Source organism: Alteriqipengyuania lutimaris (genome assembly GCF_003363135.1).
Classification (GTDB): domain Bacteria; phylum Pseudomonadota; class Alphaproteobacteria; order Sphingomonadales; family Sphingomonadaceae; genus Alteriqipengyuania; species Alteriqipengyuania lutimaris.
Window position 1 is genome coordinate 2,250,218 of the sequence record NZ_QRBB01000001.1, and the last position, 226,376, is coordinate 2,476,593.

The window sequence follows — 226,376 nt, forward strand, 5'->3', positions numbered from 1 at the left end:
TCCGACACCAAATCCGCCGTGCCCGAAGGCGGCAAGGCGGGCCCCGCGCCGACCGATGAAAGCGGAGAGCGCATCTTCGCCTCCCCGCTTGCGCGCCGGATCGCGGACCAGAAGGGTCTCGACCTCGCCGGCGTGAAGGGCAGCGGCCCGCGCGGCCGGATCGTCAAGGCCGATGTCGAGAATGCCGAAGCCGGCCGGCCTGCGAGCGAGGCGAAGCCCGGCGCCGTGGCCGGTCCGGTCGATGCCGGGCTGGATGGCGATGCGCCCTTCGCCGAGGAAAAGCTCTCCAACGTGCGCAAGGTCGTCGCCAAGCGGCTGACCGAGGCCAAGCAGGAGGTGCCGCACTACTACCTCAGCGTCGACATCCGCCTCGACGCGCTGCTCGCCGCGCGCGCGGACCTCAACAAGATGCTGGAAGCGGACGGCGTGAAGCTGAGCGTCAACGACATCCTGATCAAGGCGCTGGCCAAGGCGCTGATGCGCACCCCGCAGGCGCATGTCAGCTTCCAGGGCGACGTCCTGCACCGCTACAACCGGGCGGATATTTCCGTCGCGGTGGCCTCGCCCAAGGGGCTCATCACGCCGATCATCCGCGGCGCGGACCGCAAGAGCCTGCCCGAGATCGCGACCGAGATGAAGGAGCTCGCGGGCAAGGCGCGCGAGGGCAAACTGCAGCCGCACGAATACCAGGGCGGTACCGCCAGCATTTCCAACCTCGGCATGTTCGGGATCAAGCAGTTCGACGCGGTCATCAACCCGCCGCAGGGCATGATCATGGCGGTCGGCGCGGGCGAGCAGCGGCCTTACGTGGTCGATGGCGAGATCAAGCCCGCCACCGTGATGACCGCCAGCGGCTCCTTCGACCACCGCGCGATCGACGGTGCGGAAGGCGCGCAGCTGATGGAAGCCTTCAAGAAGATGTGCGAGCAGCCGATGGGAATGATGCTGTGAGAACCGCATTCGCTATCGTGGCCACGCTCGGCCTCGCGCTCGCCGCGTGCGAACGCGCGCCCGTCGATGGTACGGAAGAAGAACCCGCGCCTGACGCCCGGACCGCCGGAGCCGCCGCCACGCCCTACGACGGCCCGATCCCGATGCCGATCCGGATTGGCACGGACGGCCCCGATGCCGATTCGTGTGCCAGCTACGGCGAAGTGACTGGCCTCGACGCGGCGGGCGAAACCTATCTCTCGGTCCGCGATGCGCCGAGCCTCGATGTGAAGGAACGCGACCGGCTCGACCCGGGGCAGGGCGTCCATATCTGCGGGGAGAGCAACGGCTGGTACGGCGTCGTCTACGACAATTCGGACGAGGCGCAGGAATGCGGCATCGCAGAGCCGGTGTCGGAGCCGACCAACTATACCGGCCCGTGCGCGCAGGGCTGGGTCCAGTCGGATTTCGTCACCATCGTGGCCGGATGATGACCGACCGCCAGCCCCAGATCCGCGTCACCGCGATGCCGACCGACATGAATCCCTACGGGGGCGTCTTCGGCGGGTGGCTGATGAGCCAGATGGCGCTCGGCGCCGGCTCGCTCGCGAGCCGCGAGGGGCAGGGCCGCGCGAACGTGGTCGCGGCGAGCGATTTCGGCTTCCCCGCCGCGATGGCGCTGGGCGACGAGCTGAATGTCTATTGCGAGATCGTGAAGGAGGGGAACACCTCGATCACCATCGCCGCCGAAGGCATCGCCCGCGCGCGCCACGGGGAGGAGACCAAGCTGGTGTGCAAGGGCACCTTCGTGTTCGTGCTTGCCGACGACGACGGCAATCCGCGGCCCGTGCGCATGCAGGCGGCAGCGGCGCAGCCCGTCCCCACCCATATGTCGGACAATGATGGCTGAAGCGCTGTCCTACATCGTGAAAAAAGCGCAACGTGATGCGATGCATATTGCTCGCCCAATCCCGCGCTGGACGCCATTTTTCGCCGCCCATGGGGTGGCCCGTTTTTAACCCCTGGACACTGTGTCAGGTGTGTCAGAAAACCAACAAGAGGCTTCGATGGCTGAGAAATACGACCTTATCGTTCTGGGTTCCGGTCCGGGTGGCTACGTCGCCGCGATTCGCGGAGCGCAGCTGGGGCTGAAGGTCGCCATCGTGGAGCGCGAGCTGCTCGGCGGGATCTGCCTCAACTGGGGCTGCATCCCGACCAAGGCGCTGCTGCGCTCCGCGGAAATCCTGCATTACGCCCAGCACGCCAAGGACTATGGCCTGAAGATCGCGGGCGAGATCGAGGCCGATCTGGACGCCGTGGTGAAGCGGTCGCGCGGCGTTGCCAAGCAGCTCAACCAGGGCGTCACGCACCTGATGAAGAAGAACAAGATCGCGGTGCATATGGGCGAGGGCAAGCTGACCGGCCCGACCTCGCTGACCGTGAAGGGCGAAAAGGGCGAGGAGAAGCTGGAGGCGAAGCACATCATCGTCGCCACCGGCGCGCGCGCGCGCGACCTGCCTTTCGCCAAGGCCGACGGCGAGCGCATCTGGACCTATCGTCACGCCATGACACCGAGCGAGATGCCCAAGAAGCTGCTGGTGATCGGATCGGGTGCCATCGGAATCGAATTCGCCAGCTTCTACAACGACATGGGCTGCGAAGTTACGGTCGTCGAAATGCTCGACAGGATCGTGCCGGTCGAGGACAAGGACGTTTCCGCCTTCCTGCACAAGTCGCTGACCAAGCAGGGCATCTCGATCATGACCGGCGCGGGGGTCGAGGATATCAAGACCGACGCCAAGGGCGTGAAGGCCAAGATCAAGGATGCCAAGGGCCAGGTGAGCGAGAGCGAATTCTCGCACTGCATCGTGGCCATCGGGATCGTGCCCAATACCGAGGATATCGGGCTCGAAAAGCTGACCGAGATGGAGAAGGGCTTCATCCAGATCGACCCCTACGGCCGCACCAAATCGAAGGGCCTGTGGGCCATCGGCGACTGCACGCCGGGACCGTGGCTGGCGCACAAGGCGAGCCACGAGGGCGTCACCGCCGCCGAAGCCATCGCCAAGGAACTGGGCAACAAGGATGTCCACCCGCACCCGCTCGACCGCAACAACATCCCGGGTTGCACCTATTGCCACCCGCAGGTCGCGTCGGTCGGCATGACCGAAGCCAAGGCGAAGGAAGCGGGCCGCGAGGTCAAGGCGGGCACCTTCCCCTTCATCGGCAACGGCAAGGCCATCGCGCTGGGCGAGGCCGAGGGCATGTGCAAGACCGTGTTCGATGCCAAGACCGGCGAACTGCTCGGCGCGCACATGGTCGGGGCTGAAGTGACCGAGATGATCCAGGGCTTCGTGATCGGCAAGACGCTCGAGACGACGGAGGTCGAGCTGATGCAGACCGTGTTCCCGCACCCGACGATTTCGGAGTCGATGCACGAGAGCGTTCTCGCCAGTTACGGCCGCGTGATCCACGTCTGAGACAAGCGCCTGAAACTAGCGGGGCGCCCGGACGTTACCGGTACATGAGCAACGACAAGAAAACGCCGCCCCGCGGCGACAAGCCCGACGACAAGAACGACAGCGAAGTGACGCACGAGCATCGCGCGCTGATGAACCAGGGCTCGACCAAGCCCGAGGATTATCCGGAGGAGGAGCGCGAGGCGCAGTCGCTGGTGAACAAAGACAAACGGCGCGACCAGCCAGACTGATCGCGCCGTTCGTTCGCCAGAGAGTGCGGTCAGACGTTCCGGCGAAGGAACGCGATGATCGCCAGGATGATGAAGACGACGAAGAGGATATAGGCGATGTTCGTCGCCCCGCCGGCAATGCCGCCGAAGCCGAGGACGGCGGCGACCAGCGCGATGATCAGGAAAATGACGGCCCACTTAAGCATTTAGGTTCTCCCCTTGGATAACCACGTAGCTATCCCCGGCAGCCGAAAGGGGTGCGCATCTTATCAAATATCAAGTCGGTGGCGAACAGGGTGGGATGGACCTCCGCTTCGCTCCGGTCCTCTCCGCCGCTGCGCGGCTCCGAGTCCGAACAATGGCTTCGTCCACCTCACCGCACTCCGCCAACCGCATCCGCCTGCGACGGGCACGATTGGCGGACAGGGTGGGATTCGAACCCACGGTGAGCGTGAACCCACGGCGGTTTTCAAGACCGCTGCCTTAAACCACTCGGCCACCTGTCCTACTCGGGAGAAGCGCGCTAACGCTTCGGCCCGCATTTGTCACGCCAGGGCAGACAATCGATCGCGGGACCCTCTGGGTCATTGGCGAGTAACCTTTGGTATGACAGAAAAATGCGCATGAAATTTCCCCGCTTGATCCCCCGCTCGATCCTCGCCCTGGCAGCCGCGTTTTCCGCGCTGTCCGCAGTTCCCGCCTCCGCGCAGGACATGCCGTTCGACGCCTATATGCAGCTCGTCATCGCCAAGGCCCGCGCCGAGGGGGTGAGCGAGTCGACGATCCAGCGCATGACGTCGAACCTGACCCCGAACATGCGCGTGATCGAGCTGGACCAGGCACAGCCCGGCTCCTCCTCATCGCCCGGTTATCCGGCACTTCAGCCCTATATCGACCGCCATGTGGACGCGGCGCGGATCAATGGCGGACGCGCGGTCTACAACGAGACCACGCGGCTGCACGGCCCGATCCGCCAGCAATATGGCGTCCCCGCAGAGATCATTGTCGCCATCTGGGGGCACGAGACCAATTACGGCGGCTATCGCGGCAATTTTGACCTCGCCCGCTCGCTCGCCACGCTGGCGTGGGAAGGGCGCCGCCGCGCGCTGTTCGAAAGCGAATTCATCGCGCTGATGAAAGTGGCGGACAAGGGCTATTCGCGCGATCAACTGGTCGGCAGCTGGGCCGGGGCCTTCGGCAACCCGCAGTTCCTTCCGAGCGTCTATCTGCGCCTCGCCACTGATGGCGATGGTGACGGGATGGCCAACATCTTCACCAACCAGGCCGACACGATGGCGTCGATCGCGCGCTATTTCCAGGATGCGGGCTGGCGTCCGGGCATTCCCTGGGGGGTGCGCGCCAGTGTGCCGAGCGGCTTCAACGTCGATGCCTACCGCAGCGAGCTCGTCGCTCCGGTCTGCCCGCGCGTCCACGAACGCCACAGCCAGTGGAAGACCGTGGCCGAATGGCGCGCGCTGGGCGTGACGCCCTACAACAGCCTGCCGCCCGATACGCTGGTCAGCCTGTTCCAGCCCGATGGGCCCGGATCTCCTGCCTGGTTGTTAACCTCAAATTATCGCGTCATCCTCGAATATAACTGCTCCAACTACTACGCGATGAGTGTGGGGCTGCTAGCCGATGAGATTGCCCGGTAATGTCCGGAAATTGGGAATTGCGATCGGATTGATCGCGGGACTTTCCGCCTGTGCGGGCAGGAGCGGGGGAGACGCGCTCGCGCCCGGCGCAGACTACTACGCCGTCGATTCCGCCATGCCGACGCAAAATGCGACGCAGGGACCGATGGCGGATTATCCGCAGGTTCTGGGCGAACCATACGTGGTCGACGGGCAAACCTTCACCCCGGCCGACGTGCTCAGCTACGACGCGGTCGGCTACGCCACGCTCGACATGATCGACGAGCGCGGGGTTACCGCCTCGCATAAGACACTGCCCCTGCCGAGCTATGTCGAGCTGACCTCGCTCGACACAGGCAAGACGATTCTCGCGCGGGTCGAACGGCGCGGCCCGATGACTTCGAGCCGGATCGTGGGCCTGTCGCAAGGTGCCGCGCGCGAGCTTGACGCGGGGGAGGGCACCCCGATCCGCATCCGCCGCGTGAATGCTCCCGAATTCGAGCGTGCCAGGCTGCGTGCGGGCGAACCTGCGGGCAACCGGCTCGATACGCCCGACACGCTTCTGGCCGTGCTGCGCAAGCAGCTTCCGGAGACCGGCGCGGCAAGTCTTGCGCGCACCGGCCCGCGCACCTCCGCAGCTTTGCCGGAGGACGGATCGGGCGAATTCGACGACGCCTTTGCACAGATCGAGCCGGGACCCTCATCGGTTGCCGACAGCTTCGACGATTATTCTGCATCCTCGCCGCCGCAGACCGCGCCTTCCTATGCCCTCCCCCCGATCGGCGAGCTGCCGACCGGTGCGGCTGCGCGTCCGGGCCCAGTCGAAGTGGCCTGCTTGCCGCAAACGCGCGCGCCGCAAGCGCCTCTTCCCGAGCCGCAACGAACTGCGCCGGTCTCTCGTCCCGCGCCGCCTGCGCCGGTACGGACCGTCCGGCCCGCGCCCCGGAACGGACGCTACCTCATCCAGGTCGCGTCTTTCTCCAGCAAAGACAACGCGATCGACGCGGCCGACAATCTCGCGGGTTTCGTCGTGCGTTCGGGCGCGTATTTCCGCGTCCGGATGGGCCCCTATGCCACCCGTGGAGAAGCCGATGGCGCTCTCGCCAAGGCTCGCCGCGCCGGTTATAGGGACGCCTTCATAGATACGAGCGACTAGCGCCTGCCATACCCCCGCCGGCGCCATGACGCCCGAGCGGGAGCAACCGGGTTGGCCGGACACCTGACGACCAGATACCTGGCGACATTCGCCTTTGCCGCGGCAGCACTCGCGCTGCCGGCCACGCTCAATGCGCAAGCCGCGCCGCCGACGCCGGAAGAAGCGCCGATCGCCTACATGCTCGACCTGTCGAGTGGGCAGACCCTATATGCGCGCGATATCGACCGGCGCTTCGTCCCGGCCTCGATCACCAAGGTCATGACCACGCTGGTCGCGTTCGACATGCTGGAGGGCGGAAAACTGCGTGCCGACCAGCGCGTGCCCTATCGCGACGAGACCTTCGAGGAATGGCACCAGAAGGGTTCGACCCTGTTCCTGCCGGCAGGAGCACGCCCGACGGTGCAGGAATTGCTGATCGGCATCACCACGGTCTCCGCCAACGACGCTTCGGTCGTGCTCGCCGAAGGTGCGGCGGGGAGCGTAGACCAGTGGCTGGCGCGCATGAATGCCACGGCGCACCGGATCGGGATGCACGACAGCTATTTCTCCACCCCCAATGGATGGCCCGACGAAGGCGGAACCTTCACCACGGCGCGCGATCTGGCGACGCTGGCCAAGCGGATCGTTCGGCATCACCCCGAGAAATTCGATTTCTACTACGGGCGCAGCGGCCTCAGGGCCTATGGCATCGCGCAGGACAACCACGATCCGATCACTGGCCGCGTCGATGGCGCCGACGGAATGAAAACCGGCTACACCGACCAGGCGGGCTACGGCTTTCTCGGCACGGCGGAGCGCGACGGCAGGCGGCTGGTGATGGTGGTGGCAGGGGCGGACCGCGCGGGCGAGCGCAATCGCGCCGCGCGCGCCTTCATCGAATGGGGTTTCGAAGCGTTCGACAGCCGCTTGCTCGCGGCAAAGGGCGACGCCTTCGTCAGGGCCGAGGTCCAGAACGGCGCCGATGACGAGGTGGCATTGATCGCGGCGCAGGATGTGCGCGTCGTCTTGCCCCGCGGCGATAATGCGAGGCCCGAACTGACCGTGCGCTACGACGGCCCGCTGCGCGCCCCGATCGCGCGTGGGGAGCAGGTGGCGACGCTCGAGATCGCGGTCCCGGGAATGGAGCCGTCGACCGTGCCGCTCTATGCCGCGAAGGATGTCGCCAAGGCAGGCATCTTCGGTCGGATCGCCAATGGATTCGCGGGGCTTTTCGGTTGAGCATGGCGGAGTCCAAAAGGCCGATGAAGGCACGCTTCATCGCATTCGAGGGCGGGGAAGGGGTCGGCAAATCGACCCAGGCCAAGAAGCTGGCGGCTGCCCTGGCGGAGCGCGGTGTCGAGACCATGCTCACGCGCGAGCCGGGCGGCACGACCGGGGCCGAGATGATCCGCAACCTGCTGCTCGAACCGCCGGGAACCGGCTGGCGCGTCCAGGCCGAAGCCCTGCTGTTCGCCGCCGCGCGGTCCGATCATGTTGCCAAGGCGATCAAGCCTGCGCTGCTCGCGGGCAAGTGGGTGATCTGCGACCGCTTCGTGCTGTCGAGCCGCGCCTATCAGGGGCTTGCGGGTGGGCTCGGCGACGATGAGGTTCGCGTGCTCCACCAGATCGGCAGCGACGGGCTGCTCCCCTGCCGCACCTTCCTGCTCGAAGCTCCGTGCGAAGACGTGGCCGAACGCCTCAGGAGACGCGACGGCGACGAGGTCGACGCGATCGGCGGACGCGATGCCCGCTACCATGCCGACGTGGCGCGCGGGTTTGCCGGGCTTGCCCAGGGCGACGACACGATTGTGCAGATCGACGCCTCGGGCAGCGCGGAAGACGTGCATGCCCAGGTGATGCGCGAGCTTGCGCCGCTGCTCGGCGAAGAATCGTGATTCCGCCCGAAGCGGCACATCATGCGCGCCAGTGGCGCGAATGGCGCACGGCCCTGGCGAGCCCACGGATGCATCACGCCTGGATCCTTGCCGGGAGGCGCGGGCTGGGGAAACACGACTTCGCGATTGCCGCCGCCCGCGAGGTAGTCGCGACCGGTCGCGATGCCCCGGTGGGAGAGAGCGACCCCGACATCCACGTACTCACCCACCTGCCCAAGGACGAGAAGGAAGCCAAGAAGGCCGAAAAGGGCGAGGCTTTCGAGACCAAGCGCAATATTGCGATCGATCAGGTCCGCGCGATGCAGGCACGGCTGACGACGCGCCCGACGCTTGGCTCGCGCCGCGCGATCATCATCGATCCGGCGGACGATCTGGAGCGTAACGCGGCCAATGCGCTGCTCAAGAGCCTCGAGGAACCGCCGGAGGGCACGTTCTTCCTGCTGGTGACGCATCGCCCAGGTTCGCTGCTGCCGACGATCCGTTCGCGCGCGCGCATTCTGCGGTTCAATCCTCTTCCGGCGTCGCAGGTGGAGGAGGTCCTGCGTGCCGCAGATGCTGCTGCCGACCCGGCCGATCTTGCGCTTGCCGCGCGCGCCAGTGGCGGCGCGCCGGGCGCCGCAGTCGCCTTTCTGGCGCAGGAACTGGCGCCTGCCGAAGCGCTGATGCGGCGCCTGGTGGCCGAAGGTGATCCCGACTTCACGCTTCGCGGCAAGCTGGGCGAGGAAATCGGCGCGCGTCCCGACCGCAGGCGACTTGCGACGACTCTGGACCTCGCGCGCACCGTGCTCGCTCAGCGGCTCGAACAGCCCGAACGCAACGCCATTCCGGCGCTGGTGGAAGCGCATTCGCGGCTCGTCACGCTCTCAGGCCAGGCGCGCAGCTACAATTTCGACCCCGGCTTCCTCGCAATGGAAATCGGCACCTTGCTCGCATCGGCTGCGCCGAATAGAGCCACGGGCAATGGCTGACCCTTTCTATATCACGACCGCGATCCACTATCCCAACGGCAAGCCGCATATCGGCCATGCCTACGAGACGGTGGCGGCCGACGTCATTGCTCGCTTCCAGCGCCTGAAAGGCCGCGACGTGCGGTTCCAGACGGGGACTGACGAGCACGGGCTGAAGATGGCGCGCAAGGCGGAAGAGCAGGGCAAGAGCCCGCGCGAGCTCGCCGACGAGATGAGCGGGCATTTCCAGCGCCTGTTCGACCATCTGAACATTTCCTACGATCGCTTCATCCGCACGACCGAGCCCGACCACCACACCGCCAGCCAGGCGCTGTGGCGCAAGATGGAAGAACGCGGCGATCTCTATCTCGATCGCTACGAGGGCTGGTATTCGGTCCGCGACGAAGCCTTCTACGACGAGAAGGAGCTTGTCGAAGGGGAGGGGGGCGAGAAGCTCTCCCCGCAAGGTACCCCGGTTGAATGGACGGTTGAGGAAAGCTGGTTCTTCCGCCTCTCCGCCTATCAGGACAAGCTGCTCGACCTGTATAATTCGCAGCCCGGGTTCATCCAGCCCGACAGTCGCCGGAACGAAGTGATGCGCTTCGTCGAAGGCGGACTGCGCGATCTTTCGGTCAGCCGCACCAGCTTCGACTGGGGCGTCCAGGTGCCGGGCGCGGAAGACCACGTGATGTACGTGTGGGTCGACGCGCTCACCAACTACATCAGCGGCCTCGGCTATCCGGAAGAGGGCGCGGACTGGAAATACTGGCCGGCCGACCTGCACCTGATCGGCAAGGACATCGTGCGCTTCCACACGGTCTACTGGCCCGCCTTCCTGATGAGCGCGGGGGTGGAGCTGCCCAAGCAGGTGTTCGGCCACGGCTTCCTGCTCAATCGCGGACAGAAGGAAAGCAAGTCGCTCGGCAACGTGACCGATCCGACCGTGCTGGCCGAGCAATTCGGAGTCGATGCCCTGCGCTATTTCCTGATGCGCGAGATCGCTTTCGGGCAGGATGGCAGCTATTCGCCCGAAGCGATCGTGACGCGCGCGAATGCGGAGCTGGCCAACAGCTTCGGCAACCTGGCGCAGCGTACGCTGTCTATGATCGCAAAGAACCTCGACGGCGATCTGGGGGCGTACGAGCCTAATGGCGACGACAAGGCTCTGCTGAGCACGGTGCAAACATCGGTTCGCGAGTCCTTGCCGCAAGAATTTGAAAAGCTGGCATTTTCCGTCGGTATCGACGCTTGGATGAAGGCGGTTTACGCCTGCAACCAGTATGTCGACGAGCAGGCGCCCTGGGCGCTCAAGAAGACCGATCCCGATCGCATGCGGACCGTGCTGCAAACGCTGTTCATCGCGCTGCGCGACCTGGCCATCGCGATCCAGCCTGTCATCCCTGAAAAAGCGGGCCATCTGCTCGACATGTTGGGAATTGCCCAAGACGCACGCAGCTTCGAGGATTTGGCAGACGAAGGCTGGTATGGCGCGCTGATCCGCACCGGGTACCGCGTCGCCGCGCCCAAGCCGCTGTTCCCCCGGCTCGAACTGCCCGAGGCCGATAGCGCGGAGGCCGGATAATGCTGATCGATAGCCACTGCCATCTCGAATACGAAGGCCTGGTGGAGGATCAGGGGAGCGTTCTCACACGCGCACGCGACGCCGGCGTTCAGGGCTTCCTCAACATCTCGACCAAGCAGAGCGAATGGGACCAGGTCGTCGCAACCGCCGCGCGCGAGGAAGATGTCTGGGCGAGCGTCGGCATTCATCCGCACAATGCAGATGCGCATGCCGATCTGGCGCGCGAAACGCTGCTGGAAGCGACGAAGCACCCGAAGGTGGTCGGGATCGGCGAGACAGGGCTCGACTACTATTACGACAAGTCGGACCGCCGCGTGCAGCAAGATCTGTTCCGTATGCATATCGATGTGGCGCGCGAAACCGGACTCCCGCTGATCATCCATACCCGCGACGCAGAGGAAGATACCGCCGCGATCCTCGAGGACGAGATGGGGAAGGGGGCCTACCCCGCGCTGATCCATTGCTTCACCGCGTCGGCCGAATTCGGCGAGCGCGTGCTCGCTCTCGGCCTTTCGATATCGCTGTCGGGGATCGTCACTTTCAAGAACGCGAAGGACCTGCAGGAGGTCGCGAAGGTTATTCCGGCGGACCGCATGCTGGTCGAAACCGACAGCCCGTTTCTCGCTCCCGTCCCCCATCGCGGCAAGACCTGCGAACCGGCCTACGTCGCCAACACCGCGCAGTTCGTGGCGGATTTGCGGGACACGAGCATGGAAGCGCTGGCCGAGCAGACCACGCGCAACTTTCACGCTTTGTTCGCGAAGACGAAAGCGCCCGCGTGAAGGTCACACTGCTCGGCTCGGGCACATCGACCGGCGTTCCGCGCATCAATGGCGACTGGGGCGCCTGCGACCCGGCCGAACCGCGCAATCGTCGCACGCGCGTGGCCGTCATGATCGAGAACGATGACGGGTCGCGCGTGCTCGTCGACACGCCGCCGGACCTGCGCGAGCAATTCCTGCGCACCGGAATCGACAGCATCGACGGCGTTTTCTGGACGCACGACCATGCCGATCATTGCCACGGCATCGACGACCTGCGGGCGCTGCGATACGGGCGGAGCGGCCCGCTGCCCGGATATGGCGTCGACGAAACGGTCCGCCGGCTGAAATCTCGCTTCAGCTACGTTTTCGCAGGAGAGCACGGCTATCCTACGATCGTGAAGCTCGACACGCTCGATCGCCTGCGCCTGTTCGCGGGCTTTACCGTCGACTGGTGCATCATGCCGCACGGACCCGCCCGAAGCACCGCATTCCGCTTTGGAAGCAATGACAAGTCCATCGCCTATGCCACTGATTTCAGTGAGATTACCGATGAGATGGTGACGTTGCTCCGCGGCACCGACGTGCTGGTCTGCGATTGCCTTCGCCGCGAGGAACACCCGACCCATGCGCATCTCGCCATGGCGCTCGACCTCGGCAAGCGCTGCCGTGTGGGCAAGCTGGTGCTGACACACCTTGACAAAAGCATGGATTACAAGACGTTGTCGGCAGAAGTTCCGAAAGGCGTCATCGTCGGATACGACGGGCTCGAGGTGACGGCATGAACGAGTTCGAGGTCGTGCAGATCGTCGCGCTGGTCGGCTGGCTGGTTCTCGCAGTAAGCGCGTTCGCCGCACACGGTCTCAGCTGGAAGACTTCGCTGCGTCATGCACTGATCTGGGCGGTCGTTATCACGGGGCTGATGCTTCTGGTGACGCTGGTGCGGTAGGGGCGCTCAACCCCACCTGCCGGTTCATATTTTACATAATATATATTATCCAACTTATCTCCGTGCTGACGCGCGCGGCTGTGCGGCCTATGCCCTCTCGCATGGATGACGCCAGAAACACGCAGATCGACCGACTTCTTTCCATCATGGCGCGCCTGCGCGATCCGGAACGCGGCTGCGAGTGGGATCTCGCGCAGGATTTCGCCTCGATCGCACCTTATACGATCGAGGAAGCCTACGAGGTGGCCGACGCCATCGAGCGCGACGCGATGGAAGAACTGCGTGAGGAACTCGGCGATCTGCTGCTGCAAGTCGTGTTCCATGCGCAAATGGCCGAGGAACGCGGGCTATTCGCCTTCGCGGACGTCGCACGGAGCATTTCGGACAAGATGGAAGCGCGCCATCCGCACATCTTCGCCGGCTCTGACGGCACGATGGACGAGACGCGGTGGGAAGCGCTCAAGGCGAGCGAGCGTGAGGCGAAGGGCCAGCAAAGTGCGATGGATGGCGTCGCTCGCGCCCTGCCCGCCCTCCTCCGTGCCGAGAAACTGCAAAAGCGCGCGGCTCGTGATGGCTTCGACTGGCCCGATCCCTCGGGCGCAGCCGATAAACTCGCCGAAGAAGCGCGCGAGCTCGCCGAGGCGGACGATGCGACGCGTGAGGAGGAAGCCGGCGACTTGCTGTTCGCCGCCGTCAACCTCGTACGCGCGCATGGCATTCAGCCCGAGGCCGCACTGCGCGCGGCGAACGACAAGTTCGAACGGCGCTATCGCGGCATGGAAGGATTGGCCGAAGGACGCTTCGCCACGCTGGACCTCGATGCTCAGGAAGCACTGTGGCAGGCGGTAAAGCGAGCCGAACGAAACGGTTCAACCGGCTAGGTCGAAACTTTCGAACTGGCCGAGTTCCTTGGGGCCAAGCCGTACGACGAGGCGGTGCTGCGGCGCTCCGTCCTCGCTCTCCAGTTCTTCCTCTTCGAGAACGTCGCCGTGGGCATGGAGCCACGCGATCTCGCGCCCGGCGCTCGTCGGCAGCACGAATTCGCGCGTCGTCGCAGAGCGCGTCAGGACCTGGCCGATCCGCTCTTCGAGCGCATCGATGTTGAAGCCCGTCTCGGCCGAAAGCGGCACGACTTCCACATCGTCCGCCGCGCGTACCTGCAGATCCTCGCGCGTATCGTCGGTCAGCAGGTCCCACTTGTTCCAGACTTCGAGGATGGGGATGGCGCTGACGGGCTCCTCCCCCTCCTCTCCCCCGGATATGACGTCGAGCCCTCGCAGCACCTCAAGCACCTGCGTCTTTTGCGCTGCGCTCGCCGGATTGGCGATGTCGCGCACGTGCAGGATCAGGTCCGCATTGGTGACCTCTTCGAGCGTGGCACGGAATGCCGCCACCAGCTGCGTCGGCAGATCGGAGATGAAGCCCACCGTGTCCGACAGAATCGCCTTTTCGACCCCGGGCAGCCCGATCGCGCGCATCGTGGGGTCGAGCGTGGCGAAGAGCAGGTCTTCCGCCATCACGTCCGAACCCGTCAGGCGGTTGAAAAGGGTCGACTTGCCCGCGTTGGTATAGCCGACCAGCGCGATCACCGGCCACGGGGCGCGGGTGCGCCGTTCGCGGTGCAATGCGCGTGTCTTGCGGACCTGCTCGAGCTCCTTTCGCAGCCGGCTCATCCGCGTGCGGATCATGCGCCGGTCCGCCTCGATCTGGGTCTCGCCGGGCCCGCCGAGAAAGCCGTAGCCGCCACGCTGCCGCTCGAGGTGGGTCCAGCTGCGCACGAGACGGCTGGCCTGGTAATCGAGATGGGCAAGCTCGACCTGCAGGCGCCCTTCGGCCGTGGCCGCGCGCTCGCCGAAAATTTCAAGGATCAACCCGGTGCGGTCGATCACCTTGCGCTTGAGGTTTTCCTCCAGCGTACGCTGCTGGATCGCGGAGAGAGCCCCGTCGACGATGATCAGTTCGGCTTCGGCCAGTTCGGCCTGCGTGCCGATCTGCTCGACCTGACCGGCACCGAAAAGCGTAGCCGGACGCACATCGCGCACCGGCTGGATGTAGCTTTCGGCTACAACGATGCCGATCGCGTTGGCGAGGCCGATGGCTTCGGCAAGGCGCTCCTCGGCCGGCAGGTCGTGGTTTACCCCGCGAATGTCCGGGCATATGACGAGTGCTCGCGCACCGCGCGTCACCTCACCTTCAAGGTCATCTTCGAAAATCTTGGGTGTCCTCGCTGGCTCGCGGCCGGACTAGTCGTCCGCTTCGTCGTCGTCCCAATCGCTCAGGTCGACATTTTCCGCAGGCTGGATGGTCGATACGGCGTGCTTGTAGGCCAGCTGCACGAACCCGTCACGTTCCAGCAGCGTGCAGAACAGATCATACGCGGCGATCCGCCCCTGCAGCATGACGCCATTGACGAGGAACATGGTCACCTGGACCTCCGCCTCGCTCACGCGGCCGAGAAACACGTCCTGCAACTGGCGCTGCTTCTTGCCGCCATCGCGGCTCGCAAACTGCTCCGCATCCATCGGCTGCGCGGGCATGATGGTGCTGATCGCGTGCTTGTAGACCAGCTGCGACTGGCCATCGCGCCGCAGGAGGAGCGAGAAATTGTCGAACCAGGTGATGATGCCCTGGAGCTTCACCCCTTTGACGAGAAACACCGTTACCGGGGCCTTTTCGCGGCGCAGGATGTTCAGGAAGGCGTCCTGAAGCGTGGTCTGCTTCCCTTGGGCCGACCTGTCCTCGGCCTTGCGGGCAGTCGGAGCCTTCTTCTCTTTGCGCTCGGTAGGAGCCGCGTCCGCCTCTTCTGGCTGGATATCCTCGTCCACGGGCGCCTTTTTCGCTCGGATCGAGAGCGTCTTTCCTTCGGCCATGAGCCTTTTCCTGTTCTTGGCAGCAGGTGCACCGCACCGACCGCATGCATTCGGCAAGAGGCTTTTCGCACCCACTTGGCGCACCCCCTTGCCACTTAAATCAAAAATGCTTGCCCGGGCCGAGCGTTCCGCACGCCAAGTACAAGGCGCTACAACCCATCACTTACCATCGACTTACGTTTCTTCCTTGCGCTCCGTCATACCGAGAATTTTGAGCTTTCGGTGCAGTGCCGAACGCTCCATCCCGATGAAACTCGCGGTTTTCGAGATATTCCCGGAAAACCGGCGGATTTGAATGGCGAGATATTCACGCTCGAATTCCTCGCGGGCCTCACGCAAAGGTACGCCCATCAGGCTCGCCATGCCGATCCCGCCCTTGACCCCGCCCTCGGTAATCTCGGCGGGCAGCATGTCGTTCTCGATCACGTGCATCTTGTCGCGCGGGCTCAGAATGACCGTACGCTCCACCACATTGCGCAGTTCGCGCACGTTGCCGGGCCAGTCGTAGGCCTGCAAGGTCGCGAGAGCCTCTTCGCTGACCGTCGGCGCCGGCAAGCCCTGTTCGGAGGCGTAACGCGCGAAGAAGTGGGTCGCAAGCGCGGGGATGTCGTCGCGGCGCTCGGCCAGCGAGGGGATCGATACCGGCACCACGTTGAGGCGGTAGAACAGGTCTTCGCGGAAACGCTTTTCCTCGATTTCCTTCTGCAGGTCGCGCGAGGTGGAGCTGACCACCCGCATATCGACCCCGATCTGGCGGTTGCCGCCGACCCGCACGAAGCTCTGCTCGGTCAGAACGCGCAGGATGCGGGCCTGTGTCGACAATGGCATGTCCGCGACCTCGTCGAGATAGAGCGTTCCACCATCGGCCGTTTCGAGCAGGCCCGGCCGGATGAGCTTGCCTTCGGACTCTTCGCCGAACAGCTCCTGCTCGAACCGTTCGGCGGTGATCCTTGCCGAGTTGACGATGACGAAGGCACCGGTCGAGCGCGGGCTCCAGCTATGGAGCAGACGCGCCGCAACCTCCTTGCCACTGCCCGCCGGACCGCTGATCAGCACCCGGCTGCCGGTACTCGCCACGCGCTTCAGCGTCGCGCGCACCTGGTTTACGGCGGCCGAATTGCCGTTGAATTCTTCGCCCGCGCCGCCGCTATCCTGCTTCAGCCGGGTATTTTCGCGCCGCAGCCGCTCGGTCTCGGTCGCACGTTCGACCAGCAGCAGCAGCCGCTCCGTCTCGAAGGGCTTCTCGATGAAATCCATTGCCCCGCGGCTGACGGCGGATACGGCGGTGTCGATGTTGCCGTGGCCGGAAAAGATGATCACCGGCAGCTCGGGCTCGCGTGCCTTGATCGCATCGAGCACTTCCAGCCCGTCCATCGGGCTGCCGTGAAGCCACACGTCGAGCAGAACGAGGCTTGGCCGCCGCTCATCGACGAGGCGCAGCGCGGTGCCGCTGTCGCCCGCCACGCGGCATTCGTAGCCTTCGTCGCTCAGCACGCCGGAGACCAGATCGCGAATGTCGCGTTCGTCGTCGACGACCAGGATATCGAGCGCCATCAGCGTCTCCTTTCAGGGGAATTGGCGATCATGCGGGCACGTCCGTGGCCGCAGGCTCGGGTGTCCGTGCGAACCGCAGGATGACTTGCGTGCCACCCTCGGCCACCGGCGCAAAACTCATATCGCCGCCGTGTTCCTCGACGATCTTGCTGACGATCGCGAGGCCGAGCCCCGTGCCCTTCTCGCGCGTCGTCACATAGGGTTCGGCCAGGCGATCGCGGTCGGCCGGCAGCCCCACGCCATTATCGGAAACGAGGATGTCGACCGCGTCATCACGCGGCTCGATCGACACCGCAATCCTGCCGGAATAGCCCTCCGCCCCATTCGAGTCGGCGTCGGCCGCGCGGGCTTGCACCGCCTCGACCGCATTCTTTAGCACGTTGGTCATCGCCTGTCCGAACTGGTGGCGATCGCAGGTGAGCGGGACGCTACCCTCGGGGGTCTGTAGCGCGAAAGAAATGTCTTGGTGCGCGACTTCCTGCAGGAAGACCGCGTGCCGCACGAGATCGACCGCATCCTCGTCCCGGAACACGGGCTTGGGCAGGCGCGCGAAGGACGAAAACTCGTCGACCATCGTACGGAGCGCGCCGACCTGGCGGACGATGGTGCTGGTCAGTTCGCCGAACAGCGTGTCGTCGTCGCCCACCTGTTTTCCGTAGCGGCGCTTCAGGCGCTCGGTCGCGAGCTGGATCGGGGTCAGCGGATTCTTGATCTCGTGCGCAATGCGGCGCGCGACGTCGGACCAGGCGGCGCGTCGCTGGTCGAGCAGCTGGCGGGTAATGTCCTCGAAAGTGATGACGTGACCACCCGTCGCTGGCGCGATCCGGACCGCGAGCGTCAGCAGATCCGGTCCGCGATTGAAGCTGACGATCCCGCTCTCCGCATCCTGATCGAGCAGGGCGGCAATCTGGGGGGAGACCTGGGTCAATGCCTTCCCCTGCCCGTCTTCCTGCGCATCGTCGAACAGGAGCAGCCGGGCCGAGGTGTTCATCAGCTGGATCGTGCCCGTTTCGTCCAGCGACACGATCCCCGCGCTGGTCGATTCGAGCACGGCCTCGATGAAGGCGCGCCGCTCGTCCAGCTCGTGATTGGCGCGGACCAGATCGTCGGTCTGCATCTCGAGCTGCGCGGTCATCCGGTTGAAGGCGCGGTTGAGGAGACCGATCTCGTCGGCGCCGGTACGTCCTTCGATCCGCAGCGCGAAGTTGCCCGCCCCCACCTTGCGCGCCGCCGCGACCAGATCGGTCAGCGGTTCGACCTGCCGGTCTGCAAAGCGCAGCGCGAACCACACCGCAAAACCGACGAGCGCGAGCGAGACGAAGAACAGCGCGAGGTTGAAACGGAGCTGCAGGGCGCGGGCGCGCTCGGTCAGGTCCTTATACTGGCTCACGACGTCCCCCGCCCGCCCCCACTGGCTGAAGGACAGTGCCTCGGTATTGCGCGCATTGTAGAGGTAGATGCCCGCCTGCGGATCAATGGCGGTAACGGCCTCGATCCGGTCGGGATTGGCGTAGACCACGTCGATCTCTCCGGCGTTAAGCTCCGGGAGGGCCCGCTCGACCGTCCTCGCAGGCTCGTTCCCTTCGACGATGCCGATCGCCACTGCGGTGGTGACCCTGCCGTCGGGAAAGGCCTGAAGGATCGCGCTTTCGTTCAGGTCGCGCCCCTGGATCTGGTAGGCATAGATATCCGCGAACTCGCGCGTCGCGAGGTCGGTGAGCTCGCGGCCGCGCAGGATCGACAGCATGTCGCCCGCCATCGCCCGCGTATGGTTGGCCACGTCGACCTGATTCTGCTCGTAATAGCCTTCGGCCAGCTGATTGGCGCTTTCCATCAAGCCGCGCGAGGAACTGGAAAACCAGAAATCGACGCCCGACTGGAACAGGACCGCGGCAAACACCGCGACGAGCAGTGTCGGCACGGCCGCGATAAGCGAGAAGACGAACACGAGGCGCACGTGGAGCCGCGCCGTACTGCCAGCGGCACGCCGGAGCGCCAGCCTGCGCCCCATCAGGACTAGAAGCGCCATCGCCGGCACCAGCGTACCGACTAGCAGGATCGATATCTGCCGCGTCGGCAGCAGCTCGGTCTCCACGCCGGAGCCCGAAAACGCCGTCCATGTCGCAACGATCATGATCGCGAGCGCAACCGCAGCGCTCAGTTCCAGCCAGCGAAACAGATTGGCGCGCCGCGAAGCCACGACGACCCGCCGAGCAAGCCGTGAGCCACGTCTGGTTGAGCCGGAAATCGTCGCCATCGTTGCCGAGTTACAACATTGCTGTTGCTTGGATACAAGCCGGAAAGCGTGGCTTGTCCCACCTCGCGTCGCATTTCGGCAACGCTCCACGGAATTTTCGCTGATTGGCGAAGGCGAAGCTCAGGCCGCGTTGCGGACCAGGAAGGGCTCGTAGAATCGCTCGAGTTCGCCCAGCACCTGCGCAGGATCGTCGATGAAATTGACCGCCTTGCGGAACTCCGCCGAGCCATAAAGCCCCTTGGTGTACCAGCCCATATGCTTGCGCGCGATCTTCACCCCGACCTCGGGCGTGTAGTGGTCGAGCATCCGGCGGAAATGTTCCACCACCACCGCGTACTGCTCGTTCAGCGGCGGATCGGCGCGTTTCTCGCCCATCTGCCACCAGTGCATCACCTGGCCGAGCAACCATGGGCGGCCATAGGCGCCGCGCCCGATCATCAGCCCGTCGGCGCCCGACTGCTCGAGCGCCTTGGCGGCATCGTCGATCGAGCAGATGTCGCCATTGACGATCACGGGAATATTCACCGCTTCCTTGACCTTGGCGATGAAGGACCAGTCGGCGCTGCCCTTGTACATCTGGTTGCGGGTACGCCCGTGGACGGTGATCATCTTCACGCCCAGATCCTCGGCAATCCGCGCAAGTTCGGGCGCATTAAGGCTCGCGTGATCCCAGCCCATGCGCATCTTGACCGTCACCGGCACATCGACGGCCTTGACCGTCGCTTCCATCAGCTTGGTCGCGAGCGGCACTTCGCGCATCAGCGCGCTGCCGGCCAGCTGGCCGACGACCTTGCGAACCGGGCAGCCGAAATTGATGTCGATGATCGCCGCGCCATTGCCTTCCTGCAATTTCGCGGCCTCGGCCATGCTTGCCGGGTCGCACCCGACCAGCTGCATGCTGACCGGTTCCTCGATCCGGTCCCACGCGGCCTTCTGGACGCTCTGGCGGGTTTCACGGATCGCCGCCTCGCTCGCGATCATCTCGGTCACGTTGAGGCCCGAGCCATAGCGGCGCACCAGCGTGCGGAACGGCATGTCGGTCACGCCCGTCATCGGCGCGAGGATCACCGGCGTTTCGACACGCACGTTGCCGATGGCGATCGGCTTCGGAGCCGAGGGAGGGGTTGGCACGTCAAGCATGGGGAAGCGTCGTAAATAGTGGATTGCCGCCGCTCTCGCAAGCGCGTAGCCCCGCCGCGATGCCACAGTCCGCAGACATGCCCCGTTTTGCCGCGATCATCGTTGCGGCAGGCTCGGGTACGCGAGCGAGGCAGGCGGTTCCCAAGCAATATGTGCGCTGGCGCGGCAAGCCGGTGCTGCGCCATTCGGCCGAGGCACTTCTTGCAGCCGGAGCGGAGCCGCTTGTCATCGCCATCGCGCCCAATGCCGCAGACATGGCGCGCGAGGCGCTGGCAGGTCTCGACTCGATCATCCTTGTGGACGGCGGCGCGACCCGCCGCGCTTCGGTATCCGCCGGACTGGAGGCGCTGGCGGGCGAAGCGCCGGAGCACGTGCTGATCCACGACGCGGCGCGCCCCACCCTACCACAACCGGTGATCGACCGGGTACTCGCCGCGCTCGCCGGGCATCCCGGCTCCATTCCGACGGTGCCGGTGGTCGACACCATCGCCCGCATGCAGGACGGCGTGATGACGGGGCAGGAAGACCGAACCGCCCTCGCCCGCGTGCAGACGCCGCAGGGCTTTCGCTTCGCCGATATTCTTTCCGCCCACCGCGCTTGGGATACCGCACATGAACCCACCGACGATGCGCAGGTGCTCCGTGCATACGGAGGCGAGGTCGCGGTCGTGGCGGGCGACGAGCGGCTGGCCAAGCTGACCTTTGCAGAGGATTTCGCAATGCAATCACCGCCTGTGCGCATGGGCACCGGGTTCGACGTGCACCAGCTTGCCGAGGGCGAGGAATTGTGGCTCGGCGGGATCCGGATCGAGCATGACAAGGGGCTCGCGGGCCACAGCGATGCGGATGTCGCGCTGCACGCGCTCGTCGATGCCATCCTCGGTGCCATGGGCCACGGCGATATCGGCACCCATTTCCCGCCAAGCGACGAGCAATGGCGGGGTGCGGCGTCGGGCCGGTTCCTCGAACACGTAGTTTCGTTGGCCGCCGAAGCCGGGTATGCGATCGGCAATCTCGACCTCACGATCATTTGCGAGGCGCCCAAGATCGGCCCGCACAAGGATGCGATGCGCGAAAAGATCGCGCAGTTCGCCGGTGTTCAGGTCGATGCGGTAAGCGTAAAAGCCACCACGACGGAGCGGCTCGGTTTTACCGGGCGCGGCGAAGGGATTGCCGCACAAGCCGCCGCGACCCTCATCAGGGAGGACTTCGAATGAAACTTTATCTTCGCCTGGTTGCCGGCACTGCCGCGATCCTTGCGCTCGCGCAGCCCTCGCTCGCGCAAGGGACGGCTTGCGTCGAGCCTGCCGATCTAGGCGATGCGGTGACCTATACGATGCCCTTGGCGATGGATGCGGTGCAGGCCAGCTGCGCCGATGCCCTGCCCGGCAACAGTTTCGTCCTGAGCCAGGGTGACGCCTTCGCCGAAAACTTCGCCCTGCTTCGCGGCGAGGCGTGGCCCGGTGCTCGGCGCTTCCTGATGGCCTTCATGGAAAACGAGACCGGGGGCGCGGGTGAGGCTGCTGGTGGGAACTCGGCCAGCGCTATCGGCCAAATGATCGCGGGTCTCGATGGCGACGAATTGCGCCCGTTCGTCGACGGGATCGTGCGCGAAATGATCGTTCAGGAGATCAAGCCTTCGACCTGCGGCGATATCGAAAAGGTGCTGCCGCTGATCGCACCGTTGCCGGCCGAAAATTTCGGCACCTTGCTCGCTACGATGATCGGGGTCGTTGGCGAGAACGAAAATCTGAACCTGTGCCCGGCAGGCAAGTGATGTCCGACGCGCTGCTGCCATCCGATATTCACGAGCTTGCCGCGAAGGTCGTCGAGGAGAACCGCGCAGCGGGACGCACCATCGCGCTTGCGGAAAGCTGCACCGGGGGGCTGGTCTGCGCCGCGCTCACCGAGATACCGGGATCGTCCTCGGTGCTCGATCGCGGCTTCATCACCTATTCGAACGAAGCGAAGATGGAGCAGTTGGACGTCTCCCAGGATATCATCGAGACGTTCGGCGCCGTTTCGATCGCGTGTGTCTGGGCCATGGCCCAGGGCGCGCTTGCCAACAGCCAAGCGGATGTCGCGGTTTCGATCAGCGGCGTGGCGGGTCCCGGCGGGGGAACCCCGAACAAGCCGGTCGGCACGGTCGTTTTCGCGCGCGCCTTGCGCGGTGCCGAGGGAGAGCCCGAGGGCGAGCTCAAATCTTTCGGCGATCTCGGCCGGGCGGGTATCCGCCGTCAGGCGACGCTTTGCGCGCTGGAGCTGCTGTTGCCGTAGAGTTCGTGCGCGCGTTCTTCGAAAGCCGTCATCATCTTGCGGAAGGCGCGATCGAAATAGGCACCGGCGAGGCTCTCGAAAATCCTGCTCTTGAATGTGAAATCGACGCAGAACTCGATCTCGCACCCGTCTTCGACGTCGACGAAGGTCCAGTCATTGTCGAGGTCGCTCAGCGGGCCGTCGACGTAATGCACATTGATGCTCTTCGGACGCGTCTTCTCGACCCGCGAGGTGAACTTTTCCCGGATCGCCTTGAAGCCGACCACCATGTCCGCGACCATTTCGGTCTCGCTGTCGGACTTGATCCGCGTCGCGACCACCCATGGCAGGAACTCGGGGTAGCGCTTAACGTCGGCGACCAGATCGAACATCTGCTCCGCCGTGTAAGGCAGCTTACGCGTCTGGTGAATGCCCGGCATCAGCGGGACTTGCTCCGCGCCGCCTCTTTGGCAAGCCGCTCTTCCCGGGCAGCCTTCATCTGCGCGAAATCGTCGCCCGCGTGATAGCTCGACCGGGTCAGCGGGCTTGATGCAACTTGCAGGAAACCCTTCGCGCGCGCGATAGAGCCGAAGGCATCGAAGGCCTTCGGAGTCACGAAGTCCTCGACCTTGGCGTGCTTGGGCGTCGGCTGGAGATACTGGCCGAGCGTGATGAAATCGACATCCGCACTGCGCATGTCGTCCATCACCTGATGCACTTCGAGCCGCTGCTCGCCCAGCCCCAGCATCATGCCGGACTTGGTGAAGATCGTCGGGTCGTGGCTCTTCACTTCCTCCAGCAGGCGCAGCGATGCGTAATAGCGCGCGCCGGGCCGGATCGTCGGGTAGAGCCGCGGAACGGTTTCGAGGTTGTGGTTGTAGACATCGGGCCGCGCGGCGCAGATCGCTTCCACGGCAGCACGCATCTTGCCCCGGAAATCGGGCGTGAGGATTTCGATCGTGGTGTTGGGCGTCTCGCGCCGCAGAGCCTCGATCACCTTGACGAATTGCGAAGCACCGCCATCGGGCAGATCGTCGCGGTCGACGCTGGTGATGACGATGTGCTCGAGCCCCATCTTGCCCGCCGCAACAGCCACGTTCTCCGGCTCCATCGGATCGACCAGCCGCGGCATTCCCGTCTTCACGTTGCAGAACGCGCAGGCGCGGGTGCACACATCACCGAGGATCATCACCGTCGCGTGCTTTTTCTCCCAGCACTCGCCGATATTGGGGCACGCCGCCTCTTCGCACACGGTGTTGAGGCCGAGATCGCGCATCAATCGGCGCGTTTCGTTATAGCCTTTGCTGACCGGCGCCTTCACCCGGATCCAGTCCGGCTTGCGCTGGCGTGGCTGACGGTCTTCATCGGGGCGAGGTGCGGTAGCGAGATCGTTCATATCACCGCCCATCTAGGACCGTCACGGCCCGCTCGCAACCGCGCTCATTGCCCGCAAAACTGTTGATGAGCGGTATCGTGCAACCATTCTTGCTTGAGGCGCAACCAGCGCAGCACTAACGACGCCTTCCATGGAACCGGGCGGTGTCCAATATCCTTGCGAAATCGGCTGAGGAGGATTCTACCACTCGTGCTGGCCGGACTGCCAGGAGCCACGCAGTTATCCGAAGGGAGCGCTATGAATGCCTGAATTCGAAGGACTTTTGGAAGGGTATCGTCGCTTTCGCGAAAGCGGTTATCCGATCCAGCGTGCACGCTACGACAAGCTCGTCTCCGAGGGCCAGCACCCCAAGACCCTGATAATCAGCTGCTCCGACAGCCGCGTCGACCCTTCACAGATATTCGACGTGGACCCGGGAGAAATCTTCGTCGTGCGCAATGTTGCTGCACTGGTCCCCCCGTTCGAGACGACACCGGGCCAGCATGGCGTTTCGGCGGCCGTCGAATTCGCCGTGCAGTTCCTGAAGGTGCGGCAGATTCTGGTGATGGGCCACGGCATGTGCGGTGGGTGCGAGGCCGCGCTCTCGCAAGACTTCCACGGCAATGAGCCCGGGGCTGGCGGTTTCGTGGCCAATTGGGTGCGCCTTCTCGACAATGCCCGCGCCAAAGTGGTGGCGGAGCATGGTACCGAGGGGCCGGAGGCCAAGCGCGAGATGGAATTCGCCGCCGTACGCCAGAGCCTTGCCAACCTGCGCACGTTCCCCTGGATCCGCAGCAAGGAAGAGAGCGGAGAGTTGAACCTGCGCGGCACTTTCTTCGCGATATCCGAAGGTGTGCTCTACCACCTCGACAAGGGCAGCGACGAATTCGGACCGATCGAATAACTCCTTGCCGCGGCCTGATGCACAGGCCATCTGGCGCGCATGTCAGAATTCGAAGCCAGCAACATCGCGCTCCTGATAGACGCGGACAATGTCGACCCCAGCGGTATCGACGCGGTTCTCACCGTCCTCGCCGAACTCGGTCAGGTGAATATCCGCCGTGCCTATGGGAACTGGGCGAAGGACGCCCTCAAGCGATGGGGCGACATCACCAATCGCTACGGCATCAGGCCGCATCAGCAATTCGACCTGACGCGCGGCAAGAATGCGACCGATATGGCGATGACGATCGATGCGGTCGACCTGCTGTACCAGGGCAAGGTCGACGGCTTCGGCATTATGAGCTCGGACAGCGATTTCACTCCGCTCGTCACCCGGCTGCGGCAGGACGGGCTGCCGGTCTATTGCTTCGGCGACGCAAAGACGCCGCAGGCCCTGCAACGCGCCTGTACCCGCTTCATCGACACCGCGAAGTTGGTGCGCGGGCAATCGCGCGATTCGGGGAGCGACAGCAAGTCTGACAAGGTCGATGTAGACGAGGAGCTCATCCAACTGCTTGGCGATGCATGGAAGGCATCGAGCCGCGACGATGCCGGCTTTGCACGGCTTCACGAGGTCGGTCAGATCGCCGGCAATCGTTCCAGCTTCGATGTGCGCAACTACGGTTTCAAGCGGCTGTCCGAACTCGTCGGTTCGCTGGACCGGTTCGAGATGAAGCGTGGCCAGGACGAACAGCTCTACGTCCGCCGGCTTCGTTAGGCATGACGCTTCACCCATGGAAAAACGGCGCGGAAGGATTGCTCCTCCCGCGCCGCAATCATTAGCCAGGCCTGGATGGATCAGCCCGCGGCACCCATCGTGCCCGCCCCTCCCGAAGCCTGGTTCTCGGCGTAGGCCGCCCAGAGCTTCGCGATCGGAGCCCGATTGCCGTCGACCTTGGCGAAGGTATCCTGGGCCGCAGCATAATTGCCTGCCTTCACCTGCGCTATGCCGAGACGGGTCAGCGCGGTGTTGCGGTCAACATCGGGGCGGGTCAGCGCAAGCTCATAAAGCTCGGCGGCCTTCGCACCATTGTCGAAGTTCAGATAGGCATCGCCTGCGGCCACCGCGAGCGATGCGCCCGCGCCCGAAGCCATTGCGTCGCTTTCCAGATCACCGAGGTCCGAGCGAAGCCCATCGACGAGCGATTCGGACTCGTTCACCGCTTCGGTAACGAACGCATCGTTCCCCTGAAGCATGCCGGCCGAGATACCATCTTGCGCGACTGCCGCGACTTCGGCGGGAAGGCGGCGGAAATTGGCGTAGTTGATGTAGTCGACATAGTCGCGCTCGTTGCGCATCGCATCGGCGGCGCGCAGCAGACGCAGAAGGTCGAGCAGTTCCTCGTCCGAATAGTCGCCATAGTTACGCTGGATGGCGACCGCATCGCCCCATGCATCCGTGCTCGGATAATAGCGCGCGAGCAGCATGCTGAAATTCGTCGCATCTTCGTACAGATCGTCGTTGTAGGCGATCGTCAGGCCGCGCTTCAGCAAGGCTTCGTCCGGCACTTGCCCGGCGCTGACCGCAGTGTTCACCTGCTCGGCCACTGCGCCGAGCGCCCCAGCCGTATTGCCTTCCAGCGAGTAGGTACGGGTGATGATATTCTGCGCGTCGGGAGCGTCGTATCCCAGCGCCAAGGCCTCTTGGATACGTTGGCGCGCTGCTGCGTAATCCTCAAGATTGTAGGCGAGTTGACCCGCGATGTAGGTATATTGCGGCAGAGCATCCTCGGGAATCTTGCCGCTTTCGAGCATGGTTTCCATGCCGTCGCGCTGGAGCGCACGATCGCTCAGTTCCTGGCCGAGCGAATACAGCGTGCTGCCGTAGGCGAAACGGTCATCGTCGTTTTCGATCGATCCGCGCGCTGCGAGCGCCTGATCGCGCAGCGATTCGTAATCCGGCGCGTCTTCGTTCATCGCTTCGTTGATCGGGGCAAAGACTTCGATGAAGCCTTCGGAATATTTCGGGCTCTTCTGCGCATAGGCCGGCGCGTCGATTGCCGTGACGCCCAATGCGCCGACACCCATCAGAGCCGCCGCGATCGCGAAACGCGACGCCCTGCGCGTGCGGGGTTTGACGAAAGCCATGGTTCTCTCCTTTTCTGGCCGAGCGGTACGCACGGGCCTGGTTGTTCATGTGTTCTGGATTTTAACGCGCTGCCTATGCGTTAGTGCCACGCGGACGTCCAGACAGTGGGGCGAACCGGTTGAACCGTGCTTGAATGGCTGCGATGCCCGGATAATGGGCCGCAGATCCCCGGAAATGTGGAAAAATCGCGTCGCAAGCCCTATGTTCGCCTGCACTCGCTGGCCCCTGCCGGTGCTTTCCCCTAGCCTCCCCCCATCCCGCCCCTGTGCGGTCGAAAAATCATAACCGAGCGGATTTTCCTTGAGCGACGAGACCGACACCCTGAACCCGCCCAGCCCCATGGGCGAGTACGACCGCATCGACATCGTCGATGAGATGAAGACGAGCTATCTCGATTACGCGATGAGCGTGATCGTGAGCCGCGCGCTGCCCGACGTGCGCGACGGGCTGAAGCCGGTCCATCGCCGCATCCTCTTCGCCAGCCAGGAAGGCGGCTTCGTCGCCGGGCGGCCCTATCGCAAGAGCGCCAAGATCGTCGGCGACGTGATGGGTAACTATCACCCGCACGGCGACAGCGCGATCTACGATGCCCTGGCGCGCATGACGCAGAGCTGGTCGATGCGCGTCCCGCTGATCGACGGCCAGGGCAACTTCGGTAGCATGGACCCCGATCCGCCCGCCTCGATGCGTTATACCGAGGCGCGGCTCGAGAAGGTCGCCAACGCGCTGCTCGACGATCTCGACAAGGACACCGTCGATTTCGCGGAGAACTACGACGGTTCGCGCGAGGAACCGACCGTGCTTCCGGCAGGCTTCCCCAACCTGCTGGTCAACGGCGCGGGCGGCATCGCGGTCGGCATGGCGACCAACATCCCGCCGCATAACCTGGGCGAAGTGATCGACGGCTGCCTTGCCTACATGGCGAACCCGGGGATTACCTCCGAAGAGCTGATCGAATATATCCCGGGGCCCGATTTCCCCACCGCCCCGCTGATCCTCGGCCAGTCGGGCGCACGCTCGGCTTACCTTACCGGGCGCGGTTCAATCATGATGCGCGCGCGGCACGAGATCGAAACCGGGCGCAACGACCGGCAGAGCATCGTGCTCACCTCGATTCCCTTCCAGGTCGGCAAGAACATGCTCGTCGAGCGGATCGCCGATGCCGCGAAGGAAAAGCGGATCGAAGGCATTTCGGACATCCGCGACGAATCGAGCCGCGAGGGCGTGCGCGTGGTCGTCGACCTCAAGCGCGATGCCTCGCCCGAAGTCGTGCTCAACCAGCTGTGGCGCTACAGCCCTGCGCAGGCGAGCTTCCCCGCCAACATGCTCGCGATCCGCGGCGGGCGGCCCGAAGTCCTGTCCTTGCGCGACATCATCCAGGCCTTCATCCAGTTCCGCGAACAGGTCATCACGCGGCGCACCAAGTACGAATTGAACAAGGCGCGCGACCGGGCGCATATCTTGCTGGGCCTGGTGGTCGCGGTCTCGAACCTCGACGAGGTCGTGGCGATCATTCGCGGCTCTCCGAACCCGGCCGAGGCGCGCGCCAAGCTGCTCGCCAAGGAATGGCCGATTGGCGACATCGCGCAGTATATTGCGCTGGTCGAGGCGATCGAGCCCAGCTCGGACGAGCATGGCGGAACCTATCGCCTGTCCGAACGGCAGGTGAAGGCCATCCTCGACCTGCGCCTGCACCGCCTGACCGCGCTCGGCCGCGACGAGATCGGCGACGAGTTGAAGGAACTGGCGACCCAGATCGAATATTACCTCTCAATCCTCGCCGACCGACGCAAGCTGTACCAGGTCATGCGCGAGGAACTGCAGGCGATCCGCGACCAGTACGCCACGCCGCGCGTGTCCGAAATCGCACCCGCTTGGGACGGCGTCGATGACGAAGACCTGATCGAACAGGAAGACATGGTCGTCACCGTCACCCATGGCGGTTATATCAAGCGTACCCCACTGCACGCCTTCCGCGCACAGGCGCGCGGCGGCAAGGGCCGCAGCTCGATGGCGACGAAGGACGAGGATGCGGTGGTCGAGATGTTCGTCACCAGCACCCACAATCCGGTGCTGTTCTTCACCAGCGAGGGCCGCGTATATCGCCTCAAGGTCTGGAAGCTGCCCGAGGGCAGCCCGACCACCAAAGGCCGCCCGATGGTCAACCTGTTGCCGCTGGGCGAGGACGAGCGTGTCACCAACGTGCTGCCCCTGCCGCAGGACGAGGCCGAGTGGAGCAAGCTCAACATCGTCTTCGCGACCGAGCAGGGCATGGTCCGCCGCAACTCGATGGATGCCTTCACCAATGTCCCCTCGAACGGCAAGTACGCGATGGGCTTCGTCGAAGGCAGCGGCGACCGCCTGATCGGGGTGCGCCTGCTGAACGAGGAGCAGGAGATCTTCCTCGCCTCCGACGCAGGCAAGGCGATCCGGTTCGCCGCCACCGACGCGCGCGAGACCAAGAGCCGCACCGGTATCGGCGTGCGCGGCATGAAGCTGAAGGAAGGCGACAAGGTCGTCAGCCTCGCCGTGCTCCATCGGCTCAGCCACGACATGGAAACGCGCGAGGCCTATCTGCGCGGTGCGGTGTGGAAGAACAACGACACCGCCCACACGCTCGACCCGGATATCGCTGCAGCGATGGAGGAGAACGAAGAGTTCATCCTCACGCTGACCGCAAACGGATACGGCAAGATTTCCTCGGCCTACGAATACCGCACCATCGGGCGCGGCGGCCAGGGCATCACCAATATCGGCGAGCCGAGCAACGCGGGCCGGAACGGGCCAGTGGTGGCCAGCTTCCCGGTGCGCCACGGGATGCAGCTGATGCTGGTGACCGACCAGGCCAAGCTGATCCGCCTGCCCATTGATTTCAGGCATCTCATTCCCGACGGGTTCGAAAACCACAAGGGCTGGTCGGTCTACGGTCGCGGCTCTTCGGGCGTGAAGGTGTTCGATGTCGCCAAGGGAGAGCATATCGTCGGCGCCGCACGGATCGACGAGGACGCCGATCCCGAGAACGACGCCGAAGCGGCGATCATGGACGAACGCATGGCGCGCGAGGACCAGACCACCAGCCCGCACACGACGCTCGACCGCGACGATCCGACACCGACGGACGTGTAGGTATCAGCGCCGGAACCGGCGCAGCGCCTGCACGACCCCGGTCGCAATCAGAAGCTGGGCGATGTAATAGGTCGGCCAGACGAGGAGGTCGGGCAGCGGGGCCAGGTCCACCGGCCCCATGCGGCTGAAGATGAGCCAGTCGGAGATCACGAACAGCAGCGCCCCCAGGCCCACACGCCATTGCGGAAACAGGCTGAGCCATGCCGCCATCGCCATCGCGCCGAGGCCGAGCGCGTATAGGCCAATGGTCCATTCTCCGGACAACAGCCACGAGACCACAGGGACGGTCACTAGCAGGATGACCACGCCCCATGTCCGCGCCACGCTCGGTTCGGGCCTCGAATACCTTCGGTAGAACAAGACCGCGACGATATGGCTCGCCAGGAAGGCGGCCCCGCCTGCCGCCAGCGAGACCTCGATGATCGCATCGCCCAGCGCCGCCAGCGCGAGCGCCAGCACGAACAGCCCCGCCCTCAGTCCCCGGGTTCGCTGAGCGGCATACACCGCGAGGAAGCCGACCGCAGAGGCCTTGATGAGGATCAGCCACAGGCCGCCGACCGCGGTCTGATCGAGAAACGGCGTGGCAATACCCGCCAGCAAACTCAGCGCGAGCCATGGGCGATGCTGGACGAGAGCGCGGCGTGACATGGACGCGGCGTCTAACGCGCCGATGATCCACTCGCTAGCTTGCTTTGAATTTTGTGCGCGAGCGCTTAGGTGCGCTGGCAATGGCACATGACGTACACATCATCGGCGGCGGCCTCGCAGGGAGCGAGGCGGCATGGCAACTTGCGCAGGCGGGGCTGAAGGTGCGCCTGTCCGAAATGCGGGGCAGCGGCGAGATGACGCCCGCGCACCAGACCGACGGGCTGGCCGAGCTGGTCTGCTCCAACTCCTTCCGCTCCGACGACAGCGACAAGAACGCGGTCGGCCTGCTGCACGACGAGATGCGCAGGCTCGATTCGATCGTCATGACGGCGGGCGAGAAGGCCCGCGTTCCCGCCGGATCGGCAATGGCGGTCGACCGCGATGTGTTCTCCGAAGAGGTCGAGCGCAGGCTCGCCAACCACCCCAATGTCGAGGTCGTGCGGGAGCGGGTCGACACCTTGCCCGACGCAGGCCTCACCATCGTCGCGACCGGCCCGCTCACCGCGAAGACGCTGGCAGGCAGCATCGTCGAGGCGACCGGCGAAGACCGGCTCGCCTTCTTCGATGCCATCGCGCCGATCGTGCACCGCGACTCGATCGACATGAGCAAGTGCTGGATCCAGAGCCGCTGGAACAAGCGGACCGAGGCCAGCAACGAGGATGGCGACTACATCAATTGCCCCATGACGAAGGAGCAGTACGAGATTTTCGTGCAGGCGCTGGTCGACGGCGAGAAGACCGAGTTCAAGGAATGGGAGGCGGACACCCCCTATTTCGACGGCTGCATGCCGATCGAGGTGATGGCGGAACGCGGGATCGAGACGCTGCGCTACGGCCCGATGAAGGGGGTCGGGCTCGACAACCCCTACGACACCACCGAAGAACACCCTCAGGGCCGCTGGCCCTATGCGGTCGTCCAGCTGCGGCAGGACAACAAGCTGGGAACGCTGTGGAACATGGTCGGCTTCCAGACCAAGCTCAAATACGGCGCGCAGGTGGAGCTTTTCCGCACAATCCCGGGGCTCGAGAATGCCGAATTCGCGCGGCTCGGCGGGCTGCACCGCAACACCTTCATCAACTCGCCGCTGGTGCTCGACCGGCAACTGCGGCTCAAGAATGCAGGCCATATCCGTTTCGCCGGTCAGATCACGGGGTGCGAAGGCTATGTCGAAAGCTCGGCCGTGGGACTTATGGCCGGGCTGATGGCCGCCGCCGAATTTCGCGGCGAGGACTGGACCCCGCCCCCGCGCACCACCGCTTTGGGCGCGCTGCTCAGCCACGTGACCGGCGATGCCGAGGCCGCGACCTTCCAGCCCATGAACGTCAATTTCGGGCTTTTCCCCCCGCTCCACGAGGTGAAGAAGAAGCAGCGCAAGGAAGCCTATACCAGCCGCGCCAAGGCGGACCTGGGCGAGTGGCTAACGGCGCGCGAGCGTGTGCCCGCCTAGCAGTTGCAACGCGGCCTGGCCGCACGCCTGGGCGCGGTGGTCGCGAATTCGGCCTGGTCGAGCGTTCGGTCGCCATCGGCATCGGCGCCGTCGAACTTGTCTGCGGTGGTCACCGCCCATTCCTCGAAAGTCAGCAGATTGTTGCCGTCCTTGTCGAGCTTGCGGAACGCATTGGTACGGGTCGAGAGCATCTCGTTGCGCGTGATCTTGAGATCGCGATTGCGATCGTAGCGGAAGAAGCGCCGCTGCTCGCGGGTCAGCTCGGTTGCCTGCGGTGGCGCCGGCCCAGTCAGGTCGTCGGCGTCTGCTTGCGGCAGGTCGGCTTCGCCAGAGGTCTCGACCGGCTCGGGCAAAGGAGGCGGCGCGGCCTGTTCCACCTGCGCCCTTCCCTGCCACCAGAAGATTCCAACGCCGGCGAGCGCAAGGCCGAGCACCGCACCCAGCACCAAACGATCCAGCCCCTGCCCCTTCACACGCGCCTCCCTGCGGCCCCACTAGCGCCCTAGCATACCCGCGCGCACCGCGGCGAGAAAGTCGCCGCCGCTCCCAAGGATCGGGCGAGCGTGTGCAAGACTGCGCCGACCGAGTACACCGAGCACCACAAAAGGCCGCAAGACGCGGGGAAGAGGCGGTTGGCCCTGGGCGAGCAGGCTCTGGCTATGCGCCAGCGCGCGGACGCGTTCGGCATCCTCGGCCGAGGAGCAATTCTGCGCCAGATCGGCATAGGACCAGAGCAACCCGGCATGGTCGGGAACCGGCGGCTCCGGTTCGCCCAGAGACTCGGCGGCGACGGCCCACGCATCTGCACGTCCTTCGGCAAACGCCCTGATCGCATCGTCGGTCAAGCGCCCTTCCGCCAGCAGTGCCTCCCACCCGTCGACCATCGTACCGAGCTGGGAAACATCGCCGTTCCATGCCGCCAGCCGCGCCAGCAGCGGCTCGCCCTTTGGCCAGTGCGCCGGATATTGCGCGAACCGGTCGCGCCACCACGCCAGCTTCATCTGCGCGATGATCGGCTCGCTCGCTTGCCGGGTCGCATCGGCGAGACGGCGGTCGAGCGTGAACAGGTCCTCGAAGATGGGCCGGTCCTTCGCCCGCGCGTAGGCCAGCGCCAGCGTGATTGCGGGATCGTGCGTTAAACCTGCGCTCGGGAGAATTTCGTCGCTTGCCACCTGCCGCACATGCGCAGGTCTTAACCTCGCTTCAACCCTGATCCGTCAAATGGGCCTAACCGTTCCTGCTGTATGGTGCGGAAGGAAGTGGGTTGCGCGCGATGCGGCACCCGGGCGTAACGATGACGGGAACAAGGGCAGGCATGAACTTTCTGACGCGTCTGCGCCGCGACACGAGGGGCAACACGCTCGCGATCGCCGCGGCCGCGATGGTCCCGCTCATCGGGATCGTCGGCGGCGCAGTCGACATGAGCCGCATCTACATCGTCAAGACTAGGCTTCAGCACGCCTGCGACGCGGGCGCTCTGGCGGGCCGCAAGGCGATGGGCAGCGGACAGTGGAGCCAGGCGAACTTTGCTGCGCGAGATGCGGCGGAGAAGTTCTTCGACGCCAACATCGCGCAAGACGCCTACGGCGCGGAAGACATCACGCGCACCTTCACGGAAAGCGCGGGCAGGGTCACGGGCACGGCCACGGCAGATCTTCCGATGAGCCTGATGCGCATCTTCGGCATCGGAGAGAGCACGCCGTCGGTCACGTGCGATGCGGAAATGCGCCTGCCCAACACGGACATCATGTTCGTGCTCGATGTGACCGGGTCGATGAACGATCCGATCCCCGGGGAGAGCACGAGGAAGATCGATGCACTGAAGACCTCGGTCAAATGCTTTTATGAGATCGTGGCTCGGCGCGACACCACCGCGAACTGCGCCACTGGTACGCCCACCGGCGGAACGAGCAGCGACGTGCAGATCCGCTTCGGCTTCGTGCCCTACAACACCAACGTGAACGTCGGCCGCCTGCTGCCGGCTTCCTACTTCAAGAATAGCCACAACTATCAGACGCGCATCACGACGAAAGAATACGGACCCTGGGGTGCGTGGTCCGATACCGGATTTATTTCCTGCGGGCAGCGGAATACGTGGACGGAAGAATACGACTATGTCGGGTATGCTTGGTGGAACGGTAAATGCCAGTACAACAAGCGCGAACGGACCGCCGCAAAGTACACATACGATCAGTTCACCGTCGATGTGAGCGGCTTCAAGACCGGCGAGAGAGACAGCGCGACGGTGAAGATCGGCAATAGCTTCACGCGTACGGTCGACTGGCCGGGCTGTATCGAGGAGCGGCAGACCGTTCGCTCGGGAAATTACTGGCCGATCCCCGCAGGAGCGTATGATCTCCAGATCGACGAACTGCCGACGGACGATGCGAGGCGCTGGGCCCCCGCCCTGCCCGATTTGATCTATACCCGTGGTTCGACCAGCGCCACGCGGTCGCAGGATTTCGACAGGAAACAGATCAAAAACACGACGGCCGAGTATGCACAGCCTTCCGATAACTGTCCAACGGAAGCGGTAAAGCTTCAGGAGTGGGATGCGGCGAGCGGCTTTGAGTCCTATGTCGACGGCCTCTCGACCAGAGGGAACACCTATCACGATATCGGCTTGCTATGGGGCGCACGCCTCCTGTCGGCCAACGGCATTTTCAAGTCGGAGAACGAACTGACCCCCAAGGGTGGCGAAATCGACCGGCACCTGATCTTCATGACCGACGGTGATACGGTCGCGAACAACTACGACTACACCGCCTACGGGGTCGGCTGGTACGATCAGCGCACGACCACCGGAAACGACTACAATCACCAGGTGAATGCCCGTTTCGATGCGTTGTGCGACGAAATCAAGAACCTGACGCCGCGCGGCATCACCTTGTGGGTCGTGTCCTTCGGCGACGGCACGAACGGGGTGACCAAGAATCGTCTCGAAGGCTGTGCGACGGGCGATACCTATTATTTCCACGCGGCCGATTCGGCGCAGTTGCAGCAGACCTTCAAGCGCATCGCCGACGACATCTCGCAGCTGAGGCTGACCCGTTGACGCTGTCGATGATCCTTGCCCGCCTTCGCGACGACCGCAACGGCGCGACGCTGATCGAATTCGCGATCGTCGCGCCGGTGCTATGTCTGATGGTCATGGGGGCATTCGATGTGGCGCATTCGCTGTACCTGCGCACCGTGACCGAAGGGATCATGCAGAAGGCAGGCCGCGACTCCTCGCTCGAAACGAGCTCGGCCGCCAGCGCCCAGAATGCGCTGGACAAGAAGGTGAAGGACCAGGTTCGCATTCTGGTCAAGGATGCCGAGATCGAAACGGTCCGCCGGTACTACCGCAGCTTTGCCGAGGCCAAGGAGGCCAAGCCCGAAGAGTTCAACGACAGCGACAGCAACGGTCGTTGCAATGACGGCGAAGCCTACGAGGACGCCAATGGCAACAACATGTGGGACGCTGACGGCGGCAATCAGGGACAGGGCGGCGCGAAAGATGCGGTCTACTACACCGTGATCGTCAAGTACGATGCACTCTTCCCGTTATGGTCGATGATCGGCCGGAGCCAGCAAAGAACGGTGACCGCATCCACGATCCTGCGCAACCAGCCCTATAACGACCAGGGCACCTACGCAGCGCCGGTCTGGAAAAACTGCACATGATAGTATCGATCGCCCGCACTCTGCGCACGATGCGAGAGATCGCGCACGACCGCACGGGTCTCGCGCTGGTCGAATTCGCCCTCGCGCTGCCCCTGCTCCTCACACTCTCGCTAACCGGAGCGGAATTGGCGAACTACATCACCACGCGGATGCGACTGAGCCAGCTGGCGCTGCACCTGGCGGACAATGCCGCGCGCGTCGGCGTCGGCGGCGCGCGCGAGGCGAAGAAGGTCTACGAATCCGATATCCACGATTTGATGGACGGGGCGGAACTGCAGGCAGGCAGCCTCGACCTGTACGAGCAGGGCCGGATCGTCATCACCAGTCTGGAGCCCATGACCGGAGCCAATCCGCAGAACAAGGCGCGTATCCGCTGGCAGCGATGCAAAGGCGAAAAGAGCTACGATTCGCCCTACGACGACAAGACCACCAACCTCGACGGAATAGGCCCCAGCGACCGGCAGGCCATGGTGCAGCCCGATGGCGTGACCATGTTCGTGGAAGTCTACTACGAGTATCGCCCGCTGGTATCGAGCGAGCTGGTGCCCGCGATCGAGATCAGCGAAATCGCATCGATGATGGTGCGCGAACGGCGCGATACCGGAGGCGCAAACGACGGGCTCTATCCCGTCAATGGCGTCGCACCGGCGACGTGCGCAGCGCCGTCGCCGGGTCCCTCACCCACGCCGACTCCGACGCCCACCGATCCTTACAATGACAATGCCGCGTCCGGCGTGTGCCACACGACGAAGAAAGACGGCTATCACTGTCACTGACGCGTCGATGGCGGGGATCGGCACCCGAGCCGATCCGCCACCTTATTCCTCGACGTAGCAGACCTTCTTGACCGCCTTCACGATGGCGTCGGTGTCGATCAGCGCTATTGCTTCCAGGTTCGCCGCATAGGGCAGCGGGACGTCGGCATTGGTCACGCGGGTCACCGGCGCATCGAGGTGGTCGAAGCCCTCCTCCATGCAGATCGCCACGATCTCGCTGGCGATCGAGCAGGTCGCCCAGCCTTCTTCCGCCACGACCATGCGGTTGGTCTTCTTCAGGCTTTCGAGCACTGTTTCACGGTCGAGCGGGCGTAGCGTGCGCAGGTCGATGACCTCCGCCTCGATCCCCTGCCCGGCCAGCTCTTCGGCGGCTTCCAGCGCCAGACCCACCGCGATCGAATAGGACACGATGGTCACATCGATGCCTTCGCGCATGATCCGCGCCTTGCCGATGGGCAGAACGTAGTCGTCCATGTCGGGCACGTCGAAACTGCGCCCGTAGACGAGCTCGTTCTCGAGGAAAACGACCGGATCCTCGCTGCGGATCGCTGCCTTGAGCAGCCCCTTCGCATCGGCCGCGTCATAGGGCGCGATCACGACGAGGCCCGGCACGCTCGCATACCAGGGGCCGTAGTTCTGGCTGTGCTGCGCCGCCACGCGCGCCGCCGCTCCATTGGGGCCGCGGAACACGATCGGGCAGCGCATCTGGCCACCGCTCATGTAGTTGGTCTTGGCCGCCGAGTTCACGATGTGGTCGATCGCCTGCATCGCGAAGTTGAAGGTCATGAACTCGACGATGGGTCTGAGGCCCCCCATCGCGGCCCCCGTGCCAAGCCCGGCAAAGCCGTATTCGGTAATCGGCGTATCGACCACGCGCTTGGCGCCGAACTCGTCCAGCAGGCCCTGCGTCACCTTGTAGGCGCCCTGGTACTCGGCGACTTCCTCGCCCATCACGAAGACGCGTTCGTCACGGCGCATTTCCTCGGCCATCGCATCGCGAAGCGCCTCGCGCACGCTGGTCGAGACCATTTCGGTGCCTTCGGGGATCGCGGGATCGCTGGCGGGAGAGCGGGTCGGCTTGGCCGGCGCATCGCTGGTCGCTTCGGCTTCGGACGGCTCGCGGCCGACATCCTTGCCCTCGCCCGGCACATCGTCGACCTCTTCGGACGCCTCTTCCGACTTTGCGGCGGGCGCTTCGACATCGCCGACGTTCTCGCCCTCTTCCGCCATCATCGCGATGACGGTGCCAACGGCGACGCCTTCGGTGCCCTCATCGACGAGGATCTTCGCCAGCGTACCTTCGTCGACCGCTTCGAATTCCATGGTCGCCTTGTCGGTTTCGATCTCGGCGATGATGTCGCCGATCTCGACCTTGTCGCCTTCGGACTTGAGCCACTTGGCAAGAGTGCCTTCCTCCATCGTGGGAGAAAGCGCGGGCATCTTCAGTTCGGTCGCCATTGCTCAGTACTCCTCCACCAGAACATCGGTGTAGAGTTCGCTGACTTCGGGCTCGGGCGAATTTTCGGCAAAGTCTGCGGCGTCGGAGACCTGCGCCCGAATGCCCTTGTCGATTTCCTTCAACTCGTCCTCGCTCTTGCCCTTCTCGATCAGCGCCTTCTTGATCCGCTCGATCGGGTCGTGGTGATCCTTCTGGTCCTGCACTTCCTCGCGGCTGCGATACTTCGCCGGGTCGGACATCGAATGCCCGCGATAGCGGTAGGTATTGCACTCCATCAGGACCGGGCCATTGCCCTCGCGCACGTGCTTGAACGCCACTTCGGCGGCCTGGCGCACTTCGAGGACGTCCATCCCGTTCACTTCCATGCCGGGAATGCGGAACGACGTACCGCGGCGGTAGAACCGGGTCTCCGCGCTCGATCGCTTGGTTGCCGTACCCATTGCGTACTGGTTGTCCTCGACCACGAAGCAGATCGGCAGGTTCCACAATGCGGCCATGTTGAACGCTTCGTAGACCTGGCCCTGGTTCGCGGCGCCATCACCGAAATAGGCGAGCGTCATGCCGCCGTCTTCGTTGTACTTGTGTGCAAAGGCGAGGCCCGCACCCAGCGGCACCTGCGCGCCGACGATGCCGTGACCGCCGTAGAACTTATGCTCGGTACTGAACATGTGCATCGAGCCGCCCTTGCCCTTGGAAATGCCGGCCTGACGCCCGGTCAGCTCCGCCATGATGACCTTGGGGTCGAGCCCGTAGGCGAGCATATGGCCATGATCGCGGTAACCCGTGATCACGCTGTCCCTGTCGTTGTCGAGCGCCGACTGGAGCCCGATCGCGACGGCTTCCTGCCCGATATAGAGGTGGCAGAAGCCGCCGATCAGGCCGAGGCCATAGAGCTGGCCCGCGCGTTCCTCGAACCGGCGGATCAGCAGCATCTGCTCGTAGAACTTGAGCATCTGCTCGTCGTTCGCATCGAAGGTCTTGTTCTTCTCGAACGCCTCCTGCAGCGAATTGAGCACGAAATCGGGATCGTCCTGCGCGATCATGCTCTCGGCCTGCGAGGCCTTCTTGTTCGTGGCTGGTTTTTTCGCGCCGGGTTTCTGGGCCAAGTGATACTCCTTCGCAGGCTGACGACCGTTTGCGCCAACGCCCATGACGTAACGTCCGCGCGCATGCAATGGTTGCTAAGGGCGGTGGTGAGCTTCTTGCCGGGATAGGCAAGCCGATCAGGTCAGTCGACCGGATCCGTTTCGGGCTTGGGCAGGATAACCTCGTCGGGATGCACCACGTTGAGGTTTCGGCGCATCATCTCGACGACCATGTCCGGATCGGCATTGTCCGGATCGAGCGCATCGACCCGCTGGCGCAGGCCTTCGCGCTGTTCTTGCAAGGCTGCGATGCGCGCCTCGCGCTGGGCCAGCGCCTGCGAGGCGTCGCTCCACGCGAAGATGCCGCTCGGCCCTGCGACCGCCATGCCCCCCATCAGGAGCAGCGCGGCGAGCGCGAGCCCCTGCGTCAGGCGTTCGCGGCGCGCTGCGCGACCCTGTTTGGAAAGTGCATTCTTGGAGATGTTCATGCAGTCCCTTGAATCACAAGCAACTCTTCGAAACAAGCCCCATTGCGTAGCGTCACCGCGCTTTTTTGCCACCCCCTGCCTTGTGGCGGAACCCAGCCCCGTAGCGGCCCGTTGCCATGATTGACAGGCAGGCTTCGCAGACCTAGCTCGTGCGCGGACTTTCAGGTCGCGCATTCCGCTGTGGAAAAACGCCCGCGATCCGCCATGAAATTTGTAATTCCAGCAAGGAGGATGCCCGATGGCTGACCTTTTCGAAAACCCCGTGGGCCTCGACGGTTTCGAGTTCGTCGAATTCTGTGCGCCCGAAAAGGGCACGCTGGAGCCGGTTTTCGAAGCCATGGGCTTCACCCACGTTGCCAACCATCGTTCGAAGGACGTTCAGCTCTGGCGGCAGGGCAACATCAACCTCATCACCAATTACGAGCCGATGAGCGCCGCGTGGTATTTCGCGCGTGAACATGGCGCCGCAGCCTGCGGCATGGGCTTTCGCGTCAAGGATGCCGCCGAGGCCTGGGCGAAGCTGATGGATGCAGGGGCCGAGCCGGTCGACACCCAGACCGGGCCGATGGAACTGTCGATCCCCGCGATCAAGGGGATCGGCGGCGCGCTGATCTACATTATCGACCGCTATGCCGACGCCGATGGCGAAGGAAGCGCGGACGGCCTCGCGATCTACGACATCGACTTCGAATATCTCGACGGGGTCGAGAAGTACCCAGAGGGTGCGAGCTTCCAGCGGATCGACCACCTGACGCACAATGTTTACGGCGGGCGCATGGCTTACTGGGCCGACTGGTACGAGAAGCTGTTCAACTTCCAGGAAATCCGCTTCTTCGACATCAAGGGCGAATATACCGGCCTGACCTCCAAGGCGCTCACCGCGCCCGACGGCAAGATCCGCATCCCGCTGAACGAGGAAGCCAAGGGCGGCGGCGGCCAGATCGAGGAGTTCCTGCGCGAATTCAACGGCGAAGGCATCCAACACATCGCGCTGATCTGCGACGATCTGATCGCGGCGTGGGACAAACTCAAGGAATTCGGCGTGCCCTTCATGACCGCGCCGCCCGAAACCTATTACGAAATGCTGCCCGAACGCCTGCCCGATCACGGTCAGCCGGTGGACGAGCTGAAGGCACGCGGCATCCTGCTCGACGGGACGACCGAGGGCGGACAGCCGCGGCTGCTGCTCCAGATTTTCGCGGAAGCCCAGGTCGGCCCGGTGTTCTTCGAATTCATCCAGCGCAAGGGTGACGAAGGCTTCGGCGAAGGCAACTTCAAGGCGTTGTTCGAAAGCATGGAGCGCGACCAGGTCCGCCGCGGCGTGCTGAATGTCGAAGACGCGAAGACCGTGTCGGAGCCTGCCGAATGAACGAGGCAAGCCATCCGGTGAAACTGGGCGGCGTCCACCACGCCGCCTATCGCTGCAAGGACGCGAAAGAGACGGTCCAGTGGTACGAGAAGGTGCTGGGCATGGAATATACCAGCGCCTTCTCCGAGGACCATGTGCCCTCAACCGGCGAATACGATCCCTACATGCACGTCTTCCTCGACGCGGGGAACGGCAACATCCTCGCGTTCTTCGAACTGCCCAAACAGAAGGACATGGGCCGCGACGAGAACACGCCGCAGTGGGTGCAGCACCTGGCCTTCAAGGTCGCGGATGAGGACGCGCTGGTCGCCGCAAAAGAGCACATCGAAAGCCTCGGCATCGACGTGCTCGGCCCGACGCACCACGGTATCTTCAAGTCGATCTATTTCTTCGATCCCAACGGCCACCGCGTGGAGCTGGCCGCCGACATCGGCACCGACGAGCAATATGCCGAGTTGAAGCGCGTCGCCATGCCGATGCTGGACGAGTGGAGCGAGACCAAAAAGGCCCCGCAGCACGCGGCCTGGCTGCACGAAATCGCGCGCGGCGAACACCCCAAGGCCAAGGGCGAGTAGCCCGCTTCTGCGATACCGGCTTTCGGGCATTCCGGAACCTGCCCCGCTTTTGCGCCGTTATTGGCGCAAAACGGGGAGTTTCATGAGCGTACCGAACACCACGCCCGCGGGCGAGACCTACGACCAGAACGTCAACACGCTGGCCACCTTGCAGGACCAGCTGGTCGACATGGCGGAGGGCTTCATCCGCGCCCTCCCCAACATCGCCATTGCCGTCGTGATCCTGGTGATCACGTGGATCGTCGCGCGCCTCGCGGTGCGCGGGGTCAGCCGCGCGATCGGCAACACCGAGATGCGCCCCTCCCTCCAGAACCTGATCGATACCGTCGTGAAGCTGGGCATCTGGATCGTCGGGCTGATGATCGCACTGATCGTGGTCATGCCCGGGATGACTCCCGCCAGCCTGATCGCCGGGCTCGGCATCGGCGCGGTCGCGATCGGCTTCGCCTTTCAGGACATCTTCGAGAACTTCCTCGCCGGCGTGCTCATCATGCTGCGCGAGAAGATGCGCATCGGCGACGTGATCGAATGCGAGGCGATCAAGGGCAAGGTCGAGCATATCACCCTGCGCGAAACGCATGTGCGCAAGCTTTCGGGCGAGCTGACGATCGTGCCCAACTCGATGATCTTCAAGAACCCGGTCGAAATCCTGACCGACGAGAACCTGCGCCGCCATGAAGTGGTTGCCGGAGTCTCCTACGACACCGATCTGGACCACGCGGCCGAGGTCATCCGCAAGGCCGTGGAAGATGTCGAGGGGATCGAGATGGACAAGGGCGTCGATATCTTTGCGACCACCTTCAACTCCAGCTCGGTCGATTTCCTCGTCCGCTGGCACGCAGGCTCGACCCCGCGCGACGGGTGGGCATCGAAGGACAAGGTCGTGCGTGCGATCAAGCGCGGGCTGGACGAGGCAGGGATCGAGATCCCCTTCCCCTATGTCACCCATACCTTCAAGGAACGCGTGCCGCTGGGCCGCGAACCGGGCGAAAGCGCGGCAGGGTGACCGCTATCTGACTGCCGAAAGGTCTTCCAGAAAGTCGCGAATCCGCTGCGCGTTGACGCCGAGATCGGAGATGCCGACCCGGCTGACCGAACGCATGTCGACCAGGCTCCGGCCCGCGCCATCGGGGCGCACGCGGACCACCACCTCGTCCTCGAAGCGGATAAAAGACGCGTAGGCGGTCGCCTCGAGGCGCCCTTCCTCGGGATCGACCGCGCGGATCGTCCACCCCCGGTCCCGCGCCAGTTGTTCGGCATCGCGGATCGTCTGCTCGACCGGTCGGTCTAGCACGACGCTGCGCAGGTCGGGGTAACCCATCTCGTGCAGCTTCACCCACTCCGAGGGTTCCGTCAGGCCGCGCATGTTGTCGTCGGGCAGGGTAATCGCCTCGAATTGCGGCACGTCGGCCAGATCGGTGCTTGCATCGTGGATCATCGGCGCGTCGAGGCCGGTCATGACTCGCACCGCGAGGGAGCCGACGAAGCCCGCCCCGAAGAGAAAGCCGATCAGCGCAGCTCTCCACGCGGGCCAGCCAGCACGCCAGTTCAGGATGAGGGCCACCAGTCCGAGCACCACCGCGCCAGCCGCCACCGGCGCGGAAAGGAAAAGCATCTGGAAGCCTTCCATCTTCTCGATCCGGTCGATCCGGGCGATCGTCATACCGCCAAAAGCGAAAATCGTAGCGCCCAGCGCGATGATGAGGGCCAGCCAGGAAACGGTTCTGGTCCACTTGTGCGTCACCCGATTGATACTCCCGAAAAGTTCCAGAACGCGGGGCCGGGCCTTCTCACGCGGAGCCGATCAACGCCAGAGAGGGTGATAGCGCCCGTCCCGATAGGGTACGCATTGGTACCTAAGCCGGCGCGCCGCTCGGCGCTGCCTGTCGCAAAAGGCGGGTGACCGGGCCAGACCCAAACCTCGAACCCCGCCCAAAAAGAAACGGGGCCCCTCTTGCCGAGGAGCCCCGCCTTTGAACCTTGAATGGTCAATCCCTTACGGGCTGACGCCTTCATCGTCGTCGTCGTCGGCAACGATGATGATGCCGGCAACGATCGCGGCCACGGCGAGCGCGCCGATCAGGGCACCGCCAGCAAGTTCGCTTTCGCTGTCGACCGGAGCGACCGCGCGGTCGAACGATTCAGCGTTCACGGCTACCGGAGCGGCAACCACGGCCATCGCGCCGGCCAGTGCGAGAGTGTTCTTAAGCTTCATTACTCGAAATCCTCCTTTTCGAACCACCGCCTCCAGTCATACACAAGAAAAAGCGCATTAAAAGCCTCCTATCGCAATGCAGCATAAAAGCCGGAGGCGGCTGTCACAAAAAAGCCCCACCCTGCCGTAAATCGCCCAACGCAATCGAATGGCGTTGAGCACAGACGGGGCTGTCGCGCGTGGGGACATCAACGCCAGCGCGGCCGCGCGCGATTGACTTCGCGGGGTCTCCTGCCGCAGCCTTGCCCGAACGTGAGATCGAGGGCCGACCAAGGAGACTGCGCTGCCATGAAGCTTGTGACGATGCTGTTCGGAGCGAGCGCGCTCGCCCTCATGCCCGCCGGTCTCGCTGCCCAGCAGGAGGAGACGCCGTCCTCCCAGGGACAGCAGCCCGACACCGCCGCGCCGCAGTCGGCGGCAGCGAGCGGGACCGTGACCGGGGGGCCCGAACGGCGTTTTACCGGCGAGGACCTGTTCGACCTCGCGATTGCTTCCGATCCGCAGATCAGCCCCGATGGGTCCCGAATCGCATATGTCCGTCGATCCAACGACGTGATGACCGACAGCACGCATAGCGCGATCTGGCTGGTCGACACCGCCACGGGCGAGGAAACGCCGATCGCGGGGCAGGATGGCAGCGCCTTCTCGCCCCGCTGGTCGCCTTCGGGCGATCGCCTTGCCTATGTCTCGACCGCCGGAGGCAGCGCGCAGATGTGGGTCCGCTGGATGGACGAAGGCGAGTCGGTGCGGCTGACCGGTCTGCCGACCAGCCCATCGAGCATGGCGTGGTCGCCCGACGGACGCTCGATCGCCTATACCATGCTCGTTAAGGACGACGGGCCGCAGCTCGGCTCGGCACCGGCAAACCGGCCCGAAGGCGCTCAGTGGGCGCAGCCGCTGGAAATCTACGACCTGCTGACCTACCGCGCGGATGGCGCAGGCTATCTCCAGCCCGGGTTCGAGAAGATCTTCGTCATCCCCGCCACCGGCGGCGCGCCGCGGCAGCTGACCTTCGGCCAGTATCACGAGGGCGGGCCGCTCTCCTGGTCGCGCGACGGCAGCACGATCTATTTCGGCGCGAATCGCAGTCGCGACTGGCAGAGCGATCCGCTCGAAAGCGACATCTACGCGCTCGATGTCGCGAGCGGCGGGATCGCCCAGCTGACCGACCGTAATGGCCCTGATCACAGCCCGCGGGTCTCGCCCGACGGGGGGCGGATCGCATTTCTCGGCTTCGACGATGCGCTGCGGGCTTACGAGAACGACGATCTCTACGTGATGGATACCGATGGCTCCAACCGTCGCATCCTGACCGAGGGGTGGGATTTCAGCCCGACGGAGATCGAGTGGGACGCGGACGGGCGGGCCATCTACGCGCAATACGACGACTCGGGCGAAACCCGCGTGGCCCGCATCGCTCTCGATGGATCGATTCGCGATGTCGCCGAAGGGCTTTCGGGCGGCGGGTTCGACCGACCCTATACCGGTGGCAGCTTCTCGGTCGCGAAGAACGATGCGATCGCGTCGACCGGCGGACCGCCGACGCGCCCGGCCGAAGTGCGGCTCACCCGGGGCGGCGATGCGCGCGTCCTGACCGACCTCAACCGGTCCCTGCGCGAAGTGAAGACGATGGGCGAGGTGCGCAAGATCACCACCGCGTCGAGCCTCGACGGGATGCAGATCGAAGGCTGGCTGACGCTGCCGCCCGGCTATGTCGAAGGCACGCGCGTGCCGCTGATCCTCGAAATCCACGGCGGACCCTTTGCTGCCTACGGCCCGCATTTCGCGACCGACAACCAGCTCTACGCTGCGGCTGGCTATGCCGTACTTTCCGCCAATCCGCGCGGCTCGACCAGCTATGGCGAAGCTTTCGCGAACGAGATCGACAAGGCCTATCCAGGCAACGACTATTTCGACCTGATCAGCATCGTCGACGAAGCGATCGCCCAAGGGATTGCCGACCCCGACGCGCTGTTCGTGACGGGGGGATCGGGCGGCGGCGTGCTGACCAGCTGGATCGTGGGCAAGACCGACCGCTTCAAGGCCGCGGCGACGCAAAAGCCGGTCATCAACTGGACCACGCAGGTGCTGACCGCCGATGGCGCGGCCTTTTTCGGCACCTACTGGCTGGGCGCGCAGCCGTGGGAAAACCCGCAGCTGTACTGGGACCTCTCGCCGCTCTCTCTGGTCGGCAATGTCGAGACGCCGACGCTGGTAGTGGTCGGGAGCGAGGATTACCGCACGCCGGTGAGCGAATCGGAACAGTACTACACCGCGCTCCGCCTGCGCGGCGTGCCCACCGCGCTGGTGAAGGTGCCGGGCGCGAGCCACGGCAGCATCGCCGGGCGCCCCTCGCACAGCGCAGCCAAGGCCTCGGCGATTCTCGCCTGGTTCGAACGCTACAAGGATGGCTGGGACCGGGGGGAGTGATGGTGCGCCCGACAGGACTCGAACCTGTGGCCCCCGGATTAGGAATCCGATGCTCTATCCACCTGAGCTACGGGCGCGCCGGGCGGGAGCAATAGCCGCAGGTCAGCCGCGCTGCAACGCGCTCAGTTGGTCTCGTCGGGCGGGGTGAAGGGAATCAGCAGCGGCGCGAAGGCGATCCCTTCTTCGAACAGCTCGCGCGCTTCGTCGGCATCGGCCTTGCCGTGGATCAGCACCGCGTCCTTCTCGCCATAATGCATCGCCCGGGTTTCCTCGGCGAAGCGGTCGCCGACATAGGTGCTGTCCTTGATCATTTCGGCCTGAAGCTTCGCCAGCTTCTCCATCGCCTGCTTGAGGGCCGGGGGCAGCGCGCCGCCCTGGCTACCCGCCTGCACCTCGCTGCCTTCTCCATCGCCACTACCCTGTACGGGAGCGTCGGGGCGCCGCGCATTGCCCTTGGCGGGGACCGCGGGCGCCATCGGCGCCTTGGCAACCTCGGTCGACCCGCATTGCGGGCACAGCAGCAGGCCCTTCGCGCCCTGCTCTTCGAAGGCGGAGGACGATCGGAACCAGCCTTCGAAGCGATGGCCTTCGGCGCAGGAAAGGTCGAACACGATCATGGGGTGGTCAGATTGGGAATGGGCCGGCGATTGGCAAGGCTGGGCACCTGTTTGCGCACCTTGGCGATGCGTTCGAGGTCGATCTCGGCGAAGCCAAGACCTGCCTCGCCGTCGCCCATGTCGAGCAGCACGTCGCCCCACGGGTCGATGACGAGGCTGTGGCCATAGGTCTTACGGCCATCCTCATGCTCGCCCACCTGCGCCGCGGCGACCACGTAAGCACTCGCCTCGATCGCGCGCGCCGTCACCAGCGTGTGCCAGTGCGCGGAGCCGGTCGGCACGGTGAAGGCGGCGGGGATCGCGATCATGTCGCACCCTGCCCGCCCCAGCGCATCGAACAGCGCGGGGAAGCGAATATCGTAGCAGATGGTGAGGCCGAGCCGACCGGCGGGCGTATCGCCGGTCACCGACAATGCATCGCCAGCCTGATAGGCGTTCGATTCGCGCCAGCTTTCGCCGGTGTCGAGGTCGACGTCGAACATGTGCAACTTGTCGTACCGGCCGGCGATCTCGCCCGAAGGCGCGATCAGCAGCGATCGGTTGGCGAGCTTGCCACTCTCGAGCCTGACCGGCAGGCCGAAGGTCGCCCAGATCGCGTTCTCCTTCGCCGCCGCGCGCAGCCGGTCGACGATGGCGGGATAGCCGGGATCGTCCATCGTCGCGGTCGCACGCTTGCGATCGCGATCGAGCAGCAGAGCCATTTCGGGCGCGAAGAGCATCTCCGCCCCGCCCTTGCCCGCGTCGGCCATGCTTTGCGCGATTTGCGCGGCGTTGCCCTCCGGGTCGACGCCCGAAGTCATCTGGAGAACGGCGATCCTGGTCACGGAGTCGCTCAGCCTTCGAGCATGGCGTCCAGCTTGCCCTCGCGCTCGAGCGCGGCAAGCTCGTCCGAACCGCCGACATGGCTGTCGCCGATGAAGATCTGCGGCACGGTGCGCGCGGTCGGGGCGCGTTCCTGCATCTCGTCGCGCTTCTCGCCGCCCATCGTGATGTCGTATTCGTTGTAATCGACGCCCTTCTTGTCGAGCAGCGACTTCGCGCGCGAACAGTATCCGCATCCGAACTTCGTATAGATATCGACCTTGGCTGCCACTGCATTTTCCTCGCTTGCTCGGGGTGGGAGGGCTCTTGCACGCCTTCGCGCGCACCCTACATTTCATGCGTCCGGCGATGCCACGACGGGTCGATCCGGACAGCTTGTAGTAACTGAATCGCTCAATGGAGGATTTGTTTCAATGGCACGTATCGATTTCACCCCCTATCGTCGCAGCACCGTGGGTTTCGACCACCTTTTCGACCTGCTCGAAAGCTCGGTCCGCAACACCGGCGACAACTACCCCCCCTTTAATATCGAGAAGCGCGGCGAGGATGAATTCCGCATCACGCTCGCGCTCGCAGGCTTCCGCGCCGGCGATATCGATATCACCGCGCAGCAGAACCTGCTGACCATCACCGGGCGCAAGCAGGACGATGCGAAGCCCGAAGGCAGTGAGATGCTGCATGTCGGTATCGCAAACCGCGGCTTCGAGCGTCGCTTCGAACTGGCCGACCACGTGCGCGTCTCAAACGCCGATCTGGCCGATGGCATGCTCGTGATCGATCTGGTCCGCGAAGTGCCCGAGGCGATGAAGCCGAAGAAGATCGCGATCAACGGTCAGCAGTCTTCGCTGAGCATCGTCGACTCGTCCGAAAGCGACGAATCGGATCGCGACGCGGCCTGACCATCTCACCTCCGCATCCGCCGCTCCGCGCGGCGCATGCATAATGCCAAAACCGCCCGCTCCTGCCACCAAGCGCAGGGGCGGGTTTTTTATGTAACGTGAAGATTTACTTGTGCTTTTGGGGCGACCCCGAAGAGTCGCCCCACGGCATATGCCGCCTTGACCGGGTCTGCCCGTCCGGGTCGCAGAAGACGATCAAACCCGGGACAAGCTCTTGATTAGGGATACCCCAAACACAGCGCTGCCCCCACAACGCGGACGCGAGGTATGGATCAAAACATGATAAAGATAAAGAGGCTTCTACTTGGCCGCGTGACAATGAAGATTGTATTTTGCGACCAACAACTTGGAACCAAACAGCCCTAGACCAGCCGCGATTGCCTCAGCGCCGCCGCCACGAATCCGGCGAACAGCGGATGCGGGTCGAACGGGCGCGATTTCAGCTCGGGGTGGAACTGCACACCGACGAAGAAGGGATGATCGGGCCGCTCCACAATCTCGGGCAGCAGGCCGTCGGGCGACATCCCGGAGAAAATCAGCCCGTCATTCTCCAGCCGTTCGCGATACGCACCGTTCACTTCGTAACGGTGACGGTGGCGCTCGGAGATTTCGGACGCGCCGCCGTAAATATCGCTGATCCGGCTACCCTCTGCCAGCTTCGCGTCATAGGCGCCGAGCCGCATCGTGCCGCCCAGATCGCCGTCGGCTGCGCGGGTCTCCAGCCCTTCCTTGGTCATCCATTCGGTGATGATGCCCACCACCGGCTCGTCGGTCTCTCCGAATTCGGTCGAGGACGCCGCATCCACGCCTGCCGCGCGCGCGCTCTCGATGCAGGCCATCTGCATACCGAGGCATATCCCGAAGAACGGCACCTTGCGTTCGCGCGCGAAGCGTACGCTGGCGATCTTGCCCTCGCTGCCGCGCTCGCCGAAACCGCCGGGCACGAGGATGCCGTGAAGCGGCTCGAGCTCGGCGACGATTTCGGAGGGATCGCGCTCGAACACTTCGGCATCGATCCACTTGACGTGGACCTTGGCCCTGTTGGCCAGCCCGCCATGGACCAGCGCCTCGTTGAGCGACTTGTAAGCGTCCTTGAGGCCGACATACTTGCCCACCACGCCGATGGTAACTTCGCCCTCGGGATTGAAATAGCGGCTCGTCACTTCGCGCCACGGTGCCAGATCGGGCGCGGGAGCGTCGGCGATGCCGAAGCCGCGCAGGACTTCGGCGTCGAGGCCTTCCTCGTGATATTGCAGCGGCACGGCGTAGATCGACTTTGCGTCGAGCGCGGGGATCACCGCCTGGGGTCGCACGTTGCAGAAATTGGCGATCTTGCGCCGTTCCGCCTCGGGGAGGAAATGTTCGGATCGGCACAGCAGGATGTCGGGCTTGATACCCAGTGCGGCCAGTTCGCGCACCGAGTGCTGCGTCGGCTTGGTCTTCAGCTCGCCCGCCGCGGCGATGTAGGGCACCAGCGTCACGTGCACGCTCAGCGTCTGCATCGGCTCGAGTTCGTTACGTAGCTGGCGGATCGCCTCCATGAAGGGCAGCGATTCGATATCGCCCACCGTGCCGCCGATCTCGCACAGGATGAAGTCGTGGTCGCCCTGGTCAGCCAGCGCGAATTCCTTGATCGCGTCGGTCACGTGCGGAATCACCTGCACCGTCGCGCCGAGGAAGTCGCCGCGCCGTTCCTTGGCGATGATCTCCTGATACACGCGCCCGCTGGTGATGTTGTCCGCCTGATGGGCGGAAACGCCGGTGAAGCGTTCGTAATGGCCCAGATCGAGGTCGGTCTCGGCCCCGTCGTCGGTGACATAGACCTCGCCGTGCTGATAGGGGCTCATCGTGCCCGGATCGACGTTGAGATAGGGGTCGAACTTGCGGATGCGGACCTTGTAGCCGCGCGCCTGCAGCAACGCGCCGAGCGATGCCGCCATGAGACCCTTGCCGAGCGAGGAGACCACGCCGCCGGTGATGAAAATATACCGCGCCATGGGAGTTGGCCTTTACGTGGCGTTGCCGGGCAAAGGCAAGCCGCTGCGATGCAGCGCTCGCCTCAATCCCCGAATTTTGGAAAGAAAAATTACTCGGTCGCGCCCTGGAGCGGATCGGCGTCGCCCTGCGGCACCGGATCGACCGGCGGATCGCCGTCGAGCCCTTCGCTATCGAGAGGGCCCTCCTCCGCCAGCGGATCGCTCGCCAGCGGATCGGCGGGCGCCACCGTGCGGTCGAGCGTCGATTCGATCGCGTCGCCGCCCGAAATATCGACCGCCATCGCGGCAAGGATGATCGACAGGACCACGAAGACGATCGCCAGCCAGCGGGTCGACTTGGTCAGGAAGTCGGCCGCGCCGCGCGCGCTCATCATGCCGCCGGGCGAGCCGCCACCGCCGATGCCCAGCCCCCCGCCTTCGGAGCGCTGCATCAGGATCACTCCGACCAGCGCTGCCGCGACAATCGCCTGGAGAACGGTGAGGAAGAGGAACATTGGCTATGACTGCTTTCGATGATGATTGGCTGCGAAACTAGGAACCGCGGGTTTCCCGCGCAAGCACGAGCGTGCTCAGTCCCGGTTTGCGGTCACTTCCTGCACCGCGAGGACGATGTTCATGAAGCTCTCGGCGGAAAGGCTGGCCCCACCGACGAGCGCGCCGTTGACCTCGGCGCCCGCCATGATCTCGGCTGCGTTGTCGGCATTGACCGAACCGCCATAGATGATGCGCACCGCAGCGCCGTCTTCCTCGCCGAAGGTATCGACCAGATATTCGCGAATCGCGGTGTGCATCTCGGCGATATCCTCGACGCTGGCGGCCTCGCCACTGCCGATCGCCCAGATCGGTTCGTAGGCGATGGTCAGCTTTTCGGCCGGTTCTTCGATATTCGAGGGCATCGAAGCCTTGATCTGCTTGAGCACATGCTCGACCGCCTTGCCCGCCTCGCGCTTGTCGAGCGGTTCGCCGCAGCACAGGATCAGCCTGAGCCCGGCGTCGAGCGCGGCCGCGCCCTTTTCGGCGATCAGCTTGTCCTTCTCGCCATGGCCATCGCGCCGTTCGCTATGGCCCAGAATCACGAATCCGGCGCCCGCATCGGCGACCATTGCGGCGGAGATGTCGCCCGTATGCGCACCGCCATCGGCGGGGTGGCAATCCTGCGCGCCGACGCCGATCTGCTCGGCCTCCCGGCGGACGGGGTGAATCAGGGTGAAGGGCGGCGCCAGCGCGATCTCCACCTGCATAAGCCGCTGCGCCGCGCGATCGATCGCGCGCGCTTCGGACAGCATCGCACGCGTACCGTGCATCTTCCAGTTACCGACGATGAAAGGGCGTTGCGCCATTTCGCTAAAGTCCTGCTTATTTTTGAAATCGGGGTCGCGGACGGGCCATTGCCCGAACGCAGAACGGCGTCGGTAGCCGAGGTCTCGTCCGCAGTCAAAACCCGGCTGAACCCGTATGCACGGCTTGCGGGGTTGCCTTCGCCGATTTAAGGATCGCCGCATACGGCACGGGCGCGTTCATCGGCGCGCGTCCATCGTCCCGCCAGCTTCGATCCTCACCCCAGGACCCGACAAGTTCATGATCAATTTTTTCCGTTCGTTTTTCCAGTCCAAGATCGGCCTCGCGCTCACGATCGGCTTTCTGGTGCTGATCGCGCTCGCATTTGCCAGCGCCGATGTGTCGACCACCGGGACCTTCGGCGGCCTGTCCGGCACCAACAACGTGGCCGTGGTCGGCAAGGAGGAAGTCACCACCGCCGAACTGCGCCAGTCGGCCGACAACGCCTTCCGCCAGGTCCAGCAGAGCGAGCCGACGCTGTCGCTGGAGGAATTCATTGCCGATGGCGGGCTGGAACAGGTGTTCGACACGCTGCTCGACCGGGTGTCGATCTCCGAATTCGGTCGCATCTTGGGTCTGAGAGCGGGCGACAACCTCATCAACAGCGAGATTCGCATGATTCCGGCCTTTGCCGGGCCGGACGGCAATTTTAGCGACGATGTCTATCGCTCGGCCATTCGCAGCCAGGGCCTGACCGACCAGATCGTTCGCGAAGACCTGACCGACGGCCTGATTGCGCGGCAGGTGCTGATCCCCGCCGTCTTCGGCGCGCAATTCCCCGAATCGGTCACGCGCCGCTACGCCACCCAGCTGCGCGAACGACGCGAGGGTTCGATCGCACTGGTCCCGGCGGAATTCTACGTGCCCGAGGAAGACCCGAGCGACGAACAGCTGCAGGCTTTCTACCGTGAAAACCGCGACGATTTCATCCGTCCCGAACGCCGCCAAGTCCGCTACGCCGCGTTCGGAGCCGACGCGCTGGGCGACCGGATCGAGCCGACGCAGGCCGAAATCCGCCAGCGCTACGAGCAGAACGAGGACGATTACAGCGCCAGCGAAGAACGCACCTTCACCCAGCTGATCGTGCCCACCCGCGAAGCCGCGCAAAGCATCCGGAGCCGCGTTGAAGGCGGTGCTTCGCTGTCGGCCGCGGCCCGCGAGGCGGGGCTGGACACATCCGAAATGGGCCCGATCCGGCGCGAGGATTATGCCCAGCAGGCCAACCCGGCCGTGGCGAATGCGGTGTTCTCTGCAGAGGATGGCGCGATCGCGGACATCGCGCGCAGCCCGCTCGGCTTCCATGTCGTGCGAATCGATGACGTAACCGAGATCCCGGCGCGATCGCTCGCGCAGGTGCGCGACGAGATCTTGACCGCGCTGCGCACCGAAAAGCAGCGCCGCGCGCTGAACGAACTCGCAAGCGAGGTTGAGGACCGGATCAACAGCGGCGAATCCTTCCGCGAAGTCGCCGAAGCGCTCGACCTCGACATCGAGACGACCCGGCCGCTGATCGCCTCGGGCCAGGTCTTCGGCGGCGAACAGGGGGAGACCGCGCCCGAACTGGTCCAGCCGCTGGTCCCCACCGTGTTCCAGATGCAGGAAGGGCAGCCGCAGATCGCCCAGGTCCAGGACGGGCAGACCTTCGTCCTGTTCGAGCCTGCCTCGATCACGCGCTCGGCTGCGCCCCCGCTCGCCGAAATCCGCGAAGAGGTCGGCAATCGCTGGAAACTCGCCCGTGGCGCCGAGGCGGCCGAAGAAGCGGCGGCGCGCATCCTCAAGCGCGTGCGCGACGGCAGCACGCTCGCCGCCGCGATGCGCGCGGAGGACAAGCCCCTGCCCCCTGCCCGCCCGCTCAACGTCACGCGCGATCAGCTGCAACAGCAGCAGCAGCCCAACCCGCCGGTGGCGCTGATGTTCGCCATGACCGAAGGCACTGCCAAGCGGATCGAGGCGCCGGGCAATGCTGGCTACTTCCTCGTCGCGCTCGACGAGATCACCGCAGGCGAGCTCGAAGAGGGCGATCCGCTGATCGCCCAGGCACAGCGCGGCTATGGCGAATTGCTGAGCCGCGAATATGGCGACCAACTGCGCGTCGCCATCCGCAACGATATCGGCGTGCAGCGCAGCGACGAAGCGATTGCGGCGGTCGAACGCGATCTGACCGGCGCCAGAAACTGACGTCCAATCCTCCGGGGCACACCATGGTGCACAATTTTGCCGAGGCGCGCGATCGGCTGGCCCGGGGGCTTCCCGCGATGGTCTGGCAACGGCGTATCGCCGACACGCTGACTCCCGTCGGCGCAGCGCTTGCGCTGTTCGAGGACGGGCGTGGCGACTTCCTGCTCGAATCGGTCGAAGGGGGCGAGGCGCGCGGGCGCTACAGCCTGCTGGGGATCGATCCCGACCTCGTGCTGAAGGCCGAAGGCGTCTCGGCTGCGGTCAATCGCGACTGGCGGCGCGATCGCGACGCATTCGAGGAAGTCTCGGGCAACGGCCTCGCTGCGCTGCGTGCGCTGCTGGCCGAAATCGAGATGCCGGTGCCCGAAGACCTGCCGCCTGCGCTCGCGCTGCTGGTCGGCTATTTCGGCTACGAAACGATTTCGCTCGTCGAGAAACTGCCGCGCGCAAGCGAGGACCCGCTGGGTCTGCCGGACATGGTGTTCAGCCGCCCCGGCCTGCTGCTGGTCTTCGACGCGCTGACCGACGAAGTCTTCCTGATCGCGCCCGTATGGCCGTCCGATGCCGAGCCCGAGCAAGCGCTCGACGCCGCCGGGGAGCGTATCGACGAGGCGCTGCGCCGCCTCGCGCAGCCGCTACCGCAGGGCGCCGCCGATCCGGCCACGCTCGACCCGGAAGCGATGGACCTGCGCCCGACCGTCGCGGGCGAGGATTACGCCGCACGCGTGGCGCGCGCGCAGGACTACATCCTTGCGGGCGATATCTTCCAGGTCGTCCTCGCCCAGCGGTTCACCACGCCCTTCCCGCATTCGGCGATGGCGCTCTATCGTGCGCTGCGACGGGTAAATCCTTCGCCGTTCCTCTACCTGCTCGACCTGCCGGAGGTCGGCATCGTCGGCTCCAGCCCCGAAATCCTCGTGCGCCTGCGCGATGGCCAGGTGACCATCCGCCCGATCGCGGGCACGCGCCCGCGCGGCGCCTCGCCGCAGGCCGATCGCGCGGCCGAACGCGAACTGCTCGCCGATCCGAAGGAGCGCGCCGAACACCTCATGCTGCTCGACCTCGGGCGAAACGACGTTGGTCGCGTTTGTGCCCCGGGCAGTGTCGAAGTGACGGACAGCTTCATGGTCGAACGCTATAGCCACGTCATGCATATCGTCAGCAATGTTCAGGGGCGCCTCGGTGCCGGTAAGGATGCGCTCGATGCGCTGTTCGCGGGCTTCCCCGCAGGCACGGTCAGCGGCGCGCCCAAGCTGCGCGCGTGCGAGATCATCGCCGAGCTGGAGGCCGAGAAACGCGGGCCATACGCGGGCGGCGTCGGCTATTTCGCGCCCGACGGCAGCTTCGATTCGTGCATCGTGCTGCGCACCGGCCTGGTGAAGGACGGCACTCTCCACGTCACCGCAGGGGCGGGAATCGTGGCCGACAGCGATCCGGCCTCCGAACAGCGCGAGTGCGAGGCCAAGGCGGGCGCGCTGCTCGCCGCCGCGCGCGAAGCGGTGCATCGTCACGACGAAGCGGGGTTCGGCCAATGACGCTGCGAGCCACATCTGCCGTGGCGCTCGCTCTGCTCGCGCTGACCGCCTGCGACCAGAGCCAGCCGGGCGAGGCGGTGATCCGCACCGACATCAGCGGCGAAAAGGGCGTCGAGATCGCCCGCGCCGACGAGGCTGAGCCTGCGCCCTCCCCCACCCCGACACCGACGCCGAGCGAGACGGCCACGCCCGAGGATTCGGCCTGCCAGCCCGTGCGGTTCGAAGACGTGGTCTTCACCCAGTGCGTCGCCGACCCGGCCGAGCATCGCGTGCGCATGGTGCTGGGCGCACCCTTCCGCAGCCTCGCCAAATTCTCCGCCTCGCGCGCCGAGGATGCCCCGCGCGTCGCCTTCGCGATGAATGCGGGCATGTACGACGGCGAAGGCAAGCCGATCGGCTATTACGTCGAGGAACGCGAGCGGCTGAAGGAGCTCAACCGCAACGAAGGCTCGGGCAATTTCCACATGAAGCCCAACGGCGTGTTCTACGGCACCGGCGGAAACTGGCGGATCAAGACCAGCGACGACTTCTACAGCACCGTCGGCGACCGGCCCGACTTCGGCACGCAGAGCGGCCCGATGCTGCTGATCGACGGAGAGATGCACCCGCAGATTTCGGATGACGGGCCGAGCAAGCGGATCCGTAACGGAGTCGGGATCGACCGCGAGGGCAAGGCGCATTTCGTGATCACCAACCGACCGGTCAGCTTCGGCCAGTTCGCGCGGTTCTTCCGCGATGTGGCCGGAACGCCCAATGCGCTCTATCTCGACGGCAGCGTGTCCTCCTTGTGGGACCCTGCGCGTGGTCGGATGGACACGCGCGCCGATCTGGGCCCGCTGGTGGTCGTCGAATTCAAGGAATGATGATGGAATACGAACGCACGCTTTATCCCGAAATCGAACCCTACGAGACCGGCATGTTCGATGTCGGAGAGGGTCATTCGCTCTATTACGAGCGGGTCGGGACGCCCGGAGCGAAGCCTGCGGTGTTCCTCCACGGCGGCCCCGGCGGCGGGATGAGCCCCGACCATCGGCGCCAGTGGAACCCGGAGAAGTACGACGTCCTCCTATTCGACCAGCGCGGCTGCGGCAAGTCGCTGCCCTTTGCCGAGATCGAGAACAACGACACCTGGCGGATCGTCGAGGATATCGAGCGGCTGCGCCAGATGTGCGGGCACGAGAAATGGCAGGTCTTCGGCGGCAGCTGGGGCGCGACGCTCTCGCTCGCCTACGCGCAGACCTATCCCGAGCGGACCAGCGAGATCGTGCTGCGCGGCGTGTTCCTCGGTCGCCAGAAGGAAAAGGACTGGCTCTACACCTATGGTGCGAGCGAGATCATGGCCGAACAATGGGACAAGTTCACCGGCCTGATCCCCGAGGACGAGCGCGGCGATCTGGTGAAGGCCTACCACGCGCGCCTGACCAGCGACGACGAGGAAACCCGCCTCGCCGCCGCGAAGGAATGGTCGCTGTGGGAAGGCAATGTCGCGACACTGCTGCCCAACGAGGAACTGCTCGGCAGCTTCGCCGATCCGTCCAAGGCTGTGCCCTTCGCCCGCATCTGCGCACGCTTCTTCCTCGAAAACTTCTTTCTCGAGGAAGGCCAGCTGCTGCGCGATGTCGGCAAGATCAAGGACATCCCCGGCATCATCGTGCAGGGCCGCCACGACATCTGCACCCCGCCCGTCTCCGCATGGGAGCTGAAGAAGGCCTGGCCCGAAGCCGAGCTCTGGATCGTCCACGACGCGGGCCATTCGGCGGGCGAACCGGGCATCATCGACGGGCTGGTGAGGGCTACGGACAAGCTGGCGGGGTAGGAACAACCGCTCTATCCGCTCGTGCTGAGCCGGTCGAAGCACTGTCCTTCTTGAAGAAAAAGAACGACCCGTCGACAAGCTCAGGGTGAGCGGAATGGAAAGCGGAAGACTCGGTAAATCAATGATCCTCGTCATCGACAATTACGACAGCTTCACCTTCAACCTGGTCCACTACCTGCAGGAACTGGGCGCCGAGGTTCGCGTGGAGCGCAACGACGCGCTGACCGCCCGCGAAGCGGTGGGCAGCGGGGTGAAGGGCATCCTTCTCTCGCCCGGCCCGCGGACGCCGAACGAGGCGGGCATCACGCTCGATACCGTGGCCGCCTGCGCCGACGCGGGGCTCCCGCTTCTCGGCGTATGCCTCGGCCATCAGGCGATCGGGCAGCATTTCGGCGGGCGCGTCGTGCAGGGCGGGCTGATGCACGGCAAGACCAGTGCGGTGACGCATGACGGCAGCGGCGTGTTCGCTGGCCTCCCCAGCCCCTTCAACGCCACCCGCTATCACTCGCTGGTGGTGGAGGACATTCCCCAGACATTGCACGTCAACGCGACCAGCGAGACCCCGGGGCTCGACGGCACCAGCGTGATGGGCTTCCGCCACGCCGAGCTGCCGATCCACGGCGTGCAGTTCCACCCGGAAAGCATCGCCACCCAGCACGGCCACGATCTGCTCGCCAATTTCCTTGCCATCTGCGGCATCGAAGCGCGCGAAAGGCAGGCGGCATGAAATCGCTCCCGCTCGCCGTCCCGCACATGAACGAGGCCGAGGCCGAGGAGGTCTTTGGCTGGATCCTCGACGGGGAAGCAACCGATCAGGAAATCGCGCGCTTCCTGCTCGCGATGACCGAACGCAGCGAAACCGCCGACGAGATCGCGGGCGCCGCGCGAGCGCTCAGGGCGCGCTATATCCCGGTCGACGGGCCCGACAACGCGATCGACGTGTGCGGCACCGGCGGCGACGGGCACCACACGCTCAACGTCTCGACCGCTGTGGGTTTGGTGGTCGCCGCCTGCGGCGTGCCGGTTGCGCGGCACGGCAACCGCGCGATCTCCTCGCTCTCGGGCGTGGCGGATACGCTCGAGGTGCTCGGCCTCGATATGGAAGCTGCCGGTCGCACCGCGGAAAAGACGCTCAACGAGATCGGCATCTGCTTCCTCTTCGCGCCCAACCACCACCCCGCGATGCGGCGCATTCAGCCGATCCGCAAGGAACTGGGCCGGCGGACGATCTTCAACCTGATGGGCCCGCTGTCGAACCCCGTGGGCGTGAAGCGCCAGCTGATCGGCATCGCGCGCCCCGGCTATGTCTCGATCTATGGCGAGGCTGCAGCGCGCCTCGGCACCGAGCGAACGCTGATCGTCTCGGGCGATGAAGGCCTCGACGAACTGAGCCTCGCCGCCGGGAACGAGATGGCGGATGTCACCGGCCACGAATTTGCGATGAAGCGCGTCGATGCGGGGCTCGCGGGCCTCGAACACGCGCCGGTCGAAGCCATTCGCGGCGGCGATCCTCAGCACAACGCCAAGGCATTGAGCGCCTTGCTGCAAGGCACGCCGGGGCCGTATCGCGACGCGGTGCTGTTCAACTCAGCCGCCGCGCTGATCGCAGCGGGCGAGACCGAGGACTGGAAAGAAGGGGCCGTGCGCGCAGGCGAAGCGATCGACAGCGGCGGGGCGCAGCGGCTGCTCGAGCGCTGGATTGCGATGGCTCGCTAGGCTTCATCCTAATGACCCGCTCGTCCTGAGCCTGTCGAAGGACCGTCCTTCTTCCCGCGCCTCCACGGAAAGATAAATGCGACCCTTCGACAGGCTCAGGGTGAGCGGATATTGAGGTAGACACTTGAACAAACTCGAAGAAATCTGCGCCACCAAGCGCGACGAAGTTGCCGAGCGCCAGTCCGCCACGCAAGTCGGCGAACTGATTGCCCGGATCACCGCTCAGGCCCCGCCGCGCGGGTTCGAGGCTGCGCTGCGCCAGACACACGCCGACGGCCGCCGCGCGCTGATCGCAGAAATCAAGAAAGCTTCTCCCTCCAAGGGATTGATCCGCGAGGATTTTCAGCCCGCAGAGCACGCGAAAGCCTATGCCGCCGCGGGCGCAAGCTGTCTCTCCGTCCTCACCGACGCGCCCTATTTCCAGGGCCACGCCGACTACCTCATCGCCGCGCGCGAAGCGGTCGCCCTGCCCGCGCTGCGCAAGGATTTCATGGTCGATCCATGGCAATGCGGCGAAGCGCGCGCGATGGGGGCCGACGCGATCCTGATTATCGTCGCCGCGCTGACCGACCAGCAGGCGCAGGAAATCGAAGCCGCAGCCGACGAACTGGGCATGGACGTGCTGGTCGAGGTCCACGACGCCGCCGAGATGGAGCGGGCGCACAAGCTCAAGTCGCGGCTGATCGGCATCAACAACCGCGACCTGCGCAGCTTCGAAACCGACATAGCCACCACCGAGGCGCTGATCCCGCTCGCACCCGAAGGCGCGTTCCTCATCTCCGAAAGCGGCATCGCCACCGCCGGAGACTGCGCCCGGCTCGAAGAGGCGGGCGCGCATGGCTTCCTCGTCGGCGAGAGCCTGATGCGGCGCCCCGATGTCGAGGCCGCGACGCGGGCCCTGCTGGCACGCTGAGACTGTCCTACCGCTCCGCTCCATGGCATGATCAGGCAATGGCCCTCACCCGTCCCTCGCTTCGCCCCTCCCTGTTACTTTTCGACACCATGACACCCGGCCGGTTTTTTGCCTCTGAACAGTGTGTCAGGTGTGTCAACCGTTCTGCGGGAGCGACGAGTTGAGCGGGTTGACGCATCTTGACGAGAACGGCGCTGCCCGGATGGTCGATGTCGGAGGCAAGGCCGAAACCGCCCGCTCCGCCACCGCGACCGGCCGCATCGCGATGAATGCGGACGCGCTCGCCGCGATCCGCGATGACACCGTGCCAAAGGGCGACGTGCTCGCCGCGGCGCGGATCGCCGGGATCATGGCCGCCAAAAAGACCGGCGAACTCATCCCGCTGTGCCACCCCCTCGCGCTCGACAGCGTGAGCGTGGAGTGCGCGCTCGAACAGGATGCGGTGCGCGTTACCGCCATCGCTTCGCTGACCGGCAAGACCGGGGTGGAGATGGAAGCGATGGTCGCGTGCAACATCGCGCTCCTGACGATCTACGACATGGCCAAGGCGCTCGACAAAGGCATGGTGATCCAGCAGGTGCGCTTGCTCTCCAAGACCGGCGGCAAGTCGGGCGACTGGCATGCGGCCAATGATCCGGACGAAGGCGCATGACGCCGCCGATCGATCTCGAGCAGGCGCAGGCCCGGCTCCTGGCGATGCTCCGGTCGGGTCCGGCGATCGCATGTCCCGTCGGCGAGGCAGGCGGACGCTTCCTCGCAAAGCCCGCCATCGCCCGGCGCAACAATCCTCCCAAGGACCTGTCGGCGATGGACGGCTATGCGACCATCGGCGACGGGCCTTGGGAACTGGTCGGAGAGGCACGGGCAGGCCTGCCTTTCGCCAAGGCGCTGAGCACCGGCATGGCGGTCCGCATCTCGACCGGGGCGCACATGCCGACCTGCGCCGATGCGGTGCTGATCCAGGAGAATGCCCGGGTCGAGGGCGACACGCTGTTTGCCGAAGAAGCCCCCGATCCGAACTTCATCCGGCGCGCAGGGCTCGATTTCGAAGCCAACGACGTGCTGATCGAACCGGGCGGGCCGCTCGGTGCGGCGCAGATGGCTCTCGCGCGGGCGGGCGGGCTGGCGAAGATCGTCGTCCATGAGGTGCCGCAGGTTGCGGTGGTCGAAGTGGGCGACGAATTGTGCGCCGACCCTTCCATCTGCGCACCGACCCAGATCCCTGCGGTAAACGGCGCGATGCTGGCCAGCATGGCGCGCGGTGCGGGTGCCGATGTGTCCCCCCATGGCCCCGTCGCCGACGATGCCGATGCGCTGGTGGAAACGCTCTGGGAAGCGCGCGATGCCGCCCTGATCGTCATCAGCGGCGGTGCGTCGGTCGGCCCGCACGACCTCGTCAAACCGGCGCTTGAGGCGGCGGGGTTCACGATCGATTTCTGGCGCGTCGCGATCAAGCCGGGAAAGCCGCTGCTCGTCGCGCGGCGTGGCAATACGGTGGCGCTCGGCCTGCCGGGCAATCCCGTGTCGAGCTTCGTCACCGGCTTCCTGTTCATGGCGCCCGCGATCCGCAAATTGGCCGGAGCTGCGGCCTGCCTGCCGCGCGCGGTCCCCCTTCCGCTTGCCGCACCCCTTCCCGCCGGGGGGAAGCGGCGCGAGTTCCTGCGCGCGACATGGACCGACGCAGGCGTCATCGCGGCAGAGGTGCAGGACAGTTCCGCACTGCTCCCTCTGGCCCGCGCGGATGTGCTGATCGACCGCCCCGCCGGTGCCGATCGATCCGATACGGGGGCGTTTGTTCCATGCTACCTGTTGGAAAACCGCGCATATGCTTGACTTGCAAAATCGAGTTGCCTAATTGTTCCGCATTCGTTCGCATGGAGGCGAACATGATTGGCGGAGATCGCACCTATGTTGACCGCAAAGCAGCATGAATTGCTCCGGTTTATCCAGCAGCGACTGGAGGAGACCGGCATCTCGCCTTCTTTCGAGGAAATGAAGGAGGCGCTCGATCTCAAGAGCAAGTCGGGCGTGCACCGCCTGATTTCGGCGCTGGAGGAACGCGGCTTCATCCGCCGCCTGCCCAACCGGGCACGCGCGCTCGAAGTGCTCAAGATGCCCGACAGCGCGGTCGCCGGCTCGATGCCCAAGCCTGCCAACGATCTGGGAGCGCAGACCACCCGGGTCCCTGCGCAGATGCCCGAAGCCGCCAATGACGTGATCGACATTCCGCTCCACGGGCGCATTGCAGCAGGCGCCCCGATCGAGGCTTTCGAGGATCACCAGAGCCTGCCCGTGCCCGCCGCGCTGCTCGGCCCGGGCGAGCATTTCGCGCTCGAAGTCTCGGGCGATTCGATGATCGAGGCGGGGATCTTCGACGGCGACTACGCGCTGATCCGGCGCGCCGACACCGCGCGCGACGGCGATATCGTGGTCGCGCTGGTCGAAAACGAGGAAGCGACCCTCAAGTACCTTTGGCGCGATGGCGGCCGCATCCGGCTCGACCCGGCCAACGCCAGCTACGAACCGCAGATTTACGAGAGCCGGGCAGTCCAGGTGCAGGGCAAGCTGGCGGGGCTGCTGCGCCGCTATCACTGAGGGCTGTTTTCGGGCCGGTCGCGTTCGACGCCGCCCTGAGGCACGCCGCCCTCCCCGTGCCACCAGCCATGCTCGCCCTGCCCCTGCGCGACGGTTTCGACCTTGCGCGAGGCAAGGCGGATCGCAAGGCCGCCCGTCTCTTCCAGCATCCGCCGGTCGGCCTTGAGCCAGCGCGGACGGCAGCTGCGGGGCAGCCAGCGGTCCGCAACCACGATGTCGACCCGCGCGCAGGCCGCCGCCAGATCGCGCTCGGTCACGTAGTCGCGTCCGCGGGCGAGCAGGAGGCGATGGGTACGTCCCCCGCGCTCGATGCTCGCGACGCAGAATTCCGGGCTGCACCGCGCGCCCGGCCACTGCGCCAGCGGCATCGGCTCACCGTCGAGCGCGCCCAGTTCGGCCAGCGTGTCGCTGGCATAGGATGAGCGGGAGTCGCGCAGGGACAGCAGCCTGCCGTCCTCGATGATCCCGACATGCCGCCCGTCGCGCGAGACGAGCACATCGGGCCGCGGCGTGGTGATGGTCAGGATAGCGGCCAGCGTGGCGGGCGCGAGGCCCCAGAACCGCACCCGGCCGCTCCACAACGCCAGCCACAGCCCTCCGGCGACGAAGAGGAAGAACGCGAAGCCCCCCATGTGCGGCGCCAGCTTGACCGCTCCAGGCTGGCTCGCCGTCAGATGCGCGATGCCCAGCAGCAGGTCGAGCGACTGGCCCACCAGCCACCATACCGGCGCGCCCAGCCCCACCAGGTCGAGCGCCAGCGCCAGCGCGATCAGCGGCATCGAAACGAAGGTGACGAGCGGAATGCCGATCATGTTGGCGAGCGCGCCATACATCCCGGCACGATGGAAGTTGAAGAGCACGATCGGCATCAGCGCGATCTCGATTACGAAGCCCGTCACCAGCAGCATCGCCCCGCCGCGCAGCGGGCGCATCCACCAGCCCTCCTCGCGCGGGGCGAGGAAGGCGCGTACCGGAGCGCTGTTGTGAAGCGCCACGATGGCGAGCACGGCGGCGAAGCTCATCTGGAAGCTCGGCCCCACGAGGCTCTCGGGCCACAGCAGCAGGACGAAGCCGGCGGCCACCGCCAGCAGCCGGAAGGTCAGCGGTTCGCGCCCCAGCGCCAGCGCGATCAGGACGAGCACCGCTGCCGCGCAGCTGCGCACGGTGGGCACCTCCGCGCCGGTCAGCAGGGTGTACCCCACCCCCGCCAGCGCGCCGATCGCCGCCGCGACGACCGGCAGGCGAACGCGCAAGGTCAGCCATGGCCACAACGCCAGCAGCTTGAGCGCGAGGAAGTACCCTCCCGCGATCACCGCGCTGACGTGAAGCCCGCTGATCGAGAGCAGGTGCGTCAGGCCAGCGTCGCGCATCGCATCCTCGTCCGCCTCGGCGATAGCGCCCCGGTCTCCACTGGCGAAGGCCGCCGCTATGCTTCCCGCCGACCCGCCAAGCTGCGAGCGGACGTGGGCAGACAGCTCGCGCTGGACCTGTGCGATTCCGCCCCAACCCTGGGGCGGACGCTCGATCACCTCGACCTCGCCCATCGCGGAGCCGGTCGCGGCGAGGCCCTGGAACCAGGCGGTTCGTGCGAAGTCGTAGCCTCCGGGCACCAGTGGGGCGGCGGGCGGCATCAGCCGAGCTGGCAGGTGGACTATCGCGCCCCGCTGCATCTGCGCACTCGCCTGTTCCAGCGGCACGTTGATCCGGAGCTTGATTGCCTCGCCGCTCTCGGCATCGCGCGTGGCGACGATCAGCCGCACCCGGTCACGCGCAGGCTGTTCCTCCCGCTCGAGGATCGCCGCCTCCATCGTGCGCATCTGCGGATAGGGTATCGCCGGTGCACCCACGATGGCCGAGCGTGCCCATATCAGCCCGATCCCGAAGGCAAGCGCGAGGCCGAGCGCGACAAGCGCCAAGGCCAGGTTCGGCACGCGCTGTCGCCACAACATCGCGGCGCCGCCTGCAGCCATAAGGAGCGCCAGTGCAGTTGCCGTCAACCAAGCTTCGCGGTTCGGCAGGGCGAACCACAATGCGATGCCTGCAATTGCCGCGACGACCAGCCAAGGTCCGCGCTCCAGCGCCGCTCGGCCGAGCCCTTCCTCGATTGCGGAAGGGATGGCGGCGAGCAGGCTGGACACAGCGCCAGCCACCTGCCAAAGCCGCTGCTGCGCTGCACCATCGCCCGCACCGCTCGCCCACTCGTCCGCCATGACGGATCGACTGACGCGGCCGGTCGTTATGTCCCCTACGGGACCGGGTGACGGTGTCGGCGACGCCATGAAAGAGAATGGAAAGGATGCGCACTTAGATGGCAAGCGAAACCGGCACGATCATTACCCGCTTCGCTCCATCACCGACCGGCTTTCTGCATCTGGGCGGCGCGCGCACCGCGCTGTTCAACTGGCTTTACGCGCGCCACCATGGCGGCAAGGCGCTGCTCCGGATCGAGGATACGGACAAGAAGCGCTCCACCCAGGATGCGATCGACAAGATCATCGAAGGGCTCGACTGGCTCGGGCTCGATTACGATGAGCCTGCCGTTTTCCAGTCCGAGCGCGCCGAACGCCATGCCGAAGTGGCGAACATCCTCCTCGACAACGGCCATGCCTATCGCTGCTACGCCACTCCCGAAGAGCTGGACGCGATGCGCGCCGAGCAACGCGCCAACAAGCAGCCGATGCGCTACGATGGGCGCTGGCGCGACCGTGAGCCGGGGCCGGAGCAGGAAGGCATGCCCTTCACCGTGCGTCTGAAGGTGCCCAAGGACGGCGAGACTGCGATCGAGGACGAAGTTCAGGGCCGCGTGACGGTCAGGAACGAAGAGATCGACGACTACATCCTCCTGCGCGCCGACGGCACGCCGACTTACATGCTGGCGGTGGTGGTCGACGACCATGACATGGGCGTGACCCACGTGATCCGCGGAGACGACCATCTCAACAATGCCTTCCGCCAGCTGCCGATCTACCGTGCGATGCACGCGATCGAGGGCAACTGGCCCGACCCGGTCTATGCCCACGTCCCGCTTATCCACGGCAGCGATGGCGCAAAGCTGTCCAAGCGTCACGGCGCAGTGGGCGTGGAAGCCTATCGCGACGAGCTGGGCATCCTGCCCGAGGCGCTGTTCAATTACCTGCTGCGCCTCGGCTGGGGCCACGGCGACCGCGAGGAAATCACGCAGGCCGAGGCGATCGAGCTGTTCGATCTCGACGGCGTGGGCCGCAGCCCCGCCCGCTTCGACATCAAGAAGCTGCAGAACCTCAACGGCCACTACATCCGCGAGGCCGACGATACGCGTCTCGCCGATCTGGTGGCGGAGGAACTGGCAGGCAGCGTCGAAGGAGAGATCGACCGCGATCTGCTGACCCGGGCGATGCCGGTGCTCAAGACCCGTGCCAAGGATACGCACGAACTCGCTGAAAATGCGCGCTTCCTGTTCCTCAAACGGCCACTCACTCTGACCGAGAAGGCAGCGGGCCTTCTCGACGAGGAGGCACGCGCTCGTCTGGCCGAAGTGCACAGCGCTCTGGCTGCCGAAAACGACTGGACAACCGAATCGCTCGAAGCCACTACCAAGGCGCTTGCAGAGCGGCTCGAACTGGGCCTCGGAAAGCTCGCCCAGCCCCTCCGGGCCGCCCTCACCGGGACGACGACGAGCCCCGGAATTTTCGATGTTCTCGTCCTTCTGGGAAAAACGGAATCGCTTGGGCGCATCGAAGCGCAGGCAGCCCCCGGCAAGCAACAATAACGACTAAGGAGACCCCGCATGGCAGACTCACCCGCAAAGCTCGATATTGGCGGCAGCACGCAGGAATTCCCGGTGCTCGAAGGCAGCTGCGGGCCCGAGGTCATGGATATCCGAAAGTTCTACGGAACGACCGGCAAGTTCACCTATGATCCGGGCTTCAAGTCGACCGCGAGCTGCGAAAGCGCGCTGACCTTCATCGATGGTGAGGAAGGCGTTCTGCTTCACCGCGGCTATCCGATCGGGCAGCTGGCCGAACAGTCCAGCTTCATGGAAACCGCCTATCTGCTGCTGAATTCGGAGTTGCCTTCGAAGGACGAGCTCGACGATTTCACCTACACGATCACGCGGCATACGATGCTGCACGATCAGCTGCGCCAGTTCTACCAGGGCTTCCGCCGCGATGCGCACCCGATGGCGATCATGTGCGGCGTGGTCGGCGCGCTGTCCGCGTTCTACCATGACAGCACCGACATTTCGGATCCCGAGCACCGCAAGATCAGCAGCCACCGCCTGATCGCGAAGATGCCGACGATCGCCGCCTGGGCATACAAGTACTCGATCGGCCAGCCCTTCATGCAGCCGGACAATTCGCTCAGCTACACGGGCAATTTCCTGCGCATGACCTTCGGCGTTCCGGCCGAGGAATATGAGGTCATCCCCGAGGTCGAAAAGGCGATGGACCGGATCTTCATCCTCCATGCCGACCACGAACAGAACGCCTCGACCAGCACCGTGCGGCTCGCCGGTTCGTCGGGCGCGAACCCCTTCGCCTGCATCGCGGCGGGCATCGCCTGCCTGTGGGGCCCGGCGCATGGCGGCGCCAACGAAGCCGCACTCAACATGCTGCGCGAGATCGGCACGCCCGACAAGATCCCGCACTATATCGAGCGTGCGAAGGACAAGGACGATCCGTTCCGCCTGATGGGCTTCGGCCACCGCGTCTACAAGAATTACGATCCGCGCGCGACCGTGATGCAGGAAACCGTGCGCGAGGTGTTCACCGCGCTCAAGGTCGACGATCCGGTGTTCGAAACCGCGCTGCGGCTCGAGGAAATGGCGCTCAACGATCCCTATTTCATCGAGAAGAAGCTGTTCCCGAACGTCGATTTCTACTCGGGCATCATCCTGTCGGCGATCGGCTTCCCGACCACGATGTTCACCGCGCTCTTCGCCCTCGCCCGCACGGTCGGCTGGGTGGCGCAGTGGAACGAGATGATTTCCGATCCTGCTCAGGTGATCGGCCGTCCGCGCCAGCTCTATACCGGCCCGACCCAGCGCGACTACGTGCCCGTCGACAAGCGCTGATCCAGGGCGAGTTTACACAAAAGGGCCGCGGCGAAAGCTGCGGCCCTTTTTGCGTCAGCCGCCGGCCGGCACCGATAGGGTGAAGGTCGCGCCCTCTCCCGGCGTGCTCTCGATCGTCAGATCGCCGCCCATCGCCTGCGCGAGGCGTTTGGAGATATAGAGGCCAAGCCCCGACCCGCCGCCGTCGCTGCGGCCGAGGCGTTCGAACTTGTCGAACACGATGCGCTGCGCCTGCGCGTCGAGACCGGGGCCTTGGTCCGACACCGAAACGCGCGCCTTGCCGCCCTCTTGGCCGAGCGAGACCGTGATGGTCGAACCTTCGGGTGAATAGCGGATCGCGTTGCCCACGAGGTTGAGAAGAACCTGCAAGACACGCCGGAATTCGGCCGTGGCAGGCTGACTTGAACCGCGCGGCGGCGGGGCAATCGTGATCTTCTTCTCCTGCGCACGGACGGCAAGAATACCCGCCGCCCGCTGAGCGACATCGGCAAGGTCGATCGGATCGGGAGCGGCGCGAAAGCCATCCGATTCCACGACTTCGAGATCGGTCAGATCATCTACCAGCGACAGCAGGTGTTGCCCTGCGTTGACGATATCGCGCGCATAATCGCTGTATTCATCGCCCAGCGGTCCTGCGAGGCGAGATCGGATCGTTTCCGCATTGGCCACGATACGCGCGATCGGCTGGCGCAGGATCGGGGTCAGATCGCGCCCGATCGAGGCACCGTCATCCGCCCGGCGGTCACGCCGTTCCTTGCGGGCAACCCATGCGCGATTGGCGATCAGGTAAAGCTCGAACCCCTGCGACCCCGGCGTCGGCGCGCCGAGCGGGATCAGGCGTGCGGTCCAGTTGCGCGGGCTGCCGTCGATCGAGACGCGCGCCTGGTCGAGCAGACGCCAGTGTAGCGGCTGGGCATGCTGGCTGCCCTCGATATCGACGAAATCAGTCCACATCTGGCCCAGGTTCTCGCTCATCCGCTTGAGCAGGGGCTGGAGATCTTCCGCCTCGGTATGGACGGTCAGAACCTTCTGGTCGGCATCGAGCCGGGCGTGCAGTTCGGCGAGGGCGTCGTCGATGGCGTCGCGGCGCGCGGCAGCATCGTCGTCGCTATCGGCAGGCGGCGGGCTTGCCTGCCAGGTTACGATTCCGATGGCGCAGCCGGTTGCAGCGGAGCCGGTGTCCTCGGTCGGGATGATCTCCATCCAGCTCTTGATCCGGTCGGCCCCGTCGAAGGCGTGGATCGTGCGACCGAGCCGCAGGTTCGTCCGGCGCGCTTTGCGCACCTGCTCGCGCAGTTCGGGAATCGCGATCACGCCGGGAATCTCGCCTCCGCAACGCCGCTGGAGCGCGGCGAGCGGCTCGTCGGCGGCGATCAGGCGGTCCTGCTCGTCGGTGCGCGCACGCGCAATGTAGCTCTGTTCGGAGTCGTCCATCACGTCCTACTCGGCGTGCCCGTAGGGCGAGGAAACAAGAAGCGCGCGTGCATCCGCCGTACTCACCTGCCCGATGGCGTCAGGCATTGTGGCATCCGGATGCAGGGAGCGGAGTTGGGCGCGGGTTTCGGCGAAGCTGAGCCCCGCCGCGCGCAGCGACAGGGCGAACCGCACGAGCAGGCGATCATTGGTCGAAACAACGATGATGTCGCGTTCCTGCGCCGCCCGATGCGCCAGCGCCGTGAGGAACAGCGCTGCGCCGCCATGCGTCAGCGACAGGGCGACGTCGGCGCGCTGGCCCAAACCCTTGACCGTCCGGTCGAGAAGCGAAAGCCGCGCCTCGTTCTCGGCGCGCATCCGGCGAATACGCTCTTCGACCTTGGCGGCGAGATCCTCGCTCACGTCGTCGCGCTGACGCCGCCAGACCGAGAGAAAATTGGTGAACTGGTCTTCCGGCAGCTCGGCCAGCGGCATTTCCATCCGCTTCTGCTGCTCGATGAAGCGGGCCTGCGCGGCGAGCGCGCCCATCGCCGCATCGGCAAGGTCTGCGTCTTCGGACGAGATCAGCGACTGCAGCAGGGGCGAGAGAACCGGGTCGATCCCGTTTCGCCCGCGCAACCGGTCCGCCAGCTGCCATTCGATCGCCAGCGCGTGGCAATGGCCCAGGAATGCGGCATGGCGCGCAAGCTCTTCGCCCAGCGCATCCGCGCGGCCATCAGCATAGCCGAAGATATCGTTCGCGCCCATCTCCTCCGCCTCGACCCGCAGCAGGCGGTAGGCCGCACTGCGCAGCATGCCGCGCACGCGCGCAATGATGGAATCGCTGAACAGCGAGCGATCATGCGTGTTGAGGAAGTGGGTGAGGACAGGCGTAAGGGTCGACAGCGCCATGTCCCCCCGCGCCAGTTCGGCACGCAGGTTCGCGTCGACCGGTTGGTCTACGTGCATTGAATCCGGTAATGTCTCCGGCACGCTGGTCATGGGCCTGTCAGTCACCGTCCTTGCTTAGCCCGCTATCGTTAAGGGGCCATTATCCCTGATCGATCGCGGCGGCTCTTTAGCACAGGCGCGAGCCGGTTGCAGTCCCCGCAAGAGCTGGGCTGTGCATCGATTCAGGAGGAATGATTTAAGCTGGCGTCGCCTACTTCCGGGCGCGCCGCCCCCCGGGCATCGCTCAGGTGACGGGCGCCGTATCGAAATCCGCAAGGAAGCGGTCGAGACCGCGCAGGGCCACCGGATCGCCGGGAGCGGTATCGATCGCGCCTTGCGCCAGCACAATGAGCTCTTCGGCATGGAAGCTGGCCGCCAGACCCTTGATCCGCTGCGCCGCAATCAACCAGTTGCCATCGCAGCGTGCGCGGCGCAAAAGGTCTATCTGATGCGCCAGGCTTTCTCGAAAGGCTCCACGCAGCTCGCTCAGCAGCGCGGGATCGTCTCCGGCGGCAGCAGCAAGGGTGGCGGAAAAGGCGGCATTTTCGAAGGCCATAAATCTTTAACTACGGACCAGGCAGTTAACGCAGGGTTTAAGCGGGACGAAAACATGGTAGGCAAAAGCGCATGAACGGGGGACCGTCGATCCGGGCCGTAGGGCACAGCGACGCCGCAACCGACGGCAGCGAACCCGCACGGGTGGCCGAAACCGAAACCCCTGACCATATCGATCCCACTCCTGAGGAGGAATGGCTCGACGAAGGAGAGGCGGAAGAAGCGGAACGCGCGCCCCTCCTCGCCAGTCCGATCGCCACCGCCATTGCTGCGCTCGCGCTGATAGGCTGGACCGTGCTGTTCGTGGCTTCGCTGGGGATGAACAGCTTTCGGAGCATGACGCTCGACGCGGTGCCCCCTGCCCTTGTCTCGTGGTCGATCCCGACGCTGCTCATACTGTTCGTTTGGCACCTCGCCAGCCAGCGCGCGAGCAGGCAGAGCGCGCATTTCCGGGCCACGGCAAAGGCTGCGGTCGACGACATTGCCGAGCTCGAGGCAAGGCTCTCCACGGTCAATCGCGAGCTGAGCCTCGCGCGCGAATTCCTAACCCGGCAGACCCGCGAACTGGAGTCGCATGGCCGCGTGGCCGCGTCCCGCCTGTCGCAAAACGCCGACCGGATCGAAGCGCTGGTGGCCGAGAATGGCGAGGAGGTGGAGCGGATCGCACGCGTATCCGAGACCGCGCTCGCCAATATGGCCAAGCTGCGCGACGATCTGCCCGTGATCACCAATGCCTCGCGCGATGCGGCCAACGCGGTCGGATCGGCGGGCGAACGTGCACAGGCCTCGCTCGACAGCCTCACCAGCGGCCTGTCGCGGCTCAACGAGTTCGGCGAAGCCGGTGAGCGGCATGTCGAGCATTTCCGCAGCCAGGTCGATCGCACGCTGACCACGCTGGGGGATCGCGTGGCCGAGCTGGAGGCGATGGCCGATGCTCGTTTCACCGCCCTGCGCCAGCAGAGCGAGAGCTTCCGCACCGATCTGGACGGCCGCGAGGTCGAGGCTCTGGCAGCAGCGCAAGCCCGGATCGACAAGCTGCGCGAACGGCTGACCGATGCGGTCGCCGAGGTGCAATCGATCGACGAGCACGCGATGGGCGCAGCGCAGACGCGCCTCGAAAGCCTGCGCGAAGAGGCGGAGCGGATCGACGAGAACATGAAGGCGCGCGATCGCGAATTCGTCGACTGGGTCGAGGCGCGCCGGACGCGACAGAAGGAAATCGAGGAGGAGGCACTCGGCTCGCTGGAAACCCGGCTGGAAGCCATCGATGCAGCGGTGAAAGAGCGTCGCGAGAGCCACGTACGGGCCGCAGACGCGATTGCCGAAGCCAGCGAGGCCGCAGCCGAACGCCTGTCGATCGCAGTCGCGCGGATCGACGATGTGGCCGGCCGCGCGGGCAAGGCGCGCGATACGATGGTCGAAGCAACCGATACGCTCGAACAGCGCCTGACAACCGGTAGCGGCGATCTGGCCGCGCTGAACGAGAGCCTCGCCGAAGCGACCGAAGCGGGCGTTCGCCTGCTCGAACTGATCCAGGCTGGCGCGTCACACAGCCGCGAAGTTTTGCCGAGTGCGATGGAAGCTGCCGAGGCCCGGCTGAAGGCGCTGCGCGAGAACGGCGAGAAACTCCGCCGCACCATCGAAGAAGGTGCGACGCGGAGCGAGCATCTTTCGGCCTACATCCTCGACACCCGTGAAAAGGGAGAGGAAATCTTCGGGGTGGCCGACCGGATCGACGATCGGCTCGCCAAGACCCGCGACACGATGACGGAAAACATCGCCTCGCTGCGCACCGCGCTTGCCCTGCTCGACGAGGAAGCCGGCGCCGTGTCCGAAGCGACCGCGACGCGCGTTTCGCAGGCGGTCGAGGAGCTCGAGACTGCGGCGGACAAGGCGCGCGCGGCGATGGCACGCTACGCCGGCGAGGACGGAAGCGATCTCGGTGCCGAGATCGGCGAGAATGCCGCGACCAGCCTTACCGCCGCGATGCGCGAACAGGCGGATGAGGCGCTGGAAGAATTGCGCGAGGCCACCAGACGCTCCGCCGAGGCGGCGCGCGATGCGGCACGGCAGTTGCGCGATCAGCTGTCACTGGTCAGCGAACTTGCCGGGAACCTCGAAACGCGGGTCTCGGTCGCCCGCGAGCGTGCCGAGGAGCAGGTTGACAATGATTTCGCGCGGCGTGTTGCGCTGATTACCGAGAGCCTGAATTCCAACGCAATCGATATCGCCAAGGCCTTGTCGAGCGAAGTCACCGACACCGCGTGGGCGAGCTACCTGCGCGGCGATCGCGGCGTTTTCACCCGTCGCGCGGTGCGCCTGCTCGACAACCGGCAGGCCCGCGAAATCGCCGAATTGTATGACGAGGACGACGATTTCCGCGATCACGTAAATCGCTACATCCACGATTTCGAGGCGATGCTGCGTACACTGCTGTCGACCCGCGACGGCAACGCCCTCGCCGTCACGCTGCTCGGCTCCGAGGTCGGTAAGCTTTACGTCGCAATGGCGCAGGCGCTGGAGCGGCTGCGGGCCGGCTGAGCGGCGCCGCTACGCGCCCCGCTGGCCGGGTGGGAGCATGAAGTCGAAGCTCTCTCTGGTGATCCAGCCCTGCTCCCAGTTGGCCACCCACAGCGCAGTCAGCACCACGGCAATCACGGCCGCGCGCAGCGCCAGCCTGCCCGGGCGGAAATTGGCCGGAGCGCTTTCCGCCTGGCCGGGCGTGAGGTCCAGCCCCATCTCCTCGTGCGTGCGCACACCGAACGGCAGCATCACGAACGCGACGAAGATCCATACGAGGACGTAGATCGCGAGGATGGACCACGGGCTCATGTCAGTCCTCCGTCAGGATGACCTGGACCTGCGGGCGCTTGCCCGACCAGCGATTGGCGGCACGGCGTGCGGCAAGTCTGGCCGCCTCGTGGCGGGACTTGGGATCCTTCGCATCGCGTCCGCGCAGGCGCCGCAGCGCCTCCCGCACATCGCGGGTAGCCTCGGCGACGAAATCGGGAAAATCCTCGTCGAGTGGCAGGCCGAGCGCGCGGATCGTCACTTGTTCCTTGCCCGAAAGAACCACGATCAGAACGCCGTCGCGGGCGAGCCTGCGCCGTTCGGTGATCGCGTTGCCGTCGGCGGGCACGATGATGTCACCGTCGAGTACGAGGCGCCCGGTCGCCACCTGCGCAATCTTGCCCGGTTCGCCCGGTGCCAGTTGCACGATATCGCCGTTCTTCTGGAAGACCGCGTGCGGGATGCCTTCAGCGAGGCCGAGCCGCGCCTGTTCCTGCATGTGGCGGACCTCCCCGTGCACGGGCACCAGCACCTCGGGCTTGAGCCATTCGTACAGCGCCTGCAGTTCGGGGCGGCCCGGATGGCCGGAGACATGGATCATGCTCTGCCGGTCGGTCACCATCACGATCCCGCGCTCTGCCAGCTGGTTCATCACCTTGCCGATCGAAATCTCGTTGCCCGGAATCTGGCGGCTCGAGAACAGCACCACGTCACCGCGCGACAGCTCGATCGGGTGGTTGTTGTCCGCCATCCTGCCGAGCGCGGCACGCGGCTCTCCCTGCCCGCCGGTGGCAAGGATCAGCACCTTGCCGCGTGGCATTTTCATCGCGGTATCCCAGTCGACCCGCTCGGGGAAATCGGTGAGATAACCGTTGGCCTGGCTGACTTCGAGAATGCGGTCGAGCGACCGGCCCGCCATCACCACTTCGCGGCCCGTCTCCTTCGCGATCTCGCCCAGCGTGTGCAGCCGCGCGACATTGGAGGCGAAGGTGGTGACGACCACGCGACGGTCGGACCATTTCTCCACCTGTTCGAGCAGGCCCTTGTAGACAGCACCTTCCGAACCACTCGGTTCGGGATTGAACACGTTGGTGCTGTCGCACACCAGCGCCAGGACGCCATCGTCGCCAATGGCGCGCAGCTCTTCCTCGGTCGTCGGCTCGCCGATGATCGGGTCCTCGTCCAGCTTCCAGTCGCCGGTGTGGAAGACCTTGCCGTAGGGCGTGTCGATCAGCAGCGCGTTGCCCTCCGCGATCGAGTGGGCGAGCGGCAGGTAGCGGATGCCGAAGGGTCCGATCTGCATGTCGTCATCGCCTTCGCGGACGATATACAGCGGCACCTCGTCCACCAGATCGGCTTCCTGAAGCTTGCGCCGGACGAGATCGGCGGTGAACGGCGTCGCGTAGAGCGGCACGCCCAGATCGGCGGCGAAATAGGGGATCGCGCCGATATGGTCCTCGTGCGCATGGGTGAGGACGATGCCAAGCAGGTCCTTCGCCCGATCCTCGATGAATTCGAGATCGGCGAAGACCAGCTCGATCCCGGGATACTCGTTGGCGCCGAAGGTCATGCCGAGGTCGACCATCAGCCACTTGCCATCGCAGCCGTAGAGATTGACGTTCATCCCGATCTCGGCCGATCCGCCCAGCGCGAGAAACAGGAGTTCGTTCTCCGGCTTGTAATTCTTTTTCATATCATCCTTTGGAAATCGTCCGCTTGGCGAGCAATTGCAGGCCGCGGATCGTCAGGTCGGTGTCGACCACATCAAATATGTCCGTATGATCGTCGAACAAGACCGACAGGCCGCCTGTCGCAACGATCTTCGTCGGGCGGCCTATCTCCGCCTTCATGCGCGCGATCAGGCCTTCCATCATCGCGACATAGCCCCAGAACACGCCGATCAGCATCTGATCTTCGGTGTTGCGGCCAATCACGCTATCGGTCGCGGGGGCGCTGATTGCAATGCGCGGCAGCTTGGCGGTCTTGCCTACCAGCGCATCGAGCGAGAGATTGATCCCGGGTGCGATGATCCCGCCCTTGTAGGCGCCGTTGAAATCGACGACCTCGAACTTGGTCGCGGTCCCGAAATCGAGCACGATCATGTCCCCGCCGACGAGGGCATGAGCGGCAATGCAGTTGAGCGCGCGGTCCGCGCCGAGCGTACTGGGCAGATCGACGTCGATCTCGAAATTCCAGCCCGCATCGCCCTGCCCTGCGATGATCGGCGTGATCCCGAAATATTTCTCCGCCAGCACGGTCAGGTTGTGGTCCGCGCGCGGCACGACCGAACCGAAGATGATGTGCGTGATGTCTTCGCGGGCTACCCCTTCGATGCCCAGCAGCTGGAACAGCCAAACGGCATATTCGTCGCCGGTGCGCCGCCCGTCGGTCGAGATGCGCCAGCGGGCGCGCAGTTCTTCGCCATCAAACAGCGCGAAGACGAGATTGGTATTTCCGACATCGATCGCGAGAAGCATTAGCTATCCTTTGCCTGTATCATGGCGCCAGCATCACATCTCCGGCGTGAATGACACGGGTCTGTCCATCGGCCAAGCGCAGTCGCATGGCGCCCTCGTCGCTCAGGCCCGCATAAACGCCCGCTAGAACCGCGCCGCCAGGCTCGTGGACCGTCAGCGCGGTCCCTTCGGGCACCGCGGCCGCCCGCCAGCGCGCGAGGAGCGGATCGATGCCGTAGTCGCGCCAGCGGCCGAGATCGCGCGTCCAGCTTTCGGCAAGCGTCGCGGCGAAGGTGTCGCGGTCGGGAGCGGGGCCGAAATCGGCCAATTTCACGGTCCTGCGATCTGGCAGATCCGGAGCGGCCGCGAGGTTTACGCCGATTCCGACGACCACGCCGGCGCCCTCGCGCTCAAGCAATATCCCTGCGAGCTTGGCACCGCCCACGAGCAGGTCGTTGGGCCACTTGAGCTGGAGGTTGGCGAGCGTGGGGCACTGCGCCTGAACCGCTTCGAGCAGCGCAATACCGGCCACCAGCGCCAGCGTTGCAGGCGGCGGGTCGCCCGCCCGCAGATGGCACAGGGTCGAGCCCATGAAGTTGCCCTGCCCGTCATGCCAGCCCCGACCCTGACGGCCGCGCCCGGCGCTCTGCCGGTAGGCGACCAGCCAATCGCCTTCGCGCACGCCCTCGCCATTGCGCAGCGCCTGCAACAGGTCGGCGTTGGTCGAGCCGGTTTCGGGTATGGTCCGGATCAAGACGGGCGGATCGGGCGGCGCGCGGCGTCAGACGCCGGCGAACAGCCCCGCCGCTGCGGTATCGGTCATCAGTTCGAGCCCGCGCGAGAGGAACCAGCCCAGCGGCGAGATCAGCAGCGTGCAGATGCCGAGGACCGCCCATTGCGCCCCGCTGCCGCGCTGGGTCGCGCGGTCCACAGCCTCGTCGAAGAACATCACCTTGACGAACTTGATGTAGTAAAACGCCCCGATGACGCTGGCCGCGATGCCGATCACGGCGAGCGGGATCAGCCCCGCTTCGACCACCGCGCGGAACACTTCCAGCTTGGCGAAGAAGCCCATCAGCGGCGGGATGCCCGCGAGGCTGAACATCAGGATCAGCAAGCACCAGGCAACGCCGGGCCGCGTGCTCGAAAGGCCTGCAATATCGTCGAAAGTCTCGAGGTACTCGCCATCGCCATTGCGCAGCATCAGCACCGCGACGAAGCTGCCCAGCGACATCACGACATAGATCGCGAGGTAGAACAGCATCGCGCTGGCGCCCTCGGCGGTCGCCGCGGCGAGGCCGATCAGGATGAAGCCGACATTGTTGATCGAGGAATAGGCCAGCAGACGCTTCAGGTTGTTCTGTCCGATCGCGCCCAGCGCGCCGACCACGATCGAGGCGAGCGCGGCGAAGATCACGATCTGGCGCCAGGCATCGGGGACCGAACCGAAGGCGTCGAGCGCCACGCGCGCGGTCAGCGCGATCGCGGCGACCTTGGGCGCGGTCGCAAAGAAGGTCGTCACCGGGGTCGGTGCGCCCTCGTAGACGTCGGGCGTCCACATGTGGAACGGCACCGCGCTGATCTTGAACGCAAGACCCGCCAGCACGAAGATCAGGCCGAACAGCGCGCCGGTCGAAAGGCCCGCTTCCTGCGCCGCGCGAATCCCGTCGAAGCTGGTCGTGCCGGTGAAGCCGTATGTCAGGCTCATGCCGTAGAGCAGGATGCCGCTGGCGAGCGCGCCGAGCACGAAATATTTGAGGCCCGCTTCGGCCGAACGGCTGTCGTTACGCAGGAAGCTGGCGAGAACGTAGGCGGCGAGGCTGTTGAGCTCGAGCCCGATATAGAGCGTCATCAGATCGGTCGCCGAGACCATGATGCTCATGCCGAGCGTCGCGAAGACCAGCAGCACCGCATATTCGGGCTTCATCGCCCGGCGGGCCTCCAAGAAGCCCGGGGCGATCATCAGGCAGCCGATGGCCGCGAGATAGGTCAGCAGCTTGGCGAAGGCAGAGAAGCTGTCGGCGCTCAGCTGCCCGTTGAAGGCCATCGCTTCCGCCCCGCTCACGCCGTTCACCAGCGTCGGGATGACGAGAGCACCCGCCCCGCCCAGCGCCACGGCGGCGAGGATCGAGACGAGACGGCCGGTCTTGTCGCCCCCGAATGCCGCGAACATCAGCAGGATCAGGCCTGCAGCGGTCAGCACGAGTTCGGGCAGCACGAGGCCGAATGAAGTTGCGTAATCCATCAATGTTCGCCTTCGGAGCCGTGGCTTTCGCCATCACCGCCGTGTTCGCCGCCCTCTTCGCTTCCGCCTTCGTGCGGCATGTAATTCGCTGAATGCTCGCGCGCCTGGCCCGCTGCCACCCGCGCGTCGCTCTGCGGCGCGGCACGCGCGATGCGCGCTTCGATCGCGGCAATGTCGGTGCGCATGGGGGCGAGGAAGCTTTCGGGATAGACGCCCATCCACAGCACCGCTGCGGCAACCGGCGTCAGCATCAGCCACTCGCGCGCGTTGAGATCGGGCATGGCGGCCGCATCGGCATTATCCTGCGTGCCGAACACCACACGGCGGTAGAGATAGAGCATGTAGCCCGCGCCGAGGATGATGCCAGTCGTCAGGACGAAGGTCGTCGTGCTGGAGATCTGGTATACGCCCGCAAGGCTGATGAACTCCGCCACGAAGCCGCTCGTCCCCGGCAGGCCGATGCTCGCCATCGTGAACAGCAGGAAGAACAGCGCGTAGCGCGGCATGTTGGTCGCGAGGCCGCCATAGCGACTAATTTCGCGCGTGTGCAGCCTATCGTAGATCACGCCGACGCACAGGAACAGCGCGCCCGAGACGAGGCCGTGGCTCAGCATCATCACCATCGCGCCTTCGAGGCCCTGGAAATTGAACGCGAACAGGCCTGCGGTCACGATCGCCATGTGCGCGACCGACGAATAGGCGATCAGCTTCTTCATGTCCTGCTGGACCAGCGCGATCAGGCTGGTGACGACCACCGCGATCATCGACAGGCCGAAGACCAGCCAGACGAACTGCGCGGATGCTTCGGGGAACATCGGCAGGCTGAAGCGGATGAAGCCGTATCCGCCCAGCTTCAGCAGCACGCCCGCGAGGATGACCGAGCCCGCCGTGGGCGCCTGGACGTGCGCGGCGGGCAGCCAGGTGTGGACCGGCCACATCGGCATCTTCACCGCGAAGCTGGCGAAGAAGGCGAGCCACAGCCAGGTCTGCGCCTGCGGATCGAAATCGTATTGCAGCAGCGTGGGGATGTCGCTGGTGCCCGCCTCGTTGATCATCCACAGCATGGCGATCAGCATCACGACCGAGCCGAGCAGCGTGTAGAGGAAGAACTTGAAGCTGGCGTAGATCCGGTCCGATCCGCCCCAGATGCCGATGATCAGGTACATCGGGATCAGGCCTGCCTCGAAGAAGATGTAGAACAGCAAGATGTCCTGCGCGGCGAACACGCCGATCATCAGCAGTTCCATGACCAGGAACGCGGCCATGTATTCGCCCACGCGCTTGGTCACGCTGGTCCAGCTGGCGAGGATGCAGATCGGCATCAGGAACACGCTGAGCATGATCAGCATCAGCGCGATGCCATCGATGCCCAATTTGTATTCGAAGCCCGCAAACAGGTCCGCGCGCTCGGTAAACTGCCACTGCGCGCCGCCGATATCGAAATTCGCCCAGAGCGCGATGCCCAGCGCAAGGTCAATCAGCGTCGCGATCAGCGCGACCCAGCGCGCCGTCGATGCATTGACAGCAAAGCACAGGATCGCCCCGATCAGCGGAACGGCGAGCATAAGCGAAAGGATCGGAAAGCCCTCCATCACAGCAGCACCCAGGTGATCGCGGCCACCACGCCGAGCAGCATGACCAGCGCATAGGTGTTGAGCATGCCCGACTGGATCCGCTTGGCACCATCAGCGCCCTGCCTGACCACCCAGGCCGCACCATCGGGGCCGAAGCGGTCGATGACGCCGATATCGAGCTGTTTCCAGAACACCCGACCGAACCAGAACGCCGGCTTCACGAACAGGAAGTTGTACAATTCGTCGAAATACCACTTGTTGAGGAAGAAGCGATAGATCGGGCCCAGCTGATCCGCCGCCTCCTCGGGCACCTTGGGATTGCGGATATAGGCGTACCACGCGGTCAGCAGGCCCAGCAGCATCGCGGCGGTCGCGGTCAGCTTCACCCACAGCGGAACGCCGTGGATCGCGTGGACCAGATCGTAATTGAAATAGATCGAACCGGCCCAGAATTCCTCGGAATCGACGAACGGCTCGTAGAAGACGAAGCCCGCGAACACCGCGCCGAGGCTCAGCACCAGCAGCGGCACGAGCATCACCCACGGCGCCTCGTGCGGGTGATAGCCCGCGGTGCCGTCGTCTTCCTCGGTCGAGGGGACGTGGTGCGCGACGCTTTCGCCAGAATCTTCCTGCGCAGCCGGATTATGCTCGTCCGGCTCGTCGTGGCCATGGTGGACGGCATGCTGGATATGCTCGCTGGCGGCCCAGCGCGGCTTGCCCCAGAAGGTCAGGAACATCAGACGCCAGGAGTAGAAGCTCGTGAGCAGGGCGGCGATGGCACCTGCCCAGAAGGCGAAGTTGGCTGCGCCCGTGCCGCGCGCGAAGGCGGCTTCGAGGATCGCATCCTTCGAATAGAAGCCTGCGAAGCCGAACACACCGAGCACGCCGACGCCGGTGATCGCGAGCGTACCCGCCATCATCGCCCAGAAGGTGATCGGGATGCGCTTACGCAGACCGCCGTAATAGCGCATGTCCTGCTCGTGGTGCATCGCGTGGATCACCGCGCCCGCGCCGAGGAACAGCAGCGCCTTGAAGAAGGCGTGCGTGAAGAGATGGAACATCGCCACGCCGTAGGCACCAGCCCCCGCCGCGAAGAACATGTAGCCGAGCTGCGAGCAGGTCGAATAAGCGATCACCCGCTTGATGTCCCACTGCGTGGTGCCGATGGTCGCCGCGAACAGCGCCGTCGCCCCGCCGATCACCGTGACGAAGGTCAGCGCGACCGGCGCGGTCTCGAACATCGGCGACAGGCGGCAGACCATGAACACGCCCGCGGTCACCATGGTGGCGGCATGGATCAGCGCGGAGACCGGCGTCGGGCCTTCCATCGCGTCGGGCAGCCAGGTGTGCAGGCCGAGCTGCGCCGACTTGCCCATCGCGCCGACGAACAGCAGCAGGCACAGGATATCCATCGTCATCAGGCGCATGCCCATGAACGTGATCGAGCTGCCGCTCATCGCCGGAGCCATCTCGAGGATCTGCGGGATCGAGACCGTCCCGAACACGAGGAATGTCCCGAAAATGCCGAGCATGAAGCCGAGGTCACCGACGCGGTTGACCACGAAGGCCTTGATCGCGGCGGCGCTGGCGCTGGGCTTCTTGTACCAGAAGCCGATCAGCAGGTAGGACGCGAGGCCGACGCCTTCCCACCCGAAGAACATCTGCACGAGGTTGTCCGCCGTCACGAGCATCAGCATCGCGAAGGTGAACAGGCTCAGATAGGCGAAGAACCGCTGCTGGTCGGGGTCCTCGTCCATGTACCCCCAGGAGTAGAGGTGGACGAGCGCGGAGACGCTGGTGATGACCACCAGCATGACCGCGGTCAGCGTGTCGACCCGCAGCGCCCAGTCGAAGCTGAGGTCGCCCGAGCTGACCCATTGCAGCACGGTAACGACCTGCGCCTCTGCCGTGCCGCCGAGGAAACCAAGGAAGATCGGCCAGCTGAGCGCACAGGACACGAACAGCGCACCGGTGGTGATCGCCTTGGAAACGGTCTTGCCGAGCGCCCCGCCGAACAGCCCGGCGATAATCGACGCGAGGAGGGGCAGGAATACGATGATGAGGATCGAAGACTGCACGGGTAGTTCAGCCCTTCATCCGGTTCACATCGTCGACCGCGATCGTGCCGCGATCACGGAAGAAGATGACGAGGATAGCAAGCCCGATGGCCGCTTCGCCCGCCGCGACGGTGAGCACGAACATCGCAAAGATCTGCCCGGTTAGGTCACCCAGGAAGGCGCTGAAAGCGACGAGGTTGATGTTCACCGCCAGCAGGATCAGCTCGATCGCCATCAGGATGACGATCACGTTCTTGCGGTTGAGGAAGATGCCCAGCACGCCCAGCACGAACAGGATCGCGCTGACGATGATGTAATGTTCGATCCCAATCATGAGCGCGCAGCTCCTTTGATCCGCTCGCCCTGAGCTTGTCGAAGGGTCACAGTTCGACCCCCTCACCCACGGTGGGCTGCTTGAGCTGCGTCGCTTCCTTCGGATTGCGACGCACCTGCCTGGTGATGTTCTGGTGGCCGCGCGTGGTCTTGAGGTCGCGGTGGGTCAGCACGATCGCGCCGATCATCGCCACCAGCAGGATCAGCCCCGCCGCTTCGAAGATGAAGATATATTCCGAATAGAGCAGCGCACCGATATTCTCGATGTTGCTCTGCGCGAAGTCCGGTGCGTTCGCGCCCGTCGCAGTGCCCAGTTCCAGCGCGCCAGCATTGAGCGCGCCGATGCCGAGCACCAGCTCCGCCAGCAGAATCAGCGCGATGGCGATGCCCAGCGGGAAATTCTTGATAAACCCGGCCCGCATCTCAGCCATGTCGATGTCGAGCATCATGACCACGAACAGGAACAGCACGGCCACGGCACCGACATAGACGACGATCAGCAGCATCGCGATGAATTCGGCCCCCAGCAGCACCATGAGCCCCGCGGCGTTGAAGAACGCGAGGATCAGCCAAAGCACCGAGTGCACGGGATTGCGGCTCATGATCGTCAGCACGCCGCTGGCGATCACGAGAAACGCGAAGAGGTAAAAGGCGATGGCCTGGATCATGGCTTTTGAAGAGTGCCCCGAACGTGGTGTGTGGCGCGCCTAGCGGTAGGGCGCGTCGGCTTCAAGGTTGGCTGCGATGGCGCGTTCCCATTTGTCACCATTGGCGAGCAGCTTGGCCTTGTCATACAGCAATTCCTCGCGGGTTTCCGTGGAATATTCGAAGTTCGGACCCTCGACGATGGCATCCACCGGGCACGCTTCCTGGCAGAAACCGCAATAGATGCACTTGGTCATGTCGATGTCGTAGCGCGTCGTGCGGCGCGAACCGTCCGCGCGCGGCTCCGACTCGATGGTGATCGCCTGCGCGGGGCACACCGCCTCGCACAGCTTGCATGCAATGCAGCGCTCTTCCCCGTTGGGATAGCGGCGCAGCGCATGCTCGCCCCGGAACCGCGGCGAAACCGGGTTCTTCTCGTACGGATAGTTGATCGTGACCTTGGGCTTGAAAAGATACTTCAGGGTCAGCGCGTGGGCCTTCACGAACTCGTAGAGGGTAAAGGCCTTGATGGTCTGGGCGATGCTCATGAATAATGTCCGGTGGCCATCAGATAGCCGCTAATTACGAAAACGAAGATCAGGCTCATCGGCAGGAACACCTTCCAGCCGAGCCGCATCAGCTGGTCATAGCGATAGCGGGGCACGGTCCCCATCACCCAGCTGAACATGAAGAAGAAGAACAGCGTCTTGAGGAAGAACCAGATAAAACCGGGCACGTAGTACAGCGGTGCCCAGTCGATCGGGGGCAGCCAGCCGCCGAAGAACAGCAGCGTGTTGAGCGCGCACATCAACAGGATGTTGGCATATTCGCCCAGCCAGAACAGCGCGAAGGCCATGCTGGAATATTCGGTCTGGTAACCCGCGACCAGCTCGCTTTCCGCCTCGGTCAGGTCGAACGGCACACGCGCGGTTTCCGCGAGGCTGGAGATGAAGAACACCACCCACATCGGGAACAGCAGCAGGTTGAAATAATAGCCGTTGACGATGCCCAGCCCGTGGCCGCGCTGGCTCTCGACGATGTCGGTCAGGTTGAAGGTCCCCGCCCACAGCACGACGCAGATCAGGATGAAGCCGATCGAGACTTCGTAGGAAATCATCTGCGCTGCGGCGCGCATGGCGGAGAAGAACGGGTATTTCGAGTTACTCGCCCAGCCCGCCATCACCACGCCGTAAACCGACAGCGAACTGATCGCGAGGATGTAGAGCAGGCCGACATTGATGTCCGCCAGCACCCAGCCATCGGCGAAGGGCACCACAGCCCAAGCCGCCAGCGCCACCGTGAAGGTGATGATCGGCGCGATGATGAAGATGCCCTTGTTCGCCGCGCTCGGAACGATGGTTTCCTGCAGGAAGACCTTCAAACCGTCGGCGAAGCTCTGCAGCAAGCCGAAGGGGCCGACCACGTTGGGGCCCTTGCGCAGCGCGATGGCGGCCCAGACCTTGCGGTCGATCAGGATGACGTAGGCCACCGCCAGCATCAGCGGCAGCGCGATCAGCAGGATGCCGATGATGGTCGCGATGAACCACGAGAACTCGTAGTTCAGGCCGAGGTTCTGGAAGAATTCGGTCATGGTCAGGCTTTCCGGTCCATACGGTAAAGCAGGGCTGCGAAACCAAAGGGTATCGTGGCCCACCCGATCTTGCTGGCAAGATCTGAGATGAAAACGCTCAACGAAAGCAGGGTGTGCTCAATCCGCGTACCATCCGCGATTTGCTCTTGCGCAACTTGATACATCAGAATGGCATGACCGATTGAAACAATTGCGATTGCAACCGCCAACCACATCAAGATGTACGGAGCAGATTGAAGGATGCGCGCGCTCATTCCGCCGCCTCCAGCATCTCTTCGCCATGGACCAGTTCGGCCGAGCAGCGCTGCATCGTCTCGCTGGCGCGGGCGATGGGATTGGTCAGGTACGGGTCCGCAATCGGATAGCGAATCGCGCCCTTGGCCTTGGGCGTCTTCTTGCCCTTGGGCAGCTTGCCCAGATCGGCTAGGCCTTCCTCGCCAAGCGCGGGCACGGCTTCGATCATCGCCGACTGGAGCTGCGCGAAGCTGTCGAAGCCGACGGTGACGCCGAAGGCATCGGCCAGCGCGCGCAGGATCGTCCAGTCCTCACGCGCGTCGCCGGGCGCGAACACCGCCTTCTCGGCGAACTGCACGCGGCCTTCGGTGTTGACGTAGGTCCCGTCTTTCTCCGCATAGGAGGCGGCGGGCAGGATGATATCCGCAGCATGTGCGCCCGCATCGCCGTGGTGGCCGATATAGACTTTCAGGCTCTTCTCGAACTTCGAATAGTCGAGCGAATCCGCGCCGAGCGACAGCAGCACGGCAGGCGCCGCGTCGACCAAATCCTCGATCCCGCCCTTCTGCGCATAGCCGAGCATCACCGCGCCCATGCGGGCGGCGGCGGTGTGGATGACATTGAAGCCGTTCCAGGCCTCTCCGTCTGCATCGCGCACGAGGTTCCACTCGTTCGCGAGCGCCAGTGCCGGGTGCAGCGCACCCGCCGCAAGCCCGCCGGGGCCGACAATGATGGCAGGCCGCGCGGCGTCCTTGAACGCGTCGGCAACATGGCCGGGCAGGTCGTGCAGCAGGCCCGCATCCTCGCCCAGGAATTCGCAGTCGAAGGTCGTGTCCCACTCGGGCCCGATCAGGAAAATCTTCGCGCCGCGCTTGGCCGCCTTGCGCAGGCGTACATTGATCAGCGGCGCCTCGTGACGGACCTGGCTGCCCACGATCAGAATCGCGTCGGCCGTCTCGATACCGGCGAAGCCCGAATTGAAGCCGATCCCGGCGAGGCTGGTGCAATCGTAGTCGAGCCCGGTCTGGCGACCCTCGAGCTTGTCCGATCCCAGCTCGGCCAGCAGGCGCTTGGCGGCGAACATCGTCTCGCAGTCGACGAGATCGCCCGCGACCGCCGCGATCGAGCCTTCCCCGCCCTGCTTCGCGGCCTTCACGATGGCTTCGAACGCCTGTTCCCAGCTGGCACGCTGGAGCTTGCCCGCATTCTCACCACCCACGGCGCGCATCCATACCGCGTCGAGCCGGCGGCGCGTCAGCCCGTCGACCTGGTAGCGGCCCTTGTCGGACAGCCATTCCTCGTTGACGTCGTCGTTGATGCGGGGAAGCGCGCGCATGACCTCGCGGCCACGCGAGTGGAGCGAGATATTCGCGCCAACCGCGTCGGATACGTCGATGCTGAGCGTGCGCTTGAGCTCCCACGGCCGCGCCTCGTAGGCATAGGGGCGGCTGGTGAGCGCGCCGACCGGGCACAGGTCGATCACGTTGGCTGAAAGCTCGTGGCTCGCCGCCTGCTCCAGATAGGTCGTGATCTGCATGTCTTCGCCGCGATAGAGCGCGCCGATTTCGTCCACGCCCGCGATTTCCTCGGAAAAGCGCACGCAGCGGGTGCAGTGGATGCAGCGGGTCATGATCGTCTTGATCAGCGGGCCCATGTACTTCTCGGTCACCGCGCGCTTGTTCTCGTGATAACGCGTCGCGCCGCGCCCGTAATACATCGCCTGGTCCTGCAGGTCGCACTCGCCGCCCTGGTCGCAGATCGGGCAATCGAGCGGGTGGTTGATCAGCAGGAACTCCATCACGCCTTCGCGCGCGGCACGCACCATTTCGCTGTCGGTGCGGATTTCCTGGCCCTCGGTGGCGGGCAGCGCACAGCTCGCCTGCGGCTTGGGCGGCCCGGGCTTCACTTCGACCAGGCACATGCGGCAATTGCCCGCAATGCTCAGCCGCTCGTGATAGCAGAAACGCGGGATCTCCTTGCCCGCAAGCTCGCACGCCTGCAGCACGGTCGCGCCGTCGGGCGCATCGATTTCCTGTCCGTCTACGGTGACTTTAGGCATCTTGGAGACTTCCGTCGGAATTGATCAGAAAACAGTCGGCCTGCTTGGCAGGGAGCCGGCGCGGGCTCGGCGTGTCGAGTTCGAATTCAGTCCTGACGTAGCGACCATCGACCTTCAGCGAACAGACGAAGGATTCCACGTCGGCATCGGTCGCTGCGATCTGCGCCGGGCGCGCATCGGTCAAAATCCGCTGCTTTGCGCGTTTCACCATCGGGCTTATGGCATTGCGATCCCCTGCCGAAAGATGCTCGCCACATGCCGCATTGATCCGGTAATTGAGGGTTTCCTCCCCGTTCGCGAAAGGAATGCCGTCGTTCTTCGGCGCGTCCTTCTCGAAGCTTTGATACGCGACGAGGTTTGCAGCCGATACGGGGAGTTTTTCCCACGCGCAACTTGCCCACGCTTTCATCCCGGTCGCATCGTACATCGGGATGGAGACGCTGCGCGACGGCATGACAGTGATTTCCTGGGCGTCTTGCGCGCTCCCGAGACCGGCCAGCGATACCAGAATGATGCCGAGGCCGATCACTCCGCTGCCTCCTGCATCGCTTCGGCGCGCTCGGCGATGCGCCGCTCCAGCTCGGGGCGGAAATGCCGGATCAGCCCTTGGATCGGCCATGCGGCGGCATCGCCCAGCGCGCAGATCGTGTGGCCTTCCACCTGCTTGGTCACGGTGTGGAGCATGTCGATCTCGTCGATGTCCGCATCGCCCGTCTCGAGCCGCTTCATCACGCGCCACATCCACCCGGTGCCCTCACGGCACGGCGTGCACTGGCCGCAGCTCTCGTGCTTGTAGAAGTACGAGATGCGACTGATGGCACGCACGATATCGGTCGACTTGTCCATCACGATCACGGCGGCGGTGCCGAGGCCGCTGCCCAGTTCCTTCAACCCGTCGAAATCCATCGGGCAGTCCATGATCTGCTCGGCCGGGACCAGCGGCACGGACGAGCCGCCCGGGATCACCGCCAGCAGGTTGTCCCAACCGCCACGGATGCCACCGCAGTGCCGCTCGATCAGTTCGCGGAAGGGAATGCTCATCTCTTCCTCAACCACGCAGGGTTTCTCGACATGCCCGCTGATCTGGAACAGCTTGGTGCCAGAGTTCTTCTCGCGTCCGAAGCCGTCGAACCATGCCGGACCGCGCCGAAGGATCGTAGGTACGACCGCGATCGATTCGACATTGTTCACCGTCGTCGGACAGCCATAGAGGCCCGCACCCGCCGGGAACGGCGGCTTGAGGCGCGGCTGGCCCTTCTTGCCCTCGAGGCTTTCGATCAGCGCCGTTTCCTCGCCGCAAATGTAAGCGCCCGCGCCGCGATGGAGGAAGACGTCGTAGTCGTAGCCCGAACCGCAGGCGTTCTTCCCGATCAGACCGGCATCGTAAGCCTCGTCGATCGCGGCCTGCAGCGTCTCGGCCTCGCGAATATATTCGCCGCGGATGTAGATATAGGCGGCACGCGCGCGCATCGCGAAGCCCGCGACCAGCGCGCCCTCGATCAGCTTGTGCGGATCGTGGCGGATGATCTCGCGGTCCTTGCACGAACCCGGCTCGGATTCGTCGGCATTGATGACGAGGAAGCTCGGGCGGCCATCCTTGCTTTCCTTGGGCATGAAGGACCACTTCATGCCCGTCGGGAAGCCGGCACCGCCGCGCCCACGCAGACCGGACGCCTTCACGTCCTCGATGATCGCGTCCTGCCCCTTGGTCAGCAGCGCCTTGGTATCGTCCCAGTCGCCACGGGCCTGCGCGGCCTTCAGGCCCCAGTCCTGAAAACCGTAGAGGTTGGTGAAAATGCGGTCCTTGTCGGCGAGACTCACGACATAACTCCAAACACAACAAAGGCTGCCACGGCGAGGATGGCGAGCAGCGCGAGCGTCTTGAAAATCCCGCTCAGCACCTTCCACGCAACAGCAACGACGATCAGCGCGACGATGATGGTGACGATGCTAAATTCCATCACGCACCCCCTCATCGGCATCATCTGCCCGCTTGCGGCTCATGAAAATCAGGCCCAGCCCCATGCACGGCAGGCCCAGACCGAAAAAGGCCGGGCCGAGCGTCAGCGCGAACGACACCGCCAAGGCAATCCCGATCGTCAGGAAAGCGATGCCGAGCGCCGTTTTGTTACCAGACTCCGCGCTCACTGCTCACTCTCTTTCTTGGACCGGGCCCCGAAGACACCGAAGCCTCCGAACAGGAAGCCCAGAATGGCCCAGACCACCCAGTCGTCACCCTGAAGGAATTTGATCACCGCAAGCACCAGGAAGCAAATACCGACGAACGGGAAGCCTTTCTTGACCGCGCCGTCCATCACCATTCACCCCGGTAATCGTGGTTCTCGGTGACCATTTCCTTGAGCGTGGTCGGCCCGCCGCTCGGCTCGGACGTGTGGCGGCCCGGCTCCTGTGTGCCCGTCTTGGGCTGTTCGCCCTTGGCCAGCGCATCGAGCACGGCGTCGAGCCGGTCGACCGTCAGGTCTTCGTAGTTGTCGTCGTTGATCTGGACCATCGGCGCGGTTGCGCAATTGCCCATGCATTCGACTTCGGTCAGCGTCCACAGGCCGTCTTCGGACACCGCGCCCTTCTTCATGCCCCGCGCCTTGCACGCCGCGATGATGTCGTCGCTGCCGCGCAGCATGCACGGCGTCGTGCCGCATACCTGCACGTGGTACTTACCCACGGGCACGAGGTTGTACATGAAGTAGAATGTCGCGACTTCGAGCACGCGGATCACCGGCATGTCGAGATAGCCTGCGACATACTCGATCACGGGCAGCGGCAGCCACCCCTGCGTATCGGTTTCCTCGCCGACCTGGCGCTGTGCAAGGTCGAGCAGCGGCATCACCGCCGACTTGCTGCGCCCTTCCGGGTAACGCGCAATGGCCTTCTTCGCCTTCGCCTCATACTCGGCGGAGAACGCGAAATTGCCCCAGCGCTCACGCAGTTCGGGGGTGTCGGGTGCGACGGAACGGTCAGCCATTGGCAGTCTCCCGGCTCGAAGAACGCTTCGCAAGACCAAACGAAATCAATCCGACGAAGACGAGAGCCATCGAGTACACGAGCGAGGATTCCCAGAAACCAGCGATGTCGCCTACCAGATAAGCCATAAGGAAGAGGGCACAGATCAACCCACCCAATTCAAATGTGGTTCTCTTGCTCACCGGTCACACTCCCCGAAGACGACGTCGATCGCGCCGAGGATGGCGGTGGCGTCGGCCAGCATGTGGCCCCTGGTCATCATGTCCATCGCCTGCAGGTGCGAGAACGCCGTCGGGCGGATCTTGCAGCGATAGGGTTTGTTCGACCCGTCGCTGACGAGGAAGACGCCGAACTCGCCCTTGGGGCTCTCGGTCGCGACGTAGACCTCGCCCGCGGGCACGTGGAAGCCTTCGGTGTAGAGCTTGAAGTGATGGATCAGCGCTTCCATCGACTGCTTCATCTCGCCGCGCTTGGGCGGCACCACCTTGCGGTCGTCGCTGGCGATCGGGCCCGAGGGCATTTCCGTCAGGCACTGCTTGATGATGCGCGCGCTCTGGTAGACTTCCTGCACGCGGACCATGAAGCGGTCGTAGCAGTCCGAATTGGTGCCAACCGGAATCTCGAAATCCATCCGGTCGTACACGTCGTAGGGCTGCGACTTGCGCAGATCCCACGGCACGCCCGCCGCACGGATCAGCGGGCCCGAAAAGCCCCACTTGATCGCGTCTTCGCGGCTCACGACCGCGATATCGACATTGCGCTGCTTGAAGATGCGGTTGTCGGTGACAAGGCTCATCGCATCGCCGAACAGCTCGGGCAGCCGCCCCTCGATCCATTCGCCGATATCGACCAGCAGCTTCTCGGGCACGTCCTGATGCACACCGCCGGGGCGGAACCAGGCCGAATGCATGCGTGCGCCGCTGGCGCGTTCGAAGAAGTTCATGCAGTCTTCGCGCAGCTCGAACACCCACAGGTTGGGCGTCATCGCGCCGACATCCATCACATGCGCGCCGATGTTGAGCATGTGGTTGGAAATGCGGGTCAGCTCGGCGAACAGCACGCGCAGGTACTGCGCGCGGATCGGCACTTCGAGGTTGAGCAGCTTCTCGATCGCGAGCACGTAGCTGTGCTCCTGGCACAGCGGCGAGCAGTAATCGAGCCGGTCGAAATAGGGCAGCGCCTGCAGGTAGGTCTTGTGCTCGATCAGCTTTTCGGTGCCGCGGTGGAGCAGGCCGACATGCGGGTCCACACGCTCCACGATCTCGCCGTCGAGCTCCATCACCATGCGCAGCACGCCGTGGGCCGCAGGGTGCTGCGGCCCGAAATTGATCGTGTAGTTCGTGATCTCGTCGTCGCCGGTGGTCGGCGATTCCTCGATCGTCAGTCCGTGTGCCATAAGCTCCTGGCCTTCAATTTACCCGCGGGCCGTCATCATCAGCCGCATGCCCATTTGCCACCGGCGAACTTGCGCTGCTGGCCATCGGCGGCGACGTAGAGATCGGCGGTACGCTGCGCATCGTTGCCCGCAGCGGGCACGACTTTCACCGTAACGCCTTCGGCCGACAGGGTCGGCCCTGCATAGATAGCCTCCAGCCCGCCTTCTTCCGCGGTCAGGTTGATCAGTTCGCCGCCCAGGCGGACGACGCCCTTGCCCATGACCGCCGGATCGTTCGGCGCGCCCGCCATCAGCATTTCCTGCGCATCGAGCGAAAAGGTACAACCGCCGTCGCGCGGCCCCAGATCGACCCGGGCGATATTGCCGAGTTTCTCGAGCGCCATCGGATCGGCCCCTTCGGGAACGACCGAGCTACGCGCCTCGGTGCTTTCGGCGGGTGCGACCGTGCCTTGCGGAGCGGGTGCTTCGCCATCGGCACCGACGCGCGCGGCGAAATCGTCACCGCCCTCGCCAGCGCTGTCGTTCTGCGAGCAGGCCGCGAGAAGGATCGCGGCCGAAACCATCAGCACTTTCTTCATCGTTACCATCTCCAACATCCGATCAGCGCCTGCGGACACCCGCAGCCGGTCGATCAATCCTTGTCCGCCGACTTGCCTTCAGGCTGCGTCGCGGCAGCAGTGTCCTTCGTGTCGCCCTTGCGTTCCGGGCGGTCCTTGCGGTCCTCGGTCGGCTCGGGTGCGGGGGTGCGATCCTCGCCGGTCATTTCCTCGGCCGGAGCGCCCTCGCTCACTTTCTCGTCGGCTTTCTCGTCCGTCTTCTTGCCCGCCCCGGTTTCCTTGGGGCTGTCGGTCGTCTTCGATTCGTCGACTGGCGGCGTATGCGCCTTCTCGTCGCCGGGCAGCACGTAATCCGCGCCTTCCCAGGGCGAGAGGAAGTCGAAGCTGCGCAGGTCCTGGGCGAGCTCGACCGGCTCGTAAACCACCCGCTGCTCTTCCTCTGAATAGCGCAGCTCGACATAGCCGGTCAGCGGGAAGTCCTTGCGGAAGGGATGCCCTTCGAAGCCGTAATCGGTCAGGATCCGCCGCAGGTCCATATTGCCCGCGAAGACCACGCCGTACAGGTCGAACACCTCACGCTCGAGCCAGCCCGCATTGGGCCACAAGGTCGTGACCGTAGGCACGGGCGTCGCTTCGGCGGCGCTGACCTTGACCATGATGCGGCTGTTGAGCGTGAGCGAGAGCAGCATGTAGACCACCTCGAACCGTTCGGGACGGCTCGGATAGTCGACTCCGGCGATCTCCATCAGCTGCTGGTAGCCGTGATCGTCGCGCAGCACGCGCAGCGCATCTTCGATCCGATCGCGCTCGACCCGCAGCGATAGCTCGCCGTGCTCCTCGCGCGCCTCGACCAGCATCGCGCCGAGCGCGCCCGAAAGCGTATCCTTCAAGCCATCGATCCGGGTGAAGCGGGGGGCGGAGTGGAGGACGGTCATGCTAGCGCTCCCCACTCATCGTTCCACCGTCCCGCTGCGGCGGATCTTCCGCTGCAGCTGCATCACGCCATAGAGCAGCGCTTCGGCGGTCGGCGGGCACCCGGGCACGTAGATGTCGACCGGCACGATCCGGTCGCAGCCGCGTACGACGCTGTAGGAATAGTGGTAATAGCCGCCGCCATTGGCGCACGACCCCATCGAAATGACATATTTCGGGTTCGACATCTGGTCGTAGACCTTGCGCAGCGCGGGGGCCATCTTGTTGCACAGCGTACCCGCGACGATCATCACGTCGCTCTGCCGCGGGCTCGCGCGCGGCGCGACACCGAAACGCTCCATGTCGTAGCGCGGCATATTGACGTGGATCATCTCCACCGCGCAGCACGCCAAACCGAACGTCATCCACCAGAGCGAGCCCGTGCGCGCCCACTGGAACAGGTCTTCGGTGCTGGTCAGCAGGAAGCCCTTGTCGTTCACTTCGGTCGAGAGAGCGTTGAAATATTCCTGATCCGGCGCGCGCACCTCGCCCGGCTTGGCCGTCGGCTGCAAGTGCGGGTCCCGCCCGGCAGGAGTGATGGTCTGATTATCGCTCATGTCAATTCCACAACGCGCAAGCCGGCAGGACTACTCCCACTCCAACGCGCCCTTTTTCCACTCGTAAGTCAGCCCGATCGCCAAAATCCCGAGAAAGCTCATCATAGCAAGCCAGCCCGTCCAGCCGGTCTCGTCCAGGCTTACCGCCCATGGGAAGAGGAAGGATGCCTCGAGATCGAAAATGATGAAGCTGATCGCAACGAGGTAGAAGCGCACGTCGAACTGGCTGCGCGGCTCTTCGAAGGCGGGAAAGCCGCATTCATACTCGCTCAGCTTCTCTGCCGTGGGGTTATGCGTGCCGGTCAGACGGCTGACACCCATCGGCAGGAACACGAAGACGCACGAGATCGCCAGCGCCACGCCGAGGAACAGGAGGATGGGCAGATATTGTTCGAGATCGATCACGTTTGATTCCAGAGAGCTGGCGATTCCGAAAGCAGGTCTTTCGGGGCACGCCTCTAGGCCTCAGGCCGCGAACGCGCAAGGGAGCCTGCGACGCAACTCCCCCCGCAATTCATGCAACATCCACGCCCGCGAAGCCGAAGGCGCACGCGATGCTTCTATTTCAACTCGCGCTCGATCGCCTTCCTTGCCGTCTCGCCATAGGGCGGCTTGAGCCCGGCGAGCTTGGCGATGTCGATCTTGGGCTGTTGATAGGTGCTGCGTGCATGGCTGAATTCGCGGAACCCCTCCGGCCCGTGGTAGCAGCCGATGCCTGACGGGCCGACCCCGCCGAAGGGCATGTCGTCGACCGAAATGTGGAAGATGACGTCGTTGACGGTCACCCCGCCCGAGATCGTGCGATCGAGCACCCGCTCGCGCTCCTTGCTGTCGCCCCCGAAATAATAGAGCCCCAGCGGACGGTCGTGATCGTTGATGTAGTCGATCGCCTCGTCCACCGCCTTGTAGGTCTTCACCGGCAGGACCGGCCCGAAGATCTCCTCCTGCATCGCCTTCATGTCGTCGGTGACGTTCCGCAGAATGGTGAGCGGCATCTTGCGTGTGTTCGCGCTGGCGAAGCTCTCGTTCGCGGGATTGACCACGATCGCCTCGGCTCCCTTCGACGTCGCATCGTCAACGAGGCCGCGCAGCCGGTCGAAATGCTTGTCGGAGATGATGGCGGTGTAATCTTCGTTGTCGAGCAGCGTCGGGTACATCTCGTGCACTCCCAGCTGGACGGCGGCGATCACGCCCTCTTCCTGATCTTCGGGCACCAGCAGATAGTCGGGCGCGAGGCATATCTGGCCGGCGTTGAGCATCTTGCCGAGCGCGATCCGCTCGCCGGCGCGGGTGAGGTCTGCGCCCTTGCCGATGATCGTCGGACTCTTCCCGCCCAGTTCAAGAGTCACGGGCGTCAGGTTCTTCGCCGCCGCCTCCATCACCTTGCGCCCCGTTTCGGTCGAACCGGTGAAGACGAGGTGATCGAAGGGGAGCGAGGAGAACGCCTGCGCGACCTCGGGCCCGCCGGTGATGACGGTGACCTCGTCTTCGGCAAAGGCGTCCGCGATCAGTTCGCGCATCCGGTCGCTGGTTGCAGGTGTGAATTCGGACGGCTTGATCATCGCGCGATTGCCCGCCGCCAGCACCTGCATCAGCGGGCCAAAGGAGAGGTTTACGGGGAAATTCCACGGGCTCATGATGCCCACGACGCCCTTGGGTTCGTAGCGCACTTCGGCCCTGGCCCCCATCAGGCCGAGCGGAAAGCGGACCGACCGCTTGTCCGGCGCGGCCCAGTGATCGAGGTTCTTGAGGCAGTATTTGCCGAAGCCGATGGTGCTGACGATATCCGTCATCATCGATCCTTCGTAGCTGCGGCTGCCGAAATCGGAGTTCATCGCCGCGGCAAGCGACTCGCCGTGCTCGGAAAGGATCGACATCGCCCGCTTGATCCGGTCGCGCCGGACCGAGAGCGCTTCGGGCCGCGCCGCCGCGAAGGCCCTGCGCTGCGCCTGCAGAATAGGCTCGAGGCTCTTTGGCGGGGTGTCGGGCATGTCTCGGCTCTCCGATTGTGTTTCTGTCTCACTCTACTACATCGAACGCGACATCAGCCAAACCGTTGCGACAGCAGAAAGGCACGCGAACCCTCATGGCCCAGTTTTCCAAGGCAGACCCGATCGTCATCCTCTCCTACGCACGCACGCCCATGGGCGGCATGCAGGGCGCGCTGGCCGACGCCTCGGCGACCGATCTCGGCGCGACGGCGGTAAAGGCGGCGGTGGACCGCTCGGGCGTGCCGGTGGACAGCTTCGACCGCACTTATATGGGCTGCGTCCTGCCCGCCGGCCTCGGCCAGGCGCCCGCGCGCCAGGCATCGATCAAGGCGGGCCTGCCCAAGTCGGTCCAGGCGACCACGGTCAACAAGGTCTGCGGCAGCGGCATGCAGACCGTCATCATGGGCTCCGAAGCGCTCGCGAGCGGTAGCGTCAACTATGTGGTCGCCGGCGGCATGGAGAGCATGACCAATGCGCCGTACCTGCTGAAAAAGCACCGTTCGGGTGCGCGACTGGGCCACGACACCGCCTACGACCACATGTTCCTCGACGGGCTGGAAGATGCCTACGAGGAAGGCCGCGCGATGGGCACTTTCGCGCAGGAAACCGCCGACGAATACCAGCTGACGCGCGAGCAGATGGACGAGTATTCCATCGAATCGCTTCGCCGCGCCAATGCCGCGATCGAGAGCGGTGCCTTTGCTGACGAGGTCGTTCCGATCACCATCGTGACCCGCAAGGGCGAGACCGTGGTCGAGCACGACGAGCAGCCCGGCAAGGGCAAGCCCGACAATATCCCGAGCCTGCGCCCCGCTTTTGCCAAGGACGGCACGATTACCGCCGCGACCTCGTCGAGCATTTCGGACGGTGCCGCTGCCGTGGTCCTCACACGCGAAAGCGTGGCCAAGGAAAACGGCCAGACGCCCGTCGCGAAGATCGTCGCCCTTGCGGCGCATGCACAGGAGCCTGCGAAGTTCACCGTGGCACCCATCGGTGCGATCGAGAAAGTGCTCGAACAGGCTGGCTGGTCGGCCGACGAAGTCGACCTGTGGGAAGTGAACGAAGCCTTCGCCTGCGTCGCCATGTTCGCGATGCGCGACATCGGCATACCGCACGAGAAGATCAACGTGAACGGCGGCGGCACCGCGCTGGGTCACCCCATCGGCGCCAGCGGCACGCGGATCATCGTCACCCTGCTCAACGCGCTCAAGCAGCAGGGCAAGAAGAAGGGCATCGCGAGCCTGTGCATCGGCGGCGGCGAAGCCACGGCCGTTGCGGTGGAGATGATGTGACGACCGGCCGGAGCGGATGAAAGGCTGCAGGCGGGCCCCTATGGCTCGCCTGCGCCCCACAGGCGGTCCGCCTCGACGAAGCCCGAGCGCTTTTCCACCGCGAATTCGCACCAGTTGTCGGCGCAGTCGCCAAGCTTGCCGACCACGCCCGGCTCGAGCCGCCACTTGATCGCGGAGTCTATCGTTCCCGCGTCGCGCATCTCGGCAAGACCCTCGCCCGTCACGATCGCGCCGCGCGTGCGGCTCAGCAGGCGGGCGGCGATCCAGCCGCGCTCGCCGCTGGGGTCCTCGACCAGCCGCCACCCTTCGCGAAGGCGCACCACTTTTACCGGCAACCCCTTGCGCTTGTAGATCCACGCGATCCGGTATTCCGCGCTCGGTCCCACGCGCATGTTCGCTTCGGTGACGTCTATCGTCGCCCAATATGGCGTCTCGACATTCTGCCCCCCGGCGGGGCTGGCGATCAGCAAGGCAAGGCCTGCGGCAAGCATGGTTGCGCGTTTCAGCATGGCCGAATGAAGTACCGCAGAGGCCGCCGATCTGGCAAGCCGGGACAAGCCGTCGCTTGACCAGTTTTGCCCCACGCGCCAAGCACGCAAACTCTATGGCCAGCGCATCTCAATCTCCCGCCCGCCGCATCGAAGGCACACCCCGCGTCATCGTTACTCGCGCGCTCTCCCCCGACATCGAGGCGCGCATGGCGGAGCTGTTCGACTGCCGCTTCAACCCCAGCGACACGCCGCTTTCGCGCGAGCAGCTGCTGGCCGCGATGCGGGAGACCGACGTGCTGGTGCCCACCGTGACCGACCGGATCGATGCGGAGATGATCGCGAATGCGGGCGATCGTCTGCGCCTCATCGCCAGTTTCGGCGCGGGCACGGATCATCTCGATCTGGCCGCAGCGGCGAAGCGGCGCATCACCGTGACCAACACGCCCAGCGTATTCACCGAAGACACCGCCGACTTGGCTTTGGCGCTGATCATCGGCGTGCCCCGGCGCATGCGCGAAGGCGTGGCGCTGGTCCGCAGCGGCGAGTGGACCGGCTGGGCGCCCACCGCGCTGCTCGGCCGCAAGCTGGCCGGCAAGACGCTGGGCATCGTCGGCATGGGCCGCATCGGCCAGGCCGTGGCGCATCGCGCCAAGGCCTTCGGGCTCGACATCGCCTACCACAACCGCAAGCGGCTGCCCGAAGCGGTCGAACGGATGTTTGGGGCCACCTATGTCGAAACCCTGGACGAGATGCTGGCGCAGGCCGACATCCTCACCCTGCACTGCCCCGCCAACCCGGAAAGCCGCGGTATGCTGGACGCTGATGCGATCCGGCGCATGAAGCCGGGCGCGTTCCTCATCAACACCGCGCGCGGCGACCTGGTCGATCAGGAAGCGCTGATCGCGGCGCTCGAAAGCGGCCGTCTCGCGGGCGCGGGGCTGGACGTCTATCCGGACGAGCCGGACGTCGATCCGCGCCTGCTCGCCCACCCCAACGTGATGACCCTGCCCCATATCGGCAGCGCCACCGCCGAAGGCCGCGTCGCGTCGGGCGAGAAGGTGATCGCCAATATCCGCTTCTGGGCCGACGGCCACCGCCCGCCCGATCAGGTGCTCGACGCGCTCTTCTGAGCCGATATCGCTGGGCACACCCGTCGCATCTCGCCGCACGCCTGACCCGATAAACCAATAATCCACCAAATATCGGGCATAGCGTGCGCAATCGGTGGATGGGACGGGGTACATGATGCGATCGGCACTGGCTTTGCTGACGGTGGTTTTTCTTGCGAGCGGGGCAAATGCGCAGGAGGTCGGCGCGCTCGTCACCAATAATACCGGCGACACCGCGTGGGTCCTCGCTGCATCGGCGCTGGTGCTGATGATGACGCTGCCGGGTCTCGTGCTGCTTTACGGCGGGCTCGTGCGGTCTAAGAACGTGCTCTCGGTCGCGCTGCAGACCGGCGCGGTCGCCAGTATCGTATCGGTTCTGTGGATCGTTGTGGGCTACACGCTCGCTTTCGGCGACGTCGGCAATGGCTGGTTCGGCAACGGGCGCGCCTGGATGCTGATCGAACTGACCAACTTGCGCGGCGGAACCACCGTGCCCGAAAGCACCTTCGTGCTGTTCCAGATGACCTTTGCCATGATTGCGCCCGCGCTGATGATCGGCGCATGGGTCGACCGCGCCCGGTTCAGCTGGGTCGTGATCTTTTGCGCCCTGTGGAGCGTCGCAGTCTACGCACCGGTCGCGCACTGGATCTGGGGCGGCGGCTGGCTAGCGAGCAGCTTCGGCACGGCGGACTTCGCAGGCGGCCTCGTGGTTCACACCACTGCGGGCGTTTCCGCACTCGTCGTTGCGGTCATGATGGGCCGGCGCCGGGGCTTTCCCGACAAGCCGCTGATCCCGCACGCTCCGGCCCTGACGATGGTCGGTGCGGCGCTGCTGTGGGTCGGATGGTTCGGCTTGACCGGCGGATCGGCGATGGCGGCGACCGACGATGCGTCGAGCGCGATCATCAACACGCATGTCGCGGCCAGCGTCGCGGCGCTCGTCTGGCTGCTGATCGAGCGGATCAATTTCGGTAAGCCGACCGCGATCGGCTGGGCCACCGGCGCTGTCGCGGGGCTGGCGACGATCACGCCCGCAGCAGGCTACATCTCGCCCGGAGCCGCGATCCTGTTCGGTGCGCTGGCGGCAGTGGTCTGTCACTTCGCGGTCCTTCAGGTGCGCAGGTGGGGCATCGACGATTCGCTCGACGTCTTCGCGGTGCACGGCGTCGGCGGCATCCTGGGCTCCCTCCTGCTGGGCCTGTTCATGTCGTCAGCGCTTGGCGGCACGGGTTATCCGGAAGGGGTGACGCCTGCCGGGCAGCTGGGTGCGCAGGCGCTGGGCGTAGCTGCAGTCGCGCTCTGGAGCGCAGTACTGACCGGGATCCTCGCGCTGGCGATCAACATCTTCTCCCCCATGCGGGTGAAAAAGAAGCACGAGATGGAAGGCCTCGACATCTCCAGCCACGGCGAGCGCGGCTGGCATTTCACCGACTAGCTGCCGCCGCGAGGGGAATTCTCGCCGGTTTCCTCGTCGAGAATCGCGATCACCCGGCCGATCGAGGCGCGGCTGGCGGAAAATTCGAAATGCCGTTCGGGCACTTCGATCGCACGGTCGCACTCGCCCTCCTCCCCGCGCGAGCAGGCAGGTGCCACGACGCCATCCGCAGGCGACCAGATCGCGATGGTGCGCACCGGCGGCTTCTGGCGCGGATCGTCCGGCAGGGGCGGATCGTCGACCGTATGATCGTTGATCGCTTCATAGACGCGCCAGGCATTGTTCGCACGCCGGTCGCCCGAAAAGGGCGTGCCCAGCGTCATCACAAGCGCGACCTGTTCGGGATGGCGCTGCGCCAGAACGCGGGCGTAGAGGCCGCCGAGGCTGATCCCGACCAGCGCCACCTTCCGGCCCGTCTCGCGATAAATCTCGTCGAGCCGCGCCTCGGCGCGCGCGAAGATCTCCGGCGTCACTCCCGTGACAACACCCAACTGTGCGGGAAAGGCATCATAGCCCGAGGCGATCAGCGTGCGCCGCATCAGCGAGGTCGCCGGATCGCTCGAGAGGATACCCGGCAGCACGAGGACGGGCGGCCGTTCTTGATCGGATTTGGGCTGCCCATCGATCCGCACCCGCCGGATCGGGCTCGACCAGATCTTCGGCAGATTCGGCAATTCGCGCAGCCACGAGCCGAAGGACGGAGCCTGATGGTCGTCCTTTGGCTGGGGCATGCGATCAGTCTCCGGTCAGAATCCTATCGACCAACTGCTTCACCGACGGGGTGAAGTTGTTCGAATAGAACGGGTCGGACTTGAACCTATACGCAGCATGGCCTGCGAACATCAGGTTTTCGTCGACCGGCCCACCATGGGCGATATCCTGCAAAGTCTTCTGGATGCAGAAGCTGCGCGGATCGGCAAGGCGACCGGTCGTGTAATCGTCGTGGTCCTTCCAGCTCGAAAACTGGCAGTGGCTGAGGCAGCCCATGCAATCCTGCTGGTCCTTGCGGATGGTGTCGCGGCTGTCGGGCGTCACGAAAACCGCCGTGCCGTCTGGCGTCTTGAGCGCTTCGGTAAAGCCTTGCGCCATCCATTCGCGCGCCTTGGGCTTGTCCTCGGGCTTGACCCAGAAATTGCGCGCCTTGCCTTCGTCCGCCAGAGGCTCGGTGCCGTCTTCCTCGCCCTTCTTGAAGATCGGGATCTGCCGTTCGGAGCGGTGCATCAGGTCGTACAGGAAGTCGTTCTTCACCGCGCTGGAATAGAAGCCCGTGGGGGAGAACTTGTGCAGCAACACGTCGCCTTCCTCGATCTCGCGCAGCGCGTCCTTCCACTCCTGCGGGATCGGGCTTTCCTCGGTCAGGAGGGGCCGCGTGCCGAACTGGAAGGCGATCTGGCCGAGCTCTTCGTTGTCGATCCAGTTTTCCCATTCGCGCAGGTACCACACGCCGCCCGCCATCACGATCGGCACGCTTTCGGAAACGCCTTCCTTGCGCATGGTGGCGCGCAGGTCCTTGACGCGCGGATAGGGATCCTGCGGCTCGCGCGGATTCTCGGCATTGGACAGGCCATTGTGGCCGCCAGCCAGCCACGGGTCTTCGTAGACCACCGCCGCCATCAGTTCGGGCACCTTGGAATAGCTGCGCTTCCACAGCGCGCGAAATGCGCGGGCGGAGCTGATGATCGGCAGGTAGCTGACGTTGTAGTGCTCCGCGATCTCGGCCAGCTTGTAAGGCATCCCTGCGCCGCAGGTGACGCCGGTCACCAGGCCGCGCGTCTTTTCGAGCACGCCTTCGAGCACGGCCTGCGCCCCGCCCATTTCCCACAGCACGTTGATGTTGATCGCGCCGTTTCCGCCCGCGATCTCGTGCGCCCGCTGAACCTGCGCCACCGCGCCATCGATGGCGTATCCGATCAGCTGCTCGTGCCGTTCCTTGCGGGTCAGCGCGTCGTAGACCTGGGGGACGATCTTGCCGTCGGCGTCGTAGCTGTCGGCATTGACCGCCGATACCGTGCCGATGCCGCCCGCCGCCGCCCATGCGCCCGAGCTCGCATGATTGGTCGCCGAAACGCCCTTTCCGCCTTCGATCAGGGGCCACACTTCGCGACCGCCATATTCGATCGGCCGCAGTCCTTTGAATGCCATGAAACTTCCAGTTTGCTGAGGTACGAGCGCCTAGCCGGTCGCGATATTGCCTTCGGCGTTCGCGGCGCTCTCTTGCCCTGTACAGGGTGCGATTTCGTCAGGTTTCGGCCTTGTAGCGCCGCGACTGAATTGTGCAAAGTATCCCGACAGCTCGGGCGCCTGCTCGATCCGGTCGAGCCGGTAGCCGACCCGCTCGAACTCGCAGGCAAGCAGCGCGGGCGCGATTCCGTGCCGGTCGGTCGGGCGGTCAATATCGACGACGATCACCTTGCCGTCTTCCTTCAGCGCCGGCCACAGGCGCCACAGGAAGGCATAGGGCTCCGCAACTTCGTGGTACATGTGCACCATGAAGACGCGGTCGAAACTTTCCAACGGCAGGTGCGGGTCATCTCCGGCGCCGAGCGCAATCGAGACATTGTCGAGCCGCTCGCGCTCGACCCTGCGGCCAAGGCGTTCGAGGACCGAGCGATCGATGTCCTGTGCAAGGACCCGCCCGCTCTCGCCCACCCGCTCCGCGAGGCGCACCGTGTAGTAACCCTCGCCAGCGCCGATATCGGCCACGGTCATGCCCGCGTCGATCGCCGCCATGTCCATCACCAAGCGCGCCTCGCCCTGGCTGTCGCGCTTGGTTTCGGTGGAGAACTGGTTCGCGCCGAGTTCGGACACCGGGCGATCGGGTTCGGGGAAATCGCGCGCGGTTTCGGGCCGGTCGCTCTCGTCCGCTGGCGGACTGCACGCGGCGAGGACCAGTGTCACACCCAGTAAGAGAGAGGATCCCGCCCGTTTCATGCTGGCCGCCACTTAGCCGCGCAACCTGCAATTGGCAAAGCGGCTTTTCCGTCTATTCGACGTCTTCGACCTGGACCGCTTCGCCCGTTACCCGCTGCGCAAGCGCGGCGGAGATGAAGGGATCGATCGCGCCGTCGAGCACGTCGCCCGGGGCGGTCGAGGTTTCGCCCGTGCGCAGGTCCTTCACCATCTGGTAGGGCTGGAGGACATAGCTGCGAATCTGGTGGCCCCAGCCGATCTCGGTCTTCTCGGCATATTCGCCCGATGCCGCGGCCTCGCGCTCCGCCATCTCGCGTTCGAACAGGCGCGCTTTCAGCATGTTCATCGCGGTCGCGCGGTTCTTGTGCTGGCTGCGGTCGTTCTGGCTGGCGACGACGATCCCGGTCGGCTGGTGGGTGATGCGGACCGCGGAATCGGTCGTGTTGACGTGCTGCCCGCCCGCGCCCGAGGCGCGGTAGGTATCGATCTTCAAATCGCTTTCGACGATCTCGATCTCGATATCGTCGTCGATCACCGGATAGACCCAGACCGAGCTGAACGAAGTGTGCCGCCGTGCCGAGCTGTCGTAGGGGCTGATCCGCACCAGGCGGTGCACGCCGCTCTCGGTCTTGGCGTAACCATAGGCGTTCTCGCCCTTGATCAGCAGCGTCGCCGACTTGATCCCTGCGGCCTCGCCCGCCTGGTATTCGACCGTCTCGACCTTGAACCCGCGCTTTTCCGCCCAGCGGGCGTACATCCGCATGAGCATTTCGGCCCAGTCCTGGCTCTCGGTGCCGCCGGCGCCCGCGTGGACTTCGAGATAGGCATCGTTGGCATCCGCCTCGCCCGAAAGGAGCGCCTGAACCTTGTCCGCATCGGCTCGGGCCGCCAGCTTTTCGAGACTGGCGAGTCCTTCGTTGATCGTATCGTCGTCGCCCTCGGCCTCGCCCAGTTCGATGAATTCGATTGCATCGGCCATCTCGGCCGAGATCGTGTTGACCGTGCCGATCGCGCTTTCGAGCCGCTTCTGTTCGCGCATGATCGCCTGCGCCTGCTTGGGATCGTCCCACAGGGTCGGGTCCTCGACCCGGGCGTTCAGCTCGTCGAGCTCGCGCAGCGCGCGCTCCCAGTCGAGCGACTGGCGCACCAGCGCCAGCGCAGCTTCGATCCGGTCGATATGGGCCTGCCCTTCGGCACGCATAGGCTGATCTCTTTCACAAATTCGGCAAGAAACAGGGCCGGAAGCGCTAGGCGCGCAGGCGCGGCAAAGCAAGCCGGGCGACTGCGCCCGGCACGCAGCGCCTAGTAGATACCGCCCTGTTCCTCGACGAAGTTTTCCGGCGGCTCCTCGCGTTCGACGACCTGGTTCGCGGCGTTCTGCGCCCGCCGCGCCCGGCGTACGAGGTCGAGCAGTTCCTGCCGCTGCGCCGCTATCTCCGACGCGCGGGTGGAGCGCGGCGGCTCGGTGTCGGGCTTGAACGCCTCCCAGATGATCGCCGCATTCTCGTCCGTCGTGGGCCATGCGTCGTAGACGCGTCCGCCCGTGCGGCGATCGATCCGGACCATGCGCACGCCCGCAGGCGCAACCGGCGGGCTCGAACGCCAGCGATCGCGCGTGTCATCGATGAAGCTCTTCACGATCGGCGCGGCGATCGTGCCCCCTTGCGCATATCCGCCCATGTTGCGCGGCTGGTCGAAGCCCAGATAGGTGCCGACCACCAGTTGCTGCGTACCGCCCACGAACCACACGTCCTTGGGGCCGGTGGTGGTGCCGGTCTTGCCGAACAGCGGCAGGCCCGTGCCGCGCAGCACCTTCGCGGTGCCCCGGGTGATCACGCCTTCCATGATATGCGTGATCTGGAAGGCGGTACGCGCGTCCATCGCCTGCCGCCCCATCGGGCCGAGGCGCGGCATGGCCGACCCGTCGTATTCGGCCATGTTGCAACCTTCGCATGCGCGCTGGTCGGCGCGCCAGATCACCTTGCCGCGCCGGTCCTGAACATAATCGATCACGGTCGGATCGTTGTAGCGGCCATGGTTGGCGAGCGTCGCGAAGGCATTGGTCATCTTCTCGACCGTGGTCTCGCCCGCGCCGAGCGCGAAGGCGATGTAGGGTTCGTAGGACCCGATCCCGACGCGTTCGTAGGTCTTGATGACGTTGGGCATGCCCGCATCGTTCGCGATGTTGGCGGTCATCACGTTCTGCGAATTCTCGAGCCCGTAGCGCAGCGTATAGGTGCCGGCACGCCCGCCGCGAACGCATTTCTGGCCAAGTTGGCGGCCCTGATAGGCACAGAAGCTGCTGTTATCGACCTGCGTGGCCGGGGTCATGCCCTGGTCCAGCCCGGTCGCATAGACGAAGGCCTTGACCGTGGAGCCCGGCTGACGATTGGCCTGCGTCGCGCGGTTGAAGCTTTCGAGGCGGCTGTCCCAGCCCCCCTGCATCGCCATGATGCGCCCCGTCTGCGGGTCTTCCACCACGATCCCGCCCGACGCCTCGGGGATGACCGCGAGCCGCCAGCTATTGCCCGAAGGACGCACCGCGACCACGTCGCCCGGCTGCAGCGAACCCGGCGCCCCAGTGAGCGTGGCGGTCTCGCCGTCGGAAAAGCCGATCGCACCCGAGCCGGTGAAGACGGCCACGCGCCAGTCTTCGTAATTGATGCCGATATTGGCGCTCGCAAGCTGGCTGGTCAGATCGCCCTTGTCGGGATTGAGGGTCGCGACCGGGCCGCTCCACCCTCGTCCGCCGTGATAGCGCAGCATGCCCTCGCGCAGCGCATCGCGCGCGGCATCCTGGTATTCGAGGTCGAGCGAGGTGCGCACCCACAGGCCGCCGGCATAGACGCTGTTGGGCCCGTCGTCCGATGTTTCACCGAACCGGTCGAGCAACTGGCGGCGCACTTCCTCGATGAAATAGCCCGCGTCGGCATTGCGGATGTTCGACGCACCGGAGGTCAGGCCCAGGGGCTCGTTCTGTGCGGCACGAACAGCCTCGGGGGTCGCCCAGCCATTATCCTCCATCTGGCCGAGCACCCAGTTGCGGCGCGATATCGCCAGCTCCTCGTAACGCTCGCGGCCATAGCGTTCGGGCGCTTTGGGGAGGATCGCAAGGAACGCCATTTCGTGCAGGTCGAGGTCGCCGACATCCTTGTCGAAATAGGCACGCGCCGCCGCCTGCACGCCGAAGCTGCGCCGGCCGAGCGGAATTTCGTTGAGATAGAGCGTCAGGATTTCCTGCTTGCTCAAAGTCTGTTCGATCCGCCGCGCGACGAGCATCTCGCGCAGCTTGCGCGTCACCGAATATTCGTCGCTCAGAAGCACGTTCTTGGCGACCTGCTGGGTGATCGTCGAGCCGCCCACCGCGCGTTCGTCGGTCCCTGCCTTGCGCGCATAGTCGAGCACCGCATTCGCGGTCCCGGTGATGTCGACGCCATTATGGCTCCAGAAGGTTTCATCTTCGGCGGAAAGGAAGGCGTTGATCAGCGGGGTCGGGAAATCGACGAAGTTGAGCTGCACGCGGCGATCGCGCGCGTAGCTGCCCACGATTTCGCCATCCGCGCCGCGAACCACCGTGGGCAGCGGCGTCTCGTAATCCTGCAGTGCGGCCGCATCGGGCAAGTCGCGTCCGATCAGGAACCATGCGATCGCGATGAGCAGCAGGAAAGCGGCCGTGCCATAGACGATCCAGCGCACGGCCCAGTTGTCGCGCCAGGTCTTCCTGAACTGGGCGAAGGCGTCGGATCCATCGCGCTGGATCCGGTAGCGAATATGTTCGACGGAGATTTCGGTCATGATGCGAGCGTGCCCTTAGCATGGCCTTTGCGCGGACTGCCATAACCAATGGTGAACATGACCGGTTAGGGGCGATCGCTGGACTGGCGGGCGAAGAACACGCGGATCGACTGTGCCACGAAAGCGGCAATCTCCTGGCGTCCCTCGGGCGAGGCGAGCTTTCCCGCATCCTCTTCATTGGTGAGGAAACCGACTTCGAAAAGGACCGCAGGCACATCGGGCGCGCGCAGCACCGCGAGCGCTGCGGAACGCTGCGCCTGCGAATGAAAGCGGTGCTCGCCCTGCCCTTCCCGCTCGATCAGCTGGCCGAACTCGCGGCTCGTTTCCTGCACGCGGCGCTGCGAAAGCTCCACCAAGATGTCGTTCACCGGATCGCTCTGGTTGCGCACGACCACTCCGTTGAGCAGGTCCGCGTTGTTTTCGCGGTTGGCGAAGCGTGCCGCCGCCTCGCTCGAGGCTTCGGTCGACAAGGTGTAGACGCTGGCGCCCGAAGCCGTGTCGATATCGCCCGCACTGTCGGCATGGATCGAGATGAACAGGTCGGCATTCATCCGGCGGGCGATCTCGGGCCGCTCCTGAAGCACGAGGAAGGTGTCGTCCTCGCGCGTCAGCGCTACGCGAATGCCGCCTTCCTCCAGCAGCCGGTCCTTCACCGCCAGCGCAAGGTCGAGCACCAGGTCCTTCTCCCGCCGACCGCCGGATACCGCGCCCGGGTCCTTCCCGCCATGGCCCGGATCGATCAGGACCAAAGGACGCGAATTGTCCGGCGGGCCGTAGATCGTGGGCAGGTCGATCGGCTGGCCGGCTTCGGGAAGGACCAGGCTGATGACATAGTCGCGGCCCAGGTGCGGCACGGGGATCGTCAGGCCGAAAGCGTATAATCCGCCCACCACAGCAACGGGCAGCAGGAAGATCGCCAGGATTTGAAAGAAGCGCGCCATCGCGCGGCGGCTTCTAAATTGCCGCGCGCCCCCAGCGCAATAGAGTTGCCGCGCCTTGCGCACGATGCTAGCCATAACGGGTCACGAGGCGCGAGCCCCTTTACAAGGGTCGGATTTATCCCACCCGCTGGGCTGAAGCGATCGCGACGAACACACAGCCACTCGGGCCGAATGCCCGTGCGGTGTCCGAACATGATAACAGGTTGATGCGACCAATGCGCACTCCACGCCAACTCGAAACCGACGGGCCCTCCGGCCTGACGGGCGAGCGTTGGGCGAGGGCCAGAGAATTGGCAGACGCGCGCATGGTGGCAGACACATTCGCTTCCCGCAGGCCCCGCAAGCGGCCGGCGACGGATTTCCCATCCCGCTCAGGCCGCAGCGCCGGGCGACTTTTCATCACAGATAACGCGTTTCGCCGCGACCGGCCCCCAAGGCAGCTACGGTGCGCGAGGCGCGTGGAGACTTATACATGGCACAGCGCATGCTCATCGATGCGCGCCACACGGAAGAAACCCGTGTGGCCGTTCTCAAAGGCAACCGGATAGAAGAATTCGACTTCGAGTCGGCCGAACACAAGCAGATCAAGGGCAATATCTACCTGGCGAAAGTGACGCGGGTCGAACCTTCGCTTCAGGCGGCCTTCGTCGATTTCGGTGGCAACCGCCACGGCTTCCTCGCCTTCAGCGAGATCCATCCGGATTATTACCAGATCCCGAAGGAAGACCGCGACGCACTGCTCGCCGAAGAGGCGGAAGCCGCCGAAGAGGAAGAGCGGCTTCGTGACGAGGAAGAAGATGCCGGGCACATGCCGGGCGAAGAATACGACGCGGAAGACGACGAAAGTTCCGAAGCGCTGGCCGAAGACCTCGCCGAAGACGGGCTCGAGGAAATCGACACGTCGGACAAGGACAAGGTCTCCACGATCGAGGAAGGCCAGCTTTCCTCGGACGACGACGACGATTCCGACGACGATGATTCCGATGAAGAATCCTCGGGCAACAACGGCAACCGCCGCGGTCGCGGGGGCCGTCGCGGTCGCGGTGGCCCGCGCCGCCAGGGTTCGGGCAAGGGTGGCAATTCGAGCCGCGCCAAGCAGGTCGACGAGGCACGCGCCCGTCGCCAGGCACTGCGTCGCCGGTACAAGATCCAGGACGTCATCCAGCGCCGCCAGGTGCTGCTGGTGCAGGTCGTCAAGGAAGAGCGCGGCAACAAGGGCGCGGCGCTGACCACCTATCTCAGCCTCGCCGGGCGCTACACGGTGCTAATGCCCAACAGCAGCCACGGCGGCGGCATTTCGCGCAAGATTTCCAGCGCGAGCGACCGCAAGCGGCTCAAGCAGATCGTCGGCGACCTCAACCTGCCCCGCACCATGGGCCTCATCGTGCGTACCGCGGGCCTCAGCCGCACCAAGACCGAGATCAAGCGCGACTTCGATTACCTCGCGCGACTGTGGGACGAGATCCGCGAGCGCACGCTCGGCTCCAGCGCGCCATCTTTGATCCACTCGGACAGCGACCTGATCAAGCGCGCGATCCGCGACATCTATAATCGCGAGATCGAGGAGGTCGTGGTCGAAGGCGAAGCGGGCTACAAATCCGCCAAGTCCTTCATGAAACTGCTGATGCCCAGCCACGCGCGGCGGGTGAAACCCTATTCCGATCCGGTGCCGCTGTTCCAGCGCTACGGCGCCGAAGACCAGCTGCGCGCGATGTACGAGCCGGTCGTCCAGCTCAAATCGGGCGGCTACCTTGTGATCAACCCGACCGAGGCGCTGGTGTCGATCGACATCAACTCAGGGAGGTCGACGAAGGAGCACGGGATCGAGCAGACGGCGGTCGCCACGAACCTCGAAGCGGCGAAGGAAATCGCCCGCCAGCTGCGGCTGCGCGACATGGCGGGCCTCGTCGTGATCGACTTCATCGACATGGAGTACAACAACAACGTCCGGAAGGTGGAGCGTGCGATGAAGGACGCGCTCAAGAACGACCGGGCTCGCATCCAGGTCGGCCGCATTTCCGGCTTCGGCCTGATGGAAATGAGCCGCCAGCGCCTCCGCACCGGCGTGCTCGAAGCCACGACCCGCGAGTGCCCGCATTGCGACGGCACCGGCCTCGTGCGCACCGCGTCGAGCGCGGGGCTTTCCGCGCTGCGCCTGATCGAGGACGAGGCAGCCAAGGGCAAGGGCACGATCATCACCCTGTCGGCCAGCACCGAAGCGGCGGTTTACCTGCTGAATTCCAAGCGCGCCGACCTGGTCGAGATCGAAGAACGCTACGGCGTCAAGGTCGAGATAGTGCCTGAGGGCGAGGACGAAGGCGCGAAGATGAGCGTCTCCAGCTCCGGCCCGAAACCCGCCGAAGCGCCCAAGTTCGAACCGATCGTGATCGAGGACGACGCCGAAATCGATAGCGACGACAGCGACGACGAGGATGACGACGGCGACGAGCGCGAGGAACGCGGCAACCGTGGTCGCGGCGGCAACTCGGGCGACGACAATGACGATGACGGCCGCCCGAAGAAGAAGCGCAGGCGCCGGCGTGGCGGTCGCGGTCGCAACAAGAACCGCGACAATGCGGGCGATGACGACAACAACGACCACAGCGACGACCAGAACGATGGCGACGCATCGAACAACCAGGATCGCTCGGACGAGAAATCGGGCGACGACGGCGACGATGAAAAGCCGCGCAAGCGCCGCAGCCGCGGGGGTCGCGGTCGTCGCAAGAAGCAGGACGACAACACTGCGAACGAAGGCCAGGAAGGCGTGTCCGAGCATGTCGTAGACGACATGGCCGTGGTCGCCGGGCCCGACGATGCACCCGCGACAGCGGATGCCGCCACGGCCGAGGACGAAGCGCCCAAGGACAAGCCGAAGCGCCGTTCGCGTGCGAAGAAGGCCGATGCTCCGGCCGATCAGACTGGCAGCGATCAGACTGGGAGCGATCAGGCCGACAACGCCGGAGGCGAGGAGAAGCCCGCGCCCAAGAAGCGTCGCAGCCGCGCCAAGAAGGCGGATGATGCCGGTGGCGAAGCGACGGCCGAGCAGACGAGCGACGACCCGGCCGGCGACAAGCCCAAGCCGCGCCGGCGCACGACCAAGAAGGCCGAGGATGCCGAGGCTGCGGGGGGTGAGGACGCAGCGCCTGCCAAGCCGCGCGCACCGCGCAAGTCCACGGCAAAAGCGACCGCCAAGTCGTCGAGCAAGCCTGCTGCCAAGGCCGAAACGAAAGAGCAGCTGACCGACGACATCGCCGTTGTTGCAGGCCCCGAAAGCACCCCTGCCGATCCGCAGGAAGCCTCGGACAAGCAGGCCTCGGCGCAGAAAAGTGCGGACACGAGCGAGGCACCGTCCCCCGCCAATGATGCCCCCCCTGCGGATACGTCCACGGATGGCGGCGAGGATCGCGACAGCGACGGCAAGCCGCGCCGTGGCTGGTGGCAGCGTACGTTCGGATAACGAACCGCGCGTGACCCGAGAGAAACTGCGGGGTGGCACCAGGGTGCCGCCCCGCACCACTCCGGACGACAGGCACGAGTAAGGAAGCGCACGCCATGGCCCTGGTCCACCGCACACCCGACCATCGCTTCTCGAACCTGCCAGACTACCCCTTCAGGCCGCACTACTACACGACGCGCGAGGGCCTGCGGATCCACTACGTCGACGAAGGCCCGATCGACGCGACGCCGGTGCTGATGATGCATGGCGAGCCGAGCTGGAGCTATCTCTATCGGCACATGATCGGGCCCGTCGTGGAGGCTGGCTACCGCGTGCTCGCGCCCGACCTCGTCGGCTTCGGCAAGTCCGACAAGCTCACCAAAAAAAGCGAATATTCCTACGCCCTCCACGTCGCATGGATGCGCGACTGGCTCACCGCGCAGCGGCTCGAAAACATCGTGCTCGTCTGCCAGGACTGGGGGTCGCTGGTCGGTCTTCGGCTGGTGGCTGACCTGCCTGAAAAATTCGCCGCCGTGGTCCTTTCGAACGGGGGTCTGCCGGCGGGCGAAACGCCTCCCCCTGCCTTCGACAAGTGGCGCAGGTTCTCGCGCTACAGCCCGGTCTTTCCCATAGGCAGGATCGTCCAGCGGGCCACCATGCGCGAGCTGAGCAAGGCAGAGGTCGCGGCCTACGACGCACCCTTCCCCACCCGCGCGAGCAAGGCGGGCGCGCGCATCTTTCCGTCGCTCGTGCCGCTGGGCGACAATGAGGCGGTGCCCGATCAGGAGCGGGCGTGGAAGAAGCTGGCGACCTTCGACAAGCCCTTCACCTGCGCCTTTTCGGACAAGGACCCGATCACGCGTGGCGGCGATGCGAAGTTCAGGCAAGAGGTTCCGGGGGCGAGGGACAACCCGCTGCACCGCACGCTGACGGGCCACCACTTCATCCAGGAAGACGACTCGGAAGAATTCGTGGCGGCGATCCTCGATACGGCCAGGCGCGCAGGGGTTTAGGACGGGGCAACACCTGAAGAACCGATCGCCGTGAGCTTGTCGAGGCCCACTAGCGCATTGGCTTGACGAAAAGCCCGCTCATCCTGCGGCTTTCGTGCACCCGTCTCTAGAAGCGCACCCGCTTGCCCGCCCAGTCGAACATGTATCCGCTATCGTCCGGCGTCAACCCGTCGAGCACGTCCAGCAGGTTGCTCGCCGCCTCGGCGGGCGCCGTCAGCTGCCCCTCGGGCAAATTGGCCTGAAACGGCTCGGACAGCGGCGTATTGACCGTACCCGGATGCAACGCGACGCACACCGCCTCCTGATGCGTGCGGCCAAGCTCGATCGCGAAATTGCGCACCAGCATGTTGAGCGCGGCCTTGCTCGCCCGGTAGGAATGCCATCCGCCGATCCCGTTGTCGCCGATCGACCCGACCCGCGCGGAAAGCGCGGCGAACACGGCGCGCCGGTCGCGCGGAAGGAGGGGCAGGAAATGCTTGGCTACCAGCGCGGGGCCGATGGTGTTGAGGTGGAAGACGCGCGCCATCGCTTCGGCGTCGATCTGCCTGTAGCTGCGCTCCGGCCCGTTACCGTCCGGCAGGGTGAGGACCCCGCTCGCGACAATCACGCAGTCCAGCGGTTGTGCGCCCGCCGCCTGCGCGGCCGCCGCGATACTGCCTTCCTTGTCGAGATCGAAACGCACCCATTGCGCCCCTGTCGGCAGCCGTTCGGGCCGCGTGCGCGATGCCGCGAACACGGTCTTCGCACCGCGTTCCATCAGCCCTTCGACCAGTGCCGATCCGATGCCGCCGCTCGCGCCGACGATCATTGCTCGATCGATTGCCTGTCCTACCACCGCCATATGGTCTAAACTCGCATTTTGATGTCTTTGCCTGTCGACCCAGCATCCCGTTGCGTTGCGCCTTCCAACCCGATCAGGGCCCCGGTTCTTTTCTTCCCCTGGACACTGTGTCAGGTGTGTCACGCCAGATCGCACCGCCGGGCCCAAGACAGCCTTTAGTGCCCTTGCACCTTGCGCCGCAGACGCTAGGTGGAACCCAAGCAGAATTCAGGACTGAACCATGGCCACTTTCACGCTCCCCAAGAACTCCAAGATCCGCGCGAAAGGCGAGACGCATACTGCCGCCGAAGGCGCAGTCCGGGTCAAGAAGTTCAAGATCTACCGCTACAACCCCGACAGCGGCGAGAACCCGCGCTACGATCGGTTCGAGGTGGATCTGGATGCGTGCGGGCCAATGGTCCTCGATGCCCTGTTCAAGATCAAGAACGAGATCGACCCGACGCTGACCTTCCGCCGTTCATGCCGCGAAGGCATCTGCGGGTCCTGCGCGATGAACATCAACGGGTCCAACGCGCTCGCCTGCACCACCGCGATCGACGATCTGGGCGGCGAAATCCGCATCACCCCGCTTCCGCACATGGAGGTGGTGAAGGACCTCGTCCCCGATTTCACGCATTTCTACGCGCAATACGCATCGATCCGCCCTTGGCTGCAGACCGTCACCCCGACGCCGAGCGGCAAGGAACGCCTGCAGAGCCCGGAAGAGCGCGAGAACCTCGACGGCCTGTATGAGTGCATCCTGTGCGCCTGCTGCTCGACCGCGTGCCCGAGCTACTGGTGGAATTCCGACAAATTCCTCGGCCCGGCGATCCTGCTGCAGGCCTATCGCTGGCTGGCGGACAGTCGCGACGAGATGACCGGTGAACGGCTCGACCAGCTGGAAGACCCGTACCGCCTCTATCGCTGCCACACGATCATGAACTGCGCGAACGTGTGCCCCAAGGGCCTCAGCCCGGCGAAGGCGATCGCCGAAACCAAGAAGATGATGGCCGAACGCGCAATCTGAATGAAAACGATTTTTGCGCCGGTCGACTACCGCCCGATCCCGGGCGAGGACGGCTGGTTCACCTGGAACCTCAAGGACGAGACGCGCTATAACGGCGCGGTGCTCGGCCCGCTCAAGGTCCGCCACGAGGCCGACGGGGACCGCCCGCGCACCCGGCTGCGGATGATCCCGCAGCATATGCACACCAACATCCAGGACATCGTCCATGGCGCGGTGACGCTTGGCCTGATCGACATCGCGCTGTTCGCAGGCGCCCAGACGCTGGGCAAGGGGCACGACGGCCCGATGGTGACGGTCGAGCTCTCCACGCAATTCGTGGGGGCCGGCGATCCGACCCGGCCGCTCGACGCGGTGAGCGAGCTGGTGCGCGAGACCGGCAAGCTCGCCTTCGTGCGCGGCGAGGTGGTGCAGGACGACGATATCGTCGCCGCCTATTCGGGCATCCTGCGCAAACTTTCCCGCCGATAAACCGTTCGATGACCAGCGTTCTTACCCGATACGAAGAGCTCCTCGCCACGAAGGAGCTGAAGCCCGACGAGGACCAGCGCGCGGCCGTGGCCGAGCTGGAGCGCGTACAGCGCGAGCTCGAAGCCGGGAGCGCGCGCAAGGGGCTGCTCGGCGGGTTGCTGGGCAAGAAGCCGCAACCCGTGCGCGGCCTCTACATGTGGGGCGGCGTCGGACGCGGAAAGTCCATGCTGATGGACCTGTTCTTCGAATGCCTCGACATCGGGAAGAAGCGGCGGGTGCATTTTCACGCCTTCATGCTCGAAGTCGACGCGATGATCGCCGAGGAGCGCGCTGCGAAGGAGGAAGGTCCCGTCCGCCGCGTCGCCGCGCGGATTGCCGAGGATGTTCGGTGCCTCGCCTTCGACGAGATGGTGGTCAACAACACCGCCGATGCCGCGATCATGGCACGGCTGTTCACGCCGCTGATCGAGGATCACGGCGTCACCATCGTGACAACGAGCAACCGCCCTCCCCACGATCTCTACAAGGACGGGCTCAACCGATCGCTGTTCCTGCCCTTCATCGACCTGATCGAGCGCGAACTCGACACGCTCTCTTTGAACGGGCCGACCGATTACCGTCTCGACCGGCTGGGCGGGCTCGAAACCTGGCACACCCCGCTCGGCGACCGCTCGACCGCGCAGGTGCGCGAGGCGTTCTTCCGCCTGACCGACTACGAACCCGAAGACGCGGCGCACGTGCCCAGCAGCGAACTCGACCTGGGCGGCGGGCGCACGCTCCATGTGCCCAAGAGTCTGAAGGGCGTCGGCGTGTTCAGCTTCAAGCGGCTATGCGGAGAAAATCGCGGAGCGTCGGACTATCTGGCGGTCGCGCGCGCCTTTCACACGGTGATCGTCGTCGGCGTCCCCCTGCTCAGCCCCGAAAACCGCAACGAGGCGATCCGCTTCACCAAGCTGATCGACGCGCTTTACGAGCACAAGGTGAAGCTGTTCGCGACCGCCGCGGCCGAGCCCGAAGCGCTCTACCCAACCGGCGACGGCAGCTTCGAGTTCGACCGCACCGTCAGCCGCCTGCGCGAAATGCAAAGCGACGAGTACATGGCCAGGGGGCACGGGCCCGAGTGACGCAGTGGACGGCCTCGCGGCCGTATTTGAACCGGCGGCGCAAGCCACATCGGCTCTCGATCCTGCGGCCGTTCACTCAGTTTGGGGGGTTGTGCGTCGCTCAGGCCACCTCGGCCGGCTGCTGCGCGGCGCGACGCTGCTTCTCGGCCAGGCGGCCCATCAGCTTCAGGTCACGCTCGGTCAGCTTGAGCGCGGTATCGGCCCAGATTTCGGTAATCTCGGTCAGTTCGAGCAGCGAGAGATCCCAGCTTCGCTTGGTAGCCATGCGCGAGCCAAGCAGGCCGGCGTGCCGCCGCGAGTTTTTCTCTATAAAGGACTGCACCGCCGCCTCCCCGGCGCCGTCGGGCACGACTTCGTGAATGAGGCCGAGCCCGAGCATTTCATCGGCGCTCAGGCTCTTGCCCGACGTAATGAGCCGTTCGGCGGCGATGCTGCCGAGCTGGCGGCTGAGAAAGGCGTGCGCCCCCATGCCCGGGAACAGGCCGAACAGAATCTCGGGCAAGCCGAAACTCGCGCTCTCTTCAGCGATGATGAAGTCGAAGGACAGCAGCGCCTCGAGCCCGCCGCCCAGCGCGTCCCCCTGCACCAGGCCGATTGTCACGAGCGGAAGGCCCAGCGTGTTGATGTTTCGGTGAAGGATACGACAGCAACGATGCCCGTATTCGACCAGCGACGCACGGTCGCCAGCAATGATGAGTTCGCGGAACAGCGCCAGATCGCCGCCGTAGCAGAAGACGCCCGGCGCGTGGCTGCCCAGGACGAGGAACCGCAGGTCGTCTGGGCCGAAATTCGCTTCGATCAGGTCCTGCCAGCGTTCGAAATCGAGGAGCATCGAAGGGGTGAAGCTGGGCCGCCCCTTGGGCACCATGTGGGTCCACAAGGACTTCGTGTCCGCATCATATTCGACCCTCAACTCGCGCAGCCCGAACAGCTCCGGAGAAATCGAGGGGCCGCCCCGGGCGACCATCGCCTCCCCCGACTCGTCGAGGATGATGTGCTGCTCGAAATCGGTGCTGACCCGGTTCATTGCGACCCCCGCTAGATACCGCGTGACGCAAGTGCCGGTCACGTAAGGGGAATCTAAACATGGCGTGAACTTCGTATCAACTTTTTATTTACCAAATCCCATTCTGGGAATTATTTTTGGAATGGGTGGCGTATAAATGTTGCCCGAAAGACTCACGAATTCGGGGTCAGATGGCCCAAACTCCGATCAAGCATGAGGAGCTGCCAGAGCTCGCGCGCATGGTCCCTGCGGCCCGCAATGTGGTCCTCCGCCAGTGCTGACAGGCTGTCCGGATCGAACCACCCGCTATCGAGCAGTCGCTCGCTGCGCACCGCCGTGCGTGCAACTTCGCTCAGCTCGTTGCGGAACCATTGCGAGAGCGGCAGGACGAAGCCCTGCTTGGCGCGATAAAGAATGTCGTCGGGCAGGTGGCCCGTCATCGCGCGCTTGATAGCGAACTTGCCCTGCCCCCTGCGGACCCGCCGGGCTTGCGGAAGCCTGGCCGCGAATTCGACGAGCCTGTGGTCGAGCAGGGGTTCGCGCGCTTCGAGGCTTACCGCCATGCTGGTCCGATCGACCTTGGTCAGGATATCGCCGGGAAGCCAGAATTTGAGATCGGCATATTGCGCGCGATCGAGGCCGTTGCGCGCCGGCGCGTCGCGCATCAGGTCGACCAAGGGCTGTTCGGCGCGATAGCCACCGAGTTCGCGCCTCATCTGCGGCGAGAATATCCGCGCGCGCATGGCCCGGGGCATGATCGAGAGGGCGCTGGCGTAGGCCTCCTCCCCCGACATCGCGAGTGCCTGCAGCGTCGCCTTCGCACGCAAGGGGCGCGGCGCCCAGTCGGCCTTGGGATAGAGCGCGGCAAGCGATCCGAACATCGCGCGCCGCATGCCGAGAGGCAGGATGTCGCGCGCACGCTCCTCCCCCGCATGGAAGATGTGCCGGCGATAGCCTGCGAAAGCTTCGTCCGCGCCGTCGCCCGACAGGGCGACCGTCACATGCTGCCGGGCAAGCGCGCAGACCTCCGCCGTCGGCAGCGCCGATGCATCGGCGAAGGGCTCGTCGAACATGGGCGCAAGCGTATCGATCCGGTCGAACATCGCGGGATCGACGATCCGCTCGTGATGGTCGGTCGCGAAACGCTCTGCGATCAGGCGGGCATGCGCGGTCTCGTCGAGATCGGGCACATCGAACCCGATCGAGCAGGTCGTCACCGGCCGCTCCGCAATCTCCGCCATCATCGCGACGACCGTCGAACTGTCGACCCCGCCCGAAAGGAATGCGCCGATGGGAACGTCGCTGACCATGCGCGAGCTTACGGCGCCGCGCAGCCGCTCTCGCAGCGCGTCGACTTCGTCCGCTTCGTGCATCCGGTGGCGATCGGCGAAGGAGATGTCGTACCAGCATACCGACGGGCGCGGCGCCGTGCCATGCTCGATGATGCGGTAATGGCCCGCCGGCAACTTTTCCACCGACGAAAAGATCGACCTGTGATCGGGCACATAACCCCAGGCGAAGTAATCCTCGATCGCGAGCGGATCCACTTTCCGGTCGAGCGCCGGGTGCGCCATCAGGCCCTTGAGCTCGGAGGCGAAAGCGAAGGTGCCGTCGGGCAGAGTGGCGGTGAACAGCGGCTTCACGCCGAACCGGTCGCGCGCGAGGAACAGCGAGCGCCTCTCGCGGTCGTAGATCGCGAAGGCGAACATGCCGTTCAGGCGGTCGAGGCAGCCCGTTCCCCACTCGCGCCACGCGGCAAGGAGGACTTCGGTATCGCCCTCGGTCGCGAAACGATGGCCGAGCTGCCCCAACTGGCGCCGCAGGGCGCGGTAATTGTAGATCTCGCCATTGAACACGATGACCGCGCGATCGTCGCGCGAATGCATCGGCTGCGGCGATCCATCCACGTCGATGATCGAAAGCCGGCGGTGGGCGAGGCCGACGCCGTCTGCCCGCCACAGGCCCGCACCATCGGGGCCGCGATGGACCATCGCATCGCGCATCCGGCAAAGCGTGTCGCCATCGATTGGCGCCTGCGCCTGGCGAGCGAAAAGTCCAGCGATGCCGCACATGCGAAGCGCCCTACCGTGCGGTCGCTGCTTCGACCAGAGCGGCAGGGCCACCGGACCGGGCATGGAACCGGCGAAGCAACCCCTCGGCCTGCTCCTCCGAAGCCCCGTCGGCGGTCGACAGAATGACCAGCCAGCGCGGTTCGGCCCGCAAGGCCAGCCTGTCGCCCAGGTCGATCAGGCGGAAGGCGAGCGTGTTGGCGGTCGATTGGCCGCCCGCGACGTAGCTGGTCCAGGCCATGCGATGCTCGGTCGCGCTCCGGACCAGTTCCTCGCCCATCATGCCCTCTGCTGCCGATACGGCCCTTACCCGCCGCCAGGGTGTGTTCTGGGGCACCGCACCTTCGGCAGAGGCGGTTGGATCGGCATCCCCGTCATAGGCCGCAAGATAGAGATCGACCGACTGTCCCTCAGGATCGCGATAAATCAGATGCAGCCGCTCGCTGGCCGCCGCGCCAAGCGGCTGCCAGTTCGTGCGCATCTGGGTCTCGACCAGCGTCCAGCCAGGTACATCGGGGCCGGCAAGTGCTGCGCGGTCGTACGTGCCCGAGCGCGCCAGTCCGCTCCACAGCCCCGCCAGCGCGATCAGGGCGACCAGTACCGGGACGAGCGTGCTGGCGCGCAGATGCGGCCGGTCGATCGCGAGGACAAGCCGATGATCCACCCAGCGGCCCGCGCAGCGCCCCTCCGCCTCGGGATCGCGGTCGAACCAGCGCCAGGCGAGCGCCATCACCAGCGCGACGACGAGGGCGAAGAACACCCAGCCATAGACGATGTGATCGATCCCGCCCGCGCGCTCTGCACCGACATATTGCGCGATGGCAATGGTCCCCCATGCACGCACGCCATTGGCGAGGATCGGGACGACGAGGCACAGCGCCAGCAGCGCGATGCGGTGCGGCCAGCGGGTCATCCCGACCTTGGCCGCGAGCACGCCCAGCGTCAGCATGGCGACGACGAACTGAACCCCCGCGCAGGCCTCTGCCACTTCGAAAAGTCCGGCAGGCGTATCGATGAATATCCCGTCGATCTGCGCTGGGATGCCGCTCAGGTGCGTCAGCGCAATCACCATCTCTGCGGTGAGCATCTGCAGGGGCGTGACGATCTCCTCGCCGAAGGGCACGAGAAAGGCGGCAAAGGCCAGCGGGAAGGCGAGTACCGCGCCCGCGCGCAGGCCGAGCACTGCCAGCACCGCGCACTGGAGCACCAGCACTGCACCGGCCTGCGCCAACAGGTCGAGCGAGGTGAGCGTGCCCACGAGCCAGACGAACAGCGCGCCCGCGACCATGCCCAGTCCCGGCAGCCATGCTTGCGGCGCGATCCCCGCCAGCGCCTCGCGGCGGTTCCAGACCAGCCAGCCGATGATCGGGGGAACGAAGAGGATGTGTTGATAGGTCGAAACCGTGAACCACTGACGCGCCATGTCGACCCATTGTGGCATGGTAAGCAGCAGCGCGCTTCCCCAAGCGAACGCCAGCCAGCCCAGCGCGCGCGGCCACGCGGCGGGCAGGCCGCCAAGAACCTGCGCCACCGGTCTGCGGCTGCGCTTGGGGATCGCCTCAGGCGGCATCGCGTACCGAGCCCGCGGCCAGCGGCCGGAGCAACTCGCCCAATCCGGCGAGCATCGCGGGCCAGCTCTGCTCGGCTTCCACGAAGCGGCGCGCCGCCTCGCCCATCGCCCGACGCTTCGCGCGATCATCGCATAGTGCGAGCGCGCGACCGATCATCATCCGGTCGCCCTCTGCCACCGCGAAATGCACACCATCATCGCCGTCGATACCGGTCGCGGCCTCGGGCGAGAGCAGCACGGGCTTGGCCATCGCCATCGCTTCGAGGACCTTGTTCTGGATCCCGCGCGCGATGGTGAGCGGCGCGGTAACGATATCGGCCTGCATCAGGTAGGGCCTGACATCGGGGACCTCGCCCCACACGGTCACGCCGTCGTGGCGCCCGAGCGCCTTGACCGCAGCGGTGGGCGCGCGGCCCACGATGTGGAATTCGGCGCGGGCGTGGATGTCCCGGATCCCCGGCAGGATGCGATGAACCATGCGCTCCACCGCCTCAACATTGGGCGCGTAGTCCATCTGGCCGGTAAAGACGAAATTGGGCCCCTGCCCGTAGAGCGTCGGCTGCGGCTTGAGGCTCTCGGGCGCGAAGAACTGGGCGTCGATCCCGTTGCGCATCACCCTGAGGTCGATCTGGTTCATGCTGGTCACGCGCGTGCGAAACAGGTTCGCCTCGTTCTCGCTGATCAGCAGCGTCGTGTCCGCCGCGCGGGCGAAGCGCTCTTCCGCCGATGCCAGCTTGCGCCCTTCCCGTGCATTGACCCAGGCCTTGGGCCCGTGGCCCGCTTTGCCGTAGGCTTCGAACTTGGCGCTATCGACATCGCACAGGTCGAGCACGGTCCGCCCCGGGAAATGCGGCGGGACATATTGCGCCATCTGGCCCGAGAAGACGTAGATCGCGTCGATCGGGCGGTAATGCAGCACCTGCTCGACCCAATCTCGCAGACCATCATGCGCGAAGGCGGTGAGGCTGACGGGCTGCCCGCGCACCATCGCCTCGGCGGCGGCGAGCACATCGGACTTGCGATGCGGCACGAGGAAATGGCTCGCGGCGATCCCGCCGAGAAACTGGTCTCCGTAGCCCGAATTGTCGTCGAACGTGCCGACATGCACCTTTCCCAGCGCCGCGAGCGCGCGCAGCACGTGGTAGGAACGGATCTTGTCCCCGCGGTCGGGCGGAAACGGCACGCGGTGCGCAAGGAAGAGTGTCTCGCCCATCAGGCCAGCCCTCTTGCGATGATCGGTCCGATGCGATTGGCGACCGGCAGTGGGAGCTTCTTCCACGCCTCTATCTTGCGCGAGAAAGCATCGCTGGTCGGATCGACGTCGCGCGCTTCCTCGCCCGGCGCGGTCCAGCGCGAATAGGCGAGCGGCTGCGGCTCGAAACCCCAGTTCTTCTTGTAATGGTAAGGACCGCTCGCGGCTTTCGAGCGGCCGAAGTCGAACCGCGTGCAGTTTTTCTCGGCCCGCGCGTGACACATCAGCGCGTAGTACATCCGCTCGTTCGCGCGGGTTTCGCGTGCGCGCCAGACGCCGCCGCCCCAGAAGGGGTATGCCGCCCCGTCGTGATAGAAGGTGAGCACGCTGGCGAGCGGTGCCTCCCCCTCCCACACGGTCAGGATATCGGCACGATCATCGAAGCCGCGCAGCATGGCATCGAACAGCGCGCGCGGGAAAACCGGCGTGCCGAGGTTGCGAACGCTGGCGGCGTAGCAGGCGTAATGCGCAGCGCGATCGGCTTCCTTCGTCCCGACCGTTACGGTGAAATCGCCCTTCAGGCTCTTGCGGACTTCGGCGCGCTGCTTGCGCGGGATGGCAAGCAGTTGCGCTTCGTCGTCAACCGCCAGATCGCTCACGAAACCAAAGTGCTTGCCGGTAATCTCGTCCCATCCCGCGGGGGTTTCGCCACCGCGCAGTTCGACTTCCGCGCAGGATTGGCGCTGCGCCAGCTCCGCGGCGGCGCGTGCGAGATGGCGCGCAACGCCCGGTTCGCTCGCGAGAATTCCGCCATCGACGGCGAACCCGCTCGACACCAGCGCGCGCCCGAACAGCGGCGAGTGCACCATCGTCAGCGGCAGCCAGCCGACGATGCGTCCAGCGCGCCGTGCGACCAGCCCGCAGGCCTGCTGGCCGGTGCCCCGCTCGACCGCAATCAACCATTCGGGCAGGTGAAAGGGGCTCGCCGCGTTATCCTGCACGAAGTGCGCGATGCGGCGGGCCTGTTCCTCGTCGTGCATATCGGCGAGCGAGATCGTCACATCTTCTTCGAAGTGATCGGGGGCGAAAGGCGCATTCATGCCGCCTCGCTTACGTCCGGTGCGATGGCAGCCTGCGCAATGGCATCGACCCTGCCCCATGCGAAATCGCCAAACAGGCGTTCGAGCTTGCCCTCCATGGCGGAGAGATTGGTGTAATGGCGCAGGCGCGAACGCAGCGGCGCGTCGGCGACCTGCGGCTGGCCTGGATCGACCTCCCACGGGTGGAAATAGAAGATCGCAGGCGCGCCTTCCTCGCGGTTCACCTGCGCAATCGCCCAGCGAGTGAAACCGTAAGGCAACGTCCGGAAGAAGCCGCCCCCGCCGGCTGCCAGCCTGCGACCGCGCAATATTGCGGTGGTCACGGGCAGTTCGACGAGATCCGCGCCCTCGACCGGGCGGAAGGCGAAACGCGGGGCGTCGCGCCAGCCGTAGTGATCGTGCGCGATCGGCGCCACGCTGGAAGAATAGGCATAGCCTTGCGCAGCCAGTTCCTCGTGCGCCCAGGGATTGCGCGCATCGATGGAGAAGCTGGGCGCGCGATAGCCGGTCACCGCCTGCCCGCTCGCGTCCTCGAGGATGGCGCGCGACTTGCGCAGGTCTTCCGCAAATTCGTTGCGGCTGAAGGTGAAAACGCGCTGGTGGTCGTAGCCATGGCTGGCGATCTCGTGGCCCGCATCGGCAATCTTGCGGATGGATTGCGGCGTGCGCTCGGCGATCCAGCCGAGCGTGAAGAAGGTCGCCTTGACCCCTGCCCGCTCGAACAGCGCGAGGATCGCTTCAACATTGCGCTCGACCCGCAGTTCGCAGCCATCCCAGTCGGCGCGCGGGATGGTGTTCTCGAACGCACCGACCTGAAACCAGTCCTCGACATCGACCGACAGGCCGTTGACGACGGCTCCTTGCGGCATCTGCGGATGCTGGGCGGGCGCGAGATCCATGGTCAGGCGGCCCGGTCTTCTCTCGGACGGTCCTCCTTGCCGAGCCATTCGATCAGCAGTTGCAGCAGATAACGAACGCTCTGCTCCTGATCCTCGAGCCGGGCTTCGAGCGTGGCGACCCGGTTCGCAAGATCGCCATCGCCGCGCGGAGTCCCCTCGATCGCGCGCGACAGCGTGGCGATGGCGGTGCGCAGCTCGTCCATATCGGTGCCCCTCGGTACCGAGGGGGCGGAACCGGAAGAGGCCTGCTGGCGCGAAGGTTCGGCTGCGGGATCATCATCGCGCGGCGCGGGTGCCGGCGCTGGCGTCGGCGCAGGCGCTGGAGCGCGCGAACGATCGGCAGCGCGATTGGCGAAGGGGCGCTTGTCCTCCTCGCCCTCTTCCGAACGCGCATCGCGCGCCATTTCCTCGACCACGTCTGCCAGCATGGCGCAGTCGATCTGGCTGCGCTGCTCGACCGCGCCCATCAGCAGCAGGCGGGTGGCGATCTGGTTGACCCGGCGCGGGATACCGCCGCTCGCCTCGTGAATCGCAGGGAATATCTTGGGATCGAAGGACGGGTAGCCCTTCCAGTTCACCAGTCCGAGGCGATGTTCGATATAGGGCGCCACTTCCTGCACCTCCATCGGGGTCAGGTGGTGCGCCGCGATCACGCGCTGGCGAAGCTGCTCCAGCCGGTCGTGCCGGGCGAGCGTCTGCTTGAACTCGGGCTGGCCGAGCAGGAGCTGCTGCAACAGCGGGTGCGAACCGAGCTGGAAATTGCTCATCATCCGCAGCTCTTCGAGCGCCTCGAAGCTCAGGTTCTGGGCCTCGTCCACCACCAGCAGGCACCGCCGGCCATCACGCGCTTCCTCGTGCAGGAAGGATTCGATCGCGCCCAGCGCGCTCGCCTTGTCCTGCCCCGCGACGTTCAGGCCGAAACTCTGCGCCACCAAGTGCACCAGTTCGCCGCCGTCCAGATTGCTGGTGACCACCTGGCCTACCGTCATCTGTTCCGGGTCCACTTTCTTCATCAGGTGCGCGACCATCGTCGACTTGCCCGAGCCGATCTCGCCGGTGATGACAATAAAGCCCTCGCCCTGCGCCATCCCGTAGCCGAGATAGCTCAGCGCCTTTCGATGCGTGATGCTTTCGAAATAGAACGCCGGGTCCGGCGTCAGCTGGAATGGGCGGCCCGAGAAACCGTAATACTGGTCGAACATGGTGGGGTAAGGATCCTGGGTCGGGGTTAAAAGTCGTAACGCAGGCCGACGAGGGCCGAGGCGTTGGTTTCGTCGAGCGCATCGCTGTCGATCGTATCGACGGAAATGGCCGCGCGGGCGGAGAGGTTGCTGAACAGCGTGCGGCTGTAGGCCGCCGATGCACCGAGCAGCAGCGCGTCGTTCAGTTCGCTCGATCCCTGGTCGAGATGGCTGGCATAGCCGTTCAGGCTGAAGGAAGAGAACGCGTCGACCGGCGCACCGAGGCCGACATAGGCGTAGTAGGACTGGTCGACCGCGCCGTTGCCGGCCGCCAGTGCGGTGCCCTCGGCACCGAAGAAGCTGCGGCGGTCGTAGCCGACGGCAAGGCTCGTCGAAATGCGGCCCGACGACGTCGCATAGGCCAGCTGGCCGCCGCGATTGCGGAACACGGCGCCGCGCACGGACGACAGGGCACCGCCCAGACAGCTCGCGGAGCCTTCCGCACCCGTGCCGCTGACGCAGCCGGTGAAGTCGCCGGTCAGCGAATTGCGCGAGGCAGTGAAGCCGGTTGGCAGGTTGGCGAGCGAATTGGTGATCGTGCCGCCGAAGCCGCTGACCTGATCGTAGACCGAAGCGTTGACCGAAGTGCGCGAGCTCGCCTGCCAGCCGAAGCTGCCGTAATAGGTATCGCTGTCGTAACGGCGGCCGTAATGCGCCTCGAACTGCGTGCGGCGCGAGGGTTTCCAGACGACGCCGACGTCCCAGATCAGCCCCTCGGTCTCGAAGGCGATCTGGCGCGGTGCGCTGTTATCGGTCTGGACGCGGCCACTGGCGTCGAGCACCGGATTGCCGGCCCCGTCGCGCACGACGTCGCGATTGGAAATCTCGACATATTCGTAACCGACCCCGCCCACGGCGGCGAAGCCGGGGGCAAGCGGCACGGTGATATCCCCGCGGCCATAGACATCGCGCACGCGCTGGTCGGAAAAGGAGACCTCCTCCTGAAAAGCACCCGCGCCCATCGCGACGCCGACCGGCAGGACCGCGCCCGGGGCGACGCCGACGCGGGCATTGGCGGAATGGACGAAGCTTTCCTGTGCCACGTCGTCGACGGTCAGCGTATCGTCGACCACACCGACGGCAGGCTCTTCGATCCGGTTATACCCGAAGCGGTAGGAGGCGGACACGTCCGCCGCGCCGACCTTGGTCGACAGGGCGGGGCCCGCATAGCCGGAATAGATGCGGGCCTCCCTGTCGCGGTCGAGCGGCTGGCCGCTCGCGAGAGCCGCGCCCCCGCCTGCATCGGTCCGCGTCCGTGCAGCCAGACCGCCCGCCTCGACCGTGAAGCCCGGAGCAAGCGCTGCATAGCCGCGCGCCACCCCGGAAATATTGTCGCTATCCGCGTAATCGTCGCCGTAGCTGATCACCCGGTCGTAACGCAGCGAGACCGAACCGCCGCCGCGTCGCCCCTGGACCGAAGCATCGACCCCGGCAGCAAGATCGGCGAAGGCCGCATCCTCGTCACCCGGCTCGATCTGGCGGGTGTAGGTCTGGTTGGCTTCGATATAGGGAGAGACATGCAACCGCTGGCGGACCGGAGCATCTGCGGGCCTGCGCGGCTCGCCGTATGCACCGTCGCCCCCGGCTTGTTCGCCTTGGGTGCCCATCGAATCGCCATAGGCGGAAGCCTGCGCGTTAGCGGTAGCGCCACCGCCGGTCACTTCGTCGTCGCTCCAGACGTACTGCGCATGCGCAGGCACGGGCAGCAGGGCGCCGGCGCCGAGCAGGGCAGCGATCACTGGCAGGCGGTTCATGGCGGAGGTCCTCATCCGTAATAGCTCCCGAAACGGCGTCCGCTTGGGCTGAAATTCGCGCCATTGAGCACCAGCTTGATGTCCGGGCAGGCGCCGAGAAGCTGTGCGGCATCTTCCAGCGCGCTCTTGGCGGTGCGATCGGCACGCGCGATCAAGATCGTCTGGCCGACATGCTTCGCGATTTCGGCCGCGGGCGATGCGGCCAGCGCGGGCGGGCTGTCGACCAGCACGATCCGGTTCGGTGCCTGCGCGGTCAGCCGTTCGAAGATTTCTGCGGTGCGACGGCTGGAAAGCGCCTCGCTCGCATGGCTTGCCTGGCGGCCGGGAGGCAGCAGCCAGAGGCCTGCGATATCGGTCTTGAGCACGTGCGCTTCGACGCGGCTTTCCGCATCGGCCAGCACATCCATCAGCCCGGGCCGATCGGGCAGGCCGAACACCGCCTTGACCGAAGGGTTGGCGATGTCGGCATCGATCAGTACCACTTCGAGATCGCGCTCCGCGGCCAGCGACAGCGCGAGATTGACCGCGCAGAAAGTCTTCCCTTCGTTCTCGTGCGGCGATGTGACGAGAACGCGCCGCGACAGCGCCGATCCGCCCAGTCGTGCGGTTTCGAGCACCTGACGCTTCACGATGCGGAACTCCTCCGCCAAGGCGGACGCCTGCCCGTGGGGATCGATGAAGCCGCGCTCTCGCAGGTTGTTGAAATCGACCTCCACGCTCTCGCCACTGAGGGCGATGGGGTTCGCGCGCCCTTCGATCACCGCGGGCGGCGGCGCGGAGGGTTGCGCGGCAACCGGCAGCGCGCTTTCGACAGGGGGTTCAATCTCGGAATGCGCGGGTTCGACTTCGGTCGGAACCGGAGCGGGCGCGGGTGCGGGTGCGGCAGAAGGTGCATGCGCGCTGTCGGGCTGGCGCTGCTCACGCCGCAGCGGCCGCGCGCGCTTCATCGGCACGTCGTCGAAGCTTCGCGGCATCGGAGCCGCGCCGAGATCGTTGAGCCCGAAGGCGCCGCTTGCCCGTTCGAGCAGAGAGCTGCGGTCCGGGCGTTCATCCCCGCGCTTATCCTCGTCCCGAGGCGGCTTGATGGGTCGGTGTTCGGTCATGTCAGCCCCCTCACGCCACCACCTGGCCGACCTGGACGAACTCGATGCCCAGCAGGATGACGAGCAGCCCGGCCAACGCGGCGGTGCTTACGTAGAAGAGGCGCAGCTGCCGCGCTTCGGCAGCCTTGCGGGCGGGTGGGACAATCCTGCTGATCGTGCCCGCCACCGGCAGGCCGAGCGACTTGCTCAGCCCCGAACTGGTCGAGAACGTGGAACGCAGCATGGTCAGCGCGATCGCCGTGCCCAGCCCCGCGCCCACGCCGAGCACCATCACCGCCAGCAGCAGCAGCGGCCGGTTCGGCGCGGCGGGGCGCGTCGAGACGGCGGGTGCATCGATGATGTCGAAGCGGAACGAACTGCGCTCGCTTTCAACCTGGCTGCGCAGCTCCATCTCCTCGCGATCCTTGAGCAATTCGTCGTACTTGTTCTTGAGGACCTCGTAATCGCGCCCGATCCGCTTGGCTTCGGCAGCCAGGCCGGGTTCGCTCGCCTGGTCGGCGATCGTCATCGACATGTCGGCCTGCAGCGCAGCCTTGCGCGCCAGCAACGCCTGCACGGTCGCCTGGCGATCCGCACGCAGCGAGACGAGCGAGCTGTAGGCGGGATTGGGAATGCCCCCCGCACTGCCGCCGCCGCCCGACTGGCGCAGCAACTGGACCTGCCGCAGCGCGGTCTGCATGTCCGGATGGTTGTTCTTGAGCCCACGGGCACGCAGCTGCGCGACCTGCGCTTCGGCCTGGTCGAGCGCGCTGCCCCCGCCTGCCCCGCCGGGCAGGGTCTGCGGCGTACCCGCAAGCTGCCCGGTAATCTGCGCGAGCGCGCTCTGCGCCGCCGCAAGATCCGCCTCGACTCCGCGCATTTCGGAACGTGCGTTTTGCAGGCGAGACGAAATCGCCTCCGAGCCGCCGATCAGTTCAGGATGCTCGGCCTCGAATGCGGTGCGCCGTGCTTCCGCCTCTTCGAGTTCGCTGGCGCGTTGGTCCAGCTGGCGGTCGAGCATGGCCACGGCCTCGTTCACCTCGCCCCGCGTGCCCTCCACATTCGCCTCTCGGAAAATCTCGAGCAGCTTGTCCACGACGTCGCGCGCCAGTTGCGCGTTCTCGTTGTCGGTCAGGTGGCCTTCGCTCATATACGCGGTGATTTCGAAGAGATTGTCGTCCTCGCTGCGCACCTGCACCTTCTTCGCAAGACTGGCGATCGCGTTTTCCATGTCGCGCGGCGTGTTTACGCCCTCGCCCAGCCGGGTCGCTTCAACGACCTGTCCCAGCGTCGAGGCGCTCGCCATCCGCTGGCGAACCCGCACGATGTCGTTCATGTCGCTGCCCGCGATGCCGATCTGCTTGGACAGCATATCGTCGAGCTGGATGAAGATGCGCGCCTGGCTTTCGTAGGTGTTCGGGATCGTGGCGACGAACAGCCAGCCCGTCAGGCACACGGCCCATGCGACGCCCAGTACCAGCCACTTGCGGCTCCAGGCGGAATAGAGCGCTGCGCGCACTTCATCGAAGAGTTCGTTCACGTGCGTCAGGCCCCCTAGAACGCGCTTTCGGGGATGATGATGACGTCGCCGGGTGCGAGCATCACGTTGGCGTCGCTGTCGCCGCGCCGCAGCAGGTCGGACAGGCGCAGCGAATATTCGCGCTGGCGGCCGAGACGCGGATCGAAGCGGATCAGCTTGGCCCGGTTGCCCGCGGCAAATTCGCTCAGGCCACCAACTGCAATCATCGCGTCGAGCACCGTCATATTCGCACGGTAGGGGATCGACGCGGGCTTTTCGGTCGCGCCGATAATCCGCACCTGCTGGCTGAAGGTGCCTGCGAACTTGGTCACGATGACCGAGACGATCGGCTGTTCGATGAATTGCGACAGGTGCAGGCGGATATCCTCCTGCAGCATGGCCGGGGTCTTGCCCACGGCGGGCATATCGGTGACGAGCGGGATCGTGATCCGACCGTCGGGCCGCACCTGAATATTGGTCGCGCCCAGCTCCGGGTTGCGCCACACGTGGATCGACAATTCGTCGAGCGGGCCGATCACATATTCCTGACTCGGACCTTCCTGCGTCGCCACGAAATCCGCCGGAGGCAGTTCGGGGCCACCGCCGCCCATGCATCCTGCAAGCGCGACAAGGCCGAGGATTAGCGCCGAAAACTTCGCAATTGCGCGATTGCGCATGGGATAGATCCTTCCGTTAGTGTCGACCCGACGGCGCGCCCGCGGGGTGCGCACGCCTTCCTGTCCGACGATTTGGGATCTTTCCTCGTCAAAAAGGGTGAATATCCCGTTAGCTAAGGGACTTGTCTTGCGCCGTTCCCGATACGGGACGGGCAGGCACGAAGTGTTAACGGGGCTTTGTCTTCAGCGCGCTTCGAACAACGACGCTCACACCAGCATCTCGATCGCCGGTCCCTGCCCGAGGAAGTGCATCGGGCTAGCGCTCGCGCCGTAGGCCCCGGCGCAGAACACCGCGACGAGATCGCCCACCTCGGCGCGCGGCAACTCGGCCTTGTCGGACAGGCGATCCAGCGGCGTACACAGGCAGCCGACAACATTCGCAATTTCAGTGGGTTGCTCGCCATACCTGGTAGCAATTGCGAGGGGGTAGTTGCGCCGGACCACCGCCCCGAAATTGCCCGATGCCGCCAGTTGGTGATGGAGGCCGCCATCGGTGATCAGAAAAATCTCGCCATGGCTTTCCTTCCGGTCGACGATCTGGGTCAGATATACTCCCGCCTCGCCCACCAGATAGCGCCCCAGTTCGATCGCCATCTCGGTCTCGGCGAGTTCGTCGGGCAAATTCGCAAGCCTCTCGCCCAGCGCCGCACCGACCGCCGCGATATCGAGCGGCTCGTTGCCTGCAAAATAGGGAATGCCGAAACCGCCGCCGAGATTGAGCGCGGGGCACGCACGTCCCACTTCCCGAGCAATCCGCGCGGCGAGATCGAGCACATGGCCCTGCGTCTCGATCACCGCGTCGGCCTCCAGAGTCTGGCTACCGGTATAGATGTGCAGCCCGCGCCATTCGGCCCCGCCCTCGATCAACGTGGCGATCAGCGCGGGCACGCGCTGTGCGTCGAGCCCGAACTGCTTGGCCCCGCCGCCCATCTTCATGCCCGATCCGCGCATGTCGAAATCGGGGTTCACCCGCACCGCGATCTTGGGCCGAACGCCGAGCTCCCGCCCGATTTCGAGCGCACGCGCACCCTCGGTCTCGCTTTCGCAGTTGAGCGTCACGCCCGCTTCTATGGCAGCGCGGATCTCGCGCGGGCGCTTGCCCGGACCGGCGAAGCTGATGTGCGTGCCGTCGATCCCGACACCTTGCAGGATCGCGAGTTCGCCGCCCGAGGCGAGGTCGAACCCGTCGACCAGCCCCGCCATGTGGGCGATCACATCGGGATGTGGGTTGGCCTTGACCGCGTAATGGATCGCGAGGCTTTCGGGCATTGCTGCGCGCAACGCGGCCATGCGCGCGTCGAGCATGGCGCGCGAATAGACGAACAGCGGCGTGTCGCCTGCTTCGTCGACCAGATCGCTCACCTTGCGCCCGCCTATGGCAAGCTCGCCATCGAGCGTCTCGAACCCTGCGGGAATCGGGCCGAGGGGCTTGGGGGCGTTTGCGTCACGCCTGCTCATGCCGCCAGCCTTTCGCTGATTTCGCGGTACAGCGCGGTGCGGTCGATCTTGCCATTAGGATTGACCGGCAGCGCATCGCGCCACTCGATCGCATGGGGTTGCATGAAGCTCGGCAGATCGCGCTTGAGCGCGGTACGCAGAGCATCGGGCGCATCCCCGCCCTGGTCTCCGCGAACCACCAGATGGACCGCCTGGCCAAGCTTCTCGTCGGCGACACCGAAGGCGACCGCATCGCTCACCAGTCCCGTCGCCAGCGCCGCATCCTCGATTTCCTGCGGGCAAATGCGGTTGCCCGCACTCTTGATCATCGCATCGCGCCGCCCGACGAAATAGAGCAGCCCGTCGGCATCGCGCTTCACATAGTCGCCCGACCAGACCGCCGTGCCGCCATAATGCGAATGGGCGGGCGCAGGGCGATATCGCTCCGCCGTGCGCTCCGCATCCTGCCAGTACCCTTGCGCGACCAGCGGCCCGCAATGGACGAGCTCGCCTTCCTCGCCCGGCTCGGCAGGCCCGCCCGCATCGTTCACCACCAGCACTTCCGCAAAGGGCACTGCGCGGCCCATCGATGTGGGATGCGTGGCGACCAGCGCGGGATCGAGGAAGGTCGAGCGGAACGCCTCGGTCAGGCCGTACATCGGGTAGATATCCGCCTGAGGCCACCTGTCACGCATCGCACCGATCAGGTCCGGCGTCAGCGCACCGCCCGAATTGGTCAGGCGCTTGAGGCTCGTCCCCTCGCCATCCCACTTCGCTTCGACCAGCTGGCGCCACAGCGGTGGCACGGCGGCGAGCGTCGTCGCGTCATGCTTTGCCACCGCCTTGGTGACGTCGCGCGGCATCAGATAGTCGAGCGGGGCGACGCAGCCGCCTGCATACCATGTCGAAAGCAGCTGATTCTGCCCGTAATCGAAGGCGAGCGGCAGTACGGCAAGCGTCACGTCGTCGCTGCGCAGCTTCAGGTAATGCGCCACGCTGACTGCGCCCAGCCACATGTTCGCGTGGCTGAGCACCACGCCCTTGGGCTTGCCGGTCGAACCAGAGGTATAGAGGATCGCGGCGACCGACTGCGGGTCGGCAGCCGACTTTGGCAGCGGATCGAAGGCGCGCGAAGCCTCCAGCGCGTCCGCCTCTTCCATGATCGCGCAACCTTCGGGCACGTCGCCGTCTTCCAGCGTCGCCAGCCGCGCGGGTGTGCCGATCAGCAGGCTCGCGCCGCTATCGACGATGATGTGCGCCACCTGCGCGCGCTTGAGCATCGGGTTGACCGGCACGTGGATCAGTCCCGCCCGCGCTGCGGCCAGCGGCAGCAGACAGGTCAGCTCGCCCTTCGCTGCCCACGAGGCGACCCGCCCGCCGTCCTGCCCGATTTGCATGCGCAGCCATGCCGCCAGCCGACCGACACGTGTTCTTAAGTCGGCATGCGTAAGGGTGCCGTCACGCAATGCCAGCGCCGGATCGGCATCCGCGCCACGCTCGGTCAGATGGTCGAGCGGGTAGAGGGTCGGATCGGGCTGGGTCATGAGAGGGAGTGTCGGGCCTCGTGAAAGCGGAGACCGGTGGCTATCACAAGGAGGTTACCAATGTGCAAGGCGCAGACGATGCGCCGGGCGCATATGCGTGGACTTCGCCCTTCGCGCGGCCCGAATGGTTGGCGCTGCTGACCGAGGCGCGCACAGGCGCCTTCACCGTGCATGCAAATGACCCGGGCGGCGCTGCCAGTCTCGCCCTGTGCCGCACGGACGGGCGCGTGGAGGCATTGCGCAACTGGTACGCCTTCACCTGGCATCCGGAGGTATCGCCCGGCCCGCAAGGCGATGCCGCGCTTGAGAGGATCGCCCAAGACTTGAAGCGCGAAGCCCCGCGCGTCACGCTCTGGCCCCTGCCCGACGAGGATGGCGCCGCAACGCGGCTCGCCCACGCCTTCCGCAAGGCCGGCTGGGTGGTCGCGCTGACCCAGTGCGACGAAAATCATGTGCTGCCGGTGAAAGGCCGAAGCTTTGCCGAATATTGGGAGAGCCGCCCCGGGCGCATGCGCACGACCCTGAAGCGCAAGGCCAAGAAGGTCGAGGTCGAAATAGTCGAGCATTTCGATCCAAACCTCTGGAATGCATACGAAACCATCTACGCCAAGAGCTGGAAGCCGAGCGAGGACGAACCCGATCTGCTGCGCCGCTTCGCGCAGGCCGAAGGCGCGGCGGGACGCATTCGACTGGGCGTAGCGCATGCCGACGGCATACCTGTCGCGGCGCAATTCTGGACGGTCGAGAATGGCGTCGCCTACATCCACAAGCTTGCGCACCTCAAAAGCGCCAAGCCAATTTCGCCGGGCACGACGCTTTCGGCAGCGCTGTTCGAGCATGTCATCGACCGCGACCATGTCGATCTGGTCGACTTCGGCACGGGCAATGATGCCTACAAGGCCGACTGGATGGAGATGGTGCGCCCCCGCTACCGGCTCGACGCGCTCGACCCGCGCCAGCCGCGCGCCTGGCTGCCGCTGGCGAAGAGCGCGGTTCGCGCCGTCCTTGCCAGCGTGCGGGCCCAGCGCTAGGGCCACGGCCAATTTTCATTGGCGTCAGACTAAGGCTCATGACTGCACAAACATCCCAGCCGGCGGACCGGACCGGCCCCGCGCGCTCCACCATCGACCAGACGCTGCGCGCGATCCTGCGCGACGTGCTAGGCCTGTCCGAGGCGCGCACGGCAGAGCTCAAGCCCGAGAGCGGCTTGTTCGGCCACCTGCCCGAACTCGACAGCCAGGCGGTTGCCGACCTGCTGACCGAGATGGAAGACCGGTTCGACATCGTGATCGAGGACGACGAAATCGACGGCGACCATCTCGAGACCTATGGCGGCCTCCTCGCCCTCGCCGAAGCGAAGACTGTCGCTTCGTAACATGTCCGCCACGTGAGCACCCCCATCAAGTTCGTCGAATGGCCGTGCCCTGAAACGAACGGCCGCGACACGGATGGCCGGACCCGCACCGAAGCTGCACTGGTCTTCGATGGCGGGCGCACGGCGCGTCTGATGGTGATCCCGCCGCTGTTCGAGGAAGCCAACAAGCTGCGGCACACGCTCGTCGAAGTGATGCGCCGGCTCGATGTTGCGGGGATCGACGGCGTCCTGCCCGACCTGCCCGGCTGCAACGAGAGCCTCGCCCCGCTTGCCGAGCAGACGCTCGACGGCTGGCGTACGGCGGCGCGCGCAGCGGCGGAGCATTTCCACGCTACCGCCGTGCTGACAGTACGCGGGGGCGCTCTTTTAAGGCCTGCGGGCTTGCCCGGGTGGGACTATGCGCCGCAGGACGGCGGAGAAGTGCTACGCTCGATGGTCCGCGCACGGCTGATCGCCAGCAAAGAAGCGGGTGCGCAGGAAACCCGTGAAGACATCGAGGCACTGGGGTGCACGCAGGGCGCCACGCTCGCCGGATGGCAGATCGGACCGCACATGTTTGCCGCGCTGAAGGCGGCAGAGCTTCCACCGCGCGAGGACGGCGTCGCCCTGATCGATCAGGAGGCCGTCGGGGGCCGCCCGCCATGGCTGCGCGCCGAACCAGATTACGATCCTGCCCAGGCCGATGCGATCGCCGCGATCATCGCGGTCGCGATGAGGCAGGCCGAATGAGCCGTCTGCACCTCACCTTCGCCTGCGAGGGCAGCACGCTGGCGGCGACGCTGGACACTGCCCCGCTGACCACCGGGCTGCTGCTGGTCAGCGGGGGCAACGAGCTGCGCAGCGGTGCCTTCCGGGGTCAGGCGCGGCTCGCGCAGACTATCGCCAAGCGCGGTTTCCCCGTCTTCCGTTACGATCGCCGCGGGGTCGGCGACAGCGAAGGCGTCAATCTCGGCTTTTCGGATTCCGAAGCCGATATTCGCGCCGCGCTGGAGGCATTTCAAGCCATCGCGCCGCAGCTCAAGCGCGTGATCGGCCTGGGCAATTGCGACGCGGCCAGCGCGCTGATGCTGGCGGGCGGCGCGGGCTGCGACGGGCTGGTCCTGTCCAATCCCTGGACCATCGAGGACCATGCCGGGGGCAGCGGCGACTCCATGCCGCCGCCACAGGCGATCCGCGCGCGCTATCTAGAAAAGCTGGGCAATCCGCGCGAGGTCGCGCGGCTGCTGCGCGGAGGCGTGGACATGCGCAAGCTTGCCGGCGGGATTATGCGCGCCGCGCGCCCCGCCCCCGCAGCCAACGACCTCGCGACGCGGATGCAGGAAGGGCTCGCGCGGTTCGACGGGCCGACGCGTATCCTGCTCGCCAGTGCGGACCGAACCGCGCAGGCCTTCGAAGGGGCATGGCCCAGGGACGACGTCCGCCTCGTCCGCTGCGAAGGCGCGAGCCACGCGTTTGTCGAGCCGCATGCGCGCGAGTGGCTGGAGGCGAGAATCCTCGAAGCCCTGCGGGCCTAATCGCGCAGGAAAAGGCTCGCCAGTTCGACATGGGTCGACCAGCGGAACTGGCCGACGGGGCGCAGTTCGGCGAGGCGGAAGCCCGCATCCGCGAGGCGCCGCGCATCGCGTGCCCAGCTTTGCGGATTGCAGCTGATATAGGCGACGCGCGTGGCGGTGCTCTGCGCAATCTGGTCGACCTCGCTGCGCGCACCGGCGCGCGGAGGGTCAAGCAGAATGGCGCCGAATTTCGAGATCTCGGCAGCGGTCAGCGGGTCACGGAACAGGTCGCGATGCAGGGCGTGAACCGGCCTGCCCGACTGCCGCGCCGCCGCCTGGCAGGCGAGATGCGCAGCCCGGTCCGCCTCGGCCGCAAGCACCTTGCCCGGCCCGCCGAGCGCAAAGGCGAAGGTGCCCAGCCCCGCGAACAGGTCCGCCACGACCCCGTGACCCGCGCACCATTCCTTCGCCGCCGAAACAAGTGCCGCTTCGCCGTCGGAGGTCGGCTGGAGGAAGGCCCCATGCGGAAAGGCAACCGGAACGCCGCCGATCGTGACCATCGCAGGGCTCGGCTCCCACACCGGTTCGGGCCCGTAACCTTCATCGATAGAAAGCCGTGCAAGGCCCTGTTCCCGCGCGAAATCGAGCAGCGCCTCGGTCTGTGCCAGCCCGTCGGGCGCAATGCCCTTGATCTCGACTGCAACGCCGCTGTCGATCCGCGTAAGCTGGATATCGGCGGCGAGCTTGCCCTGCCAGTGGCCCAGAAGAGCGCGAAGCGGCGCGACCAGCGCGAAGAGTTCGGGCGAGAGGATATGGCATTCCGCCATGTCGACGATCCGGTGCGATCCGCCCTCGCGAAAGCCGATCACGATCTTCTTGCCGATCCGCGCAACGTGCAGCGTGGCGCGGCGGCGGCTGCGCGGCGGCGAGAGATGCGGGGGCGCCAGCACTTCGGGCTCCAGTCCCTGCGACTCCGCGGCAAAGCGCACGCGCTCGCTCACGAACTGGGCGAGCGCCGCATCGTCGGCATGCTGGAGCTCGCACCCGCCGCATTGCGGGAAGTGCCGACAGGGCGGATCGACATGATGCGGGCCGGGAATGATCTCCCCGTCCGCATCGATCGCATCGCCCGGCACCGCGCCCGCGACATGCCTGCCGCCTTCGGTCAACCCGTCGCCCTTGGCGGCGATGCGGACGACCGGGTCTGCCTGACCGGTCTGGCTCACAGGAAATCCGCCAATGCAGGATGGACCGCCTCGGCCAGCATGGCGGCGGTGAAGCCCGGCCCCGCCCGCCGTGCCGCCGCCCCATGCAGATAGACCGCCTCGATGGTAGCCCGAGAGATGTCTTCGACTGCGGCAAGTCGCGCGGTGGCGATCCCGGCGAGCACGTCGCCCGAGCCCGCGACCGAGAGCCAGCGCGACGAGGCGGGGAAGAACCGGACCTGTCCGTCCTGCGCGAGCAGCGTATCGGCACCCTTGGCGAGCACTGCGCAGCGCGCTGCCTCCCCCAGCGCCAGGGCGCGAGCGCGCTTGGTTTCGCCCTCGACTCCGAACGCCTCGCACAATTGCGCCAGCTCGCCTTCATGCGGGGTCAAGAGGATCGGCGTATCGAGACCTTCCAGCATCGCAGGTTCGATCAGGTGGAGCGCATCGGCATCGAGGACCAGCGGCTTGCCGCAGGCGAGCGCAGATCTCAGCCGCGCGCGCGCGGTATCGTCGCGCCCCAGCCCCGGGCCGACCAGCACCGCCGAAATGCGCTCGTCCCCAAGCGCATCGTCCAGCTTCGAATCATCGCGCACCAGGTCGGGCGGATGGCCCGGATGGTCGTGTTCGCTCATCCATTTGACATAGCCCGCGCCGGAAAGCGCAGCGGCCTGCGAGGCAAGCAGGCTCGCGCCCGGCATAGCGCCGCCAACCACAGCCACCAGACCGCGCGTGTACTTGTGCGCGGCGAAGGCCGGAGGCGCGATGCCCGGACGTCCGGCGACGCGCAATCCGCTCTGCCGGTCCGGCACTCCAATTGGTACGAGCCGCGCAGCTCCGATCTTTTCAAGCGAGGCGCCTGAAAAATGCGCTGATTTCCAAGCGCCGAAGGCAAGTGTCAGGCCGAATGGGGGCAGCGCCTCGGGACCGCTGCCGGTGTCGGCATCGACACCACTCGGAACATCGAAAGCGACTGCGTGGGTGTGATTCGCTGCCAGCGCACCGATGGCCGACAGCAGGTCGTCCGACGGAGGCCGCGACAGCCCGATCCCGAACAGCGCATCGACGAAGACCGTGCCGGAGACACCTTCCGCACTTTCCATGACGGGACCGGAGAACCGATCCGCCGCGCGGCGGGCGAGCTCGGACTTCGGCGCGATCGGTGCGACCACGCGCACCTCGAGCCCGCGGCTCTTCAGCGCCTGCGCCGCCACATAGCCGTCGCCGCCATTATTGCCGGGCCCGCACAGCACCGTGACCGAGCCACCCGCCGCAAGGCGAGCAATCCAGTCCGCGGCGCCCTGCCCGGCGCGCTGCATGAGGTCCCATTCCGCGATCCCGCTATCGACCAGCGCCGCCTCGGCGGCGCGCATCTGCTCGACCGTCAAGACCTGATCAGTCGGCGGTGGCGGGGAAGCGGTATCGGTTTCCGGCGATGGAGATTTCGAGCGTGTCACCGCTGAGCATTTGGTCCACCTTCTCCGCGCCTGCAACCGCTGCGAGGCCGGAACCGTCGGCAAGCACCGCGAAAAGCCGGAATCCGCCATTGGGATGGAATACTGCAAGCCATTCTTCGCCATCGACGGTGCGCGGCTCGACCGTGCAGGTGTCCGCAAAGCTGCCTGCGCCGTTCAGCGCGCAGGCGATGGAGTAGCGATCGTCGCCACCGGCAGCATCGCCGGATGGATCGTCAGCGAGAGAAGCCGAGGCATCCGGTCGGTCGGAATTGGTGCCGGCGACCAATGCGATGGCATCGCCGCCGCAGGTCACCAGTAGCGCCGCGAGCCCGGCCACGACGAATGCGGCAGCAATTTTTGTCCACATGGCCCCTCGCGATCCTGGCTTGGCGTCTCCTGAAACCCGGAGGAGAAAGACCTTAGCGGCAAATGGTAAGCAGGGCCTTTACGCTGATTCCTGGCCCACAAGGCTCAGCGCGGGCCAAGCGCGGCGAGTACCTGCTGGGCGACCTGGGCAATACGTTCCGCCCACACCGCCTGGTGGCTCTTGCGGGCGACGAGATCCTGCCGCACCTCGATCGTCAGGTAGGGGATGCCGTTGGCCTCTGCGTGCCGGTCCATCGTCGCATTGAGCTGCTTGCCCGAATAGGGTTCGTTATCGCCCACGGTGAAACCCATGTCGGTGAAGCTGTCGATGGCGATCCGCGCGGCCGAATCGTCCTGGTTGTAGAGCAGGCCGACGTCCCACGGGCGCTCTTCCCCGGTCGACCCCATGATGGGCGTGAAGCTGTGGATCGCGAGAATCAGGGCAGGCCGCGCCTCGGCAACCATCTCGGCGAAAGCCTCGTGATAGGGCCGGTGATACTCGGCGATCCGCCGTTCGACGTCGGCGCCGATATTGCCGGGGATCGTGTGCCCGTCGCTGCTGGTCACGACCAGCGCATCGTCGCCCTCGTTGCGGTGGAGATCGATGACGAGACGGCTGACAGTGGCAACCTGCGCCGGGATGCCGTGCTTTCGCGCCAGCCGCTCGGCGATGCCTGCCGTGCCGATGTCGATCGCGATGTGCTTGTCCATCAATTCGGCAGGAATGCCCAGCTCGATGTCGTCGGGTACGCGGTTGCTGGCATGGTCGGCAACGGCGATGATCCCGCCGCGCGTCATGCGTCCTTGGGGCGTTCCGAAACGGAGAAAAGGTGCGTCTGTCATGGCCGCTATCTAAGGGCGGTGGCCATGCTCCACCAGTCCGGATGCGCTTTCGCGATCGCTTCGGCCGCCCGGTCGCGGTCATTCGCGTCCGGGAAAAGCGCGAAACAGGTCGCGCCGGAGCCGGACATGCGAGCCAGCAGGGGGTCGGTGGCGCGTAGCGCGTCGAGCACATCGGCGATGACCGGGCAGATCGAGATGGCAGGCGCTTCGAGGTCGTTGCGGCCATTCAGCGCGATTGCGCGCGCCGTGCCTTCGGCCAGCGCGCCGCGATCCTGGCCATCCCATGCCTTGAAAACTGGCCCGGTGCTGAGCGCGACGCGAGGATTGACCAGCAGCACGGGCGTTCCGGCAAGGTCGTTGTCGAGCGGCGCGAGATCCTCGCCCACTCCGCGTCCCACCGCCATTTCCGAGCGGACGCACACCGGCACATCCGCGCCGAGGTCCAGCGCGCGGGCTTTCCAGTCGGCGGGCAGGCCATGGGCATTCTCGATCAGCCGGAAAACCGCGCCCGCATCGGCCGAGCCCCCGCCCAGCCCCGCCGCGACGGGCAGGTTCTTTTCGAGCGTGATCGCAAGGCCACCGGGATGCGGCAGCGCGCTCAGTGCCCGCGCGACGAGGTTGTCACCCGGGTCGCCGACATTGCCGCCGAACTCGCCGACAGTGCGCACTTCGTCGCGCGCCGTCGGCTCAGCGCTCAGCACATCGCCATGCTCGCAAAAGGCGAACAGCGTCTTGAGCTCATGATAGCCATCCTCGCGCCGCTGGCGGACATGCAGCGCAAGGTTGAGCTTGGCGTAGGCCGTTTCGCGCATCAAAGCCCTCTCCCCTCGAGGGGAGAGGGTTGGGAGAGGGGTGCGCTGCGCCTGCAATCCTTCAAACCCCTCTCAACTATGCTTAGCGAGCAGGCTCGCAAGGCTCCGTATCCCTCCCCGAACGGGGCGAGAGAAGTCGTCCCGGAAGGACTTGGGGGACCAGATACGAGAGCCATCAATGACGAGGACGGGCTTGGCAGGCAGCCCGCATCACATATTCGGATAGTTCGGCCCGCCGCCGCCTTCTGGCACGGTCCAGACGATGTTCTGGTTCGGGTCCTTGATGTCGCAGGTCTTGCAGTGGACGCAGTTCTGGGCGTTGATCACGAACTTGTCCTCGCCCGTGTCCTCGTCCTTCACCCATTCGTAGACGCCCGCGGGGCAGTAGCGCTGCGAGAGGCCGGCATAGACGCCCAATTCGCTTTGCTTCTGCAGTTCCATGTCCAGCACCTTGAGGTGCTTGGGCTGGTCTTCCGCGTGATTGGTGAAGCTGTAGGCGACGCTCGTCAGCTTATCGAAGCTGATTTCGCCGTCGGGCTTGGGATAGACGATCGGGTCGTGCAGGTCGGCGCGCTGCGTGTGCTTGTAGTCGGGCGTGTGCTTGAGCGTGAACGGCAGGCCGATCTTCAGCGTGCGCATCCACATGTCGATCCCGGCCATCACGGTGCCGATGTCGCCACCCAGCTTGGCAATCGCGGGCTGGGCGTTCTTCACCTTCTTGAGCTCGGTCGCGATCCAGCTGGTCCGCACCGCCTCTTCGTATTCGTCGAGCTGGGTGTGTTCCTTGCCCGCCGCGATCGCCGCCGCCACGCTTTCGGCCGCCAGCATCCCGCTCTTCATCGCGGTATGGCTGCCCTTGATCCGCGGTACGTTGACGAAGCCTGCCGAGCAGCCGACCAGCGCGCCGCCGGGGAAGGCGAGCTGCGGCACGCTCTGCCAGCCGCCTTCGTTGATCACGCGCGCGCCATAGGCCACGCGCTTGCCGCCCTCGATGATCGCGCAGATATCGGGGTGGTGCTTCCAGCGCTGGAATTCCTGGTAGGGCGAGAGATAGGGGTTCGCGTAGTCGAGCGCGACCACGAAGCCCAATGCGACCTGGTTGTCGCCGATATGGTAGAGGAAGCCGCCGCCCCAGCTGTCATTGTCGAGCGGCCAGCCCTGCGTGTGGATCACCCGGCCCGGAACGTGCTTCTCGGGATCGATCTCCCACAGCTCCTTCATGCCGAGGCCGTAGGTCTGCGGCTGGCAGTCCTTCTCGAGGTCGTACTTCGCCTTGAGCTGCTTGGTCAGGCTGCCACGCGCGCCTTCGGCGAACAGCGTGTACTTGGCATGGATTTCCATGCCCGGCTGCCAGTCGTCCTTCTTCGAGCCGTCTTCCGCGATACCCATGTCCGCAGTGGCGACGCCGGTGACGGCGCCCGTCTCGTCATAGAGAATTTCGGCGGCGGGGAAGCCGGGGAACACCATCACGCCCATGCTTTCCGCCTGCTCACCCAGCCAGCGGGTGAGGTTGGCGAGGCTGCCGGCATAATTGCCCTTGTTGCTCATCAGCGGGGGCATGAGGGCATGCGGCATGGGGAACTTGCCGTTCTTGCGCAGCATCCAGTGCCAGTTGTCGGTCACGGGCACTTCGCCGATCGGGCAGTCCATCTCCTGCCAGTTCGGGAACAGTTCGCTGAGCGCCTTGGGATCGTGCACGACGCCCGAAAGGATATGCGCGCCGATCTCCGAACCTTTCTCGAGAACGATGACTTCGAGCTCTTCGTTGATCTGCTTGAGACGGATGGCTGCGGCCAGCCCGGCGGGCCCGCCACCAACCACCAGCACGTCGCACGGCATGGATTCGCGTTCGGTCATAGTCCCCTTAAAGCCCTTTCCCGGCTGATTTTGCGTTTGTTCCGACTTGATTGCCTGCGCGCCACAGGTCAAGACCTGCCTTGGAATGGCCGATCTTTCCACCCAGCCCGCCGCGATCCGTGAAGCGTTCCTCGCCAGCCTCGACTGGTGGCGGGAGGCAGGCGTGGAAGAGCATGTCTCCGATACGCCTTCGGGGTGGCTCAAATCGCGCGAAGAGGCTGCACCGGGGCCCACCGCCGTAGAAGAAACCGCAATTGCCCCTGCCCCTGCTGCCGAACCGGTTCGCAAGGGCGCGCTATCGCGCTTCCTCGCCGATGCCGACAGGGCCAGCCACCCGGGCGATCCGGGCGAATGGCCCGAAAGCCTCGAAAAGTTTCGGACCTGGTGGATGGAAAGCGACCAGGTCGACGCGCCGGGCGCTTTTCCGCGCGTCGCGCCGCACGGACTGTCACAGGCCGAGGCCATGCTGGTGATCGACCAGCCGCAGGCGAACGACGAAGGCACGCTGCTGGGCGGACCTGCGGGAACGCTCGCGAACAACATGCTGCGAGCGATGGGCATCGCACAGGACGAGCGCTATGTCGCCAGCCTGCTGCCGCGCCACACGCTGCGGCCCGACTGGAAGGCGGTAGGCGAAGCGGGATATGGCAAGCTGCTGCTCCACCACATCGCGCTCGCCGCCCCGAAGCGGTTGATCGTGTGCGGAGAACGCATCTGGTCGCTGCTGGCGCACGAAACGGCGCAGGATCCGGGAGCGTTAACCATTAGCGCCGGTGAGTTTGGTAATGTCCCGGCCTTCGCGATACCGGATTTGCCGACCCTCCTGCGCAATCCGGCCAAGCGCGCCCAAACCTGGACCCGATGGCTCGACTGGAACGAAAGCCCCCGATGAAACGCATTCTCTTTCCGCTGGCAGCCATGCTCGCCCCCCTCGCCAGCGCTACGCCCGCCCTCGCGCAAAACTCCGCCGCCGACTATTTCCGTGCGCGCGCCGCCAGCTCCAACATCCCGCAGGTGCTGACCGAGAGCGATCGCCAGTTCTATGCGCAGGTCTTCGCCGCGCTCGAAAGCGGTAACTGGGGCGAGGTCGAGACCCTGCTCGCGCAGCGCGGCGACGAGCCGCTCAAGCTGGTGGCGCAGGCGGAATACTACCTCGATGCCAACAGCCCGCGGATCGAGCTGCCTGCGCTGCAGGAATGGCTCGCGAAGGGAAGCCAGCTCCCGCAGGCACAGCAGATCACGGACCTTGCCCTCAAGCGGGGTCTGATGAGCGCACCCTACCTTCCGCAGGAGCAGAGCTTCCTCCCGCAAGGCTATGCCAGCAAGCGCATCCTGCCGCGCGATACCGACGACGGCACGATGCCGGGCGACATCAAGGCCGCGATTCTCGACCGGATCAGCAACGACGATCCCGATGGCGCACGCGTGCTGCTCGACGGCGTCGATGCCGGGCTGAGCAGCGAAGCACGGGCCGAATGGCGCCGCCGCGTCGCGTGGAGCTACTACATCGAGAACGACGATGCTGCCGCGCTCGCCATGGCGCGCACCGTACGCGATGGTTCGGGGCCCTGGGTCCCCGAGGGCGACTGGGTGATCGGCATTGCGGCATGGCGGATGGGCGATTGCGCCACTGCCGCCGACGGCTTCGACCGTGCCGCTGCGACCGCGATCAATCCCGAGCTTTCGGCTGCCAGCTATTACTGGGCAAGCCGCGCCTATGTCCGCTGTCGCCAGCCCGAGAAAGCCGCCGAGAAGCTGCGCGGTGCGGCGATGATGGACGAGACGCTCTATGGCATGCTCGCCCGCGAACAGCTGGGGCAGGCCCTGCCACGCGCGGGTGAGACGCCCGACCTCGACGAGGCCGACTGGCGGCGCCTGAACGGAGAGGCGAACGTCCGGGTCGCCGTCGCGCTGGCGCAGATCGGGCAGGACGACCTGGCCGACGAAGTGCTGCGCCACCAGGCGCGGATCGGCGATCCCTCGCAATTCACGGCCCTGTCGCGCCTCGCGCGCGAGCTGGGCCTGCCCTCCACCCAGTTGTGGATGGCGCACAACGCGCCGCGCGGCGGCACACCTGACCCGGCGCTGCGTTTCCCCGTGGCGCGGTGGGAGCCGGTGACCGGCTGGCAGGTGGACCCCGCGCTCGCCTATGCGCACGCCTTGCAGGAATCGAACTTCCGCGCCTCGGTCGTCAGCCCCGCTGGCGCGCGCGGGCTGATGCAGATCATGCCCGCCGCGGCGCAAGACCACGGCCCCAGCCTCGGCATCACCGGCAATCCGCGTGCGCTCAACCAGCCCGGCGTCAATCTCGCCTTCGGCCAGCGGCATCTGCAGATGCTGCGTGATCATCCCTCAACCGAGGGCAAGCTGCCCAAGATCATGGCCGCCTATAATGCCGGACTGTCGCCGGTCGGGCGATGGAACACCGAGGTTCGCGACCAGGGCGACCCACTGCTCTACATGGAATCGATCCCCTATTGGGAAACCCGCGGCTATGTGGCGATCGTCACACGTAACTACTGGATGTACGAGCGGCAGGCGGCCGCGCCCTCGCCCAGCCGGCAGGCGCTCGCCATGAACCGCTGGCCGGGCTTCCCCGAGGCCGCTCCGCCCTCGCAACGCTTCACGCAGCGCTGACCGGAGAATGGGTATCGACGAAACCCGCACCTTCCAGCCCATCGGCATCGCGCTGGTAACGGTGTCGGACACGCGCGATGCGTCGACGGACACGTCGGGCGATATCCTCGAGGCGCGCGTGCGCGAAGCCGGGCACGATCTGGTCGAACGCACGATCTGCCCGGACGATGCGGCCGAGATTTACGACGTTCTGCGCCGTTTCATCGCCAGCAAGGATGTCGATGCGGTCATCACAACGGGCGGAACGGGGCTGACCGGGCGCGACGTGACGCCCGAAGCGCTCGACCGGGTGAAGGACAAGGACATTCCCGGCTTCGGCGAACTGTTCCGCTGGATCAGCTATGACCAGATCGGCACCTCCACCATCCAGAGCCGTGCCTGCGCGGTGCTGGCGGGAGACACCTTCATCTTCGCGCTGCCCGGCTCGAACGGCGCCGTGAAGGATGGATGGGACCGTATCCTCAAGGACCAGCTCGACAGCCGCCACCGCCCCTGCAACTTCGTCGAGCTTATGCCCCGCTTGCTGGAACGATAGGCGCACCTGCGGCCTTCTACCGGCAGGGAGGCCCGCACAATCCCCGATATCCAGTCCCTGCCCCTGCCGTGGCTCGGCGCGCTGTTCGGCGCGAGCGCGCTGCTGATCGCGTTCTTCGGCAGCAAGATGGCGCGCATCGCGGACGTACTCGCGGACCGCACGGGCCTCGGCGAAGCGCTGGTCGGCGCGGTGCTGCTGGGCGCGGGGACCAGCATCTCGGGCATCGTCACCTCGGTCACCACCGCCGCCGGCGGTGCGCCCGAGTTTGCCGTGTCCAACGCGCTCGGCGGGATCGCGGCGCAGACCATGTTTCTCGCGCTGGCCGACATCTTCTACCGCCACGTCAATCTTGAACATGCGGGCGCGAGCACGGTGAACCTGGGCCAGGCGACCGTCCTGATCCTGCTCTCGGTGATGCCCATAATGGCCTACGCCGCGCCGGAAATCGCGTTCTACGGCGTCCACCCGATCAGTCCTATAATGATCGCGATCTACCTCGTCGGCCTGCACAACGCGCATGCGATCAGGCAGGAGCCGATGTGGCAGCCCAAGGAAACGCCGGGCCTGCGCCTCGAAGAAGACGATCCGGAGGACGATCCGCGCTCCACCATGCTGCTGGCGGCATCCTTCGCCGGCCTCGTGCTGATCGTCGGCGGATGCGGCTGGGTGGTCGGCGAGACGGGGCTGGCCCTGAGCGCGGAATTGGGAATTTCGCAGGGCGTCGTGGGCGCGCTGGGCACTGCGGTGGTCACATCCCTGCCCGAACTTGTCACCACCATCGCGGCCGTGCGGCGTGGCGCGCTGCAGCTGGCGATCGGCGGGATCATCGGCGGCAACATGTTCGACGCGCTGTTCGTTTCGGCAAGCGACATTGCCTATCGCGAGGGGTCGATCTTCCACGCAATCGGCGAACGCACGGTATTCTGGATGGCGCTCGTCACGGTGATGACCGCGATCCTGCTGATGGGCCTTCTGCGGCGCGAGAAGCAGGGTCCGGCGGGTATCGGCTGGGAAAGCGTGCTGCTGCTGCTGGTCTGGCTCGGCGCGGCAGGCCTGCAGGTGGCGCTGGGCTGAGCGCCACGCGGGGGGCTTGGCGGCCCCGTTTGTTCTTACTATGTTCCTCACATGGAAGAGACTCGGGAAACGGCGGTGAAGGCGCCCATTATTCGCGGAAGGGGCGCACAGAGTGGGGATGTGTCCGCTCGCTTCGGGCTGCATGAGCGCGAAGCCGATGGAGACTGGCGCGACGAGGCCGAGGCGATCGACGGTCCTGCTCCGAAGCTGCGCACCGAGGTGACGATCGAGCATCCGCGCTCGATCCTCAGTTTCAACCAGTCGCCCGATATCGGCTTCGACCGATCGGTGAATGCCTATCGTGGCTGCGAGCATGGCTGCATCTATTGCTTCGCACGCCCCACCCACGCCTACCTCGACCTGTCGCCCGGGCTCGATTTCGAGAGCAAGCTCTTCGCCAAGCTCGACGCGGCGAAGCTGCTGGCGGAGACGCTGTCCAAGCCGGGCTACCGGCCCCGCCCTATCGCGATGGGAACGAACACCGATCCCTACCAGCCAATCGAGGCGCGCTATCGAATCACGCGCGCAATGCTCGAAGTGTGCCTCGACGCGCGCCACCCGGTAACCATCACCACCAAGTCCGACCGCGTACTGGCCGACCTCGACATCGTGCAGGAAATGGCGCGGAAGGAACTAATAGCGGTGGCGATTTCGGTTACCTCGCTCGATCCGCGCCTCTCGCGCCTGATCGAACCGCGTGCGCCATCCCCGGCCAAGCGCCTTGCCGCGCTGGCCAAGCTGACCGAGGCGGGCGTACCGACCCATTGCTCGATTGCGCCCGTCATACCTGCGATCACCGACGATGCGATGGAGGGGATCGTCGAGCGGGCGGCCGAACTCGGAGTGACCTCGGCCGGATGGATCCCGCTGCGCCTGCCGCACGAGGTTGCGCCGCTGTTCCGCGAATGGCTGGAAACGCATTTCCCCGATCGCAAGGACAAGGTGATGTCCATCGTCCGCTCGATCCGCAACGGGCGCGATAATGATCCCGATTTCTTCAGTCGGTTGAAGCCCACCGGCGTATGGGCCGACCTCTTCCGGGCGCGATTCCGTGTCGCATGCAGGCGCGCCGGGATCGGCGATGGCAAGGTCAAATTCCAGCTCGATTGCTCGCACTTCCGCGCGCCTATGACCGGCGGGCAGATGCGCCTTCTATAGACACGGTGTCTCAATGCTCAGGCGTACGATCCCGAAACGCCTACTTGTGCCGCATCATGCCGCTGATAGTGTTCGCGCGGGAAACCATGACCGGGGGGAATTATGAAATATTCGATCGCACTCGCGCTGATGTTTGCGGCGGGCAGCGCCACCATGGCGCAGGCGCAAACTTATGATGCGGATCGCCAGCTCGACCGTTTCACACGCGATGCGTTCAAGGCGACCCTGTCCGAATTGGATGCGACCGCCAGCGACGTGGACGGCGAACCCAACATGTCGGTGGAGTTCGCCAACGGGCTGAAAGCGGACGCGCTGCTGATGGCGTGCGCGGACCAGGCGACATCGGCCAATTGCATGGGCACCTCGATCCTCGCGACGTTCACGCGACCGGAGAATGCGACCGGCGCGCAGATCGCGGCCGCTATCAACGAATACAACTATCGGCAGAACTTCGGCCGCGCTTACGAGTCCCCGACGGGCGAGATCAGCCTGCGGATGTATATTATCGCCGATGGCGGAATCACGATGGAGAATTACGGCCGACAGCTGGGGCTGTTCTCTGCCTCGGCAGAGCGCTTCATCGGCTATCTGAACGGCGAAAATTAGCGCCCCGGTTCGCCTGCCGATGCGGGATCGGCCCGTCTCGAAGTGCCACGCTACGCACGAGAGCGGGCCCTCGTGGGCCATGCGCTGTCCTACCTGGACCGGTTGCGCTACCGCCGGGGTGGCTCTTCGGCAGTGTGAATGCGCGCGTGATTTCGGCCCGCTCAAGGGGCGGAGTTTTTTTTGCCCTTGGACACTGTGTGAGGTGTGTCAGGCAACGCGGGAACTCCCCGCTAGCCGAACCCGCTTTCGCCCTCGCCTCCGGCGTCATTGGGCGGGAATGGGACGAGGCGGCTGCTGGCGAGCGCGGCGGTCCTCGAAGTTCTCGGTGCTCGGTCGATGAGAACCTACTCCCTGTCGGATGGCGATGCGGGCGCGAGCCTTTTGGCGATCGCCCAGGCAGGCCGCGCTGCAACCAGCATGCAGCCAAGGCCGAGCACGCTGAGCGCCGTGGGCGTGAGGAACTCGGCCCCGCGCACCGCGCTCAGCGCGAGCGTCATCAGGAGAAACACGACCATCGCGAGACCGAGCCCGATCATGAGCGCAAAGGCGAGGCGTAGGTTCACCGCTAGGCGCCTGCGGCCTTTGCCTCGGGCAGCCGGTAATCTGCGAAACGCTCGCGCAGGTCCTTCTTGCTGATCTTGCCGGTGGCGGTGTGCGGGATGTCGTCCACGAACTCGACCGCGTCGGGCAGCCACCACTTGGCGACGTGATCCTTGAGGTAGTCGACAACGTCCTCGCCAGTCACGTCCTGTCCTTCCTTCCGGATACAGAACAGGACCGGCCGCTCGTCCCACTTGGGATGGTACATGCCGATCGCGGCCGCCTCGGCGATGGCGGGGTGGCCTGCCGCGGCATTCTCCAGCTCGACCGAGCTGATCCACTCGCCGCCCGACTTGATCACGTCCTTGGTCCGGTCGGTGATCTGCATGGTGCCGTCCGGGTGCAGGATCGCGACATCACCGGTGTCGAACCAGCCATCGGGCGTCAGCGCTTCTTCGTCGGCCTTGAAGTAGCGGCGAATGACCCACGGCCCGCGGATCTGCAATGCACCCGACGTCTCGCCATCGCGCGGCAGGACCTTGGTGGGATCGTCGAGATCCACCGTACGCAGCTCCACGCCGAATATCGGACGCCCCTGCATCGCGGCTTTGTCCACCTTCTGGTCGAGGGTGAGCTGGTCCCAGTCCCACGTCGGCCCGCCGAGCGTACCGATGGGCGAGGTTTCCGTCATGCCCCAAGCATGCTGGACGCGAATTCCCGCCTCCATCAGGCGGCGGATCATGAACTTGGGCGCGGCAGAGCCGCCGATGGTCGCCGCGCGCAGCCTGGGCAGCGGCTTGTCGGTCGTGTCGCAATACTGGAAGGTTGCGAGCCACACGGTGGGCACGCCCGCACTGTCGGTTACGCCCTCGCGCTCCATCAATTCGTAGAGTACCGCCGGATCGTTGATCGCGGAGAACACGAACTTGATCCCCGCCATGCCACCCGCGAAAGGCAGCCCCCAGCTCGCGGCGTGGAACATCGGGACCACCGGCAGCATCACCGAAGAGGCATCGAAATTGAAAGCGGGCGGCTGGATTGCGGCCATCGCGTGCAGCACGGTGGAGCGATGCTCGTACAGAACGCCCTTTGGATTGCCGGTCGTCCCGCTGGTGTAGCAGAGCATGCACGGATCGCGCTCTTCGATCCGCGGCCACTGATAATCGCCGCTTTGTGCGCCGATCCAGTCCTCGAAGCCCTGCACACCCGCATCTTCAGCCGGGTCGTAGCAGACGTAATGCTCGATGCTGGTCCAGCGGTCCTTCATCTTGTCGACGATGGGCTGAAAAGCGGCGTCGTAGAGCAAGACCCGGTCTTCGGCATGATTGGCGATGTATTCGAGCTGATCCTCGAACAGGCGCGGGTTGATCGTGTGGAGCACCCCGCCCATTCCGGCTACCCCGTACCAGCTGACGAGGTGACGAGAATGGTTCATCGCAAGGCTGGCGACACGGTCGCCCTTCCTGATCCCGAGAGCCTCCAGCGCCTGCGCCATCTTCAGCGCGTCGCGCCTGATGCAGGACCAGTTCGTGCGCGTCTCGCTCCCGTCGGCCCAGTGGGTCACGATCTCGCGCGTCGGCGTCTCACGCGCGGCGTGATCGATCACGTGGGTAACCACGAGATCCCAGTCTTGCATCGCTCCGAGCATTCTTTCTCCCTTCTCGGTGAATTTTTTTGTCTTCGAGAATGCGCAGGAAATGCGACGCCCGCAAGACGTCGGGCGGAAAATCAGGCGGCGCGGTGGAGTTTCGGGCCGGTTTTCGGGACCAGCACGATATTCGAAAGCCCTTCGATCCGGCCCAGCGTATCGGCCAGCTTGCCGTCGACCTTGTAGTCGTGACCGAGTCTGAGGACCGGATGGTCGGCAGTTCCGATGTCGAGAGCGACCTGCACTTCGCCGTGCCCCGGCGGCCCGGGCTGGAGCGCCAGCGCAAGTTCACCCAGTGCAGCCTCGGTCTCGACATCGAGCGTCAGCAGCATGCGCTGACCACCCGCAACCTGCGCCAGCGGGCGGGCCCCGCGAATGGTGACGCGCGGCGGCTCGTCGGGCGACGGCGAATCGAGCTCCACATCGAGCAGCACGCAAGCGCTTTCCTCGGCCCACTTGGTGAACTGCGGAACCAGGCTTTCCTCGAAACATGCCGCGCTGAACTGGCCCGACGTGTCCGAGAAATCGGCCCTGATGAAGTCCTTGCCACGGCGCGTCTGCCCCCGCTTCGCGCCTTCGACCATTGCCGCCACGACCGCGCGGCTGCGCCCTTCGCCCGCAGGTCCGCCCCCCTCCATCAAGGAGGCGTAGCTGCGCGCGCCATTGGCGCTGGCCACATCGCGGAAGCCTTCTATTGGATGGGCGGAGAAATAGAAGCCGAAGGTCTCGCGCTCCTTCGCCATGCGCTCGGCACGCGGCCAGTCGTCGGCTTCCTTCATCCGGATGCGCTCGTTTGCGCCGTCGTCGCCGCCAAACAGCCCTTCCTGCCCGCTGCTACGTTCGCGGATCGCCGCGTCGGCCACCGCCAGCAGCAGGTCGACATTTTCCGCCAGCTTGCCGCGATTGGGTTCGAGGTGATCGAAAGCCCCCGCCGCAATCAACGCCTCGAGCTGGCGCGAGTTCATCGCGCCCTTGGGAAGGCGGCCGAAGAAATCGTCGAGGCTTTCGAACCAGCCATGCGCCTCGCGCTCGGCCACGACCGCTTCCATCGCTTTCTCGCCGACATTCCGCAGCCCGGCGAGTCCGTAGCGTACGGCATAGCCCTCGTCGGTCCGCTCGACCGTGAATTCGGCTTCGGAGCGATTGAGGTCCGGCGCCGCGACCGCGATCTCGTTGCGACGCGCATCGTCGACGAACAGGGCGAGCTTTTCCGACTGGTCCATGTCAAAGCACATGGCCGCGGCATAGAATTCCTCGGGGTAATGCGCCTTGAGCCACGCGGTCTGGTAGGCGAGCAGCGCGTAGGCGGCGGCGTGCGACTTGTTGAAGCCGTAGCCCGCGAACTTGTCGATCAAGTCGAACAGCTCGTTGGCCTGCTGCGCCTCGATATCGGAGACCTTCTTGCAGCCTTCGACGAAACGGCCGCGCTGCTTGTCCATCTCCGCCTGGACCTTCTTGCCCATCGCGCGGCGCAGCAGGTCGGCATCGCCGAGCGAATATCCCGCAAGGATCTGCGCGGCCTGCATCACCTGTTCCTGGTAGACGAAGATCCCGTAGGTCTCTTCGAGGATCTCGGCGAGCTTGGGATGCGGGTATTCGATCGGCTCGATCCCCGCCTTGCGCTTGCCGAACAGCGGGATGTTGTCCATCGGGCCGGGCCGGTAGAGCGAGACGAGCGCGATGATATCCTCGAACTTGGTCGGCTTCACCGCTGTCAGGGTCCGGCGCATGCCCTCCGATTCCAGCTGGAACACGCCGACCGTGTCGCCGCGCTGCATAAGATCGTAGACGGCCGTATCGTCCCAGCTGATCGCGCCGAGATCGCAGGCAATGCCGCGCTTTTCCAGCAGGTCGACCGCCTTCTGCAGGACCGAAAGCGTCTTGAGGCCGAGGAAGTCGAACTTCACCAGCCCCGATCCTTCGACCACCTTCATGTCGAACTGGGTCACGGGCATGTCCGACCGGGGATCGCGATAGAGCGGCACCAGCTCGGCCAGCGGCCGGTCGCCGATCACCACCCCGGCGGCGTGAGTGGAGGAATTGCGCGGCAGACCCTCCAGCTGCATCGCGAGGTCGACCAGCGTCTTCACCGCGTTGTCGTTGGTGTATTCGGCCTTGAACTCGGCCGCACCGTTGAGCGCGCGCGGAAGGCTCCACGGGTCGGTCGGGTGATTGGGCACCATCTTGCACAGCCGGTCGACCTGGCCGTAGCTCATGTCCAGAATACGCCCGCAATCGCGCAGGACCGCGCGCGCCTTCATTTTTCCGAAGGTGATGATCTGCGCGACCTTGTCCGCCCCGTACTTCTCCTGGACGTAGCGGATCACCTCGCCGCGCCGCGTTTCGCAGAAGTCGATATCGAAATCGGGCATGGAAACGCGTTCGGGGTTGAGGAAGCGTTCGAACAGCAGGCCCAGCCGGATCGGATCGAGATCGGTGATCGTGAGCGCCCACGCGACGAGGCTGCCTGCGCCCGAACCGCGCCCCGGCCCCACCGGAATGCCCTGGTCCTTTGCCCACTTGATGAAGTCCGCAACGATCAGGAAGTAGCCGGGAAAACCCATGTTGGAGATGATGCCGACTTCCTTGTCGAGCCGGTCGCGGTATTCGAGAATTTCGTTCCAGTATCCGTTCGCCTTGAGCGCTTCGAAGGGCTGCGCCGCTTCTCGCAAGGCATCGGCATTTGGGAACGACATGGCTTCGACCAGCTCGTCCCGAACGGTTTCGGGATAGAGCGGGATCAGCCGGTCGAGCAGCCCCTTGCGCGCATCCTCGGCCAGCATGCGCACCTCGCCCTCGATATCGCCGGCAAGGCTCGGCAAGATCGGCGCGCGTTCTGGCGGGGCGAAGGCGCAGCGGCGCGCGATGGTGAGCGTGTTGGCCAGCGCCTCGGGCAGATCGGCGAACAGTTCCGCCATCATCGGGGCCGATTTGACATAGGCGGCCTTGGCGGACTGCGGGCGATCCTCCTCCCACAGCTTGCGGCTGTTGGCGATGCACAGCATCGCGTCGTGCGCCTTGTAGAAATGCGGTTCGGCAAAGTTGGCGGGGTTGGTCGCGACCAGCGGCAGGTCGCGTTCGTAGGCAAGGTCGAGCAGCGCCTCTTCTGCCGCTTGCTCGGTCCGAATGCCGCGCCGCGCGAGTTCGATGTAAAGCCTCTGCGGGAAGAGAGCTTCCAGCCGATCGAGATAGCGGGTGGCGTGCTCAATCTGGCCCTCTGCCAGCAGCTGCGTGACCGCGCCTTCGGCTGCCCCGGTCAGAGCAATCAGGCCATCCGTGTGGCCCTCCAGCGCATCCAGCGGAACATGCGGCACCAGTTCGAGCGGGCGATCGAGATGCGCGGCGCTGACGAGCTTGCACAGGTTCAGCCAGCCGGCGTCGTCCTGCACGAAAAGCGGCAGATGATCGATCGCCTCGCTGTCCGGCCGCGCCACGCCAAGCAGCGCGCCAACGATGGGCTGCACGCCATTCTCAAGGCACGCATTGGCGAAGGGCACGCTGCCGTAAAGCCCGTTGCGGTCGCACATGGCGATGGCGGGAAAGCCGCGCTCTGTCGCCAATTTCGCTATCGCCTTGGGCTCGATCGCCCCTTCGAGCATCGAGTAGGCGGAGAGCACGCGCAGGGGAACGAATTGAGCGAAAGCCATCGGATCAAGCTAGCAACCGGCGTCGCCCGTTCAAGCGGCCGGAGCGATCGACAAGGGGATAAGCGGTGGAGTGTTTCAAGCGGCCGGAGGTACGCCCTCCGTGGCCTTGGCCGCCGCGATCTTGCGCCGCGTCTCGCGCACCTGCGACCACGCGCCGTAGACGATGAGCGCGGCCAGGAATATCCATACCCACACGGGAATATCCTGCCCGAAGATGGCCAGATACAGATACGCGGAAACAAAGAAGAACCCTGCCAGCATGGTCGGCAGCACCGTCGACCGGCCCGCCCGCGCCCGCTTCACCAACCACGCGATGGAGACGAGGAAGAACGGGATCGCGCCGACATAGATCGCCACGAACACGTACGGGTTCACATTGTACTGCGCGCCCTGTGCAAGGATCCACTCGTTGATCGATTCGAGCATGCACCCGCTCCTTGTCATGGTCTGCCCGACCATACGCGCGAAGGCGCAGGAGGGTTACAGCCGCACTGCACAGCGCTGCGTCAGCCCGGGAAGTCAGGCCTCTTGGAAAGCGCTTCCACTTCGGACGGCGTGTACATGCGATCGCCCAGCTTCTGGATCACGTGATTGCGCCGGTCGTCTTCCGGCATGGCCATCATCATCTTGACCATGTTGCTGAAGCTACCTTCGTGCAGGCCCTTGGCCCCGTCGAACAGGCCCTGCCCGTCGTCTTTCACGTGAATCTCAGCCCGGTCGTCCCAGGCAATGCCGCCTTCGGCCGCTTCGCCGCCATAGGTCGTTGGGTGGTCGCTCATCTTTCTTGCCTCCTCTTTGCCCGTGCAACGCTACAAGCGTCGCGAGGGTCCGCAAAATTGCCGGGGATCACGCGCCGGGCACGTTCTCGAGCTTGCCGTCATGAAGGCGGACCACGCGGTCCATCTTCCGGGCAAGCCGTTCGTTATGGGTTGCGACCAGTGCCGCGCTGCCCTGCCCGCGCACGAGTTCGAGAAACTGCGCCAGCACTTTCTCGGACGTCGCCTCGTCCAGATTGCCCGTCGGCTCGTCGGCCAGCACGAGCTTGGGACTGTTGGCGAGCGCGCGGGCCACGGCCACGCGCTGTTGCTCGCCGCCCGAAAGCTGGCTCGGGCGATGGTTCAGCCGTTGCGCCAGGCCGAGCGCATCGAGCAGGTCGCTAGCGCGTTTCTCGGCCGCATCGCGCGGCGTGCCGCCGACCAGTTGCGGCAGCACGACATTCTCGATCGCGCTGAAGTCGGGCAGGAGATGATGGAACTGGTAGACGAAGCCCAGATGCTCGCGCCGCAGCGCGGTGCGCGCCTGGCTGTCCGACTTTTCCGCCGCCTGCCCCGCGAGCACGATGGTGCCGCCAAAGCCGCCTTCCAGCAGGCCGACCGCCTGCAGCATCGTCGACTTGCCCGAACCCGAGGGGCCGAGGAGCGCGACGAGCTCGCCCGGCATCACCTTCAGATCGACACCGCGCAGCACGTCGATCCGCACTCCGCCCTGTTCGAAGCTGCGGGTGACGCCGCGCAATTCCACGACGGGTTGGACGCCCCGATCACTCATAGCGAAGCACCTGCACAGGGTCGGTATTGGCCGCCTTGAACGCGGGATAGAGCGTGGCAAGGAAGCTAAGTACGAGTGCGAGCATCACGATACCGAACACTTCCCACGGGTCGGTCTTCGCAGGCAGCGTCGTGAGGAAACGCACGGACGGGTCCCACAATTCCTGGCCGGTGACGAGGCCGATGAATTCGACGATTGGCTGGCGGAAAATCAGCACCAAAGCTCCCAGCAACAGACCCGCGAGCGTGCCGATGGCGCCGACCGTGAAGCCCGTCGTCACGAAGATCTTGAGGATCGACTGCCGCCCAGCGCCCATCGTGCGCATGATCGCAATGTCGCGCGTTTTGGAGCGGACCAGCATCACGAGGCTGGAAAGGATGTTGAACGCGGCGACCACGACCATGAAGCTGAGCGCGAAGAACATCGCCACCCGTTCCACCTGCAAGGCCTCGAAGATCGAGCTGTTGATCTGCTGCCAGTTGCGCACGATCGCGGTGCCGGCGAGCTTCTGCTCCACCGGAGCCATGATCTCCTGCACCCGGTCCGGATCCTCGGTCGTCACGCGGATCATGCCGATCGTGTCGCCCGTCAGCAGCAAGGTCTGCGCCTGCGGGATCGGCATGACGATGAAGGCCCCGTCGTAATCGTACAGGCCGACTTCGAAGATCGCGCCGACTTCGTATCCGACCTGTCGGGGTACGGTGCCGAAGGGTGTGGAGCGCCCGGCCGGATTGATGACGGTGATCACGTCGCCCAGCCGCGCGCCGATATTCTCCGCCAGACGTGCACCGATCGCGACCTGATCCGCGCCTGGCTGAATCCGCCCCATATCGCCGAGCACCACCTTGTCCGAAAGTTCGGCGATCTCCTCCTGAGTCTGCCCGCGAACGACGACCGCTTCGGCGCGGCCATTGAAAGTCACGAGCAGCGGCTGGTCGATCAGCGGCGAGGCATCGGTGACGCCGTCGGTCGCCTCGATTTCCTTGAGTACGTCCTGCCAGCTGTCCAGCCGCCCGCCATAGGCCTGCACGATCGCGTGGCCGTTCAGCCCGACGATCTTGTCGAGCAGCTCGGCGCGAAAGCCGTTCATGACGCTCATCACGATGACCAGCATGGCGACCGACAGCATCACCACGCCGATGGCGATTCCGGCGACCAGCTTGATGAACCCCTCGCCCTTTCCGGGCCAGAGGTAACGCTTGGCGATGGTCCATTCGAAGGCGCTGAGAAACAAGGGGCCGTCCGCTATTATCGGTATTGGCCCAGCGCCTTAGGAAGGCGCGCATGACTGTGCAATGAAAAGGGGAATTTTCAGATTGCACGGCGCGGCGGGAATTCACCTGCCGAGCCCATGACGGCAAGGGACAAGCCTTGTAATTCCTCTGTCACATCGCCAATGGAGCCACGACCGGCACTGGCAACGGGCGCACCCCCCCAATGACCTCCCCCAGGAACCCCATCATGAACCTGCACCATCCCTTCGATGATGAGGACGGAGACAGCCTGCACGAAGAATGCGGCGTATTCGGCGCGATCAACGTGACTGGCGAGGCAGCTGCCACTACCGCGCTGGGCCTGCATGCGCTCCAGCATCGCGGGCAGGAAGCGGCCGGGATCACCAGTTTCGACGGTTCGCAATTCTATACGCGGCGCGGGCTCGGCCATGTGGCGGAGAATTTCTCCAGCGCCGAAAGCATCGCCGAACTGCCCGGTTTCATGGCGGCAGGCCATGTGCGCTATTCGACCACCGGCGGAGCGGGCCTGCGCAATGTCCAGCCGCTCTATGCCGATCTTTCGACCGGCGGCTTCGCGATCGCGCACAATGGCAACATGTCGAATGCGGGCACCTTGCGCGAAGAACTGGTCGGCAAGGGCGCGATCTTCCAGTCTACCTCCGATACCGAGGTCATCATCCACCTCGTCGCCACCAGCCGCTATCCCACGATGCTGGACAAGCTGACGGATGCGTTGCGTCTGGTCGAAGGGGCCTATGCGATCATCGTGATGACCCCGCGCGGGATGGCCGCCTGCCGCGATCCGCTCGGCATTCGTCCGCTGCAGATGGGTCGCATGGGCGATGCGGTCGTGTTCGCGAGCGAGACCGTGGCATTCGACGTGGTCGGCGCGCAGTTCGAGCGTGAGGTCGAACCCGGGGAGCTGATCGAAGTCGACTTCGACGGCACGATCCGCACTCACCGGCCCTTCGGCAACAATCCCGCCCGCCCCTGCATCTTCGAGCATGTCTATTTCAGCCGCCCCGATTCGATCTTCGGCGGTCGCTCCGTCTACGAGGCGCGCAAGGCGATCGGGACCGAGCTTGCGAACGAGGCACCGTGCGATGCGGACCTGGTGGTGCCGGTGCCCGACAGCGGCGTGCCGGCCGCAATCGGCTATGCCCAGCAATCGGGCCTGCCCTTCGAGCTCGGCATCATCCGCAGCCACTATGTCGGGCGCACCTTCATCCAGCCTTCGGACGGCGCGCGGCATTCGGGCGTGCGACGCAAGCACAATGCAAACCGCGGCCTCGTCGAAGGCAAGCGGATCGTGCTGATCGACGATTCGATCGTGCGCGGGACCACCAGCATGAAGATCGTCGAGATGATGCGCGATGCGGGCGCGACCGAGGTGCATTTCCGCGTCGCCAGCCCGCCGACCGCGCACAGCTGCTATTACGGGGTCGACACGCCCGAGCGGAGCAAGCTGCTTGCCGCCCGCATGGAACTCGAGCCGATGCGCGAGTTCATCAAGGCGGACAGTCTCGCCTTCATCTCGATCGACGGTCTTTATCGCGCGGTCGGCAAGGAATCGCGCGACAAGGCCTGCCCGCAATTTTGCGACGCCTGCTTCACCGGGGACTACCCGACCCGCCTGACCGACGTCTCGCGGCGCGACGCGGCATCGGCACAGCTCTCCTTCCCCGAAAACGAAACCGTCGACGAGCCTGCCTGACATGAGCGAAAACAAGCCATTCGAAGGGCGCGTCGCGCTCGTCACCGGTGCATCGCGCGGGATCGGCGCGGCCGTCGCGCAGGAACTGGCCGCGAAGGGCGCGCATGTGATCCTCACCGCGCGCGACGATGCGGCGCTGGAACAGGTCGAGGATGCCATCCACAATGTCGGCGGCACGGCAACCATTGCCCCGGTCGATCTGGGCGAGAGCGACGGTGTCGCGCGCCTCGCACAGGCCATTGCCAGCCGCTGGGATGCGCTCGACTTTCTCGTCATCAGCGCCGCCTACCTGCCCACGCTCACTCCCGTGACGCAGATCGATCCCAAGCAGTTCAATACCGCGATCACGACCAACATCCTCGCCACCCAGGCCCTGCTGGCGGCATTCCACCCGTTGCTCAAGCGTGCCGACGCGGCCCGCGTGATCGGCCTGACCAGCAGCGTGGGAGAGGCTCCCCGCGCATATTGGGCGGCCTATGGATCGACCAAGGCGGCATTCGACAACCTGTTGCTCGCCTACGGGCAAGAGGTCGCCAACACCGGACCGGTCCGGGTCGCCGTCATCGATCCGGGCGCAACCCGTACGCAAATGCGGGCCAAGGCCTACCCGGGTGAGGACCCGCAGACGGTCAAGCCACCGCAAGAGGTCGCGGTGCACATCGCCCAGCTTCTCGAGAACGATTTCGAAACCGGGCATCGAGAGAGGGTTGGTTAACCGCGCTTAGCCATCCCTACTCATAACCCGGCAACTCAATCCAGCCAAAATCGTTTTAGATTAATGGCTTGAACCGGGTTGGACATGAAACTTAATACAGACGCGCTCTATGAAGGAGCGGCGCAGGAAGACCGCTGCGCGCCGCGCACCAAGCTCGCGATCCCGGCTCAGATGCGGGTCAGCGGGGCACGCGCTTTCAAGACGGTGGTTCACGATCTCTCGATCGCCGGCTTCAGTGCATCGGCGATCGGCCGCCTGGAACCCGACCAGATCTGCTGGCTGACCATCCCCGGCATGCAATCGATCCAGGGCCGGATCGTATGGTGGGACCGCTCAATCACCGGTGCCGCCTTCGACGATATGATCGACCCTGCGGTGCTCGACAACGTCCTGGCGCAGTGGCGGAGCCCGCTCGGCGGGGGCGTGACGCGGTCCTGCCTGTACTAAGGCTCGCGTCCCTTCGCTCTGCTCGGGGCCGCCCATCACTCGGGGCCGGCCCCGAGTGAAGCCTTAGAGGCCCGCCGCGATCGTCTCGAGCAGCTCGCGCCGTTCTGCGGTCAGTTCCGGACCCGTCGCGCGCGGCCAGTTGGACACCATGGCGATCACCGCGTTGCTCTCCGGCAACAGAGTGATCGACTGGCCGAAAATGCCTTGCGCACCGTAGCTTTCGCCGGGGTAGCTCCACCACTGGTAGCCATATCCGTAGCCGTTACCGAAATCGACCTGCGGACTGCCCGCCTCTGCGAACCAGCCATCGGGCACCACGCCCCTGCCACCTTCGAGCACGAACTGGCCGAAGCGCGCGTAGTCCCGCAACGAGGCCGACAGACAGCAGCCGCCCACGCTGCGGCCCGACAGGTCGGTCTGCCAGAACAGCGGCTCCTCGAACCCCGCCGGATCGACGATCTTGCGCTTGGCATATTCGGCCAGCGTCTCGCCCACCGCATTTTCCACCAGCACGCCGATGAGGTTGGTCTCACCGGTCTTGTAGACCCATTTCTCGCCCGCCGGTGCCTCGCGCGGCAAGGTCTTCATATATTCGACCACCTGGTCCTCGCCCGGCTCGGGCGTGACGTTGAACATCTTTGCAACGTCCGAATCGGGGTCGGTGTAGTTCTCGTTCCATTTCACCCCGGACGTCATGGTGGCGAGCTGTTCGACCGTGACATCGTCATACGCGCTGCCTGCGAGCCCGGGCACGTATTTGGACACCGGATCGTCCAGACTGTCGATGAAGCCGTCCCTCACCGCTGCACCCAGCAGGGTAGAGGTGAAGCTCTTGGCGACCGAGAAGCTGGTCCAACGCCCCTCAGGGCCGAAGCCCAGCGCATAATTCTCGTACCGGATCTTGCCGTCCTGAAGCACGATCAGGCCCGCCGTTCCCTGCGAGGCCATGTAGCTGTCTATCGCGGCCTGCGTGCCAGCGGGAAGCGACGTATCCTGCGCGAGAGACCGCGCATCCGGACTGGCCTGCACTTCCTGGCCGGGGAAGTAGGTCTCCATCGAACGGAACCGCGCGGAGCGTGTCGCATCATCCCAGAAGAGCACCTCAGCGCCCACGACCGGCTTCGGATCGCTCGGCACGCTGGCGGTCACACCCGGCGTGGCGTCTATCGCCGGCACGGTGGAACACGCGGCGAGCGGCAGGGCCAGCGCGCCGAGCATCGCAAGATACTGTCTCAAATCATCTCTCCTTGACCAGGGTGACCTGGTGAACATCGATCCCGCCGCCGCGGAATCCGCCTTCGCAATACATCAGGTAGTAGCGCCACAGGGCCTTGAAGCGGTCGTCGAACCCCGGCGGCAGCAGGCCGTCGCTCGCCGCCCGCTCGAAATTCTCGCGCCACATCCGCAAGGTTTCGGCATAGTCCGTGCCGAAGCGCGTCTCCTCCCGCCAGGCGAGCCCGCGTTCTTCGGCGAGGCGGCGAAATTCGGATGTGCGGATCAACAGCCCGCCGGGGAAGATATAGGCTTGGATGAAATCCGCGCTCGCCGCGTAGGCGTCGAACAGCGAGTCCTTCATGGAAATGAACTGGATCGCGGCGCGCCCGCCCGGCTTCAGATTGCGCGCGACGCAGTCTATGAAAGTCGGCCAGTATTCGCGCCCCAACGCCTCGACCATCTCGACGCAGGCGATCGCATCGTATTGTCCATCGGTGTCGCGGTAATCCTGCCTGAGGAAACGCGCATTGCCGCATCCCTGACGCCGCGCCCACGCCAGCTGTTCTTCGGACAGGCTGATCCCGTCGACCTGGCCCCCGCGATCCGCCGCCGCGCACGCCAGGGTGCCCCAGCCGCACCCGATTTCGAGCACGCGGTCGCCCGGTTCGATGTTCAGCCGGTCGAGGATCGAGGCGATCTTGGCACGCTGCGCCGCATTGAGAGTCTGCGCAGCGTTGCCGTCTGCAAAACAAGCGGCGGAATAGGTCATGGTTTCGCCGAGCCACGCGGCGTAGAAGTCGTTGCCGAGGTCGTAATGCGCGGAAATGTTCTTCGCCGCGCCCGCCTTCGTGTTGCGCTGCCGATTGTGCGCCGCCCGCAGCGCACGTTTCCCGGCCCCTTTCGCGCGCGCCGACTCGCCCAGCCTTTCGGCGTTCTGCATGAAGACCGCGAACAGCGGCACCGGATCGGGGCTGCTCCATTCGCCCGCTTCCCAGGCCTGATACCAGCCGACCGAGCCACCCGTCGCCACGCGCACCAGTGCGCGCCAGTTGTGGATATCGATCTCGGCCTCGAAACCGGGCGCACGGCCTCCAAGAAGCCGCGTGGTGCCATCGGGCAGGCGGCCGAGAACCGCGCCGCGCGCCATACCAGTATCCATCCGGTCGAGGAGCTTATGAAATCCGGGAGCCAGCAGGCGCGAAAGAAAGCCGGGACGCCGTTGGAAGCGCTGGCTGGCGGCAAGCAGTTCGCTCCCGCGTGGTTGTCCGGTTACCCCCATGCCGGGCCGTTTATGCCGAGACGACCGGGGAGCGACAACCCATTAGAATATAACTGGTCGCGCGACCGCCGACCAATGCCCGGTCCAGCACCTCAATCGTCTTTCATGTCCCGATAGGCCTGCAGCGCCCGCTCGCGCCCTTCCTTGTGGCTGATGATCTTTTCGGGATAATCGTCGGGGCGGCATTGGTCGGATGGATCGTGAATTTCATCGTCGGACAGATCCGCCAGCTCGGGCACCCACTCGCGGATATAGCCTGCCGCATCGAACTTATCCGACTGCTTGAGCGGGGCCATGATCCGCGGGAACATGTTCGAGTCGACGCCGGTGCCTGCGACCCATTGCCAGTTCGTGGCGTTGGACCCGTAGTCGCCGTCCACCAGCGTATCCCAGAACCAGCGCTCGCCATGCCGCCAGTCGATCAGCAGGTGCTTGATGAGGAAGCTGGCCGCGATCATCCGCACACGGTTGTGCATCCAGCCGAGTGCCCAGAGCTGACGCATCCCTGCATCGACGATGGGGTAGCCGGTCCGGCCCTGCTGCCAGGCCTCCAGCTCTTCCTGGATGATGTGGCCGCGATTGGGATTGCGCCACAGCTTGTTGTCGTCGATCGCGTCGCGGTAGGTTTCGCGCGGATAGTCGGGAAACTGATAGATGATGTTCTGCGCGTAATCGCGCCAGATCAGCTCGCTCTCGTACGTCTTCCAACCCTCGCTGCGCTTGTCCTTCAGCGCATGCCAGATCGTCACCGGGGAGATTTCGCCCCAGTGCAGGTGCGGCGACAGCTGCGAGGTCTGGTCGACGCTGGGGAGATTGCGCCCGTCCTCGTACTCGCCGACATGTTCGGTCCACCACTTGAGCCGGTCATGCGCGGCGTCTTCGCCGACCTTCCAGAAATCCTCCATTCGCGTGGCCCAGTTCGGGCTCGTCGGGAGCAGGTTCCAGTCGGACAGGTCGTCGCTCTCGGGCAGGTCGGATGGCTGCGAGATTGTGGGGGGCACAGGCAGCTCGTCGCGCGGCGGCATGATTTCAAGCATCGAGCGGTAGAACGGGGTGTAGATCTTGTACGGATCGCCGCTGCCGGTCGTCGCGGTGCCCGGCGGCATCAGGTAATTGCCATCGTGCAGGCAGAGCTCGCATCCCTCGGGAAGCGCGTCCCTGAGGTCCTCCTCCGCTTCGCGCCACCATGGCTCGTAATGGCGGTTGGCGTGGATCGCTCCGGCGCCGAGCTGGTCCGCCAGCGAGGCGAGCACCGACACGCTGTCGCCCTTGCGCAGGACGATACGTGCGTTGTGCCGGCCGAAGCCTGTCGCCAGACTTTCCAGCGAGTGGTGCAGCCACCAGCGATGCGCACCGCCATAGGTGCGGTCGTCGTCGCCCCTGGGCCGCTCGTCGTCGAGCACGAAAACAGGGACCACCGGTCCGGCTTTCGCAGCGGTGTGGAGGGCGGGCTGATCGGCCAGGCGCAGGTCGCGCCGGAGCCAGACGATTTGGGGAGAAGCCATGAGCAAGGAACCTCGATCGAAACGGGCTGTTCCAGATTGCATGGATCAGAGCCGCGCTGGCGCGACAACCGAGCCCAAAGCCCCCCTTCCCGCCGAATCGGTTTCGCTGCCTGCGCGTGGCTTCACCATCGACCGGGGAAAGGCACTGGCCGCTGCGGGAGTGCTCTGGGCAATCTGGGGTCTGATGGTCTGGCTCGTGACACAGGGTCGAACCGAAGGTTTCGACCATTCGGGCCTCCTGCTTTACCGGTCCGGTATCGATTACCACCCGCTCGGCGGCAACATGCTGCAGGAGGCGGTGCGCGACGTAACCGCCCTGGGCGGAATCCTGCTCTCGACCATCGCAGCGGGTGCGGCGGCGATTGCGTTGCTGTTCCTGCGCCTGCGCCGCGAAGCGATGCTGTTCACCATCACCGTGGTGCTCGGCTGGGGACTGAACGCAGGCATGAAGCTGCTCGTCGGGCGAGAGCGCCCTACCCTCGTCCCGCATCTGACCGAGGCAGCGGGGTTCAGCTTCCCCAGTGGTCACAGCTTTGCCTCGGCGATGATCTATATCGGCATGGCGCTGGCCTTCGCATCGCTCAGCAGCAGGCACAGTGTGCGCTACACGCTGATCGGCAGCGCGATGGTGATTTCGGCCATGATCGCATGGAGCCGGGTCATGCTGGGCGTGCATTTCCCCAGCGACGTGATCGCGGGGTGGACGGGCGGCGCGGCCTGGGCCTTCACCGCCGCCGCGCTGCTATACGAATCGGCGAAGCGCGCCGCCGACAGCGATACCGCGCACCGGCTCGATCCGATGGAGCATCACTAGACCGGGTCCTGCGCCGAGCCGTCGACGGTCCAGGTCTGCCCGCCCGACAGCAGCTTGGCGAGGTTCGGCTCCTTGCCGCTGACCGAGGCTTCACGCTCGGCGATCACCGCGCTTTCGTAGGTCGGCGCGGGATCGTCGTAGAGGACGCCCAGCGGCATCGGGAACGGGTCGAACGGCAGTTCGGCCAGCATGTGCGCCATGACGCGGTTGGTCACATCGTGCACGCGGACGCCCGCAGCCTGCCAGTCGCCTTCGACGACATCGACCACGGTGAAGGCGAGCTTCTCGGGGTCGAACGCCAGGCCCTTCTCGCCCTTGTCGAACAGCATCGGCTCGCCATCGGCCAGCCACAGCTGCTGGCCTTCGGCACCCTTGGGCGCGGCGAAGGCGTCGAACACGTCCTTGTTGTAGACGATGCAGTTCTGGAAGATTTCGATGAACGCCGCACCCTTGTGCGCGTGTGCGGCCTTGAGCACATCGGGCAGGTTCTTGGACACGTCGATCCCGCGCGCCACAAAACGCGCGCCCGACCCGAGCGCGAAGGCGCAGGGGTTGGCGGGGTGGTCGACCGAACCGATCGGGCTGGTCGGCGTGCGCGTGCCCTCGCGGCTAGTGGGCGAATACTGGCCTTTGGTCAGGCCATAAATCTCGTTGTTGAACAGCATGATCTGCATGTTCACGTTGCGCCGGAGCACATGCATCATGTGGTTGCCGCCGATGCTGAGGCCATCGCCGTCGCCGGTCACCAGCCACACGTCGAGGTCCGGATTGGCGAGCTTGACGCCCGTGGCCACGGCAGGCGCGCGGCCGTGGATGGTGTGGAAGCCGTAGCTCTCGATATAATAGGGGAAGCGGCTGGAACAGCCGATGCCCGAGATGAACACGGTGTTCGCCGGGTCGCAGCCGAGCTGCGGCAGCGTGCGCTGCACGGCCTTGAGGATCGCATAGTCCCCGCAACCCGGACACCAGCGGACCTCCTGGTCGGTTTCCCAGTCCTTGAGCGTGGTTTCGATCTTAACAGGTGCGTTCATTGGACCATTCCTTCAGCCCACGACCCGCTCGCTCTGAGCTTGTCGGAGGGCCGCACTTTCTTTTGAACTGATTGCCCGAAGAAGGACGATCCTTCGACAAGCTCAGGATGAGCGGTGAGAGAGGTCACTCGGACGCCTCCACCCTACTCGGCAGTTGCTGGTCGTTGGCGGCGACCTGACCGCCCTCGTTGCCTACGATGTCGTCGAAGTAAGCGCAGATCGCCTCTTCCAGTTCGGCGATCTGGAACGGCTGGCCGCTGGTCTTGGTCAGGCTTTCCGCGTCCACGAGCAACTGGTCGCGCAGCACGGTCTTGAACTGGCCGGTGTTCATCTCGGGCACCAGCACGCGCTCGAACCCGCTGAGCAGCTCGCCGAGGTTCTTCGGCAGCGGCCAGATATGGCGGACGTGGATGTGGCTGACCGAGCATCCCTTGTCGATGCTGCGGCGGACTGCCTGCTTGATCGGGCCGTAGGTCGAACCCCAGCCGACCACCGCCAACTTCCCGCTCTGCTCACCCCAGGCGACTTCCTGATCGGGCACTTCGATATTCGCGATCTTGTTCTTGCGCGTATCGGTCATGTGCTGGTGGTTGGCCGGATCGTAGGAGATGTTGCCGGTGCCGGCATCCTTCTCGATCCCGCCGATGCGGTGCATCATGCCGGGCGTGCCAGGCTTGATCCACGGGCGCGAACCCTTTGCGTCACGCTTGTAGGGCAGCAGTTCTTCGCCGCGCGGTTCGGTCAGGAACTCCGCGGGGAACGGCGTGAAGCTTTCCGGATCGGGCACCTTCCACGGCTCGGCGGCATTGGCGATGTAGCCATCGGTCAGCAGCATAACCGGGGTCATGTACTGGGTCGCCATACGGCACGCCTCGATCGCGACCTCGAAGGCGTCGGCGGGCGAGCGCGCAGCGATCACCGGCATCGGCGCATCGCCGTTGCGGCCATAGACCGCCTGATAGAGATCGCTCTGCTCGGTCTTGGTTGGCAGGCCGGTGGACGGGCCACCGCGCTGTGAATTGACCACCACCAGCGGCAGTTCGGTCATGATGCCGAGGCCCAGCGCCTCGGTCTTGAGTGCGATGCCGGGGCCGGAGGACGAGGTGACGCCCAGCTGGCCCGCATAGCTCGCGCCGATGGCGGCGCACACCGCGGCAATCTCGTCTTCCGCCTGGAAGGTCGTGACGCCGAACTCCTTCAGCCGCGCCAGGTGATGCAGGATCGCCGAGGCAGGCGTGATCGGGTAGCCGCCGAAGAACATCGGCAGCTGCGCCAGCTGCGCGCCGGCCACGAGGCCGAGCGAGACGGCTTCAGCACCGGTAATCGTGCGGTAGAGCCCCGGCTCTGACGGCGCAGGCGGCAGATGGACCTGCTTCAATGGTGCGGAAAGCTCCGCCGTCTCGCCATAGGCGTGCCCTGCGTCGAGCGCGGCGATATTGGCGGCGGCGATGTCGGGCGCCTTGGCGAATTTCCTGTTCAGCCAGTCGTGCAGCGGCTCGCGCGGACGGTCGAACATCCACAGCGCGAGGCCCAGCGTCCACATGTTCTTGCAGCGCAGTCCGTCCTTCTTGCCGAGCCCATAGGGCTCCACGGCTTCGAGCGTGCGCGCGCTGATGTCGAAGGCCAGCACGTCGAAAGGCGCGAGGCTGTCGTCCTCGAGCGGGTTGGCGTCGTACTTCGCCTTGTCGAGATTGCGCTTGGTGAACTCGCCCGTGTCCGCAATGATCAGGCCGCCGGGCTTCAAGGCCGCGATGTTCACCTTGAGCGCGGCGGGGTTCATCGCAACCAGCACATCGGGCGCGTCGCCCGCGGTGTTGATCGCTCTGGAGCCGAAATTGATCTGGAAGGCGGACACACCGAACAGCGTTCCCTGTGGCGCCCGGATCTCCGCCGGGAAGTCCGGGAAGGTCGCGAGATCGTTGCCCGCGAGCGCGGTGGAGAGCGTGAACTGCCCGCCCGTCAGCTGCATGCCGTCGCCGGAATCGCCGGCGAAGCGCACCACGATTGCGTCGGGCGCATCGGAGGGGTTGCTGGTAGCTTGAGGCGCCTGAGTCGCCATTGAAACACATCCTTCGGTCTTCTTTGGCGTCGTTGTGGAAACGCCTTTGAGCCGCGGCCTACGTGGCTGCGGCGCAACCATCAATCAAGTTTTTCTAGCCGCCCTGATGGTCATCAGTGGACAGCCCGAGCGCGCAGGGCGTATCCAGCGCGGCCCATTCGAGAGGAAGACGATACCGATGGCCGATGCCCCTGCCCCCGACACCCAGGCGGAGCCTTTCGTACGCGACGACGTGCGCGGTCTGCTCGACATGCTCAAGGCGATGGGCCGCCCGCCGGTCGAGGAAGCGGGCGCGGTCGCCGGGCGCGAGGGGATGCGCATGCTGGCACAGCTGGCCGACCCTCAGCCGCACGATCTGGCGGTCATCCGGGATGTGACCTGCCCCGGCCCGGCAGGAGACATTCCGTGCCGCTTCTACGATTCGCGCGAGTCGCGCGACGCGGGCCCGGCGGTGCTGTTCCTCCATGGCGGGGGCTTCGTGATCGGCGATCTCGAAGTCTATCACGCCCTGTGTACCGAATTCGCCCAGCGACTCGACCTGCCGGTGCTCTCGGTCGATTACCGCCTCGCCCCCGAACACCCCTTCCCCGCCGCGCCCGACGATTGCGAGGCCGCCGCGCGCTGGCTTGCGTCCTCCCCCGCAGAGCTCGGCCGCAAGATCACCGGGCTGGTCGTCACCGGCGACAGCGCGGGCGGCAACCTGACCATCGTCGTCACCAATGCGCTGCGCGACCAACCGGCGGACGTGCCGGTGCTGGTGCAGGCGCCGATCTATCCGGTGGCGGACGAGGCCGGGAAGCACGAGAGCTTTCGCCAGTTCAAGGACGGCTATTTTCTTACCGGCGACACGATGGCCTTCTTTACCAAGAGTTACGCCGCCGATCCGGCATCGGCCCGCAACCTGCCGATGCTGGGCGATTGCTCCAACGCGCCGGCAACCGTGCTGTGCACCGCCGGGCTCGACCCTTTGCGCGATTCGGGGCGTGCCTATGCGAAATGCATGGTCGGGAACGGGACGCAGCTTACCTATCTCGAGTTTCCCGGAATCATCCACGGTTTCTTCACCATGCGAAAGGCAATTCCCAGTGGCCAAGCCGATGTCGAAGCCTTTATCGATGCGGTGGGGGCAGCATTGGAACGGCAGCTATGACCATGACCACAGACCGTGACATCAGCGAACTCGGCTACCGCCCCTGCGTCGGCGTGATGCTCGTCAACCACACCGGCGAGGTCTTCGTCGGGCGGCGGATCGACACCAAGGAAGGCGACTTCTGGCAGATGCCGCAGGGCGGGATCGACGAGGGCGAGGACCCGCGCGAGGCACTGTTCCGCGAGCTGTGGGAAGAGACCGGCGTCACGCGCGACAAGGTCGCGGTGATCGGCCAGACGCGCGAGCCGCTGCGCTACGACCTGCCAGACGAACTGATCGGCAAGCTGTGGGGCGGGCATTATCGCGGGCAGGAGCAGAACTGGTTTCTCGCCCGGTTCGAGGGCACCGACGAGGATGTGAATCTTGAGGCCCACGAACACCCCGAATTCTGCGAGTTTCGCTGGGTCACCGCAAGCACCGTTCCCGACCTGATCGTGCCCTTCAAGAAGCGCGTCTACCGCTCGGTCGTCGCGGAATTCGCCGAGCTGATCTAGCCGACGGGCTTCAGTTCTTCTCGGTCAGGTTCTGCGTCACCACTGCGTCGGGCATGACCGCTTCGGCCCGCAGCACGCTTGAATTGCGCGGACCCTGCGCGATCGCGGTCGCGAGGCCCTGCGTTTCGGGGCAGCCCGACCCGCACAGCGATTCGAGCTGCGCCAGGTTACGCTCCGCACGCTCGATCGCGCCCTTTTCGACCAGCGCCGCGCCCTCGCCCGCGATCGCCGCGAAATTGCCCGGATCGCGGGTCAGCGCCTCGCGGTAATAGCGGATCGCCTTGCCCTGCAGCCCTTCGCGCCGCGCCGCTTCGGCGAGGTCGATCAGGATGGGCGTATATTGCGGATCGATCGCGAAGGCCGCTTCGAGCGCGTCGACCGCGCGCTGCGGCTGGCCCGCTTCGAGCGCGGCGTGCGCCTGCGCGATCAGCGTTCCGGCGCGCGGATCGACCTGCGATTCCTGCGCCGAACCCACGCTCGCCGTCACCGCGACCATCAGCGAAAGAGCGGCGGCGGCAGGGGCGAAACGCATGAACATCTCCTTGGAGGAAACCAGCAACCCGGCCCGGTCATCGGTCCGATATGGGGGTGCCTGATCGTTTGGGTGCGCGACCATAGGCCCCAAGGTTAACACGGCAAATGCGCGCGCGCGACGAAAAATCCATCCGTACCGTCATGAAACGGCGACAGGCGCATTCCCGCACCGCGCTCTCGCCCGAGCGGAAGCTGCGGCGCGTCCGCACGCCAGCCCTCGTGACTTGCAAGGAAGGCCGCAATGCGCGCCGCGCCCTCTTCGTCGAGCAGCGAGCATGTGACGAAGACCAGCCGCCCGCCGGGCTTCACCAGCCTCGCGCCGAGCGTCAGCAGATCGTCCTGCACGCCCGCGAAGCGCGCCAGCCGCTCGGGCGTGAGCCGCCATTTCGCCTCGGGCTTGCGCCGCCATGTGCCCACGCCCGAACAGGGCGCGTCGATCAGCACGCAGTCCGCCTGCCCTGCCAGCTCGCCGAGCGTGTCCATCTCCCTGCCGGGATCGAGCAGGCGTTCCTCGATAATGGTCGCGCCCGCGCGCTGCGCCCGGGGGCCAAGCTGCGAGAGCCGCCGCCGGTCGGTGTCCGAGGCGATCAGCCGCCCGCGGTTCTCCATCGCGGCGGCCAGTGCCAGCGTCTTGCCGCCCGCGCCCGCACAAAGGTCCACAACCGTCTCACCCGCGCGCACAGCGGCAGCAAGGCAGGCCATCTGGCTGCCGTGATCCTGCACCTCGATCCGCCCTTCGCGATAGGCGCTCCACTGGTCGACCTGCGTGCCCGCATCGAAGCGAAGGGCATTGGGCGCGGCGAGGTGCTCGCCCGGTTCGGGCAGATCGATAGCGTCACGCTCCGCCCTGAGTGTGTTGACCCGGATGTCGAGCGGTGCGCGGCCCATCAGCGCGGCAGCTTCCTCGCCCTCGATCCCCGAGGCCGCAAGCCGCTCGACCAGCCAGCCGGGCGCGATGCCCGCCTGCGCAACCGGCTCGCCCTCGGCGATCGGCTCCGGCCCGTATTGCGATCCGTCGAACAGGTTGGCGAGCGTATCGTCCTGCGCCACGAGCGCGAGCATCGCGGCGCGGCCCGAGACGGGCACCTCGCCGCAATGGCGGATCGCATCATAGACAAGCTCGCGCACCGCCCGGCGGTCCTTCGATCCCGCGTAGCGGTTGGCCTTGGCCCATTCGGCCACGATCCGGTCCGCAGGCGCGCCCTGCCCCTTCGCGGCCTCGATCACGCGGTCGAGGATGTCGATTGCAGCTTTTGCACGTGCGGCGGGTGTCATCGCGCAGTTTTCCGTCGGCCTGACACACCTGACACAGTGTCCAGAGCGTAAAAAGCCGGCTCACCTTCGGCGGCCGGAAACGTGGGGTAGCGAAGGGGTATGGGGGGCAAGGTCATACACCGCCCATGGCACGGTGCGGCCCGGTAGGAAACGGGCAAGCGGAGCCTCCCCCGATAAGCCTCCCCCTGATCACAGAAGAGGATTCGGGGTGGTGCACTGCGCGATCAGACCCCTGCGGGTTTGTTATCAATCCGCGATCTCACCCTTTGAAGACGAGGGGAGAAGGAAATCTGGCGTGTTCCGTGAGGCGGACCCTTACCGCGCCCGCTCTTTCACCGGTCGCCAAAACGCCGTCGAATACGGCGAAAGAACCTCCCAGCCGAGCGAGTGATAGAGCAATCGGCCCTCCGCCGTCGCGACCAGCAATTGCGGTGTGGTATCATCGCGCCAATGCTGGCCGATGAGTCCCATCAATCCCCTGCCCAGCCCACAGCGACGAAACCCCGGCTCGACCACAATCCGATCATAGACGAACGCATCTGAGTCCTGACCCCAGAAACCGCGTGCCGCCAGTTCGCCCGCCTCGTCGGTAATCTCCACCATCCCCGCTGCGCCACGATCCTCGACCCGAGCTACAAAACCGTCGGGCACCGGTGCCGCAGCAGGGCGATCGCAAAAACGCATAAAATAGCCGGACGCCTGTACATCCCATTGCGACGGCAGAAAGCCGGCGAGGTCTGTCGCGAGGATGCAGGCTTTTATCGGTTCGCGCGGGTTGGCAATTATGCGCGCGAGCCTCGCGATGTCCGGGTCACCGGCGGGAAAAACCCACCGACGCAGCTCGGCCTCGCTATCCGTCTCGACCCGGAACCCGCTTCCAGCCGCGACGGGCGAAGGCAATTGCCGGGCCAGTGACCGCCCGGCAAGCCATGCTCGCAGCAGGTCGGGCGATATCCCGCCCGCGCCCATCAGCGCGAGGGGTAGTTCGGCGCCTCGCGCGTGATCGCCACGTCGTGGACATGGCTTTCGGTCAGGCCTGCATTGGTGATCCGCACGAACTGGGCGCCCTTGCGCAGATCCTCGATCGTGCGGCTGCCGGTATAGCCCATCGCCGCCTTCACGCCGCCGACCAGCTGGTGGATCACGTCGCGCGCGGGGCCCTTGTAGGGCACCTGCCCCTCGATCCCCTCGGGCACCAGCTTCATCGCGGACACGTCCTGCTGGAAATAGCGGTCGGCAGAGCCGCGCGCCATCGCGCTGACCGATCCCATCCCGCGATAAGCCTTGTAGCTGCGGCCCTGGTAGATGAAGGTGTCGCCGGGCGCTTCTTCCGTCCCGGCCAGCATCGATCCGACCATCACCGCGCTGGCCCCGGCGGCGAGCGCCTTGGCCGCATCGCCACTGGTGCGCAGGCCGCCGTCGCCAATGATCGGCACGCCCGACTTCTCGGCCTCTTCGGCTGCGTCCATGATCGCCGTGAGCTGCGGCACGCCGACGCCCGCGACGACCCGCGTGGTGCAGATCGAGCCGGGCCCGATGCCGACCTTCACCGCATCCGCGCCCGCGTCGATCAGCGCGCGGGTCGCTTCGGCGGTCGCGACGTTGCCCGCAATGATCTGGACCGAATTGCTCAGCGCCTTGGCCCGCTCCACGGCTTTGAGAACGTCGCGGTTATGGCCGTGCGCGGTGTCGATGATGACGACGTCGACTTCGGCATCGATCAGCGCCTCGGTGCGCGCGAAGCCCTTGTCGCCCGTGGTCGAGGCCGCCGCGACACGCAGGCGCCCGGCGGCGTCCTTGGTTGCGTCGGGGTAGTTCACCGCCTTTTCGATGTCCTTGACCGTGATCAGGCCGATGCAGCGATAATCCTCGTCCACCACGATCAGCTTCTCGATCCGGCGCTGGTGCAGCGTGCGCCGCGCCTCTTCCTGCCCCGTGCCCAGCGGCACGGTGGCGAGATTTTCGGTCGTCATCAGTTCGCGGATCGGCTGGGCCGGATTTTCCGCGAAGCGCACGTCGCGGTTGGTCAGGATGCCGACCAGCTTGCCGCCGCGATCGGTTACGGGAATGCCGCTGATGCGGTTGGCACTCATGATTTCCTGCGCCTCGCCCAGCGTCGCATCGGGGCCGATGGTGATCGGGTTGACGACCATCCCGCTCTCGAACCGCTTGACCGTGCGGACCGCCGCGACCTGCTCCTCGACCTCGAAATTGCGGTGGAGCACGCCCATCCCGCCCATCTGCGCCATCGCAATCGCCATGTCGGCTTCGGTGACGGTGTCCATCGCGGCCGAGACCACGGGGATGTTGAGCGAGATTTCCTTGGTCAGGCGCGTGCGCGTGTCGGCCATGCTGGGCATCACCTCGCTCGCAGCGGGGCGCAGCAGCACGTCGTCGAAGGTCAGGGCGAGGGGGATTTCCTTGAAGGCCACGGCGGGCACCTTTCGCAAGAGGGTCAGCGACTTCGAGCCGGGCATTGCTTGGCGACTCGGATCATCGCGGTAGGTTGGAACCACTGTCTTGCAGGCGGCCCTTAGCGAGCCTCGCGATTCTTCGCCAGAGGGCAGCGAAAAACTATTCCCCGGGGGGCGTCAGCCGCTTTCTTCCATCAGCCCGTGCTTCTTGATGCAGTGGCGCAGCTGGTCGTAGCTGAGGCCCAGCGCCTTGGCGGTCTGGCGCTGGTTCCAGCGATGCTTGCCCAGCGCATGCTCCACGATCGCGCGTTCGTGCGTGTCGACCGCAGCGCGCAGATCCTCGATATCGTCGAACTCGATCCGCTGGGCCTGACGGGGCGCTTCGGGCGGCGCGGATTCGCGCCTGGTCGAGGCGGCGGCCGGTGCCGACACTGGCTTCCACGGACTGTCGAACGGGTCGAAGACGATATGGCCTACGGGGCGTTCCGGATCGTCCCAGCGATAGACCGCGCGCTCGATCACGTTGCGCAGCTCGCGCACGTTGCCGGGCCACGGGTAGTCCTGCAGTTCGGCCGCGACATGCTCGGCATAGCCGGGCCACGCCTCCCACGAGAGTTCGGCGGCCATCCGGCGACCGAAATAGTCGGCCAGCACCTCGATATCGCCCTCGCGCGCGCGCAGCGGCGGCAGAGTGATGACTTCGAAGCTCAGCCGGTCGAGCAGGTCGGCGCGGAATTCGCCGCGTTCGGCCTTGCTCGGCAGATCCTCGTTGGTGGCGGCGACGATCCGGCAATCGACGCGCATCGGGCGGCTCGAGCCAATCCGGGTGACTTCGCCATATTCGACCGCGCGCAGCAGGCGTTCCTGCGCCGCCATCGACAGCGTACCGAGCTCGTCGAGGAACAGCGTGCCCCCGTCGGCCTCCTCGAAGCGGCCTTCGCGCACTCTCGTGGCGCCGGTGAAGGCGCCCGCCTCGTGCCCGAACAGCTCTGCCTCGATCAGCGTTTCAGGGAGCGCGGCGCAGTTCATCGTCACCAGTGGCTCGCCCCAGCGCGGGGAGAGGCGATGGAGCCGCTCGGCAATCAGTTCCTTGCCCGTGCCCCGCTCGCCGATCACCAGCACCGGGCGCTGCAAGGCGGCGGCACGGCTGGTCCGCTCGACCGCATCGAGGAAGGCGAGCGATTGCCCGACGAACTGGTTTTCCCGCTCCATGACCGGAATATAGCGTCCAACCCCAAGCCTTGGCAATTCTCACCACATTGCTGTTCGTCGATTTTCTGCGAACCCACGCAATTGCGCCAAATTCGCAGTTTGGCACGCCGGTTGCAATAATGAGGGCAAGCAAACGAGGAGGACCGATAATGCACGAACAAGCCCACCCCAAACGCCACGCCGTCGGCAAGGCCGTGCTGGTCACCATCCTCGCCGCGGGCACACTCGTCGCATTGAATCCGCTGCCTGCCGATGGCGCGCAGATCGACGGCCCGATTATGATACAGGTAACCGAAATCGCATGACCGACCATACTGACCCGCCCGGCCGCAACGGCCGCCTCTCGCGCCTCGACAACGAGGTCGAGCGTCTGCGCCGCAGCCCGACCCCGACGCAGGAGCGTCGCTCGAGCGCGGAACGCGCCGCGGACTGGACAAACCCGGACCGGGTCAACGAGAAGCTCACCGATTTCATTTCATACGGAGCACCCTTTATGGGCATTTTCAGCCGCACGCGAGACATCATCGCGGCCAATTTCAACGAAATGCTCGACAAGGCGGACGACCCTTCGAAGATGATCCGCATGATCATCCTCGAAATGGAGGAGACGCTGGTCGAGGTTCGCGCGAGTGCCGCGCGTACGATCGCCGACCAGAAGGAAATGCACCGCCACTCGGTCAAGCTCGACAAGCTGCAGACCGACTGGGCCGAAAAGGCGCAGCTGGCGCTGAGCAAGGACCGCGAGGACCTCGCGCGCGCCGCGCTGGTCGAAAAGAAGAAGGCCGCCGACATGAGCGAGCAGCTCAAGGCGGAAATCAGCGTGCTCGACGATTCGCTGCGCGCCTACGAGGAAGACATCCACAAGCTGCAGAGCCGCCTGCGCGAGGCGCGCAGCCGCCAGTCGCAGATCGCCGCCCGGCTCGAAAGCGCGGAAAACCGCGTGAAGCTGCGCAGCCTGATGACGACCGAGCGCGTGGACGAGGCGCTGACGCGCTTCGACGCGCTCGAGCGCCGGGTCGACTACGCGGAAGGACGCGCCGACCAGCTCAAGATGGAAAGCGAGAACTCCAAGCTCTCCCTGTCCGACGAAATCGCCGCGCTCGGCGGATCGGACAAGGTCGACGAGGAACTCGAAGAAATGAAGCGCGCGCTCGGCAAGGGTGCCGACGACGCCAAGAAGGGAGACTGACCCATGGAAGATGTATTTCTACCGATCATCATCGTCGGCATGCTGTTCATCGGGCTGCCGTGGGTCATCCTGCACTACATTACCAAGTGGAAGACCTCGAACGGCGGCATCACAACCGACGACGAAGCGCTGCTGGAAGAGCTCTACGCGCTCACCAAGCGGCTCGACGACCGGATGGATACGGTCGAGCGGCTGGTCGCCCACGACCATGCGGACTTCAAGCCCGCCCGGCTGATTGCCGACAATCCATCGGACAACGAGGAACTGGCCGAGCTGGAAGCACTGCTCGCCCAGAAGAGGAAGGAAACCCGCGCATGAACACGCCCCGCACCACGCTCTACAAGGACAAGCAGAACGCGAAGCTGATGGGCGTCTGCTCGGGCCTCGCGGACTATACCGGGGTCGACGCGCTCTGGTGGCGGCTCGGCATGCTGTTCATGGTCTTTGCGACCAGCGGCCTCGTCCTGCCGATCTATCTCTTGGCCGGCCTGCTGCTCGATGCCAAGCCGCACCACCTCTACACCGAGGACAAGCAGGAACAGAGATACTGGCAGGGCGTGCGCGCCAATCCGAACCGCACCGCCCGCGAAATCCGCGGCAAGCTGCGCGAGATCGACCGCCGGCTGGCGAATGTGGAGGAGCACTACGTGAGCTCCAACCCGCGCCTCGACGCCGAAATCGAACGCCTGCGCTGAACCAGTTAACAAGGGAAGGAGGAAAAAATGGGCGAACTGATCCCCATTGCCGGCATTATCATGGGCTGCATGATCCCGATCACCGCATTGTGGACCAAGCACCAGCAGAAGCTGGCAGAGATGCAGATCGAGACCACCGCCAGCGCCAGCGCCGAAAAGGCCGCGCAATACGCCTCTCAGATCCAGCGGCTCGAAGACCGGGTCCAGGTGCTCGAACGGATCGTGACCGACAAGGGCTACGACGTCGCCACCCAGATCGAGGCACTGCGCGATGCGCGCAGTCACGATAAAGCCGCCAGCGGTACGCCGTTGGGCTTCGAAAGCCGGGAGAAGGCGTGATGGATTTCGGCGGACCAACCTTCGTTATCGCGATCATCGCGCTGTGCACTGCCGGATGGCTCATCAACAACTGGATCCGCGCCAAGCACGGTTACGACCTGGAGGACGAATGGGGCGGCAAGACGCCCCGGGCCGACAAGTCCGCAGAAACCGACGCGCTGCGGGCCGAAAACGCCAAGCTCGTCGACCGGCTGGACGACCACGCGCAGCGCCTCAAAGTGCTGGAGCGGATCGTGACCGAGCGCGGCTATTCGCTCTCCGACGAGATCGAAGCGCTACGGCGCGACGAAAGCAGCGGTGTCCCGATCGACACCGGCAGAAAGGAACGTGTCTGATGCCTTTCGCAATGACATCCGAAGTGATCGCCATCGTCGGCCTCGCCGGTGTGGCAGGCTGGGTCCTCACCACCTGGATGCGGATCAAGCACGGCTACCCGCTCGAAAACAGCTGGGGCAAGGCGATCTATCCCAAGGGCAGCGAAGAGCGGGTGAAACTGCTGACGCAGGAAAACGCGCAGCTTCGCGCAGAGCTCGGATCGATCAAGGACCGGCTCGGCAATGTGGAGCGGATCGTGACCGACAGCGGCTACCAGCTGACCCACGAGATCGAGACGCTGAGAGAGACCGGACGCGACAAGCAGGAGGCACACTGATGAGTTTCTGGAGCGCCATCGTCCTGATCGTCCTGATCGGTGCCGCCGCCAGCATTCTGCGCGCGCGCTACAACGCACAGGCGGGGATCACCGAAGACATGATGGGCAACCAGACCATCACCCACCGCCCCGATCCGGAGCCGCGGGCGGACCCGGAGGCCGAGCGCGAGATTGCCGCGCTCAAGGAGCGGATCGCGGTGCTCGAACGCATCGCCTACGACAAGAACAGCGCCACCGCGCAGGAGCGTGCACGCATCTCCGCCGAGATCGACGCGCTGCGCGAAGAGCAGGACTAGCGCCCGCACTGCGGCACACCCGAACCCGACCACACAGGATTGAAGTCATGGAGCCGACACTCGTTATCGCCGCCGCCGCGCTTCTGGGCCTCGGCATGGTTGCCGCCGCGCTGCTTCGCGCCTGGGAAGGCTGGCTGGCGTATAAGCGCCGCGAGCTGGATGCGGTCGCCCGGGGCGACCGGGCGCTGGAGGATGCACGCGGCACCGCACCCATCGCCATCGCCGACCTGCGCGAACGCATCCGCAAGCTCGAAGCCATCGCGAGCGGCGTCGACCTGTGAGCGGCGCGCGCAGCCAGGCGGCACAGGCAGGCATCGGGCTCGGCAGCGCGATCGCCGTCGCCATCTCCTGGTCGCTCCACCAGTCGATCGTCTGGGCGATCGTCCACGGCTTTCTTTCGTGGTTATACGTGATCTATTATGCGCTGACGCGCGAAGGCGGGCTTGCGGGTTGATCGCGCCTTCCACCAGACCCGCTCGTCCTGAGCTTGTCGAAGGACCGTATTTTCTTCTAGCGAGCGGACGAAGAAGAAGGACGAGCGTTGGGGCATCCTGCCCCCTCTGCGAGTCCGACAAGCTCAGGGTGAGCGGAGCATAATTTGAGATCTCTCGACGATATCCGCGAAGAATACGAATTCCTCGAAGGCGACGAACGCTATCGCCTGCTGATCGAGCTGGGGCGCGAGCTGGAGGACATGCCAGACGCGCTCAAGACCGACGCCACGCTGGTGCGCGGCTGTTCGGCGGCGGTGTGGGTCTATCCCACCGGAGAAGGCGAGAAGCTGCATTTTCTCGCCGATAGCAACGCCGCGATCACCAAGGGCATCGTCGCGCTGGTGATCGCCGCAGTGCAGGACCGCCCGGCTGCCGAGGTGGCCGGGATGGATGTGGTCGGCGCGCTCGAACCCTTCGACCTCAAGAACCAGCTTTCGAGCAACCGGACGCAGGGCGTGCCCAATATGATCGCACTGGTGAAGGAACACGCCGCGCGGATCGCGGCTGGCTGACCGACCGGCGTCTCGCGCGGTCGCACCCCTGACCTGCTAAAGCACCATGCGAGCGGGAGCGCCCCGGGGGGCCGCCCATCACCGCCTCGTATAGTCGATCCGGATCCGGACCCAGCTGCCGATCTGCGGCTTTCCCCCCAGCGACGGCGGATGCACCCGGAACTGCCATGCGGCGGCCAGGATCGCGCGGTTCATCATCGAGCCCTGGGGGTATTCTTCGATCGGCACGCAATCGACCACCCGAAAGTCCGGCGCGGTGCGGCATGCGATCAGGCCCCAGCCCGGACCCGTCGCGGTGGAGAGATAGCCGGCCAGTTCGCTGTCGCGCGGCTCGCGATACCAGCGCGCGGCATAGAGCGGCTGCCCATCGGGCGCGGTGCCGACCACATCGGAATCCCTGACGCCCGATCGCGAGCCGCTGTCGACCGGCCCGTAGACATCCCTCGGCGCATCCTGCTTCGATGGGCGCGCCGGAGCCCGGGGAGCGGCCTGCGGCGCGGGCAGCTGGAACGGCGTCGGAATGATCGGCTGCGGCCTCGGCGCAGCGGGCACGGCCTCGGGCTGCACGACTTGCGGGCGTTCGATCGGCGGGCGCTCGATCTGCGGGTCGGAAGGGTCCGGCGGCTGCGCGGCCGTGGGCGCGGTATCGCTCGGCTCCTGCTCGGCCCGCTCCGCATCGTCCGGGGAATCGTTCCGTGCCTTGAGGTCGACCACCGTGACACCGCCCGCCGGGGCCGCCGGATCGTCATGCATGTTCAGCGTCAGGAGGACGATCAGCAGGATCGCCTCGATCAGCAGCGCGGCGACGATCCCGATCAGCCGCCGCCCGCGCTCGCTGCGCAAAGGCGCGAAGTGCGGGTGATCGTCGAGGGAGTCTGCTGGGGGCAATTGTGCCAGGGGCAACGGGGCCTCAGGGGAAATGGATCGGGCGCAAGCGTTACACCGGAGGCGATGTCATAGGTTGCCCGGGTGGGTGGGACAAGCGCAGGCACGCCCGAGGGCGGTGACGCTCAGGCTCAGGCTCAGGCTCAGGCTCAGGCTCAGGCTCAGGCTCAGGCTCAGGCTCCGGCGCTGTCGCGCACGACGGCGATCCCCGCCTCGCGCTGGCGCTTCAGTTCCGCCTTCAGCTTGGCCGGGTTCTGCGGCCAGACGAAGCCGAAGCTCACCCCGCCCTCTTTCCCGATGGTCGCATGGTGGAGCTTGTGCGCCTGCACCAGCCGCTTGGCATAGCCGCGCTTGGGCACGAACCTGAAATAGCGCTGGTGGACGAGGCCGTCGTGGACCAGCGTGTAGATGACGCCGTAGATCGTCACGCCGACGCCGATCCAGAAGGCGGGCGGCCAGGCGGCGTCGCCCAGCAGCAGTTCGCTGCCCCACACGAACATCGCGATGCTGATGGCTGCGCCGACGAGCGCGTAGAGGTCGTTCTTCTCGAACCGGTTGTCGTGCGGCTCGTGATGGTCGCGGTGCCAGCCCCAGCCGAAGCCGTGCATCACGTATTTGTGCAGCGCCCAGGCATAGAATTCCATCGCCACGACCGTGGCGGCCACGATGGCGATGATCTGCCACAGGGTCACGTTGCGTCCTCCTTCACCGCTCCCGAGCGTGCTCGCCCCGGTTCCGCTCGCATGGAGCGTCGTGCGGCGGGCAATGCCCACCATGGCAACTGGGGGCGGTGGTGATGTTCAAGATGATAGCCGAAATGGAAACAGGTGAACAAGCTTGCAAGCGTGCCGAAATCGTCGCTGCGCGCATTGTGCCGGTCGGGGAACGGCTCCGCCGCGTGGCGGTGCGGGCGGTAGGTGCCGAAATAGAAGAGCTGGAACGAGCTGGCGATCGCCGGCAGGCCGTAGAGCAGCACCAGCTGCGCCATCGGCACGTCGAACACCAGCCAGTAGAGCGCCACCACGCCGTTGACCCACACAAGCGAGCTCCAGCCGAAATAGCGCTTCAGGAAAGTGCCGTACCAGCGCAGCACGTCGCGCGGATTGCCGGCGTCGAAATCGGGATCGCCGTTCGTACCGACATGGCGGTGATGCGCGAAATGCGCCTCGCGCATCCGCTTCCACGGAAAACCGGCGTAGAGGAACAGGAGAGCCGCACCGATCGCGGCATTGGCGCGCGGCCTGCCGGGCACCAGCGATCCGTGCATCGCATCGTGGCTGACGATGAAAAGCCCGACCGACAGCCAGCATTGCACGGCCGCCATCGTCAGCGCGAGCGGCAGGCTCGCCCAGGTCAGCTCGAAGACGAACAGCGCGTAGATGTGCAGCGCCAGCCATCCGCCGAAGACGGCCGCAGCCAGCGCCAGGCCGGTAACGGCCTGCCGGGTGCGATCGGTGCTGGGATGGGTGTGGTCCACCCAGACGCGCTAGATGACTGGCGCGCCTATGAAAAGGCGGACCTTAGCCCGCCTGCCCCTGGCACTGTTCGTCGGGCGCGCCCTTGGGGAAGAAATACTCTGCGATTTCCTCGCCGATCCGCGCCGGACGCAGCGTTTCGGCATCGATGCAGCACCAGCTCGACTTGACCTCCGCCAGCACTTCCTCGCCCCGCTCGATCACGGTGTGATAGAATGCGCGGGCGCCGCGCGTGCTTTCCAGCACGGTGCGGGCGATCACGTCGTCTTCGAGGAAGGCGGGCTTGCGATAGGTGATCTCGTGCTTGAGAGCGACCCACGCCCGCTCCGCCACAGCCTCTGCAGGCGCGAATTTCTGCCAGTGCGCCAGCACCGCGTCCTGCACCCAGCCAAGGTAGCGCGCGTTGTTCACGTGCCCCATGAAATCGATATCGGCAGGCTTGATGTCGATCGGGTGAGCGAAGGGTTTTGCTGACATGACTGTAAGTTAGACCCGAAGCCCTTACAATACCATGACCAACGCGGCCCATTGCGCGGATTTTTTCCCGCGGCGCAGTCTGCGTGTTGCAACGAAATCGCGCGCCATGCACTAGAGTGGGCATGAGCAAGAGCAACAAGAGCCTGTCCGGCGCCGCCATCGCAGCCGGTGCCGCCATCGGGTCCGCCGCGATCGCCGCGGGCCTGCTATACGCCGGGAAACGGCGCAAATCCTCGGAAGACAAGGACGGGAAAGGCCGTCAGCTGCCGCCAATCCCGTCGGGCGAAGACCCACAGACCGACTAGACCCAATCTGACAACATCGAGGGAGAGACCCATGAAAGCCGTGCTGACCAAGGAAGTGGGCGGGCCCGAAACGCTCGTCGTGGAACAGATCGACAGCCCAGCGCCCGGCAAGGGCGAAGTGCTGGTCGATGTCGCAGCCTGCGCGATCAACTTCCCCGACACGCTGATGATCCGCGACCTGTACCAGTTCAAGCCCGAGCGTCCCTATTCGCCCGGTGGCGAGATTTCGGGCACGATCACGGCCGTCGGCGAAGGTGTCGACGGCTGGAAGGTCGGCGACCGGGTGCTGTCGGGCATCGGCAGCGGTGGCCTGCGCGAACAGGTCGCGGTCGAGGCCGGACGCCTGTTCAAGGTGCCCGAAGGCGTCAACCTGGTCGATGCATCCGCATTGCTGATGACCTACGGCACCATGATCCACGCGCTCAAGGATCGCGGCGACATCAAGCCGGGCGAGACCGTGCTGGTGCTCGGTGCGGCAGGCGGCGTGGGCCTCGCCTCGATCGAGCTGGCCAAGGCCTACGGCGCGAAGGTCGTCGCTGCCGTCTCCAGCGACGACAAGGCCAAGGCCGCCGTGGAAGCGGGCGCGGACGAGACCGTCGTCTACCCCCGCGCGCCCTTCGACAAGGAGCAGTCCAAGGCGCTCGCCGGCGATTTCAAGAACGCCGTGGGTCCCAACGGCGCCGACATCGTCGTCGATATCGTCGGCGGCGACTATTCGGAGCCCGCGCTGCGCTCGATCGCGTGGGAGGGCCGCTTCCTCGTGATTGGCTTCCCCGCAGGGATCGCCAAGATGCCGCTCAACCTCACGCTCCTGAAAAGCTGCGACATTCGCGGCGTCTTCTGGGGCGCCTTCGCCGCGCGCGATCCGAAAGCCAATGCGCAGAACATCGCCGACCTGTTCGAGTTCTGGAAGGACGGCAAGATCGCCCCGCGGATCAGCGAGACCTTCAGCCTCGACGAAGCGCACACCGCGATCCAGAAGCTCGAAAACCGCGAGGCGGTCGGCAAGCTCGTGGTGGTGATGGACAGCTAAGGGCCGGGCTCTGCCCGGTCGGCAGCGCCCCACCCTACCCACCTGTGCGGGCCTTGGTGAAACGAAGTCCGGCAAGCTCGCTTGCCGCACGGCGGCCACGCGACTATCTGCAAGCGCGAGCAAGACACAAGAAGGCACCTGTTCGATGACCGATTTCAACGACCGCCGTCGAGGCGAAGAAGCCAAGTATGCGATGGACGAGGAAACCGCCTTCAAGGTCGCCGCGCGCCGTAACCGGCTGCTCGGCGAATGGGCGGCGGATCTCATGAACCTGACCGAGGAAGAAACCGACAGCTACCGCAAGGCGGTGGTCCAGGCCGATTTCGAGGAAGCGGGCGACGAAGACGTGATCCGCAAGGTTCTGGGCGATCTGACCGCGGCAAGCTGCGATGTCGACGAAGCCAAGGTCCGCGCCAAGCTCGCCGAATGCGGTGTCGAGGCGCGTCGCCAGCTGATCGGCGGGGTGTAAGACCAATGCCGATGGCTGCGGACGAAATCGAGGCGATGATCAAGGACGCGTTGCCCGGTGCCGAGGTCGAAATGCGCGATCTCGCCGGGGACAACGACCACTGGGCGGCGAAAGTCGTCGCCCCGCAATTCGCGGGCAAGAGCCGCGTGCAGCAGCACAAGATGGTCTACGAAGCGCTCGACGGAAAGATGGGGGGCGTCCTGCACGCCTTGCAACTCACGACCGAGCCTCCCAAGTGACGATCAATAGCTAAAAGCAAACGGCGGTTTATTCAAAATGGCAGATACCAAAGAACGCATTTCCGGCATCGTCGGCGAAAACGAGGTCGTCCTTTTCATGAAGGGCACGCCCCTGTTTCCGCAATGCGGCTTTTCCAGCCGGGCGGTCCATATTCTCGACCATTGCGGCGTGGCCTACGAAAGCGTCGACGTGTTACAGGACATGGAAATTCGGCAGGGCATCAAGACCTTTTCGGACTGGCCCACGATCCCGCAGCTCTACGTGAAGGGCGAGTTCGTCGGCGGCAGCGACATCATGACCGAGATGTTCGAAGCGGGCGAATTGCAGCAGATGTTCACCGAAAAGGGTGTGAAGACCGCCGACTGACCGGCGGCCCCGTCGACCGACGCGCAGGGGGGACGGCGCATCGGTCGTTTCGGTATCGGCCCCGGGAGACGTGGGGTCGACGGGTGGCCATCAAGCTTCGGGGAGGCGGCGCCGGGAGACTATCGGCCCCGCCTCGTTACGAAGATCAGGATGCGACAAGATATGCACCACGCGTGCCAGTTTGTCGCACCCACGCTGATATAGGCATACCAATGGTTAACGCCTTCCCCGCCCCATCCCCGATTGTAAGAATTCCCGACACAAGGCGAGGCATGGCTCGTGGCTGAGGGCCAAGCGCAGGATACGCGCGACGTGGGCATCCCCGCCGCGACGGTCGTGATCTTCCGCAATGCGCCCGACGGCGGCGCTCCTCATATCCTGATGCAGGTCCGCTCGCGCGCGCTCGCCTTTGCGGGCGGCATGGCGGTCTTTCCCGGTGGGCGCGTGGATGCCGCGGACCATGCCCTCGCCCAGACGACCGGGACGCCCGACCCCGACGAGGCGGCGCACAGGATCGCCGCGATCCGCGAAACGCTGGAAGAAACGGGGCTCGCGCTGGGCCTGCGCGGCGCCATCGATGCGACGCGCGCGAAGGAGGCGCGCGCGCTCCTCCTGAAAGAAGGAACGCTCGCGGCGGTGCTGGATCGGTTCGACTGGTCACTCGCGCCCGAGGATCTCGTGCCCTTCGCCCGCTGGTATCCGAAGAACGAGCGCCTGCCCCGCCTGTTCGACACGCGCTTCTATCTCGCCGATCTCGGCACCGGCGCGGTCGACATCGAAGTCGACGCGCAGGAGAACACGTGCCTGTTCTGGACCAGCGCGCGCGATGCGCTGGCGAATGCCGATCGCGGCGAGATCGAGGTGATCTTTCCCACCCGCCGCAACCTGGAGCGGCTGGCGCAGTTCGAGACCTTCGCCGATGCGCGCGCGCATGCCGAAACCACGCCGGTCCGCACGATCGTCCCGTGGATCGAGGAGCGGCTCGAAGGCCGCAGCCTTTGCATTCCCGACGATTGCGGCTATCCGGTTACTTCGGTGCCGCTGGACGACGCGAAGCGGGGCTGAGGCCCGCGATTATCGGAAAGCCTCCGGTTGCGATCAAGACTCGAACTCGGATGACCGACAATCAAAAAGCCCCGGCACCCTTGCGGGACCGGGGCTTTTTTAATGGCGCGCCCGAAAGGATTCGAACCTCTGACCCCCAGATTCGTAGTCTGGTGCTCTATCCAGCTGAGCTACGGGCGCCCGTGAGGCGCCGCACATAGGTGGGGTGCCCGGGCTTGGCAATGCTTTTGTCGCGAAATCCGGGATAAGTCTTCACCTATCCGGCATTTGATCGAAAAACTGCGCGTGAAGCCGCGCATCCAGCGGCGGCTTGGGCAAGTCGGCGATCGCGTCGGGGGCGAACCAGGCCCATTCGCCGCCTTCGAGCGAGGCTGCCTCACCGCGCCATTGCGGGCAGTGGAACAGCAGCAGGAGGATCGGCCTGCCGTTCTCGCCTGTCGGCCCCGGGTCGGCGGCGAAGCCTGCCTCGCTCATCGCTTCCGCAGCCAGGCTCAGTCCCGACTCCTCCGCGATCTCGCGGACCAGCGCCTCGCGCAGCCCTTCCCCAGGTTCGACCTTGCCGCCCGGAAATTCCCACAAACCGCCGTGATGCTTGCCCGCCGGGCGGCGGTGCATCAGCCACCGACCGGCCCGATCCGGACCGATCGCGGCGGCGACGACGGGGAGATATGTCGGAAAATTTTCCATCTTGCTCGCCCGGTTTTACCCGGCCTTAACCCTGATCGACGAGATGTGCCGCACCCTCGGGCAAATGCGGTCGCGGGGAAAGACGCGAAGTGCATATTCCTGGGGGCCGACAGTGATCCGATTTCTCAAACGGCTGCACCGCGATCGCAGGGGCGCGACAGCGGTGGAGTACGGCCTCATCCTCGCCCTGATCTTTCTCGCGATGGTCGGCGCGATAGGCCGTTTCGCGAACTCGGTGGTCAACACCTGGGATACGGTGATCGACACCTCGCAGGCGGCGGTCGAGCGATCCTGAGCCCGGCGACTTAGGAAATTCTCAACCCTTACCGCCTAGACCGGGACCCAGCTCAATCCAAGGGGACGTGGAGCGAGCCGGGTAACGAAGACGATAACAGGAGACCGATTATGAAGTTTTTCAAGGAATTGCTGAACGACGAACAGGGCGCGACCGCCATCGAATATGGCCTCATCGCAGCTCTTATCGCCGTCGCCGCGATCACTGCCATGGGCAGCCTCGGCAACCAGCTGAGCAACACCTTCAACGCAGTCGAAGACGACATGGCGCCCAAGAAGGCCGGCTAAGACCGGTCGCTCTAGAGCGAAACAAAGGAAACGGCGGGGAGCGATCCCCGCCGTTTTCTTTTGTGCGGTATCCCTCAGCGCCCCCGCACGACGAGCTTCACCTGCTCGCCTGCCCGCAGGCCTTCGTTGGACCCGAGGCTGTTGAGAACGCGGAAGCGGGCCTCCTGCCCGTTGTCGTAGGCCATCCGGCGCGAAAGTGATGCAACGGTGTCGCCCGGCTGGACGGTGACGATATCGATCACGCGCGGGACGACCTGCGCGGCTTCGCTGGCGCTGATCCGGCGGAAGGATTCGAACATCGGCGTGAACACGCCCGACCGGCCCGCAGGCGTGATCGCCTGGTAATAATAGGTCTGGTTCCCGCCCATGTCGTAGGCGAACACGACCACGTCGACCTGGCTGTTACCCGAGGTCGCCCGCCCGATACCATATGCGGCGGGCAAGCCGTTGACGGTCGTGGTCTGGATCTGCGGGCGGATCGCCTGCCCCTGGCCCTGGCCCGAGAGCGACTGGAACGCGCTGCTCACGAATTGCGACAGGCTGCCGCTCGACTGGGCCACGCGCAGCTCGGCCTGCCCCGACTGGCCGTTGATCGTGACCTGCTGTGTGCCGTTGACGAGATAGAAGCCCTGCGGCGCGGTGAAGGCGAAGCGCAGATCGGGATGGATGAACTGCCGCCCTTCGACCACTCCCTGCTCGGGATCGTCGCCATAGGTCAGTCCGTCGATATTGCGCAGGAAGACCTCCCGATTGAGGACATTGCCCGTCCGACCCTGGGCGAGCGCGGCGGTGTCGCGCACGCGGCCTGCCGGATCGGGGTGGGTGGACGCCCATTCGGGAAGGCTGGCATTGTCGCGGCCCTGCAGCTGCGCATCGAGCGAGGATTGCTGCGCGAGGCTCGCCAGCACCGTGCTCATCGCGCGCGGATCGTATCCGGCGCTTTCGAGGTAGTTGACGCCGAGCACGTCGGCCTCTTCCTCCTGGCTGCGCGAAAAGCTGAGCGTGAGGAGCTGCGAGCCCTGCAGCGCGGCACGGCCGAGCGTGGAGCCGAGCTGGCTGTCGCCGAGCAGGATGCCCGAAAGGATCGCGCCCGCTGCGCCCAGCAAGGTGTTCTGCTGCTGCGTCTGCTGGCGGCGCTGGGCATGGCGGGCGGCGACGTGGCCGACCTCGTGGCCGAGCACGGCGGCCAGTTCCGCCTCGTTGTCCATCAGCGTGACGAGCTGCCGCGTCGTGTAGACGTAGCCGCCGGTGGTCGCGAAGGCATTGTTGACCGAGCTGTTGAGCAGCGAGACGGTGAAGGCGCCCTCGCTATTGGCGAGGCCCGACTGGACCGCGATCTTCTGGCCGACACCGCGAACATAGGTCGCCGTATTGCCCTGCATGGCGCCGCCGAATTCCTGCAGAATCTGCGAATGGTACTCGCGGCCCTGCTGTGCCTCGTTCTGCGTGATCGGCGTGTTCGGGCTGGGGATGTTTCCACCCCCCACGGCGGCGCATCCGGCGAGGCCGAACGCGAGGGCCACGGGCGAGGCAAAGGCAAGAATCTTACGGCGGCTCATTTGGGCATACTCCCCTGATGCATGTGTCACGAAGGACGCATGCATGCCTCCCTTCGCGGTCTGGCCTGTAAACAGGCAAGAGCGCGGCGGGGTTCCCGCAGAGCTGTTGTTGAGGGTCAGCCGCCGATGGCGAGGAAGCGTTCCGCGCGGGTTTCCTGCAACCGCAGCATGTCCTGCCCGGCGAGCTTGCCAAGCTCGTCGTCGATCGTGTCGGCGAGGTTGCGGATCGCGGTTGCGGGGTCCCTGTGCGCGCCGCCCACAGGCTCGGGCACGATCCGGTCGATTACGCCGAGCTCTTTCAGGTCCTGCGCCGTGACTTTCATCGCTTCTGCGGCATCGGCCGCCTTTTCCGCGGTGCGCCACAGGATCGAGGCGCAGCCTTCGGGCGAGATCACCGAATAGATCGCGTGTTCGAACATCAGCACCCGCTCGGCACTCGCCAGCGCAACCGCGCCGCCCGATCCGCCCTCGCCCACGATGGTCGCGACCATCGGCACGGGCAGCGCAAGACATGCCTCGGTCGAGCGGGCGATGGCTTCGGCCTGGCCGCGCTCTTCCGCCTCGATCCCGGGAAATGCGCCCGAGGTATCGACCAGCGTGACCACCGGCAGGCCGAATCGCCCGGCCAGGTCCATCAGGCGGATCGCCTTGCGATAGCCTTCCGGCTTGCCCATCCCGAAATTGTGCTTGAGTCGGCTTTGCGTGTCGTGGCCCTTTTCGTGCCCGATAAGCATCACCTGGCGTCCGCGCAAGGTCGCGAAGCCGCCGATGATCGCGTGATCCTCGCCGAAATAGCGATCCCCGCCCAGCGGCATGAAGTCGGTGAAGGCCTGTTCCACGTAGTCGCGGAAATGCGGCCGCTGCGGATGGCGCGCGACCTGCGTCTTCCGCCACGGGCTCAGCCCCTCGTAGAGGTTTCTGAGCAGGTCCGCGCTCTTCGCCTCGAGCTTCGCGAGCTCGTCGGCGATGTCGACCCCGCCGTCCTCATTGGCGGCGCGCAGTTCGGCGATTTGGGCCTGCAGCTGTGCCACAGGCTTCTCGAAGTCGAGAAAAGTCAGCATTACTCCGCGCTATCGGGGTGTCGCCCCGCGCGCAAGCCGCCTTCGCGCGCCAGAGGGTGTCTTTCGTTCACAAGTACGACCAGCCGCGCCGATTCGACATGGGTGTAGATCTGCGTCGTTGCGATATCCGCATGGCCGAGCAGCGTCTGGAGCGCGCGCAGGTCCGCCCCGCCTTCAAGCAGGTGGGTCGCAAAGGCATGGCGCAGGACGTGCGGGCTGATCTTCGCAGGCGTAATGCCTGCCCGCCCGGCCAGCGCCTTGATGAGCTGGTAGAGCCGGATGCGCGTCAGGTGGCTGCTGCGCGAGGGGAACAGCCAGGGCGAACCCTCGGGACGCACGACCAGCCAGCGCGAGAGGACGGCGCGCGCGCGGGTGCCCATCGGCACCAGCCGCTCCTTCCCGCCCTTGCCCGTGATCGTGAGGAAAGGCGCGTCGCGCGGTACGCTCGCCAGCGGCAGCGCCACCAGTTCGGTGGCGCGCAGGCCCGATCCGTACAGCAGCTCGAGCATGGCGAGCAGGCGCAACGGCCCGGGGGTGTCGTCCTGCGCCTCTTCCTCGGCCTGCGCGAAAAGCGCGGCGATCTGCGCATGGTCGAGCACCTTGGGCAGGTTGCGGCGCGGCGTGGGGCGCGGCAGCGCGGCGGAGGGATTGTCGCTGCGCAGGCCTTCGTCCTCGAGAAAGCCGAAGAACTGGCGCAGCGCCGAGGCCTTGCGCGCGACGGTTGCGGGGGCGAGGTCCGCCCAGGCTTCGCCCAGCCGTGCCAGCGCCTCGCGTGGGGCATCCTCCAGCGGGCCGACAATCTCGGCCGCGCCATCCAGATCGCGGCGATAGGCTGCTAGCGTGTTGGCCGCAGCCCCGCGATCGACGGCCAGAGCGGCAAGGAAATCTTCGATCGCGGTGCTCGCCATGGCGCTATCCGCGCGCGATCGCCTCCGCCGCGATCATCCGTGCCTCGGCTTCCATGCCGCTGCGATGGAGCGCGGAGACGATGTGATAGAGGTGGCGCGGGGTCATGCGGTTCCAGTCGTCGCCCTGTATGCCCAGCCCCATCAGGAAGGCGACAAGCGCGGCATTCTCTACCTCTGCAGCACGGTCGATCATCGCGCTCCAGCGGGTTTCGCGCGATAGACCAAGGTCGAGCTCGCGATCCCAGGAATTGCGCGTTCCACTGGAAATCCGGCCCAGCCCGGCAAGACCCGCGACCAGCAGGCCGGTGCGCGCCTGGCCTGCGCTGCCATCATTGTCGCGGAAATCGTCGATCTCGTTGCGGGAGACCTCGTCCCACTCGGGCAGGCCGACCGCCAGCATCGCCCAGCCGGCATCGCCCTCATCCACGACATCGCGCCAGCGGGCCGCGTCGAGATCGAGCCCGGCGGTGAACATCGAAGCGATCAGCGGCGCGGCGTCGCCCACGAACTGATCGGTGGCGGGGATGCGCGCGGCGGCATAGGCGGTCAGCACCTGCCGGTCGTGCGGGATCGCGGCACCGTCGCCCCACAGGCTGCGGATCGCCGCGAGCCGTGCGGCGGGATCGGGATCGACATAGGCAGCGCGAAGCTGCGCCGCGTCGGTGCCGATCGCACCTTCGTTGCCGCTGGTGGCGTAGGCCTGCGAATAGAGATCGATCAGCGCCGAGGAGGAGAAAATCCCCTCCCGCGCGGCGCGGCGCGCGCCATCGAGGCGCAGCGCGAGGGGCAGCGACGGCAGCGATGCGGCGGCGCGCTGGTAATAGGGCCCGGCATCGTCGACCAGCCGTTCGGGTAGCGAAATGCCGAGCGCGTTGGCGAGACCGTAGCGCCACGGCGTCAGTTCCTCGACCTCGTCCCACTCGATCGTGACCGCGCTGTTTCCGAGCCCCGCCGCGCCCGCGAACCGCTGCGCCAGCAGAACGTCGATCAGGTCGAAATCTCCCTGCCCCGAGGAGTCGCGCATCCGCAGCAGGTCGCTGCGCGCACGCGAGGCCTCGCCCGCATAGGCATCGCAGATCGAGCGGACCATGCGCCACTGCGCATCCTCGCGATAATCGCCGCGCAACACGGCAAGCGGGCATGCGCCGACGATATCGCCGGTCGCGATGTAGGCGTCGACCGCCGCATTCGCGAGACGCGCATTCCACGCATCGATGTCGACGTCCTGCGCAAGCGCGCGCGCCGCGCCGAATTCTCCCATCCGGTTGAGCAATTGCGCGCGCAGGCCAGCGAACTCTGCACCGCTCATATTCGCAGGCGGCGCAAGGCGACTGGCCAGCGCACGGCGCAGGGTGATGTGCCCCCAGCGCGACACGAGCCGCCCCTGCGTGCCCGAGATCGCCGCGCGGACCAGCGATTCGGGCTGGTTGGCGAGCGAGGCGGCGGGCAGCCCGCCCTCACCCTCGGCAAGAATCCCCACACGGCTCGTTTCGCGGCGCTGCGCGGGCGGAATATCGAAGCTCGGCCGCAGGCCCAGAAGTTCGTCCAGCTCGTCGGTATCGAGCGCTTCGAGTTCTTCCAGCGTGGGCAGGCGTCCGCGACCGCTGCCAGAGGATTCGTCGGCGGAATCGCTCTGTCCGGCCCCGGTACCTTCATTCTCCTGCACAGCGGGCGACGCGGTGGGTGAAGGTGCCGCGCTCGGCGAAGGTGCCGGTGCGGGAGCCGGGGCCGGGGCCGGGCTCGGTGCAGGGTCCTGCGTCTCAGGCGGAAGCAGCGACTGCGGATTGCCTGCAGCCAGCGCGATCGGCGCGGCGAGAACCGCCAGGGCGACGCCGGCGAGCAGTCCGCGGTTCGAACGCGGCCTCATTGCGCGCCCTCGGGCAGGTCGACGCTCTGCACGACCGGTCGCAGCGGCTCTTCGCCGCCATCCCACCAGGCCCAGACAAGCACTGCGAGGATCACGAGCGCCCCCGCACCGATACGCCGCCAGGTGCTCTGCGAAATCTCTATCTGCACGCGTTACGATACCCTTTGTTGCCTTCGCCCTAGCCCATCTCTACGCCGCCGAGCAATGGAGCCCGTGCGAACCAATGCGGCCATGGCCCGGATCGACGCGCTGAGCGCGCGGCTCGATCGCCCCATCGCGCTCGTCGGACTGATGGGCGTGGGCAAGTCCACCGTGGGCAAGCGGCTCGCCGACATGCTTGGCCGCGGCTTCGTGGATGCCGACGACGCGATCGAGGACGCAGCGCAGCTTTCCATCGCCGAGATCTTCAGCGAATTCGGCGAGGACTATTTTCGCGACGGTGAACGGCGGGTGATCGCGCGGCTGATCGAGGAAAAGCACGGCGTGATTGCCACGGGCGGCGGCGCCTTCGTCAATGCGGAGACGCGCGCGCTGCTGCTGGAGAAAGCGGTGACGGTGTGGATCGACTGCGATCTCGCCACCTTGGTGGAGCGGACCGGACGGCGCGACCATCGCCCACTCCTGCGCAACGGCGATCCCGAGGAAATCCTCGGCCGCCTGCTGCGCGAACGCGCGCCGCTCTACGCACAGGCGCATATTCGGGTGGAAGGCCAGAAAGGCCCGCACAACCGCACCGCATGGGCGATTATCGAAGGGATCGAGCAATGGCTGTGATCGACGTGGCGCTGGCAGGGCGCAGCTACGAGGTGCGGGTGGGCACCGGCCTGCTCGATCGTATCCATGCAGAAGCGCATGGCTTCCTCGAACCCTTCGGCAAGCGGGCGGTGCCGATCGTCGCGGACGCCGAGGCTCGCCGCCTGCATGGCGAGCGATTGCAGGCTTCCTTTCGCTCCGCCGGACACGCGATCGACTGGTACGAGGTGACGCCCGGCGAATGCTCGAAAAGCTGGGCCGAGCTCGAGCGGCTGACCGACTGGCTGCTGGAGCGCGGCGTTACGCGGAGCGATCATGTCTTCGCGCTGGGCGGCGGTGTGGTCGGCGACCTCGTCGGCTTTGCCTGTGCGATCCTCAAGCGCGGTTGCGGCTTCGTGCAATTGCCCACCACGCTGCTGGCGCAGGTCGATTCGAGCGTCGGCGGCAAGACCGCGATCAATGCGAATGCTGGCAAGAACCTGATCGGCGCGTTCCACCAGCCCTCGCTGGTGCTGGCCGACACGAAATGCCTCGCCACCCTACCGCAGCGCGAGATGCGCGCGGGACTCGCGGAGGTCTTTAAATACGGCCTGCTGGGCGATGCCGGGTTCTTCGCCCGCGTCGATGAGCAGAGCACCGCGATCCTTGCCTGCGACGTCGGTGTGCTCGAACCCGTCATCGCCCACTGTGTGGGCATGAAGGCACGGATCGTCGCCGAGGACGAGCGAGAGACGAAGGATGCCCGCGCGCTGCTAAACCTCGGCCACACCTTCGGCCATGCGCTGGAGGCAGAGACCGGCTTTTCGGACAAGCTGCTGCACGGCGAGGCGGTGGCGCTGGGCATGGTGCTCGCGGCGCGTTTCTCCGCCCGGCGCGAGCTGGTTGCGCTGGCGGATGCGGAAGCCGTGGCCGATGCACTGGCACGCGCCGGCCTGCCGACCGAGATTGCCGCGCTGGGCCTCGACTGCGACGGCACCACCCTCGCCCGTCACATGCGCAACGACAAGAAGGCCGAGGCGAGCACGGTGCCCTTCATCCTGCTGCGCGCCATCGGCGAGGCTTTCGTCGCGCGCGATGTCGACTTGGCCGATGTCGCGGCGTTCATGGACGAGCAGCTGCAGGCGCATTAGGCGCGCCGCTTCGCCTCCTCCGGCTCTCGCGGATGGTCGAGAGAGTGCATCGCGCTCGCATCGCCAAGCAGATCCCTAGGAATGACGGACATCGAACCGTCCGATTCCAAGACTACATAGGCGATCAGGGAGCGATCGCCGAAGCCGCGCATCCGGATCGCGATGTCCACCTCCACCTCGGTTACCCGCTCGGAAATCATGGCTTCGGCATCGAGTTCACCATGCCGCAGCAGGACCGCCGGATCGGACCGGACGAAACGTCTCCATGGCTCGAAACTGACAGATGCCTTGGAGACCAGCCATTGCATCCCGATCAGCATAATTACCGCAACCAGCCCTTCGGCCAATGCCACATCCTCGCTCAGCAGGATGCTCGCCAGGGTCGAACCCAGCGCGACCGTCACGACATAATCGAACACATGCAGTTTGGAGAGCGCGTGCTTGCCTGCCATCCGCAGAACCAGCGTCATGCTCCCATATGCGAATACCGCGGCGGCCATGGTGCGCAGCAAGCCGGGGCTGCCGGTATAGAAGACCTGGCTCCAGTCCATCGGAGTTACTCGCGCCGCGACGCCGGGCGCGGCGTCCGAAGGGTGCAACGCACGACGGCGATCCGGGTGCCGGTTCAGGTCCGGTGGGCTAAAACAGCCTTGAGCCGTCTGGCACTTGTCTGTCAGGCGCAAACAGCACGACCTCCCCCGCCTCGTCCGCAAAGCCCAGCGTCAGCACTTCGGACATGACCGGGCCGATCTGGCGCGGCGGAAAGTTGACCACTGCCGCGACCTGCCGCCCGACCAGTTCGTCGCGCGAGTAATTCGCGGTGATCTGAGCGCTGGTCTTCTTCACGCCGATTGTTGGCCCGAAGTCGATTTCCAGCCGATAGGCAGGCTTGCGCGCCTCGGGAAACTCATGCGCCGCGACCACGGTGCCGATACGGATATCGACCTTCAGGAACTGGTCGAAACTCGTTTCCTCCGCTGCGGGCGCATTGGGTTCGTGCGAGAAGTGCACTATTCCAGCTCCAGGATCACCTCGTCCACCGCAAGGCTGTCGCCTTCCGCGGCGTTGATCTTCGAGATCGTGCCTTCCTTCTCGGCGCGGAGGATGTTCTCCATCTTCATCGCCTCGACCGTGGCGAGCGGCTGGCCCGGCTGGACCTCCTCGCCCTCTTCCACATGCAGTTTCACCAGCAGGCCGGGCATCGGGCAGATCAGCATCTTGGAAAGATCGGGCGGCTCCTTCTCGATCATGTGATCGAGCAGCGGGGCGAGCCGCGCGGGGATCGCGAGGCCCTTGTGCGTCTTGCCGCGCGTGGTCAGCGCCCAGGTGCTGCTGCTTGTCCGGCGCAGCTGGATGGCGAGGTTCTCGCCATTCCCGCTCGCCGCCGCGAGGACCATGCCGGGCTGCCAGTCGGTCGTGCCCGCAATCCACTCGCCATCGACGGTCGCCCCGCCCTCGCCCAGTTCGACTTCGAACTTCCTGCCATCGATCTTGACCAGCCAGTCGCGCGGCGGCTTGGGCGCTCCGTCCAGCCGCCCCGAAATCTGCCCCTCGTGCGCCATCAGGCTGAACTGCGCGCCCGCCATCAGCGCCGCGACCAGCCGCAGGCGCGGCTCTTCCACCGCCGCGCCCTGGAAGCCGTCGGGATATTCCTCGGCAATAAAGCCCGTCGTCAGCTCGCCCGAACGGAAGCGTCGATGCTGCATGATCGCGCTGAGGAAATCGATATTGTGCCCCGGCCCCTCGACGCGGAAGGCGTCTAGCGCTTCGACCTGCAGATCCGCCGCGGCATCGCGCGTTGGCCCCCAGGTGATCAGCTTGGCGATCATCGGGTCGTAGAAGATCGAAACCTCGCCGCCTTCGAACACGCCATCGTCGACGCGTACGCCGCCGCCGCCGGTTTCGTAGCCGCGCCGCCCGGCAGGGCCGCTGTCGCCCGTCCAGCCGGGCACCGGCGGTTCGTAGCGGACCAGCCGCCCAATGCTGGGCAGGAAGTTGCGGTAGGGGTCTTCGGCATAGACGCGCGTTTCGATCGACCAGCCGTCGATCCCGATTTCGTCCTGGCCGAAGGGCAGTTCCTCGCCCGCTGCCACGCGGATCATCCATTCGACTAGGTCGACGCCCGTGATCGCCTCGGTCACCGGGTGTTCGACCTGCAGGCGGGTGTTCATTTCGAGGAAGTAGAAGCTCTCGCCGGTCTTGTCCGCGCCGCTGACGATCAGCTCGACCGTCCCGGCAGAGAAATAGCCGACCGCTTTCGACAGCGCGACCGCCTGCTCGCCCATCGCCTTGCGCATTTCGGGCGTCACGAAGGGCGATGGCGCTTCCTCGACCACCTTCTGGTGGCGGCGCTGGATACTGCACTCACGCTCGTTCAGGTAGAGCGTGTTGCCCTGCCTGTCGGCGAGGATCTGGATCTCGATGTGCCGCGGGTCTTCGATGAACTTTTCGATGAAGACGCGGTCGTCGCCAAACGAGTTGAGGCCCTCGCGCTTGGTCGCCTCGAACCCTTCCTCGACATCCGTGTCGTTCCAGGCGAGACGCATGCCCTTGCCGCCGCCCCCGGCGGAGGCCTTCATCATCACCGGGTAACCAATTTCGTTGGCGATCTTCAGCGCGTCTTGCGTGGTGTCGATCGCGCCTTCGGAGCCCGGCACGATGTTCACGCCCGCTTTGTGGGCCAGCTTCTTCGATTCGATCTTGTCGCCCATCGCGGCGATCGCCTTGGCCGGCGGCCCGATGAAGACGATGCCTTCCTTGTCGAGCGCTTTGACGAAGCTCGCGCGTTCGGACAGGAAGCCGTAGCCCGGGTGAACCGCCTCGGCGCCGGTCGCCTTGCACGCCTCGATGATCTTGTCAGCCAGCAGGTAGGACTCAGCGGCGGGCGCGGGGCCGATATGCACCGCCTCGTCCGCCATCTTCACGAAGGGCGCGCGCGCATCGGCATCGGAATAGACCGCGACGGTGGCGATCCCCATGCGCTTGGCGGTCTGGATGACGCGGCAGGCGATTTCGCCGCGATTGGCAATAAGGATTTTCTTGAACATCAATTGGGTCCGTCGGTCAGTTCACGGAGTTTTACGGTGCGCTCGCGCGTCAGCTTCGCCTTGCAGCCGCTGATGAGCATCGGTTCCATCGAACCACCGCGCGCGAGATAGCCTTCGCTGCGGCAATGCGTGTCGCGATAGACGAGCCACGCACGCTGCGCCGTAAGCAGGGTCTGGAAATAGCCGGGGCGACCGTCCTCGTAGTCGGTATCCTTGTCGAGCCGCTTCATTTCGGCCGAGGCCTTGTCCCACGCCGCGTTCAGCTTCCGGTCGGCGGCCGCGTAGTCGCGGCCCGCACAGATGTTCATCGCCGACTGGGTCGTCGGTTCTTTGCAATCGACCTTCGGCTCGGCGGCCTGCGCGCCCGAAAGCAGCAGCATTGCGGTCAATATCATGGTCCGGCCTCCTCTATCGTGGCATCCGCATAGCCGATTAACGCATGAGCGTAAGCCCTTGTGCCCCGCCGTTCCCCCTCGCCATCGAGAAGGCTGCGCATGGCACTGGCGAGCCGCTGCACATTGGCGCGCGAAAGGCTGCCGAGCGGCGCGACGTAGACGCCGATGGTGAACAGGATCGCGCCCGTCTGCGGCAAGCGGCGCAAGGTCTGCCGTTCGGACCGGACGAAGAGCGTTTCGCCTGCATTTGCGGACGTGACATGCTCGAAAGCCTTGTCTGGCGGCGCGGCGACCCAGCGCATGTCCGGCGTGGCTGCGATGAACCAGTTGGCGCGGCCGTAGATCGGCCCGGGTTCGAGCTTGGTCATGAAATGGTCGACGCCGCTCGCAAGTTGTTCCTCGTAGCCCTGGATCGGCGCATGCAGCGCGCGCAGCGGCAGGCCCAGCTTGTCGGCGGGGGTCCAGTCGGATGGCCAGGCGACGGCAGCGCCGATCAGGCGGTATTGATCCTCGTCCGGATGGCGGGTGAGCAGGCACATGTCCTCGTGCCGGGCGGCGGCGACTTCGGCAAGCGCACCTTCGACGCCGAGCATGGCGGCGAGTTCGCGGCCCGGCGCATCGGCTTCGGGCGTCAGCTGGATACCTTGCGCAAAGGCCGCAAAACCCTGCACCCGCGCGGCAGGATCGGGATCGGGCTGGAGCCACTCGCTTTCATCGAGCTTCGCGAGCCCCATCTTGAGCTGCCCTCCGCCACGCGCCTTGGGGAGCAGTTCGTCGACCGAAAAGCCGAGGGTCATTCTGCGGCAGTATCGGGACCGCCGCCCTCGCACCTCAGCACCAGTCCGTACTCCGCCAGCCAGTCCGCCTCGGTCGGGAGCAGGTATTGCAGCGCCTCGGGCATCAGGCCGTGCAGGCTATTGGCGTGGTGCAGGTCGGCGCGCCGGTCGGAGAAGCAGTAGGGCTGCCCCTCCCCCATCTTGGCGAGCAGCGTGAACATGCCCTGTTCGGTCTCGCCACCCTCGTCGGCCAGCGACAGGTAGAGCGGCGGACGACCGCCGACCGGTCGGCTCGCATCGAGGGCCAGCGATTGCCCGTCCCATTGCAGGCTGGGAGAAATCGCCGCGTAGCCGGTGAAAAGCTCGGGCCGATCAAGCCAGGTCTCGACCACGAAATGCCCCGCCGCGCTTTCGCCCAGCAGGATGATCGTGCCATCATTGCGATAGCGCTCACGCAAGAGCGGCAGCACCTTGTCCGCGAGCCATGTGCGAAAGGCCTCGCTCTCGCCTGCGGTGGGATATTCCGCTTTTTCACCCGCAACGGAGGTCTCGGGCAACAGCTCGCGCTGCCGATCCACGGTCTGGATGCCGACCAGAATTGCAGGCTGGCTGCGGCCCCACAAGCGGTTCCATTTCTCCAGCCCGTTGCCGAGGAAAAGGTCCTGATCCACCCCGCCGTCGAGCTGCACGATAATCGGCCAGCTTGTGTCGGGCTGGTCAGCGTAATCGGGCGGAAGGATGACGTTGACCGCGCGGTCCTCCCCCAAAGCTTCGAGAGTGTAGCTCTCACCCACCACGATCGGCTCGGGCTCCGGTACAGCCGCAGGCTGGCCGGATGCGAGCAGCAGCGCGGCGAGCGCGCCGATCACTCCGCAGGCTCCGCCACCTTGCACACCCGGGCAGGCTCTTCCTGCATCAGCGGCGTGACCCCCAGCTTGGCGAACAGCGCACCGTCGCTGTCGTCGCCCGCATTGGGCGCGGTCAGCAGCTTGTCGCCGGTGAAGATCGAGTTCGCGCCCGCGAGGAAGCACAGCGCCTGTGTAGCCTCGGACATGCTCTCGCGGCCCGCAGAGAGCCGGACCATGCTCATCGGCATGCAGATACGCGCCACCGCCACGGTGCGGACGAATTCGATATCGTCGATCTTGGCGAGCGGCGTATCGGCCAGCATATCGCCCAGCACGGTGCCCTTGACCGGGACCAGCGCGTTGACCGGCACGCTCTCGGGATGCCGCTCCAGCGTGGCGAGCGTGTGGACGAAGCCGACGCGATCCTCGCGCGTCTCGCCCATGCCAACGATCCCGCCGCTGCACACGTTGATGCCCGCATCGCGCACGTGTCGCAGCGTATCGAGCCGGTCCTGATAGTTACGGGTGGAGATCACCCGCTCGTAATATTCCGGCCCGGTGTCGATATTGTGGTTGTAGTAGTCGAGCCCCGCCTCTTTCAGCATATCCGCCTGTTTCGGCGTCAGCATGCCGAGCGTCATGCAGGTCTCCAGCCCCATGTCGCGCACGCCCTTCACGATCTCGACGATTGCGGGCATGTCGCGGTCCTTGGGGTTGCGCCACGCGGCGCCCATGCAGAAGCGCTGGCTGCCCGCATCCTTCGCCTGCGCTGCGGTTTGCAGCACGGCGCGCACATCCATCAGCTTGGTCGCCTCGACGCCGCTATCGGCCTTCACCGATTGCGAACAATAGCCGCAATCCTCAGGGCACCCGCCGGTCTTGATGCTAAGCAGCGTGCACAGCTGAACCTGTTCGGGCGGATGGTTCTCCCGGTGCACGCTCGCGGCCTGGAATAGCAACTCGGTGAAGGGAAGGTCGAAGAGGTCCGCGATTTCCTCGCGGGACCAGTCGGTTCGGATTGGGGTCATGGAACAAGGCTCAATAGAAAGGTGGAGAGAAAGGCGCCGATTCCGAGCCCGAAGCCGGTGGAGCTTACGCTCTTGTAGAATGCGATGCGTTTGGGACGATGTTCTTGCCGACCTTCCGCTTCGACGATTTCCAGCATCCCCGAATAGGCTGCCGCGCCGCCGAGCGCGAGGAAGGCCACGACGATCGCCATGGGTAGCGGCTCGATCACGATGTCAGTCTGACTGCCGATCGAGAGAACGCCTCCCAGCGTAATCAGCGAGAGCGTGGTCAGATGCTTGAAAAAATCGAACAGCCGGTCGTTTGGCAAGTCGACAGGGTGGCGTGTCGGATCGTCCTGAAGCTCGTCCGATGCGGGATCGGCAGCCTCGGCGCTAGTCGCGCCAGATCGTCCAGCATCGCGATAGTCGGTGCAATCGCAGCCCTTCACCGCGCAGGCGAGCTCCTCGTCACCCCGGGCGTGGTGCGTGCCTTTGGGATGGCCGCAACGGATACAGTCGGCTGACATCCCGCCCTCAGCCCGCGGCCGCCAGTGCCTGGTCGAGGTCGGCCTTGATGTCCTCGATATTCTCGATCCCGACCGACACGCGGACCACGTCCGGCCCCGCCCCCGCCGCGATCAGCTCGGTTTCGCCGAGCTGGCTGTGCGTGGTCGAGGCCGGGTGGATGATGAGCGAGCGGGTGTCGCCGATATTCGCGAGGTGGCTGAACAGCTTCACCTTGGAGACCAGCGCCCGGCCCGCCTCGAAGCCGCCCTTCAGCCCGAAGGTGAACACCGCGCCGCCGCGCCCGCCGAGATATTTCTGCGCCAGTTCGTGATAGTCGCTATCGGGCAGCCCGGCGTAGGAGACCCAAGCGACCTTCTCGTGCGCCTTGAGCCATTCGGCCAGCTCCAGCGCGTTGTCGCAATGCCGGTCCATCCGCAGGTGCAGCGTTTCCATGCCGGTCAGCGCGAGGAAGGCGTTCATCGGCGCGAGCGCGGGGCCGAGATCGCGCAGGCCCAGTACACGGCAGGCGATGATGAAGGCGATCGGGCCGACCGGCTCGAGCGCATCGACCAGCACCGCGCCGTGGTACGACCCGTTGGGCCGGGTGAGCGAGGCGAACTTGTCGCCTTGCGCCTTCCAGTCGAACTTCCCGCTGTCGACGATCACCCCGCCGACTGCATTGCCGTGGCCGTTCAAGAACTTGGTGGTCGAATGCGTGACGATGTCCGCACCGAAATCGAACGGCCTGCACAGCGCGGGCGTCGCCATGGTGTTGTCCACGATCAGCGGCACGCCGCCCGCGTGGGCGACATCGGCAATCGCGGAAATATCGCTGACCACGCCGCCCGGATTGGCGAGGCTTTCGATGAAAACGCAGCGCGTCTTGTCGTCCATCGCGGCGCGGATGTTCTCGGGATCGTCGGCATCGACGAAGCGCGTCTCCCAGCCGAACTTGAGGAACGCCTCGCCCATCTGGTTGAGTGACCCGCCGTACAGCTTCCTCGCCGCGACGATGTTGCACCCCGGCTCCATCAGCGTGTGGAACGCGATCAGCTGCGCCGCATGGCCCGACGCGACGCCCAGCGCACCGACACCACCCTCCAGCGCCGCGACCTTCTTCTCCAGCGCGTCGTTGGTCGGGTTCATGATCCGCGAATAGATGTTCCCGAACTCGGAGAGCGAGAACAGGTTGGCCGCGTGATCGGGGCTGTCGAACACATAGCCCGCTGTCTGGTAGATCGGCGTGATGCGCGCATTCGTGGTCGGATCGGGCTCGCACCCGGCGTGGACGGCGAGCGTTTCGGGGTGGAGGTCGGTCATGTGCGGACTCCGTGTGGTCGGTTTAGGGGATCGTCGACGGGGATCGACAACTGCGATGGGTGGGACCGGCCGGTGCGGGTCGCGCTCGGCATCGGACATTCCTCATTTTCACAACCGATGCGGCTGAACTGGTAATGATCTGCGGATAGGTCACGAAATCTATCGAACATCGATCAACCACTCGCAACGTGTCGCATCCGTGCCGATTGGCCCATGCTTTCTGACCTTGTACCTCCATCTATCGCCTGTAGCATAAAGACAGCGGACCTCCGCCTCGTCACATACGCGATCGTTTGCTTGCCTGTCAGCAAACCCTTGTCGGTCACGGCCAATACCACCTGACCAGTCCAACAAAGCATCAGGCAGCTGATACCGACCTTCTGCCAAGCGGTCGACTTGGACCGCCCCCTGGACTTCACTCCGCCGCTTCCTCGATCTCATCGTCGGCAGGCGGCATATTGTGGCCGAGCAGGCGCAGCATGTCCGCCGCGCATTCGACCACGTTGCTGCCCGGGCCGTAGATGCCCTGCACGCCTGCATCGCGCAGGAACTGGTAGTCGCTCTGCGGGATCACGCCGCCGGCGGTCACCTTGATGTCCGCGCGGCCAGCATCCTTGAGCAGGTTGATCAGCTCCGGGATCAGCGTCTTGTGGCCTGCCGCCAGCGAGGATGCCCCGATCGCGTCGACATTCTCTGCCAGCGCCATCTCCAGCGTTTCATGCGGGGTCTGGAACAGCGGACCGCTGACCACATCGAAGCCCATGTCGGCAAAGGCGCTCGCGACCACGTTCGCGCCGCGGTCGTGCCCGTCCTGGCCCATCTTCGCGATCATGATCTTCGGCTTGCGGCCCAGCCGCTGCTCGACCGCGTCGACGCCCTCAACCACCTGCTGGTAGCGGTTATCCTCGGCATAGGCCTTGGAATAGACGCCCTTCACCGGGGTCGGCTTGGTGTCGTAGCGGCCGAAGACGTCTTCCATCGCGCTGGAAATCTCGCCCAGCGTGGCATCCTGCCGCGCGGCCTCCACCGCAAGCGCCAGCAGATTGCCCTGCTTCTGCGCCGCACCGCGCGACAGCGCGTCGAGCGCGGCCTGGCAGGCCATCTCGTCACGCTCGGCACGCACGCGCTCGATCCGTTCGATCTGCGACTTGCGGACCTTGTGGTTGTCGATATCGAGCGTGTCGATCTCGTCTTCCTTGTCACGCCGGTACTTGTTCACGCCGACGATCACCGTCTCGCCGCGGTCGACATTGGTCTGCTTTTCGGCGGCCGCCTGCTCGATCCGGCGCTTGGGTTCGCCGGACGCGACATATTTGGTCATGCCGCCCGCCGCATCGACTTCCTCGATGATCTTTTTCGCTTCCTCGACCAGCTTCGCGGTCAGCGCCTCGACATAATACGACCCGCCCAGCGGATCGGCGACATTGGTGATGCCGGTCTCTTCCTCCAGCACCAGCTGCGTGTTGCGCGCGATGCGGGCGGAGAAGTCGGTCGGCAGCGCGATCGCTTCGTCGAGCGCATTGGTGTGGAGCGACTGCGTGCCGCCCAGCACCGCCGCCATCGCCTCGATCGTGGTGCGGATGACGTTGTTGTAGGGGTCCTGCTCTTGCAAGCTCACGCCCGAGGTCTGGCAGTGCGTGCGCAGCATCTTGGATTTGGGGTCCTGCGCGCCCAGCCCTTCCATCACGTCGTGCCACAATGCACGCGCGGCGCGCATCTTGGCGATCTCCATGAAGAAGTTCATCCCGATGCCCCAGAAGAACGAAAGGCGCGGGGCGAAGGCGTCGATATCGAGGCCGGTGTCCATCGCGCGCTGGGCATATTCCTTGCCGTCGGCGATGGTGAAGGCGAGTTCCTGCACCGCCGTCGCGCCCGCTTCGTGCATGTGATAGCCGCTGATGGAAATGCTGTTGAAGCGCGGCATGTGGTCGGATGTGTACGCGATGATATCGCTCACGATCCGCATGCTCGGCTCGGGTGGGTAGATGTAGGTGTTGCGGACCATGAACTCCTTGAGGATGTCGTTCTGGATGGTCCCCGACAGGTCCTTCTGCGCCACGCCGCTGCGCTCGCCCGCGACAATGTAGAACGCCATCACCGGGATCACGGCGCCGTTCATCGTCATCGAGACGGACATTTCGTTGAGCGGGATCTGGTCGAACAGCACCTGCATGTCCGCCACGGTGTCGATCGCGACGCCCGCCTTGCCGACATCGCCGACCACGCGCGGGTGGTCGGAATCATAGCCCCGGTGGGTGGCGAGGTCGAAGGCGACGCTCAGCCCCTTCTGCCCCGCGGCGAGGTTGCGACGGTAGAAGGCGTTGGATTCCTCGGCGGTGGAGAAGCCTGCATACTGGCGGATCGTCCACGGGCGGCCGGTATACATGCTGGCGTAGGGCCCGCGCGTGAACGGCTCGAAACCGGGGACGCCGGGGTCGAGCCCCTCGGCATCCGCGCTGGTGTAGAGCGGCTTTACATCGAAGCCTTCAGGGGTGTGCCACGTGAGATCGCGGCCTTTCACTTCCTTGTCGGCCTTGGCTTTCCAGTCGTCGTATGTGGGGGTCTTGTCGGTCATGCCCCTCCCCTAGCGCCTCGGGTAGATCGAAGTCGAGACACCTTGCACCGATCAGGCGGCGGCGCTTTCCCTAGAGGAAACGAGCTTGTGCCAGCGCGATAGGTTTTCGAGCCCGTCGGTCGTATCGAGACCGATAAAGCTGGCGAAATCGACCGTGGTCAGCAGCAGGATATCGGCGGCGGTGTAGCTGTCGCCTGCGAGATATTCGCTCTCCGCCAGCGAGGCGTCGAAGAACCGCAGCGCCTCGGCGACGCGCGGGCGGTTGGCCTCGCCCCACTCGGCATTGCGCCCGGGGAGCGCGGCGGTGAAGGGATGCGTGTGGACCCACACCTGCGCGACCGGCGGCATCAGGATCATCTCGACCCGTCGGCACCACATTTCGATCTGCGCGATCTCGACCGGGCCGGTGCCGAACAGCGGCGGCTCGGGATGCTCGGCCTCGAGATAGCGCATGATCGCGACGCTTTCGGCGATGACGGTGCCATCATCGAGCTCGAGGATCGGCGTCTGCCCGCGCGGGTTCTTGGCGAGGTATTCGGGCGCCTTCTGTTCGCGCTGCGGGATCGACACCTCTTTGGAGGGCAGCTCGACGCCCTTCTCGGCAGCGAAAATGCGCACCCGGCGCGGGTTCGGCGCGGGATTGGGGCTATCGTAGAACAGCATCGAAGTTCCTCTCCTCTTCCCTCTCCCCGTGCGGGGAGAGGATAGCAAAGCCTGGTCGCGAAGCGGCCTGGCGACGCTTGGAGAGGGGCGCACAGGGTACGACGCGTCGAACTCCCCTCTCCCAACCCTCTCCCCACATGGGGAGAGGGCTATTGGGTCAGTTCGACCAGTGTGCGCCGTCCTTCGGCGTCTCCATGATCTCGGTCAGCTGGCCCATCATGTCCTTGGGGTGGAGGAAAAAGATCGGCGTGCCGTGCGCACCGATGCGCGTGGGGCCGAGAATGCGCTTGCCCTTCCCCTCGAACCACTCGCGCGCCGCCTCGATATCTTCCACCTCGTAGCAGACATGGTGCTGGCCGCCGGCGGGGTTCTTGGCGAGGAAGCCGTTGATCGGGCTCGCCTCGTCGAACGGCTCGATCAGCTCGATCTGCGTGCCCTTGCCGACTTCGCCCGTGCTGTCGGGCGTATCGACGAAGCAGACCTTCACGCCCTGTTCGGGCAGGTCGAAAGGCTCGGTGATCCGCACCGCGCCCATCGTGTCGCGGTAGTAGGCAATCGAGTCCGCGATCGAAGGCGTCGCGACGCCGATATGGTTGAGACGGCCGAGTTTCATTCAATCTACTCCGTTCTCCCGGAGGATGGTTTCCATAGCACGAGCTTCAGCCTCGCTCACGCCATGCTCCTCCAAAAACGCGCGATCATCTTCGTTAAAACCGTAGGAATTGGGGTCAGAGGCCCATTCCTCCCGTTCTTGGGGGAGCAAAGTCCGGTTCACCCGGTCAATCGTGTTCGAAGGGTTGTCCGCATCAGCGGCATACTCGGCTGTCCCTGATTCCATGACGTCATAGTCTAACGCCTCATTCGCAACGCTTTGGGTTTCAGGTTCATACGCTGCGCGAGGCTGGTCCTCGCCCCAGGAAACGTAAACCACAAACACTAGAGCGAGCACGCCCAACAAAATGATTGGTGCCTTCTCTAGCGCTTCGTCTTCATCGTCATGCCGCTGCATCAGAACCTCCCTCACAAGGGAATATTGTCATGCTTCTTCCACGGGTTGCTCAGCTCTTTCCCGCGCAGCTTGCGCAGTCCCAGCGCGATCCGCCGCCGGGTCGAGTGCGGGTAGATGACCTCGTCGATATAGCCGCGTGAGGCGGCGACGAAGGGGTTGGCGAAGCGGTCTTCGTATTCCTTGGTCTTCTCGGCGATCTTTTCGGGATCGTCGCGGTCCTGGCGGAAGATGATCTCCACCGCGCCCTTCGCGCCCATCACCGCGATCTCCGCAGTCGGCCAGGCGTAGTTGAGGTCGCCGCGCAAGTGCTTGGACGCCATCACGTCGTACGCGCCGCCATAGGCCTTGCGGGTGATGACGGTGATCTTGGGTACGGTCGCCTCGGCGTAGGCGAACAGCAGCTTCGCGCCGTGCTTGATGATACCGCCGAGTTCCTGGCTGGTGCCGGGGAGGAAGCCGGGCACGTCGACGAAGGTCACGATCGGGATGTCGAACGCATCGCAAAAACGCACGAAACGCGCGGCTTTCTTCGACGAGTTGATGTCGAGCACGCCCGCCAGCACCATCGGCTGGTTGGCGACCACGCCCACGGTGCGGCCCTCGACCCGGCCGAAGCCGCAGATGATGTTCGCGGCATGCTTGGGCTGGACCTCGAAGAAGTCGCCGTCGTCGAGCGTTTTCGCGATCACCTCGTGCATGTCGTAGGGCTGGTTCGCATTGTCGGGGATCAGCGTGTCGAGGCTGGTCTCCTCGCGATCCCACGGGTCATTGCTCGGCATTTCGGGCACCGGCTCGCGGTTCGACAGCGGCAGGAAGTCGAAGAAGCGGCGCGTCGCCATCAGCGTTTCGATATCGTTCTCGAACGCATCGTCGGCCACGCTGGTCTTGGTGGTGTGCGTCACCGCGCCGCCCAGCTCTTCCTGCGTGACGACCTCGTTGGTGACGGTCTTCACCACCTCGGGCCCGGTGACGAACATGTAGGAGCTGTCCTTCACCATGAAGATGAAGTCGGTCATCGCGGGGCTATAGACCGCGCCTCCCGCGCACGGGCCCATGATGACGCTGATCTGCGGGATGACGCCCGACGCGAGCACGTTGCGCTGGAACACCTCGGCATAGCCGCCGAGCGAGGCGACGCCTTCCTGGATGCGCGCGCCGCCCGAATCGTTGAGGCCGATGACCGGCGCGCCGACCTTCATCGCGGTGTCCATCACCTTGCAGATCTTCTCCGCATGGCGTTTTGACAGCGAACCGCCGAAGACCGTGAAATCCTGGCTGAAGACATAGACCAGCCGGCCGTTGATCGTGCCCGATCCGGTGACGACGCCGTCGCCCATGATCTGCTGGTCTTCCATGCCGAAATCGGTGCAGTCGTGGACCACGTAGGTATCGAGCTCCTCGAAGCTCCCCTCGTCCAGCAGCACATCCAGCCGCTCGCGCGCGGTCAGCTTGCCTTTGGCATGCTGCGCATCGATCCGCTTCTGACCGCCACCCATGCGGGCGGCTTCGCGGCGCTGTTCCATTTCGGCAATATTGGCTGACATCGGCATCCCTCTGAAACTTTGCGGGATGCGTTGCACGGCTGGGCCGCGGTGGTCAATCGGTGGAGGGCGGCGGAGGGGGCACAGGATCGCGCGTGTGCGGGTATTGGGTGGCAAACCGCTCACGGCTTTCGGGCGAGCCGACCACGAGGACCGGCGCATCGCCGCAGGCTTCGCGCAGCTCGCGTTCGGCCTGCGCGCCGATATAGGCGCTGGGCGGCCCGCCCCAGCTCATCGGTTCGCCAAGCCGGGCGCGCGTCTGCCCGCCGACCCGGTCGGTCAGGATGTAATAGCCCTCTGGATCGCGATCGAGCCCGATCTCGGCGTGGAAAAAGGCGAGCTTGTCCGCCTCCCCATCGCCCTGCGTCGCCCAGAAACAGCCGTCGCGCAGTTCGACGCGGCCGGACAGCAGGGCCTCGTTCTGCGCGCCCGTGCGGGCCGAGGATGCGGGCCAGTAGCGGATGCCGGGCTTCGCCGCGTCGGAGACTGCGGGCAGGTTCATCGCGGGAACGAAGGTCCATGAAATGTGCGTGGGGACATCCCAGCCCTGCTCGTCCGCCCATTTTTCGAACTGACTTTGCGTCATCCCGACGTCGAGGTGGGTCAGCGGACCGTCCGGCCCCTTGCCGGCAAACCCGGCTCCCAGAAGTGCATGCCGTGCCTCCAGCCGGTCATACCACGCCTGGCCGATCTCACGCGCGTTGGCGGGCGGTGGCGTGGTGGCATCGCGGCGGACATAGTCTTCGCCATCCAGCCGCGCTTGCCTGGCCAGCTGCGCATATTCGGGCGTCGGCGCCTCGACCTGCGTCGCGTAGCTTAGCGGTGCGCCCGGCTCCGGGGGTTCGGCCGAGTTCTCCTCGCCCGTTGTCGGGGCGCAGGCTGCGAGAAGGGCGATCGAGGCGGTGAGGATGCGCATCGTGGCAGGATCGCGGCAGTCGGCTTGACCGCCGCTGAACCCCGTATCAGCGCATCAGCACCAGCTCTTCCGCCATCGTCGGGTGGATCGCGACGGTCGCATCGAAGTCCGCCTTCGTCAGCCCGGCCTTCACCGCGATCGCGGCGGCCTGCATCATCTCGGGCGCTTCGGGCGCGATCATGTGGATGCCCACGATCTTGCCGCTGTCGCCGTCGCAGACCATCTTCATCAGGCTGCGCTCGTTGCGGCCCGCGAGCACGTTTTTCATCGGCCGGAAGTCGGACAGGTACACCTTCACGCTGCCCAGCTTCTCCTTCGCCTCGCCCTCGGTCATGCCGACTGCGGCGATCGGCGGATGGCTGAACACCGCGCTGGGCACGCAGCTGTGATCCACCGCGACCGGATCGCCGCCGCCGAACACGGTTTCGGCAAAGGCCTGACCTTCGCGGATCGCCACGGGCGTGAGCTGGACGCGATCGGTCACGTCGCCGACGGCGTAGATGTGGTCGACATTGGTCTTGCTGAACCGGTCGACCTTAATCTCTCCGCCCTCGCCCAGCTCGACGCCCGCTGTGTCGAGCCCGAGACCTTCGGTGTTGGGAATACGGCCCACCGCGAACATCACGAGGTCGGCTTTCTCCTCGTCGCAATCCGACAGCTTCACGAAATAGCCGCCATCGTCGCACGGCTTGATATATTCGAAGGTGGTGTTGAAGCGGAACTTGATCCCCTTCGTGGTCGATATCTGCAGCAACCGGTCGCGCACCGCCTCGTCATAGCTGCGCAGCAGCCGGTCGCCGCGGTTGACGATGTGAACATCGCAGCCGAACTCGTTGAAAATGCCCGCAAACTCGTTGGCGATATAGCCGCCGCCTGCAATGATGATCTTCTTCGGCAGTTCGTCGAGATGGAACGCGTCGTTGGAAGAGATCGCGTGTTCGGCACCCTGGCACTCGGGCATGCGCGGACGCGCGCCGGTGGCGATCAGGATGTGCTTTGCTGTGACTTTCCGTCCACTCGCCAGCGTGATCTCGTGCGGGCCGGTAATCTCGGCGCGCTCCTTGAAGATCTCGACGTCATGGCTCTCCAGCGTGTCGGTATAGGCCCCTTCGATCCGGGTCACATCGTCGAGCACGTTGTCGCGCAGCTTGATCCAGTCGAAGCTGCGCTCTCCGATATCCCAGCCGAACCGCTGGCAGTCTTCCAAGTCTTCCGCGAAATGGGCGCCGTAGACGAGCATCTTCTTGGGCACGCAGCCCCGGATGACGCAGGTCCCGCCGATCCGGTGCTCTTCCGCGATTGCAACCTTGGCACCCAGCGCGGCGGACACGCGGCTCGCGCGCACCCCGCCCGAGCCTGCACCGATGGTGAAGAGGTCGTAATCATATTGGGGGTCGGCCATGTGCGCTCCAGCTTGCAAGAGCGCGGGATATGGCGGGCGCGGGTTGTCTCTTCAACCGTCCCCCCAGGGATCAATCGTCGATCGCCCGGTTCGCGGGGTCCTGAAATACCGCGAGTGCGAGCGCCGCGACAGTCAGCGTGCGGGCAAGACCCGGATCGGTGCCGGTCGGCAGGATCAGTTCGGGGCTGCCGTTGAGCTCGAGCGCGCCGACTGCGCGACCGCGCTGTTCGAACACGTAACCGATGGGGGTGAGCATACCCATTGGCGTGCCCTCCAGTTCATGGGCAGAACGGATCCGCACGATCTCTCCACCGAGCGCGATCTCGCCGTATCTCTCGTAGCGATAGGACGCGGTGCCGCCGCCGGTCACTTCCTGCAGCTCGAAGCGGGCGGGAATGTTGCGCCCGTCGGCCGTGAATTCGCAGCCATAGGCCATCGGCTTCGTCGTAACCTCGATCCCGTCGTCGAGCTTGAGCGCACGCTCGCGCATGCGGCAGCGCGCTTCGATGGTCGAGGAGATTTCCGGCCCGGCGATCGCGAAGCGCGCCTTGGCCGAACGCTGGATCCAACTATCGAAAAAAGCCAGTCGCCCTTCCGAGCGCTGGTAGGAGCCGTTGTATTCACCGGCTTCGAACTCGCCAGTGTTCCAGCCGTTGAAGCCGGAAATCCTGGTAGTCGTGACCGAGGAAGGAGTGAAGCTTGCGGGAAGCCGCATCTGCGCGGGCTGGATGGAGGAACAGGCGGCAAGCGCCCAGACCCCCAGAAGGGGAAAGAAACGACGCATGGGAAGAACTTTCACAAAGCGACGCGAGCGGGAGTGCAAGCGCCGTCTCCACGATTGCTACCGGAAATGTGAATGATGGCTGTCGGGCGAGAGCACGGCTCCACGAACCTCTTCGAGCCGTCGACCAGCAGTTACCTCAAACACCGATCCTAGCGGAATTTGACAGCCGGTTCCTCGATCGCAAGCTTGCGCGCCACGGAGGCAGTCTGCACCGCAAAGAGGCAGATCAGCAATACGCCCACGGCCCCGACGAAAAAGTCGAAGCCAGTGAACAGGCCCACCAACGGAGTCGGGCCCAGCGCGATCATCGCCAGCGTCATCGCAATCAGGATCAAACGCAGTTCGGTGGGGCCCGCCTTCAGGTAGGACAGGCGCAGTTCGCCCATGACCCTTACCGACAGGAATGCGTGAATGGACATCAGCAGGTAGCCCGCCAGCGCCACCAGCGCGACTTCCAGCTGCACATAGCCCGAAGCACCGAGCCCCAGCACGACCAGCGTCGTCGCCAGCCCGTCGCAGCTGTGATCGAGGAAATAGCCGTAGCGCGGGCGCTCGATCCGGCGAAAGCGCGCGAGACTCCCGTCGAGCGAATCGCCGAACCAGTGGAGCACGTATCCGGCGATCGCGAGCCACATCCAGCCATCGCCCAGATTGCTCGCGGCATAGCCTGCGAAGACCGCAAGCGCCCCGATCATGCCAGCGAAGGTGAGCATGTCCGGCGAAACCCAGCGGGGCATGCGCGCGCACAGGCGATCGAGCAGCCATCTTTCCCCGCGTGCCAGCACATTCTGCTGCACGCGGTGGATGGGTTGAGGGTTGGCGGGAGAGGCGTCGCCGCTGGATTGTACCGGGTCCATTGTGCGGTCGTATCGCGCGGCGAAGCGCCTCATGCAAGCTCTAGCGTGGGTGGTTAGCCCTGGCTGCTCGAACGTTCGCCACCGCCGCCGGGACGGCTGTTGCGCCGCCGCTGGCCGCCACTGCGGTTCTGGCCACCGGCGCCCCCACGACCCTGACCGCCGGGCTTGCCCTTGCGGTTCGGGTGCTTGTTCTTCGGCTTGCGCGCACCTTCGCCGATCGGCTTGGGGCTGACGCGCTGGCCGCGCTGCTGCTTGGGCGCGGGCTTGGTCGGGCCGACGCCTTCGACCACGGCGCGGAAGTTCTCCGGCAGCGGCAGGCGTTCGAACTCGGCATCGGTCGTCTTGCGGATATCCTTGAGATACTGCCGCTCGTCCTCGGCGCAGAAGGCAATGGCGATACCGTCGGCCCCCGCACGCGCGGTCCGCCCGATGCGGTGCACATATTGCTCGGGCACGTTGGGCAGTTCGTAGTTGATGACGTGGCTGACGCCGGGAATGTCGATCCCGCGCGCGGCGACGTCGGTCGCCACCAGTACCGGGGTCTTGGCGCGCTTGAACTCGTCGAGCGCGCGCTCGCGCTGCGGCTGGCTCTTGTTGCCGTGGATCGCGTTGGCCGCGATGTTCACCTGCGCCAGCTTCTTCACCACACGGTCACAGCCGTGCTTGGTCCGCGCGAAGACGAGCACGCGTTCGAGCTTGCCGGGGATTTCGTGGCGACCCGACAGGATGAGTTCGAGCAGGCTCTGCTTCTCGTCCTGCTGGACCATGAAGAGGTACTGATCGATCCGCTCCGCCGTGGTGCTTTCGGGGGTGACCGAGACCTGCACGGGGTTGCGACAGTACTGGCTGACCAGTTCCTTGATCGCCTTGGGCATCGTGGCGCTGAAGAACAGCGTCTGACGATCCTTCGGGGTCAGTTCGTTGATCTTGCGCAGTGCGTGGATGAAGCCGAGGTCCAGCATCTGATCCGCTTCGTCGAGCACGAGGATTTCGACGCCGTCGAGGTTGAAAGCGCGCTGATCTATGAGGTCGAGCAGGCGGCCCGGCGTCGCGACGAGGATGTCGGTCCCGCGGTGCAGCTTGTTGCGGTCCTTGTTGACCGAGGTACCGCCGACGATCGACTGCACCTTGAGGCCCGCGAGCGCGCCGTAATCCTTGGCGCTCTGCGCGATCTGCCCGGCCAGTTCGCGCGTCGGCGCGAGCACCAGCATGCGGCAGGACTTGAACGGAGTCTGGTTGTCGGCATCGCGCAGGCGATCGATGCTGGGCAGCATGAAAGCGGCGGTCTTGCCGGTGCCCGTCTGCGCGATACCCAGCAGGTCGCGCCCTTCGAGAACGGGCGGAATGGCCTGCGCCTGGATCGGCGTGGGTTCCTTATAGCCCTGGAGGTCGAGCGCCTGGAGAACGGGCTGCGACAGGCCGAGGTCTGAAAACTGTGTCATAGGAAGTATAAAACTCGCAAAATATGCGGCGCGCAGAGTCACAGCTCGCGCGGCGCGGGTGTCAAAACGACCCGCGTGAAAAGGGAAGTCTCTGGAAAAGGACCGAAGGGCTGCCGGGAGGGGCTTTGTCAGGCCGCTCGCTTCACGCAGGCGCGCGCTTCGATAGGCCGCAGATGGTGCATTGCAGCGGCAAAGTCAATGCGGTCCCTTCGCATTTGCGAAACTCTCTGCTTTCGCGCACGTTGCGAAAGCGAGGAAAGGGGGCATTCGCGATGATCGAACCCATCAGCGAAACGATCGACGAGAGCACGGCCTTGCTGGCCGACCCGCTTCACGCTGCGCTCGCCGCGGGGATGGCGGTGGTTCTGGCGCTGGGACTGCACGCCGCGCTGTTCTTCGTGCTGCGGCGGTTCGCCCGGCGGACCGACGAAAGCGCGGACGATATCGTCGTCCGCCATCTCCATCGCCCTACCCGGCTGGCGTTCGTCGTCCTGGCGCTGATGATGGCGGCGCGCGAGGTTCCCGAACTGCGCGAAGTGTGGTCCGATATCGCGACCTTCGTCCTGCCCGCCGTGGTCGGCTGGATGGCACTCGCGATCCTGCGCGCGCTGGTCGAGGCGGCGAAGCTGAAGGCCGACATTTCGGTGGCGGACAATCTCAAGGCTCGGCGCAAGCGGACCAAGTTGACGATGTTCAGCCGTATCGCGACCTTCATCATCGTCTTCGTGACCATCGGCCTGATGCTGCTGGCGATCCCCGGCGTGCGCGACATCGGGGTGACGCTGGTCGCCTCGGCAGGTCTCGCGGGCCTCGCGGTCGGCGCCGCCGCCCAGCCTGCGCTCAAATCGCTGATCGCGGGCGTGCAGATGGCGCTGACCGAGCCGATCAATATCGACGATGCCGTTGTGCTCGAAGGCGAATGGGGCTGGATCGAGGATATCCGCACCACCTACGTGGTGGTGAAGATCTGGGACGAGCGGCGGCTGGTGGTGCCGACGAGCTATTTCCTCGAGAAACCCTTCCAGAACTGGACCAAGCAGACCGCGCAGCTGCTGGGCACGGTGTTCCTCCATCTCGACCCCAAGGCCGCGATCGGCCCGCTGCGCGAGGAATTCCTCCGCCAGGTGGCCGAGAACCCGCGCTGGGACGGCCGCGTGAAGGTTGTGCAGGTGACCGAGACGACGCGCGATTCCAAGGAAGTGCGCCTGCTGATGAGTGCGAAGGACTCGCCCACCTTGTTCGACCTCAGGTGCGATATCCGCGAGGGCATGATGGAATGGCTGGCGGACAACCGCCCGCAGGATTTCGCCAAGCTGCGGCTGGTGGAAGAGGTGGACGCCGACGCGCCTGCCTAGGTGGTGGCTTTCGCTCCGAACGGGCCGTTGAGCTTGAAGATCTTCCAGTTGAGGATCGCCGCGAAGCTGACCCACGCCAGATAGGGCACGATCATCCAGCTCGCCGCGACCGACCATTCGCGCAGGAAAATCGTCAGCGCGAGCACCGAAGCCCACAGGAACGGCACCTCGACCAGCGCCCAGTCGGGGCGTTTCGCAGTGAAGAACAGCGGCGACCACAGGAAGTGGAACAGCCCGTTCGCGAGATAGAGACCGATCAGCAGCGGGCGATCGCTCTCGGGTGCGCCATTCCATGCGAGCACGAAAGCCCAGCCCGCCAGCGCGAGGATGGTCGTCCACGCGGGGCCGAACAGCCAGTCGGGCGGCTGCCAGCTGGGCTTGGCGAGATCGTGGTACCACGCGCCGATCTTGGTCAGCAGCCCGCCGCCGGCAGTAAGGACCAGCGCCCACACCACGGCGAAGATGATCGGGAAGGTCATGGCCGAACGCTACGCGCGCTCGTCACCTCTGACAATGATGTTGCCTATCGGACAGTCCCATTCGGTACGCAGGAGCGCGAGAGCAGCCTGCGCTGTCCGGCTATTCCGCGCCCAGCTGAGCCATCGCCACCTTCTGCAACGCTTCGGCCACCTTCGGGTCGATCCCGAGCTCGTGCGCCGCGCGTTCCTGCGGGCCGAACCGGCGTACGTCGTAGCCCGTGATCTGCGCGAAGATCACCAGCGCTTCGAGGTAGGACCCTTCCGCGCTGGCGTGGTAATGGTCGTAGCTCCACAGGTCGATCTTGCCGTAGTCGCGCCCGTCGTAGGGATTGGGGTCCGCGATGCCCGTCGCCATCGCGCGGTTCCACGCCTCCCCCACCGGGATCACGCCGTCGATTTCGTCCGACGCGGCATCGGCCTGGTCGAGTCCGCGCCGCACATCCAGCGTCATCGCCTCGACCGGCTGTCCGTACCAGTGCCCTTCCGGCTTCCATGCCTGGTCGGCGCGGGTCCAGGTGGCCAGCAGGTAGACCTGCACATCGTCGTTCTGGGCCGCGAACATATCCGCCAGCGCGGGCGCATCGCGCACGGTGTCGCTCGCATCGCCGGGCTTCTGGGGATCGAGGACGGAGAATTGCTGCATCACCACCACATCCCACGGACGCTCGATCTGCGCGCGCCGCTCGTTGAGGTGGAAATCGAGCGTGGTGCCGCCGCGCGTTTCGTGGGCGACGCTCCATGCAAGATCGGCCTGCTCGGCGAACTTTGCGAACAGCGCGGGGATCCCGCCCACGCCTTCGCCATTGATGTCCTCCACACTGTCCGGCCGATAGCGCAACACGGCGGAATTGGCGCCCATGGTGAAGCTGTTGCCGACGAAGAGGATGCGCTGCGGCGCGTTTTGCGACTGCACGGATGCGGGCGCCTCCTGCGCCACACCGGGTGCGCAGGCCATGAGGGAACACGCGCCGAGGATGGTGGCAAAGAAACGGATCATTCGCTCAATCCCGCCGCCTCAAGCAGCGCCTTCGTGCTCGCATCGAAGTCCGCCGCGCCGCCTTCGATATCCTTGGCCATCTTCTTGCCCAGCTCGACGCCGAACTGGTCGAAGGGGTTGATGCCCATCAGTACCGCATTGGCGAAGGTGCGATGCTCGTGGAAGGCGATCAGTGCGCCGAGCGTCGCCGCGTCGAGATCGTCGCACAGGATCGTCGCGCTGGGGCGGTTGCCGGGAAATTCGCGCGCCGGGTCTTTCCCGTCGGCGCTCATATTGCCGCCCGCCATCAGCGCCGCACCCTGCGCGAAGCAGTTGGTCAGCAAAATCGCGTGATGCGCCGGGTCCAGCGCATCCCCCGGAGCGATGCTCGCAATGAAATCGACCGGCACGAGATGCGTGCCCTGATGGAGCAGCTGGAACACCGCATGCTGCGCATCGGTGCCCACCCCGCCCCAGGTGATCGGGGCGGTCGGGCCGTCGACCGGCTCGCCCTCGGACGTCACGCGCTTGCCGTTGCTCTCCATTTCCAGCTGCTGGAGATAGCTCGGAAACAGCGCCAGCCGCTCGTCATAGGCAAACACGGCACGGGTCTGGCAACCGCGCGCACGGGCGTAGTACTGGTCGGCAAAGGCCGCGCGCAGACACAGGTTGTCGCGGCCTTGCGCGTCGCGGAAATGCGCATCGACCGCCGCCGCACCTTCCAGCATCGCGGCAAAATCGTCCCACCCCGCAGCCAGCGCCACCGGGAAGCCGATGCTCGACCACAGCGAGTAACGCCCGCCGACGCTTTCCATGAAGGGCAGCACGCGCGTCTCGTCCACGCCCCATTCCACCGCGCCTTCGGGATTGGCGGTCAGCGCGACCACGCGCCCGTGCGGGTCGTCGACGCCGTTTTCGCGCAGCCAGCGCAGCGCGCTTTCGGCATTGGTGATCGTCTCGATCGTGGTGAAGGTTTTCGATGCCACCGCGATCAGTGTCGTCTTCGGGTCGCATGCCGCGAAGGCCTGCTCCAGCGCCACCCCATCGATATTGGAGACGACATGGCAGTCGACAAAAGCGAGGTCGCGCGTGAGCGCGTCGATCGCGAGCGCGGGGCCGAGCGCGGAGCCACCGATGCCGATGTGGATCAGGTGATTCACATCGCCCAGCGCGCCTTCCCGGATCGCCTCGACCAGCATCTGCATCCGCGCGAGCAGCGCCTGCGCTTCCTCCACGCTCGCCTCGCTGCCGAGGCCGCGCTGCGCGGTATGCTCCGCCGCGCGGCCTTCGGTGACGTTGATCGCGTCGCCCGCAAGCAGCGCCGCACGCTTGGCGTCGAAATCGCTCGCCTCCGCCAGATCCTCGAACGCATCGAGCATCTCTTCGGTCAGGTGCGTCTTCGACCAGTCGAAGCGGATGCCGGCGACGTCCTCACCCTCTCCCCAGCCGATCCGGCCCGAAAGCCGTTCCACCCGGCCTGCGTCCTGCGCGAAGAGATCGGCCAGCGCCGTGTCGGGCAGCCCCTCGATCCGCTTCCAGGCTGCTGCTGCGTTCTTGCTCCCAAGATCGGTCATCGTCGTAAAATCCTGTTGCCTGCCTGCCATCAGCGCCTAGGTGCTGAGACGATGGATGGAAAGGGTGAAGCTGACGGTGCCGGTGGCGCCGACGACCGGTCGCGCGGTGGCGGGCTCGCCAGCCTGCTGACGCTCGTGCTGTGCGTCGCCCTTGTCGCACTGGCCGTGCGGACCTTCGCCTTCTCGCTCTTCACGATCCCGAGCGAAAGCATGCTGCCGCAGCTGATGCCGGGCGACACGATCGCGGCGAAGAAGTGGCCCTTCGGCTATTCGAGCAATTCGCTGCCCTTCGACCTCCCGCTGATCCCGGGCCGCTGGTTCGCGCACCAGCCCCAGCGCGGCGATATCGTGATATTCAAGCACCCGGTCGACGGCACGGATTACGTCAAGCGCGTCATCGGCCTGCCGGGCGACGAGGTCGCGATGCGCAATGGCTTCGTCGTCCTCAACGGCCAGGTCCTGAGCCAGGCGAGCGCCGACGATGCGATCGTCGCCGTCAGCCCCAACAGCCCGTGCGGCTGGGGCGGACGCGAGGAAGCGCGCGCTGCGGGCGGTACCGATTGCCAATACCGCCGCAACCGCGAATACCTTCCCTCTGGAGTCAGCTACGAAGTGCTCGACTTCGGTCGCACCCCGCAGGACAACTGGGGCCCGCGCGAAGTGCCCGCGGGCACGATGTTCCTGCTGGGCGACAATCGCGACAATTCGATGGACAGCCGCTTCCCCGCCCTGCCCGGCGGCGGTATCGGCTTCGTCAGCCAGAGCCTGCTGGTGGGCAAGCCGGGCACGGTGCTGTGGTCGTTCGACGGCACCGGCGAATGGCTCGATCCCGAAAGCTGGCCGGCAAGCCTGCGGCGCAACCGGACTGGAAAACCGCTATGAGCGATTGGAACGCGACCAGGGCATGGCTGCGCGAACTGGGCTTCGCCGCGCAAGACGAGGCCGCCTGGACCGAGGCGCTGACCCACGGGAGTCTGGGCGAAAAGCGCGATTACCAGCGGCTCGAATTTCTCGGCGACCGTGTGCTCGGCCTCGCCATCGCAGCCTGGCTGTTCGAGAAACAGCCCGATGCCAGCGAAGGCGCACTCGCCCAGCGGCTCAACGCGCTGGTCAGCAAGGCCGCCTGCGCGAAGGTGGCGCGCGCGATCGGCGTGCCAGACCACCTCCGGCTGGGTCGGCAGGCGCGCGACGATGGCGCATCCGATAGCGACAATATCCTCGGCGATGTGATGGAATCGCTGCTCGGCGCGCAGATGCGCGAAGCCGGGTACGAAAGCGCGCGCGACCTCGTGCACATCCTGTGGGCCGAGGCGGTCGACGGCGACGCGGGGCGCGCGAAGCATCCCAAGTCGGCGCTGCAGGAATGGGCGGCGGGCAATCGCCGCAGGCCGCCGGAATACGAACTCGTCGACCGCTCCGGCCCCGATCACAACGCGCGCTTCACCGTGCGCGTCTCGGTCAACAAGGTCGGCGCGGCGGAGGCCACCGCCAGCAGCAAGCAGGAGGCCGAGACGGCGGCCGCAAAAGCGTTTATGGAGCAGTATGGGTAGGCGCAGGTGCTTGCACTCCCCTCCCTTGGGGGAGCGGTCGGGGGTGGGTGTACTGCCTCCCGCAATCGCTGGGCCACCCCCACCCGGCCTCCCCCTCGAAGGGGAGGGGAAAAGGTTATATGACTGATAAATCTACCAAATGCGGCGTCGTGGCCGTGCTCGGCGCGCCCAATGCGGGCAAGTCCACGTTGGTCAACGCGCTGGTCGGCCAGAAGGTCGCCATCACCAGCGCCAAGGCGCAGACCACCCGCGCACGGATGCTGGGCATTGCATTGCACGACGGCGATGACGCCAACACGCAGATGATCCTGGTCGATACGCCGGGCATCTTCGCGCCGCGCCGCCGGCTCGACCGCGCGATGGTCAGCGCCGCGTGGGAAGGCGCGGAAAGCGCGGACGCGGTGCTGCTGCTGGTCGATCCGATCAAGCAGCGTCGGCACGAGCTGGAGCCGCTGATCGAACAGCTGGCGGGCCGGCCCGAAAAGAAGATCCTCGTCCTCAACAAGGTCGACAGGGCGAAGAAGGAGCCGCTGCTCGCGCTGGCGCAGGAGCTGGGCACGAAAGTCGATTTCGCGGAAATCTATTTCATCTCCGCACTGACGGGCGACGGCGTTCCGGAACTGAAGGATGCGCTCGCCCAGCTCTTGCCCGAAGGCGTGTGGATGTATCCCGAAGACCAGGTGTCCGACGCGTCGGAGCGCCTGCTGGCAACCGAGATCACGCGCGAACAGCTCTATCGCCAGCTGCACGAGGAACTGCCCTACGACAGCGCGGTGCGGCCCGAGAAGTATATCGAGCGTGAGGATGGCAGCGTCGAGATCCACCAGCAGATCGTCGTCGCGCGCGACAACCAGCGCGCCATCGTGCTCGGCAAGGGTGGCAGCAGGATCAAGGAAATCGGCACCGCCGCGCGCACCGAACTGAGCGAGCTGCTGGGACGCAAGGTCCACCTGTTCCTGCACGTCAAGGCGACGGAGAACTGGGCCGAGGACAAGGAAATGTTCGAGGAAATGGGGCTCGACTGGACGAAGTGAGCGGGTCGCGAAGTCGCCGGCCTTTCCGGCATCCCCGATCGACCGAAACGGCAGCATTCTAGCCCCTGTGAACTAGAATGCCCGTCCGATAGGCGCTTCCCTCCCGCGATCGTACCCTGAAGGCTCACGTCAAAAGGAGGATCAATCATGACGAGCATTCGCACTCTTTCGCACGAAGAACACGACCTGGTCGGTGGCGGCAATCCGGAGATGCAGTCCGACCTCTACGACTACTGGCCGGGCGGCTATCCGGTCGGCGACCTCGAAGACCGCTTCCCGGGCGGCGAATGGGTCGGCAACAGCTTCTACCCCAATGGCGCACCGAGCATGCCCCAGGGGTGGAGCCACTAGTTCCGGGAAGCCGGAACGGGGCGCCGCCGACCGTGAAGGCGGCGCCCCGCAGGGCAATCGCGTCTAGGCTCCGGCGTGTGAGATACATGATGGTGCCAATGCTCATGGAGCTTTTGCGGGCCGCCGGGGGTCCGCAGAGGTATCCGCGCAACGCAGCGCGAGGAGTGGAGCGAAATCCCCGGCCGTCACACTAGCCGTTCCGGACTAGAACATCCGTTCGATATGCGCCGATTGTTCGCGATCCTACGCTGAAGGCCCATGTCAACAGGAGGATCAATGATGACCGGCATCCACACGCTATCGCGCGAAGAACACGACATGGTCGGCGGCGGCAATCCCGCGCCCGGCCAGAGCTGGTACGACTACCTCAACGAGCGCTTCCCCGGCGGCGAATGGGTCGGCAACAGCTTCTACCCCAATGGCGCGCCCGACATGCCCCAGGGGTGGAGCCACTAATTCCAGGAAGTTGGAGGGGGCACCGTCGAGCCTGAAGGCGGCGGCGCCCCCTCCGGATAACTGCCCATAGAAAATCGGGAACGCCCGCCGGCCCGGTGGGCGTTTTCGTTTCCGCTCCGGAAATGCGAGACTAGGTCTAGCGCCGATGCTTTTGCGCGATTGCGCGCGGCCGGGGTTCGCTGGGCACATGCACGCAAATCAGCGCGTACAGCCGAGCGGAAAGCTCGTCCGCAAGATCCACGCGTTCCTGGATGTCAAAGCGACCGGAGTGATCCGGCGTTGCGCACCTTGCCCGCGCGTCGGCAAGGCATTCAGCTTTCGTCTCCGTCAAATCGCTAGGATAGCCGCAGAACCTCGTCCGGACAGGCCGTGCGGGGCCGCATTGGCCACAATTCCGCAATTGGAGACCCTATCTTGCGCACCCTTCCCCACCTTACCGCTCTCGCCGCCGGCACGCTTTCGCTCTCGGCCTGCGCGGCCTACGATGCGCCGCCCACCTCCACGCCCCCGGCAGACGAATGCCCGGTCTACGAATCGCGCGACTGGCAGGCGTGGATCGACACGATGCCCGGGCCGGGCGCGAAGCCGACACTGCACATCACCGGCGAAGTCGACATGCCCACCCCCGGCTGGTCGGTCGAACTGATCGGCGGCCCGGCGGATCGCATGAACCCTCCCGGCCTGCGCTTCCGCCTCGAGGCCGAGAAGCCCGACGGCATGACTATGCAGGTCATCACGCCGACTGAAGTGCGCTACGCCGAAACGACGCCGTACTCGGCAATCCGCCAAATCGTCATCACCTGCGGCGATGAAGCGCTGGCGACCATCACCGACGTGCCGGTGGTGCAGTAAGGGGGAATTAAAGAACCCATCCGTCAGCCGCTTGCGCGGCTGCCACCTCCCCACTTGGCCTGCGGCAAAGCGGGGAGGATCACCCCAAGACAATCCTCCCCATTTTGCGAAGCCAAATGGGGAGGTGGGCCGATGCCGTTAGGCAGCGGCTCGGAGGGGCTAGCGAGCGCAGAGTCGCAGGATGCCTTCCGCGACTTCGTGCGGCGATCGCAGGACTTCGCTGGCAGCGATCCGGAGCACCTTAATCCCCTGCTCGCGCAACCATTCGTCGCGGATGGCATCGCGCGTCGGTGCAGTTCCGATGTCGTGCGCGATACCATCGATCTCGATGCACAGCTTCGCTGCGGCGCAGTAGAAGTCGAGCACGTAAAGGCCGAGCGGGTGCTGGCGGCGGAACTTGACGTCCGACTGTTTGCGCAATTCCCGCCAAAGAAGCACTTCGGGCAGCGACATCTTCTGGCGGAGCTGGCGAGCTCTGGCGGTATCGCCTGTTTTTTTCGGACGCGGCATTTTTCACCCCTCCGTCAGCCGCCTGCGGCGACTGCCACCTCCCCAAATGGCTACGCAATTCGGGGAGGATCATGCAACCGATCCTCCCCATTTTCGATGCAATCGCAAATGGGGAGGTGGGCCGACGCTAACAGGCGTCGGGTCGGAGGGGCTATCTCTACCGCTTCTTCGCAATCGCGATCTTGTTCTTCTTCGCGAAGTCCTTGGTCGATTCCTCGCTGCGGTTCAGGGCTTTGGCGATTTGCTTGAGGCCCTGCCCTTTGGAGGCGAGCGTTTTCAACTGGCCCGCCTCCTCACCCGTCCAGGGCTGCTTGTGCCGCTCGAACTTGTCCTTCGCCATCAGTCGTCCGCCTTCTTGGCGGTGGCTTTCGTCGCGGCAGCCTTCTTCGCGGCAGGCTTCTTCGCAGCTGCCTTTTTCGGCGCCGCCTTCTTCTTGGCAGGCGCCTTTTTCTTCTTCTTCGCCGGGCCCTTGGCAGCGCGGGCGTTGATCAGTTCGATCGCCTGCTCCTCGGTCACATCCTCCGGCTTTACGTCCTTGGGGATGGTCGCGTTGGTCGTGCCGTCGGTAACGTAGGGACCGTAGCGGCCCGGCATCACCTTCATCTCGGCCTCCGAGGTCGGGTGCTTGCCGAGCACCTTGATCGGCTCCGCCTTGGCGCGCCCGCGGCCGCCCTTCTGCGCCGCCTCGGCGAGCATGGTGACTGCGGCGTTCATGCCGGTTTCAAAGACATCGGCCGTGCTGGTCAGCTTGGCGTACTTGCCATCGTGCCGCAGGTACGGGCCGTAACGTCCTATGGACGCTTCGATATCATTGCCCGTCTCCGGGTGCTGGCCGACGATGCGCGGCAGGCTGAGCAGCTTGAGCGCCATCTCCAGATCGAGCTCGGGCACATCCTTGGGAATGCTTGCGCGCTTGGCTTCCTTGCCCTCGCCCAGCTGCAGGTACGGCCCGAAACGGCCCGTCTTGCGCTCGACCGGCAGGCCGGTCTCGGGATCTTCGCCCAGGACCGCATCCTCGGCCACCTCGTCGGCGTCCGAGCCCGGCTGCGCGAAACGACGGGTAAATTTGCACTCAGGGTAGTTCTCGCACGCGACGAAGGCACCGAAGCGGCCACCACGCAGGTGCAGGCGGCCCCCGGCGCGCCCTTCCTGGTCGCACAGCGGGCAGAAGCGCGGGTCCTTGCCGTCGGCGCGTTTGGGGAAGAGGTAGTCGGAGAGGAACGTGTCGAGCACCGCCGTGATGTCCGACGGTTTCTGCTCCATGACCTCGTCCGACTTGGGCTTGAAGTCCTTCCAGAACGCTTCGAGGATCGCCTTCCACTCGGCGCGCCCGCCGGAAACATCGTCCAGCTCTTCCTCCATCCCCGCCGTGAAGTCGTAGGCGACATAGGTGGGGAAGAAGCGTTCGAGGAAGGCGGTCAGCAGGCGGCCCGATTCCTCGGCGAAGAAGCGGTTCTTCTCGATCCGCACATATTCGCGGTCGCGCAGCGTCTGGATGGTCGATGCGTAGGTGGACGGGCGCCCGATGCCCAGCTCTTCCAGCTGCTTGACCAGCGATGCTTCGGAATAGCGCGGCGGCGGCTGGGTAAAGTGCTGGTTCGCCTCGACCGACTTGCGCGCCGGGGCATCGCCTTCGCGCATGTGCGGCAGCAGGCCGCCGTCCTCGTCGTCCTTGTCGTCGAAGCTTTCCTGATAGACCGCGAGGAAGCCGGGGAACTTCACCACCTGGCCGGTCGCGCGCAAGGAATGCTGCCCGCTGCCCTCGGTCAGCGTGACCGTGGTGCGTTCGAGCTGGGCGGTGGCCATCTGGCTGGCGAGAGCGCGCTTGAAGATCAGGTCGTACAGGCGCGCCTCATCGCCCGATCCCGCCTTGTCCTTGCGGAAATCGGTCGGCCGGATGGCTTCGTGCGCTTCCTGAGCATTCTTCGCCTTGGTCTTGTAAAAACGCGGTTTTTCCGGGCGATACTCGGCGGAGTAGCGATCGGTGATCGCATCGCGGCAGGCGTCGATGGCGCTCTGGTCCATGCTCACGCCGTCGGTACGCATGTAGGTGATCGCGCCCGCTTCGTAGAGCGACTGCGCGCACCGCATCGTGTGGCTGGCGGAGAAGCCGAGCTTGCGCGCCGCCTCCTGCTGCAGGGTCGAGGTGGTGAACGGCGGCGCGGGGTTGCGCTTGACCGGCTTGGTCTCGATCCCCTCGACCGTGAAGCGCCCGTCCTCGACCGCCTGCTTGGCGGCCATCGCGCTGCCCTCGTCGCCCAAGGTCATCTTGTCGAGCTTCTTGCCGTCGAGCGTGACGAGGCGCGCGGTGAACGGCGTGCCGTCCTGCTCGAAATTGGCGATGATCGACCAGTATTCCTCGGCCTTGAAGGCTTCGATCTCGCGCTCGCGGTCGACGATGATGCGCAGCGCGACCGACTGCACGCGGCCTGCCGACTTGGCACCGGGCAGCTTGCGCCACAGCACGGGGCTGAGCGTGAAGCCGAACAGGTAATCGAGCGCGCGGCGCGCCAGATAGGCGTCGATCAGATCCTGGTCGAGCGCGCGCGGCTTCTTCATCGCCTCGGTCACCGCGCCCTTGGTGATCGCGTTGAAGGTCACCCGGTCCACGTTCGTCGGCAGGCTTTTACGCTTCTTGAGCATGTCCAGCACATGCCAGCTGATCGCTTCCCCCTCGCGGTCGGGGTCGGTTGCGAGGACGAGGCGGTCGGCATTCTTGGCCGCATCGGCGATCGCCTTGACCTGGCTACGCTTGCGCTGGTCGGAATAGATCTCCCAGTCCATCGCGAAATCCTCGTCCGGCCGCACGCTGCCGTCCTTGGGCGGCAGGTCGCGGATGTGGCCGTAGGAGGCGAGAACCTTGAAGTCCTTGCCGAGATATTTCTCGATGGTTTTGGCTTTGGCCGGTGATTCGACGATGACGAGTTGCATAAGAGTGGGGGCGTTCCTTCACGTGTACGTACGCGCGAGAGTGGGAATCGGGGAAGCGGTTCGTCAAGCGCTCAATCGAAATGACATGCCCAGAATTCGTCGTCCAAGCGCGTGCAGCGCTTAATTCTCTCGCCGGTCAGATCGAGCATGACCGATTGTGGTAAGCGCTCCGGATTGCGATCGGGAAGCCTCACGATTGCTTCGCCTCCATCAGGAATGCCCTCGGAGTAAACAACTGCCGTCGGCGGTGGCCCGGAAAAATCGGACCTGTGAGCAGCGGCAAAGGCAAGTTTGGATTTGCGCGCGTCATGCTGGATGATGCCGCTCATAATCACGATCGATATGGCAAGGACAATCGCGGGTAGAAATCGGTCTGCCAGCCGCATTGCGGGGGCGGACGAACTTGATCGTGTGAAGATGGCAACGAGCGCACCAACCGCCAGCACAAAGATCACGAACGGCATTCCCACCAGTGCGACCAAGGTGATTGCCACCCAGTCACCGTCCTCGACCTGGTCCTGCCCGAACAGCGCCCCAAGCGCGTAACACCCGAAGATCACTGCGGGAATGGCGAGCGCCCATTTGCGGTGAAAATTCAAGCTGATGCTCATTCGAACACATCCGCCACGCCGGTATCGGAAGGCGCGACCAGGTGGAACACCGCGATGCTGAACGCGAAGCTCAGCGCATTGCCGAAGGCTTCGACGAAGCCCGAGATGGCCATCGCGACCGCGAGCAGCGGCGAAAAGGACTCGTTCGCCCCCGTAAAGCCGATCCCGACGGCCACGCCCACCACGATCGAACTGAGGACCGCCAGCGCGATCCACAGCACCAGCCCGGCGCCGAAGATCGACAGACCGTGCCCGTCGGTCGCCTCCCAGCTCGCGCCGAGCGCCTCGGTTACCGAGTGTTCTCCGTTCAGGACAAACCCGTTCGCCGCCGCCCAGCGGACGGTCAGGATGACAGCGGGAATGATGAACAGCACGAAGCCGATCATCACCCCGATCATCGCGAGGATCGACATGCCGACGAAGCTCCAGAACCGTGCGCCGCGACGCATCGGCCGCCCGACCGCCGCCATCATCTGCGCGAGGAGGAAATAGGTGGCGATCACGAACAACAGCAGGCCCGCAAACTCGAAGAGGGCGCCGAGGAGGCCGTAGGTTTCGCCGACCAGGAAATCGTAGTCGAACCCGAGGGAAAACATGTCGTCCTCCAGCGACGCGAGTCCGAACAGTCCGCCGATCCCGTTGAACAGCCCCAGCAGCAGCACGTAGACCGCCACCGCGCGCGCCGCGCCGCTGGCGACATCCAAGGTCTGGCTCAGAATACCGCCTACGTCCGCTTCACGATCCATGATGCCCCCTTGAAGTGTCCCGGTGCCCGAATAACCCGATGATCAGGCGGAGGAAAGGCTCACCTTGCCGCCCGCATGGCGTGCCAGCCGCCCGGCAATTTCCAGCTCGAGCAGCGCGAGCTGCACGGCGGCTGCGGGCGCGCCGGACTGGCGGATAAGCTCGTCGACGCCGACCGGTGCGCTGGTCAGCAGGCTGGCGATATCGGCGGGTTCGGCGTCCGACAGCTCCTCGGCCACGGCCTCGAAAGCGGCGGAGGGTTCGCGGAAGGTGCTGCGCGGCGCGCCGTCGAAGCTGCTCAGCAGCTCGACCACGTCGCCAGGCTCCTGCACCAGCACCGCGCCTTCACGGATCAGATGATTGCAGCCGTGGCTGCGCGCATCGAGCGGGCTGCCGGGGATCGCCATCACCTCGCGTCCGTATTCGCCCGCCAGCCGCGCGGTGATGAGCGAGCCGGACTTGACCGCCGCCTCCACCACCAGCGTGCCGAGCGCCAGCCCTGCAATGATCCGGTTGCGGCTGGGGAAGTGGCTGCCGCGCGGCTCGGTACCCGGAGGCTGTTCGGCAATCAGCAGGCCCTCGCTCGCAATCCGCTCCTGCAGATCGGCGTGCTGCGGCGGATAGGCGATCTCGATCCCGCTCGCGATCACGCCGATGGTCTTGGGAAATGCACCCTCGTGCGCCGCCCCGTCGATCCCGCGCGCCAGGCCCGAGACGACGACGAAGCCTTCCGCCGACAGACCTTGCGCGAACTCGCGCGCCAGCTTCACCGCCGCCGCACTGGCGTTGCGCGCACCGACCATCGCGACGACCGGCCTGCTCGCCAGCGACAGGTCGCCCCGATACGTGA

229 protein-coding genes, 3 tRNA genes and 1 pseudogene (2 of these 233 running past the window's edge) are annotated in these 226,376 nt (G+C 65.4%); 95 read left to right on the forward strand and 138 right to left on the reverse strand.

Annotated features, from left to right (window positions below):
• From DL238_RS10780 to DL238_RS10800, 5 genes are all read left to right on the forward strand, one after another.
• Positions 1–951, forward strand: the 3' portion of a protein-coding gene (locus DL238_RS10780) for a pyruvate dehydrogenase complex dihydrolipoamide acetyltransferase (protein ID WP_115492263.1). It extends 426 nt beyond the left edge of the window; the window shows 951 of its 1,377 coding nt (coding positions 427–1,377); the start codon falls outside the window, past its left edge; its stop codon occupies positions 949–951.
• Positions 948–1,421: an SH3 domain-containing protein gene (locus tag DL238_RS10785; protein ID WP_115492264.1), complete on the forward strand. Its 474-nt coding sequence runs from the start codon at positions 948–950 to the stop codon at positions 1,419–1,421. The genes DL238_RS10780 and DL238_RS10785 overlap by 4 nt, the downstream gene beginning before the upstream one ends.
• Positions 1,421–1,840: an acyl-CoA thioesterase gene (locus DL238_RS10790; RefSeq protein ID WP_115492881.1), complete on the forward strand. Its 420-nt coding sequence runs from the start codon at positions 1,421–1,423 to the stop codon at positions 1,838–1,840. The genes DL238_RS10785 and DL238_RS10790 overlap by 1 nt, the downstream gene beginning before the upstream one ends.
• A 157-nt stretch (positions 1,841–1,997) precedes the next feature.
• The gene (gene lpdA / locus DL238_RS10795) at positions 1,998–3,410 is read left to right on the forward strand and encodes a dihydrolipoyl dehydrogenase (protein WP_115492265.1); all 1,413 of its coding nucleotides are present in this window, start codon (positions 1,998–2,000) and stop codon (positions 3,408–3,410) included.
• 44 nt (positions 3,411–3,454) lie between these two features.
• Positions 3,455–3,640, forward strand: coding sequence for a hypothetical protein (locus tag DL238_RS10800; RefSeq protein ID WP_115492266.1), 186 nt, complete (start codon positions 3,455–3,457; stop codon positions 3,638–3,640).
• Between the two features lie 29 nt (positions 3,641–3,669).
• Here the strand turns inward: DL238_RS10800 and DL238_RS10805 are convergent, their stop codons facing one another.
• Both DL238_RS10805 and DL238_RS10810 read right to left on the reverse strand, forming a co-directional pair.
• A complete protein-coding gene (locus DL238_RS10805) occupies positions 3,670–3,825 on the reverse strand; it encodes a DUF1328 domain-containing protein (RefSeq protein WP_115492267.1) in 156 nt (51 codons plus the stop codon).
• A gap of 210 nt (positions 3,826–4,035) precedes the next feature.
• Positions 4,036–4,125, reverse strand: a tRNA-Ser gene (locus DL238_RS10810).
• A gap of 117 nt (positions 4,126–4,242) precedes the next feature.
• Here DL238_RS10810 and DL238_RS10815 point away from each other — a divergent pair.
• The 10 genes from DL238_RS10815 (at position 4,243) to mazG (ending at position 13,403) form a co-directional block, all read left to right on the forward strand.
• Positions 4,243–5,274, forward strand: coding sequence for a lytic murein transglycosylase (locus DL238_RS10815; RefSeq protein WP_115492268.1), 1,032 nt, complete (start codon positions 4,243–4,245; stop codon positions 5,272–5,274).
• Between the two features lie 10 nt (positions 5,275–5,284).
• Complete coding sequence (locus DL238_RS10820) at positions 5,285–6,409, forward strand: SPOR domain-containing protein (protein WP_234031045.1); 1,125 nt, start codon at positions 5,285–5,287, stop codon at positions 6,407–6,409.
• Positions 6,410–6,460: 51 nt separating this feature from the next.
• Entirely contained in the window at positions 6,461–7,627 is a 1,167-nt protein-coding gene (locus DL238_RS10825; RefSeq protein WP_234031046.1) for a D-alanyl-D-alanine carboxypeptidase family protein, read from the forward strand.
• Between the two features lie 2 nt (positions 7,628–7,629).
• Positions 7,630–8,283: a dTMP kinase gene (gene tmk, locus DL238_RS10830; RefSeq protein ID WP_234031047.1), complete on the forward strand. Its 654-nt coding sequence runs from the start codon at positions 7,630–7,632 to the stop codon at positions 8,281–8,283.
• Entirely contained in the window at positions 8,280–9,251 is a 972-nt protein-coding gene (locus DL238_RS10835) for a DNA polymerase III subunit delta' (RefSeq protein WP_115492269.1), read from the forward strand. Before tmk ends, DL238_RS10835 begins: the two co-directional genes overlap by 4 nt.
• Positions 9,244–10,812: a methionine--tRNA ligase gene (metG, locus tag DL238_RS10840; RefSeq protein WP_115492270.1), complete on the forward strand. Its 1,569-nt coding sequence runs from the start codon at positions 9,244–9,246 to the stop codon at positions 10,810–10,812. The genes DL238_RS10835 and metG overlap by 8 nt, the downstream gene beginning before the upstream one ends.
• Positions 10,812–11,594: a TatD family hydrolase gene (locus tag DL238_RS10845; RefSeq protein ID WP_115492271.1), complete on the forward strand. Its 783-nt coding sequence runs from the start codon at positions 10,812–10,814 to the stop codon at positions 11,592–11,594. The genes metG and DL238_RS10845 overlap by 1 nt, the downstream gene beginning before the upstream one ends.
• The gene (locus DL238_RS10850) at positions 11,591–12,358 is read left to right on the forward strand and encodes an MBL fold metallo-hydrolase (protein ID WP_115492272.1); all 768 of its coding nucleotides are present in this window, start codon (positions 11,591–11,593) and stop codon (positions 12,356–12,358) included. The genes DL238_RS10845 and DL238_RS10850 overlap by 4 nt, the downstream gene beginning before the upstream one ends.
• Positions 12,355–12,522 (forward strand): hypothetical protein, encoded by a 168-nt coding sequence (locus DL238_RS16130; protein WP_181883891.1) that lies wholly within the window; start codon positions 12,355–12,357, stop codon positions 12,520–12,522. The genes DL238_RS10850 and DL238_RS16130 overlap by 4 nt, the downstream gene beginning before the upstream one ends.
• 101 nt (positions 12,523–12,623) lie before the next feature.
• Positions 12,624–13,403 (forward strand): nucleoside triphosphate pyrophosphohydrolase, encoded by a 780-nt coding sequence (gene mazG / locus DL238_RS10855; RefSeq protein WP_115492273.1) that lies wholly within the window; start codon positions 12,624–12,626, stop codon positions 13,401–13,403.
• On the opposite strand, the gene hflX is transcribed toward mazG, so the two are convergent.
• The 5 genes from hflX to dusB form a co-directional block, all read right to left on the reverse strand.
• A complete protein-coding gene (hflX, locus tag DL238_RS10860) occupies positions 13,392–14,708 on the reverse strand; it encodes a GTPase HflX (protein WP_115492274.1) in 1,317 nt (438 codons plus the stop codon). The genes mazG and hflX overlap by 12 nt on opposite strands.
• Before the next feature lie 57 nt (positions 14,709–14,765).
• Positions 14,766–15,392, reverse strand: a complete 627-nt coding sequence (gene hfq / locus DL238_RS10865) for an RNA chaperone Hfq (RefSeq protein WP_115492275.1) — start codon at positions 15,390–15,392, stop codon at positions 14,766–14,768.
• A 174-nt stretch (positions 15,393–15,566) separates the two neighbouring features.
• A complete protein-coding gene (gene ntrX / locus DL238_RS10870) occupies positions 15,567–16,946 on the reverse strand; it encodes a nitrogen assimilation response regulator NtrX (protein ID WP_115492276.1) in 1,380 nt (459 codons plus the stop codon).
• A gap of 28 nt (positions 16,947–16,974) precedes the next feature.
• Positions 16,975–19,203 carry a sensor histidine kinase gene (locus DL238_RS10875; protein ID WP_115492277.1) on the reverse strand — a complete coding sequence of 743 codons (2,229 nt, stop codon included), beginning with the start codon at positions 19,201–19,203 and terminating at the stop codon, positions 16,975–16,977.
• Between the two features lie 120 nt (positions 19,204–19,323).
• Positions 19,324–20,343 carry a tRNA dihydrouridine synthase DusB gene (gene dusB, locus DL238_RS10880; RefSeq protein WP_115492278.1) on the reverse strand — a complete coding sequence of 340 codons (1,020 nt, stop codon included), beginning with the start codon at positions 20,341–20,343 and terminating at the stop codon, positions 19,324–19,326.
• 59 nt (positions 20,344–20,402) lie between these two features.
• Between dusB and DL238_RS10885 the strand changes: the two genes are divergently transcribed.
• Genes DL238_RS10885 through DL238_RS10895 form a run of 3 tightly spaced genes read left to right on the forward strand, consistent with a single transcriptional unit; the run spans position 20,403 to position 22,620 of the window.
• Positions 20,403–21,560, forward strand: coding sequence for a bifunctional 2-C-methyl-D-erythritol 4-phosphate cytidylyltransferase/2-C-methyl-D-erythritol 2,4-cyclodiphosphate synthase (locus DL238_RS10885; RefSeq protein WP_115492279.1), 1,158 nt, complete (start codon positions 20,403–20,405; stop codon positions 21,558–21,560).
• Positions 21,557–22,120 (forward strand): hypothetical protein, encoded by a 564-nt coding sequence (locus DL238_RS10890; protein WP_115492280.1) that lies wholly within the window; start codon positions 21,557–21,559, stop codon positions 22,118–22,120. Before DL238_RS10885 ends, DL238_RS10890 begins: the two co-directional genes overlap by 4 nt.
• The gene (locus tag DL238_RS10895; RefSeq protein WP_115492281.1) at positions 22,120–22,620 is read left to right on the forward strand and encodes a CinA family protein; all 501 of its coding nucleotides are present in this window, start codon (positions 22,120–22,122) and stop codon (positions 22,618–22,620) included. Before DL238_RS10890 ends, DL238_RS10895 begins: the two co-directional genes overlap by 1 nt.
• On the opposite strand, the gene DL238_RS10900 is transcribed toward DL238_RS10895, so the two are convergent.
• Both DL238_RS10900 and lipA read right to left on the reverse strand, forming a co-directional pair.
• Complete coding sequence (locus DL238_RS10900; RefSeq protein WP_115492282.1) at positions 22,581–23,039, reverse strand: type II toxin-antitoxin system RatA family toxin; 459 nt, start codon at positions 23,037–23,039, stop codon at positions 22,581–22,583. The genes DL238_RS10895 and DL238_RS10900 overlap by 40 nt on opposite strands.
• Entirely contained in the window at positions 23,039–23,995 is a 957-nt protein-coding gene (gene lipA, locus DL238_RS10905; RefSeq protein WP_115492885.1) for a lipoyl synthase, read from the reverse strand. The genes DL238_RS10900 and lipA overlap by 1 nt, the downstream gene beginning before the upstream one ends.
• Positions 23,996–24,236: 241 nt before the next feature.
• Here lipA and DL238_RS10910 point away from each other — a divergent pair, with 241 nt between their 5' ends.
• Together DL238_RS10910 and DL238_RS10915 are read left to right on the forward strand one after the other, a co-directional pair.
• Positions 24,237–24,878, forward strand: coding sequence for a carbonic anhydrase (locus DL238_RS10910; RefSeq protein WP_115492283.1), 642 nt, complete (start codon positions 24,237–24,239; stop codon positions 24,876–24,878).
• Positions 24,879–24,917: 39 nt separating this feature from the next.
• Positions 24,918–25,634, forward strand: a complete 717-nt coding sequence (locus DL238_RS10915) for an NYN domain-containing protein (protein WP_115492284.1) — start codon at positions 24,918–24,920, stop codon at positions 25,632–25,634.
• 80 nt (positions 25,635–25,714) lie between these two features.
• Here the strand turns inward: DL238_RS10915 and DL238_RS10920 are convergent, their stop codons facing one another.
• A complete protein-coding gene (locus tag DL238_RS10920) occupies positions 25,715–27,004 on the reverse strand; it encodes a hypothetical protein (protein ID WP_115492285.1) in 1,290 nt (429 codons plus the stop codon).
• A 301-nt stretch (positions 27,005–27,305) separates the two neighbouring features.
• Between DL238_RS10920 and gyrA the strand changes: the two genes are divergently transcribed.
• Complete coding sequence (gene gyrA, locus DL238_RS10925) at positions 27,306–30,131, forward strand: DNA gyrase subunit A (RefSeq protein ID WP_115492286.1); 2,826 nt, start codon at positions 27,306–27,308, stop codon at positions 30,129–30,131.
• Positions 30,132–30,134: 3 nt separating this feature from the next.
• Here the strand turns inward: gyrA and DL238_RS10930 are convergent, their stop codons facing one another.
• Positions 30,135–30,779, reverse strand: a complete 645-nt coding sequence (locus DL238_RS10930) for a lysoplasmalogenase family protein (RefSeq protein ID WP_115492287.1) — start codon at positions 30,777–30,779, stop codon at positions 30,135–30,137.
• An 80-nt stretch (positions 30,780–30,859) separates the two neighbouring features.
• Between DL238_RS10930 and trmFO the strand changes: the two genes are divergently transcribed.
• Positions 30,860–32,227, forward strand: coding sequence for a methylenetetrahydrofolate--tRNA-(uracil(54)-C(5))-methyltransferase (FADH(2)-oxidizing) TrmFO (gene trmFO, locus DL238_RS10935; protein ID WP_115492288.1), 1,368 nt, complete (start codon positions 30,860–30,862; stop codon positions 32,225–32,227).
• Here trmFO and DL238_RS10940 read toward each other — a convergent pair.
• Positions 32,224–32,685, reverse strand: coding sequence for an EF-hand domain-containing protein (locus DL238_RS10940; RefSeq protein WP_115492886.1), 462 nt, complete (start codon positions 32,683–32,685; stop codon positions 32,224–32,226). The genes trmFO and DL238_RS10940 overlap by 4 nt on opposite strands.
• A gap of 36 nt (positions 32,686–32,721) precedes the next feature.
• Positions 32,722–33,399, reverse strand: coding sequence for a hypothetical protein (locus DL238_RS10945; protein WP_115492887.1), 678 nt, complete (start codon positions 33,397–33,399; stop codon positions 32,722–32,724).
• Between the two features lie 143 nt (positions 33,400–33,542).
• Between DL238_RS10945 and DL238_RS10950 the strand changes: the two genes are divergently transcribed.
• Genes DL238_RS10950 through DL238_RS10960 form a run of 3 tightly spaced genes read left to right on the forward strand, consistent with a single transcriptional unit; the run spans position 33,543 to position 36,669 of the window.
• Positions 33,543–35,282 carry a pilus assembly protein gene (locus DL238_RS10950; protein WP_234031048.1) on the forward strand — a complete coding sequence of 580 codons (1,740 nt, stop codon included), beginning with the start codon at positions 33,543–33,545 and terminating at the stop codon, positions 35,280–35,282.
• The gene (locus DL238_RS10955) at positions 35,279–35,893 is read left to right on the forward strand and encodes a TadE/TadG family type IV pilus assembly protein (protein WP_115492290.1); all 615 of its coding nucleotides are present in this window, start codon (positions 35,279–35,281) and stop codon (positions 35,891–35,893) included. Before DL238_RS10950 ends, DL238_RS10955 begins: the two co-directional genes overlap by 4 nt.
• Positions 35,890–36,669: a TadE/TadG family type IV pilus assembly protein gene (locus tag DL238_RS10960; protein ID WP_234031049.1), complete on the forward strand. Its 780-nt coding sequence runs from the start codon at positions 35,890–35,892 to the stop codon at positions 36,667–36,669. The genes DL238_RS10955 and DL238_RS10960 overlap by 4 nt, the downstream gene beginning before the upstream one ends.
• 42 nt (positions 36,670–36,711) lie before the next feature.
• Here DL238_RS10960 and DL238_RS10965 read toward each other — a convergent pair whose 3' ends face one another.
• The 3 genes from DL238_RS10965 to DL238_RS10975 all read right to left on the reverse strand — a co-directional run bounded on the left by DL238_RS10965 (position 36,712) and on the right by DL238_RS10975 (position 39,701).
• The gene (locus DL238_RS10965) at positions 36,712–38,127 is read right to left on the reverse strand and encodes a pyruvate dehydrogenase complex E1 component subunit beta (protein WP_115492291.1); all 1,416 of its coding nucleotides are present in this window, start codon (positions 38,125–38,127) and stop codon (positions 36,712–36,714) included.
• Between the two features lie 3 nt (positions 38,128–38,130).
• Complete coding sequence (pdhA, locus tag DL238_RS10970; protein ID WP_115492889.1) at positions 38,131–39,171, reverse strand: pyruvate dehydrogenase (acetyl-transferring) E1 component subunit alpha; 1,041 nt, start codon at positions 39,169–39,171, stop codon at positions 38,131–38,133.
• Between the two features lie 185 nt (positions 39,172–39,356).
• Positions 39,357–39,701: an FtsB family cell division protein gene (locus DL238_RS10975; protein ID WP_115492292.1), complete on the reverse strand. Its 345-nt coding sequence runs from the start codon at positions 39,699–39,701 to the stop codon at positions 39,357–39,359.
• Positions 39,702–39,939: 238 nt separating this feature from the next.
• Between DL238_RS10975 and hppD the strand changes: the two genes are divergently transcribed.
• The 3 genes from hppD to DL238_RS10990 all read left to right on the forward strand — a co-directional run bounded on the left by hppD (position 39,940) and on the right by DL238_RS10990 (position 42,651).
• Positions 39,940–41,070: a 4-hydroxyphenylpyruvate dioxygenase gene (hppD, locus tag DL238_RS10980; RefSeq protein WP_115492293.1), complete on the forward strand. Its 1,131-nt coding sequence runs from the start codon at positions 39,940–39,942 to the stop codon at positions 41,068–41,070.
• Positions 41,067–41,645, forward strand: a complete 579-nt coding sequence (locus DL238_RS10985; RefSeq protein ID WP_115492294.1) for a VOC family protein — start codon at positions 41,067–41,069, stop codon at positions 41,643–41,645. Before hppD ends, DL238_RS10985 begins: the two co-directional genes overlap by 4 nt.
• 82 nt (positions 41,646–41,727) lie before the next feature.
• Positions 41,728–42,651: a mechanosensitive ion channel family protein gene (locus DL238_RS10990; RefSeq protein WP_115492295.1), complete on the forward strand. Its 924-nt coding sequence runs from the start codon at positions 41,728–41,730 to the stop codon at positions 42,649–42,651.
• A 3-nt stretch (positions 42,652–42,654) separates the two neighbouring features.
• Here the strand turns inward: DL238_RS10990 and DL238_RS10995 are convergent, their stop codons facing one another.
• The gene (locus tag DL238_RS10995; RefSeq protein WP_234031050.1) at positions 42,655–43,308 is read right to left on the reverse strand and encodes a DUF1499 domain-containing protein; all 654 of its coding nucleotides are present in this window, start codon (positions 43,306–43,308) and stop codon (positions 42,655–42,657) included.
• A gap of 333 nt (positions 43,309–43,641) precedes the next feature.
• Entirely contained in the window at positions 43,642–43,860 is a 219-nt protein-coding gene (locus tag DL238_RS11000) for a hypothetical protein (protein ID WP_115492297.1), read from the reverse strand.
• A 288-nt stretch (positions 43,861–44,148) separates the two neighbouring features.
• Between DL238_RS11000 and DL238_RS11005 the strand changes: the two genes are divergently transcribed.
• Positions 44,149–46,290, forward strand: a complete 2,142-nt coding sequence (locus DL238_RS11005) for a S9 family peptidase (RefSeq protein WP_115492298.1) — start codon at positions 44,149–44,151, stop codon at positions 46,288–46,290.
• Here DL238_RS11005 and DL238_RS11010 read toward each other — a convergent pair.
• The 4 genes from DL238_RS11010 to grxC all read right to left on the reverse strand — a co-directional run bounded on the left by DL238_RS11010 (position 46,291) and on the right by grxC (position 48,000).
• A tRNA-Arg gene (locus tag DL238_RS11010) sits at positions 46,291–46,367 on the reverse strand. It lies immediately after the preceding gene.
• A gap of 45 nt (positions 46,368–46,412) precedes the next feature.
• Positions 46,413–46,907: a DUF1178 family protein gene (locus tag DL238_RS11015; protein WP_115492299.1), complete on the reverse strand. Its 495-nt coding sequence runs from the start codon at positions 46,905–46,907 to the stop codon at positions 46,413–46,415.
• Complete coding sequence (locus DL238_RS11020; RefSeq protein WP_199801369.1) at positions 46,904–47,707, reverse strand: carbon-nitrogen hydrolase family protein; 804 nt, start codon at positions 47,705–47,707, stop codon at positions 46,904–46,906. The genes DL238_RS11015 and DL238_RS11020 overlap by 4 nt, the downstream gene beginning before the upstream one ends.
• Before the next feature lie 32 nt (positions 47,708–47,739).
• Positions 47,740–48,000 carry a glutaredoxin 3 gene (grxC, locus tag DL238_RS11025; protein WP_115492301.1) on the reverse strand — a complete coding sequence of 87 codons (261 nt, stop codon included), beginning with the start codon at positions 47,998–48,000 and terminating at the stop codon, positions 47,740–47,742.
• A 142-nt stretch (positions 48,001–48,142) separates the two neighbouring features.
• On the opposite strand from grxC, the gene DL238_RS11030 reads away from it, so the two are divergent.
• Positions 48,143–48,628, forward strand: a complete 486-nt coding sequence (locus tag DL238_RS11030) for an Hsp20 family protein (RefSeq protein ID WP_115492302.1) — start codon at positions 48,143–48,145, stop codon at positions 48,626–48,628.
• 362 nt (positions 48,629–48,990) lie between these two features.
• Here the strand turns inward: DL238_RS11030 and DL238_RS11035 are convergent, their stop codons facing one another.
• The 3 genes from DL238_RS11035 to tpiA form a co-directional block, all read right to left on the reverse strand.
• Entirely contained in the window at positions 48,991–50,625 is a 1,635-nt protein-coding gene (locus DL238_RS11035) for a CTP synthase (protein WP_115492303.1), read from the reverse strand.
• Between the two features lie 89 nt (positions 50,626–50,714).
• Entirely contained in the window at positions 50,715–51,119 is a 405-nt protein-coding gene (gene secG / locus DL238_RS11040) for a preprotein translocase subunit SecG (RefSeq protein ID WP_115492304.1), read from the reverse strand.
• Positions 51,120–51,194: 75 nt separating this feature from the next.
• The gene (gene tpiA, locus DL238_RS11045; RefSeq protein ID WP_115492305.1) at positions 51,195–51,965 is read right to left on the reverse strand and encodes a triose-phosphate isomerase; all 771 of its coding nucleotides are present in this window, start codon (positions 51,963–51,965) and stop codon (positions 51,195–51,197) included.
• Between the two features lie 238 nt (positions 51,966–52,203).
• On the opposite strand from tpiA, the gene DL238_RS11050 reads away from it, so the two are divergent.
• From DL238_RS11050 to lexA, 10 genes are all read left to right on the forward strand, one after another.
• Positions 52,204–54,141 (forward strand): peptidylprolyl isomerase, encoded by a 1,938-nt coding sequence (locus DL238_RS11050; RefSeq protein ID WP_115492306.1) that lies wholly within the window; start codon positions 52,204–52,206, stop codon positions 54,139–54,141.
• Between the two features lie 23 nt (positions 54,142–54,164).
• Positions 54,165–55,676, forward strand: a complete 1,512-nt coding sequence (gene trpE / locus DL238_RS11055) for an anthranilate synthase component I (RefSeq protein WP_115492307.1) — start codon at positions 54,165–54,167, stop codon at positions 55,674–55,676.
• Positions 55,673–56,539, forward strand: coding sequence for a phosphodiester glycosidase family protein (locus tag DL238_RS11060; RefSeq protein ID WP_115492308.1), 867 nt, complete (start codon positions 55,673–55,675; stop codon positions 56,537–56,539). The genes trpE and DL238_RS11060 overlap by 4 nt, the downstream gene beginning before the upstream one ends.
• Positions 56,539–57,492: a prolyl aminopeptidase gene (pip, locus tag DL238_RS11065; protein ID WP_115492890.1), complete on the forward strand. Its 954-nt coding sequence runs from the start codon at positions 56,539–56,541 to the stop codon at positions 57,490–57,492. The genes DL238_RS11060 and pip overlap by 1 nt, the downstream gene beginning before the upstream one ends.
• Positions 57,493–57,613: 121 nt before the next feature.
• Entirely contained in the window at positions 57,614–58,219 is a 606-nt protein-coding gene (locus DL238_RS11070) for an anthranilate synthase component II (protein ID WP_115492309.1), read from the forward strand.
• A complete protein-coding gene (gene trpD / locus DL238_RS11075) occupies positions 58,216–59,208 on the forward strand; it encodes an anthranilate phosphoribosyltransferase (protein WP_115492310.1) in 993 nt (330 codons plus the stop codon). Before DL238_RS11070 ends, trpD begins: the two co-directional genes overlap by 4 nt.
• A 124-nt stretch (positions 59,209–59,332) precedes the next feature.
• On the forward strand, positions 59,333–60,121 hold the full coding sequence (gene trpC, locus DL238_RS11080; protein ID WP_115492311.1) for an indole-3-glycerol phosphate synthase TrpC: 789 nt from the start codon (positions 59,333–59,335) through the stop codon (positions 60,119–60,121).
• Between the two features lie 160 nt (positions 60,122–60,281).
• Entirely contained in the window at positions 60,282–60,773 is a 492-nt protein-coding gene (moaC, locus tag DL238_RS11085) for a cyclic pyranopterin monophosphate synthase MoaC (RefSeq protein WP_115492312.1), read from the forward strand.
• Positions 60,770–61,954 (forward strand): molybdopterin molybdotransferase MoeA, encoded by a 1,185-nt coding sequence (locus tag DL238_RS11090; protein WP_115492313.1) that lies wholly within the window; start codon positions 60,770–60,772, stop codon positions 61,952–61,954. The genes moaC and DL238_RS11090 overlap by 4 nt, the downstream gene beginning before the upstream one ends.
• Positions 61,955–62,029: 75 nt before the next feature.
• The gene (gene lexA, locus DL238_RS11095) at positions 62,030–62,716 is read left to right on the forward strand and encodes a transcriptional repressor LexA (protein WP_115492314.1); all 687 of its coding nucleotides are present in this window, start codon (positions 62,030–62,032) and stop codon (positions 62,714–62,716) included.
• On the opposite strand, the gene DL238_RS11100 is transcribed toward lexA, so the two are convergent.
• A complete protein-coding gene (locus tag DL238_RS11100) occupies positions 62,710–64,995 on the reverse strand; it encodes a ComEC/Rec2 family competence protein (protein ID WP_234031051.1) in 2,286 nt (761 codons plus the stop codon). The genes lexA and DL238_RS11100 overlap by 7 nt on opposite strands.
• 29 nt (positions 64,996–65,024) lie before the next feature.
• On the opposite strand from DL238_RS11100, the gene gltX reads away from it, so the two are divergent.
• Both gltX and DL238_RS11110 read left to right on the forward strand, forming a co-directional pair.
• Complete coding sequence (gene gltX, locus DL238_RS11105) at positions 65,025–66,464, forward strand: glutamate--tRNA ligase (protein WP_115492316.1); 1,440 nt, start codon at positions 65,025–65,027, stop codon at positions 66,462–66,464.
• An 18-nt stretch (positions 66,465–66,482) separates the two neighbouring features.
• A complete protein-coding gene (locus tag DL238_RS11110) occupies positions 66,483–67,769 on the forward strand; it encodes a citrate synthase (protein WP_115492317.1) in 1,287 nt (428 codons plus the stop codon).
• A 54-nt stretch (positions 67,770–67,823) separates the two neighbouring features.
• Here DL238_RS11110 and DL238_RS11115 read toward each other — a convergent pair whose 3' ends face one another.
• From DL238_RS11115 to DL238_RS11125, 3 genes are all read right to left on the reverse strand, one after another.
• Positions 67,824–69,203, reverse strand: coding sequence for a sensor histidine kinase (locus tag DL238_RS11115; RefSeq protein ID WP_115492318.1), 1,380 nt, complete (start codon positions 69,201–69,203; stop codon positions 67,824–67,826).
• Between the two features lie 6 nt (positions 69,204–69,209).
• Positions 69,210–70,151, reverse strand: a complete 942-nt coding sequence (locus DL238_RS11120) for a hypothetical protein (RefSeq protein WP_234031052.1) — start codon at positions 70,149–70,151, stop codon at positions 69,210–69,212.
• A 226-nt stretch (positions 70,152–70,377) separates the two neighbouring features.
• Complete coding sequence (locus DL238_RS11125) at positions 70,378–70,689, reverse strand: Hpt domain-containing protein (RefSeq protein ID WP_115492320.1); 312 nt, start codon at positions 70,687–70,689, stop codon at positions 70,378–70,380.
• A gap of 71 nt (positions 70,690–70,760) precedes the next feature.
• Between DL238_RS11125 and DL238_RS11130 the strand changes: the two genes are divergently transcribed.
• Positions 70,761–73,229: a coiled-coil domain-containing protein gene (locus DL238_RS11130; protein ID WP_115492321.1), complete on the forward strand. Its 2,469-nt coding sequence runs from the start codon at positions 70,761–70,763 to the stop codon at positions 73,227–73,229.
• Between the two features lie 9 nt (positions 73,230–73,238).
• Here DL238_RS11130 and DL238_RS11135 read toward each other — a convergent pair whose 3' ends face one another.
• The 26 genes and pseudogenes from DL238_RS11135 to DL238_RS11250 all read right to left on the reverse strand — a co-directional run.
• Positions 73,239–73,520 (reverse strand): DUF1467 family protein, encoded by a 282-nt coding sequence (locus tag DL238_RS11135; RefSeq protein WP_115492322.1) that lies wholly within the window; start codon positions 73,518–73,520, stop codon positions 73,239–73,241.
• Between the two features lies 1 nt (position 73,521).
• Positions 73,522–75,171: a ribonuclease J gene (locus tag DL238_RS11140; RefSeq protein ID WP_115492323.1), complete on the reverse strand. Its 1,650-nt coding sequence runs from the start codon at positions 75,169–75,171 to the stop codon at positions 73,522–73,524.
• 1 nt (position 75,172) lies between these two features.
• Positions 75,173–75,955 carry a type III pantothenate kinase gene (locus tag DL238_RS11145; RefSeq protein ID WP_115492324.1) on the reverse strand — a complete coding sequence of 261 codons (783 nt, stop codon included), beginning with the start codon at positions 75,953–75,955 and terminating at the stop codon, positions 75,173–75,175.
• Positions 75,956–75,974: 19 nt separating this feature from the next.
• The gene (locus tag DL238_RS11150) at positions 75,975–76,688 is read right to left on the reverse strand and encodes a biotin--[acetyl-CoA-carboxylase] ligase (RefSeq protein WP_115492325.1); all 714 of its coding nucleotides are present in this window, start codon (positions 76,686–76,688) and stop codon (positions 75,975–75,977) included.
• Between the two features lie 27 nt (positions 76,689–76,715).
• The gene (gene nuoN / locus DL238_RS11155) at positions 76,716–78,179 is read right to left on the reverse strand and encodes an NADH-quinone oxidoreductase subunit NuoN (protein WP_115492326.1); all 1,464 of its coding nucleotides are present in this window, start codon (positions 78,177–78,179) and stop codon (positions 76,716–76,718) included.
• The gene (locus DL238_RS11160) at positions 78,179–79,771 is read right to left on the reverse strand and encodes an NADH-quinone oxidoreductase subunit M (protein ID WP_115492327.1); all 1,593 of its coding nucleotides are present in this window, start codon (positions 79,769–79,771) and stop codon (positions 78,179–78,181) included. Before DL238_RS11160 ends, nuoN begins: the two co-directional genes overlap by 1 nt.
• Positions 79,771–81,831 carry an NADH-quinone oxidoreductase subunit L gene (gene nuoL / locus DL238_RS11165; protein ID WP_115492328.1) on the reverse strand — a complete coding sequence of 687 codons (2,061 nt, stop codon included), beginning with the start codon at positions 81,829–81,831 and terminating at the stop codon, positions 79,771–79,773. The genes DL238_RS11160 and nuoL overlap by 1 nt, the downstream gene beginning before the upstream one ends.
• Positions 81,832–81,838: 7 nt before the next feature.
• On the reverse strand, positions 81,839–82,144 hold the full coding sequence (nuoK, locus tag DL238_RS11170; RefSeq protein WP_115492329.1) for an NADH-quinone oxidoreductase subunit NuoK: 306 nt from the start codon (positions 82,142–82,144) through the stop codon (positions 81,839–81,841).
• Positions 82,145–82,190: 46 nt separating this feature from the next.
• Positions 82,191–82,811 carry an NADH-quinone oxidoreductase subunit J gene (locus DL238_RS11175; protein WP_115492330.1) on the reverse strand — a complete coding sequence of 207 codons (621 nt, stop codon included), beginning with the start codon at positions 82,809–82,811 and terminating at the stop codon, positions 82,191–82,193.
• 39 nt (positions 82,812–82,850) lie between these two features.
• Complete coding sequence (gene nuoI / locus DL238_RS11180; RefSeq protein ID WP_115492331.1) at positions 82,851–83,336, reverse strand: NADH-quinone oxidoreductase subunit NuoI; 486 nt, start codon at positions 83,334–83,336, stop codon at positions 82,851–82,853.
• On the reverse strand, positions 83,333–84,379 hold the full coding sequence (gene nuoH, locus DL238_RS11185) for an NADH-quinone oxidoreductase subunit NuoH (RefSeq protein WP_115492332.1): 1,047 nt from the start codon (positions 84,377–84,379) through the stop codon (positions 83,333–83,335). Before nuoH ends, nuoI begins: the two co-directional genes overlap by 4 nt.
• Positions 84,380–84,381: 2 nt before the next feature.
• On the reverse strand, positions 84,382–84,633 hold the full coding sequence (locus tag DL238_RS11190) for a hypothetical protein (RefSeq protein WP_115492333.1): 252 nt from the start codon (positions 84,631–84,633) through the stop codon (positions 84,382–84,384).
• Positions 84,630–86,672, reverse strand: coding sequence for an NADH-quinone oxidoreductase subunit NuoG (gene nuoG / locus DL238_RS11195; protein ID WP_115492334.1), 2,043 nt, complete (start codon positions 86,670–86,672; stop codon positions 84,630–84,632). Before nuoG ends, DL238_RS11190 begins: the two co-directional genes overlap by 4 nt.
• Entirely contained in the window at positions 86,665–87,201 is a 537-nt protein-coding gene (locus DL238_RS11200; RefSeq protein WP_115492335.1) for a hypothetical protein, read from the reverse strand. The genes nuoG and DL238_RS11200 overlap by 8 nt, the downstream gene beginning before the upstream one ends.
• Entirely contained in the window at positions 87,198–88,493 is a 1,296-nt protein-coding gene (gene nuoF, locus DL238_RS11205; protein ID WP_115492336.1) for an NADH-quinone oxidoreductase subunit NuoF, read from the reverse strand. The genes DL238_RS11200 and nuoF overlap by 4 nt, the downstream gene beginning before the upstream one ends.
• Entirely contained in the window at positions 88,490–88,633 is a 144-nt protein-coding gene (locus tag DL238_RS16135; protein ID WP_181883893.1) for a hypothetical protein, read from the reverse strand. The genes nuoF and DL238_RS16135 overlap by 4 nt, the downstream gene beginning before the upstream one ends.
• Complete coding sequence (locus tag DL238_RS11210) at positions 88,623–88,820, reverse strand: hypothetical protein (protein WP_115492337.1); 198 nt, start codon at positions 88,818–88,820, stop codon at positions 88,623–88,625. The genes DL238_RS16135 and DL238_RS11210 overlap by 11 nt, the downstream gene beginning before the upstream one ends.
• Positions 88,817–88,987 (reverse strand): hypothetical protein, encoded by a 171-nt coding sequence (locus DL238_RS16140; RefSeq protein ID WP_181883955.1) that lies wholly within the window; start codon positions 88,985–88,987, stop codon positions 88,817–88,819. The genes DL238_RS11210 and DL238_RS16140 overlap by 4 nt, the downstream gene beginning before the upstream one ends.
• Positions 88,987–89,655: an NADH-quinone oxidoreductase subunit NuoE gene (nuoE, locus tag DL238_RS11215; RefSeq protein ID WP_115492338.1), complete on the reverse strand. Its 669-nt coding sequence runs from the start codon at positions 89,653–89,655 to the stop codon at positions 88,987–88,989. Before nuoE ends, DL238_RS16140 begins: the two co-directional genes overlap by 1 nt.
• The gene (locus DL238_RS11220; RefSeq protein WP_115492339.1) at positions 89,648–89,836 is read right to left on the reverse strand and encodes a hypothetical protein; all 189 of its coding nucleotides are present in this window, start codon (positions 89,834–89,836) and stop codon (positions 89,648–89,650) included. The genes nuoE and DL238_RS11220 overlap by 8 nt, the downstream gene beginning before the upstream one ends.
• Positions 89,833–91,050, reverse strand: a complete 1,218-nt coding sequence (locus DL238_RS11225; RefSeq protein WP_115492340.1) for an NADH-quinone oxidoreductase subunit D — start codon at positions 91,048–91,050, stop codon at positions 89,833–89,835. The genes DL238_RS11220 and DL238_RS11225 overlap by 4 nt, the downstream gene beginning before the upstream one ends.
• Before the next feature lie 38 nt (positions 91,051–91,088).
• Positions 91,089–91,646 (reverse strand): hypothetical protein, encoded by a 558-nt coding sequence (locus DL238_RS11230; RefSeq protein WP_234031053.1) that lies wholly within the window; start codon positions 91,644–91,646, stop codon positions 91,089–91,091.
• A gap of 35 nt (positions 91,647–91,681) precedes the next feature.
• On the reverse strand, positions 91,682–92,542 hold the full coding sequence (locus tag DL238_RS11235) for an NADH-quinone oxidoreductase subunit C (RefSeq protein WP_115492341.1): 861 nt from the start codon (positions 92,540–92,542) through the stop codon (positions 91,682–91,684).
• A gap of 15 nt (positions 92,543–92,557) precedes the next feature.
• Positions 92,558–93,136: a NuoB/complex I 20 kDa subunit family protein gene (locus DL238_RS11240; protein WP_234031054.1), complete on the reverse strand. Its 579-nt coding sequence runs from the start codon at positions 93,134–93,136 to the stop codon at positions 92,558–92,560.
• Positions 93,137–93,166: 30 nt separating this feature from the next.
• Entirely contained in the window at positions 93,167–93,541 is a 375-nt protein-coding gene (gene ndhC, locus DL238_RS11245; RefSeq protein ID WP_115492342.1) for an NADH-quinone oxidoreductase subunit A, read from the reverse strand.
• A 155-nt stretch (positions 93,542–93,696) separates the two neighbouring features.
• Positions 93,697–95,133 (reverse strand): annotated as a pseudogene (locus DL238_RS11250) (coniferyl aldehyde dehydrogenase); the annotation flags it as partial.
• Between the two features lie 89 nt (positions 95,134–95,222).
• Between DL238_RS11250 and DL238_RS11255 the strand changes: the two are divergent.
• On the forward strand, positions 95,223–96,419 hold the full coding sequence (locus DL238_RS11255; protein ID WP_115492344.1) for a thiolase family protein: 1,197 nt from the start codon (positions 95,223–95,225) through the stop codon (positions 96,417–96,419).
• Positions 96,420–96,457: 38 nt separating this feature from the next.
• Here DL238_RS11255 and DL238_RS11260 read toward each other — a convergent pair whose 3' ends face one another.
• The gene (locus DL238_RS11260) at positions 96,458–96,928 is read right to left on the reverse strand and encodes an SH3 domain-containing protein (protein WP_115492345.1); all 471 of its coding nucleotides are present in this window, start codon (positions 96,926–96,928) and stop codon (positions 96,458–96,460) included.
• A 95-nt stretch (positions 96,929–97,023) separates the two neighbouring features.
• Here DL238_RS11260 and DL238_RS11265 point away from each other — a divergent pair, with 95 nt between their 5' ends.
• Positions 97,024–98,040, forward strand: a complete 1,017-nt coding sequence (locus tag DL238_RS11265; protein ID WP_115492346.1) for a 2-hydroxyacid dehydrogenase — start codon at positions 97,024–97,026, stop codon at positions 98,038–98,040.
• A gap of 112 nt (positions 98,041–98,152) precedes the next feature.
• Complete coding sequence (locus tag DL238_RS11270; RefSeq protein ID WP_115492347.1) at positions 98,153–99,454, forward strand: ammonium transporter; 1,302 nt, start codon at positions 98,153–98,155, stop codon at positions 99,452–99,454.
• Here DL238_RS11270 and DL238_RS11275 read toward each other — a convergent pair.
• From DL238_RS11275 to DL238_RS11300, 6 genes are all read right to left on the reverse strand, one after another.
• Positions 99,451–100,185, reverse strand: a complete 735-nt coding sequence (locus tag DL238_RS11275; RefSeq protein WP_115492348.1) for a lipase family alpha/beta hydrolase — start codon at positions 100,183–100,185, stop codon at positions 99,451–99,453. The genes DL238_RS11270 and DL238_RS11275 overlap by 4 nt on opposite strands.
• A gap of 4 nt (positions 100,186–100,189) precedes the next feature.
• Positions 100,190–101,596, reverse strand: coding sequence for an NAD(P)H-dependent flavin oxidoreductase (locus DL238_RS11280; protein WP_115492349.1), 1,407 nt, complete (start codon positions 101,594–101,596; stop codon positions 100,190–100,192).
• 30 nt (positions 101,597–101,626) lie between these two features.
• A complete protein-coding gene (locus DL238_RS11285) occupies positions 101,627–102,385 on the reverse strand; it encodes a class I SAM-dependent methyltransferase (RefSeq protein ID WP_115492893.1) in 759 nt (252 codons plus the stop codon).
• 52 nt (positions 102,386–102,437) lie between these two features.
• Entirely contained in the window at positions 102,438–103,565 is a 1,128-nt protein-coding gene (prfB, locus tag DL238_RS11290) for a peptide chain release factor 2 (RefSeq protein ID WP_115492350.1), read from the reverse strand.
• 101 nt (positions 103,566–103,666) lie between these two features.
• Complete coding sequence (locus DL238_RS11295) at positions 103,667–106,159, reverse strand: penicillin-binding protein 1A (RefSeq protein WP_115492351.1); 2,493 nt, start codon at positions 106,157–106,159, stop codon at positions 103,667–103,669.
• 65 nt (positions 106,160–106,224) lie between these two features.
• Entirely contained in the window at positions 106,225–107,100 is an 876-nt protein-coding gene (locus DL238_RS11300; RefSeq protein WP_115492352.1) for an N-acetylmuramoyl-L-alanine amidase family protein, read from the reverse strand.
• A gap of 472 nt (positions 107,101–107,572) precedes the next feature.
• On the opposite strand from DL238_RS11300, the gene DL238_RS11305 reads away from it, so the two are divergent.
• Both DL238_RS11305 and DL238_RS11310 read left to right on the forward strand, forming a co-directional pair.
• Positions 107,573–110,560: an Rne/Rng family ribonuclease gene (locus tag DL238_RS11305; RefSeq protein WP_115492353.1), complete on the forward strand. Its 2,988-nt coding sequence runs from the start codon at positions 107,573–107,575 to the stop codon at positions 110,558–110,560.
• A gap of 95 nt (positions 110,561–110,655) precedes the next feature.
• Positions 110,656–111,552, forward strand: coding sequence for a haloalkane dehalogenase (locus DL238_RS11310; protein WP_115492354.1), 897 nt, complete (start codon positions 110,656–110,658; stop codon positions 111,550–111,552).
• A gap of 106 nt (positions 111,553–111,658) precedes the next feature.
• On the opposite strand, the gene DL238_RS11315 is transcribed toward DL238_RS11310, so the two are convergent.
• Positions 111,659–112,393, reverse strand: a complete 735-nt coding sequence (locus DL238_RS11315; protein ID WP_181883894.1) for an SDR family NAD(P)-dependent oxidoreductase — start codon at positions 112,391–112,393, stop codon at positions 111,659–111,661.
• Between the two features lie 220 nt (positions 112,394–112,613).
• On the opposite strand from DL238_RS11315, the gene DL238_RS11320 reads away from it, so the two are divergent.
• The 3 genes from DL238_RS11320 to zapE are packed head-to-tail and all read left to right on the forward strand — an operon-like array spanning position 112,614 to position 114,991.
• Positions 112,614–113,399 carry a succinate dehydrogenase iron-sulfur subunit gene (locus tag DL238_RS11320; RefSeq protein ID WP_115492355.1) on the forward strand — a complete coding sequence of 262 codons (786 nt, stop codon included), beginning with the start codon at positions 112,614–112,616 and terminating at the stop codon, positions 113,397–113,399.
• Positions 113,400–113,867, forward strand: coding sequence for a PaaI family thioesterase (locus DL238_RS11325; RefSeq protein WP_115492356.1), 468 nt, complete (start codon positions 113,400–113,402; stop codon positions 113,865–113,867).
• Between the two features lie 8 nt (positions 113,868–113,875).
• Entirely contained in the window at positions 113,876–114,991 is a 1,116-nt protein-coding gene (gene zapE, locus DL238_RS11330) for a cell division protein ZapE (protein ID WP_115492357.1), read from the forward strand.
• Positions 114,992–115,091: 100 nt separating this feature from the next.
• On the opposite strand, the gene DL238_RS11335 is transcribed toward zapE, so the two are convergent.
• The 13 genes from DL238_RS11335 to DL238_RS11395 form a co-directional block, all read right to left on the reverse strand.
• The gene (locus DL238_RS11335; protein ID WP_115492358.1) at positions 115,092–116,018 is read right to left on the reverse strand and encodes a crotonase/enoyl-CoA hydratase family protein; all 927 of its coding nucleotides are present in this window, start codon (positions 116,016–116,018) and stop codon (positions 115,092–115,094) included.
• 152 nt (positions 116,019–116,170) lie between these two features.
• Positions 116,171–118,069 carry an XrtA/PEP-CTERM system amidotransferase gene (locus tag DL238_RS11340; RefSeq protein ID WP_115492359.1) on the reverse strand — a complete coding sequence of 633 codons (1,899 nt, stop codon included), beginning with the start codon at positions 118,067–118,069 and terminating at the stop codon, positions 116,171–116,173.
• A 10-nt stretch (positions 118,070–118,079) separates the two neighbouring features.
• Positions 118,080–119,636: an exosortase A gene (xrtA, locus tag DL238_RS11345; protein WP_115492360.1), complete on the reverse strand. Its 1,557-nt coding sequence runs from the start codon at positions 119,634–119,636 to the stop codon at positions 118,080–118,082.
• Entirely contained in the window at positions 119,626–120,849 is a 1,224-nt protein-coding gene (locus tag DL238_RS11350; protein WP_115492361.1) for a TIGR03087 family PEP-CTERM/XrtA system glycosyltransferase, read from the reverse strand. Before DL238_RS11350 ends, xrtA begins: the two co-directional genes overlap by 11 nt.
• On the reverse strand, positions 120,849–121,928 hold the full coding sequence (locus DL238_RS11355) for a FemAB family XrtA/PEP-CTERM system-associated protein (RefSeq protein ID WP_115492362.1): 1,080 nt from the start codon (positions 121,926–121,928) through the stop codon (positions 120,849–120,851). The genes DL238_RS11350 and DL238_RS11355 overlap by 1 nt, the downstream gene beginning before the upstream one ends.
• Positions 121,925–122,827 (reverse strand): XrtA system polysaccharide deacetylase, encoded by a 903-nt coding sequence (locus tag DL238_RS11360; protein WP_234031055.1) that lies wholly within the window; start codon positions 122,825–122,827, stop codon positions 121,925–121,927. The genes DL238_RS11355 and DL238_RS11360 overlap by 4 nt, the downstream gene beginning before the upstream one ends.
• Positions 122,828–122,829: 2 nt before the next feature.
• Positions 122,830–124,029 carry an XrtA/PEP-CTERM system-associated ATPase gene (locus DL238_RS11365; protein WP_115492363.1) on the reverse strand — a complete coding sequence of 400 codons (1,200 nt, stop codon included), beginning with the start codon at positions 124,027–124,029 and terminating at the stop codon, positions 122,830–122,832.
• Between the two features lie 26 nt (positions 124,030–124,055).
• Positions 124,056–125,822 (reverse strand): preprotein translocase subunit YajC, encoded by a 1,767-nt coding sequence (locus DL238_RS11370; protein WP_115492364.1) that lies wholly within the window; start codon positions 125,820–125,822, stop codon positions 124,056–124,058.
• 11 nt (positions 125,823–125,833) lie between these two features.
• Entirely contained in the window at positions 125,834–126,925 is a 1,092-nt protein-coding gene (locus DL238_RS11375) for a P-loop NTPase family protein (protein WP_115492365.1), read from the reverse strand.
• Positions 126,926–126,935: 10 nt separating this feature from the next.
• Entirely contained in the window at positions 126,936–128,444 is a 1,509-nt protein-coding gene (locus tag DL238_RS11380; RefSeq protein ID WP_115492366.1) for an XrtA system polysaccharide chain length determinant, read from the reverse strand.
• A 14-nt stretch (positions 128,445–128,458) separates the two neighbouring features.
• On the reverse strand, positions 128,459–129,100 hold the full coding sequence (locus DL238_RS11385; protein ID WP_115492367.1) for an XrtA/PEP-CTERM system exopolysaccharide export protein: 642 nt from the start codon (positions 129,098–129,100) through the stop codon (positions 128,459–128,461).
• A 207-nt stretch (positions 129,101–129,307) separates the two neighbouring features.
• A complete protein-coding gene (locus DL238_RS11390; RefSeq protein WP_115492368.1) occupies positions 129,308–130,558 on the reverse strand; it encodes a pyridoxal-dependent decarboxylase, exosortase A system-associated in 1,251 nt (416 codons plus the stop codon).
• Positions 130,555–132,081 carry an acyl-CoA ligase (AMP-forming), exosortase A system-associated gene (locus DL238_RS11395; protein ID WP_115492369.1) on the reverse strand — a complete coding sequence of 509 codons (1,527 nt, stop codon included), beginning with the start codon at positions 132,079–132,081 and terminating at the stop codon, positions 130,555–130,557. The genes DL238_RS11390 and DL238_RS11395 overlap by 4 nt, the downstream gene beginning before the upstream one ends.
• Before the next feature lie 20 nt (positions 132,082–132,101).
• On the opposite strand from DL238_RS11395, the gene DL238_RS11400 reads away from it, so the two are divergent.
• The 4 genes from DL238_RS11400 to DL238_RS11415 are packed head-to-tail and all read left to right on the forward strand — an operon-like array spanning position 132,102 to position 134,970.
• Positions 132,102–133,112, forward strand: coding sequence for a GNAT family N-acetyltransferase (locus DL238_RS11400; protein ID WP_115492896.1), 1,011 nt, complete (start codon positions 132,102–132,104; stop codon positions 133,110–133,112).
• A 38-nt stretch (positions 133,113–133,150) separates the two neighbouring features.
• Positions 133,151–133,456, forward strand: a complete 306-nt coding sequence (locus tag DL238_RS11405; RefSeq protein WP_115492370.1) for an acyl carrier protein — start codon at positions 133,151–133,153, stop codon at positions 133,454–133,456.
• A gap of 12 nt (positions 133,457–133,468) precedes the next feature.
• The gene (locus DL238_RS11410; RefSeq protein ID WP_181883895.1) at positions 133,469–134,185 is read left to right on the forward strand and encodes an alpha/beta hydrolase family protein; all 717 of its coding nucleotides are present in this window, start codon (positions 133,469–133,471) and stop codon (positions 134,183–134,185) included.
• Positions 134,182–134,970: a hydrolase 1, exosortase A system-associated gene (locus DL238_RS11415; protein WP_115492371.1), complete on the forward strand. Its 789-nt coding sequence runs from the start codon at positions 134,182–134,184 to the stop codon at positions 134,968–134,970. The genes DL238_RS11410 and DL238_RS11415 overlap by 4 nt, the downstream gene beginning before the upstream one ends.
• On the opposite strand, the gene DL238_RS11420 is transcribed toward DL238_RS11415, so the two are convergent.
• From DL238_RS11420 to DL238_RS11445, 6 genes are all read right to left on the reverse strand, one after another.
• Positions 134,967–136,175: a class I SAM-dependent RNA methyltransferase gene (locus tag DL238_RS11420; protein ID WP_115492372.1), complete on the reverse strand. Its 1,209-nt coding sequence runs from the start codon at positions 136,173–136,175 to the stop codon at positions 134,967–134,969. The two genes, DL238_RS11415 and DL238_RS11420, sit on opposite strands and share 4 nt — an antisense overlap.
• On the reverse strand, positions 136,172–137,542 hold the full coding sequence (locus DL238_RS11425; RefSeq protein WP_267897138.1) for an NAD(P)H-hydrate dehydratase: 1,371 nt from the start codon (positions 137,540–137,542) through the stop codon (positions 136,172–136,174). The genes DL238_RS11420 and DL238_RS11425 overlap by 4 nt, the downstream gene beginning before the upstream one ends.
• Positions 137,543–137,549: 7 nt before the next feature.
• Positions 137,550–137,978 carry a hypothetical protein gene (locus DL238_RS16390; RefSeq protein WP_234031056.1) on the reverse strand — a complete coding sequence of 143 codons (429 nt, stop codon included), beginning with the start codon at positions 137,976–137,978 and terminating at the stop codon, positions 137,550–137,552.
• Between the two features lie 104 nt (positions 137,979–138,082).
• Positions 138,083–138,820 carry an N-formylglutamate amidohydrolase gene (locus tag DL238_RS11435; protein WP_115492375.1) on the reverse strand — a complete coding sequence of 246 codons (738 nt, stop codon included), beginning with the start codon at positions 138,818–138,820 and terminating at the stop codon, positions 138,083–138,085.
• A gap of 5 nt (positions 138,821–138,825) precedes the next feature.
• Positions 138,826–139,632: a 4-(cytidine 5'-diphospho)-2-C-methyl-D-erythritol kinase gene (locus DL238_RS11440; RefSeq protein ID WP_115492376.1), complete on the reverse strand. Its 807-nt coding sequence runs from the start codon at positions 139,630–139,632 to the stop codon at positions 138,826–138,828.
• A 210-nt stretch (positions 139,633–139,842) separates the two neighbouring features.
• The gene (locus tag DL238_RS11445; RefSeq protein ID WP_115492377.1) at positions 139,843–141,489 is read right to left on the reverse strand and encodes an electron transfer flavoprotein-ubiquinone oxidoreductase; all 1,647 of its coding nucleotides are present in this window, start codon (positions 141,487–141,489) and stop codon (positions 139,843–139,845) included.
• An 85-nt stretch (positions 141,490–141,574) separates the two neighbouring features.
• On the opposite strand from DL238_RS11445, the gene DL238_RS11450 reads away from it, so the two are divergent.
• From DL238_RS11450 to DL238_RS11475, 6 genes are all read left to right on the forward strand, one after another.
• Entirely contained in the window at positions 141,575–142,381 is an 807-nt protein-coding gene (locus tag DL238_RS11450; protein ID WP_115492378.1) for a uracil-DNA glycosylase family protein, read from the forward strand.
• Positions 142,378–144,126, forward strand: coding sequence for a lytic transglycosylase domain-containing protein (locus DL238_RS11455; protein ID WP_115492379.1), 1,749 nt, complete (start codon positions 142,378–142,380; stop codon positions 144,124–144,126). Before DL238_RS11450 ends, DL238_RS11455 begins: the two co-directional genes overlap by 4 nt.
• Positions 144,127–144,133: 7 nt before the next feature.
• Entirely contained in the window at positions 144,134–144,661 is a 528-nt protein-coding gene (gene moaB, locus DL238_RS11460; protein WP_115492380.1) for a molybdenum cofactor biosynthesis protein B, read from the forward strand.
• Between the two features lie 81 nt (positions 144,662–144,742).
• Positions 144,743–145,735 (forward strand): sodium:calcium antiporter, encoded by a 993-nt coding sequence (locus DL238_RS11465; RefSeq protein WP_267897144.1) that lies wholly within the window; start codon positions 144,743–144,745, stop codon positions 145,733–145,735.
• A 51-nt stretch (positions 145,736–145,786) separates the two neighbouring features.
• Positions 145,787–146,893: a PA0069 family radical SAM protein gene (locus DL238_RS11470; protein ID WP_115492382.1), complete on the forward strand. Its 1,107-nt coding sequence runs from the start codon at positions 145,787–145,789 to the stop codon at positions 146,891–146,893.
• A gap of 102 nt (positions 146,894–146,995) precedes the next feature.
• Positions 146,996–147,499 (forward strand): YbjN domain-containing protein, encoded by a 504-nt coding sequence (locus DL238_RS11475; protein ID WP_115492383.1) that lies wholly within the window; start codon positions 146,996–146,998, stop codon positions 147,497–147,499.
• Between the two features lie 344 nt (positions 147,500–147,843).
• Here the strand turns inward: DL238_RS11475 and DL238_RS11480 are convergent, their stop codons facing one another.
• The 7 genes from DL238_RS11480 to DL238_RS11510 all read right to left on the reverse strand — a co-directional run bounded on the left by DL238_RS11480 (position 147,844) and on the right by DL238_RS11510 (position 156,116).
• Positions 147,844–148,062 (reverse strand): hypothetical protein, encoded by a 219-nt coding sequence (locus DL238_RS11480; protein WP_115492384.1) that lies wholly within the window; start codon positions 148,060–148,062, stop codon positions 147,844–147,846.
• A gap of 2 nt (positions 148,063–148,064) precedes the next feature.
• Complete coding sequence (locus DL238_RS11485; RefSeq protein ID WP_115492385.1) at positions 148,065–149,687, reverse strand: long-chain fatty acid--CoA ligase; 1,623 nt, start codon at positions 149,685–149,687, stop codon at positions 148,065–148,067.
• Positions 149,688–149,767: 80 nt separating this feature from the next.
• Entirely contained in the window at positions 149,768–153,334 is a 3,567-nt protein-coding gene (gene dnaE / locus DL238_RS11490) for a DNA polymerase III subunit alpha (RefSeq protein ID WP_115492386.1), read from the reverse strand.
• Positions 153,335–153,409: 75 nt separating this feature from the next.
• The gene (locus DL238_RS11495; protein WP_115492387.1) at positions 153,410–153,760 is read right to left on the reverse strand and encodes a hypothetical protein; all 351 of its coding nucleotides are present in this window, start codon (positions 153,758–153,760) and stop codon (positions 153,410–153,412) included.
• An 80-nt stretch (positions 153,761–153,840) separates the two neighbouring features.
• The gene (locus DL238_RS11500; protein WP_115492388.1) at positions 153,841–154,113 is read right to left on the reverse strand and encodes a hypothetical protein; all 273 of its coding nucleotides are present in this window, start codon (positions 154,111–154,113) and stop codon (positions 153,841–153,843) included.
• Between the two features lie 67 nt (positions 154,114–154,180).
• A complete protein-coding gene (locus DL238_RS11505; RefSeq protein ID WP_115492389.1) occupies positions 154,181–154,882 on the reverse strand; it encodes an ABC transporter ATP-binding protein in 702 nt (233 codons plus the stop codon).
• On the reverse strand, positions 154,875–156,116 hold the full coding sequence (locus DL238_RS11510) for a lipoprotein-releasing ABC transporter permease subunit (protein ID WP_115492390.1): 1,242 nt from the start codon (positions 156,114–156,116) through the stop codon (positions 154,875–154,877). Before DL238_RS11510 ends, DL238_RS11505 begins: the two co-directional genes overlap by 8 nt.
• 227 nt (positions 156,117–156,343) lie before the next feature.
• On the opposite strand from DL238_RS11510, the gene purF reads away from it, so the two are divergent.
• From purF to DL238_RS11525, 3 genes are all read left to right on the forward strand, one after another.
• Complete coding sequence (gene purF, locus DL238_RS11515) at positions 156,344–157,831, forward strand: amidophosphoribosyltransferase (RefSeq protein WP_115492391.1); 1,488 nt, start codon at positions 156,344–156,346, stop codon at positions 157,829–157,831.
• Between the two features lies 1 nt (position 157,832).
• On the forward strand, positions 157,833–158,546 hold the full coding sequence (locus tag DL238_RS11520; RefSeq protein WP_115492392.1) for an SDR family NAD(P)-dependent oxidoreductase: 714 nt from the start codon (positions 157,833–157,835) through the stop codon (positions 158,544–158,546).
• Between the two features lie 84 nt (positions 158,547–158,630).
• Positions 158,631–158,993, forward strand: coding sequence for a PilZ domain-containing protein (locus DL238_RS11525; RefSeq protein ID WP_115492393.1), 363 nt, complete (start codon positions 158,631–158,633; stop codon positions 158,991–158,993).
• 63 nt (positions 158,994–159,056) lie between these two features.
• Here the strand turns inward: DL238_RS11525 and DL238_RS11530 are convergent, their stop codons facing one another.
• The 3 genes from DL238_RS11530 to DL238_RS11540 all read right to left on the reverse strand — a co-directional run bounded on the left by DL238_RS11530 (position 159,057) and on the right by DL238_RS11540 (position 162,992).
• Positions 159,057–160,229, reverse strand: coding sequence for a serine hydrolase domain-containing protein (locus DL238_RS11530; protein WP_115492394.1), 1,173 nt, complete (start codon positions 160,227–160,229; stop codon positions 159,057–159,059).
• Position 160,230: 1 nt separating this feature from the next.
• Positions 160,231–161,487: an SAM-dependent methyltransferase gene (locus tag DL238_RS11535; RefSeq protein WP_115492395.1), complete on the reverse strand. Its 1,257-nt coding sequence runs from the start codon at positions 161,485–161,487 to the stop codon at positions 160,231–160,233.
• A 92-nt stretch (positions 161,488–161,579) separates the two neighbouring features.
• Complete coding sequence (locus DL238_RS11540) at positions 161,580–162,992, reverse strand: cryptochrome/photolyase family protein (protein WP_115492396.1); 1,413 nt, start codon at positions 162,990–162,992, stop codon at positions 161,580–161,582.
• A 40-nt stretch (positions 162,993–163,032) separates the two neighbouring features.
• Between DL238_RS11540 and DL238_RS11545 the strand changes: the two genes are divergently transcribed.
• Entirely contained in the window at positions 163,033–163,806 is a 774-nt protein-coding gene (locus DL238_RS11545; RefSeq protein WP_115492397.1) for a phosphatase PAP2 family protein, read from the forward strand.
• Here DL238_RS11545 and DL238_RS11550 read toward each other — a convergent pair.
• Positions 163,803–164,837 (reverse strand): 2-oxoacid:ferredoxin oxidoreductase subunit beta, encoded by a 1,035-nt coding sequence (locus tag DL238_RS11550; protein ID WP_115492398.1) that lies wholly within the window; start codon positions 164,835–164,837, stop codon positions 163,803–163,805. The genes DL238_RS11545 and DL238_RS11550 overlap by 4 nt on opposite strands.
• 124 nt (positions 164,838–164,961) lie before the next feature.
• Entirely contained in the window at positions 164,962–166,896 is a 1,935-nt protein-coding gene (locus DL238_RS11555) for a 2-oxoacid:acceptor oxidoreductase subunit alpha (RefSeq protein ID WP_115492399.1), read from the reverse strand.
• A gap of 178 nt (positions 166,897–167,074) precedes the next feature.
• Here DL238_RS11555 and DL238_RS11560 point away from each other — a divergent pair, with 178 nt between their 5' ends.
• A complete protein-coding gene (locus DL238_RS11560) occupies positions 167,075–168,046 on the forward strand; it encodes an alpha/beta hydrolase (protein ID WP_115492400.1) in 972 nt (323 codons plus the stop codon).
• Positions 168,047–168,048: 2 nt separating this feature from the next.
• The gene (locus tag DL238_RS11565) at positions 168,049–168,540 is read left to right on the forward strand and encodes an RNA pyrophosphohydrolase (RefSeq protein ID WP_115492898.1); all 492 of its coding nucleotides are present in this window, start codon (positions 168,049–168,051) and stop codon (positions 168,538–168,540) included.
• Between the two features lie 10 nt (positions 168,541–168,550).
• Here DL238_RS11565 and DL238_RS11570 read toward each other — a convergent pair whose 3' ends face one another.
• The 5 genes from DL238_RS11570 to pspF all read right to left on the reverse strand — a co-directional run bounded on the left by DL238_RS11570 (position 168,551) and on the right by pspF (position 173,975).
• Positions 168,551–169,072 (reverse strand): tetratricopeptide repeat protein, encoded by a 522-nt coding sequence (locus DL238_RS11570; RefSeq protein ID WP_181883896.1) that lies wholly within the window; start codon positions 169,070–169,072, stop codon positions 168,551–168,553.
• Positions 169,073–169,167: 95 nt separating this feature from the next.
• Positions 169,168–170,349: an RsmB/NOP family class I SAM-dependent RNA methyltransferase gene (locus DL238_RS11575; RefSeq protein ID WP_115492402.1), complete on the reverse strand. Its 1,182-nt coding sequence runs from the start codon at positions 170,347–170,349 to the stop codon at positions 169,168–169,170.
• Positions 170,350–170,664: 315 nt separating this feature from the next.
• Positions 170,665–171,318, reverse strand: a complete 654-nt coding sequence (locus DL238_RS11580) for a GNAT family N-acetyltransferase (protein WP_115492403.1) — start codon at positions 171,316–171,318, stop codon at positions 170,665–170,667.
• Positions 171,318–172,781, reverse strand: coding sequence for an IMP dehydrogenase (gene guaB / locus DL238_RS11585; protein ID WP_234031058.1), 1,464 nt, complete (start codon positions 172,779–172,781; stop codon positions 171,318–171,320). The genes DL238_RS11580 and guaB overlap by 1 nt, the downstream gene beginning before the upstream one ends.
• Positions 172,782–172,940: 159 nt before the next feature.
• Positions 172,941–173,975 (reverse strand): phage shock protein operon transcriptional activator, encoded by a 1,035-nt coding sequence (gene pspF, locus DL238_RS11590; RefSeq protein ID WP_115492405.1) that lies wholly within the window; start codon positions 173,973–173,975, stop codon positions 172,941–172,943.
• A gap of 149 nt (positions 173,976–174,124) precedes the next feature.
• Between pspF and DL238_RS16145 the strand changes: the two genes are divergently transcribed.
• From DL238_RS16145 to DL238_RS11635, 11 genes are all read left to right on the forward strand, one after another.
• Positions 174,125–174,280, forward strand: a complete 156-nt coding sequence (locus DL238_RS16145; protein WP_181883897.1) for a hypothetical protein — start codon at positions 174,125–174,127, stop codon at positions 174,278–174,280.
• Complete coding sequence (pspA, locus tag DL238_RS11595; RefSeq protein WP_115492406.1) at positions 174,277–175,164, forward strand: phage shock protein PspA; 888 nt, start codon at positions 174,277–174,279, stop codon at positions 175,162–175,164. The genes DL238_RS16145 and pspA overlap by 4 nt, the downstream gene beginning before the upstream one ends.
• Positions 175,165–175,167: 3 nt before the next feature.
• A complete protein-coding gene (gene pspB, locus DL238_RS11600; RefSeq protein WP_115492407.1) occupies positions 175,168–175,482 on the forward strand; it encodes an envelope stress response membrane protein PspB in 315 nt (104 codons plus the stop codon).
• Positions 175,479–175,859 carry an envelope stress response membrane protein PspC gene (gene pspC, locus DL238_RS11605; protein WP_115492408.1) on the forward strand — a complete coding sequence of 127 codons (381 nt, stop codon included), beginning with the start codon at positions 175,479–175,481 and terminating at the stop codon, positions 175,857–175,859. Before pspB ends, pspC begins: the two co-directional genes overlap by 4 nt.
• 27 nt (positions 175,860–175,886) lie before the next feature.
• Positions 175,887–176,198, forward strand: a complete 312-nt coding sequence (locus tag DL238_RS11610; RefSeq protein WP_115492409.1) for a hypothetical protein — start codon at positions 175,887–175,889, stop codon at positions 176,196–176,198.
• A complete protein-coding gene (locus DL238_RS11615) occupies positions 176,198–176,533 on the forward strand; it encodes a hypothetical protein (protein ID WP_115492410.1) in 336 nt (111 codons plus the stop codon). Before DL238_RS11610 ends, DL238_RS11615 begins: the two co-directional genes overlap by 1 nt.
• Positions 176,533–176,850, forward strand: coding sequence for a hypothetical protein (locus DL238_RS11620; protein WP_115492411.1), 318 nt, complete (start codon positions 176,533–176,535; stop codon positions 176,848–176,850). Before DL238_RS11615 ends, DL238_RS11620 begins: the two co-directional genes overlap by 1 nt.
• A complete protein-coding gene (locus tag DL238_RS11625) occupies positions 176,850–177,146 on the forward strand; it encodes a hypothetical protein (protein WP_115492412.1) in 297 nt (98 codons plus the stop codon). Before DL238_RS11620 ends, DL238_RS11625 begins: the two co-directional genes overlap by 1 nt.
• Positions 177,147–177,193: 47 nt before the next feature.
• A complete protein-coding gene (locus DL238_RS11630) occupies positions 177,194–177,427 on the forward strand; it encodes a hypothetical protein (protein WP_115492413.1) in 234 nt (77 codons plus the stop codon).
• On the forward strand, positions 177,424–177,600 hold the full coding sequence (locus DL238_RS16150) for a hypothetical protein (protein WP_181883898.1): 177 nt from the start codon (positions 177,424–177,426) through the stop codon (positions 177,598–177,600). The genes DL238_RS11630 and DL238_RS16150 overlap by 4 nt, the downstream gene beginning before the upstream one ends.
• Before the next feature lie 144 nt (positions 177,601–177,744).
• Complete coding sequence (locus DL238_RS11635; RefSeq protein ID WP_115492414.1) at positions 177,745–178,152, forward strand: SufE family protein; 408 nt, start codon at positions 177,745–177,747, stop codon at positions 178,150–178,152.
• Between the two features lie 78 nt (positions 178,153–178,230).
• Here the strand turns inward: DL238_RS11635 and DL238_RS11640 are convergent, their stop codons facing one another.
• From DL238_RS11640 to DL238_RS11655, 4 genes are all read right to left on the reverse strand, one after another.
• On the reverse strand, positions 178,231–179,040 hold the full coding sequence (locus DL238_RS11640) for a hypothetical protein (protein WP_115492415.1): 810 nt from the start codon (positions 179,038–179,040) through the stop codon (positions 178,231–178,233).
• Between the two features lie 170 nt (positions 179,041–179,210).
• Positions 179,211–179,729, reverse strand: coding sequence for a sterol desaturase family protein (locus DL238_RS11645; RefSeq protein WP_181883899.1), 519 nt, complete (start codon positions 179,727–179,729; stop codon positions 179,211–179,213).
• Positions 179,726–180,514 carry a fatty acid desaturase gene (locus DL238_RS11650; protein WP_115492416.1) on the reverse strand — a complete coding sequence of 263 codons (789 nt, stop codon included), beginning with the start codon at positions 180,512–180,514 and terminating at the stop codon, positions 179,726–179,728. Before DL238_RS11650 ends, DL238_RS11645 begins: the two co-directional genes overlap by 4 nt.
• A 43-nt stretch (positions 180,515–180,557) precedes the next feature.
• The gene (locus DL238_RS11655) at positions 180,558–180,989 is read right to left on the reverse strand and encodes an acyl-CoA thioesterase (RefSeq protein ID WP_115492417.1); all 432 of its coding nucleotides are present in this window, start codon (positions 180,987–180,989) and stop codon (positions 180,558–180,560) included.
• A gap of 122 nt (positions 180,990–181,111) precedes the next feature.
• Between DL238_RS11655 and DL238_RS11660 the strand changes: the two genes are divergently transcribed.
• From DL238_RS11660 to DL238_RS11685, 6 genes are all read left to right on the forward strand, one after another.
• Positions 181,112–181,294 (forward strand): hypothetical protein, encoded by a 183-nt coding sequence (locus tag DL238_RS11660; protein ID WP_115492418.1) that lies wholly within the window; start codon positions 181,112–181,114, stop codon positions 181,292–181,294.
• 31 nt (positions 181,295–181,325) lie between these two features.
• Positions 181,326–182,327 (forward strand): NADPH:quinone oxidoreductase family protein, encoded by a 1,002-nt coding sequence (locus DL238_RS11665; protein WP_115492419.1) that lies wholly within the window; start codon positions 181,326–181,328, stop codon positions 182,325–182,327.
• A 145-nt stretch (positions 182,328–182,472) separates the two neighbouring features.
• Entirely contained in the window at positions 182,473–182,796 is a 324-nt protein-coding gene (locus DL238_RS11670; RefSeq protein ID WP_115492420.1) for a DUF1476 domain-containing protein, read from the forward strand.
• Between the two features lie 5 nt (positions 182,797–182,801).
• Complete coding sequence (locus DL238_RS11675; RefSeq protein WP_115492421.1) at positions 182,802–183,035, forward strand: BolA/IbaG family iron-sulfur metabolism protein; 234 nt, start codon at positions 182,802–182,804, stop codon at positions 183,033–183,035.
• A gap of 37 nt (positions 183,036–183,072) precedes the next feature.
• Complete coding sequence (gene grxD / locus DL238_RS11680; protein ID WP_115492422.1) at positions 183,073–183,402, forward strand: Grx4 family monothiol glutaredoxin; 330 nt, start codon at positions 183,073–183,075, stop codon at positions 183,400–183,402.
• Positions 183,403–183,681: 279 nt separating this feature from the next.
• The gene (locus tag DL238_RS11685; protein ID WP_181883900.1) at positions 183,682–184,467 is read left to right on the forward strand and encodes an NUDIX hydrolase; all 786 of its coding nucleotides are present in this window, start codon (positions 183,682–183,684) and stop codon (positions 184,465–184,467) included.
• 103 nt (positions 184,468–184,570) lie between these two features.
• On the opposite strand, the gene DL238_RS11690 is transcribed toward DL238_RS11685, so the two are convergent.
• Positions 184,571–184,647: transfer RNA gene (locus DL238_RS11690), tRNA-Arg, on the reverse strand.
• 72 nt (positions 184,648–184,719) lie between these two features.
• Entirely contained in the window at positions 184,720–185,154 is a 435-nt protein-coding gene (locus DL238_RS11695) for a (deoxy)nucleoside triphosphate pyrophosphohydrolase (RefSeq protein WP_115492423.1), read from the reverse strand.
• Positions 185,155–185,266: 112 nt separating this feature from the next.
• Here DL238_RS11695 and DL238_RS11700 point away from each other — a divergent pair, with 112 nt between their 5' ends.
• Complete coding sequence (locus tag DL238_RS11700; protein WP_181883901.1) at positions 185,267–185,449, forward strand: Flp family type IVb pilin; 183 nt, start codon at positions 185,267–185,269, stop codon at positions 185,447–185,449.
• A gap of 110 nt (positions 185,450–185,559) precedes the next feature.
• Positions 185,560–185,736, forward strand: a complete 177-nt coding sequence (locus tag DL238_RS11705) for a Flp family type IVb pilin (RefSeq protein WP_115492424.1) — start codon at positions 185,560–185,562, stop codon at positions 185,734–185,736.
• Between the two features lie 74 nt (positions 185,737–185,810).
• Here the strand turns inward: DL238_RS11705 and DL238_RS11710 are convergent, their stop codons facing one another.
• The 5 genes from DL238_RS11710 to DL238_RS16155 all read right to left on the reverse strand — a co-directional run bounded on the left by DL238_RS11710 (position 185,811) and on the right by DL238_RS16155 (position 191,280).
• On the reverse strand, positions 185,811–187,295 hold the full coding sequence (locus tag DL238_RS11710; RefSeq protein WP_115492425.1) for a M48 family metalloprotease: 1,485 nt from the start codon (positions 187,293–187,295) through the stop codon (positions 185,811–185,813).
• Between the two features lie 116 nt (positions 187,296–187,411).
• Entirely contained in the window at positions 187,412–188,356 is a 945-nt protein-coding gene (locus DL238_RS11715) for an acetyl-CoA carboxylase carboxyltransferase subunit alpha (RefSeq protein ID WP_115492426.1), read from the reverse strand.
• Positions 188,356–189,264 (reverse strand): tyrosine recombinase, encoded by a 909-nt coding sequence (locus DL238_RS11720; RefSeq protein WP_115492427.1) that lies wholly within the window; start codon positions 189,262–189,264, stop codon positions 188,356–188,358. Before DL238_RS11720 ends, DL238_RS11715 begins: the two co-directional genes overlap by 1 nt.
• 4 nt (positions 189,265–189,268) lie before the next feature.
• Entirely contained in the window at positions 189,269–191,131 is a 1,863-nt protein-coding gene (locus DL238_RS11725) for a hypothetical protein (RefSeq protein WP_115492428.1), read from the reverse strand.
• The gene (locus DL238_RS16155) at positions 191,128–191,280 is read right to left on the reverse strand and encodes a hypothetical protein (protein ID WP_181883902.1); all 153 of its coding nucleotides are present in this window, start codon (positions 191,278–191,280) and stop codon (positions 191,128–191,130) included. The genes DL238_RS11725 and DL238_RS16155 overlap by 4 nt, the downstream gene beginning before the upstream one ends.
• Before the next feature lie 55 nt (positions 191,281–191,335).
• Between DL238_RS16155 and DL238_RS11730 the strand changes: the two genes are divergently transcribed.
• Together DL238_RS11730 and aroB are read left to right on the forward strand one after the other, a co-directional pair.
• Entirely contained in the window at positions 191,336–191,905 is a 570-nt protein-coding gene (locus DL238_RS11730; RefSeq protein ID WP_115492429.1) for a shikimate kinase, read from the forward strand.
• Positions 191,896–193,014: a 3-dehydroquinate synthase gene (gene aroB / locus DL238_RS11735; RefSeq protein WP_115492430.1), complete on the forward strand. Its 1,119-nt coding sequence runs from the start codon at positions 191,896–191,898 to the stop codon at positions 193,012–193,014. Before DL238_RS11730 ends, aroB begins: the two co-directional genes overlap by 10 nt.
• On the opposite strand, the gene DL238_RS11740 is transcribed toward aroB, so the two are convergent.
• The 19 genes from DL238_RS11740 to DL238_RS11830 form a co-directional block, all read right to left on the reverse strand.
• Positions 193,011–193,565, reverse strand: a complete 555-nt coding sequence (locus DL238_RS11740) for a DUF421 domain-containing protein (protein WP_115492431.1) — start codon at positions 193,563–193,565, stop codon at positions 193,011–193,013. The two genes, aroB and DL238_RS11740, sit on opposite strands and share 4 nt — an antisense overlap.
• An 88-nt stretch (positions 193,566–193,653) precedes the next feature.
• Complete coding sequence (locus DL238_RS11745; RefSeq protein ID WP_115492432.1) at positions 193,654–194,025, reverse strand: tRNA-binding protein; 372 nt, start codon at positions 194,023–194,025, stop codon at positions 193,654–193,656.
• Entirely contained in the window at positions 194,025–196,061 is a 2,037-nt protein-coding gene (locus DL238_RS11750; RefSeq protein ID WP_115492433.1) for an acetyl-CoA carboxylase biotin carboxylase subunit, read from the reverse strand. Before DL238_RS11750 ends, DL238_RS11745 begins: the two co-directional genes overlap by 1 nt.
• Positions 196,061–196,456: a lysozyme inhibitor LprI family protein gene (locus tag DL238_RS11755; RefSeq protein WP_115492434.1), complete on the reverse strand. Its 396-nt coding sequence runs from the start codon at positions 196,454–196,456 to the stop codon at positions 196,061–196,063. The genes DL238_RS11750 and DL238_RS11755 overlap by 1 nt, the downstream gene beginning before the upstream one ends.
• Entirely contained in the window at positions 196,453–197,253 is an 801-nt protein-coding gene (locus DL238_RS11760) for a heme-dependent oxidative N-demethylase family protein (protein WP_115492435.1), read from the reverse strand. The genes DL238_RS11755 and DL238_RS11760 overlap by 4 nt, the downstream gene beginning before the upstream one ends.
• On the reverse strand, positions 197,250–198,101 hold the full coding sequence (locus tag DL238_RS11765; protein ID WP_115492436.1) for an alpha/beta hydrolase: 852 nt from the start codon (positions 198,099–198,101) through the stop codon (positions 197,250–197,252). The genes DL238_RS11760 and DL238_RS11765 overlap by 4 nt, the downstream gene beginning before the upstream one ends.
• The gene (bioB, locus tag DL238_RS11770) at positions 198,098–199,108 is read right to left on the reverse strand and encodes a biotin synthase BioB (protein WP_115492437.1); all 1,011 of its coding nucleotides are present in this window, start codon (positions 199,106–199,108) and stop codon (positions 198,098–198,100) included. The genes DL238_RS11765 and bioB overlap by 4 nt, the downstream gene beginning before the upstream one ends.
• On the reverse strand, positions 199,105–199,536 hold the full coding sequence (locus DL238_RS11775; protein ID WP_115492438.1) for a hypothetical protein: 432 nt from the start codon (positions 199,534–199,536) through the stop codon (positions 199,105–199,107). Before DL238_RS11775 ends, bioB begins: the two co-directional genes overlap by 4 nt.
• 85 nt (positions 199,537–199,621) lie before the next feature.
• The gene (locus DL238_RS11780; protein WP_115492439.1) at positions 199,622–200,914 is read right to left on the reverse strand and encodes an O-acetylhomoserine aminocarboxypropyltransferase; all 1,293 of its coding nucleotides are present in this window, start codon (positions 200,912–200,914) and stop codon (positions 199,622–199,624) included.
• 415 nt (positions 200,915–201,329) lie between these two features.
• Positions 201,330–203,489: a methylmalonyl-CoA mutase gene (gene scpA, locus DL238_RS11785; RefSeq protein ID WP_115492440.1), complete on the reverse strand. Its 2,160-nt coding sequence runs from the start codon at positions 203,487–203,489 to the stop codon at positions 201,330–201,332.
• Positions 203,490–203,540: 51 nt separating this feature from the next.
• Positions 203,541–204,152 carry a glutathione S-transferase family protein gene (locus tag DL238_RS11790; RefSeq protein WP_115492441.1) on the reverse strand — a complete coding sequence of 204 codons (612 nt, stop codon included), beginning with the start codon at positions 204,150–204,152 and terminating at the stop codon, positions 203,541–203,543.
• A 157-nt stretch (positions 204,153–204,309) separates the two neighbouring features.
• Positions 204,310–204,765: a methylmalonyl-CoA epimerase gene (mce, locus tag DL238_RS11795; RefSeq protein ID WP_115492442.1), complete on the reverse strand. Its 456-nt coding sequence runs from the start codon at positions 204,763–204,765 to the stop codon at positions 204,310–204,312.
• Positions 204,766–205,161: a hypothetical protein gene (locus tag DL238_RS11800; protein ID WP_147291015.1), complete on the reverse strand. Its 396-nt coding sequence runs from the start codon at positions 205,159–205,161 to the stop codon at positions 204,766–204,768.
• Between the two features lie 11 nt (positions 205,162–205,172).
• Positions 205,173–206,705, reverse strand: a complete 1,533-nt coding sequence (locus DL238_RS11805) for an acyl-CoA carboxylase subunit beta (RefSeq protein ID WP_115492902.1) — start codon at positions 206,703–206,705, stop codon at positions 205,173–205,175.
• Between the two features lie 52 nt (positions 206,706–206,757).
• Positions 206,758–207,618 (reverse strand): hypothetical protein, encoded by an 861-nt coding sequence (locus tag DL238_RS11810; protein ID WP_115492444.1) that lies wholly within the window; start codon positions 207,616–207,618, stop codon positions 206,758–206,760.
• A gap of 46 nt (positions 207,619–207,664) precedes the next feature.
• Positions 207,665–209,020: a glutathione-disulfide reductase gene (gene gorA, locus DL238_RS11815; protein WP_115492445.1), complete on the reverse strand. Its 1,356-nt coding sequence runs from the start codon at positions 209,018–209,020 to the stop codon at positions 207,665–207,667.
• Between the two features lie 70 nt (positions 209,021–209,090).
• The gene (locus tag DL238_RS11820; RefSeq protein ID WP_115492446.1) at positions 209,091–209,804 is read right to left on the reverse strand and encodes a VV20781 family protein; all 714 of its coding nucleotides are present in this window, start codon (positions 209,802–209,804) and stop codon (positions 209,091–209,093) included.
• 149 nt (positions 209,805–209,953) lie between these two features.
• Positions 209,954–210,661, reverse strand: coding sequence for a CDP-alcohol phosphatidyltransferase family protein (locus DL238_RS11825; RefSeq protein WP_115492903.1), 708 nt, complete (start codon positions 210,659–210,661; stop codon positions 209,954–209,956).
• Positions 210,662–210,714: 53 nt separating this feature from the next.
• A complete protein-coding gene (locus DL238_RS11830; protein WP_115492447.1) occupies positions 210,715–212,103 on the reverse strand; it encodes a DEAD/DEAH box helicase in 1,389 nt (462 codons plus the stop codon).
• Positions 212,104–212,375: 272 nt separating this feature from the next.
• Here DL238_RS11830 and DL238_RS11835 point away from each other — a divergent pair, with 272 nt between their 5' ends.
• Positions 212,376–213,458 carry a mechanosensitive ion channel family protein gene (locus tag DL238_RS11835; protein WP_115492448.1) on the forward strand — a complete coding sequence of 361 codons (1,083 nt, stop codon included), beginning with the start codon at positions 212,376–212,378 and terminating at the stop codon, positions 213,456–213,458.
• Here DL238_RS11835 and DL238_RS11840 read toward each other — a convergent pair.
• The 3 genes from DL238_RS11840 to pgi form a co-directional block, all read right to left on the reverse strand.
• Positions 213,455–213,937, reverse strand: coding sequence for a TspO/MBR family protein (locus tag DL238_RS11840; RefSeq protein ID WP_115492449.1), 483 nt, complete (start codon positions 213,935–213,937; stop codon positions 213,455–213,457). The genes DL238_RS11835 and DL238_RS11840 overlap by 4 nt on opposite strands.
• A gap of 100 nt (positions 213,938–214,037) precedes the next feature.
• Positions 214,038–214,934, reverse strand: coding sequence for a DUF4886 domain-containing protein (locus DL238_RS11845; RefSeq protein WP_115492450.1), 897 nt, complete (start codon positions 214,932–214,934; stop codon positions 214,038–214,040).
• A complete protein-coding gene (gene pgi / locus DL238_RS11850; protein ID WP_115492451.1) occupies positions 214,931–216,487 on the reverse strand; it encodes a glucose-6-phosphate isomerase in 1,557 nt (518 codons plus the stop codon). The genes DL238_RS11845 and pgi overlap by 4 nt, the downstream gene beginning before the upstream one ends.
• Positions 216,488–216,538: 51 nt before the next feature.
• On the opposite strand from pgi, the gene lepB reads away from it, so the two are divergent.
• The 6 genes from lepB to DL238_RS11880 all read left to right on the forward strand — a co-directional run bounded on the left by lepB (position 216,539) and on the right by DL238_RS11880 (position 220,730).
• Positions 216,539–217,369: a signal peptidase I gene (lepB, locus tag DL238_RS11855; RefSeq protein ID WP_115492452.1), complete on the forward strand. Its 831-nt coding sequence runs from the start codon at positions 216,539–216,541 to the stop codon at positions 217,367–217,369.
• A complete protein-coding gene (gene rnc, locus DL238_RS11860) occupies positions 217,366–218,037 on the forward strand; it encodes a ribonuclease III (protein WP_115492453.1) in 672 nt (223 codons plus the stop codon). The genes lepB and rnc overlap by 4 nt, the downstream gene beginning before the upstream one ends.
• Positions 218,038–218,156: 119 nt before the next feature.
• Complete coding sequence (gene era / locus DL238_RS11865; protein ID WP_115492454.1) at positions 218,157–219,071, forward strand: GTPase Era; 915 nt, start codon at positions 218,157–218,159, stop codon at positions 219,069–219,071.
• Between the two features lie 147 nt (positions 219,072–219,218).
• Positions 219,219–219,422 carry a hypothetical protein gene (locus DL238_RS11870; RefSeq protein WP_115492455.1) on the forward strand — a complete coding sequence of 68 codons (204 nt, stop codon included), beginning with the start codon at positions 219,219–219,221 and terminating at the stop codon, positions 219,420–219,422.
• Positions 219,423–219,701: 279 nt separating this feature from the next.
• The gene (locus tag DL238_RS11875; RefSeq protein ID WP_181883903.1) at positions 219,702–219,878 is read left to right on the forward strand and encodes a hypothetical protein; all 177 of its coding nucleotides are present in this window, start codon (positions 219,702–219,704) and stop codon (positions 219,876–219,878) included.
• A 414-nt stretch (positions 219,879–220,292) separates the two neighbouring features.
• The gene (locus DL238_RS11880) at positions 220,293–220,730 is read left to right on the forward strand and encodes a hypothetical protein (RefSeq protein ID WP_115492457.1); all 438 of its coding nucleotides are present in this window, start codon (positions 220,293–220,295) and stop codon (positions 220,728–220,730) included.
• Between the two features lie 159 nt (positions 220,731–220,889).
• Here the strand turns inward: DL238_RS11880 and DL238_RS11885 are convergent, their stop codons facing one another.
• The 6 genes from DL238_RS11885 to dprA form a co-directional block, all read right to left on the reverse strand.
• The gene (locus DL238_RS11885; protein ID WP_115492458.1) at positions 220,890–221,240 is read right to left on the reverse strand and encodes an endonuclease domain-containing protein; all 351 of its coding nucleotides are present in this window, start codon (positions 221,238–221,240) and stop codon (positions 220,890–220,892) included.
• Between the two features lie 157 nt (positions 221,241–221,397).
• The gene (locus DL238_RS11890; protein WP_115492459.1) at positions 221,398–221,580 is read right to left on the reverse strand and encodes a hypothetical protein; all 183 of its coding nucleotides are present in this window, start codon (positions 221,578–221,580) and stop codon (positions 221,398–221,400) included.
• Positions 221,580–224,171, reverse strand: a complete 2,592-nt coding sequence (topA, locus tag DL238_RS11895) for a type I DNA topoisomerase (RefSeq protein WP_115492460.1) — start codon at positions 224,169–224,171, stop codon at positions 221,580–221,582. Before topA ends, DL238_RS11890 begins: the two co-directional genes overlap by 1 nt.
• Positions 224,172–224,242: 71 nt before the next feature.
• Positions 224,243–224,782, reverse strand: coding sequence for a hypothetical protein (locus tag DL238_RS11900; protein ID WP_115492461.1), 540 nt, complete (start codon positions 224,780–224,782; stop codon positions 224,243–224,245).
• Complete coding sequence (locus tag DL238_RS11905; RefSeq protein WP_115492462.1) at positions 224,779–225,528, reverse strand: hypothetical protein; 750 nt, start codon at positions 225,526–225,528, stop codon at positions 224,779–224,781. Before DL238_RS11905 ends, DL238_RS11900 begins: the two co-directional genes overlap by 4 nt.
• Positions 225,529–225,570: 42 nt before the next feature.
• Positions 225,571–226,376, reverse strand: partial view of a DNA-processing protein DprA gene (gene dprA / locus DL238_RS11910; protein ID WP_115492463.1) — the 3' portion only. It continues 292 nt past the right edge of the window; only the last 806 of its 1,098 coding nucleotides appear in the window; its start codon lies off the right edge, out of view; it ends in the stop codon at positions 225,571–225,573.

Coding starts and splice junctions, on each gene's coding strand:
- DL238_RS11695 (WP_115492423.1), bottom strand. CDS start 185,154: ATGGAAAATTTTCCGACATATCTCCCCGTCGTCGCCGCCGCGATCGGT.
- DL238_RS11415 (WP_115492371.1), top strand. CDS start 134,182: ATGAGCCGTCTGCACCTCACCTTCGCCTGCGAGGGCAGCACGCTGGCG.
- DL238_RS11305 (WP_115492353.1), top strand. CDS start 107,573: ATGGCACAGCGCATGCTCATCGATGCGCGCCACACGGAAGAAACCCGT.
- DL238_RS11710 (WP_115492425.1), bottom strand. CDS start 187,295: ATGAGCCGCCGTAAGATTCTTGCCTTTGCCTCGCCCGTGGCCCTCGCG.
- DL238_RS11100 (WP_234031051.1), bottom strand. CDS start 64,995: ATGGCGTCGCCGACACCGTCACCCGGTCCCGTAGGGGACATAACGACC.
- metG (WP_115492270.1), top strand. CDS start 9,244: ATGGCTGACCCTTTCTATATCACGACCGCGATCCACTATCCCAACGGC.
- DL238_RS11725 (WP_115492428.1), bottom strand. CDS start 191,131: ATGAGGCCGCGTTCGAACCGCGGACTGCTCGCCGGCGTCGCCCTGGCG.
- lexA (WP_115492314.1), top strand. CDS start 62,030: ATGTTGACCGCAAAGCAGCATGAATTGCTCCGGTTTATCCAGCAGCGA.
- nuoI (WP_115492331.1), bottom strand. CDS start 83,336: ATGAGCATCGCCCAGACCATCAAGGCCTTTACCCTCTACGAGTTCGTG.
- DL238_RS11015 (WP_115492299.1), bottom strand. CDS start 46,907: ATGATCGTGTTCGACCTTTCCTGCGCCGAAGGCCATCGCTTCGAAGGC.
- hfq (WP_115492275.1), bottom strand. CDS start 15,392: ATGGCCGAAGGAAAGACGCTCTCGATCCGAGCGAAAAAGGCGCCCGTG.
- DL238_RS10950 (WP_234031048.1), top strand. CDS start 33,543: ATGAACTTTCTGACGCGTCTGCGCCGCGACACGAGGGGCAACACGCTC.
- DL238_RS11370 (WP_115492364.1), bottom strand. CDS start 125,822: ATGAACCGCCTGCCAGTGATCGCTGCCCTGCTCGGCGCCGGCGCCCTG.
- DL238_RS11870 (WP_115492455.1), top strand. CDS start 219,219: ATGACGAGCATTCGCACTCTTTCGCACGAAGAACACGACCTGGTCGGT.
- DL238_RS11310 (WP_115492354.1), top strand. CDS start 110,656: ATGGCCCTGGTCCACCGCACACCCGACCATCGCTTCTCGAACCTGCCA.
- DL238_RS11500 (WP_115492388.1), bottom strand. CDS start 154,113: ATGAGCGACCACCCAACGACCTATGGCGGCGAAGCGGCCGAAGGCGGC.
- grxD (WP_115492422.1), top strand. CDS start 183,073: ATGGCAGATACCAAAGAACGCATTTCCGGCATCGTCGGCGAAAACGAG.
- nuoK (WP_115492329.1), bottom strand. CDS start 82,144: ATGATTGGGATCGAACATTACATCATCGTCAGCGCGATCCTGTTCGTG.
- DL238_RS11140 (WP_115492323.1), bottom strand. CDS start 75,171: ATGAAAAAGAATTACAAGCCGGAGAACGAACTCCTGTTTCTCGCGCTG.
- DL238_RS11495 (WP_115492387.1), bottom strand. CDS start 153,760: ATGCTCGAATCGATCAACGAGTGGATCCTTGCACAGGGCGCGCAGTAC.
- DL238_RS10790 (WP_115492881.1), top strand. CDS start 1,421: ATGACCGACCGCCAGCCCCAGATCCGCGTCACCGCGATGCCGACCGAC.
- pip (WP_115492890.1), top strand. CDS start 56,539: ATGATGGAATACGAACGCACGCTTTATCCCGAAATCGAACCCTACGAG.
- nuoE (WP_115492338.1), bottom strand. CDS start 89,655: ATGGCTGACCGTTCCGTCGCACCCGACACCCCCGAACTGCGTGAGCGC.
- DL238_RS11525 (WP_115492393.1), top strand. CDS start 158,631: ATGAAACTTAATACAGACGCGCTCTATGAAGGAGCGGCGCAGGAAGAC.
- DL238_RS11030 (WP_115492302.1), top strand. CDS start 48,143: ATGGCACGTATCGATTTCACCCCCTATCGTCGCAGCACCGTGGGTTTC.
- DL238_RS11450 (WP_115492378.1), top strand. CDS start 141,575: ATGGCCGATCTTTCCACCCAGCCCGCCGCGATCCGTGAAGCGTTCCTC.
- DL238_RS10890 (WP_115492280.1), top strand. CDS start 21,557: ATGAAACTTTATCTTCGCCTGGTTGCCGGCACTGCCGCGATCCTTGCG.
- DL238_RS11335 (WP_115492358.1), bottom strand. CDS start 116,018: ATGAACCGGGTCAGCACCGATTTCGAGCAGCACATCATCCTCGACGAG.
- DL238_RS11390 (WP_115492368.1), bottom strand. CDS start 130,558: ATGAGCAGGCGTGACGCAAACGCCCCCAAGCCCCTCGGCCCGATTCCC.
- pspC (WP_115492408.1), top strand. CDS start 175,479: ATGAACACGCCCCGCACCACGCTCTACAAGGACAAGCAGAACGCGAAG.
- DL238_RS11665 (WP_115492419.1), top strand. CDS start 181,326: ATGAAAGCCGTGCTGACCAAGGAAGTGGGCGGGCCCGAAACGCTCGTC.
- DL238_RS10875 (WP_115492277.1), bottom strand. CDS start 19,203: ATGGCGACGATTTCCGGCTCAACCAGACGTGGCTCACGGCTTGCTCGG.
- zapE (WP_115492357.1), top strand. CDS start 113,876: ATGACCAGCGTTCTTACCCGATACGAAGAGCTCCTCGCCACGAAGGAG.
- DL238_RS10960 (WP_234031049.1), top strand. CDS start 35,890: ATGATAGTATCGATCGCCCGCACTCTGCGCACGATGCGAGAGATCGCG.
- DL238_RS16390 (WP_234031056.1), bottom strand. CDS start 137,978: ATGTGGACAAAAATTGCTGCCGCATTCGTCGTGGCCGGGCTCGCGGCG.
- DL238_RS11455 (WP_115492379.1), top strand. CDS start 142,378: ATGAAACGCATTCTCTTTCCGCTGGCAGCCATGCTCGCCCCCCTCGCC.
- DL238_RS11260 (WP_115492345.1), bottom strand. CDS start 96,928: ATGCTGAAACGCGCAACCATGCTTGCCGCAGGCCTTGCCTTGCTGATC.
- xrtA (WP_115492360.1), bottom strand. CDS start 119,636: ATGCCGCCTGAGGCGATCCCCAAGCGCAGCCGCAGACCGGTGGCGCAG.
- dusB (WP_115492278.1), bottom strand. CDS start 20,343: ATGCTTGACGTGCCAACCCCTCCCTCGGCTCCGAAGCCGATCGCCATC.
- DL238_RS10800 (WP_115492266.1), top strand. CDS start 3,455: ATGAGCAACGACAAGAAAACGCCGCCCCGCGGCGACAAGCCCGACGAC.
- scpA (WP_115492440.1), bottom strand. CDS start 203,489: ATGACCGACAAGACCCCCACATACGACGACTGGAAAGCCAAGGCCGAC.
- DL238_RS11190 (WP_115492333.1), bottom strand. CDS start 84,633: ATGAGCGCGCGCATCCTTCAATCTGCTCCGTACATCTTGATGTGGTTG.
- DL238_RS11320 (WP_115492355.1), top strand. CDS start 112,614: ATGGCCACTTTCACGCTCCCCAAGAACTCCAAGATCCGCGCGAAAGGC.
- DL238_RS11270 (WP_115492347.1), top strand. CDS start 98,153: ATGATGCGATCGGCACTGGCTTTGCTGACGGTGGTTTTTCTTGCGAGC.
- purF (WP_115492391.1), top strand. CDS start 156,344: ATGAACCTGCACCATCCCTTCGATGATGAGGACGGAGACAGCCTGCAC.
- DL238_RS11520 (WP_115492392.1), top strand. CDS start 157,833: ATGAGCGAAAACAAGCCATTCGAAGGGCGCGTCGCGCTCGTCACCGGT.
- DL238_RS11740 (WP_115492431.1), bottom strand. CDS start 193,565: ATGGACTGGAGCCAGGTCTTCTATACCGGCAGCCCCGGCTTGCTGCGC.
- DL238_RS10975 (WP_115492292.1), bottom strand. CDS start 39,701: ATGAACATCTCCAAGAATGCACTTTCCAAACAGGGTCGCGCAGCGCGC.
- DL238_RS11230 (WP_234031053.1), bottom strand. CDS start 91,646: ATGTTGGAGATGGTAACGATGAAGAAAGTGCTGATGGTTTCGGCCGCG.
- DL238_RS11295 (WP_115492351.1), bottom strand. CDS start 106,159: ATGACCGAAATCTCCGTCGAACATATTCGCTACCGGATCCAGCGCGAT.
- DL238_RS11790 (WP_115492441.1), bottom strand. CDS start 204,152: ATGCTGTTCTACGATAGCCCCAATCCCGCGCCGAACCCGCGCCGGGTG.
- DL238_RS11160 (WP_115492327.1), bottom strand. CDS start 79,771: ATGGAGGGCTTTCCGATCCTTTCGCTTATGCTCGCCGTTCCGCTGATC.
- DL238_RS11755 (WP_115492434.1), bottom strand. CDS start 196,456: ATGATATTGACCGCAATGCTGCTGCTTTCGGGCGCGCAGGCCGCCGAG.
- DL238_RS11020 (WP_199801369.1), bottom strand. CDS start 47,707: ATGACTTCGGGCGTCGACCCGGAGGGCAACGCCGCGCAAATCGCGCAA.
- DL238_RS11280 (WP_115492349.1), bottom strand. CDS start 101,596: ATGGCATTCAAAGGACTGCGGCCGATCGAATATGGCGGTCGCGAAGTG.
- DL238_RS11705 (WP_115492424.1), top strand. CDS start 185,560: ATGAAGTTTTTCAAGGAATTGCTGAACGACGAACAGGGCGCGACCGCC.
- pspA (WP_115492406.1), top strand. CDS start 174,277: ATGACCGACCATACTGACCCGCCCGGCCGCAACGGCCGCCTCTCGCGC.
- DL238_RS11565 (WP_115492898.1), top strand. CDS start 168,049: ATGACCACAGACCGTGACATCAGCGAACTCGGCTACCGCCCCTGCGTC.
- DL238_RS11660 (WP_115492418.1), top strand. CDS start 181,112: ATGAGCAAGAGCAACAAGAGCCTGTCCGGCGCCGCCATCGCAGCCGGT.
- DL238_RS11625 (WP_115492412.1), top strand. CDS start 176,850: ATGAGTTTCTGGAGCGCCATCGTCCTGATCGTCCTGATCGGTGCCGCC.
- DL238_RS11375 (WP_115492365.1), bottom strand. CDS start 126,925: ATGACCGAACACCGACCCATCAAGCCGCCTCGGGACGAGGATAAGCGC.
- DL238_RS10885 (WP_115492279.1), top strand. CDS start 20,403: ATGCCACAGTCCGCAGACATGCCCCGTTTTGCCGCGATCATCGTTGCG.
- DL238_RS10920 (WP_115492285.1), bottom strand. CDS start 27,004: ATGGCTTTCGTCAAACCCCGCACGCGCAGGGCGTCGCGTTTCGCGATC.
- DL238_RS11885 (WP_115492458.1), bottom strand. CDS start 221,240: ATGCCGCGTCCGAAAAAAACAGGCGATACCGCCAGAGCTCGCCAGCTC.
- DL238_RS11395 (WP_115492369.1), bottom strand. CDS start 132,081: ATGACCCAGCCCGATCCGACCCTCTACCCGCTCGACCATCTGACCGAG.
- era (WP_115492454.1), top strand. CDS start 218,157: ATGACTGATAAATCTACCAAATGCGGCGTCGTGGCCGTGCTCGGCGCG.
- DL238_RS10930 (WP_115492287.1), bottom strand. CDS start 30,779: ATGTCACGCCGCGCTCTCGTCCAGCATCGCCCATGGCTCGCGCTGAGT.
- DL238_RS10895 (WP_115492281.1), top strand. CDS start 22,120: ATGTCCGACGCGCTGCTGCCATCCGATATTCACGAGCTTGCCGCGAAG.
- DL238_RS11540 (WP_115492396.1), bottom strand. CDS start 162,992: ATGGCTTCTCCCCAAATCGTCTGGCTCCGGCGCGACCTGCGCCTGGCC.
- DL238_RS11175 (WP_115492330.1), bottom strand. CDS start 82,811: ATGATCCAGGCCATCGCCTTTTACCTCTTCGCGTTTCTCGTGATCGCC.
- trpE (WP_115492307.1), top strand. CDS start 54,165: ATGGTGCACAATTTTGCCGAGGCGCGCGATCGGCTGGCCCGGGGGCTT.
- DL238_RS11225 (WP_115492340.1), bottom strand. CDS start 91,050: ATGGCACACGGACTGACGATCGAGGAATCGCCGACCACCGGCGACGAC.
- DL238_RS11300 (WP_115492352.1), bottom strand. CDS start 107,100: ATGGCGCGCTTCTTTCAAATCCTGGCGATCTTCCTGCTGCCCGTTGCT.
- DL238_RS11445 (WP_115492377.1), bottom strand. CDS start 141,489: ATGACCGAACGCGAATCCATGCCGTGCGACGTGCTGGTGGTTGGTGGC.
- DL238_RS11240 (WP_234031054.1), bottom strand. CDS start 93,136: ATGAGCGATAATCAGACCATCACTCCTGCCGGGCGGGACCCGCACTTG.
- mce (WP_115492442.1), bottom strand. CDS start 204,765: ATGAAACTCGGCCGTCTCAACCATATCGGCGTCGCGACGCCTTCGATC.
- DL238_RS10910 (WP_115492283.1), top strand. CDS start 24,237: ATGCCTGAATTCGAAGGACTTTTGGAAGGGTATCGTCGCTTTCGCGAA.
- DL238_RS11615 (WP_115492410.1), top strand. CDS start 176,198: ATGGATTTCGGCGGACCAACCTTCGTTATCGCGATCATCGCGCTGTGC.
- lepB (WP_115492452.1), top strand. CDS start 216,539: ATGGATGGAAAGGGTGAAGCTGACGGTGCCGGTGGCGCCGACGACCGG.
- DL238_RS11780 (WP_115492439.1), bottom strand. CDS start 200,914: ATGACCGACCTCCACCCCGAAACGCTCGCCGTCCACGCCGGGTGCGAG.
- DL238_RS11000 (WP_115492297.1), bottom strand. CDS start 43,860: ATGAAGCTTAAGAACACTCTCGCACTGGCCGGCGCGATGGCCGTGGTT.
- pspF (WP_115492405.1), bottom strand. CDS start 173,975: ATGGAGCGGGAAAACCAGTTCGTCGGGCAATCGCTCGCCTTCCTCGAT.
- topA (WP_115492460.1), bottom strand. CDS start 224,171: ATGCAACTCGTCATCGTCGAATCACCGGCCAAAGCCAAAACCATCGAG.
- DL238_RS10805 (WP_115492267.1), bottom strand. CDS start 3,825: ATGCTTAAGTGGGCCGTCATTTTCCTGATCATCGCGCTGGTCGCCGCC.
- DL238_RS11560 (WP_115492400.1), top strand. CDS start 167,075: ATGGCCGATGCCCCTGCCCCCGACACCCAGGCGGAGCCTTTCGTACGC.
- DL238_RS11675 (WP_115492421.1), top strand. CDS start 182,802: ATGCCGATGGCTGCGGACGAAATCGAGGCGATGATCAAGGACGCGTTG.
- DL238_RS11265 (WP_115492346.1), top strand. CDS start 97,024: ATGGCCAGCGCATCTCAATCTCCCGCCCGCCGCATCGAAGGCACACCC.
- DL238_RS11630 (WP_115492413.1), top strand. CDS start 177,194: ATGGAGCCGACACTCGTTATCGCCGCCGCCGCGCTTCTGGGCCTCGGC.
- lpdA (WP_115492265.1), top strand. CDS start 1,998: ATGGCTGAGAAATACGACCTTATCGTTCTGGGTTCCGGTCCGGGTGGC.
- DL238_RS16145 (WP_181883897.1), top strand. CDS start 174,125: ATGCACGAACAAGCCCACCCCAAACGCCACGCCGTCGGCAAGGCCGTG.
- DL238_RS11875 (WP_181883903.1), top strand. CDS start 219,702: ATGACCGGCATCCACACGCTATCGCGCGAAGAACACGACATGGTCGGC.
- trmFO (WP_115492288.1), top strand. CDS start 30,860: ATGGCACATGACGTACACATCATCGGCGGCGGCCTCGCAGGGAGCGAG.
- DL238_RS10985 (WP_115492294.1), top strand. CDS start 41,067: ATGAACGAGGCAAGCCATCCGGTGAAACTGGGCGGCGTCCACCACGCC.
- DL238_RS11670 (WP_115492420.1), top strand. CDS start 182,473: ATGACCGATTTCAACGACCGCCGTCGAGGCGAAGAAGCCAAGTATGCG.
- DL238_RS10845 (WP_115492271.1), top strand. CDS start 10,812: ATGCTGATCGATAGCCACTGCCATCTCGAATACGAAGGCCTGGTGGAG.
- DL238_RS11070 (WP_115492309.1), top strand. CDS start 57,614: ATGATCCTCGTCATCGACAATTACGACAGCTTCACCTTCAACCTGGTC.
- DL238_RS11115 (WP_115492318.1), bottom strand. CDS start 69,203: ATGGACGACTCCGAACAGAGCTACATTGCGCGTGCGCGCACCGACGAG.
- DL238_RS10815 (WP_115492268.1), top strand. CDS start 4,243: ATGAAATTTCCCCGCTTGATCCCCCGCTCGATCCTCGCCCTGGCAGCC.
- DL238_RS11125 (WP_115492320.1), bottom strand. CDS start 70,689: ATGGCCTTCGAAAATGCCGCCTTTTCCGCCACCCTTGCTGCTGCCGCC.
- secG (WP_115492304.1), bottom strand. CDS start 51,119: ATGTTCCTCTTCCTCACCGTTCTCCAGGCGATTGTCGCGGCAGCGCTG.
- DL238_RS11255 (WP_115492344.1), top strand. CDS start 95,223: ATGGCCCAGTTTTCCAAGGCAGACCCGATCGTCATCCTCTCCTACGCA.
- DL238_RS10900 (WP_115492282.1), bottom strand. CDS start 23,039: ATGCCGGGCATTCACCAGACGCGTAAGCTGCCTTACACGGCGGAGCAG.
- gorA (WP_115492445.1), bottom strand. CDS start 209,020: ATGGCCGACCCCCAATATGATTACGACCTCTTCACCATCGGTGCAGGC.
- DL238_RS11135 (WP_115492322.1), bottom strand. CDS start 73,520: ATGAGCCCGTGGTCCATCCTCGCGATCTACGTCCTCGTATGGATCTTC.
- DL238_RS11325 (WP_115492356.1), top strand. CDS start 113,400: ATGAAAACGATTTTTGCGCCGGTCGACTACCGCCCGATCCCGGGCGAG.
- DL238_RS11005 (WP_115492298.1), top strand. CDS start 44,149: ATGAAGCTTGTGACGATGCTGTTCGGAGCGAGCGCGCTCGCCCTCATG.
- DL238_RS11405 (WP_115492370.1), top strand. CDS start 133,151: ATGACTGCACAAACATCCCAGCCGGCGGACCGGACCGGCCCCGCGCGC.
- DL238_RS11845 (WP_115492450.1), bottom strand. CDS start 214,934: ATGATCCGTTTCTTTGCCACCATCCTCGGCGCGTGTTCCCTCATGGCC.
- DL238_RS11145 (WP_115492324.1), bottom strand. CDS start 75,955: ATGCTTCTCGCGATCGATGTCGGAAATACCAATCTCGTCTTCGCGCTG.
- rnc (WP_115492453.1), top strand. CDS start 217,366: ATGAGCGATTGGAACGCGACCAGGGCATGGCTGCGCGAACTGGGCTTC.
- aroB (WP_115492430.1), top strand. CDS start 191,896: ATGGCTGTGATCGACGTGGCGCTGGCAGGGCGCAGCTACGAGGTGCGG.
- DL238_RS11830 (WP_115492447.1), bottom strand. CDS start 212,103: ATGACACAGTTTTCAGACCTCGGCCTGTCGCAGCCCGTTCTCCAGGCG.
- DL238_RS11120 (WP_234031052.1), bottom strand. CDS start 70,151: ATGCACGTAGACCAACCGGTCGACGCGAACCTGCGTGCCGAACTGGCG.
- DL238_RS11555 (WP_115492399.1), bottom strand. CDS start 166,896: ATGGCGACTCAGGCGCCTCAAGCTACCAGCAACCCCTCCGATGCGCCC.
- DL238_RS10990 (WP_115492295.1), top strand. CDS start 41,728: ATGAGCGTACCGAACACCACGCCCGCGGGCGAGACCTACGACCAGAAC.
- DL238_RS11730 (WP_115492429.1), top strand. CDS start 191,336: ATGGAGCCCGTGCGAACCAATGCGGCCATGGCCCGGATCGACGCGCTG.
- DL238_RS11905 (WP_115492462.1), bottom strand. CDS start 225,528: ATGGATCGTGAAGCGGACGTAGGCGGTATTCTGAGCCAGACCTTGGAT.
- DL238_RS11805 (WP_115492902.1), bottom strand. CDS start 206,705: ATGTCAGCCAATATTGCCGAAATGGAACAGCGCCGCGAAGCCGCCCGC.
- DL238_RS11825 (WP_115492903.1), bottom strand. CDS start 210,661: ATGGACCCGGTACAATCCAGCGGCGACGCCTCTCCCGCCAACCCTCAA.
- DL238_RS11550 (WP_115492398.1), bottom strand. CDS start 164,837: ATGAACGCACCTGTTAAGATCGAAACCACGCTCAAGGACTGGGAAACC.
- DL238_RS11340 (WP_115492359.1), bottom strand. CDS start 118,069: ATGTGCGGCATCGCTGGACTTTTCGCTCGCCAGGCGCAGGCGCCAATC.
- DL238_RS11545 (WP_115492397.1), top strand. CDS start 163,033: ATGGATCAGAGCCGCGCTGGCGCGACAACCGAGCCCAAAGCCCCCCTT.
- DL238_RS16140 (WP_181883955.1), bottom strand. CDS start 88,987: ATGGACGGCGCGGTCAAGAAAGGCTTCCCGTTCGTCGGTATTTGCTTC.
- DL238_RS11620 (WP_115492411.1), top strand. CDS start 176,533: ATGCCTTTCGCAATGACATCCGAAGTGATCGCCATCGTCGGCCTCGCC.
- tmk (WP_234031047.1), top strand. CDS start 7,630: ATGGCGGAGTCCAAAAGGCCGATGAAGGCACGCTTCATCGCATTCGAG.
- DL238_RS11750 (WP_115492433.1), bottom strand. CDS start 196,061: ATGTTCAAGAAAATCCTTATTGCCAATCGCGGCGAAATCGCCTGCCGC.
- bioB (WP_115492437.1), bottom strand. CDS start 199,108: ATGACCCCAATCCGAACCGACTGGTCCCGCGAGGAAATCGCGGACCTC.
- DL238_RS11535 (WP_115492395.1), bottom strand. CDS start 161,487: ATGGGGGTAACCGGACAACCACGCGGGAGCGAACTGCTTGCCGCCAGC.
- DL238_RS11130 (WP_115492321.1), top strand. CDS start 70,761: ATGAACGGGGGACCGTCGATCCGGGCCGTAGGGCACAGCGACGCCGCA.
- pgi (WP_115492451.1), bottom strand. CDS start 216,487: ATGACCGATCTTGGGAGCAAGAACGCAGCAGCAGCCTGGAAGCGGATC.
- pspB (WP_115492407.1), top strand. CDS start 175,168: ATGGAAGATGTATTTCTACCGATCATCATCGTCGGCATGCTGTTCATC.
- mazG (WP_115492273.1), top strand. CDS start 12,624: ATGGATGACGCCAGAAACACGCAGATCGACCGACTTCTTTCCATCATG.
- DL238_RS10965 (WP_115492291.1), bottom strand. CDS start 38,127: ATGGCGACCGAACTGAAGATGCCCGCGCTTTCTCCCACGATGGAGGAA.
- DL238_RS11505 (WP_115492389.1), bottom strand. CDS start 154,882: ATGAGTGATCGGGGCGTCCAACCCGTCGTGGAATTGCGCGGCGTCACC.
- gltX (WP_115492316.1), top strand. CDS start 65,025: ATGGCAAGCGAAACCGGCACGATCATTACCCGCTTCGCTCCATCACCG.
- DL238_RS11470 (WP_115492382.1), top strand. CDS start 145,787: ATGGAAGAGACTCGGGAAACGGCGGTGAAGGCGCCCATTATTCGCGGA.
- DL238_RS10915 (WP_115492284.1), top strand. CDS start 24,918: ATGTCAGAATTCGAAGCCAGCAACATCGCGCTCCTGATAGACGCGGAC.
- hppD (WP_115492293.1), top strand. CDS start 39,940: ATGGCTGACCTTTTCGAAAACCCCGTGGGCCTCGACGGTTTCGAGTTC.
- DL238_RS11060 (WP_115492308.1), top strand. CDS start 55,673: ATGACGCTGCGAGCCACATCTGCCGTGGCGCTCGCTCTGCTCGCGCTG.
- DL238_RS11570 (WP_181883896.1), bottom strand. CDS start 169,072: ATGCGTTTCGCCCCTGCCGCCGCCGCTCTTTCGCTGATGGTCGCGGTG.
- lipA (WP_115492885.1), bottom strand. CDS start 23,995: ATGAACGATCTCGCTACCGCACCTCGCCCCGATGAAGACCGTCAGCCA.
- moaB (WP_115492380.1), top strand. CDS start 144,134: ATGGGTATCGACGAAACCCGCACCTTCCAGCCCATCGGCATCGCGCTG.
- DL238_RS16130 (WP_181883891.1), top strand. CDS start 12,355: ATGAACGAGTTCGAGGTCGTGCAGATCGTCGCGCTGGTCGGCTGGCTG.
- trpD (WP_115492310.1), top strand. CDS start 58,216: ATGAAATCGCTCCCGCTCGCCGTCCCGCACATGAACGAGGCCGAGGCC.
- DL238_RS11050 (WP_115492306.1), top strand. CDS start 52,204: ATGATCAATTTTTTCCGTTCGTTTTTCCAGTCCAAGATCGGCCTCGCG.
- DL238_RS11580 (WP_115492403.1), bottom strand. CDS start 171,318: ATGGGCGCGGGCGGGATATCGCCCGACCTGCTGCGAGCATGGCTTGCC.
- prfB (WP_115492350.1), bottom strand. CDS start 103,565: ATGCGTGCCGAAGGGCAGGCCCATATCGACCGGATCGAAGCTGCGCTG.
- dnaE (WP_115492386.1), bottom strand. CDS start 153,334: ATGGCTTTCGCTCAATTCGTTCCCCTGCGCGTGCTCTCCGCCTACTCG.
- nuoG (WP_115492334.1), bottom strand. CDS start 86,672: ATGCCTAAAGTCACCGTAGACGGACAGGAAATCGATGCGCCCGACGGC.
- DL238_RS11235 (WP_115492341.1), bottom strand. CDS start 92,542: ATGACCGTCCTCCACTCCGCCCCCCGCTTCACCCGGATCGATGGCTTG.
- DL238_RS11435 (WP_115492375.1), bottom strand. CDS start 138,820: ATGACAGACGCACCTTTTCTCCGTTTCGGAACGCCCCAAGGACGCATG.
- DL238_RS11720 (WP_115492427.1), bottom strand. CDS start 189,264: ATGGCGAGCACCGCGATCGAAGATTTCCTTGCCGCTCTGGCCGTCGAT.
- DL238_RS11840 (WP_115492449.1), bottom strand. CDS start 213,937: ATGACCTTCCCGATCATCTTCGCCGTGGTGTGGGCGCTGGTCCTTACT.
- DL238_RS11810 (WP_115492444.1), bottom strand. CDS start 207,618: ATGCGCATCCTCACCGCCTCGATCGCCCTTCTCGCAGCCTGCGCCCCG.
- pdhA (WP_115492889.1), bottom strand. CDS start 39,171: ATGATCGCGCAGGACGATCCCGATTTCGTGCTCAATTCGCTGCAGGAG.
- DL238_RS11800 (WP_147291015.1), bottom strand. CDS start 205,161: ATGCAGCGGCATGACGATGAAGACGAAGCGCTAGAGAAGGCACCAATC.
- DL238_RS11285 (WP_115492893.1), bottom strand. CDS start 102,385: ATGAAACGGGCGGGATCCTCTCTCTTACTGGGTGTGACACTGGTCCTC.
- DL238_RS11350 (WP_115492361.1), bottom strand. CDS start 120,849: ATGGGCGAGACACTCTTCCTTGCGCACCGCGTGCCGTTTCCGCCCGAC.
- DL238_RS11365 (WP_115492363.1), bottom strand. CDS start 124,029: ATGTTCGACCAGTATTACGGTTTCTCGGGCCGCCCATTCCAGCTGACG.
- DL238_RS11890 (WP_115492459.1), bottom strand. CDS start 221,580: ATGGCGAAGGACAAGTTCGAGCGGCACAAGCAGCCCTGGACGGGTGAG.
- DL238_RS11315 (WP_181883894.1), bottom strand. CDS start 112,393: ATGGCGGTGGTAGGACAGGCAATCGATCGAGCAATGATCGTCGGCGCG.
- DL238_RS11355 (WP_115492362.1), bottom strand. CDS start 121,928: ATGAATGCGCCTTTCGCCCCCGATCACTTCGAAGAAGATGTGACGATC.
- DL238_RS11610 (WP_115492409.1), top strand. CDS start 175,887: ATGGGCGAACTGATCCCCATTGCCGGCATTATCATGGGCTGCATGATC.
- DL238_RS11485 (WP_115492385.1), bottom strand. CDS start 149,687: ATGCTCGGAGCGATGCAAGACTGGGATCTCGTGGTTACCCACGTGATC.
- DL238_RS11835 (WP_115492448.1), top strand. CDS start 212,376: ATGATCGAACCCATCAGCGAAACGATCGACGAGAGCACGGCCTTGCTG.
- DL238_RS16135 (WP_181883893.1), bottom strand. CDS start 88,633: ATGGAATTTAGCATCGTCACCATCATCGTCGCGCTGATCGTCGTTGCT.
- DL238_RS11275 (WP_115492348.1), bottom strand. CDS start 100,185: ATGCCCCAGCCAAAGGACGACCATCAGGCTCCGTCCTTCGGCTCGTGG.
- DL238_RS11655 (WP_115492417.1), bottom strand. CDS start 180,989: ATGTCAGCAAAACCCTTCGCTCACCCGATCGACATCAAGCCTGCCGAT.
- DL238_RS11475 (WP_115492383.1), top strand. CDS start 146,996: ATGAAATATTCGATCGCACTCGCGCTGATGTTTGCGGCGGGCAGCGCC.
- DL238_RS11090 (WP_115492313.1), top strand. CDS start 60,770: ATGACGCCGCCGATCGATCTCGAGCAGGCGCAGGCCCGGCTCCTGGCG.
- tpiA (WP_115492305.1), bottom strand. CDS start 51,965: ATGGCGCAACGCCCTTTCATCGTCGGTAACTGGAAGATGCACGGTACG.
- DL238_RS11385 (WP_115492367.1), bottom strand. CDS start 129,100: ATGCGCAATCGCGCAATTGCGAAGTTTTCGGCGCTAATCCTCGGCCTT.
- DL238_RS11575 (WP_115492402.1), bottom strand. CDS start 170,349: ATGACACCCGCCGCACGTGCAAAAGCTGCAATCGACATCCTCGACCGC.
- DL238_RS11760 (WP_115492435.1), bottom strand. CDS start 197,253: ATGACCCTCGGCTTTTCGGTCGACGAACTGCTCCCCAAGGCGCGTGGC.
- DL238_RS11110 (WP_115492317.1), top strand. CDS start 66,483: ATGGCAGACTCACCCGCAAAGCTCGATATTGGCGGCAGCACGCAGGAA.
- DL238_RS11440 (WP_115492376.1), bottom strand. CDS start 139,632: ATGCGCGAAACGGCCTACGCCAAGCTCAACCTTGCGCTGCATGTCCGC.
- DL238_RS11820 (WP_115492446.1), bottom strand. CDS start 209,804: ATGCGTCGTTTCTTTCCCCTTCTGGGGGTCTGGGCGCTTGCCGCCTGT.
- DL238_RS11035 (WP_115492303.1), bottom strand. CDS start 50,625: ATGGCGCGGTATATTTTCATCACCGGCGGCGTGGTCTCCTCGCTCGGC.
- ntrX (WP_115492276.1), bottom strand. CDS start 16,946: ATGGCGCTCGATATCCTGGTCGTCGACGACGAACGCGACATTCGCGAT.
- DL238_RS11900 (WP_115492461.1), bottom strand. CDS start 224,782: ATGAGCATCAGCTTGAATTTTCACCGCAAATGGGCGCTCGCCATTCCC.
- DL238_RS10995 (WP_234031050.1), bottom strand. CDS start 43,308: ATGACGATCGCCCGGATCGACCGGATCGAGAAGATGGAAGGCTTCCAG.
- nuoN (WP_115492326.1), bottom strand. CDS start 78,179: ATGGATTACGCAACTTCATTCGGCCTCGTGCTGCCCGAACTCGTGCTG.
- nuoH (WP_115492332.1), bottom strand. CDS start 84,379: ATGACCGAATTCTTCCAGAACCTCGGCCTGAACTACGAGTTCTCGTGG.
- DL238_RS11715 (WP_115492426.1), bottom strand. CDS start 188,356: ATGCTGACTTTTCTCGACTTCGAGAAGCCTGTGGCACAGCTGCAGGCC.
- DL238_RS11360 (WP_234031055.1), bottom strand. CDS start 122,827: ATGGATCTCGCGCCCGCCCAGCATCCGCAGATGCCGCAAGGAGCCGTC.